This is a genomic window from Burkholderia sp. BCC0419, assembly GCF_902830285.1.
Classification (GTDB): domain Bacteria; phylum Pseudomonadota; class Gammaproteobacteria; order Burkholderiales; family Burkholderiaceae; genus Burkholderia.
In genome coordinates, this window is the sequence record NZ_CADESR010000001.1 from 1 (window position 1) to 230686 (window position 230686).

Genomic DNA, 230686 nt, shown 5'->3' on the forward strand with positions numbered 1-230686 from the left:
CGCACGGACACATAAGCCGAACAACGACTCTAATCGATCGACAACGACATGAAGACCAACCTTTCCCAACGTCTCATTCAAGGTGCGCTGGTTGCAGCGCTTGGCGCGTTCGTCGCGGGGTGCGGCGGCGTGGTGACGCCCGGCGGGCAGAACGCCGGCGTGACGGGCGCGGCGGCAGGCGGCGCGAGCGCCGGCGCCGATTCGCAACTGCAGCGCTGCACGTCGCCGCTCGGCACGATCGCGGTCGACGACGGCCGCAATGCCGACTGGTGGGGCCCGTTCGGCAGCGCGACCAAGATGACGACGATCGACCCGCTGCTGCGCCTGGCGGTGCAGCAGTCGAACTGCTTCGTGATCACGTCGATCGGCAACCAGAAGAGCGACGCGCGCCTGTCGCGCATCACGCAGTTGCAGCGCAACTCGGGCGAATACCGCGCGGGCTCGAAGCAGCAGAAGGGCCAGCGGGTCGCGGCCGACTACTACATGGAGCCGCAGATCGTGATCAACGATTCGCCGATCGGCGGGATCGGCAGCATGATCGGCGGGCTGATCGGCAACAGCGCGGTGGCGGCGGTGGCGGGCCATCTGCAGACGAAGGCGTCGGTCGTGACGCTGACGCTGTTCGACGTGCGCTCGGCGGTGCAGATCGCGGCGTCGGAAGGCAGCTCGACGGCGACCAACTACGGCGCGGCGCTGGGCGGCTTCGGCGGTGGGGTGGGCGGCGCGCTTGCGGGCTTCTCGGCGACGCCGGAAGGCAAGGCGACGGTCGTCGCGTTCATCGATGCGTACAACAAGATGGTCGTCGCGCTGCGCAGCTACAAGGCGCAGGACGTGAAGGGCGGGCTGGGTCGCGGTGGCCAACTGCAGGTCAACTGACGTCGCCGGGCCGGCGCGGGCCGCCGGCCGGTTGCTGCTTCCTGAGTCTTGATTCCTGATTCGTGATGGTCGGTGCGTGCGGCGTGATTCGCGCGTACCGGCTGCGTTCGTCCTGTTCGTTTGGAAGGTGATCCCGATGAGAGCCGCTGCACTGATTGCATTGACCTGCCTCGCGCTGACCGCTTGCGGCGGCGGCGACGACAATTCCTCGCCCGCAGCGTCCGGCGGTTCGGGGACGAGCAACAACGGCGGCAGCGGCGGTGGGACGGGCGGCACGGGTTCGGGCGGGACGGGTTCCGGCGGCAACGGCGGTTCGGGTGGCTCGGGCGGCACCACGCTGACCTGGCGCTACGAGGCGCAGCCTGTCGCGGCCGATCGCGCGAGCTTCCTGACGCTGGTCAACAACGAAGGCGCGAAAGGCTACCGCTATCTGGGCGACTACTTCTACAACGCGGGCAACGGCGGCACGCAGTCGATCTTCGTGAACGACGGTACCGCGCAGACCTACACGTACCAGTTGCAGACGGCGCCGGCCGACATGACGTCCTTCGTCAATGCGGCCAACGCGCAAGGCGCGAGCGGCTACCGCTACGAAGGGCCGCTCACGTACGGCGATCTCTATCGCAAGGATGGCGGTTCGTCCGCCACCTACACGTACACGACGACGGGCCTGCCGGCCGACGCGAACGCATTCCTCACGCAGGCGAACGGCCAGGGCCAGTCGGGCTACTGGTTCCTCGGCCCGATGGCGGTGGGGGCCGCGCAGGCGAACGTGTACATGAAGAACAACGCATCGAACGCGACCTATACGTACGACGCGCTGGCGCCGACGTCGACCGTCGGCGACTTCATCGCACAGGCCAACAGCGAAGGGGCGAAGGGGTATCGCGCGAAGGGCGGGATGGCATTCGGCACGGCGATCTCGTGGATCTACGTGAAGGACCAGACGCAGTCGCCGACCTTCTCGTACCAGTCGGCCGCGATCCAGTCGACCGGCGCGAGCTTCGTGCAGCAGGCGAACACGTTCGGTGCGCAGGGCGCCGCGTATCTGAGCGATATCGCGCTTGGCGTGCCCTCGCCGGTGATGGCGTCGTTCTATTTCACGCCGAAGAACTGCACGGGCTTCCTGTGCACGGCGCTGAATCCGCTCACGCAGAACTGAACGGGCGTTGCCGGCGCGGCGGCACGGGACAGGGTTTCGTGCCCGACGCGTCGGATCGAGTGCCTCAGGCGCGCTGCGTTTGCCGTGGATGCGCCTTTTGCCGCCGGCTTGCCGGCGGTATTTCATTGGCGCGGCCGTCCGCCGCGAATCGACGACGCGACTTGTCCGATCGGATCGGTCCCGCTCCGCGATTTCGCGATGATCTTTCGTTCAAGTTCCAAATCATCTATCAATCAAATAGGACGTGTACTAAAAAGTTAATGCACGACTGATTTTCGCAGTGTCGTTTGGCATGATCGGGACATCGCTATCCCGGATGTACCCATCGTGACGCCCGGTTCGGCAGGGAATCTGCCGCATGTCCGCACCCCCGGGCGCCGTCACGCCGAGCCATGTCATACAGCACACTTCAGTCCATTCGCCGCTACCAGAGCATCTCGATGTTCGGGGGCGGCATCGTCGTCACGATCCTGATCCTGATCGCCTGCGGGCTCGGGATCGCGTCGATCGTCTACGGCTATCTGGACGGCGAGCGGCGCAATTTCCTGAACGGTGTCGAGGAAACCGTCGACCAGGTGCAGGTGGCCCAGACGTCGTTCCGCAACGGCGTCACGAATACGCAACTGATCTGGCGCGAGCTCCGCGCGGCGCCGGCGGACGTCACGAAGGCGTTCTTCGATAACGGCCAGCAGCTTGCGATCACCCCGTACCCGTCGCTCGTGGTCGGCGTGCCGGGCCAAACCGCGCAACGCGACGAGGTCGGGCGTTACCTTGCGCTGTCGTTCCTGCTGTCGCGCATCTGCGCGGCGAGTTCGATCAATCGCGGGCGCACGCTCGAGGGCTACCACTACAGCACGCGAACCGGGGTGTTCGGGCTGGTGCCGCACCTGTCGCGCGACAACCCCGCGCTCGCGTCGACCGACGCGCGCGCGCAGGTGTTCGATGCGCTGCAGGTGGATTTCGATGGCCTGCCGCCCGCTCCGGACGACGGTCGGCCGAATGTCCGCTGGCTGCCGCCCTACCTCAATCCGGTCACGGGGCAGGTGCGCATCCGGATCGCCGCCGAGGCGCGAGCCGGCGGCCAGCCGTTCGCGGTGCTGGTCACCGAATACGCGCCCGAATACCTGCTGTCATGGCTGCCCGAGCGCCCGTCGGCCGGCACGTTCTTCATCACGTCCGCCGACAATCGGCTCATTACGATCGATCCCGATGTCGAGCGCACGAACGCGCTGACCGAGCGCCTGTTGAGCCTTGACGTGGCACAGGGCGATCGGGCATCCGGCGAGCCGCTCTTTCGCGACGGCGCGATCGTGTTCCGCAGCAAGCTCGCCGCGACGGGCTGGACGATCGCGTATGCGCTGTCGTGGGCCGACGTGGCTGCCGGCATCGGCGTGCAGGCCGGCTCGCTGGCGGCGGCGACACTCGTCGCGATCGTCGTGATGTGGCTGCTGCTCGTGCGATTCCACCGGCGCGTGCTCGTGCCGGTCTATGCGCGCTCGGCACGCGTGTTCGACAGCGAGGCGCTGTGTCGCAGCGTGATCGCGATGGCGCCGGTCGGCATCGGTCTCGTATCGCTGTCCGACCGGCGCGTGATGCTCGCGAGCGACGCGCTGACGCAAATGCTGCTGCCGCACGGCGTCGATCATCACGCGCTGTCCGCGCAGGTGCTCGACAAGTACGACGCGTTCGTCGCGGACGGCGGGGCCGGCCGGACGATGACGACCGAGCTCGTGCTCGATGCACACGGCGATGCGCCGCTGCATCTGGAGGTCATCGCGCACAGCGCGCGTTACAAGGGCGAGGCCGTGCTGATCGCGGCGTTCGCCGACACGAGCACGCAGCGCCGCCTCGTGCATCAGCTCGAGGAAGCGGTGCGCGCGGCCGATTCGGCGAATGCGGCCAAGTCGTCGTTTCTTGCCGCGACGAGCCACGAGATCCGCACGCCGCTGAACGTGATCCTCGGCAATCTCGAACTGCTCGAACGCACGGCGCTCGATGCGTCGCAGCAGAGCCGCGTGCAGACGCTGCGCGTGTCGGCCGAAGGGTTGCTCGCGATCGTCAGCGACATCCTCGATTTCTCGAAGATCGAAGCCGGTGCAATGTCGGTCGAGTCGATCGAATTCGACGTGATTACGGTAATCGAGCGCGAGCTTGCGGCTTTCGCGCCCATTGCAAAGGCGAAAGGGTTGCCGCTGTTCGCCGATATCGACGCGAGCGGCGCACAACGCATGCGCGGCGACCCGACGCGGCTCGCGCAGGTGGTCGGCAACCTGCTGAGCAACGCGATCAAGTTCACGAGTGAAGGGCGCATCGTCGCGCGCGTGGCGGTGGGGCGAAGCCCGCGCGGCGCGCCCGAGCTCGCGATCGGTATCGAGGATACGGGCATCGGGATCGATCGTGCGCAACAGGCCAGGCTGTTCAAGCCGTTCTCGCAGGTCGACGTGTCGATCACGCGGCGCTACGGCGGCACGGGGCTCGGGCTCGCGCTGTGCGACCGGCTGGTCGCGGCGATGGGCGGGGCGATTTCTGTCGAGAGCGCGCCGGGCATCGGCAGCCTGTTCACCATTCGCCTGCCGTTGCGCATGGGCATTACGCCGAAATGTCCGGTCGGCGCCGGCGCCGGCCAGACGCTGATCGTCGTGTCGCCGGAGGACGCGTGGCGCGCATTCGCGTTTCCGCATCTGCGCGCATGGGGTTTCGACGTCGCGATGCATCCGAGCCCGATCGGGATTGCCGCCGGGTGCCTCGCGCGTGCTCACGCGATCGTGCTCTTCGGCGATTCCGATCAATGGCGGCGCGAGGAACTCGACAGCCTCGGCGGCGGCACGCCGATCGTGCTGGCCACGCCGGACGGCCCGCTGCAGCCGGCCGTCGCGGGCCGCACGATTCGCGTGTCGAGCTATTCGCTGAACGGTTTGCGCATGGCGATCGGGCAGGCGCGGGTCGCCACGGCCGAATCGAGGCGCGAGCCGGATCGCGCCGCCCATGCCGGCCTGCCGGTAGTGCCGGTGTCCGGCACGCGTGTGCCACGCGTGCTGGTTGCCGACGATGCGTCCGTGAACGGGTCGATCTTCCGCGAGCAGCTGGACGTGCTCGGCTGTACGGTTCGATGCGTGTCGTCCGGCGGCGCGGCGCTCGACGTGCTCGCGTCCCGTGAGTGGGACATGCTGCTGCTGGGCGCCGACCTGCCCGACATGTCGGCCCGCCAGCTGGCGGAAGCCGTCCATGCGCGCGCGCTGCCGTGCGACATGATCGTCGTGGCCTCGTATCTGGCGCCCGACGACGCCCGGCGTTATGCGGCATCGAACGTCGAATGCGTATTGACCAAACCCGTGACGCTTGCCGATCTGCGCCGCGCCCTGGTCCGCATTGCGCGGCGGCGCGGGATCGACTTTCCGGCCGGGGCGACGGACAAGCGGCCGGCATTGACCGCAATGTCGGCGGTGTCGGCACACGGGCCGGGACGATAAGAAAAACGCGGCGCAGCGGCGGCGTAGACCGCCCGGCGTCAAACGGGGAAGGCAGACACGCCGCATCGCTGGGTGCCGCGTGATTTCGACTGAAGAAGGAAGGGTAAGGCCGTGCGCTATATGGGAAAGGTGTTCGGGCTGCTGCTTGGATTCGCGACGTTGCCGGAGAAATCCCGACGGGATTTTCTGACGAAGCTGAACGAGTTCATCATGATGTCGCCGTCGCAGAAGCGGCGCGCCATCGGTGAGTGGCAGCATGCCGCGGATGACGGTTCGAGCGAACCGGACAAGTCCGCGATCAAACGTTAGGGCAGCTCCGGCCGCCCGACGGGACGGGATGGATCGACGGCGTTGGGGGACGCCGTCGATCGGGTATGTGCGGGCGGCGTCCGTGGGCCGCCGAAGCTTCGTGCCGTCACGCGGTGTCCGGCGCGTCGGGCCGTGGCAGCTATCAGCGGCCACGGCCGATCGTACCGCCGCAGCCCGGAACCCGTCTATTATCTTAAAATTACGCTGCGCACCGCCCGGTTCGCTGAACGCCGCAACGCAAACCGTGTTGCGAGATCGATTCGAATCCCGGCGCGTCGCTCAACATGGCACGTCGGGCCGCGTGTATCGGGAGAAGAATAAAGATGGATGAATTTTTTGTGCGAGTGATGGTGGCGGACGATCATCCTTCGTCCGCGCTGGGGATGTCGCAGGCGCTCGCGGGCAGCAGCACGATCAAGCTGCTCGGCACCGTCTCGAATTCGACCGACCTGGTGGCGATGCTCGACGAGCAGCAGAGCGACGTGCTCGTCGTCGATTACGTGATGCCCGGCGGCAAGTACGGCGACGGCCTGTCGCTGCTGTCGTTCCTTCAGCGCCGTTATCCGGCGCTTCGCCTCGTGACGATCACGATGATCGACAACCCGAGCGTGCTGCTCGCGATTCAGAAGCAGGGCGTCGCGTGCATCCTGAGCAAGTCCGATGCGATTTCGCATCTGGTCGGCGCGGTGCATGCGGCCTTCGTCGGGGCGAATTATCTGTCGCCGTTCGTCAAGAAGCTGCTGGAGGACTGCCAGCCGTCGGCCGGCATGCGCTTGCTGACGGCCCGCGAGATCGAGGTCGTGCGCCTTTACGGGGCCGGCCTGACGGTCGGCGAAATCGCCGTCCAGCTTCACCGCAGCAAGCAGACGATCAGTTCGCAGAAGTCGAGCGCGATGAAGAAGCTCGGCATCATCCGCGATGCCGACCTGATTCGCTATGCGAGCGAGGGGCAGTTGCCCGATTTGCCCGCGGCCGATGCCTAACCGGGCACCCGGTGGCCGTACCCAGTGAACCGCACGGCGTATGACGCCATGCCGGCGCCGATACGACTTCGACGACACGTATGCCCACCAAACTGAAAACGCTGATTGCACACGCCACTGTCGGGGGCCGTAAACCGTTCGAGCCCGCGCGCGTTCGGCGCCAGCAGCAATGGTTGCTCTACGGCAGCGGCGTGGCGATCACCGTGTTCGTGCTGGTCTGCACGGCACTCGTCGCTCGACTCGACGTGCTGGAATCGGTTGTGCAGTACCGTTCGGAATTCCTGGTGCGCAAGGCCGACCTGCTGGCCGAGATGGAGGTGGTCAGGGCACTTCAGAACCGCTATGTCGAGAACCTCGAGATGATAGCGACGCGCGGCCCGGACGCATCGCCCGATACGCTCCGGCGGCTCGTCGACGATCGCGGCAGGCTGGTTGCGGTCGGCCAGGCCGGGCGGGTGGCGTTCGCAGCGTTCGCGGTCGCTTCATCGTCGCTGCCGGCGAGGGCCTACGCGCCGTTGCTCGGCAGGCTGCTGGCGCAGGGCGACGTCACGGGCATCATGCCGACCCAACAGGTCGGCGATCCGGGCATGGGCGGGTACCTGATCGATCCCGACGGCAATTTCGTCGTCGTGACCGGCTATCCGCTGGTCAAGCAGGTGCTGGCGCGGCCTGCCGGCTTCGATATCAAGGCGTTGATACGGCAACTGCAGCCGCCTGCCGATTTCGTGTCGGCGGCGGCCGCGCCGGATTACCGGAAGATTCTGCTCGACCGGCGTGACGACCCGCTCGTCGGACGCTCGGTATTGCGGTTCGTGCAGGCGGTACGCGATGCTCAGGGCAAGCCGGTCGCATGGTTCGTTGTGGTCAGCCGGCCGGCGATCGACGATTTTCTCCGTGCTTCGTCCGCCGGCAGCGATTATGCGCTGGTCAACCCCGACGCGCAGGTCCTGACCGGTCGCGACGTCGATCCCAGGCTGACTGCCCGTGCACTCGTTTATGCGCATGTTGCTCATGGCGAACGAGCGGTGGCCCATCGCGTCGGCATGAACATCGTCATCGGCGACCAGATGCCCGGGTTCCGCGAGGTGCTGACCGCGACGATTTCATGGCGACGCTTGTTCGACGATGTGGCCGTCCGGCTGGGTATTGCAGTCGGCCTCGCGCTGCTCGCGATCGGAACGGTGTGGTTCGCGATCGTCCTGTTCGACCGGCGCGCGCTGCGCCCCGCCAACCGCCGCGCGATCCGGCTGATCGAAAGCGAGGCGTTGAACCGCACGCTGATCCGCACGGCGCCGGCCGGGCTCATGCTGCTGTCGCTCGCCAATGGCGACACGATGGTTCGCAACGAGGCCGCGCAGGCCTATGGCGGCGGTGGAGCGGAGCCGTCGCTCGGCAAGCGAATCTGGCAGGCCTACCGCGACAGCGCCGCGGGCGGTCGCGCGCCGCGCGTCGTGACGCACGAGTTGTCGGTCGAGCTCGCCGGCGGCGGTACGGCCTATCTTGCCGCCCATATCGTCCGTACCCGCTATCGCGGCGTCGATGTGCTGCTTTGCACGCTCACCGATATCACCGCGCGCAGGCAGATGGAGCACAAGCTGCGCGAGGCGCGCGAAGCCGCGGACGATGCGAACAAGGCCAAGTCGACGTTTCTCGCGACGATGAGCCACGAAATCCGCACGCCGCTGAACGCGATCGTCGGCAATCTCGAGCTGATGGAGCGTGCGCAGTTGCCGGCTGACGAGCAACGGCGGTTGCAGACGGTCATGTCGTCGTCCGATGCGTTGCTGCGCATGATCAACGACGTGCTCGACCTGTCGAAGGTCGAGTCCAACCAGATGGCGCTCGAAGCCATCCCGTTCGACCTGCGCGCGATGCTGCGCGACGTCGCGGCGGTTTTCCGCCCGCTCGCCGATGCGAAACAGCTCGCGCTCGAATGCCGGATCGCGCCGGGGCTGGCCAACGGCTACGTCGGCGATCCGACCCGCCTGCGCCAGATCGTGTCGAACCTCGTCAGCAACGCGATCAAGTTCACCGAGCACGGCCGCGTGACGATCGACGCGCGCCCGGCCGCTGCCCGCGGTAGTCCGCACGGTGTCGAGATCGCGGTGCGCGACACCGGGATCGGCATTCCTCCCGAAGCGCTGCCGACGCTCTTCGACGTGTATGTGCAGACCGATCCGTCGATCTATCGGCGATTCGGCGGCACCGGGCTGGGGCTGCCGCTCTGCGGACGTCTCGCGCGCTTGATGGGCGGCGCGCTGACGGTCGACAGCCGGCCGGGCGCGGGCACGGCGTTCGTCGCGGCGCTGCCGCTCGCGGATGCACCGTCCGGATGGCGCGCCGCGTGTGACGACGTGCCGGCTACGGCACCCGCGCTGCCGATGCACGCGGACGACAGCGCGCCGCTGCGCGTGCTGGTCGCGGAAGATCATCCGGCGAGCCACGCGTTGTTGCGGGATCAGCTCGATGCGCTGCATTGCGATGCGACGCTGGTGTCGAACGGCGTCGAGGCGATGCGCGCGTTCTTCGCGCAGCCGTTCGATGTGGTGTTGACCGATCTCGGCATGCCGGAACTCGACGGGTTCGCGCTCGCCAACTTCCTGCGCGAGCAGGGCGCGAAGGTGCCGGTGATTGCGATGACCGCGCATGCGACCGACGAGGACCGGCGGCGCTGTGCGGACGTCGGCGCGGTGGAGGTGGTGCTCAAGCCGCTGTCGATCGCCGCGCTCGACGCGGTGTTGTGCCGGCACGGGATGCGCGGCGCGGCGAATCAACCGGAGCGGAGCGATCCCGACGATGGGCGGTCGCCGGCCATGACGGACGAGATGCGCGAGAAACTGACGCAAGCGACGCTCCACTCGCTGGCCGTGATCGACAGCGCGCTCGCGTCCGACGACGTCGCGTCCGTCCAAATCCAGCTGCACTCGATGCGCGGCGGCTTCGCGCTGGCGGGCGAGGTGGAGGCGCGGGACGCCTGCGCGGCGATGGAGGGCATCGTGAACGCCGGCGAGCGCGGCTCGATTGATGCAAGCTGGCCCGGCTGTCGCGAGCGCATCGAACAGGCACTGGAGCGGCTGGCGCACCGCGACGCCTGACGGTCGTTCCCCCCGACACGGCGCACCGTCGAATGACATGGGCCGGGGCGAGGGCTCCGGCGTTGTCCGCGTCAGGTTGCGGGTCTCGCGTCCCGCAACGCGTCGGCACTCTCACGATGATATCGGTCGTCCGGCGTTGAAGCACAGCGCCGTTGCGGGTAGCTCGAACGGGTTGTCTGCCGCAGCTTTACTAGTACGAAGCGCGTGTTTCAGATTTTCGTAAAAGTACTAAGTGAATGTGTTTTGTCTGAAATGGGCGGTTTGGCGACGCAGAATAATATGAATGTTGCGACGACGAATGACGCACGGATTTGAGGAGTGACAAAAGGCGACCGGTATTTGTGCCGAATTTATCCGTATTTGAGATTTTAAAAAACACTCGGATGAGTTTGCGTTTTATCAAAGACAAGAGCGCTGACCCATTGCGCGCCTTCCCGGCCGTCGAGCCGATTGCCGCTCACCGAGAACAAACTTCACTTGTGTCGTCGGGATCCATCGGCCGATTAGCCAATGTCATCGTGTGGCGCTGATCGTTTTTTCGACGCATGACTGACGCCTCGCGTCATTTAAATGAAAAATAATTTAGAGAATCCGGGAATTTTAAGTTAGGAATCTGTAATTCGTACATTTACGATGGGTTTGGGCTCTGCATCTAGATGTTGTCCTGTCGATCATCGAGAGTGGTCCTGAGAGAATTCCGTCCGTGGAATTTGACTTCCACGGATCGATGTCACTTTTCACTGACATCGGTTGATGGATTTTTCATTTAAGGGATAAATCGATGAATCTCAGCAAACTCGTTCTGGCACTCGGCGCAAGCGCAGCACTGTTCGGCATGGCAGCAAGCACGGCCCATGCCGACCCGGTCTCGAAGAAGATCACGCTGACCGCGCAAATCAACGATGGCATCTTCGTGTCGAAGCCGGACGGCTCGACGTGGTACACCACGGAAGAGCTCGAAGCCACCGACTACACGCAGTCGAAGTTCAAGAAGACGCTGCCGATCCGCGTCTGGACGAAGAGCGCGGACTTCAACATTTCGCTGGCCCAGCCGCTGAAGATGGCGAGCGGCAGGTACGAAATGAAGAATTCCGTGGTCACGCTGTCGAGCAGCGCGGGTGACTCGGAAGTGAAGTTCGGCGCCCAGCAGAAAATCACGCAAACGGTCGGCGCCAACGGCAACTTCGATGAAGTTCACAACCTGAAGATCAGCGTCGACGCCCCGACGCAGGTCGGCAACGCGAGCACGAACGGCAGCTATAGCGGCGATCTCGTGATGGTGTTCGAACCGGTCGCGGCGGCAGCACCGTAAGTCTGCATCCACGCTGGAGCCCCGCCCCTGGGCGGGGTTCCTTGTTTCGTCCGTTTCGAGAGGCAAGCAAGCGCTCGCCGTTCAATCGCCACTTCAGATAAAAAAGCGTGTCTGCCGATCAAACTCCTTTCCGTCTCAACAAGCTGTGGCTCGGTGCGTTCATTTTTGTTTCATCGAACTCGTTCGCAGAACTAAAGGTATCGTATGGCGTACCTGACGGCTTCAGCGCGGCGGAATTGGACGACAGTGCCAGCTATGTCGCGACCTTCAACGGAAGAACCCTGCCCGGGTTCGTCAGCTACTCCGTCGACCACAGCGCGCTCACGTTCGACGCGGAGAAATATCGCGAGAACGGCATTTCGGCGAAAGACGTCGAGACGCTGACGCGCATCGTTGCGCAACTGGATTACAAGCGCTGCAGCAACGGTTGCGATACCGAAATCGATGGTTATCACGTGACTGTCGACAAGCTGAAGCGGTCGATATCCATCCGGGATTCCCGCGAAGACTACATTGCTCCGGAGACGGAGCTGGGTATCGTCAACAACCAGGCGCTGGATTTGCGCGCGGCGTCCGACGGCTATCGCGCCGTGAACGTCAACGGCAACACCTGGGTCGGGTTGCCGTCGCAGAGCTTCGGCTACATGAGCTGGTATGCGAACGATACGCGGTCCCGCCAGTACAACGGCGGCACGCGCGGCATCTCGTCGTACTACCTGCAGAAGAATTTCGCGAACACGTATGTGCGGATGGGCAAGCAGAATAGCATCGACTATTCGTCGGGCACCGTCAGCACCTTGCTCACGCCGAGTTTCGACCAGTTCGTGACGGTCGGCAGCCAGTCCCACCTGAAGGTCGACAGCAATACGGGTTCGTTGATCCTGTATGCGACCTCGGACGGCAACTACGAGTTCTACCGGAACGGCAGGCTAGTCACGAAGCGGCCGGCCGCGATCGGCCGCAACGAGATCAGCTTCGCGGATCTCCCGGGCGGCTACTACACGATGGAGGTACGCCTCGTCGACCGGAACGGCAATATCGTGAGCCGCGAAACGCGCGAGATCAACAACCTCAATTTCGCGGCGGCAAGCGGCAATGCGTGGCATTTCACGGCCGGCAAGGACATGTACGACAGCGGCGGCTATCTGATCGAAGCCGCGCTGAGCCGCAACCTGAAGCAGTTCTATCTGAATGCGTCGACGCTCGTCGGGCGCGGCGGAAAGTGGGCCGCCGAGGTCAACGTCACGCGGCCGTCGCAGATCGCCGGTGTCGATCTCACGCCCACGCTGGGCATTCTGAGCGGCGAACGGGGTGCCGGGGGCTACGTGAACCTGGGCCTGACGCACGAGACGTTCGGCTCGCTGTCGGTCAGCCGTTATCAGAACACGAACGTCTCGCGTTTCTATCGCGGGCAGCCGAGCACGGCCGCTTCGTACAGCCGAAACATTCGCAAGGCGATCTTCAACTACAACTTCCAGCAGTCGAATTTCGGTCATTCCCACCAGGCCGAGGTGCGCTGGAACTATCGCCCCAACGGGCTGTGGGCGACGTTCGCGCTCGGCGTGCAGCAAGGCGGCTTCCAGCGCAGCGGCAATGGCTACGGCGTGTATTTCAACATGACGATGACGCTCGACAAGGTGCAGGGCAGCTTCGCCGCCGCGCACTCGGGCGGGCAGACCCAGTTGAGCGCCGACGTGCGGAAGGATTTCGCCGACGGCTTCGGCACGTCGACGCTCGGCATGAACGCGAACCGGATCGGCAACGACTACAGCCTCAACGCGTATGGCAGCCGTTCCGGGTCGCGCGGCGATGCATCGCTGAACCTCGGCCATTCGAGCATCGCGAGCAACATCGACTTCAACTACCGCGGCATGGCGGCGGCCAGCAAGCACGGGATTGCATTCGGGCGCTACAGCCCGAGCGGCAGCGCGATGCTGCTGAAGACACCCGCTCTCGACGGCACGTCTTACGGCTTCAACGTCGAGGGCAGCCCGGTCGCGGGCGGCAGCACATATGCGGTGCCGTTGAACGCGTATAGCGATGTGTCGTTCGCACGCGTATCGAGCAGCAGCCGCGATCTCGACATGAACATCGAGGTGCCGGCGAACATCGTTCGCGCGCATCCGGGGCAGGTGTATTCGGCCAAGGCACGCGTCGACATCAGCATGATCTACAGCGGTTTCCTGACGGATGAGCAAGGGAAGCCGATCAACGGAACGGTCGTCGAAACTGGCGATACGGTTCACCGGAACGGATTGTTCTCGATCGTGAGCAAGAAGATGCTTTCTTTGATCACGGTCGAGCAGGACGGTCAGCGCTATAGCTGCGATTTGAAGAATCCGAACGGAAGCTACTACCGCTGCAATTGACGCGTCCGATTATTGGAAGGAAGACGGAATGAAAGTGAAATGGCGAATCGGGGTGGCCGCGCTATGCGGTCTGTTGTCCGGAGCGGGGCAGCTCGCTCATGCGGAGGGCGAATTGATGGTGATGCCGGCCACCACCAAGGTGTTCAATGCTCACGAGCAGAAAGTGTCCGTGAGGAACATGGGCGACGCGCCGCTGTACCTCAACATCGGGGTGCAGAAGGTCGTCAACCCCGGCGTGATGCCCGAAAAGAAGGTGGATCTCGGGGACCTCGACCATCCCGGCATGCTCGCGAGCCCCGACAAGCTGACGCTCGGCCCGGGGCAGACGCGGGCGATCGTCCTGAAATCGCTGGCCGAGCCGGATGCCGAAGAAGTCTATCGGCTCTATATCGTGCCGGTCAGGTCGCTGAAGGTCGACGACGCGCCGCAGGACCGGATCACGGCACCGATGTCGGTGGCGATCGGCTATGGCGTGCTGGTTCGACACATGCCGCCGCCAGGCAAGCAGCGTTCCGGCTGGACGCATCGTTGCGACGGTGGCGGGGTGACGCTCGAGAATACCGGGAACGTTCGACAGGTCTTTACCGATGTCGTTTACGACAAGGCGAAGGCGGCGCAAACGGTAGCCGTGTTTCCGGGTACGCCGCAGCACTTTGCTACCCGACACATGACATTCCAGGTCGACGATAAACCGGTCACGCTGGATTGCCCGCAATGACACCTGCGCGGAAATGGGCGTTGGGCATGCTGGCCGTGCTGTGCAGTGCGCACGGCATGGCGGCCGGTGTGCTGAAACTGTCGCGCACGGAAGTGACGCTGGCGCCGGGCCAGCCTCCGAACGAGCTGTGGGTCGAGAACGTCGGCGATACGCCGCTCTATCTCGACGTGACGCAGCAGTGGGTCGCCAACCCGGGGCAAACGCCCGAGCGTCTCGTGCCGGTCGAGGAGATGGATCGCCCGACCTTGCTGGCACAGCCGAGCCATCTCACGTTGGCTCCGGGGCAGAAATACCAGATGACGCTGAAGGAACTCGCGGCGCCGCTTGAGCCCAAGGTCTGGCGGCTCACGTTTCGTCCTCGCGAACGTATAGCCGTCGATGGTGGAGAGGCGGACCGCGCGGTCGCACCGTTGTTTATCAGCGTGGGCTATGGCGTCGTGGTCTATCAGCTTGCGGGCAGGAACCACTAGGTGGGGTTCCGGGTGATGACCGGCCATCGTAGGGCAATCGGGTCGTATGTTGCCGGGCGATGTCGCTGCGAAGCGCCGCGAATGCGGCGTGACGCGCGGCACGGCCGGTCAAAATGCTTTGACAGTGGATGGAAAAATGAGATTTCAAACACGGGCATTCAAGTGGGTCGAAACGGTTTTACTGAGCGCGTTTCTCTCGATGTTTTCCGTCAGCGCACTTGCGTGGAGCGAGTTGATCGAGGATCCGCTGAGCAACGGCTACGGCGCTTGTTCGTGGCGGGATAACGGAAACGGAACCAGCACGCTCAGAGTGACGATCAACTTCAAGGAAGCAGCCGGGCATATCGGGAAAGCACATACTTTCTATTCGCGAGGAATCATGCTTTATACGTATAAGACGGGCGGGGTGATGAATTTGGAGCCATCGACCCCGGCCCCGGCACAGTCTGTCCGGTTGAACGGGGTTCCGGCTAAGGGAGTTTGGCTAGGAGGGAGGGGATACAAGATGTATCACGGTGGGGGGGCGGCGGCGGAAGCGGCCCACCGGTGATCTCACCGGAGTGGAAGCGGGACGAAGCCTTCATCGCGGACGTAGAAGTCGTCATCGACAATAGTGTCGTGTCGGATTGGCCCGCGCTTTCCATTCGCGCCGGCAATTTCACGGGCGGGGCCGACGTGGCGGAAATCAAGGGCGTCGCCTATCTGGGGCGCTTCGGAACCGCCAGTAACTGCATCGTGATCGATCCGGAGATACCGCCGCCTCCACCGATCGAGATCAACATGACCGCACCCGACTGGAATCTCGGTGAACTGCCGGACGGGGATGGGGAAAAGGTCTTGTCGACCAACGCCGATCAGCTCTGTTTCACGTACCGGGGTATCGCGGTTAGCGGCAAGAAGTTCGTGATCAATGCCAGTAACGCCAACGGCATCGTGGGTAACCGGTATCGGTTGAAGAACGTGAAAGACGCGTCGCAGCTCATACCGTACGACGTGACATTGGACAGCGGCTCGTCGACGCTGCACTTGCCGAATACGAATAAAGCGGCGTTGTCGCTCGATAGCTCGGGCCGAACCTGCTTCTTTCCGACGTTCCGGACGACAGTGGATCGCAGCTTGAAGGACGGCGACTACAACGACGTTCTCGTCTTTACTGTCGTCACGAAATCGTAGGAGGCGGTATGGAAAAGTGGATTCTGAATGGCTTGTGCGCGTGCCTGATGGGCGCGTCGGCAATCGCATCCGCGGAGATCATCGTGCTGAACGGCAAGACCACCAGCAAGGTGACCGCCCGCATCGTCAAGCCGAACAAATTGATCATCACTGACGATAAGAATGGCTGGTTCGACAAGGGGCTGGAGATGCAGCAACTCGGTGGCTGGGATACCCCGTACGATGTACAGGCGCGCCTGAAAGTAATATCGACCAGCGGGGTGTTCCAGGTGCGCCTCGATACGCCGCTGACGATCAGGCATCAGTCGAAACCGGCGCTGGTGTTTCGGACGCCGACCGTCAAACTGGGCGCCGATGGCGGCGTGCCGAAACCGATCGTGGTCGGGCAGGGTGCGGAATTCCAGAATCCGGCGCCGCAGCAGGCAGGCACCGACTCGGTCGGGTATTACACGCTCGACGTGTCCGCGTATCCGCCGGCGGGCGATTTCAAAAGCACCGTTGGGACGTACAGCGGCGTGTTGTCGATGACGTTCGAGCCGGTGGTCAGGGCACCCTGACGCTTGATCCATCGTCGGTTTGCCCGCCTTGCGTGAGTAGTCGGCCGGGCGGGCAAACCGGGCGTCACTTGCCGCGCAGGCCATCGACATGAATCCTTACGCATCTATCTTTTCCCGTGCCGGTTTCGCGCTCATGCTGGCGATCCCGGTGTCGGCATCGGCCGTCATCGACATGCTTCCGAAGGAAGCGACGGTGGAGCAAAAAAGCGAGCCGATCACGCTCGTCAACAACGGCGATCACGCCGAGTACGTGACCATTTCGCTGTCACGCCTGTTGAATCCCGGTGTGCCGCTGGACGAAGAGCGCCTCGAGCCGGTCGGGGACGAGACGAAACCGTCGCTCTATGTCTATCCGTTTCGGGTGAGTCTTGCCGCCGGGCAGACGAAAATCATCACGCTCAAGCCACTCCGTCCGGTTGACGTGGAGACGGTTTACCGTCTCGACGTGCAGCCGGTGATCAAGCTGCTTGGCAGCGAACGCAGGAATGCGTCGGCCAATGTCGTCGTCAGCCTCGGGTTCAGCGGGCTCGTCCGTCAACTGCCTCCGAAAGTTCGCGAGGGACTCGACGTCGTGTGCGACGCGTCCGGCGCTCGACTGACGGCAACCGGGACTATCCGCTATCGCGTGGAGGGCGCGCAAGCAGACGGCCATGCGGTCGATGCCTTCAACGTCTATCCCGGCGTGCCGTTGCCACTGACGGGGCGGGTCGTGGAAATTCCCGGGCATCCTGTCTGCCGCGCGACCGTCGAGAAATAGCACCTCTTCGAAACAGGTGTGTGCTTGCGTCGTGATGATGCGAGCACCACGCGAGTCGACGGATCCGTGACGCTCGACGCGTCGACCCGAAAATCGTTCGGTTGGCCGCCTTTTGCGGTCGCGCCTTGGCGTGACGCAAGGGCTGAATGTTCCGATTCTCTCGCTGCTGCCGGACTCTTCCGGCCGTGTTCACGTTCGGCCGGCCAGGCGGGCTGGTCGCTCCCGGTTCGACCGCCGCACGTTGCGATCCCTCATCGCGACGACTCACCGCTCCCGCGCGTTGCTTTGCGGTGTTGCCTGCATGCTTCCCGATGAATTGAAACAGGCCGCCGACCGGTGAACCTGCTTGGTCGCACACTGATTCAGGCGATGCGCTTGTCCTCATGCGCATTCGTTTTGTCGACCGTGAAATTCGGATTTTTCTTAAAAAAAGGTTAAATGCGAGTGTGGCGGTTTTATCCAGACATGTACGCACTCGTTTATTGAGCGGCCGATGCATTGATGCCCCCGGCATGCTCCTGCGGCAAGGCTGAGGCCGATGTGGAAAGGGATGCGGGGCGAATGCCGGGAAATGTTAAATCCGTTTTTCATTTACGAGGACGGCGTCCGAAATCAAAATTCGTACTCGTACTAATACATTTTCGTTCAATGTCGTTCTCGAACTAAATACAAATATTGCGTCAATTGGCATCATTCGTCCTGCTCTGTAAGGAGTTATTCAATTACGTCTCATCTGGAGAACATCGTGGCACTCAACAAAAAAATTCTGGCACTCGCAGCAGTCGCAGGCACGTTCGCAGCAGGTTCGGCAATGGCTGCCGACGGCACGATCAACTTCACCGGCAACATCACCGCGGCATCGTGCTCGATCACGGGCGGCGCAGGCACGAGCGTGACCGGCGAGAAGGGCAAGCAGGACATCGCGGTCAACCTCGGCACGGTCAGCGCGGATTCGATCGGCGGCACCGCGGGTCATGGCATCGCCGGCGGTACGGCGATCAGCCTGAACCTCGACTGCGGCAACACCGCAACCGACCTGACGCTCGTGAAGATGAAGTTCGACCCGCTGGCCGGTTCGGGCATCGACGGCAAGAACAACAAGCTGCTGAAGATCTCGGGTTCGGCAATGGGCGTCGGTATCGGTCTGTACAACGACGACAACACCTTGCTGAACCTGGCGGCGAACGAGACGATCAATGGCTCGCTGGTGAAGGGCGGCACGGCAGAAGCGCCGACTTACACCGCGTCGCTGAACATGCGTGCGGGTTACGTCGCAAACGGCGAAAAGGTCGCGGCTGGTACGGCCAACGGCACGTTGCCGTTCACGCTGTCGTACGAGTAAGTCTCCGCCAATCGAGCGGCGAAATGGCACGTCGTGCCGTTTCGCCGCCGCCTCCAGATTCAAATCCGCCATGAAGAAAAAGCTCATTGCCGGGCTGGTCGCGGCCGGCTCGATGTTGTTCCTGTCCCTTTCGTCGCATGCCGGCATTTCATTGTCCGGCACGCGCGTGGTCTATCCGGCGAAGAGTAAGGAGGCATCGCTCATCGTCAAGAATCAGTCGAAGGACGACGTGATGATCCAGTCGTGGATCGAATTGCCGGACGGCACGAAGGGCGACCTGCCCTTTGCGATTACACCGTCGCTGAGCCTGCTTGGCGGCGACAAGCAGCAGGTGCTGCGAATTTTTTACGCGGGCGAAGGGCTCGCGGCCGATCGCGAATCGGTGTTCTGGCTGAGTGTGCAGGAAATCCCGCAAAAGCCGAAGGAAGACAACTCGCTGCAGATCGCGGTTCGGCAACGGATCAAGATGTTTTACCGGCCAGCCGATCTGGCCGAGAAACCCGAAGATGCGCCGGGTCGATTGAAGTGGCACTGGAGCGATGCGGACGGTAAGCCGGCGCTGGAAGTCGCCAACGATACGCCGTATTTCGTATCGCTCGGTCACGCGAATCTCAAGGCCGGTGCGAACACTTATCCGGTCGTCACTGAGATGATCGCGCCGAAATCGTCGAAGCGCCTGGCAATCAAGGAATTCTCCGGCAAATCGATGCCGGCAAGCGCCAAGGTCGAATTCAGCTCGATCAACGACTTTGGTGCAACGGTCGATACGCAATCCGACGTGACGAAATAACGGAGCCGTTGGGCGAGCCGGCCAGCAGGATCAAATCTCAGAAATACGTTGTACTGATTAAAACAATCATAAAGGGCGCGCAGTCAAGACATGAAAACCACTGTCAAGAAAATCGTAGAGGCTTGCCAGCGCGCGTCCTATTTGATGGCGCTTGGCGCCGCCGTTGCGCCCATCGGCGCGCAAGCGGCAGAATTCAACGAGATGTTCCTCAAGAAAGGGGAAGGTCCTGTCGAGCTTTCGTATTTCGAGCGCGGCAGCGCAGTTGCACCGGGCACCTACGATGTCGACGTTTCGCTGAACCAGCAGCGTGCGAAGCGCGAGGCGATCGTGTTCAAGCTCGGTGCATCGGGTGACGTCCGGCCCGTTGTCACCTATGGCTTGCTGAAAGCGCTTGGTGTGGACGTGAAGCGGCTCGAACGCGAGCATAAGCTGGAGCCGGGGCTGGCCGACGACGCGCCGATCGACGTGAGTACGTTGGTAGACGGTGCGTCGACGAGTTTCGACGTCGGGACGCTGACGCTCGACGTCACCGTGCCGCAGATTTACGCGCCGGCGCAAACGCGCGGCTACGTCGATCCGTCGATGTGGGACGAAGGCATTACCGCCGCTTATTCGAATTACCAGGCGAACTTCAGTCACGACACCGATTCCGGTTATCGCAGCGACTACGCATACCTCGGGTTGCGTAACGGCTTGAACATCGGCGCGTGGCGGCTGCGCAATGAATCTGCGCTGTCATGGCGGCGCGGCAGCCCGTCGGATATTTCGGCGAACCGCAGCTATGTGGAGCGCGACCTGCAGCGTATCAAGGGGCGGCTTTCCGCGGGCGAAGTGTATTCGTCCGGCGAGATCTTCGACAGCGTGCGTTTTCTGGGCGTGCAGGTCAGCTCCGATACGGGGATGCTGCCGGACAACGAGGTCGGCTATGCGCCGGTCGTGCGCGGGATCGCGCAGAGCAATGCGGTGGTCGAGGTCCGGCAGAACGGCTACGTGATCTATTCGACGTCCGTGACGCCGGGCGCGTTCGAGTTCCGGGACATTTACCCGAGCGGTTCGAACGGCGACCTCGAGATCCGGATCATCGAATCCGACGGCAGCGTGCGCACGTACCGGCAATCGTATTCGTATCTGCCGGTGATGATTCGTCGCGGCACGATGCGTTACGCCTTCTCGGCCGGCCAGTATCGCGGCTACAGTCAGTCGAGGCCGAAGTTCGCGCAGGGCACGCTGATCTATGGCGTGTCCGACAACCTGACCGGCTACGGCGGCTTCATCGGCTCCGACCGCTACGCGGCGATTGCATTCGGGGTCGGCTATAACTCGCGGCTGGGCGGCGTGTCGTTCGATATCACGCACAGCCAGTCGAACGTGACCGGCCGCAAGGCCAGCGGGCAAAGCTTCCGGTTCCTGTATTCGAAGACGTTGGCCGCGACCGAGACGACCTTCACGATGGTCGGCTATCGCTATTCGACGGACGGCTATCGCACGTTCAGCCAGCACGTCGACGATCTCGATCGCCAGTGGGGCGCCGGATATCGCCGTCAGAAGAGTCGCGTCGACCTGAACGTCAATCAGTCGCTGGGCACGAGCGGGTCGCTGTACGCGAGCATCGGCGATACGAGCTACTGGAACCAGGGTGGCTCGAGCCGCAACATCCAGATCGGCTACAGCGGCGCGCTGAAGAATCTCAGCTACAGCATCGCGGCCGCGCACACGCGGGAATCGGGCCCGTTCGGCCGATCCGATACGCAGTTCACCGCATCGATCAGCATCCCGATCGGCGGCGGCACCCGCTCGCATCGGATGTTCGCGAACACGGTGGCGTCGACCAGCGGCGACGTGAGTTCCCAGGTAGGCGTGAACGGCTTCCTGAACGACTCGAACACGGTCAACTATTCGGTGCAGGGCGACTACCGCAAGCGTGCGGGGGGATCGGGCGGGGTCGGCCTCGGCTGGGATACGCCGCTCGCCAAGCTGACGACGAACTACACGCAGTCCGGCCATGGCAAGCACGTGGACGTCGGTGTTGCGGGTTCCGTGGTGGCGCACGGCGGCGGAGTCACGCTGGGTCAGACGGTCGGCGAGACGTTCGCGATCGCCGAAGTGCCGGGTGTGCGCGGCGCGCGGTTCTCGTCGTCGACGAGCATCAGCACCGACCGTCGCGGCTACGCGATCCTGCCGTATGCGCAGCCGTATCGCTACAACTGGCTGAACATCGATACCGAAAGCCTCGGTTTCGATACCGACCTGACCGACAACGCGAAATCGGTGGTCCCGACGCGCGGTGCGATCGTGAAGGCAAGGTTCGCGGCCGAAACGGGCCGTCGAATCCAGTTCGACGTCAAGACGTCGGACGGTGGCAACGTGCCGTTCGGCGCGACCGCTTACGACGAAAGCGGCAAGGTGCTCGGCATGGTCGACGATGCTTCGCGCGTGCTGGTGTTCGGCATCAAGGATCAGGGGCGCCTGTCGATTCGGTGGAGCGAAGGTTCATGCGAAGGCGGATATGCATTGCCGGAGCAGAAGAAGTCGGTTGCGTACGAGCGTGTCGCGATGACTTGCAAGATGGCAGGGCGGTGATCCCGGTTGAAAACGCATGCTTCGATGGCAAAGCAGCGTTGCATCGGTCAATCGGCCCAACGCGCCGGCACATGGCACATTGAACATCGATTTCGATGTTTCTTCAGTGGATAAAGCACTAATGAAAAACTTCGTATCTTTGCTCCGGTATATCGGAGTCGGAATGTTGCTCGCGATGGGTTTACACGCTCCAGCCCAGGCGCTCTGTAAATGGAGCAGCCCAAACGGGGCCCACAACACATCGTATACGGTGATGCCGAGCCGAAGCATTACGTTGAAGCGAGTGCCCATCGGTCAGAAGATGGGTTTTATGCAACTCGATCCCAGTTTACTGCCGGGAGACCAATACTACATATGCGATAACGACTTTGTGAACTACCGTCTGGATACGTCGAATCTTTCGCCGTCCGGCTATCCCAACGTATGGAAAACGAGTATCCCCGGTATCGGCGTCGCATTGTCGATGCAGCGATACAGTAGTGCGGCGGTCGAGAATCTTCCCTTCAGCTTTCAAAGCGGTCCCAATTCGGAACATACTACCTTCCCGAACATTGCCCTCGCTTTTTTTCGTATCGGCGTGGGTGTCGTTTCCGGAGAACAGGAAATCTCGTTCAAGGCGTTGCTCGATGCGCCCGGTTTGCCCAAGGTCGCTTTGAACGTCGGGCCTGCACGCGTCAATATCGTGAACGACGTGTACTTCGAAAGTTGTTCGGCAGCGGACAAGGCCGTCACGGTTCAGATGGGGCAAGAGCAGATCGAGCGCATCAAGCGAGGGACGGCCACCGAGCATCCGTTCGGCTTCGATGTGCGCTGCCTCGGCCTCAAGCCGAATGCGGCGGGCGGGTCCGTTCGGGTCTACTTCGAGGGCAACGCAGTGTCCGACGGCCTGTTGCGCCTGTCCAGCACCGGTACGAACGCCGCTACCGGGATGGGCATCGCGCTGGTCAGCGACACCGGCGTCAAGTTGCCGTTCAGCAAGGCTCGCGCGCTGCCGTTGAAATGGAACCGATCCGAGCCGGAAGGTGAGATGTATCGTTTCTCGGGTACCGCGAAATATGCGCCGACGAGCGGCACGATCAAGCCGGGGGAGGCCGACGCCGTGATGAACTTCGTGATCGAATACAACTGACGGCGCGTGTGGAATGCGCTTGCACCTTTGAAAGTCGGAAACGCCAGCGGACTGTGACCTTGCTCCGGGACGCTGACGGAAAAGAAGCGATGGCTAGACCAATGAGGGCTGAGTCCTGTATTGCACAGGGCTCAGCCCTTTTGGTTGGTTTTGACCCAGCAAAGCTTTGTTGAGTATGTTTTTGGGGCGCGGTTCATACCGGTATGCCCGATCGGCCGGCCGCGTAGCCAGCGGCCCGAAGGCCACTGGCTACGCGCGATCATGCCGGTTCGCGCATATCAAGGCCTCCTGTCATCGTTTGGAGCCGATGACGCAGAGGCCTTGCCGGCAATGCTCAGGGCTTCACCGTTCCGAAGTTCAGACCGACCAGCGGACCGTAAATCTGTCCGTAGCCAGCCTTGACGTCGACGTGGCTGGTGCTCGACGAGCCATAGATGAAGCCGAAGTTGCCGCCTGCGAGCCCACCCAGCTTCGCGAACCGGCCACCGGACACCGAGCCACTCGACGACGACGCGGTGATGGTGCCGCCGGCATTGCCGACGAGGCCGCCGACGAAGCTGTAGTCACCGCCCTTTACCGATCCCGTCGCGTGCGATCGATCGAGTTTGCCCATCAGCCGGCCGACGAGACCGCCGACACTGCTGTTCACCCCGGCTTCGACGTTGCCCGAGGCGTCCGACCCGGTGATGCTGCCGCGTTCGTTGACGCCGACCAGTCCGCCGGCCAGCGACAGATCGCCTGCCTTCACGGCGCCGTTCGCATGGGAGTCGGCGACGGTTCCGGCGTTACGGCCGACGAGCCCGCCTGCCTGGCTCTCGATGCCGGCCGTGACCTTGCCATTGGCGGTCGAAGCGCGAACGCTACCGCTGTTCGAGCCGACGAGGCCGCCGGCCGTGCCGAAGGTGGTGGCTACCACGTCGCCGTTGGCCGTCGATGCATCGATGTCGCCCTTGTTCGACCCGACGAGGCCGCCCGCGATGCCGCGATCGCCGACCGTCACCTTCCCGTTCGCGTGCGAGGCGGCCACGGTGGCCGCGTTGATTCCGACGAGGCCGCCGGCAACCGCGTTCTGGCGAGCCACCACGCTGGTGGACGACGACGAATCGGTGATGACACCGTTATCGTCGTTGATGCCGACGAGGCCGCCTGCGATCGACGCGTTGCCCGTCGCAATGATGCTGCCCGTGCTCGACGCGCGTTCGATCCGGCCCGTGTTGACGCCGACCAGCCCGCCGACGGCGCCGTCATGCATCGCGTTCACCTGGACGTCGGCGCGGCTGTCGCGGATCGTCGCCAATATCTGCGGCTTGTCCAGTCGCGTCATGCTCTCGCCGACGAGCCCGCCGATCGACAGCGCATCGCGATCGCCGGTGATGCGGCCGGATACCGATGCATGCTCGATCGTGCCGCCGTAGTTCGCACCGACGAGGCCGCCGATGTTCGCTCGCCCCTTCGCATTGACGGTCACGTTGCGCGCCGTCACGTTGGAGATCGTGCCCACGTTCATGCCGGCGAGCGCGCCGACCGACGTCGGGACGCCGTAATGCACGGCGGGAGCGGCCACGTAGATGTCGGACAGGCCGAGGTTCGCGATGCGGCCGACGTTCACACCGAACAGGCCGACGGCGGTATGGGGCACATTCGCAACGGTCAGCTGGCTGATCGTGTTGCCGAGGCCGTCGAATACGCCGGTGAACGAGAGACCGCCGCCGATGCTCTGGAAGACCGTCTTCGCGCCGTCGATCCCGTTGCCCAGCACGTAGCGGCCCTTCAGGTCGGCGTCAACGTTGCGCAGGTCGGCGAGCGTGTGCAGCACCGTGTAGTCTTCGCCGTTGGACTGGAACGACGCACGGTCGCCCGACAGCGTGACGACGGCCTTCTCGTTCTCGAACGCGTGACCCTTCGTCGAATTGAGTTCGAGATGCGCGTTTTTGCCCGTCAGCTTCACCGCGTCGTTCACGCGGATTCCGTCGGCCGCGTCGACGATCAGGCGCGCATTCGCGCCGGTGGCGGACAGCGACTGCTGCAGATTGACGTTGCCTTGCTTCGCGCCCAGCTTGAGCGTGTTGTCGCTGGACCATGCGACGGGGCCGCCCACGGTCAGATCGTGCTTGGTATTGACCAGTTCGACGTGGGTCGTGTCGAGGTTCTGCCCGAGCGTGCTCGCGTTGATCGAACGACCGCCGTCCCGGCTGCTGGTGCCGTTCCCCGTGCCCGTGTTGCCGCTGATGTTGCTGTTGCCGTTGAAGCCTCGCGTATTGGCCGCGCTCGGGTCGGCCAGGACGCCGGCGTTCGCCGCCTCGATCTTCCAGGTGCCGGTCTGGCCGTTTGCGCCGCGCGTATCGACGCGCGTGCCGGCGGCGACGTTGACCTGCTCGCCGCGCGTGACCACGTTGCCGCCCGCGCCCGACGCGGCGCTTGCATCGAGCTTGCCGGCGACGTTGACGGCGCCGCCGTCGAGCGTGATCTTGCCACCGCGCCCGACGAGGCCCTTTGCCTCGATCGTGCCAGTGTTGTTGACGACCGCGTTCAGCAGGTTGCCGGCCGCACGGGCCGACATCAGCACCTCGCCGCCGTCGGCCTTCAGCAGACCGCCGTTGGTGGCCTGCGCGTCGACCGCACCCTCTTCGACTTGCAGGCTCAGCAGATCGCTGCCGTCGAAGTTGACGTTGAACGCATTGCCGGCGCCGAGCGCGACGCGGCCCATTTTGGCCTGGATCACGCCGTTGTTCGACACGCGCGCGCCGAGCAACGCGACGCTGCCGCCGTCGGCTGCGGTGATGCGGCCGTTGTTCACGACCGACGCACTCGATTGACCGGCGAAGCGATAGTTGCCGGCGAGGAAATCGGCGTCGGCGATGTTCTGCGTCGACGCAACCAGGCCGCCGACGTTGATCTGTGCGCCGGAGCCGAACAGCACGCCGTTCGGGTTGACCAGGAACACCTTGCCGTTCGCGTCGATATTGCCGTGAATCTGGCTGCCGTTGTTGCCGATCACGCGGTTCAACGCGATGGACTGGGTGCCGGGCTGGTGGAACGCAACGCGCTCGCCGTTGGCGACGTCGAACGCCTGCCAGTTCGTGACGAGCTTGTCGGTATGCTGGTTGATGGACATCGACTTGCCGTCGGCGTCGCGGAGGATGTCGGCCTTGCCGGCCGTGATCGCTTCGCCGGTGGGCAGTGCGAAGGCGGGCAGCGAGGCGAAGCCGAGCAGCGAGACGGCCGCTGCGGCGAGACGCTTGCCGCCCGCCGATTTGCCGTGTCGGCGCGCCGTTTCCCCGACAGCGCTCCAGCATCCCTGGGTCTGGTTCCAGACCAGTGCGTAGGTCTTGTTCATGTGATGGTTATCTCTCTGGATAAGAACAGGAATTCGTTTCGTATCGGTAGGTATACCTAACGAAACGGAGAAGTCGAAAGCGTGCAACATGCGCGCTTCCGGGTGGCGGGCGGCCATGCCGCCCGCGTTACGTGCGGACCGGCTAGTGCCACCGGTCCGCGCGTTCGACGCCGCTCAGAAATACTGGGCGGCTTGTAACCAGACGCTCGGCGATCGTGTGGCCGACGCGACTGCGTCGGCATGGCCGATCGGCAACGCGGCAGTCATGCTGATTTGCCGGCGCGTGCCGAACCAGCTCGCGCCGACGCCGATCGACGACAACTGCACCGTGTTGCGCTCGCGCGACCACGGCTGCTTGGCGAGCTGTACTCGGCCGGTGTCGACGAACGTGCTGACCTGCCAGCCCGGTGCGGCGAGGTAGCGCAATTCGGCACTGGACTGCCAGCCTTGATCGCCGTTGCCCGCGCCGAGCGCATAAGCACGCACGCCGTACGGGCCGCCGAGGCTGAATTTTTCGGAAGAGTCGAGATTGCGCGATGCCAGTTGCGCACTGAACTGCGTATAGAGCTGCAAGCGGGCGCCGAGCGCCTGCAGCCGCAACGCGCTGACGTTCAGCTTGGTGAAGCGGCCGTGCGCATGGGCGATGCGGTTCAAGCCCAGCGCGTCGTTGCCGCGCAGACGGCCGATGCCGACGGTGGCCGAGAAGCCGTTGCGGCCGCCGCCGCCGAAGTCGTCCTGGCTGTTGCCGCTCACGCCGAAGGTCCACAGGTCGACTTGCTTGCCGTTGTCGATCTCGAAAGCGCTGTAAATATCGCGCAGATGCTTGTTTTCGTAGGTGAGCAGCGCGTCGAGACGGGCCTTCCGGCCGCGCACCAGCGGCTGCGTGACGAAAGCGGAGCGGACGTCGGCGCTGCCGCGATAGCCGAGATCCGCCAGGCTGCCGCCCACGCGGTAATGCATGTCGGAATAGGCGACGCCGACGCGCGTCGCGGCAGGGCCGATCGGGACCTGGTAGGCGGTGCGGTAATAGCGTTGATGCGTGTCGCTCGTCAGGCCACGCAACGAAAAGCGATCGCCGACGCGCAGCGGCGCATTGACGTCGACGCTGCCGGTCGCACGGTAGCGGCCGGTCAGCGGATCGCCGAAGTTGTCGACTTCGAGCGAGCCGTTCGCGAGCGGGCCGGGCTCGGCGTCGATCACGAGGTCGGTCGTACCCGGCTCGGTGCCGGGCCGCAGCGTGCCCTTCGCTTCGACGCCGGGCATGTCGTCGAGCAGCATGAGGCTGCGCTCGAGGTTCCCGCCGTGGACGATGTCGCCCGGATGCAGTGCCGCGAGGGGCTGGCGCAACGCGCGGTCGACCACCCGCGACGGGTTGTGCAGCTCGATGTGCCCGTAGCGGCCTTCGACGACGGCGATGCGAACGATGCCGTCTTCGATGTCCTGGCGCGGCAGATAGGCGCGCGTGAGGACGTAGCCGCGCTCGCGATAGTAGGTCGTGATCCGGTTCGCGGCCTGCTGCAGTTCGCCGAAACCGAGTTCGCGGCCCGCGAGGTCGACCAGCAACGCATCGAGCCGTGCCGCGGGAATCGCCGTGTTGCCTTCGATGACGAATGCACGGACCGCGACGCGCGGGCCCGCGCCGTCTTCGGTCGCCGGCGCGGGCTCGGCCGGCGCAATGTCGATCTCCGGACGCGTGGCGGCAGGCAGGGACGGACGCACGGTTTCGATGTCACGAATCGATTGCCCGGCGCTGGGTACCTGGGCATGCGCGAAACCGAAACCGGGAAGGAGCCATGCGGCGGCGATGTAGCCGGTCCGCCGGAGCGCGTCGCGCAGGGCGCGCGCGCCGGCCGGCATCGCGTGAGGGCGTGCACGAGCGACGTGCGACGTGGACTGCTGGCTCGCAGACATGCAGGAGGCGGCTGTCGATGCGCCGACGACCGCCGATGCCCGCGTGCGACGAATGATAGGAATATCTCACCCCGGAGAAATAATGATGGATCTGTCTCAAGCTTTGGAGTCGATCCGTTGGGAATGCCGGGGATATTACGAAAGGGTTGCAGTCCTGGATATTGAACAAGTACGAGCGCGTGGACGAAATCGCTCTGTCTTGCATGATTTTTTTTGGGATGCGCGGCGACGTCATGCGCGGCTCTGTCGAACGGGGACAAAAAGCGATGACGCGGACTGGTCGCGGCTTGATGGAGCCGGCGCGTATCTGCTTGACCTTAAGTAGTTCTTTCGATAGGCGCGGCGGCCGTGATGAGAATAGGACTAAACACAGACTAATCCCAATTTCTTTAGGACGTGTCCGATTAAAAATGCGCTTTCACGATGGCAATATACAGGCTTGCATTGCTTCGATCTGAAGTGTTGTGCGTTTCGGTTTATGCGTCACGAATGGCACTGTATAAATCGGATATTTAATAGTTTATGACGTTTTTGCGGGTTTGTCGTCATAAGAAGAATTTTGTATTGCTAAATAACAGGATAAGACCCGTCGTCGATTTGACAATCGATCCGTGTCGGCGCGACCGCATGGCGTAAATGCTCGCTGCCGTCCCGCCGTCGTTCGATTTCGACGGGTGATCGCTCAGGTATGCATTCGTTCGACTCTGTTGACTACGCACTCGTTGTTCGCGGGAAGATTTCCTGGTTTCGGCTGGCGGATGGCGGCCTGCTCGTCGCCGCGGCATGGGCGGCGAAGCGCTGGTTCGACGGGGCGCCCTGGTCGGCGGCCGATGCCGCGTTGACCGCCATTGCGATCGCATGCGCGCTGATCCTGTTTCCGTTGATCGGCCTGTACGGCAATCGCGAGCGACGCATGTCGTGGCGTCGCATGTGGTGGGTGCCGGCCGGCCTTGCCGTCGCCCTGTGCGTCGGCGTGATGTCTGTTACGGCACTCGACTGGCAATCCGGCGCGGCGCCCGGCTGGGTGATCGGCTGGTTCGTGCTGTCGACGGTCGCGCTCGTCGCGTCGCACGCATTGCGGCAATGGCTGGGCGTCCAAGGCGCGGCGTACGACGCCGGGCGCAAGCCTGTCGCGCTCGTCGGGTATCGCGAACGATGCCTGGCGCTTGCGGGTCGCGATGCGCGCGAGGTCGGGTCGCCGTTTCAGGTGGCCGCGATCTTCGACATGTCCGGCGCCCCCGCGCTCGATGCGGACAAGTTTGAAGTGCATGCCGATCTCGACCGGTTCGTCGACTGCGTGCGCCGCGCGCACGTCGAGGAAATCTGGATCGTGCTGCCGCTGTCGGAGGCCGATCGCATCGGCGCGATCGTTCGCGCGTTCGACACGGATCTCGTGGATATCCGCTTCATGCCGGACCTCGCCGATCTCACGCCGCTCCATCCGCGCCGCGCGATTCGCGGCCGCGCGCTCGATCTCGTGGCGGCGCCGCTGTCGGCGCGGGCGCTCGTTGGCAAGGCCATGTTCGACCGGGTTTTCGCGGGGCTGGCGCTGGTCGCGATCGCGCCGCTGATGGCGGCGATCGCGGTCGCGGTGAAGTGCTCGTCGCCGGGGCCGGTGCTGTTCCGGCAGCAGCGCCGGGGTGCGTACGGGCGCATCTTCACGATCTACAAGTTCAGGACGATGCGCGAGCACGACATCGACGTACCGGGCGAAGTGCGTCAGGCGACGCGCGGCGATCCGCGCATCACGCGCGTCGGCGCGCTGCTGCGGCGCACGAGCCTCGACGAGTTACCGCAGTTCCTGAACGTGCTGAAGGGCGACATGTCGGTGGTCGGCCCGCGCCCGCACGCGGTCGAGCACGACCGCTTCTACCAGCATCGGGTCGACGGCTACATCCAGCGCTACCGGATCAAGCCGGGCATCACCGGCTGGGCGCAGGTCAACGGGCATCGCGGCGAGACGGATCGAGTCGAGAAGATGCAGCAGCGGGTCGAACACGATCTCTATTACCTGAACAACTGGTCGTTCGCGCTGGATATGCGGATCGTGGCCGCGACCGTGGTGTGCGGATTCACGCATCGCAACGCTTATTGAACGACGCGTCGACGCACGCGGCTTGGAAAACACGAATGGAAACTGGAAAACGGTCCCGCTCCTGGGCGCAACGCTCGCGAACGGCGCTGACGGTCTTGCCCGTCGTGCTGTTGTCCGCTTGCGCGATCGAGCCGGGCATGCACATGAACTTCACGAACGATGCGCAGCACAACGGCGGTATCGCGACGCAGACGCTCGACGACGGCCTGACGGTGTCGATGCGCCGCATCGATGCGGCGTCGCTCGGTGAAGTGCAGCAAACATCTGCTTCGCGCGACGCCGCGTCGGTGCCGATCGGGGCGATCGACGGCGCGCTGATCGCGGCCCAGCGGCGCGATGCCCGCGCACGGGACGAACGCACGCGTGCCGAGCTGTTTGCCGCGCCGGCGCCGTATGCGATCGACGCAGGCGACGTGCTGCAGATCACCGTGTGGGATCACCCCGAGCTGGCCGCCGCGCAGGGCAACCCGGGCAATCAGACGGTCCGTCCCGCCGATCCGCCGACGGGCTTCGTCGTCGATCAGGCCGGCAACCTGGCGTTTCCGTATGCGGGCGAACTGCATGTCGCGGGCATGCGCACGAGCGAGATTCAGGCCGCGCTGCGCACGCGGCTGTCGAAATGGTTCGTCGCGCCGCAAGTGACGGTGCGCGTCGCGTCGTATCGCGCCAATCGCGTCTATATCGACGGCGAAGTCCATGCGCCGGGCGCGCAAGCGCTCAACGACACGCCGATGACGCTGCTCGAAGCCGTCACGCGCGCGGGCGGCTTCACGGCCGGTGCCGATCAGAGCCGCATGACGCTCGTGCGCGGCGGTGTCGCCTATCCGGTCGATCTGCCGGGGCTGATTCGCGAGCGTCTCGATCCGGCGCGCATCGTGTTGCGCAACGGCGACCTGCTGCAGGTCGGCGCGCGCGACCAGTTCGGCGTGTACGTGATGGGCGAAGTCAACCGGCCGACGACCGCGCTGCCGCTGCGCAACGGGCGGCTCACGCTGGCCGATGCGCTGTCGCAGGCCGGCAGCGTCAACCCGGGTACGTCCGATCCGAAGCAAACCTACGTGATTCGCGCCGGCACGGGCCGGCAGGCGCAGGTGTTTCATCTGGACGGGCGCTCGCCGGTGTCGATGGTGCTGGCCAACGAATTCGAGCTGCAGCCGCGCGACGTCGTGTACGTCGACAGTACGAAGCTCGCGCGCTTCGGCCGCGTGCTCGCGCAACTGCTGCCGGCCATCAACGCGGGCCTGACCGCCGCGATCGTCACGAAATGATGAACCGGATCCTGGTGGTGTGTACCGGCAACGTCTGCCGCAGCCCGGCCGCGCAGGCGCTGCTGTCGCGCGCGTTGCCCGGCCGCACGGTCGAGTCGGCCGGCATCGCGGCGATCGGCGGAACGCCGGTCGATCCGGTGATGAGCGAATTGCTGGCCGCACGCGGCTTCGGGCTGTCGCCGCACCGGGCCCGACGCGTCGACGACCGTGTCTGCCGGTGGGCCGACCTGATTCTCGTGATGGAGACCGCGCAGCGTCATCTGATCGAGCGGGCCTACCCGATGACGCGCGGCCGCGTGTATCGCCTCACCGAGCGCTACCAGACCGACGTGCCCGATCCGTACCGCCGAAGCCGCCACGTGTACGACTACGCGATGAAGCTGATCGAGCACGGCGTCGTCGACTGGGCCGAGCGGATCGCCCGCCTCGAATCGAACCGGCCGCGACGTCCGGATGCCGGCGCCGATGCGCCGGAATACTTGAAGTGAGCCTCAGATGAACGGAATCAATCCAGGTCGGCCCCTTGCACGCGATGCCGACGAGCTCGACGTGCGAGGCATCCTCGACGTGCTGATCGCGCACGCCGGCCGCATCGTCGCGGTCACGGCGGCGTGCACCGCGCTCGGCGCCGCGTATGCGCTCGTCGCGAAGCCGGTCTACAAGGCGGACATTGCCGTGCAGGTGGAAAGCGGCGGCTCCGACCTGCGCAGCATGGCGGAAGGCGGGCTCGTCGGCGGGCTCGGCGCGCTGTTCGACGTGAAGTCGACCGACGACGGCGAAATGGAAATCCTGCGCTCGCGGCTCGTGACCGAACCGGTCGTCGATGGCCAGCGCCTGTATATCGACGCGCGGCCGCGCCGCATGCCGGTGATCGGGGCCGCGATCGCGCGCTTCAATCGAGGGCTGTCGACGCCTGGCCTGTTCGGGCTCGGCGGGTTCGTCTGGGGCAAGGAGTACATCGACGTGACCGCGTTCGACGTGCCGCGCGACTTCCACGAACACCCGTTCATCGTCACGTTGCTGGGCGACGGTCGCTATCGACTGTCCGGCAACGATCTCGATCGCGATGTGGAAGGCGAGATCGGCGAGCCGCTGCACGTGAAGACGGCCGCCGGCGACGTGATGCTGCAGGTCGCCGGCATCGAAGCCGCGGCCGGTGCGCAGTTCGTCGTGAAGGCGGAGTCGAGGCAGGTCGTGCTCGCCGAACTGCAGAAGAAGCTGACCATCGCGAACCGCGGCAAGGATCAGTCCGGCGTGATCGGCGTGTCGTACGAAAGCCGCGATCCGGTGCGCGCGGCGGCCGTGCTGAACGCGATTGCCGACAACTACGTGCAGCAGAACGCGAACCGCAAGGCGGCGACCGCCGAGAAGTCGTTGGCGTTCCTCAGCGATCAGGTGCCGACGGTGGAGCGTCAGTTGCGTACGGCCGAGGATCGGCTCAACGCGTACCAGGCCCGCCACGAAATCGTCGATCTGACCGAGCAGGCGAAGGCGATGCTGACGCAATCGACGGCCGTGCAGACATCGCTGTTCGAACTCGAGCAGAAGCGGCTCGCGCTCGCGTCGACGTTGACGCCGGCGCACCCGGAGCTCACCGCGGTCGACCGGCAGATCGCCGCGGCCCGCGCGCAGATCGGGACGGTCAACGACGCGATCCGGCGCTTGCCCGATGCGCAACGCAACGTCGTGCGGCTGCGCCGCGACGTGACCGTACAAACCGAGATCTACGTCGGCCTGCTGAACAGCATCCAGCAGCTTCGCGTCGCGACCGCGAGCAAGATCGGCAACGTGCGCGTGATCGATCGCGCGATCGTGCCGGACGAGCCCGTGCGGCCGAAGCCGGTGCTGGTCACGGTGATTGCCGCGCTGGTGGGGCTCGTGCTCGGCACGTGCGGCGTCATCGGCCGCGCGGTGCTGTTCGGCGGCATCACCGATCCGGCCGAGATCGAGCGCGACACGGGCCTGAACGTGATGGCGACGATTCCGCACAGCGCCGCCCAGCGCCGGCTCGCGCAGCGCGCCGCCGCGGCGCAGGGCGGTGCGCCGATCCTGTCGCTCGCACGGCCGAACGAACCGGCGGTCGAGGCGCTGCACAGCCTGTGCACGGCGCTGCGGTTCCAGTTGATGGACTGGCCTGAAGGCAACCGCGTGTTGATCACCGGGCCTTCCGCGGGCGTCGGGAAATCCTTCGTGTCGGCCAACGTCGCCGCCTTGCTCGGACAGTCGGGCCAGCGCGTATTGCTGATCGATGGCGACCTGCGACGCGGGGAGCTGGCGAAGCGCTTCGGCGTGCGGCCGGATATCGGTCTGTCGACCATCCTTCGCGGCGGCGCGACCGTCGACGACGCCATCGTGCGCGATATCGCGCCGAACGTCGACCTGCTGCCGGCCGGCCCGCGTACCGACCGCCCGGTCGAGCTGCTGTCGTCGGATCGGCTGGCGGCACTGCTGACGCACGTTGGCCGCGATTACAGCCTCGTGCTGCTCGACGCACCGCCGCTGCTGCCGGTGACGGACGCCACCGTGCTGGCCGCGCATGCGGACACGATCCTGCTCGCCGCACGCTCGGGCGTGACGACCACGGGCGAGCTGCTCGAATCGGCGAAGCGTATCGAGCGCGTCGGCGCGCGCACGACGGCCGTGGTGTTCAACGGCTTCCGGCCGGGGCTGCGCTCCGCGCAGTACGGCAACTACGGCGCTTACGCGTATGACGGCGCCGATTCGCACACAGCCTCGGATCGCGCGTGATCCGCCGACGGAGAATCCGATGACCCACCACTACGAAAACATTCTCGTGACTTTCGGCACCCGTCCGGAAGCCATCAAGATGGCGCCGCTCGTCCATGCGTTGCGGGCCCGCGAAGGCGTGCGCTGCGGCGTCTGCGTGACGGCCCAGCATCGCGAGATGCTGGACCAGGTGCTCGACCTGTTCGGCATCGTGCCGGATTTCGATCTCGACCTGATGCGCGCGGGGCAGACGCTCGGCGGCCTGACCGGACACATCCTCAATGCGCTCGACCCGGTGCTGGAGTCGTTCCGGCCCGATCTCGTACTCGTGCACGGCGATACGACCACCACGCTCGGCGCGACGCTCGCGGCTTACTACCGGCGTGTTCCGGTCGGGCACGTGGAAGCCGGCCTGCGTACCGGCAACCTGTATTCGCCGTGGCCGGAGGAGGCGAACCGCCGGGTGACGGGCGCGCTCGCGCTGCATCACTTCGCGCCGACCGAAACGTCGCGCGCGAACCTGCTGGCCGAAGGCGTCGAGGCCGGCCGCGTCCACGTGACCGGCAACACGGTGATCGACGCGCTGCTGACGATCACCCAACGCCTGACGCGCGACCGGGCGCTGGTGCAGCAGATGCACGAGCGGTTCCCGTTCGTCGACGACGCGCAACGCATGATTCTCGTCACCGGCCACCGCCGCGAGAACTTCGGCCGCGGCTTCGAGCAGATCTGCGAGGCGATCGCGACGATCGCGAAGCGCTATCCGGAGTGCCGCATCGTCTATCCGATGCATCTGAATCCGAACGTGCGGGAACCCGTCACGCGGCTGCTCGGCGACATCGACAACGTGGAGCTGATCGAGCCGCAGGAGTATTTGCCGTTCGTCTATCTGATGAGCCGCGCGTGGCTGATCCTGACCGATTCCGGCGGGATCCAGGAAGAAGCGCCGTCGCTCGGCAAGCCGGTGCTCGTGATGCGCGACACCACCGAGCGGCCGGAAGCCGTCGAGGCCGGCACGGTGCGGCTGGTCGGCACCGAGGTCGAGCGGCTGGTCGGCGCGGTGGTCGAGCTGTGGGAAGACGGCCGCGCCTATCGCGCGATGAGCCGCGCGCACAACCCGTACGGCGACGGCCGCGCGAGCGGGCGGATCGCCGATCTGCTCGTGTCGCCGCCGACATTGACGCAGGGGCCGGCCTATCTGGCCGGCTCGCTCTGCTGAATTCCCTGACGTCTGGAGAACCTCATTCATGTCATTCGAAACCGTTTCCGTCATCGGGCTGGGCTATATCGGCCTGCCTACCGCAGCGGCCTTTGCCGCGCGTCGCAAAAGCGTGATCGGCGTCGACGTGTCGCAACATGCGGTCGACACGATCAATCGCGGCCGGATCCACATCGTCGAACCCGAACTCGACATGCTCGTGCATGCGGCCGTGACGCAGGGCCACCTGCGTGCGACGACGACGCCCGAGCCGGCCGATGCGTTCCTGATCGCGGTGCCGACGCCGTTTACCGACGGCAACAAGCCCGACCTGAGCTATATCGAGGCCGCGTGCCGGTCGATCGCGCCGGTGTTGAAGAAGGGCGACCTGGTCGTGCTGGAATCGACTTCGCCGGTCGGCGCGACCGAACGAATGGCGGCGTGGCTCGCCGCGCAACGCCCGGACCTGACGTTCCCGCAGCAGGCCGGCGAGCGCTCGGACATCCGGATCGCGCATTGTCCCGAGCGCGTGCTGCCGGGCCACGTGGTGCGCGAGCTCGTGGAGAACGACCGTGTGATCGGCGGGATGACGCGCAAGTGCGGCACGCGCGCGCAGGAGCTGTATGCGGTGTTCGTGCGCGGCGAGTGCATCCTGACCGATGCGCGCACGGCCGAGATGTGCAAGCTCACCGAGAATTCGTTTCGCGACGTGAACATCGCGTTCGCGAACGAGCTGTCGGTGATCTGCGACCAGCTCGACATCAACGTGTGGGAGCTGATCCGGCTGGCGAACCGCCATCCGCGTGTCAGCGTGCTCCAGCCGGGGCCGGGCGTCGGCGGACATTGCATCGCGGTCGATCCGTGGTTCATCGTCGATTCGGCGCCGGAGCATGCGCGGCTGATCCGCACCGCGCGCCTCGTGAACGACGACAAACCGCATTTCGTGTACGAGCGCGTGCGGCACGCGGCGAGCCGGTTCCGCGAGCCGGTGATCGCGTGTCTCGGCCTCGCGTTCAAGGCCGACATCGACGATCTGCGCGAGAGCCCGGCGATGGAGATCGTCGAAGCGCTGGCCGAGAATGCCGACGCGACGCTGCTGGTCGTCGAGCCGAACGTCGACGCGTTGCCGGCGTCGCTCGACGCGAAGGCGCGGCTGTGCGATCTGCATACCGCGCTTGCGGAGGCCGACGTGATCGTCATCCTGGTCGACCACGCGCCGTTCCGTCGCATGGACCCGGTGCGGCTGCAGACCAAGGTCGTGATCGACACGCGCGGCGTGTTGGCGCGCGCGTAACGGGCGGGATGCGCGAGTCATGATGCGGAACGCCGATGCCGGAAAGCTGCTGGGCCGTCTCGAGGCGCTCGTCTGTACGGGCGCGCCCGGCCTGTATCGCGTGCTGACGTTCTGGGTCATCCAGCGGATCTATTCGCTGGACGAACTGGGGCATGCGGCGTCCAACATGTCGATCGCACAGATGATCGGCTTCTTCACGGCCATCGGCTGGGCGACGCTGATCCTGGTGCGCGTGCCGGCCAGCGACGGGCGGCAGGCAGCGCGCGACGCGTTCTACTCGCTGGTGTCGATGGCGGGATGGACGGCGGTGGCCGCGACGCTCGCGTGCGTGCTGGTGTTCGCGACCGGTCTGGTCGCGTTCGATGTCGGCGGCGTGGTCGCGCTGATGTGGGGCTGGACCGTGTATCAGCTTGCGCGGCATTTCTTCGTGTCGACGCGTCGCTACCGGATCACGATCGCGTTCGACTGCCTGCTGATCGCGGGCTCGTGCGCGATGCTCGAGGTCGGCACGCGTCACGGCTATTCCGCGTCGCTGTGCCTGGCGCTCTCGCTGATCGTGGTGGCCGTCGCGATGTTCGTCGCGATCGGTGCGCCGGCGCGTGGCGCGTTCTCGGTGCGTGTCGACATGAAGGGGCTGCAGTTCGGGCTGACCAATTTCCTGTCCGGCGGTATCGCGCTGGTGACGGTGCCGGCGGCCAAGGCGATGTGTGGCGCGTCGTTCGCGGGGATGCTGTCGCTGTTCGCGTCGGTGACCGCGGTCGGCAACCTGCTGCCGCGCGCCATCTCGATCGCGCAGTTGCCCGATCTCGTGAAGCGGAAGAAGGACAAGGCGCCGCTCGATACGACGCTGGGCGCGATGCGGCGGAACATCGATCTGTCGAATCTGGTCGTGCTGGTGGTGAATCTGGTGATGGTGGTGGGGTTGACTTATCGGGCGGGGTTGGAGGGGGGGGGCGAAACCCTTGCGCTCGCGGCGGGTGTTCTGCTGGCGTTCCAATGTGCCGCTGGTGTGCTCGGGGCCGTCAGCAGCAATGTGATGATGGCGTTCGAGAAAAGTGCGACGACTTCGCGGATCAACATCGGAACTTCGCTGCTATTTATTGCGCTACTCGGCGCGAGTGTCGCGATCGGTGGTGAAATCGGGTTCTTTTGTCTGCTTGCGGCATCCATATCGGTGACGTTGATTCGTACCCGGATCGTGGTGATCTACGCCGAACGCGTGTGCGAAGTCTATGCGGCGTCAGTCGATGCCGGGCAGCCGGGCGGAAGACGACCGTTGGTGACAGGGTCGGCATGATTGACGCCTTCCATCCGCGTTCGAATACGCCCACCGTGCAACGGTTTGGCGAGCAATCGGTACGAATCTCGGCGACCTTCGTCTGGATCGTTCTGGGGCTCGGATTGATCATGTCGCCTGTCGGTGATTTCCTGTCCGTGTACGCGAAAAGCAGCGCGGTGGCGCAGGGTGGCGACGCGCGCATATCGCTGGCCGTACGTGGAATGATGATCGCCGGCTTACTGACGGCAACGCTGTGGGGCCTTCGTGTGCGGGTCTCCGACATGCGTGTGGCGATTGCCTCGGCACTGGCGCTCTGCGTAACGCTCATCGCCTATGCAGTGGGCTCGATGACCCCTCGTGAAGCGATCGAACAGATCATTTACGGACTCAAGGTCTTCTCGTTCTTCGTCTACCCCGCGGCAATGATGCGGCTCGACGACAGACGTCTGGAACAGATCGAAATGGTCGTGTTTGCATCGTTGCTGGCATACGGCGGGGCGATCGTACTTGGGGCGACGCTGTCGATCGAGATGTTCCGCAGCTATCAGGCTCAAACCCATATTCGGTCCGGGTACAAGGGCATTGTTTATGCGCAGAACGAAGCCGCGGCGCTTGTCGTTGTATCGATCGCATTCGGGTACCTGCACGCACTGGTGCGAGGCTGGAGCTCACGCAGCGTAGCGCTGGTTTGCTGCATGCTGATTGCGGCGATGCTCACCGGCACGAAAGGGGCGGTGGTCGGGGTGCTCGGCATGACTTGTGCCTATTTCTATTCGCGTCACAACGTGTTCAAGGCCACGCGCTATGCCGCAATCATGATCGGCGGACTGGCGGTATCGGCAGTGCTGGCCTATCTGTTCATTCCGCAGGTAAGCCAGGCAGTGGAACTCAGCCAACGTTATTTCTCCAGTCAGGGGAGCCGGATCGGCAGCGACAAGCTCGTCACGCTTCTGCTGTCGGGACGAAATCTGAAATTTGGCGCGATTTGGGGCGACCTTCGCCAGCACGACTTTATCTCATTGCTGACGGGCGGATACCCGGTCGTGCGATACATGGTTGAAATCGACGTACCCGACTTAATCCTGATGTTCGGCTTGCCGATATTCTTCGTCTACTTCCTCTCGCTGATCAGAGCATTCATCCGTCACGGCCCCCGCACTCGAAGCAGGCGGTTCGGTATCCTATTTTTCATTGTGCTGATCGCGATGGCTTCGAGTGCCGGACATGTGCTCGGTTCGGCCGTCATCGGTCCGTATCTCGCATTGATTGCCGTGATGATCCAGCGTGACATGCGCAATGCTCATCGGCAAAGGGACGCATATGATCATTGAAGGACGCAGCCCCTTCGGCGGCTCCGCGGTTTCACGCCTTTCGGTGTTGCACGTCGGGCCCGGACGCGGGCAGCGCGGTGGCATCGCTTCGGTTCTCGGTGAACTGGCGGAACAACGCGAGCGCTTCGCCGAATGTGGAATTCGCCTTGCATTCTTTGAAACGCAGGGGTTCCAGCGTGTCGGTAATGTCATGCGATTCCTCGGGCTCGACCTCGCACGTTTCGCGATGGCCATTCGTGCGGCCGATGTTGTCCATTTCCATGTGTCGGAGCGCGGCTCCTTCTATCGCAAATCAGTGCTGGCGTTGCTTGCAACGCTTATGCGCAAACAAGTGGTGTTCCATTTGCATTCCGGCAATTTCGGGCGGTTTGCGTCGCAGTCAGGCAGGTTGACGCGGGCATCGATTCGTCGGTTCGTTGGACAGGCCGATGCGGTGATCGGTGTTTCCGAATCCGGCGCTGCGATCCTGAACAGATTCCGGGCAGGAGCAGAAGATGCCATGGTGATCGCCAATACGGCTGGCGCCGCGCAGCGCAATGCTCAGCGAATGGCGATTCACGAGCCGGATGCATCACAGCCCTATATCGCGTTCGCAGGGCGGTTGTCACGGCAAAAGGGCGTGGGTACGTTGATCGAAGCACTGGCTCTGTTGGTGAGGCAAGGGCGCGACGTCCATCTGCGGCTGGCCGGCGATGGAGATGTCGATCAATGGCAGGCCTGCGCCGTTGATCTTGGCGTGGCCGAGCGCGTTCATTTCTGCGGCTGGCTCGACGACGCAGGCAAGTCTCGGCTCTTCCGCGAGGCCTCTGTCTTTTGCCTGCCGAGTCAGTTCGAGGCATTTGGCATTGCGGCGCTCGAAGCGATGTTTCTTGGTGTTCCAGTTGTGGCGAGCCGAGTTGGCGGTCTGTGCGATCTGGTTGAGGACGGTGTATCCGGCTGCCTTGTTGATCCAGGTGATGCCAGCGCACTTGCCGATGGTCTCCAGGATCTCTTGTGCGATGTGGATCGCAGGAGGCGAATGGGTGCGGCAGGCCGGGATCGCGCCTGTCGTCTTTATGCCGTCGAGGTCGTGATGGCGCAGTACGTCAATTGTTATCGGGGAATGGCAAGGCATGCGTGATAGGAAGAAAAACGTCGACATGCGTGTTCGCAGGACCGTGGTGCTGGCCGGTTTGGCATCGATCGTTCTGACCGGTCCAGCGATCGGCCGTGAACCCGATATTCGCCCGGCATCGTATCGTCTGATCTACTGGAACGACTGGCAAGCCGGCATTAGAGACCTAGAGTTCCAGGAAGCGCGACGTTCGAACATCGCTTGGATGCCGGACCCGATGGTAGCGGGCCGGCACGCGATTCGTGTGCAGTTGCGTAGAGGCGAGAACTTCACGCGTCTTGTGAATACGTTGCCGCGAGCCGAGTTTCTATTGCCGCGTGACATCGTGCTGGCGCCTGGACAGGAATACTTGATTCGATGGCGAACCTACTTGCCGAGCGACTTTATGTTTGATCCGCAGCAAATGGAAATCATCACGCAGATCCACCAGAGCGGGCTGACCGGGGCGCCGCCGTTCATGTTGACGCTGCTCGGCGAAGAGTACGCGTTCTCTGTTCGCGGTGGCGTCGATACGGTACACGGCACCGGCGGACGGCTGTGCTGCGCAGCCGCTGACCGAGGCAAGTGGGTTGAATGGGCCTTGCAATATGCGCCTGATGCAAGTGGCCGTCAGGCCGTGACGCATTTGTGGAAAGACGGCGTAAGCGTGTTCGATGGCAGCGGCCGGCCGAATGCGTACCCGGGCGATGTACATGCGTATCTGAAATTTGGTGTGTACAAGCCAGATTGGTTGAAATTGCCATCGGATATCGAATCCGTCACGCTTTACTTTGGTGAGGTGTCGATCGGCACGAAAAGGGAGGTGCGATGACAGAGTATCGCGCCCCCGCCGCTGTCGCCGACGCATTGCTCGCTCACTGCAAGCGCTACGATTACGCCGGACACGATCCGTTCGATGGCCTCAACAGCAGCCTGTTCCGGTACTCCGGGTTATCGCGCTTGCCGCTCGCGAGCATTGCATGGCTGCAGTTTCACAAGCGTAGTCCGATCAATTTGCGCCGGCTGGTCGGCGTACCGCGAAGACGCAATCCGAAAGGTATCGCACTGATGGTGCTTGGGCATCTGGAGCGGGAAAAACGCATCGGAGACGGGAGGAGTGTCGCGGAAGCGAGCGAATTGGGCGATTGGCTGTTGGGCCAGCGCGTCGACCGGGAACGCTGGCAACACAATGCTTGGGGATATCACTTCGATTGGGCCGCACGCGCGTTCTTCGTGCCGGTCGGTACACCGAACGCGATCACAACCTGCTATGTCGCGCGTGCGCTCTACGCGCTTGGTGAGGCTACCGGTGAGGCGAGATTCATCGACGCGGCCGTCGATGCCGGTTACTTCCTCGATTCACTTTACACGGCGTACGAGGATGCCGGTTACTACGCATACATTCCGGGCGAAACCGCGTTCGTACATAACGCAAATCTGTGGGTGGCGGCGTTCGTCGCCGAGACAGCACGTCGCACCGATTCAACGGCCATGCGCGACCGCGCACTGAATGCTGCGGAACTCAGTGTTTCGATGCAGCGTGACGACGGCGCCTGGGCATACGGGCTGCGCAGCCATCACGGCTTCGTCGACGGGTTTCATACCGGATACAACCTCGAGGCACTGCGGTTCCTTCAGCGCTCAGCGAACACAAATCGCTTTTCGGCTGCGATCAGCCGCGGACTGGAGTACTACCGGAATACGTTCTTTCTTGCGGACGGGACGGTCAAATACTACGACACGAATGTTTGGCCGATCGACATGCACTCTGTCGCGCAGGCGCTGATCACGCTACTGACGGTTTCAGGCACGGAAGACGACCGGATGTTGGCGGAGCGCGTGTACGCGCGGGCGATGCAGACGCTGTATCTGCCTGAAGAGCGGCGGTTTGCATATCAGAGAACCGCACGATTCCTTAATCGGGTCGACTACCTGAGATGGACGCAGGCATGGGCTTTTTACTCCGTCGAAATACTTGCAAATAGTCAGTCAGGTCGGTTCAAGCCCGACGTTCCAGTTTCTGAATGAAATCCGGTATGAAAAAAATCGAACTTTTCGGATGCCCGATGGACGTCGCCACCGTATCCGAGACTGTGGACGCGATCCGCAGCCGTATCGCACATCGGCAGTTTACGCAGCACGTCGTCGTCAACGTCGCCAAGATCGTCAACATGCAAACCGACCGGGAGCTGGCCGCCTCCGTTCGCGCGTGCGACATCATCAACATCGACGGGATGGGCGTGGTATGGGGCGCACGGATGCTCGGCTGTCCGGTCCCCGAGCGCGTTGCCGGGGTCGACCTGTTCGACAGTCTGCTCGGGATGGCGCAGGAAGAAGGTTGGCCGATCTTCATGCTTGGCGCCACGAATCCGGTGGTTCAGCGGGCGTCGGTCGTGGTTGCGGGGAAATACCCGCGATTGCGGATCGCCGGGGTTCATCACGGGTATTTCTGGGATGACGAGCGGGCGATAGTCGAGCGCATTCGCGAGTCGGGCGCCCGTTTGCTTTTCGTCGCGATTACCTCTCCGCGGAAGGAAAATTTCATCAACCGCTGGAAAGCGGATCTCGGCGTCGATTTCGTCATGGGTGTAGGCGGCACGTTCGACGTCGTGGCGGGGAAGGTAAAGCGTGCGCCGCTGTGGATGCAGCGAAGCGGGCTGGAATGGGCATACCGAGTGATCCAGGAACCGGGGCGGATGTGGAAGCGCTACCTGTCGACCAACAGCCGATTCCTGGTGATGCTGACCGGCGCGTATGTGTCCCGGATGTTTCGGCGCAAGCACGCGGTCAATAGCCGATAGATCCGTTCAACCGAACCGATCGGCAGAGCGGCGCATCTGCGGAGACGCGCCGTTACCGATCCGGCCTGGAGTTCAGATGCCTTGGCCGCGGGAGCGCCGGAATGCATTCGCCTCCTCGGCGTTCTCAACCCTCCCGAAAAATCCCGTTATACGCACTCAACGCCGGCACCCCGCCAAGATGCGCGTACAACACCTTCGACCCCGGCTCGAATTCCCCGAGCCGCACCTTGTCGATCATCCCGTGCATCGATTTCCCTTCATACACGGGATCGGTCAGCATGCCTTCCAGCCGTGCGCACAGCCGAATCGCTTCCAGCGTGCCATCGCTCGGCAAACCGTATTCGGGGCCGCCGTAACGCGTGTCGAGCACGACATCCTGTTCGACGATATCGCGGCCGAGCCCGACCAGCTCGGCCGTATGCCGCGAGATGCGCGTGATCTGTTCGCGCGTCTGTTCCGGCTTCGCCGACGCATCGATGCCGATCACGCGGTCCGCGCGCCCGTCGGCCGCGAAGCCGACGACCATCCCCGCCTGCGTGCTGCCCGTCACCGAGCAGACGACGACGTAATCGAACCTGAACCCGAGCTCGGCCTCCTGCGCGCGCACTTCTTCCGCGAAGCCGACGAACCCGAGCCCGCCGAGCGGATGCTCGGAACAGCCGGCCGGAATCGGATACGGCTTGCCGCCCGCCTGTCGCACGCTCTCCATCGCCTCTTCCCAGCTGCGGCGAATGCCGATGTCGAAACCGTCGGATACGAGCCGCACGTCGGCGCCCATCATCCGCGACAACTGGATGTTGCCGACCCGGTCGTACACCGGATCTTCGTAGTTGACCCAGTGTTCCTGCACGAGCACGCACTTCATTCCGAGATGCGCGGCGACGGCCGCGACCTGGCGGGTCTGATTCGACTGCACGCCGCCGATCGACACGAGCGTGTCGGCGCCCTGCGCGAGCGCATCGGGGATGAGGTATTCGAGCTTGCGCGTCTTGTTGCCGCCGAATGCGAGGCCGCTGTTGCAGTCCTCGCGCTTCGCATACAGCTCGACCTTGCCGCCGAGATGCGCGCTCAGGCGCTTGAGCGGCTGGATCGGCGTCGGGCCGAACGTCAGCGGATAACGGGGGAAGCGTTGCAGGTTCATCGGCGGGGCTCCGGAAGGGGGTGAACAGGGCGGGACATCGGATCGTTCGGGCGCAGCCGGCAGGCCGTGCTCCGATGAGAAAAATGATAGGCAGAAGCGCGAGAAATGAGCTTGCGAAATGAATTGCGGTGGCCTACGTTATCGACGATATAACCGGAAATTAAACAATCTATATTCGTAGAATTTGAGGTTGGCGCAATGAAATTAGATCGCGGCAGTGCGTGACGCCGCACCGGCGCTCGATCGCATCGACCACGCGATCCTGCGGCAACTGCAGCAGGACGCGTCGATCTCGAACGTGAGCCTCGCGGCGAAAGTGAAACTGAGTGCGCCGGCGTATCTGCGGCGCGTCGAGCGGCTGAAGGAAATGGGGCTGATTCGCGGCATCGTCGCGTTGCTCGACCCGAAGCCGCTCGGCGCCGGGATGCTGGTCGTGATCGGCTTCGTGCTCGATCGCTCGACGCCGGAAACGTTCGCTGCGTTCGAGAAGGCCGCGCAGAAGGTGTCGGGGTGCGTCGAATGCCATGTCGTGACCGGCGAATTCGACTACTTCATGCTCGTGCGCACGCGCGACAACGACAGCTTCAACCGGCTGCATGCCGAACAACTGCTGTACCTGCCCGGCGTACGGCAGGTGCGTTCGTTCATGGTGCTCAAGGAGATCCTGTCGACGCATGCACTGCCGCTGTAGCGTGGCGATACGGTTCGTTTCGCCACGGCGCTCAGGCGGAACGATTCGCGATTGCACCGTTCATACGTCAGTTCGCGTCCTTGACTATCATGCGCCGAGGCAGGGCAGATGCGGCATGTCGAGACAACCCAACTGTGAGGGCATCATGGCAAGACAGACGATGGCGGAATACCTGGCGAAGACGCTGGCGGCAGCGGGCGTCGAGCGCATCTGGGGCGTGACGGGCGACAGCCTGAACGGCCTGTCGTTCAGCCTGAGCCAGATCGGCTCGATCCGCTGGATGCACACGCGGCACGAGGAAAGCGCGGCGTTCGCGGCCGGCGCCGATGCCGCGTCGACCGGGCGGCTCGCGGTGTGCGCGGGCAGTTGCGGCCCCGGCAACCTGCACTTGATCAACGGGCTGTACGACTGCCACCGCAATCACCAGCCGGTGCTCGCGATCGCCGCGCACATTCCGTCGACCGAGATCGGCCTCGGCTACTTCCAGGAAACCCATCCGCAGGAGCTGTTCCGCGAGTGCAGCCACTTCGCCGAGCTCGTGACGAATGCGTCGCAGTTCCCGCGCGTGCTGGCGCGCGCGATGCGCACCGCGATCGACGAGCGCGGCGTGGCGGTGATCGTGCTGCCGGGCGACATCGCGCTCGGCGACGGCCCGGAAGAGGCGCCGGCGTGGAGTGAAGCGGCGCCGCCGTCGATCCTGCCGGCCGATGCCGATCTCGACCGGCTCGCGGCGCTGCTCAACGGGTCCGACGCGGTCACGCTGCTGTGCGGCAGCGGCACGCAGGGCGCGCACGACGAAGTGGTCGCGCTGGCCGACACGCTCGGTGCGCCGGTCGTGCATGCGCTGCGCGGCAAGCAGTTCGTCGAATGGGACAACCCGTTCGACGTCGGGATGACGGGGCTGATCGGCTTCAGCTCCGGCTATCACGCGATGGAGTCGTGCGACACGCTGCTGATGCTCGGCACGGATTTCCCGTACCGGCCGTTCTATCCGGCCAATGCGAAGATCGCGCAGATCGACTGGAAGGGCTCGCAGCTCGGCCATCGCGCGCCGCTCGCGCTCGGGCTCGTCGGCACCGTGAAGGAAACGATCGCGGCGCTGCTGCCGCGGCTCACGCGCAAGGCGCAGCGGCGCTTCCTCGAGAATGCGCTGAAGCACTACGCGGCCGCGCGCAAGGGGCTCGACGATCTCGCGGTGGCCGAGCCGCCGGGCCGCGCGATCCATCCGCAGTACCTGACGAAGATCGTCGACGAAGTCGCGGCGGAGGATGCGATCTTCACGGCCGACGTCGGCACGCCGACGCTATGGGCGGCGCGCTACCTGACGATGAACGGCAAGCGGCAACTGCACGGCTCGTTCAACCACGGCTCGATGGCGAACGCAATGCCGCAGGCGCTCGGCGCGCAGGGCGCGCATCCGGGGCGGCAGGTCGTGTCGCTGTCCGGCGACGGCGGGCTGTCGATGCTGCTCGGCGATCTGCTGAGCGCGCGCCAGCTCAAGCTGCCGATCAAGATCGTCGTGTACAACAACAGCCTGCTCGGCTTCGTGTCGATGGAGCTGAAGGCGGCCGGCTATCTCGACACGAACGTCGACCTGAGCCCGACCGACTTCGCGGCGATCGCGAAGGGCGCGGGGATCTTCAGCGTGCGCGTCGAGCATTCGGAGAACGTCGAGCACGCGTTGCGCACGGCGTTCGCGCATGACGGGCCGGCGGTGGTCGACGTCGTGACGTCGAAGTACGAGCTCGCGATGCCGCCGAAGATCGAGCTCGCGCATGCGAAGGGCTTCAGCCTGTTCATGCTGCGCGCGATCCTCAGCGGGCGCGGCGACGAGATCGTCGAACTCGCGAGAACCAATCTGCGGTGACGGTGTGTCGCGCGTCGTGCAGCGAGCATGGCGCGCGGTTCACGGGCCGGGCTGTGCCGCCTGCTCGCGCACGGCTTCGACGAACAATCTCGACGCGGCGGGCGGATGGCGGTTCGCGGGCGAGAGACACAGCGCGTCAACGTCCCGACCCCATTTCGCCCGCCGGGGACCGGCAGTCGACGATCTCGCCGCGATCGGGACGGCGCTGCAGCGGATCCGGCTCGTCGGCGAGCGTTACCCCGCGGACTTGCAGCGGTGCGCCGATCGCCGATCGGGATCGGCGGCTGATCGGGTACGAATTGGTCAGGCAAATCAGGGTCAATCTTCACGTCACCTTAAGTTTGCGTTTCCTAGAATCGATTGATCGCCGCGTGTCCTGCGGCGGACCGATTCACCCAGGAGGATGCGCATGAATCTTGCCCCAGTCGCCGTAGCCTTGTCCCGCACAGTCATCGGCGCGTTGCCGCCGACCGCGCAAGCGCTGGAGGGCTGCCTATGACGTGGCCGAACGCGTGGCGTGTCTCGGCACTGTTTGTGCGCGAGTGGGTCGGCCGGCCGGCCGCGGTGGGTGCGTTGTGCCCGAGTTCGCGGCATCTGGCGCGCGAGATGGCCGACACGGTGCCGGACGGCGATGGGCTGGTCGTCGAGCTCGGCGGCGGCACCGGCGCGATCACCGCGGCGCTGCTCGAACGCGGCGTCGCGCCCCGACGCCTCGTGGTGGTCGAACGCTCGCCGGCGTTCGTACAGCACCTGCGGCGCCGCTTTCCCGGTATCTCGATCGTGGCGGGCGATGCGCGGCAGCTCGAGCGGCTGCTGCCGCCGGGCGCCACGGTCGACGCGATCGTGTCGTGCCTGCCGCTGCGCACGCTGCCGCGCGAGGATGTGACGGCGATCGTCGGTCAATGCCAGCGCGTGCTGTCGGCCGACGGCGTGATGATTCAATTTACCTACGACCTGCGCCCGCCCGGCCGTCATCCGTTGGGCGATTCGGCATTCGTCGCGTGCGACAGCCGGATCGTCTGGGCCAATCTTCCGCCGGCGCGCATCGTGACCGTGCGCTGCGCCGCCGCCGCATACGCCGGCTGAGCCCGGCCGTGCGGGGCGCCCGGACGCGGTGCCCCGTCACATCCTTTCATCGGCCATACCAAACCTTCCAATTTCCATTCATCTTGCTGTCATATCCGGTTCCTACCATCGCCTTTCATTTCGAAAGCATCAACGGCGGGGAGAACCGACAACATGAATCGAATCAAAATGGCGGCGCTGTTGTGTGCCGGCGCCTTTGCGCTGGCCGGCTGCGGCAGCGACGACGGCCCGACCAGCACGGCACCCGGTCCGACGAAGCCGCTGGCGCGCAACGTGATCTTCTTCCTCGGCGACGGCATGGGGATGACGACGCTGACGGCCGCACGCATCTACGGCGTCGGTGAAGACGGCGCGCTCACGATCGACACGCTGCCGGAATCCGCGTTCGTGAAGACCTATTCGAACGATGCGCAGGTGACCGACAGCGCGCCGTCGATGTCGGCGTACATGACCGGCGTCAAGACCAACAACGAAGTGATCTCGATGTCGCCCGACACGAAGGCGATCGAGCCGAGCGCCGGCCTCACCGGCAACTGCGGCGCGAACAACGGCAAGTCGGTGTCGACGCTGCTCGAAATCGCGAAGGCAAAGGGGATGGCGACCGGCGTCGTGACGACCACGCGCGTCACGCACGCGACGCCCGCCGCGACCTATGCGCACGTGTGCCACCGCGATGCCGAGAACGACATCGCCGCGCAGCTCGTGCCGGGCGGCATGGGCTATAACGGCGCGCTGGGCGACGGTGTCGACGTGGTGCTCGGCGGCGGCACGCAATTCTTCGTGCCGAAGGACGGCGGCGGCAAGCGCACCGACGGCCGCAACCTGGTCAACGAACTGAAGGCGAAAGGCTACGCGTTCGCGCAGAACCGCGACGACCTGCTGGCCGCCGATGCGACGAAGAGCGGGAAGCTGGTCGGCCTGTTCGCGTCGAGCCACCTGAGCTACGACCTCGATCGCGGCGCGACCAAGGAGCCGAGCCTCGCCGACATGGCGACGCGCGCGCTCGACGTGCTGCAGAACAACCCGAACGGCTATTTCCTGATGGTCGAGGGCGGCCGGATCGATCACGCACTGCACGACACCAATGCGAAGCGCGCGCTGCAGGACACGATCGCGTTCGACAACGCGATCAAGGCGACGCTCGACAAGGTCCGCAAGACCGATCCCGACCTGACGAACACGCTGATCGTCGTCACGGCCGACCACGACCACACGCTGGTGCTGAACGGCTATGCGGCGCGCACCGGCAAGACCGAGGCGGGCAAGCCCGGCGTGCTGGGCGTGCTGCGCAGCTACCAGACGGGCGCGATCGCGAAGGACGCGGACGGCGCGCCGTACACGATCATCGGCTTCGGTAACGGCGAGAACCGCGTGCAGGGCAGCCGCGCGGGCACCGCGCTGACCGATGCGGTGACGGGCGCCGACGACTATCGCCAGGAGGCGGTCGTGCGAATGGACAAGGGCAGCGAGACGCACGGCGGCACCGATGTATTCCTCGGTGCGATCGGTCGCGGCGCGGATGCGTTCCACGGCGTGATCGAGAACAACAAGGTCTTCGAGCTGGTGCGCAACGCGGTGCAGCTTTGAGCGCCGACAACACGGATACAGGGGAATACAGGATGTCGACCATCAAGTGCATCGCGGCGGCGCTGGCCGTCGCGGGTTTCGCATGCGGCGCGGCGCAGGCCGCCGGGCAGGCGAAGAACGTGATCTTCTTTCTCGGCGACGGCATGGGGCCGACGACCGTGACGGCGAGCCGGATCTACAAGGTCGGCGAGTCGGGGCAACTGACGATGGAGAAGCTGGCCCGCACCGCGCGCGTCAAGACCTTCTCGAACGACGCGCAGACGACCGACAGCGCGCCGTCGATGGCCGCGTACATGACCGGCGTGAAGATGAACAACGAAGTGCTGTCGATGTCGTCCGACACGCGCGCGGTCGCGCCGGGCAGCGACGTCAACGGCAACAAGACCGTCAACAAGTGCGCGCCGGGCAACGGCCAGCCGGTCGCGACGCTGCTGGAACTGGCGAAGGCGCGCGGCAAGGCGGTCGGCGCGATCACGACCACCGAGCTCACGCACGCGACGCCGGCCGCGACCTATTCGCACATCTGCCATCGCGATGCGCAGTACGACATCGCCGCGCAGGCCGCACCGGGCGGCGCCGGCTACAACGCTGCGCTTGGCGACGGCGTCGACGTGCTGATGGGCGGCGGCCGCAACCACTGGACGCCGTTCGATCCGGTGTCGAACAAGCGCGGCCGCGCGGACGGGCGCAACCTGCTCGACGAGATGAAGGCGAAGGGCTACACGGTCGTCGCGACCAGGGATCAGCTCGCGCAGGCGGGCAACGGCAAGCTGGTCGGTCTCTTCAGCTCGACGAGCCATCTCGAGTACGAACTCGATCGCGTCGCGGGCAAGGGAGAAGGGCCGACGCAGCCGAGCCTGGCCGACATGACGTCGAAGGCGATCGACGTGCTGTCGAAGAATTCGAACGGCTATTTCCTGATGGTCGAAGGCGGCCGGATCGATCACGCGCTGCACGGCACCAACGCGAAGCGCGCGCTGGAAGACACGGCGGCGTTCGACGAAGCGATCCGCGTCGCGCTGTCGAAGGTCGACCTGTCGAATACGCTGATCGTCGTGACGGCCGACCACGACCACACGATGACGATCAACGGCTATTCGAAGCGCGGCAACCCGATTCTCGACATCAGCCGCAACTATCGCGACGGCCAGCCGAGCAAGGATGCCGATGGCAATACCTACACGACGCTGGTGTTCGGCAACGGCGCGAACCGGCCGAACGTGCGCGCGTCGGTCGATTCGGCCACCGCGACGAACGAAGCGTATCTGCAGGAAGTCGGCGTGCGGATGGGCAGCGCCGGTTCGGAGACGCACGGCGGCGGCGACGTGATGCTGTTCGCCGACGGCGCGGATGCGAAGGCGTTCAAGGGCACGATCGACAACACGAAGGTGTTCGGCCTCGTGCGCTCGGCGTTCGGTTTCTGAGCCCGGTGATTTCAGGATGAACGGGAACGCCCGATGAAACGTCCGCTTCTCTGTGTGCTCGCCTGCGGGTGGGTGACGCTGCCCGCGGTGGCCGCCGCCGATCTCGACGCCGTGCTTCAGCACGAAAGCCGCACGGTCACGGCCGACGGCGTGACGCGCACGACACTGTATCGCGAACGGATGGTGCGGCGCGACGGCCACGTGTGGGTCGAGCGCGTGCTGCCCGCGGCGGCGGCCGGCGAGCATGACGACGATCACGGCCATGACCACGACGCGGGCCGGCGCACCGGCGTGCAGCCGGCTGCCGCGCACGCCGGCCACAAGCACTTCAACTTCCAGGCCGCCGCGCGGCACGTCACGTACGACGGCAAGTCGGCGCGCATCGAGTACGTGGACGCGGCGAACCGGACGGTCGTCAGTGTGCCGCCGGCCGAGTACGAAACCACGGGCTTCGACGGTTCGTGGGACAACGCGTACTACGTGACGCCGCCGTCGCAGTTGAAGCGGCTCGCGGTCGCGAAGCGCGGCGACGCACCCGGCACCGTCTGGTACGAGCAGGCCGTGGACACGCCGAGCGCGCGCGGCGTGAACCGGATCCTGTGGAGCGAGCGGCTTCAGGCGCCGCTGTCGGTCGAATACCGCAGCGCGGACGGACGGGTCACGCGCAAGCTGACGTTGGCGCCGGCCAAGCGCCGGGACACGTTGCCGTGGCAGACGCTCGCCGGCTATTCGCGCAAGGAATACGCCGACTATCTGGATTGATCGAAGCGTCGTAAGGGGAGTGCGGTCAGGCCGGCCGGTACCGTGTTGGCGATATGGCCGAGCCCTGGCCGAGTGCTGCTTCGATCGCCGCCGCACGCGGGGAGCTAGACGCGCGCGCTGTCCGTCACCTGCGCCGCAGGCCGCGACGCAACCCGCTTGATGAAGCGGTCGAGCGGCGTCGCATAGCCGCGCGCAATGACCGTACTCACGCCGGCAGACAGCGCCAGGTACGCGACGAGCAGCGCCAGCTTGCCGTCGCCATGCGTGGCAGGCGGTGGCCAGACCGTGCGCAGCGCGCCGAGCACGATCAGGTGGAACAGATACAGCTCGTAGCTGAGCCGGCCGCTCCAGCGCAGCGGCGCGAGCACGCGGCCGTTCGCCTGGCCGCCTTCCGCCTGCGCGCCGATCAGCAGCACGGCCGTGCCGAGCGCCATCGCGGAGACGCCGAACACATGGCTTTCCGCGATCGGCCACGCGAGATAGAGCGCCGTCATTGCCGTCGCGGCGAGCCATTGCACGGGCGCGGCCGCGAGTACCTGCCAGCGCGCACGTTCGGCGACCAGCGCGGCGCAGCAGCCGATCGCGATGCCGTCGAAGCATGCGAAGTACGCGTACAGGAAGCCGCCTTCGTCGCCCGAATGCGTGTAGCGGTACACGGGACCGATCGCGGCAATCAGCAGCCAGAACGCGAACAGCCGCGTGTCGCGGCGCAGCGCGATGCACAGCAGCGGGAACGACAGGTAGAACACCTCTTCGACCGATAGCGACCACAGCACGCCGAGCGCGTAGTTGACCCATCCGTACGCACCGATCAACACGTTCATCCAGAACGTGAGCGACGCCAGATTCACGAGCCAGTACGACACGGCGATGCCCTGCGGCGCATGGTTCGTGAAGATCGGCACGCCGGCCGCGGCCAGCCCGTTGACGAGCGCGAGCAGCAGAAGCAGGCACGGGACGATCCGCGCAATGCGCGACACGTAGAACGCGCGCACGTCGAGTGCACCGAGGCTGCCCCAGCGGCGGCGCGCGTTCGACGTGATCAGGTAGCCCGAGATCGCGAAGAACATCGTCACGCCGTAGTTGCCGTTGCGCACGATCGCGTGGATCGTGTCCCAGCCGAGCACGCGCGCGAGCGCCGTGTCGCGCAGCGGATACGCGATGTTGAAGTGATGCAGCAGGACGAGCAGGATCGATACGCCGCGCAGCAGGTCGATCCGTGCGTTGCGTGGGCCGGCGCTCATTGCGGCCGGGCCGGTTCGGCGAGCGCCGGCAGCGCCGCGAGGAACGTGTCGCGCGAGCGCAGGCCGGCATTCGGCGTCTGCCGCTCGTCGTCCTGGATCAGGTTCGCGAACACCAGCGTGCGCGGCCCCTTCGTCGCCCAGCCGACAAACCAGCCGTACGCGTGCGCAGCGTCGTATTTGACGCCCGGCGAGCCGGTGCCGGTCTTGCCGTGCACCGTCCAGCCGTCCGGTTGTGCGTCGATCAGCGTGATGCGCTCGGTCATGTCGTATGCGTGCGCGCTGACGGGCAGCGTCCGGTGCGCGATCTTGTGCATGAACGCGACCTGTTCGAGCGGCGAGATCCGTAACGACGAGTTGACCCACGCGCCCATCACGCCGCTCAGTTCTCCCGCCTTGCTGGTGACGTCGGCGTTGCCGTAGCCGAACGCGCTCGTGTACTGCTGGAAGCGTGCCTGCCCGAGCGCCTGCGCGATCTGCTCCGAGTACCAGAAGATCGACAGCTTCATCCAGCGCGCCGGGTCGGTCGGCTCGCGCCACGGCGCGCCGCCCCAGTCGGGGTAGCCGGCGTGGAAGTCGAGCGTGGGCGTGTGCTCGTCCTTCAGCACGCCGGCGTCGAAGCCCATCAGGCCGATTGCGACCTTGAACGTCGATGCAGGCGTCACGCGGGTCGTGCAATCGCCCTGCTGCACGAGCACCTTGCCGGTGGCGGCGTCGGCGACGACGGTGCAGACGGGATGGGCGTGAGAGGACGCGGCGGCCAGGAGGCCGGCGAAGGCGAACAGCGCGTGGCGCCAGTGCTTCAAGTGCAGCTCCTTGGAAAGCATGCGGACGGTGCGCGGGGTGGACGGGAAGCGGGAGGCCCGTGCGCAATCGAAGTGACGGCCGGCATCGGTGATGAGGTCGATCGCGGCCGTCGGGATGGCGCACAGTGTATCGGCGGATCACCGGTTGTCGACCTGTCATGGTTGACGGGGCGCGCGTGCGGCCTTCGCCGTTGCGGCGGCCCATGTCGGTAGCGCACGTTGCCGAGCCAATGGTTGCAGGGACAGGCAGTGAGGTGGCGGTAGGAGGCTGCCCGTGGTTGCGACGCGTTACAGGTCTGGATCCAACCCGAAGTGCAGGAGCGTTTCCCGGCGACAACGCGCTTCGGCGTCGGCTATCGAGATGACGCTCAGCGTGCTCTTCGATCGGTCGATCGGCCCCACGTCGAAGACTTTTCGTTGCGATGGTGCAGGCGAGCGGAGGACCGGCAGTGTGGAAAGCGCCCAGCATATCGCCGCGAACCCGGCGGGCCGAGTCCGCCAAACGGCTGATCGGGCGTCGAAGTGATGGCCCGTCCTGCGCGCCTTACGCCCAGTCGAACGTCAGCAGTGCCACGCGGCTGACCGGTTCGTAAAACAGCTGCCGGCCGCCGATCTCGAACTGCATCGCTCGCCTGGCATCTGCGATCCGCTGACCGACGATCTCGTCTCGCTGATCGAATCGATGGTCGACGAGCGGCGGCGTGCGTCGCTCGACGCGTTCGCGTAACGCGGCGCCCGCGACGCAGGCGACGTCGCAAGCGGGGCGCGATCCCGGCGTCCGCATGCCGTTTTTTGCACGACTGACCCGTTTTTTTGCACGGCGTTGATACGGCCTCTTCTAAGCTGGGGACGTGTCGAACAGCCGAGACGGCTTCCGTCTGCGCCATGACCTTCATTCATCCCTTTCCCGCATTCGATGTCGCCGGCCGCCGGCTGCGTGCCGACGCACCCGGCAACGTCGTGCCGTTCCCGCCGTCGCGCCCGCGCCTGCAACTGCCCGTCACGCTGACGGCGGACTCCGCCGATGCGGCCCACGCGCGCCTTGCCGCGTTGCTGCATTCCCCGCTCGGTGTGTATGTCGTCAGCGCGCGCGCCGTGCGCAACGTGATCCACGTGCATTTCGACATCGCGCCTGAAGACCTGGATTTCACGCTGCACACGCTGATCGCGCAGCAAGTCGACGCGGTGATCGGGCCAATTGCGCGCCGGTTGCGCGTTCCGCCCGCCGCCCGCTGAGCCGGGAACGGCGATTGCTCCGTTAGTCCGCTGCCGATTCGCCGCCCGCCGTGCTGTCCGCCGGCCGGCGAAGGTGGCCGTTTGTGCGCTGCGTCGAACGCGGCGCTACCCCCAGAACAGGGAGGGCCCATGTACCTTACGGAAGAAGTGCGTATTGCGCGCCCGGCTGCCCGTCGCGCGCATGCCGCGGCGTTGCCGTCGGGCAGGCAGCTTGCCCGGCAGTTGATGGTGACGGTTCGCGCGGCGGACGTACTGTTGCGCCAGGCGATTCGCGTGCCCGATCGCCATCAGTGGTCGGTCGACGCCGAACGCGTCGATGCGGTCGGCGGGCCGCTCGCCGCGTGGGATTCCCACGTGGCGTTCCGCATCGTCAAAGTATTCGCGCCGGCGTTCGATGCGGATGCGTGTGCAGCCGACCCGGATCAAGTGGCGGTCGAAATCAGATTGTTTCTTCCCGAACAGGCTTACGTCGCCGAGCGGCGCGTCGGCATCTTCGGCCGACGGCACGGCCAGCGGTTCAGCGCGACGCTGTCGGTCACGGCCGGTTCGCAGTGGGGCGGCCGGCGCAGCGAGCACGTTCCGCCGGCAGGGCGACACGTGCACGGTGACACGCTGGAAGCGCTCGTCGATACGGTGGCCGGCATCGTCAATGCGGCGTTGGGCGCGGCCGGGCATGGCCCGACCGGCCATGGGTGACGCCGCGGCGAGCGGGCGCCGCGTGGTTCACGCGTCGCCGGTCTGCCCGGTCTGCCGTTGCAGGTCTTCCATCAATTGTTCCGCGAGGAAGTCGCACGGCGGCCGTTTCGACTTGGTGCTGCGCGCGAGGATCAGCTCGAGCGGCGGCAGGTCGGGCAGCCCATGCGAGCGGCCGAGCATCGACAGTTGCGCGGGAATCGCGCAGCGGGCGAGCGGCGCGACCGCGAGGCCGGCTTCGACCATGCTGAGCAGCCCGAGCAGGCTCGGGCTTTCATACGACGTGCGGTACGGCACTTTCGCGCGTTCGAGGCTGCGGATCGCGTTCTCGCGCGCGACGCTGCCCGGCATGAACACCGCGATCGGCAGCGGCCGTTCCTCCCAGACGCGCGGCCCGTTCGTCATCGCGGCCCACGCCATCGGCTCGTGGCGGATGAAATCGCCCGACAGCCCCTTGATACGCGTCCCGCACACGAGATCGACGGTGCCCTCCTTGATCAGCGGCGCGAGCGCACTGCTCGGCAGCCCCATCACCTGGATCTCGACCTTCGGGTAGGTCGCGGAGAATTTCTTCAGCACCGACGGCAGCAGTGACGACGCATAGTCGTCTGGCACGCCGATCACGACCTTGCCGGTCACCTCCGGCCGTACCACGGCCGCCCATGCCTCGTCGCGCAGCGCCAGCATCCGTCTGGCGAATCCCAGCAGCACCTCGCCCTCGCGCGTCAGCACGATGCTGCGCGGCTTGCGCACGAACAGCGGCCGGCCGATCGCGTCCTCCAGGCTCTTGATCTGCATGCTCACCGCCGATTGCGAGCGGTTCACGGCCTCGGCCGCGCGGGTCATGTTGCCGGTTTCCGCGACGGCGACGACGGTGGCCAGCACGTCGTGATCGAGCATCTTCATGGGTATCAGGAAAACTGAACGTAACGATCAGCATTATGCGTTTTTATTGTGGCTGTGTGTCTGCCATAGTGCGATCACGCTGGCGTTTCACCCACGGGTGGCGCGGCGGTCGGGCCGGACGATCCGGCGTGCAGGGCTGAACAGGAAAGCGTGGTGAATCGATGATGGACCATCCGTTGCGCGCCGCACTGGCCGCGGAATTGCATGCCCGGCCGTTCCTGCGGTTTGCCGAAGCAGTGTCGCTCACGCACTACGCGATCTATGCGGACGGCCAGCCCGACATTCACGAAACGCTGCTGCACGCGCTGTGCCGCGATACGGGCATCGACGCGCCGCACGAAGGCGCGACGCACTACGCGGTGCAGTCGCCGTGCGGCTGGCACCTGAAGTGGGAGCGCCACACCGAATTCTCGACCTTCACGTTCGTCGCGCCGCGTCGCGACACCGGCTATTTCGACGATCTCGCGATCGACGGCATTCCGGCCGCGTGGTTCGCGCGGCTGGCCGGCATCCGCTTCGTCGCGGTGCGGATGGAGCTGCTGTCGGGCGACGCCGCGCGGCTCGTGTGCGGCGACTTGCGGCGCTGGATCGACGGGCCGGCGCTCGTCGGCAGCCGCGTGCTCGGCGGCGGCAAGGTGTTCTGCGACTGGCATGTGCGCGACGACGGCTTCATGCGCTTTCTCGTCGTCGACGAGGATTTCCGCGAGGAGCAGGGCGGCCGCCTGTTGCAGCGTCTGTATGAAATCGAGACGTACCGGATGATGGCGCTGCTTGCGCTGCCGGTCGCACGCCGGATGAGCCGCGAGCTCGACGAGATCCACGCGGCGCTGCATGCGTTGATGCAGCGGATGGACGCGAGCGGCGCCGACGGCGACGACGCGGCGCTGCTCGTCAGGCTCACGCATCTCGCGGTGCGGGTCGAATCGTTGTCGGGATCGGGGGCGCGCTTCAGCGCGTCGCGTGCGTACGAAAAGCTCGTACTGGCGCGTATTCAAGAGTTGCGCGAGGAGCGTATCGAAGGGATGCCGACGATCGCCGAATTCATGGAGCGGCGCTTCGCGCCGGCGATGGAAACGTGCCGCAGCGTGTGGGCACGCCACGAGCAGATCGCCGCGCGGATCGCGCGCGCGGTCGACCTGCTGCGCACCCGCGTGAATCTCGCGCAGGAAAAGGACGTCACGCGGCTGCTGGCCGGCATGGAGCGCACCGCGCGCAACCAGCTTCATTTGCAGCATGCGGTCGAAGGGCTGTCGGTGGCCGCCATTTCGTACTACGTGCTGTCGCTTGCGACGGCGGCGTTCAAGGCGCTGCACGTGATGAACCTGCCGGTCGATCCCGAACTGGCGGAAGGGCTGCTGATCGCGCCGGTCGTGTTCGCGGTGATCCACATCACGCGGCGCACGCGTGCGCAGCTGGCGCGGTCCGAGGCGGCGCATGGCGGCGCGCCCGTGCAGGTAGCAGCGTTGAAGCAAGTCGGTTAGACCATCAAAAACATAATCAAGGAAAGGAGTGGAGATGACTTTTTCGCAGAATCAAGCGGGTTTTTACAGCGGTTTCGATGCCGCGTTCGACGAGCCGGCACAGGACGATGCCGGTGCGCCTGAAGCGGCGCGCGTGACGTCGTATCAGGCCGTGCTGCAGGAACCGATGACGTCGCTCGTCGGGAATACGCTCGATCGGCCGGAAGTCGCGGCGGTGGCGATTCTCGGGTATAACTGACGCGCGTTCCGTTCGCGTCGTTTGGATGTCACGCCGGCGTTTCGTTCGAGTGAAACGCCGGCTGTTCGCGCGGGACGCGGGATCGACGTGTACCGGCGCGGGAAGGAACTGAACGCGAGGTGGCGCGATCAGTTCGCTGTGATCGTTGTGGCCTGACGCGCTATAGTCGTGCGACGCCCGCGGCAGGTGCCGCATACCCGGCGGTCTTTTCACGTACACGTTCGCTTCGATGACAGCCCATCCCGACGTCACCCTTCAACTGACCGACACCGAGCAGCCGGCTGCCCGCGACTTCATCAGCCGCAAGCTCGGCGAATTCAACCATGCGATGACGGGGCGCGCCGATGCGGCCGCGCTCGACGTCTACGTGACCGATCCCGCGACCGGCGAGGTCTTGGGCGGCCTCACCGGCCGGACGTCGCTCGGCCTGTTCTTCATCGACCTGTTCTATCTGCCCGAATCGCTGCGCGGCGGCGGCTTCGGCAGCCGGCTGCTGCGCGAGGCCGAAGCGGAAGCGAAGCGGCGCGGTTGCGCGCGTGCGGTGCTGTACACGATCTCGTTCCAGGCGCCGGACTTCTACCGGAAGCACGGTTACGAGCCGTTCGGCGAAGTGCCGTGCGAGCCGGAAGGCGCGGCGCGCGTGTTCATGGTCAAGGTGCTGTGAGCGGCAACGGGCAGCGTCCTGACATCTCGTGACACGCCGGTCGCCCCGTATCGCTCTCGCATCACCGCCCGGGCGCCGCACGCTCGACGATCATGTCGTACAGCGCCCGCGCGGCGGGCGACAGTTGCGCGTTCCTGCGCGTGACGAGCACGAGCGCGCGCGACACCGACGGCTCGACGAGCTCGATCGTGCGGATCATCGGATACGCATTCTTCTGGATCGCGAGCTTCGGCACGACGGCCGCGCCGAGCCCTTCCGCGACGAGCCCGAGCGCCGTCGAGCTGCGCTGCACCTCGTAGAACGAATGCAGCGATACGCCGCTCGTCTTCAGCGCGCCGTCGAGCAGCCCGCGATTGCCGCTCACTTCGCCGGCGAAGATCAGCGGATGCGGCTGCAGCGCGGCCCAGCGGATGCGTCGCCGCTTCGCGAGCGGATGATCGTCGCGGCACACGAGTACGTAAGGGTCGTGCGTGAGCGGCACGCTGACGAGTTCCGGGTGCTGGTCGCCGGCGATGCTGATGCCGAATTCCGCCTCGCGCCGCAACACGGCCTGCAGCACCGACGCCGACGCGTGATCGAGAATCTTCACGCGATCGTGCGGCCGGTGCCCGGAGAACGCGCGCAGGATGCGCGGCAGGTACTGCACGCCGACCGTCGGCACGCACGCGATCGTGACGTCGCCGCGCTGGCTCAGGCCCGTCTCGCGGATTTCGGTCAGCGCATCGGACAGTTCGTTCAGCAGCCGGCGCGCCTGCGGCAGGAAACGTCGGCCGATCTCGGTCAGCGTGGTGCGGCGCGTCGTACGCTCGACCAGCGCGACGCCGAGATACGCTTCGAGCTTGCGCAGCCGCTGCGTGATCGCCGTTTGCGTGACGTGCAGCGTATCGGCTGCCTGCCTGAAGCTGCCGCCGTCGGCGATCGCGACGAAAGCCTGGACACCGAGCGTATCGATCTTCATCAGAATCTTGAATCAATCACGATATTAAATTCATTTTACTTAAGGTCGGCGGCAGTCGCAGAATGCGCTGAATCGACGGCCGATTGCATCCCGTGCCCGGACGCGCCGCAGCCGCTCATGCCGACAAGGAGACCTATCGTGACGACCCCGCTCGATCAATACGCGACCCAGTACGTGCAATTCGAGGACGAACGCACGCGGCCGGTGCGCGACCTGCTGGCCGCGGTGCCGAATACGCCGATCCATACCGCGATCGATATCGGCTGCGGGCCCGGCAATTCGACGGAAGCGCTGATCGCGCGCGCACCGGACGCAACGATCCACGGGATCGATGCGTCGGCGGACATGATCGCGGCCGCGCGCAAGCGCCTGCCGGCGCTGCGTTTCGACCTTGCCGATGTCAGCACATGGGACGATCCGGGCGGCTATGACCTGATCCTGTCGAATGCGGTGCTGCAATGGGTGCCCGGGCACGACACGCTGTTCCCGATGCTCGTCGGCCGCCTCGCGCCGGGCGGCCATCTCGCGGTGCAGATGCCCGACAACCTCGACGAACCCGCGCACCGGCTGATGCGCGAAGTCGCCGCGGCCGGGCCGTGGGCCGACAAGCTGAAAGGCGCGGCGCGCACCGAGCGGTTCGATGCGCGCTATTACCATGCGCTGCTCGCGCCGTTGTGTTCGCGTGTGGACGTGTGGCGCACGACCTATTACCACCCGCTGCACGGCGGCGCGGACGCGGTCGTCGAATGGTTCAAGGGCAGCGCGCTGCGGCCGTTCCTCGCGGCGCTCGACGCGTCCGAACAGCGCGCGTTCCTCGCGCGCTATCGCGACGCGCTGGCCGGCCCGAACGGTTATCCGGTGCAGAACGACGGCACGGTGCTGCTGCCGTTTCCACGCCTGTTCATCGTGGCGACGCGCAAGTAACGCGGCAATGACGCGGCATTGATGCGACGGATGGCGGTGCGTCAGCGCACCGGCGGCACCGATGCCGGGTCGACCGTGCGGCTTCGTGCGGTCTGACCGTCGCGCAGGTCCTTGTACCAGAACAGCGCGACTTCCCCGGCGTTCTCGCCATCGGCGTACAGGAAGCGGTCGTGGCCGCCGAGCGCGAAGCCCGCACGCGCATACGTCGAGCACGCCGCGACGTTGTTCGCCTGCGTTTCGAGCCGCATGAAGCCGAACCCGTGGCTGCGCGCCCACGCTTCCGCGGCCGCCAGCAGGAACTGCCCGATACCCTGGCGCCGGCAGTGGCGGTCGACGGCCAGCTCCGCGATCTCGGCCATGCCGTTCCAGCTTTCCTCGATCGCGACGAATCCGGCGAGCCGTTCGCCGGCCGTCGCGCGAAAGAGCGCCGTTCGGCCCGACACCTGGCTCGCCCGGCCGGCCGGATCGAAGCCGTAGTCCTTGCGTCGCACCGGCAGCGCGCGAAGATCGAGCAAGTCCTGATACGGCGCGTTCAATTCCCACGCGATGTCGAACGAGAAATCGCATCCGTCCAGTTCGTCGGCGGCAAGCGCGATCGCCGGTTCGATGCTGATGTGTTCGGCTCGGTCCATAGGTCGGTGTCCTGTCTTCGGCGGGATGGCGGGGTGGTGTCCGTGATGCGATCGTCGGCGCGATGATGCGCGCCGAATCGCGTTCTTGTCCTTGCTTCGTTCACTGCACCTGCGCAATTCGCCGCGCGTGGAGCCGGCACGGACCGGCCGCGCGCATCATGCTCGCGCGCCGGCCGGGATGGATGGCCGCGACCTCAGAGACTGATCGCAACAGGGCCGGCGAGCGGCGTGTAGCCGTCGTCGAACAGATACCACGCATCGTACTGGCCCGATGCGAGCGTGCCGTTCGCGGTCGACGAGAACAGCAGCGAGCCGGTGCTCTTGGGCAGGTACGCCCACGACTTGTAGCCGCCCTTGGTTGGCTGCGCGCCGCGCGGATAGATGCCGACCCAGTTCTTCGGGCTGTGACGCCACGGCGGCACGACGTAGTCGAACCGCAGCGTGCCGTACGACGCGCCCTGCGACGAAAGCGCCGCGACGAACTTGCCGTTCGTATTGGCGATCGCCGAATCCGTCAGCAACGTGCCCGATTGCACCTGGACGCAGCCGGCGATACGGCGCAGGAAAGTCGGGTCGTTCGCGTCGCGGATGCTCGCGTCGTACCAGCCGGCGTCGCCGTACCACGTGATGGTCCGCGTCGCGCCGGCCGGTACGCTGACCGACTGCGCGCGGTTCATCCCGTAGGCGTTGTCGACGAGCTGGAACGTCGTCGCGCTCGCGCCGGCGGTATTGTCCAGCGTGATCTGCACGTTGCCGTTCTGCACGTCGTAGCAGAGGCTGACTTCGGCCGTCGACCCCGCGTTGCCCGACGCGCCGATGTTGCCGCGGAACGTCTGCAGGAAGCCGTTCGGGCCGTAGATCGAGTAGTCGTAGCCGCCGCCCGAATTCAGCGCGAGCGCATCCGTGAGACACGTGCCCGTGCCGGCGCCGATCGTGTATTGCCGCGGCGTGGTGCTCGTGCCGTCGATCCACGCTTGCAGGTGCACGGCGGCCGCACCCGTGTTCGTCATCGTCAACCCGAGCGTCTTGCCCGAGCGGTTGACTTTGCCCTGGACGAAGAACTCGTACGGCAGCCGGCACGCGGTGTTGCGGCCGGTGGTCTGTGCCGGCACCGCCGTGGTGGTGGCCGGGGGAATCAGGACCGTCGAACCGTTCGGGTCCATGTTGCTGGTCGCGGCCGGGATCGCGGGAATCGTCTGGTCCGCATTCGCGAAATCGAATGCCGACGTCAGATCGCCGCACACGGCACGTCGCCACGGCGTGATGTTGGTTTCCTGCAACCCGAAGCGCGCTTCCAGGAAGCGGATCACCGACGTGTGGTCGAACACCTGCGAATTGACCTTGCCGCCCTTCGACCACGGCGAGATCACGAACATCGGCACGCGCGGGCCGAGCCCGATCGGCGCGTCGCCGCCCGCCGAGCCATCCGATGCGGCACCGCCGCTGGCGACGAATTCAGCGGCGGTCGAGACCGTCGAGCGGCCGGTGCCGGCGGCGGCGCTCGCCGGAACGGCCGGCGGCACGTGATCGAACAGGCCGTCGTTCTCGTCGTACATCACGAGCAGCACGGTGCTGGCCCACACGGCCGGATTCGACGTCAGCGCATTGAGCACGTTGCTCACGTACCATTCGCCGCCGCTCGCGGCCCACGACGGATGCTCGCAATAGGCGTAAGGCGCGGCGATCCACGACACCTGCGGCAGCGTGCCGTTCGCGACGTCGGTCCGCAACTGGCTGAAGAGGGCCGTGTCGTATTCCTTGCCGCCGCCGGTCGGATCGATCTGCGTGCCGTTGAGCGCCGGCGCGAGCGGATCGTTGGCGCCGAGGTTCTGGTACTGCCTGAAGTTCAGGATGACGTTGTCGCCGTAGTTGCCGTTCCACCAGAGATCGCGCTTCGAGCCGTTGTATTCGCCGTAGCCGTGGCCGGCATCGAGCCCGTTGCCCTTGTCCTGGTAGAACTTCCACGTGACGCCGGCCGTGTTCAGGCGTTCCGGCATCGTGGTCCAGCCGGTGCCGGTCATCGTGTTGGTCGTGTAGGGCGAATAGCCGGCGACGTTGCCGCAGCAGCCGGTCCACAGATACAGGCGGTTCGGGTCCGTCGGGCCGAGCATCGAGCAGTGGTACGCGTCGCACACGGTGAACGCGCTCGCCAGCGCGTAATAGAACGGAATGTCGTTCTGCGTGAAGTAGTACATCGTGCCGCTGCTCTTCGCCGCGACCCAGTTGTCGTAGCGGCCGTTGTTCCATGCGCTGTGCGTGCCGCTCCAGCTGTGATCGAGATCGCCATAGTACGTGTCGCCGTTCGCGACGCCGGAAACGGGCGGCGACGGGTTGAACGGAAACACGTAGGACAACGGCGCCGGCTGGCGCCACACCGGATAGCCGCTGGAAATCACGACCGGCCGCGGGTCGCCGAAGCCGCGCGCGCCGCGCAGCGTGCCGAGATAGTGGTCGAACGACCGGTTTTCCTGCATCAGGATGACGACGTGCTTGACGTCCTGGAGGGTGCCGGTGACGCTCGCCGCCGGGATCGACTGCGCGCGCAGGATGCTTTCGGGCAGCATGCCGGTCACCGCGGTGGCGCCCGCGAGTTTCAGCGCATCGGCGAGGAACTGACGTCGTGTCGTGGGTTTGTTTTGCATGATCGCTCTCTGTCGTGGATGACGGATGGGGCGTGCGTCGGTCAGTGGCACGCGGTCGCGCAATGCACGACCGGTGCGGACGTCGAGGCCGGTGCCGATGCCCGCGCGGCGGCGACGTTGCCCGCCGGGCTCGAGTCGCCGTCGCCGCAACCGGCCAGCGTGCACAGGAGCGCGATCATGAAAACGCCGCGCCAGTGCGGAATACGGCTTCCCGCATGGCAAGGCGGTACGGCTTGTTGACGATCCGAATCGAGTCGGATTCCTGAATGATCGGAATGAATGCTGCGTGCGCTGTATTTCATTTCCCCTCCAGACATGAAAATGGACAGCAGAGAGTATCGCCCGAATCAGAACAACTTCATGACAGGCCGGCCACGCGCGCCGGCCAATCGGGAAAGCTTCGAGTCGGGATGGGTCGCGACCGGATGCGTGACGTAGTCGAGCAGCGGCACGTCGTTGATCGAATCGCTGCAGAAGTAGGGTCGTTCTCGGGCGCCGACCTGCTGCCCGCGCCGCGTCACGTGAAGCGGCTGGCGGGCATCGTCGCGCGCGTGCTCGAGATCTGGGCGCGGCTGGTGTGCTGCCGGCGTTCGCCGCGTCGGCCATCGTGTATGCTTGCCCGCATCGATCTAACGGCGGACAACATGAAGACTTCGGCACACCCCAAGCCTGAGGTGCGGTTCAGGATGCGTATCCAGCAGGCCGACACGATCGCGCTCGGCCCGGGCAAGGTCGCGCTGCTCGAAGCGGTGCGCGAGCATGGGTCGATTTCGGCGGCGGCGCGCAGCCTGAACATGTCGTACCGGCGTGCGTGGCTGCTGATGGACGAACTGAACCGTTCGCTGAAATCGCCGGCGACGGTGTCCGAGCATGGCGGGCAGAGCGGCGGCGGCAGCGTGCTGACGCCGGTCGGCGAGAAAATCATCCGCCTTTATCGCGGGATCGAGGAACAGGCGTATGCGGCTTGCGCGGACGAGATCGCCGCGCTCACGAAAATGGTGCGCCGCTGAAGGGCAGGGTGCATCAATCCTCGTGCAGGCTTACCCGTGCCGCAGGCAGAAGCGTGACGACGTGTCGCCCGCGGCGGTATCCGGCACGATGACGTCGCGCGCCTGCGCGTCGAGCCGCCCGATCAGTTCGACGAAGCTGGCCACGCTGGCGGTCCGCAGCGGGTAGTACGCGACGTGGTGTCGTTCGCAGATGCGCTTGAGCAGGTTCATCGAATCGTGGTCGATGCAGTCGACCGGAAACACGACCATCTGCGCGCCCGGCAGCGCTGCGGCCAGCAGGCCCTTGCGATCCTCGATGCCGCCATCGTGCAGCGTCACTTCGCCGCCCGCCGTTTCGACGATCCGCCGGATCGTGCGATTCGAGCCGGGCCGCCCGCCGACATAGACAACGCGCGTGCCCCGCAGCATCGACAGCGAATTCGCTGCATGTCCGGCCGGGTCGTCCGTTGACGCCTGCACCGCCTGTTCGAGTGCGCTTGCCTCGGCGCGCAGCGTCTTCACCATCGCCATCAGGTCGTCGAGCCGCGCGCGCATCGCGCGGGCGCTCGCCTGTTCCGCGGCGATCCGCTGCTCGGCCGCCTCGCGGCGGCTCGTGTGCAGCGCGAGCCGTTCGTCGCGCGCAGCCAGCGCTTCGCGCAGCGCGTGTATTTCGTCGCGCAGCAGGCTTTCGTCCGCCGGCGGTTGCGCGTTCCGGTGCGCGTGGAGCGCATCCCGTTCCTGCAGCGCCGCGTCGCGCTGCATGCTCATCTCGTGCAGGCGTGCCTGCTGCCGCTCGATCTTCGCGTGGAGTTCCGCATTCTCTTGTTCGAGCGCGACCAGCCGCCGGATATCGGCGCGATTGGCCGCGCCGACCAGGTGCGACAGCATGTGCAGATCGCCGAACGCGGCCTGACGCACGGCCATCGTCGCCCGCGGATGCGTCATCAGCGCCCAGTATGCGGGCGGAATGTCGCCGCTCGCGAGCGCGTCCTTCCAGCGCGCGAGGAGTGCGTCCGCGTCTTTCGCGCCGTCGAACGCGCGGATCGCTCCGGCATAACGCTCGTCGAGTGTCTTGTGCAACGCCTTGGCGCCGGCCGTGCCGCCGATCGCGAGCTCGACGGCCGCGTGATGAATCTCCAGATCGGTCGCGCGCTGGCGGTCGACATCGGCGAATTTCGGCACGAGCTTGCGCAGTTCATGCGTGGTCAGGCAGGTGCCGATGATCGAGCAGTGCAGGTTCGCATCGAGTTCGGACAGGCGAGCGCGGCGCTTCAGCTCGACCTGTTGCGCGCGGGACGGCGCGCAGCAGGCGTCGATCCGCGCGCCGGTTGCCGCGGGCGAATGGCCGCCGGACGACGAGAGATCCGCCGTGCGGGCCAGGCGAAAGGGCGGAGCGTGCATGTTGACCTCTATCCGGCACGATCGAGCCGGAGACGGATGCGCGAAAGATGGAGCGAAATATACCACGGAATATAACGACGGAAATGCCGGGGGCATGCCGGACAACGCGGGATCGCGCGGTCAGCACGGCGCCGTCGAACGGCCCGTTTGAGGCAGGGCGGCAGGTGTCGTGGGCGGAACAGGGTGCAATGCCGGCGCATGACGCGCCATCACCGATTCGACGCACAACCCGACGAACAGCACGTCGACGTGCTCCAGCGCGATGACCGCGCGGTGCATCGCCGCCGGGTCGTTGCTGAACGCGTCGGAAAACACGTCGTCGCGCGTGCGTTCGAGGCGGCGCGCGTGGCCGATCGCGCGTTCGAGTTCGGGCAGCCGCGTGAAGCGGGCGGTGCGGGCTTCGTGTTCGAGCACCGACAGGAGTTCACGAAAGCTCATGGCCGACAGCGCGTCGTACGGCATGGCTTCGGCGTGCGCGGCCGAGAACATCCGGATGAAACGCGCGACGCTGCCGCGCAGGCGGCGGAACGCGTCGACGACATCGGTGACCTGCTGCGCGCGCGCGTCGCTCGACAGCGGCTTGAGCGCACTGATCTTGCGCGCGAACGGCTGTTCTCGAGCGCTGGGCAGCGGGGCGCGATCCGTCGACGGGCGGGGCATGACGTTTATCCGGATAGGCAGATGGCGATATATTATAATGAATATATCGAGCGCGTAAAAACGGCGATGCCATACCGCAAGACACGATGTCGCAAACGGCCGTAATGGCCTCGCTCGTCAGTCGATTGCTCGACGGGGCTCGATGCGAGCGGCACTGCCGCATCGACACGGCGTAGCGGGAGGCGGCCGCGCGGCCAGGGCGGGTCAGGTTCCGGCAGAAGGGAGCGCGGTCGTGGCCGAGCCCCACGCGGCGAGTTCACGCTTCGTGCGCACGCCGAGCTTCGCGAATGCGCGCTTCACGTACGACTCGGCCGACGCGACGCGCACGCCGAGAATCCCGGCGGTTTCCGGCACGGTCTTGCCGGAGAGCAGGTGCTTGCAGGTTTCGTATTCGCGCTTCGACAGCTTCACGCCGTCGGCCGCGAGCCGCGCATCGAATTGCGCGAGCGGATGGACGTCGGGCGTTGCGTGCGCGATGCGCCGCGCGGCGGTGGTCGACGCATGCAGTTCGAGCAGCGGAAACAGCATGTCGCTGATGTTGCGGAAGCGGTTCATCTCGGCGAGCGTGAACGGCGGCCGGTCGCGGCCGCGCTCCAGTGCGATCGAATGCTGCGAATAGCGCGTGCCGCGTGCGAGCACGCATTCATGCCCGATATGCACGTCGTCAAACAGCCGCTGGCGGAATTCGCCAGGCGGGATTGCCGCGATGTCGCGCACGACGAGCATCGTGCCCGTCTTGCCGCGCAGCCCCGCGAACAGCGGGTCGCTGTCGAGAAAGCGCTCGTAGTAAAGCGTCATCACGTCGGAGATTTCGGTGGACGCGGCGCCGATGCCGCTGCTGCCGATCCATTCGCAACGGTAGCCGGTGGGCATCGTGCCGTCGACGCGCGAGCGTTCGACGTGTGCGACGTCGAGCGGCACGATGTCGTTCAGCAGTTGCGTGAGGCGCGGCACGAAGTGCGGCGTGCCGACCGTCTCGATCAGCTCGCCCAATGCCTTGAACGACACGTTGAAGCGATCGTTGTCGCGGTGGAAGGAGTTCACGTTGAGCAGCATGCGGTTACCCAGGGCCTATTTCGCCCATTGACGCGCGTTCCCCTGATACGGAAAAAGCATGTGTGGGGCTGGCCATCGGAACGGCCGACCACAAGCCCGTTGTCAGCGGGAGCAGGCCCTTGAAGCGGCTGGATTCTAGCGTTTGCCGCGACGGACGTCATCAGGGGGAAATACCGGCAGGCGTCCTGCCGATTCGTTCGCCCCGTAAAACGTCGCGTGTCACTCCGAAGAGGGCATATCGAGGCAGTGTAAACGAGTCACTGCGTCTCCGACTTTTTCAATCGAGTGACAAACGATTCCGATGACCGACCTGATCACGGACATCCTGCCGCCGGGCGCACGCATGGGCGAATTGAAGACGCTCGACTTCGGCAGGGACGAAAGCGACTGGCGGCCGACCAGCGCACCTTCGGCATCGATACCGATACATGTGCGCCCGACTACGCAACCGGCCATCCTCACGACCTCGCGCGTGACGGGTTTCGGCGGTTGTGACGCCGCACGGGGGTAGCGATCAAGCAGGGCGGCGCAAGTGTGCCGCCCTTGTGCGTCTATGCGTCGATGCGCTCCACCTTGCCGACGAGCAGCCCGTACGACAGGCTGCCCGCGAGCGCCATCGCGGCGATATAGGTGATCGCGCGCGAGAAGTCCGCGCCGTCGACCAGCAGCCCGATCACGATCGGCGTCGCGATCGCGGACAGGTTGCCGATCAGGTTGAACATGCCGCCCGTGAGGCCAAGCAGCCGCGCGGGCGCGAGCCCCGACACGAGCGACCACGTGATCGACGCGAAGCCGTTGCCGAAGAATGCGATCGTCATGAACGCGATCACCCAGCCGGTGGAGCTCACGTAATTCGCGCCGATGATGCAGGTCGAGATCAGCAGCCCCGAGATGATCGGCAGCTTGCGCGCGAAGCCTTGCGAGGCACCGCGTCGCATCAGCCAGTCCGACAGCACGCCCGAGCAGAGCACGCCGACGAACGCGGCGAGGAACGGCAGCGACGCGAGGAAACCCGACTTGATGAAGTCCATCCCGCGATACTTGACGAGATAGGTCGGGAACCACGTGAGGAAGAACCACAGCGTCGAGTTCAGCGCGAACTGGCCGAGGTAGATGCCCCACAGCTTGCGCCGGCCGAGCACGACGCCGAGGTCGCGCCACGTCGACGGCGCGCGTTCGCTGCGCGCCGCGATGCGGTCCTCGAGATCGACGAGGCCGCCGCCGTCGCGGATCAGCGCGATTTCGGCCGCGTTGACGCCGCGAAACGCGCGCGGCTCGCGATACACCGCATACCAGATCGCGGCCCACGCGATGCCGGCGAGGCCGGTCGCGACGAACACCATGTGCCAGCCGAGATGCACCTGCAGCCACGCGAGCACCGGCGTGAGGAACGCGAGGCCGACGAACTGGCCCGACGTGTAGCCGCCGATCGCGCTCGCGCGTTCGCGGGTCGGGAACCACGTCGTCACCACGCGGTTGTTGATCGGGTAGGCCGGCGCTTCCAGCGCGCCGACCGCAAGGCGCAGCACGATCAGCCCGACGAACGAACCGGCGAAACCGAGCAGCAGCGTCGCGGCCGACCACAGGGCGAGCGCACCCGCATACAGCACGCGCGGCGACACCTTGTCGACGAGCCAGCCGCCCGGAATCTGCATCAGCGCATAGGTCCAGCCGAATGCGGAGAACACGAGGCCCGCGCGAACCGGATCGATGTTCAGTTCCTTGAACAGCTCGGGCGCCGCGATCGACAGGTTGCTGCGGTCGAGATAGTTGATCACGACCGTGACGAACAGCAGCGCGAGGATCAGCAGCCGCTTGCGGCTCGGCGGCGTGGCCGAGGCCGCGGCTGCGGCTGCGGCTGAGCGCGTGGCGGATTCGGATGAGGCGCCGGTGTGCGCGGATGAGCGCGCCGGCGGGTTGGCATGGGTGCGTGACGCGGATTGGGCCACGGTCGTCTCCTGTGTTCTATGCCTCGGCCGGTGCTCGCGAACGGGGCGGCCGAATCGAATGGCGTTGGGGCGAACGTTAGAGCCGTGGCGCGGCGTGCGTCAACATTTGGGCAGGCATCCCTATTAATGGGACGTCGGACGCTCAGTATGTGGGAAACGCGGCGAGCGGCAGCGCGGCGAGGCGAGGGAGCGGGTGAAGTCGCGGGGAGCGCGTCATGAGCGGGCGTCTAACGATGGTCGTGGATGAGGACGGAGCCGGCAGGTCCGCCCGGTTTCCCGATGCCGAAATTTCATGAGGGAGCGGAGGTGCGCGCCGGACGCTGCCGGGTAGCCGTGATACCAGTACCTTTGCTCGCCTTGTTGCGGATCCGCATGAACGCAAGAATGCCCGTTCCGATTCTGCTCACTGATGAGATGTTCAATGAAAATGAAAATATTCGAAGCCGGTTTCGCCCTCTGTGCCGTGCTGAGCGTCGTCGGCCCGGCGCGCGCCGCAGATTTCTCGATCGATAGCGCGGAACTGGCCGGCCGCACATTCGGTGACGCACAGGTATCCGACAGTTTCGGGTGTCGCGGCAACAACATTTCGCCATCCATCCAATGGCGCGGTGAGCCCGAGGGGACGCAAAGCTACCTGCTGACGATGTTCGATGCCGACGCACCGACCGGGTCGGGATTCTGGCATTGGGTCATCGCCGACATACCGGTGTCCGTTCATCGCATTGCGCTGCGTTCCGGCAATGACGTGTCCCGATTGCCGGCGGGTGCCGTCGAGATGAAGAACGACACCGGGCATGCCGGCTATCTTGGTCCGTGTCCACCGCAAGGCGCCACGCATCGCTACGTCATTACGCTGACGGCGCTCAAGGTCGCGAAGTTGCCGGTCGATCGGGACGCGACGCCGGCGGTCGTCGGCTTTGCTGCGCACGATCAGCAGCTTGCGAAAGCGACGATGACCGTTCGAATGAGCCGCTAGCCGTGCGTGCTGTCGTCGCGATAGCCGCTCTTGCCGACGAAGATTTCCTTCAACGCGGCGCGCAGCGCGACCGGATCGTACTGACCGGGCGCGAGATGGATCACGTAACGCGTCTGGCCGTCGAGACGCGCGGCGATGCCGGGCTCGATCTCGACGTCGATCGTATCGTCGGTCAGCCGCACCGACAGATCCTTGACGCGCAGGTTGAGCTGGTCGCGCACCATCACTTCGATCAGCGTGTCGTCCGGAAAGCGCGACAGCGCGAAGCAATAGTCCTGCTCCGCGTCGTGACAGTAGATGTTGGCGAAGCTTTCGTCGTCGTCGAGGTCGGACGTGGCCGCGCCGACGGTAGCGTGAAGTTCCATGAACGTAGTTCCTGCTGAAGGGTTATTTGTGAGCGTGCATCGTCGTTTCGATCGCGGCCGCGGTGTCGGGCATCGCGTCGGCCTGCGCGTCGCGCGCCTTCAGCCACAGCCCGAATTCGCGCATCACGTCGACCACCGGCCGCAGCCGGTCGCCGTCCGCGGTGAGATCGTACTCGACGCGCACCGGCACTTCCGGATAGACGGTGCGCCGCACGAGCCCCGCGTCTTCCAGCGCCCGCAGGTCGAGCGTCAGCATGCGCTGCGAGATGCCCGGCATGTCGCGCCGCAGGTCGCTGAAGCGGCGCGGCCCGTCGAGCAGATACGACACCAGCAGCAGCCGCCAGCGGCCGCCGAGCACGCGCATCGCTTCTTCAACGGAACATCCTGTCGCACTCGTTTTCATCGTGGCCGAATCCTGGTCGGTAAATTTTTTGTGACTACGGCACAAACGACTGCCGTCTTCCCGGCGCTGCGCCGATGCGAGATATTAGCGCCCGCGTCGCGGCGAATCGATACATGGACAACCCACGAAGGAAACGCATGAAGCTCTATCACGCTCCCGGCAGCTGTTCGCAGGCGATCTGCATCGTATTGCGCGAAGGCGGGTTCGACGCCGAGATCGTCAAGGTCGACACGCGCAAGCATGTCGTCGAAGACGGCCGCAACTACTACGACGTGACCGAACTCGGCTACGTGCCGCTGCTCGAACTCGACGACGGCACGATACTGCGCGAAGGGCCGGTGATCGCCCAGTATCTCGCGGACCAGCGCCCGGAAGCCGCGCTTGCGCCCGCTTACGGCACGCTCGCGCGCTACCGGCTGATGGAATGGCTCAACTTTCTCGGCACCGAGATCCACAAGGGCTTCATCCCGCTGCTGTATGCGGTGCAGGCGGGGAAGTACGTGGAGCCCGCGCGGCAGAAGCTCGACAGCCGCTTCGCGTGGATCGACCGCCAGCTCGACGGCAGGACGTTCGTCACCGGCGACACGTTCACGGTCGCCGATGCGTACCTGTTCGCGCTGACCGGCTGGGGCAAGGCCGACTGGATGCGCTCGGTGTACAACGCGGATATCGACCTGAGCCGGCATGCGCATCTGCGTGCGTGGTACGAGCGGGTGCGCGAGCGGCCGGCGGTGCAGCAGGTGCTGGCGGCGGACAACCTGCTGCGATGACGCGCGGCGGCCGCGGCAGGGAACGCGCGTCGTTTCGCCGTAGCGACGCAGCGTCATGTCGCAACGGGCCGCGCTATAATCGCCGCCATGAAATGGCTTCGGACCTTCATCCTGCTGCTGCTGTGCGCGGTGCTGCCCATCAGCGGGCTGGCAGCCAGCGGCCTGACCGGTGAATGTCCGATGCAGCACACGATGTCGATGGGGGCGGACACGGGCATGAACATGGCCATGTCCGCCGACATGAGCGGCTGCGATTCGATGCAGCCGTCATCCGCCGATCACGCGAAGGCCAAAGCCAAGGGCATGGCCTGCAAGGTGACGGCCCAATGCCAGTTCGGCAGTCTCTACCACCCGGCCGCCCGCGCCGACGTCAGCCGTCCCGCTGCATTCGCCAGCACGATCGTCTTCCACTACACGCAGTCCGTCCCGGTCCGCGACCCGAACGGGTTGTGGCGCCCTCCACGCATCAGCTGATCCCGATTTGACCGGTTCGCCGCGCATGCGGTGAGGTTCGTCCTGTGCGCAGGACGTGGAATCCCTTTGGGTTCCGATTTGGGGTTACACCATGTCATTCGCTTTCCGCACGCTGCGCATGCCGCGTGCATGTCGGCGCACGCCCGTACCGTGGGCCGCGCTGCTGGTGGCGGGCGCCGTACACGCGCAGCAGTCGCCGCTGACGCTGGACGCCGCGCTGCAGTCCGCCACCGATCGTTCCGCGTCGATGCAGGCCGCGCAGGCTTCCGTGCTTGCGCGTTCCGAAGCGGCCGTCAGGGCCGGGCAGTTGCCGGACCCGATGCTCAAGGCCGGCATCGACAACCTGCCGGTCAACGGCGGGCAGCGCTTCACCGTCGGCCAGGACTTCATGACGATGCGCCGCATCGGCATCGAGCAGGAATGGGTGTCCGGCGACAAGCGGCGGCTGCGTACCGCGCTGGCCGACGAGCAGGTTGGCCGCGAGCGCGCCGGCTATCTCGTGCAGCTGGCGGCCGTGCGCCGGCAGACCGCGACGGCGTGGCTCGATGCCGTCTATGCAAAACAGGCGCTCGCGCTTCAGCAGGCGCTGCTCGGTCACATGAACCATGAACTCGACGCGACGCAGGCGTCGTATCGCGGCGCGAAGGCGAGCGCGGGCGACGTCGTGCAGGCTCGCGCGATGCTCGCGCAGACGCAGGACCAGATGCTCAAGGCGCAGCAGGCGTATCGCACCGCGCTCATCGCGTTGGGCCGCTGGACGGCGGCGCCCGTGACCGACGTGACGGGTACGCCGCCCGCGCCCGAATCCTTCGTATCGTCGTTGCCGCCGGACGAGCTGCGCCTGTCGCAGCCGGCACTCGTCGCCGCCGCGGACGATATCGCGGTGGCCGAAGCCGACGCCGCGGTCGCGAACAGCGAGCGCAGCCCCAACTGGACGTGGGAAATCGCGTACCAGCAGCGCGGCGGCGCGTATTCGAACATGGTGTCGGTCGGCGTCTCGATCCCGCTGCCGCTCAATCGCAAGAATCGCCAGAACCGCGACGTCGCCGAAAAGGCTGCGCTCGCGACGAAGGCGCGCCTGATGTACGAGGACACGCTGCGCCAGGTACAGGCCGACATCCGCACGCAATCCGACACGCTGGCGAGCGGCCGCGAACGCCTCGCGAACCTCGGCGCTGCGCTGTTGCCGGCCGCCGACCAGCGCGTGCAGCTCGCGACGGCCGCGTACCGGGCCGGCACGGGGTCGCTCGCCGACACGTTCGCCGCGCGGCGTGCGCAACTCGAGGCGCAGTTGCAGGTGCTCGATCTCAGGCGCGAGGTATCGCAGACCTGGGCGCAGCTCGAATATCAGGTCGTGCCGTCGGCGATGGCCGCCGCGCAGTGAAGGAGACGCTCATGACAAGACAATCACTGACGCGGGCGGCGCTGATCGCGTTCGCCGGCGCGACGCTCGTCGGCGCCGGCTATTTCGCGGGCGTCCGCCATGCGACGGGCGGCGCGGCGACGGCCGGCATGCCCGCCGCTGCGCCGCCGGACATGCCGGCGCCGCAGGCCGCACGCAAGGTGCTGTACTGGCACGACCCGATGGTGCCGAACCAGCACTTCGACAAGCCGGGCAAATCGCCGTTCATGGACATGCAGTTGCAGCCGGTCTATGCGGACGAAGGCGGTGCCGCGGCGGGCATCCGGATCGATCCGGGCCTGCAGCAGAACCTCGGCATCCGCTATGCGACCGTGCGCCGGCAGCAAACGGCGGCCGGTTTCGACGCGGTGGGCACCACGCAGTTCGACGAAGCGCGCGCGGAGGTCGTGCAGTCGCGCGTCACGGGCTACATCGACCATCTGTATGCACGCGCGCCGATGCAGCGCATCGCGAAGGGCGCGCCGGTCGCCTCGTTGTTCGTGCCCGACTGGCTCGCGCCGCAGGAGGAATATCTCGCGCTGAAGCGCGGCGGGATGGACGGCAGCCTGCTCGATGCGGCGCGTGCACGGATGCGGGCGCTGTCGATTCCGGACGGCATGATCGCGAACCTCGACCGTACCGGCCGCGCGCAGACGCACGTCGTGCTGAGTGCGCCGGAGGCCGGCGTCGTCAGCGAGCTGAACGTGCGCGACGGCGCGATGGTCTCGCCCGGCCAGACGCTCGCGAAGATCGCCGGGCTGGCGACGCTGTGGCTGATCGTCGAGGTGCCGGAAGCGCTCGCTTTGAGCGTGCAGCCGGGCATGTCGGTCGACGCGACGTTCGCGGGCGATCCGGCCCGGCATTTCAGCGGACGCATCCGCGAAGTGCTGCCCGGCATCAGCACGGGCAGCCGCACGCTGCAGGCGCGCGTGGAGATCGACAACGCATCGCTGAAGCTCACGCCCGGCATGCTGATGCGCGTACGGGTTGCCGCGAAGGAGACGGTGTCGCGCCTGCTCGTGCCGTCCGAGGCCGTGATCGCGACCGGCCAGCGCACGATCGTCATCGCGAAGCACGGCGACGGCCGGCTCCAGCCGGTGTCGGTGACGGTCGGCAACGACGTCGGCGGCGACACGGAAGTGCTCGACGGGTTGAACGAAGGCGACACGGTCGTCGCGTCGGGGCAGTTCCTGATCGATTCGGAGGCCAGCCTGAAAAGCGTGTTGCCGCGGCTGGAGCGGGCGGCAGGGGCAAGCTCGGCCGCATCGTCCGCGACGGCAACCGCGCCGGTCTACGAAACCACCGGCAAGGTGGAGAAGGTCACGGCCGACGACATCACGTTCTCGCATCAGCCGGTGCCGGCGCTCGGCTGGGGCGCGATGACGATGGCGTTCGGCAAGCCGTCGGCGCACGCGTTTCCGGACGTGAAGCCGGGCCAGACCGTGCGCTTCGCGTTCACGCAGACCGACGACGGTTACCGGCTGACGAAGGTCGAGCCGCAGGGAGGTGAGCGATGATCGCGCGCATCATTCACTGGTCCGTCCATCACCGGTTTCTGGTGCTGCTGGCCACCGTGCTGCTGGCGGCATGGGGCGTGCATTCGCTGCGACAGACGCCGCTCGACGCATTGCCCGACCTGTCGGACACGCAGGTGATCGTGAAGGCGTCGTATCCCGGCAAGGCGCCGCAGGTCGTCGAGGACCAGGTGACCTATCCGCTGACGACGACGCTGCTCGGCGTGCCGGGCGCGAAAACCGTGCGTGCGTACTCGTCGTTCGGTGACGCGTTCGTCTATGTGCTGTTCGACGACCACACCGATCCGTATTGGGCGCGCTCGCGCGTGCTCGAATACCTGAGCCAGGTGCAGAGCCGCCTGCCGGCGGGCGCGACCGTGTCGCTCGGCCCGGATGCGACCGGCGTCGGCTGGGTATACGAGTACGCGCTCGTCGATCGCACCGGCCGTCACGATCTCGGGCAACTGCGCGCGCTCAACGACTGGTTCCTGAAGTTCGAGCTGAAGGCCGTGCCGGACGTATCGGAAGTGGCGAGCATCGGCGGCATGGTGCGCCAGTACCAGGTCGTGCTGGATCCGGACAAGCTGCGCGCATACGGCATCACGCAGGCGGCGGTCGCCGAGGCGCTCGGCAAGGCCAACCAGGCATCCGGCGGCTCGGTCGTCGAGTTGGCCGAGTCGGAGTACATGGTGCGGTCGTCAGGCTACCTGCGCACGCTCGACGATTTCCGGCACGTCGTGCTGCGCACCGACGACACCGGCACGCCGGTCCTGCTCGGCGACGTCGCACGCATCCAGGTCGGCCCGGCGATGCGGCGCGGCATCGCGGAACTGAACGGGCAGGGCGAGGTGACGGGCGGCGTCGTCGTGATGCGCTCGGGCAAGAACGCGCTGACGACGATCGACGCGGTGAAGGCGAAGCTCGCCGACCTGAAGCGTTCGCTGCCGGCCGGCATCGAAATCGTCACGACCTACGACCGTTCGCAACTGATCGCGCGCGCGGTCGACAACCTGACGGACAAGCTGATCGAGGAATTCGTCATCGTCGGGATCGTCTGCGCGGTGTTCCTGTTCCATCTGCGCAGCGCGCTGGTCGCGATCCTGTCGCTGCCGCTCGGGGTATTGGCCGCGTTCATCGTGATGCGCTACCAGGGCGTGAACGCCAACCTGATGTCGCTCGGCGGGATCGCGATCGCGATCGGCGCAATGATCGACGCCGCGATCGTGATGATCGAGAACGCGCACAAGCATCTGGAAGCGTACGACCGCGCGCATCCCGGCGAGCCGATCACGGCCGCGCGCCGCTGGGAACTCGTCGCGGCGTCGGCAGTGGAAGTCGGGCCCGCGCTGTTCTTCTCGCTGCTGATCATCACGCTGTCGTTCGTTCCGGTGTTTTCGCTGGAAGGGCAGGAGGGCAAGCTGTTCGCGCCGCTGGCGTTCACGAAGACCTATACGATCGCGGCCGCCGCCGGGCTGTCGGTGACGCTGGTGCCGGTACTGATGGGCTATCTGGTGCGCGGCCGCATTCCGCACGAGCACGCGAACCCGATCAACCGCGTGCTGATCCGCCTGTACCGGCCGCTGCTCGAAGCGACGCTGCGGCGCCCGTGGGCCGCGATCGGCGTCGCGGTCGTCGCGCTCGTGCTGACGGCCGTGCCGTTGTCGCGGCTCGGCGGCGAATTCATGCCGCCGCTCGACGAAGGCGATTTGCTGTACATGCCGACCGCGCTGCCGGGCATCTCGGCGGACAAGGCGAGCGAGCTGCTGCAGCAGACCGACCGGCTGATCAAGACCGTGCCCGAAGTCGACACGGTGTTCGGCAAGTCGGGCCGCGCCGATACGGCGACCGACCCGGCGCCGCTCGAGATGTTCGAGACGACGATCCGCTTCAAGCCGCGCAGCGCGTGGCGGCCCGGCATGACGCCGGAGAAGCTCGTCGACGAACTCGACCGGACGGTGAAGGTGCCGGGGCTGTCGAACGTGTGGGTGCCGCCGATCCGCAACCGGCTCGACATGCTGTCCACCGGGATCAAGACGCCGGTCGGCGTGAAGATTTCCGGGCCGGACCTGGCGGGGATCGACGCGATCGCGACGCAGGTCGAGGCAGCCGTGAAGCGCGTGCCGGGCGTGACGTCCGCGCTCGCGGAGCGGCTGAACGGCGGCCGCTACATCGACGTCGACATCGACCGGCTCGCCGCCGCGCGTTACGGGCTGTCGGTGGCCGATATCCAGGCGGTCGTGTCGTCGGCGATCGGCGGCGAGGACATCGGCGAAGTGATCGCGGGGCGCGAGCGCTTCCCGATCAACATCCGCTATCCGCGCGAGATCCGCGATTCGCTCGAGAACCTGCGGCAACTGCCGATCGTCACCGCGCGCGGCGCGCAGATCCGCCTCGGCGACGTCGCGCATGTCGCGATCGCCGACGGGCCGCCGATGATCCGCAGCGAAAACGCACGGCTGTCCGGCTACGTGTACGTCGATCTCCGCGGTGCCGACCTGAGCACGGCCGTCCGTGCGATGCAGCAGGCCGTCGCACGGCAGGTCGCGTTGCCGCCCGGTTATTCGATCGCGTGGTCGGGGCAATTCGAGTATCTCGAACGCGCGGCGGCGACGCTGCGCACCGTCGTGCCCGTCACGCTCGTCGTGATCTTCGTGCTGCTGTTCGTCACGTTCGATTCGGCGGCCGACGCGCTGCTGCTGATGTCGACGGTGCCGTTCGCGCTGGTCGGCGGGTTCTGGCTCGTGTGGGCGCTCGGCCATGCGGTGTCCGTCGCGACGTCGGTCGGTTTCATCGCACTGGCGGGCGTGGCCGCCGAATTCGGCGTCGTAATGCTGCTGTACCTGAAGGGCGCGCTGCAGCGCCGGCTCGATGCCGGCGACCCGCTGACCGATGCGTTGCTGCTCGACGCGATTCGCGAAGGCGCGGTGCTGCGTGTGCGCCCGAAGGCGATGACGGTGGCCGTCGTGCTCGCCGGGCTCGTGCCGATCATGATCGGCCACGGCGCAGGCTCCGAGGTCATGCAGCGCATCGCCGCGCCGATGGTCGGCGGCATGGTCACGGCGCCGCTGCTGTCGATGTTCGTCATTCCCGCCGCGTGGCTTCTGCTTCAGCGCCGTCGTGCGCGAAGCGCGGGCCGCACGCGGCATTCCGATGCAGTTCCTTCCGGCACGAACGTGCCATCCATTCCCACCGGAGAATCACGATGAAGATGAATCAATTGATCGCCACTGCCGCCGCCGTTCTCGCGTGCGGCGCTTTCGCCGTCCCGGCCGTTGCCGCCGGCGACATGTCGGGCATGGACATGTCCGGCATGAAGATGTCGTCGGACGGCGCGGCGGAATCGAACGCCGCGCTGACCGACGCCGAGGTGAAGAAGGTCGATGCCGCGAGCGGCAGGATCACGTTGAAGCACGGCGCGCTGGAGAACGTCGGGATGCCGCCGATGACGATGGCGTTCAAGGCGAAGGACGCGGCGATGCTCGCGCAAGCGCATGCGGGCGACAAGGTCAAGGTGCGGATCGAGAAGGTCGATGGCACGTTGACGATCGTCAGGCTCGTCAAGGGTTCCTGATCGTCTGGATGCGGGCGTTGCCGTCGCCCGCATCCGGCGCGATGAAACGCGCCGCACCGACGTGTCCGCCGGTCGGCGCGCCCGACCGGCATTTATCGCGTCAGCGTCAACACCAGATACCCCGCATAACCCGCGCCGTTCGCGAGCAACGCCCACAGCACGAGCCCGCGCGTGCGCGCATTGACGCGCAGCCAGGCCGCCGCCGCGAGCGTGATGATCACGCCGGTCAGCACTTCGGGGCGCGGCTCCCACGGCGTCAGCATGATGCCGATCGCCGGCAGCAACGTACCCTGGAACACCATCGCGCCGGTGATGTTGCCGAACGCGAGCGTGTCCTTTCCACGACGGATCCACAGCACGCTGTTGACCTTCTCCGGCAGTTCCGTCGCGATCGGCACGATGATCAGCGACAGCAGCAGCGCCGACACGCCGAGTACGTGCGATACGCCTTCCACGCCGTGAATGAAGCCCTTCGCGCCGCCGACCAGCAGCGCGACGCCGATCAGCAGTTGCAGCACGATCGTCGCCAGGTTGGTCGGCAGGCCGACGCGCGACAGGAACATCGCGTGCGGCGCCTCGGTGCCGTGCCCGGCATCGACGAGCTGGGTCGACGCGCGGAACGTCATCACGACGTACATCACGTAGAGGCCGACCAGCATCGCGGCGAGCAGCGCGCGCACGGCCCAGTTGTGATGCGGGACGAACATCGCGACGGTCGCCAGCGAGAATGCGGCGAGGAAGGTGTTCATGTCGCGCACGAAGCCCGTGCGTTCGGGCGCGATCGTGCCGCGCAGCCCGCGCGAGCGGATCACGGCGAGCGTCATCAGGAACGTGGTGAGCGTCGCGAGCATCAGCGGCGCGCCGAGAATCGCGCCGACGCCGATCTCCTCGTTCACGGCCTGGTTCGACGTGCCGCCGGCCAGCGCAAGCAGCGGCACCATCGTTTCGGGCAGCGCGGTGCCGACGGCCGCGAACAGCGAGCCGGTCACGCCTTCGGAAATCTTCAGGCGTTCGCCGAGATGTTCGAGCGCATTGGTGAAGACTTCGGCCGCGACGAGGATGACGATCAGCATGAACGCCAGTTCGACGAACATGAACGTCATGCGGCACCTCCGCAGGCAGCGGTGGCGTGGGAGAGGCGAGCGGGGAGGAACATGGGGACTCCGTGGTCGGACGCTGACGAACCATGGCACATCCGCCGCCGTCCGACCAGGAACAACGCGATGTGCCGATGGTCTCGCCAAGCCGATCAGGCTGAACGCGCCACGGCCGCAGGCCGAGTGTGTTGACACGTTCGCTTTCCGTGGACGGAAAGCAGGCTACTCCCCAAAGACGGAAAGCAGTCTAGCCGAGCGGTTTTCTTTCGACAAGCCTTCGTCTCGAAAAATATACCCCTCCACCCTATAGGGGCAGCCTTCCGGAGATATACTCCCCTACCCTATACAGGAGCCATCGATGAGTCATACCGTTCGCGAAAAACAGAAGCTGCTGAACCGCGTGCGCCGTATCAAGGGACAGGTCGAAGCGATCGAGCGGGCGCTGGAAGACGAGCGCGGCTGCAACGACGTGCTGCAACTGATCACGAGCTGCCGCGGCGCGATGAATGGCCTGCTGGCCGTCGTGCTGGAAGACCACATCCGGTCGCATCTCGTCGATGCGGACACGCCCGACGCCCACGAAGGCAGCGCGACCGAGCAGCTGATCGAGGTCGTGCACAGCTATTTCAAGTAACAGGAAGGATCGGTACATGAACGAATTCAACGGCACGTCGGCCGGCGGCGTGCACAGTCACGCGTTTCTGGGCGCCGCCCACGCGCGCAACGAGCGGAAGACGTGGATGGTCATCGGCCTGTGCACGGCGATGATGATCGCCGAGATCGTCGGCGGCACGCTGTTCGGCTCGCTCGCGCTGGTCGCCGACGGCCTGCACATGTCGACGCACGCGGGCGCGATGCTGATCGCCGCGCTGGCCTATACCTATGCGCGCCGCTACGCCGACGATCCGCGCTTCGTGTTCGGCACCGGCAAGCTCGGCGACCTGGCCGGCTTCACGAGCGCGATCGTGCTGGCGATGATTGCGTTGCTGATCGGCTATGAGGCGATCGCGCGCCTGCTGGCGCCGGTGCCGATTCACTTCGACGAAGCGATTCCGATCGCCGTGCTGGGGCTTGCCGTGAACCTCGCCAGCGTGTGGCTGCTGAGCGGCGATCACCATCACGGGCATGGGCACGGCCATCATCATGCGCATGGGCACGATCATCATCACGAAGACGAAGACGAAGACCACGACGACGCGCACCACGCGCATCATGGTCACGGTTCGCACTCGGCCGCGCATCGCGACCACAACATCCGGTCGGCCTACGTTCACGTGATCGCCGACGCGGCCGTGTCGGTGCTGGCGATCGTCGGCCTGCTGCTCGCGCGCGCGTTCGGATGGGTCTGGATGGACCCGCTCGCGGGCATCGTCGGCGCGCTGGTGATCGCCAACTGGGCGTACGGGCTGATACGCGATACGGGCGGTGTCCTGCTCGACGTCAACGTCGATCGCAAGCTGACGGACAACGTGCGCCGCGCGATCGAGGCGCTCGGCGACACGGTCAACGATCTCCATGTGTGGCGCGTGGGCCCCGGGCACATGAGCGCGATCGTGTCGGTCGAATCGGGCGACACCGCGCGCGATGCGCGTTTCTATCATGCGCTGGTCGCGGGCTTCGACGGCGTGTCTCACGTGACCGTCGAAGTGCTGACACCCGCGAAGGCGGCCTGATCGTGGCCGTGAAATCGCCGTGTATCGATCTCTGCGCGTTCGACGGCCGCACTGGCTTTTGTGTCGGCTGCCTGCGCACGCGCGACGAGGCGCGCGACTGGAAGAAGCTGACCGACCATCGCCGGCACCAGATACTCAACGACCGGACGCGCCGGCAGGCGAAGCTGCGGCGCGACACGGCGGAATAGCAAGGGCGCACGCGTTCCTGCGGCGTCCGATCAGGGTCACGGGCGTGCGGTAGCATCACAGGCATTCAGCTTCAGGATTCCTGAATCGGGGAGCGACCCATGCAGACCGACTCATCGACCGGCATTCTTCGCCAGATTCCGCGCAGCGTGTGGGTGCTCGGCTGTGTCAGCCTGCTGATGGACGTGTCGTCCGAAATCATCCACAGCCTGTTGCCGATGTTCCTGATGGCGGGTCTTGGCGCAAGCGCGACGACGATCGGCCTGATCGAAGGGATCGCCGAGGCGACGTCGCCGGTCGTCAAGGTATTCTCCGGCACGCTGAGCGACTACCTGCGCAATCGCAAATGGCTCGCGGTGACCGGCTACGCGCTCGGCGCGCTCAGCAAGCCGCTGTTCGCGATCGCGCCGACGATCGGCGTCGTGGTGGCCGCGCGGATCGTCGACCGGGTCGGCAAGGGGATTCGCGGCGCGCCGCGCGATGCGCTCGTCGCCGACGTCACGCCCGTTCACCTGCGCGGCGCCGCGTACGGGTTGCGCCAGTCGCTCGACACGGTGGGCGCGTTCCTCGGGCCGCTGCTGGCCGTCGTCATCATGCTGGTGTGGCGCGACGATTTCCGCCTCGCGTTCTGGCTGGCCGTGATTCCCGGCGTGCTCGCCGTTGCGCTGCTCGCGTTCGGCATCGACGAACCGGCGCATGCGCCGGGCGAGAAGCGCGTGAACCCGATTCGCCGCGAGGTCGTCGCGCAACTCGGCGCCCGCTACTGGTGGATCGTGGCCGTCGGCGGCGTGTTCGCGCTGGCGCGTTTCAGCGAGGCGTTTCTGGTGCTGCGCGCGATGGGTAGCGGCGTGCCCGTCGCGCTCGTGCCGCTCGTGATGGTTGCGATGAACGTCGTGTATGCATTGTCGGCTTACCCGTTCGGCAAGCTCGCCGATACGACGAGCCACACGAAACTGATGGTGGTCGGGCTCGTCCTGCTGATCGCCGCCGATATCGTGCTGGCGCACGGCGCGCACTGGCCGACCGTGCTCGTCGGCGTCGCGCTGTGGGGGCTCCATATGGGGATGACGCAAGGGCTGCTCGCGACGATGGTCGCGCAGGCCGCGCCGGCCGAATTGAGAGGGACCGCGTTCGGCGTGTTCAACCTGATCAGCGGCATCGTGACGCTCGTATCGAGCGTCGTCGCGGGCGTCCTGTGGGACCGGGCGGGCGCTGCCGCGACGTTCTACGCGGGGGCCGTATTCAGCGCGACGACCATCGCGCTTCTCGTTTGCGTTCGCAGGTCGTTTAGCGCCGTGCAGGATCGCCAGCGCTGAATGCGGCGGCGCATGGCCTATCTGCCCGTGCCGCGCGGAAAGTAGAGCGCGAACGTCGTGTGCCCGTCGCGGCTCGCGACCTCCACCTTGCCGCGATGCAGCTCCATGATCGACTTCACGATCGCGAGCCCGAGCCCCGCGTTGCGCGCCGCGCCGTGCCGTGACGAATCGATCCGGTAGAAGCGCTCGAAGATCCGGTCGACCTGTTCGGGCGGAATCGCGACGCCGCGATTCGTGACTTCGACGACCGCGTAACCGCCCTGGTTCGACACGGCCAGCTCGATCGTCGACGCGGCTTCCGCGTGTTCGAGCGCATTCGACGCGAGGTTGCTCACCGCGCGCCGGAACAGCGTCGCGTCCGCGACGACCGGCGCTTCGCCATGCACGTCGATACGCACGCCGGCTTCGTCCGCCAGCGCCTGGAAATACGACGCGAGCCGGCGCAATTCGCTGCCGGCGTCGAGTTCGGCGGTCTTCAGGTGCTGCCGCGCGTTGTCGGTGCGCGCGAGAAACAGCATGTTCTCGATCATCCGCTGCAGCCGCTCGCATTCCTCGATGTTCGATTCGATCAGCGCTTCGTATTCGTCGGACGTGCGGGCGCGCGACAGCGTGACCTGCGACGAGCTGATCACGTTCGCGAGCGGCGTGCGCATGTCGTGCGCGAGATCGGACGAGAACTGCGACAGCCGCACGAACGCGCGCTCGAGCCGGTCGAGCATCCGGTTCACCGACGTGGCGAGCTCGTGCAACTCGACCGGGCCGCCGCGCGCGTCGAGGCGCGCGTTCAGGTTGTGCGCCTCGATGCGCGACGTCTGCCGGCCAAGGCTTTCGACCGGGCGCAGGCCGCGCGACGCGACCGCATAGCCGAGCGCGCCGACCAGCAGCGCGCCGACGGCCGCCGCGAGCCAGATGTCGACACGATAGCTTTCGAGCAGCGATTGCCGATCGGTTGCCGTGCGCGCGAGCGCGACCTGGATCGCTTCGCCGGACGGCAGCGTTTCGCGTGCATACACGCAGCGCGACGAGCCGATACCGGGCGGCGCGCACGTGAACGGGCCGCTGGCGTGGCCTGCCGGATGCGAGGCTGCGATCACCGACGCGAGCGTGTTGCCGGCTTCGTCGGAATGCTCGACGAGCGGGCGGTGTTGCGCGTCGTAGATGCCGAGATAGACGCCCGGATGCGACAGCAGCACGTCATGGAACACGGCCGGATCGGCGCGCAGCGCGGCCGTCGAGCCGCTGGCGCGTGCCAGTTGCAGGAACTGGTTGAGCTTGCCGGAAATCTCGATGTCGTCGCGCCGCGTCAGCTCGGCGGACAGCGAGCGGTAGAGATACGCGCCGGTCAGCGCGAACACGAGCGCGGCGACGGCGGCGAACGCGAGCGTCAGGCGCCGCAGCAGCGAATACGAAGCGGGGCTCGCGGTCACGAACGATCCTCGAGCACGTAGCCCATGCCGCGGATCGTATGGATCAGCTTCGTCTCGTACGCGTTGTCGATCTTCGCGCGCAGGCGCTTGATTGCCGCGTCGACGACGTTCGTGTCGCTGTCGAAATTCATGTCCCAGATCTGCGACGTGATGAAGGTGCGCGTCAGCACCTCGCCTTCGCGTTCCGCGAGCAACTGCAGCAGCGCGAATTCCTGCGCGGTCAGGTCGATGCGGGCGTCGGCACGCCGCACGCGGCGCTTGAGCAGGTCGATTTCGAGATCGGCGACGTGCAGGATGTCGCGCACGTTGCGCGGCGCGCGCCGCAGCAGCGAGCGGATGCGCGCCAGGAATTCGGCATATGCGAACGGCTTGAGCAGGTAATCGTCGGCGCCGAGTTCGAGCCCGGCAACCTTGTCCTCGATCGCGTCGCGGGCCGTGAGCAGCAGCACGGGCGTCTGCTTCTGCGCGCGCAGCCGCCTGAGCACCTCGAAGCCGTCCAGCTCCGGCAGCATCACGTCGAGCACGACCAGGTCGAAATCCTCGTGCAACGCGAGGAACAGCCCGTCCTGGCCGTTTTCCGCGACGTCGACCGTGTAGCTCGCCTCCATCAACCCCTTGCGGAGGTATGACGCCATCTTGGGTTCGTCTTCGACTATCAGTATCCGCATGGTGAGGCAGGCTGTCCGTGATTCCAGCCGGTCAGTGTAACGCCAGAGCGTACGGTGTCGCGCGTGCGCGAAGGATGACCGGCGGATGACGGAATTGTCATGAAAACGCGGTCATGTTTCGGCCATGTCGCCGTCACCGCGGCGGCGATAAGCTGCGGCCGTCTTGTCCCCGGAGCGCGCCGTCGTGCGCCGCGCCGGCCCAACGGTCGCTATTTGCCTGATTTCGCATCCATGTCGTACTGGCGCACCTTCCTCGTCGTCGTGTTGCTGGCGCTGAGCCTGCCGATCCAGTCGTTCGCGGCTGTGTCGATGCAGTGCGCGGGCGCTGCCGTGCCGCATGAGGAGAAGGCACCGCATGCGATGCCGGCCGCGCAGGACGGCCATCACGATCACGGCGAACACGCGCGGCATGCGTCGTCATGTGCCGCGTGCGTGTCGTGCTGTTTCGGCACGGGGATGTCGGGTGCGCCCGCGGTGCCCGCCGCGGCGAGCGTCGGCGTCACGATCGTCGCGCCGCCGCCTTCGGCCGGGGGCGTGTCGTTCCTGACCGGCGGCATCGACCGGCCGCCTCGCCGGATGCCTGTCTAGTCCCTGCCCGCGGCCGACCCGCCGCGATCCGCCATTTGCTCCGGCAGCCGCATCACGCGCGCCGGACGACTTACGACGAGACATGTTCATGCGATTGATCATTGCGGCGCTATGGGGCGCGGCGGCCCTCGTGCCGTTGCTTGCGCCCGCGCAAACCCCGTTTCCCGATCCGGCGGACGCCGCCGCGTCGGTGCCGGACGTCACAGTGACGTCCGCGTTCGACGGTTACCGGCCGTATCGGGACGACGCAGGCCCGGGCTGGAAGCAACTGAACCGGGACGTGATGGAGCGGCCCGCGAAAGGGCGCACGACCGGTGCGGCCGGCAACGGCGCCGCCCATTCGACGCACGGAGGGGCCGCGCGATGACCACGCTCGCGATATCACCGAGGATTGGCGCGGCCGCAATTGCGCTGGCGTTCCTCGCGGGCTGCACGACGTTTTCGAAGGACGGCGGGTTCGACGCCGTGTCGTCGGTTGCATCGGAACGCATCGGCAAGGACGCGGTGGTGGTGCGGACCGACGCCGACCGCGAAGCCGTCGACCAGCGGACGAAAGAGCTGCTCGGCAAGCCGCTGTCGATGGACGACGCGGTGCAGGTCGCGCTGCTGAACAACCGCGGCCTGCAGGCGGCGTACGCGGAGCTCGGGCTGTCGGAGGCCGACCTCGTGCAGGCCGGCCGGCTGCCGAACCCGCGCTTCGCGTTCAGCCGCACGCGTGCCGGCGATGGCGAACTGACGCTCGGCCGCACGTTCTCGGCGAACGTGTTCGCGCTGCTGACGATGCCGCTCGCGACGCACATCGAGCGCCGCCGTTTCGAGCAGACCAAGCTCGAAACGGCCGACGCGATGCTGAAGGTCGCGGCCGACGCGCGCCGGGCCTACGTGGAGGCCGTCGCCGCCGAACAGGCCGCGAACTATGCGCAGCAGGTGCGCGAGGCCGCGAGCGCGGCCGCCGAACTCGCGCTGCGCATGCGGCAGGCCGGCAACTTCAGCCGTCTCGACTACGCACGCGAACAGGCATTCCACGCCGACGCGGTCGCGCAGCACGCGAAGGCGCGCCAGCAGGCCGTCGCCGCACGCGAGAAGCTCACGCGTGCGATGGGGCTGTGGGGCGAGCGCACACGGTATGCGCTGCCCGAACGCTTGCCGGATTTGCCGAAAGCACGCCCGGACCTGCCCGATCTCGAACGCTTCGCGATGAGCAACCGCCTCGACATCCAGGCGGCGAAGCTGCAGACGCAGGGCGTCGCGTCGTCGCTCGGCCTGAGCAAGGCCACGCGCTTCGTCAACGCGGTCGATCTCGGCTACGTGAACGACTACGAGACCGGCAAGGGCCACGAGCACGGCTACGAGATCAGCGTCGAGATTCCGCTGTTCGACTGGGGCGGCGCGAAGGTTGCGCGCGCGGAAACCCTCTACATGCAGTCGGCGAACCGGCTCGCGAAAACCGCCATCGATGCACGCTCCGAAGTGCGCGAATCGTACGCGTCGTACGTGACGAGCTACGACGTCGCCACGCACTATCGCGACGAAGTCGTGCCGCTGCGCAAGACGATCTCCGACGAACTGCTGCTGCGCTACAACGGGATGCTCGCGAGCGTGTTCGAACTGCTGACCGATGCGCGCGAACAGGTCGGCGCGGTCAACGGCTATATCGACGCGCTGAAGGACTACTGGCTCGCGGAAACCGATCTGCAGATGGCCGTCGGCGGTCGGTTGCCGTCATCAGGTGCTGCACCGCGCGTGACGAATTCCGCCGAATCAGCACCCGAATCCACACCCAACGCCGACGCTGCACCGCAGCCGGCTTCCCCCTCCGCGGCGCCGTCGGCGCCCGTCACGCAACCGCATCAGGAAGGTCATTGACATGGTGTCCCGTCGACAATTTCTCAGCGGCTCGGGCGCCGCGCTGCTGGGCGCCGCGATGGTCAGCCGGGCCGGCGCCGCATCGCTGCCCGACGCGCCGACGATGGCGAAGTCCGGCACGCAGCCGCCGCTCGTGCCGCCCAACGGCCACCCGTACACGCCCGTCGCGACGCTGAACGGCTGGTCGCTGCCGTGGCGGATGAAGAACGGCTGGAAGGAATTCCACCTGACGGCCGAGCCCGTCGTGCGCGAGATGGCGCCCGGCATGAACGCGAACCTGTGGGGCTACAACGGCCAGTCGCCGGGCCCGACGATCGAGGCCGTCGAAGGCGACAAGGTCCGCATCTTCGTGACCAACCGGCTGCCCGAGCACACGACGATCCACTGGCACGGGCTGCGGCTGCCGAACGGGATGGACGGCGTCGGCGGCCTCACGCAGCCGCATATCCCGCCCGGCAAGACCTTCGTCTACGAATTCCGGCTCGAAGCGCACGGCACCTTCATGTATCACCCGCACGCCGACGAGATGGTGCAGATGGCGATGGGGATGATGGGCATGTTCATCGTGCATCCGAAGGATCGCGGCACGATGCCGGTCGATCGCGATTTCGTGTTCCTGCTCGCGGCATACGACATCGATCCGGGCAGCTACACGCCGCGCGTGAACGAGATGACCGACTTCAACATGTGGACCTTCAACTCGCGCGTGTTTCCGGGCATCGACCCGCTGCCGGTGCGCGCCGGCGACCGCGTGCGGATCCGGTTCGGCAACCTGACGATGACGAATCACCCGATCCACCTGCACGGCTACAGCTTCGAAGTCGCGGGCACCGACGGCGGCTGGATTCCGCCCGCCGCGCGCTGGCCGGAAGTGACGGCCGATGTCGCGGTGGGCCAGATGCGCGCGATCGAGTTCACCGCCGATCGCCCGGGCGACTGGGCGTTCCATTGCCACAAGTCGCACCACACGATGAATGCGATGGGCCACCAGGTGCCGAACCTGATCGGCGTGCCGCAGAAGGATCTCGCGAAGCGGATCGGCAAGCTCGTGCCCGACTACATGGCGATGGGCAGCACGGGCGGCGCGATGGGTGGCATGGAGATGCCGCTGCCGGATAACACGCTGCCGATGATGACCGGTACGGGCCCGTTCGGGCCGCTGGAGATGGGCGGCATGTTCACGGTGCTCAAGGTGCGGCAGGGGCTTGGGCGCAACGACTATCGCGATCCGGGCTGGTTCCGGCATCCGAAGGGCACCGTCGCATACGAATACACCGGCGAATTGCCGGACGGCTGAAGCAGCACGCGGCGGCCGCACCGATGCGGCCGCCGGTTTCCATTCACTCACACGGGAGTCGACACGATGAAGAAGGGACTGGTTTTGATGGTGACGGGCTGCGCGCTGGTGTTCTCCGCCGCGTCGTACGCGGCCGGCGACATGGCCGGCATGGACATGAGCGGCGGCGCGAAGCAGGGCGCCGCGACGGCGCCGCGCATGTCGCACGGCGAGATCCGCAAGGTCGACACGGCGGCCGGCAAGCTGACGATCAAGCATGGCCCGCTGGAGAACCTCGGGATGGACGCGATGACGATGACATTCAAGGTGAAGGACCCGGCGATGCTGTCGCAGGTGAAGGCGGGCGATACGATCGACTTCGTCGCCGAGGACGTGAACGGCGCGCTGACCGTCGTCGAACTGAAGAAGCCGTGACGCGGAGCGGGAACATGAAGATGATCACGACACTCAAGCGGCGGGCCGGCTTCATCGCGGCTGCCGCATGCTTCGCGATGGCACCGGTCGCGGCCTCGGCGCACGGCAAGCTGGAAAGCGCCGCACCGGCCGCCGGCAGCACGGTCGACGCGGCGCCCGACACGGTGCGGCTCACGTTCAACGAAGACCTCGAACCGGCGTTCAGCTCGGTGAAGGTGTCCGACGCGAACGGCAATGCCGTCACGCAGGACAAGGCGAAGGTCGATACGTCGAACCCACGCGTGATGATCGTCGCGATACCGAAGCTCGCGGCAGGCGCGTACACGGTGCAGTGGGCGGCGATGACGGCCGATGCGCATCGCACGAAAGGTACTTATACGTTCCGGGTGAAGGGGTGAACGACGGTATCGTCGGCCTGCTGCGGCTCGTATCGGTGGCGATTCAGAACGCCGGGTTCGCGGTCGTCGTCGGCGCGCTGCTCGGCCGGCACTGGCTGGCGCGCGGCGCGTCGGCGTGGCAGCACGACGTCGGGCGGCGGCTCGTCGCGACGCTGCGCATCGCGTCCGTCGTATCGCTGCTCGCGAGCATCACCGCGTTCTGGGCGCATTGCGCGCTGATGAGCGAAGTGTCGCTGCTCGACGCGGGGCCGGCGGTGTGTTCGATGCTCGCGGGCACCGGGTTCGGCCATGCGTGGCTGGCCGGCACGGTGTTCATGCTCGTCGTCGTGTTGCTGTCGTTCGTCAGGCAAGCGAACGATATGCGGTTTCCGTTCGCGATGGTGGCCGCGCTCGCCGGTGTCGCGCTGGCTCGCAGCAACGGCGGGCATCCGGTCGATGCGGGGCTGTTCAGCGTGCCGGTGTGGATCGACTGGCTGCATCTGCTGGCGATCAGCGCGTGGGTCGGGCTCGTGCTCGTGACGGCGTTCGGCGTGATGCCGCGGCTCGCCCGCATGCCGGCGAGCGAACGCACGACGGGCGCAGCGTTCGTGCAGTCGCTGTCCGATGCGTCGACCTACGCGCTGGTCGTGCTGTTCGCGACCGGCACGTACAACGGCTGGCGCGGCGTCGCTACGCCCGCCAACCTGCTCGCGTCGACGTACGGGCAGATCCTGCTGCTGAAGCTCGCGCTCGTGCTGATTGCCGCGATGCTCGGCGGGCACAACCGCTTCTTCGGGATGCCGAAGCTGCTCGCCGCGTTGCAGGACCCGGCCGCCGCGATGCCGGCCGGCGCGTTGAAGCGGTTCGGCACGGTGCTGCGCGTCGAGGCGGTCGTGCTCGGCGGCGTGCTGATGGTGGCGGCCGTGCTCGTGTCGAGCGCGCTGCCGGGGACGGTCTAGCGCGGCGGGGCGAAGTTTTTATGGAATCAACATGCATCCTTTCGCGCTGTTGCGAAACACGAGCAACACGTCGGAAGGATGTTCAAAAGTAACTGGTACTTGCATCCTGCGCTCCGGTTCGGCCTCCGACAACGCTCTTGAAAATGCAGAGGCGGAGTATCTGAAGACGTGAATCTTCGGATTTTTTTCTTTGTGCGATGTTCTGCCGGTTGGGCATTGAAAATCGATGTGGCCGACTACACCACGTGTTGCATCGGCACCGACTCGGACCGGTAACGGCGAGTCGGGCGTTTCGATCATTCGAAAACTGGATTGAGTACTCGTTATATAACGGGGGCCGACAAAATCGGAAGCTTCATCGAACATGATCGCCAGATGCACAGTGATCTTGTCGAGGAAGATCGTGCCATTTGCATTGTGTGGACGTATATAAAGCGTGCAAGCGCCGTTGTCCGGTGCACCGCATGCATCCGATGTTTGAAGCATGATGCGCGAATCAAAATGATCGTTAGTCCAGGCTGCTGAACAAAGTACGGCAAAGTTGATCAGGACTGGTGTGAGTAGGGAGTAGGCGAGGGGTGCGTCGTCGTTCCTGGGGCCTGGTGCTCCGCGTCGACGTGAAGTACGGTTCGCAAGGTGCGACCACGCGAAACATGCGAAATAGGTGAGCAACACGATGCTTATGAATATGACGGGACTCGATGAGAAGTCGAAGTCCAGCCATCGCGCAATACAAACTAGGATTGTGATCGATAGTGTTACCGCTGAGTATCGAATCAAACAGAGTGACGCGATGAAAGACGAAAAAACCAATTGCTGATACCTACTTGCCGTCGCGGATCCACGCCGTACTCCGAGAAGGACGATCAATCCGTAGTACAGACTTGAAAGAATAAGTGCGATCGAGAAGGCGAGTGTTTGCCGGCTGACTGTCGGGTTGCTCAGCGATGTGTGAGGAAAGACAGACGCCCAATCCTCGATAACAGCCAGTGCAAAACGGTTGATTCCGGCATAACCATTGATGCCGTGACTTATATCGAGAGCATTCAAACTCAAGGACATCATCAGGAGGATGGATGCCACCACCGCTAGCGTCAACCCAAAGCCAGAGAAGTATCGACAACGGTTGATGGGCTCCGGTACGAGATTGATGTCGTCAAAGCGAGTGAGGCGACTTGCCCATTTGTAGGTTGTCCAAAACCGTCTAACTTCAACGCTGATGGCGGAGATCATTCGAGGGAATTCTTGGAAGTTCACGAGGTTCTTGATGAGAGATCAACGAGGTTCGGAGCGCGTCGTGAAACGCAGTGGTCATTGGTCGTCATGGCGACCAGATGGGTGATCGAGGCTCGAGAAAAAGGCTTCGCAAAAAGCTCTACGAAGCGACATCGATGAATTGATGTGACACTTTTAATAACGGACGGCTGTCGAAATTCTTGAGCATGTCTGTATCACCTGCTATTAATCGGTCGCTCCTACGCAACATTGTCGATTTTCGCTCGCAGCATTCGTCCTCGTCCGAACGTTACTTGCGGGTTGAACGGTAGGATTCCATGCAAGGAATTTGGTAGTCGTTTTGCGAAAAATGGTAAAAATTACATTAATCTGTCTCTTCATTACCAAAAACTGTCATTGAGCGCCGCTAAGCTTTCGCCACCCTCACAACCGGGATTCCCCGCCATGCGCTCGACAATCCGCCTGTTTGCCCCGCTATTGCTGCTCCCGACGCTTGCCGCGCCGGTCTTTGCCGCGACCGCCGCGCCCGTCAGCCCGAACTGCGGCGGCAGCACGACGCCGATCGCCGAGATCCAGGGGCCGGGCGCGCCGTCGCCGCTCGCCGGCCAGAACGCGTCGATCGAAGCCGTCGTCACCGCCGATTTCGGCGGCACGGACGGCTTCGGCGGCTTCTTCGTTCAGCAGGCCGACGCGCAGCGCCGCAACCAGCCGGGCGTGTCCGAAGGCCTGTTCGTCTATGCGCCGAAGGCGCGCGCGAAGGCCGGCGATCTCGTGCACGTGACGGGCAAGGTCGAGGAGAAATACGGGCAGACGCAGCTCACGCTGTCGGGCGCGATCGCGGTGTGCGCGAACGGCCAGACGGTGACGCCCGCGACGCTCACGCTGCCGGTCGACAGCCCGAACGCGTTCGCCGCGTACGAAGGGATGCTCGTGCGCCTGCCGCAGACGCTGAGCGTCACCGACAACTACGAGCTCGGCCGCTACGGCAGCGTGATGCTCAGCAACGGCCGTCTGCGTACGCCGACGAGCGTCGTGCCGCCCGCGCAGGCGCAGACGCAGATCGACGCGAACGCGCGCAACCGCCTGATCCTCGACGACGGCTCGAACAAGCAGAACCCCGCGACCGTGCCGTATCCGGCGCCAGGCCTGTCGGCCGCGAACACGCTGCGTGCGGGCTACACCGTGCGCGACGTCGAAGGCGTGCTCGAAGTGCGTTACGGCGCATGGCGCGTGCAGCCGCTGCCCGGCGCGGCCGTGCCGGCGTTCGACGCGCGTGAGAACCCGCGCACCAACGCTCCGGCGCGCGATCCGAAATCGAACCTGCGCGTCGCGTCGTTCAACGTGCTCAACTATTTCAACGGCAACGGTCTCGGCGGCGGCTTCGACGATCCGAACAACCGCGGCGCGAAGACCTTCCAGGAATTCCAGCGCCAGGAAGCGAAGATCGTCAGCGCGCTGAAGGCCATCGACGCCGACGTGATCGGCCTGATGGAAATCCAGAACAACGGCTACGGCGAACTGGGCGCGGTGCGCCAGCTCGCGGCGAAGCTCGGCAACCAGTGGCGCGTGGTCGATCCGGGCACGTCGCGGCTCGGCGGCGACGCGATCGCGGTCGCGCTGATCTACGACAGCCGCAAGGTCGAACCGGTCGGCCGTGCGGCGACGCTCGCGATCGACGACAAGAACCGCCAGCCGCTCGCGCAGTCGTTCCGCTTGATCGGCGGCAACAAGCAGGCGCTGACGGTGGCCGTGAACCACCTGAAGTCGAAGAACTGCCCGGACGCCGCGAACGACGATCTCGACCAGGGCGATGGTCAAGGCTGCTGGAACCCGACGCGCACGCGCGCGGCGGCGAAGGTGGCCGACTGGCTGGCCGGCAACCCGACGGGCGTCAAGAGCCAGGGCGTGCTGCTGATCGGCGACTTCAACAGCTACACGTACGAAGACCCGATCCGCACGCTCGAATCGCGCGGCTACCGCAACCTCGTCGCGCGCTGGATCGGCGCGAACGCGTACAGCTACGTGTACAACGGCGAAGCCGGCTATCTCGACCACGCGCTCGCGACGCTGCCGCTCGCGTCGCATGTGAAGGCCGTGCATGAATGGCACATCAACGCGGACGAGCCGCTCGCGCTGCAGTACACGCTTGCGTACAAGTCGGCCGAGCAGCAGAAGACGTTCTACGCGGCGGATGCGTATCGTTCGTCGGATCACGATCCGGTGCTGATCGATATCGCGCTGCCGGGTGGCGGGAAGTGATGATGGTTTGAGTTTTTGCGACAGGCGCGATGTGCGGCAATGCTGGACGTCGCGCCCGTCCCGGAAAGCCGCTCGAATGCCGGGTAAATAATGCCGTGAATAATTAATCGAGCCGGTATTTTATGGATGATGCAGTGCACATCGATGCTGCAATTGAAGAATGATTGAGGTGAATCGAATCATCGAGTGATGTGCGCATGCCGCTGTATTGCATTAATCGATCGACGATAATAAAAATGAAAGAAAAATCCTGTCGATATGAAGGCTTGCGATGCGTTTCGCCAATGCGGGAAAGGTCTCTGCGTTGTACATGAAAAGTAAAATATTCGACGCGACATTGCCGACAAAGCCCACCTTGCACGAATAATTCCTTTTTCTTTCAAATTCCAGACACTGTCCGCCCTTCGCATCATTGCGGGATTTTTAATATCCGAATGATCTTTGACAACGCGGCGCAGCACCGCCTATTTTTGTCATGGCTCAAGTTTCAGTCATACAAAAGTTGTCCAAACTGCAGGGGGCGCGTCCGGGCATCATTCTCGCCAGCAGTTTGCTGTGTCTGTATCAAGTTCAGTCTCTGAGAAGTCCGATCCCCAACCGCCGACCTGCCGACCGTGCAATGCGAGTGGCGGGTAGGCCTGCGCGTGTCGCAGGCGTTGGCGGCCTTTGTGATGCGGTATCCGAAGCCAAAGGAAAGAGATGAAACCAGACAGGAGCAGTACCGGCAGCCGCCGTGTTCGTCGTGGCCGGCTGGCCGGCCTAGGCGCAATGACCGCCATGACACTGGCGCTCGCGGCATGCGGCGGCGACGATTCGTCGTCCGTCGGCGCGTCGAGCCTCGCGCAGGCCACCGCGAGCCAGCAGGCCAGCGCACAGGCGGCCGGCACCCAGGCGCCGACGGCCAACCAGCCATACGTCGACCTGGTCGCGTATTCGATGAACGCGACCGACGGCCTCGCGCCGTCGCAGGTGTCCGAGAAAGCGGCCGTCATGCATTACCAGTGGAAAGGCGGCGGCAAGACGATCGACTATACGACGACCACCGGCCACCTGACCGCGCAGGACGCGAACGGCAATCCGGAAGCGTCGATGTCGTATGTCGCGTACACCGCGCCCAGCACGAACGGCAAGCCGCGCCCGGTCACGTTCGTCTATAACGGCGGGCCCGGCTCGTCGTCGATCTGGCTGCGGCTCGGCTCGTTCGCGCCGACCCGCGTGGCCACGCCCGATCCGCTGTTCGGCAACAACTGGCCGAACTATCCGCTCGTCGACAATGCGGAGAGCCTGATCGACACCACCGACCTCGTGTTCATCGACCCGCCCGGCACCGGGCTGTCGGAAGCCGTGTTGCCGAACACCAACCAGAAGTACTGGGGTTCCGACGTGGACGTGAACATCATGCGCGACTTCATCCAGCGCTACCTGAACGTCAACAGCCGCGGCACGTCGCCGATCTACCTGTACGGCGAATCATACGGCACGCCGCGTACCGACATGCTCGCGCTCGCGCTCGAATCGGCCGGCGTGCACCTGACGGGCATCGTGCTGCAGTCGGCGATCCTGAACTACTTCGCGGACGCGGTGGAAGCGGTGGCGATCACGCAGTCGACCGAAGGGCTGCTGCTCGATACCGATACGGTGGCCGGCTATCTGCCCGGCTATGCGGCGGTCGCGGCGTACTTCAACCAGGTCTCGCCGGCGCCGGTGAACCAGGATCTGTACGCACTGCAGACGGAACTGTTCACGACGCTGATCTACAGCCAGTTGCAGAAGTACTCGCAATCGTGGGTGTTGAGCCAGCTCGGCATTCCGGACGCGCTCGGCACGCCGGTGTTCCCGAGCGATGCGACGCTCAGGCTGTGGTCGATTCCGTCGAGCCTCACGCAGCAGGCGCTGCGCGGCTACTTCAACGCGAATCCGTTCGGCACGAGCCTGCTGCCGGGCACGACGATCGGCCGGTATGACGGGCGCGTGTCGTTGCCGAACTCGGACCCGCGGCTGCAGAACGACGGCGATCCGTCCGACATCCTGATCTCGCAGCCGTTCACGAACGCGCTCGCGACGCAGATGCCGGACTACCTCGGCTATACGGCCCCGAACGCGACGTACCTGCCGCTGAACGACAACATCATCGGCGTCTGGGACTTCTCGCACGACGGCCAGCCGATGCCGGACACGATCCCCGATCTGCTCGGTGCGCTGCAACTCAACCCGAAGCTTCGCGTGCTCGCGGAGAACGGCTACCACGATCTCGCGACGCCGTTCTTCAGCACCGAGAAGCAACTCGCGCGGCTGCAGACGGTGAAGGGCCTGAATCCGAAGCTGCAGGTGAACTTCTTCCAGGGCGGTCACATGACTTACCTGGACGACGTCGCCCGTCCGCTGATGAAGCGGGACTTGCAGACGTTCTACAAGGGCGCGCGGATTCCGACGGCGCTGACGCTGCACACGCTGCCGCCGCCGTGGCCGGATGAAAACCCGCCCAGCGTGCCGACAGGCAGCGTCCCGGGCGCGACGGCCGCGACGACGCTGGCGGCAGCCCCGTGAGCGACGGACTCCTTATCAAAGGAACCCTCTATTCAACCATTGAATGCGAGCGATCATGTCCCTAATCCAATTGATGCGGCGTATGTTTCCGTTGATCGTGCTCGGTGCCGTGATGAGCAGTGCCTACGCGTTGCCGCCGCAGGCGGTGGCGCCGGTGAAGCTGCCGCACGGCGGGCGCGGTGTCGACGGCCCGTTCTTTCCGGCCACGCGGGCGGCGCCGGTGTTGCCGTCGACCGGCGCGGCGTTGCAGCAGCAGGCGCAGCAGCGCGTCGACGCGAGGCTCGGCGGCAATACCGTGCTGAGCAACGGCGCGGCCGTGACGAAGGCGCAGGCGCAGAGCAGCGGGCTCGGCTTCGTGTCGAAGCACTTCGACGAGATCGATGCGAAGCACACCGGCCGCGTGACGATGAGCGATGTGCGGCAGTTCATTCGGCAGCGGCAGGCGCAGGCGCAGCAGGAACAGCAGGACGAGTGACGTAGCAACGCAGGGCGGCGGCCGGCGCGGTTTTCCATCGCGCGGGCCGCCGAATCGTCGGCGGCGCGTGCGCTGGATCGCGTGGCGTCCGCTACCCGAAGTAGCGACCGTCGTACGCGCGGTGCGGACAATGCCCGTCGCGCTTACTTCATGAACGCCGCGAGCTGGGGATCGGGATAGGGCAGCAGGTCCCGTGACTCGGTGGGCTCAGCCACCCATTTCTTTCCGTTCCAGTGGAAATCGGCCTGCGTTTCCGACCCGCGGCCATTCGAACGGATGGCAACGGTGCAGGCAGCCTGGCCCGGGTAAGTCGGGTTTTTGGCGCCGATGCAGGACCCGAGAAACACCATGACGTCGCCGAGGCCGAACCGCTCCTGCATCGCGTAGGTCGCGTCGGCGTCCGAGAGCCGGTCCGGTACCGGCGTCGCGTCGCACGCGGCGACGCTCGCGGCAAGCAACAGCGCGACGGCCCGGCTGGTACGGCGCCGAGTGCACGGTCGGTTGGCGGAAGGTGCGTCGGTGTCGGCGCGTTTCCATGTGCGGGAATTCGACGGGCGGGGCATTCGGGTTTCGCGTGAGGAACACGCCGGCCATTGTGACGGATTTCGCCGGCGCCAGGGCTGGGTCGATCGACGCCCGGGCGCGCGCTGCGGGCTAAGGCGCGATCACCGTCATCCTGAACGGCCCGCCGTGCTCCGCCGCATGCGCGACCGCGTCGTTCGCGTCGTCGAGCGCGAAGACCGTCACGTCGAATTGCCCGAGGTCGAGCAGCCCGCCGCGAACGAGCCCGGTCATCAGCGTCACGGCTTCCGTCGGGTACATCCATTTGCCGCGCAGCGTGATGTCGTTGCGCATGATCCACGGATACGGCAGCTCGAGCCCGGCCCCGCCGAGCATGCCGACGCCGCCCATCAGCACCACGCGCCCGTACGGACGCACGGCCATCACGGCCGCCCGCACCGTCGTCGCGGGCACCGACGGCGGCATCAGGTCGATCACGCAGTCGATCAGCCCCGGTGCCGCCTGCTGCATGCGGATGCGGTCCGCGGTTTCGTCGCCGGTCAGCGCGACCGTGCGCACGCGTTCGCCGAAGCGGCGTTCGAGATCCGCCAGCACACGCGCATTGCGGCCGGGCGCGATCACGCATTGCGCGCCCATCGCCAGCGCCACCGCGATGCACGCGCTGCCGAAATTGCCGGTCGCGCCGCTGACGAGCAGGATTTCGCCGGCGCGCAGGTCGGACGCCAGCAGCCCGCCGTAAGGCACGAGCAGCGTATTGAGCGCGCACCAGCGCGCGGCGTCGGCCGGCGCGATCGCGCCGATGCGCACCGCGTTCTCGGTCGGCACGCGCAGCCGCTCGGCGAACGGGCCGTCGTGAAAGTAGCGCTGCAATTGCTTGCCGCCTTCGCCGCGCGCGCTCCAGCCCTGCAGCACGATGTCGGGCATTCGCGCGTCGTCGCGCGAGCGCACGGTCGGGTCGCAGAACACCCAGTCGCCCGGCTGCAACTGCGTCGCGTCGGGGCCGGTTTGCCGGACCCGGCCGATCGCGCCGCAGCCGGGCACCATCGGCAGCTCGATCGGATAGCGGCGCTCGCCGCTGAACACTTCATGCGCATAGGACAGCACCGGCGTCGCGACGACGTCCACGACGACTTCGCCGGTGCCGAGCACGGGATCCGGCATCGTTTCGATCGCGAGCGGCTGGCCGAGCGACTTCAGAATCGCAGCTTTCATGACGCTTCCCGAGGGGTGAGGACGCGTCGATTCTGGCAGGCTTAGAATCGGCAACAAGGCCCGGCGCGAGCCCAGGATGGGCCGATACCACCCTGCTCGGAGCGAACCCGATGACCGTCACCACGCGAACCCCGTTCGGCGATTTCCTGCGCTCGCGGCGCAAGAAGCTGCGCCCGGACGCTGTCGGCCTGCACGACGGCCCGCGCCGGCGCACGCCCGGCCTGCGGCGCGAGGAAGTGGCGGAACTGGCGGGCATCGGCGTCGACTGGTACGTGCGGCTCGAGCAGGGGCGCGACGTCAACCCGTCGGATACGACGCTCGACGCACTGGCGCGCGCGTTGCGGCTCGACAAGGCCGAAGCCGCCCACCTGCGCACGCTCGCACGGCGCGACGGGTCGCGCGCGTTCGTGCCGGAACGCGTGCCGCCGACCATCGCGCGGCTCGTCACGCATCTTCAGCAGCCTGCCTACGTGACCGGCCGGCGCTGGGACCTCCTCGCGTGGAATGCCGCCGCGGCCGATCTGCTCGGCTTCGACCGGCTGGCGCCAGCCGATCGCAACATCCTCGTCTACATGTTCGAGACGCCGCACGCGCGTGTGCTGTTCGCCGCGAGCTGGGCCGACGAGGCGCGCCGGATGATCGCGCTGTTTCGCACGAACCACGATCTCTATGCGAGCGATCCGGCGTTCGTCGCACTGGTCGCGCGCTTGCGTGCCGGCAGCGGCGAGTTCGCGCAATGGTGGGATGCGCATGACGTGCGCAGCGGCGTGTCGGGCGAGAAGGTGCTCGTGCATGCGCAACGCGGCACGCAGCGCTACGAGTATGCGACGTTCCAGGCGAACGACGATCCCGCGCTGAAGCTGGCGATCTATACGCCGGTGAACGGCGATGAAGAGACTTGATGCGGCAGTGACCGGCGCCACCAGGCGGCCACGCAGCGAAGCAGCGGCTTCATGCGTGAACGCAGGTGGTCAGGCGTAATGGTGGTGGGAGCGGCGGCTCAGGCCGCGCGTCGAGCGGACAGCCGATTCCACAGCATGCCGGAGCGGCTGCCGCTGCGGCAATACGCGAGCACCGGTTTCGGCAGCGTGTCGACCAGTGCGCCGAACGCGTCGACTTCCGCGTCGCCGATGCGGTCGCGTTCGACCGGCAGATAGCGCGCGTCCATCCCGAGTTCACGCGCGGCAGCGGCGATCTCCTCGAACGCCGGCTGATCCGCGCCTTCGCCATCCGGCCGGTTGCAGATCACCGCACGGAAGCCCGCATTGCGGATCGCCTTCAGGTCGGCCGGCGTGATCTGCCGCGACGCGGTGAAGCCGGTCGTCGCGGCCGCTCGACATTGCTCGATCGCCCGCGCGAAACAGCCGATCGCGAAGTCGACGTCCTGCTCCGTCGTGAAACGCCCGAAACTGATGCGCACGGTACGCCCGGCCGTTTCCGCATCGAGGCCGATCGCGGTCAGCACGTGGGACGGTGCGCCGCTGGTCGAATTGCACGCGGAGGTGGACGACACGGCGAGCGCTTCGCCGAGCATGAACGGGAAGAAGCCCGGCGCATGCACCGTCAGGCTCAGCGTGTGCGGGATGCGTCGCGCGGCGGCCGCGTTCTGCGTGACGTCGCCGAGCGCGAACAGCGCGTCGGTGAGACGCGCGCCGAGCGACGCGATCCGCGCGGCTTCGCCGTCGAGTTTTTCCGCGGCGAGTTCGCACGCGACGCCCATGCCGACGATCTGATGCGTGGCGAGCGTGCCCGAACGCAACCCGCGCTCGTGGCCGCCGCCGTGAATCTGCGGCGCGATCCGGCTCGCGATCTCGCGGCGGACGAACAGTGCGCCGATGCCCTTCGGGCCGTACACCTTGTGGGCGGACATCGACATCATGTCGATGCCGAGCGCGCGCACGTCGATCGGCGTCTTGCCGAGCGCCTGCGCGGCGTCGACGTGGAGCAGCGCGCCGGCGGCGTGCACGATGCGGGCGATCGCGCCGATGTCGGTCAGCGTGCCGATCTCGTTGTTCACGAGCATCAGCGACACGAGGCCGGTGTCGGGGCCGATCGCGGCCGCCACCGCGTCGGCGGTGATTTCGCCGTGGGCGTCGGGCGTCAGGAAAGTGACCTGCATGCCGTGCTTCGACAGGTTCGCCATCGTGTCGAGCACGGCCTTGTGCTCGAGGCGGCTCGTGATCAGGTGGCGCTTGCCGGTCGCGTTTTCCGCATAGCCCTTCAGCGCGAGGTTGTTCGATTCGGTGGCGCCCGACGTCCACACGATCTCGTCGGCGTCCGCGCCGATGAGGGCGGCGACCTGCGCGCGGGCGTGCTCGACCTTGTCTTTCGCGAGCCGGCCGGCCGCGTGCGAACTGGATGCGGGGTTGCCGAAGATGCCGTCGAAGCCGAGGCAGGCCGTCATCGCTTCGATCACGCGGGGATCGGCGGGGGTCGTGGCTGCGTAGTCGAGGTAGTGCAGCGGGGTGGGTTCGCTCATGTCCGTCTCTTGCTCATTGCGTGGTGACGGAAATGATACGGGGGACAGAAGGGAAAAAGGATCCAAAGTTGGTTGGAGATTCGGCTTGCTGTGGAATTTTATTTTCTTTTTATGGTGAAATGGGGAATTGGTTTCCCCATGGATTCGCTGGACCGGAATCGTCGCGGTTACGTCGCCGTATCGGGGCCGGGTTGGGTCGATAACCGGTGTGCATCCCGCACCCATGCCAGCAGCGCGTGCTCGTACTTCGACGGAATTGTGACCGTGAGCGTCGTGAGGCGGGTGGCGTTGCACGGCAGTTCCAGATAGCGTCGCCAAGCTTTTCGCACAAGTTGCGACATCGCGGAGTGCGTCATGCCGAGTTCGGCGGCCAGCGCCCGTTGTGATCTGCCCTTCACGAAAATCTCATGCAAGGCCCACTGGTTCAGCGGCTTGATCCGCGTATCCTGCATCCGCAACAGCCGGAACTGTTCGGCGGTCATGCGTCGGGTCGTCGGCATTCAGACCCGCCCCGAATGTTGAAGCGACGAGATCAATTCCGCGCCGCACGAAGTCTTGTGACCGTCGAACGCGGCGGCCTGGCCTTCGATGTCGAAGGCCGGGTCGCCTTCGGCAATCGTGCAGGCGCCATGAATCGGACACGAGCACGCGTCGCCGATACGAGCGACCGCACGCCCCATCACCGTGCTTTTCCGGGCGCCGGATTCGACCCGGCCGCCGTGAGTATGCGTATCGTCTACCCGAATAATTCCCCGCATGGGATTCCATCCTCCAAATGGTCTGACGCGGCGATCACGTTCGGACGAAGCGATTTGCCGCGCCGGTGTGCGTCACCACGAATAGCCCTGCATGCCGTAATTTGTATCGTGTTGGCGGCCCCACCACGGCAGGTTGCCGCCAAAGTGATTGATCCGGCCGATGGCGAAACGCAGACGATCCGACACAATAATTATTTGGCATCCAGACTATTGAATTGGCTCGCAATTCTTCCGATCTTCCTCCGATGGTCCGCGGTGTTGGGCCGCATCCATCCAACCCAGATTAAATTGGGTATAGCTGTAGTGACATAACAGCGTGGGCTTTCCAGCGACGCTTTTGTCATCGACGGTTAAGGCGTCAAGTGTGAGGGGCACAGAAGGAAATATAACATCAGCTAACGCGATTTGATGGGCTCTATACTTGATGTTGTAATTTCCAACCCAATATTCCGCCGCCTTGCCTGATACGACGCGATAGCCGATCGGCACTGTTTTTGGTGAAACATAATACAAGGCCATCGATTGATGTAGCCGCACATCGTCGCCCCCAGAAAATCGAAATAGGTCACTAGGAACAAATAGATCGGTCGGATAATCCTTTCTTTCCGAATTCGGCTTCGGTTGTCTGGCAAAAATCCATTGATGTTCGTCATCGTAAACGACCAACTGAATATCTATAGCCACAGGGCTAGCGAGAGAGTTGTAATCTTCAATCTGCCTGTAACGCCGCGCCCAGCCCGGATCGCGATTCCTTTTATCGGCAACAAGGTCATTGGGAATTGCAAACACGATTTCTGGGTAGTTATCGAATGCACCCATGAAACGATATTTGGTGCCGGGTACATAGGCGGAGATCGGGCGGCGCATGGGTAAATTCGTACCTTGGACTTTCCAACTAATCGGACGTGCATCCAGAAGGATTTTCCAATCGGGCTTTGTTCCGCTCTTCAAGGCGACCAGATTTTGCCATTTACAGTCGCTGCTCCGATCATAGCAAGTATTATACAAATAAAGACTGATGCCCTCGCTTTCCAGCGTCAACCACGGACGTGGTTCAGCCGGAAAGCTATAAATTTTCTCGTAAGATTTCGTTGAAAAGTGCGGCACAATCATCGGCGGGCAACCGGCTAGCAACACACTTATCGGCAGCGCCACGATCAATTTTATATTTTTAAAATATTTGTATTTTAATGTCCGGGGCTTGCTATTCATACCATTCCGCTATTTTCATATCGTCATTGTTAATCTGGAATCATGGTGGTGACGAAAGGAAACACCATGAGCGCCACCAAACCGGGCGCGATAGCAAATGGCTGCACTCGATCTTCTGTTACTAGACGCGGCGGTTACGTTCACATGCAGCGCGCCGCCAAGCCGATGTGCATCACCATGAATAGCCTTGCATGCCGTAATTTGTGTCGTGTCGGCGTCCCCACCACGGCAGGTAGGCATTGTTGCCGCCGCGCGCGCGGAACCAGTCCTTGTCGGGGTCGATCGGCGTGAGCTTCGACGGCGGCAGGACGACGACCGCGACGGGATGCTCGGGATCGGTCGTGCCGGCGACGAGTGCGTTGCCGCCAAAGTGATTGATCCGGCCGATGGCGAGCGCGACGTCGGTCAATGCGCTGCCTGTTCCCATGTCGCCGAGTAGGGCGGCCGTGTTGAATGTCTGTTTGCGGTGGTCGTATTCGGGGAGGGTTTCAGTCAAGGTCTGCCCGAGCACGGCAAGACGTGCCGATGATGCGTCGCTGCCTTTACCTGCGTCGTGAACGATGTAGTTGAGGTCAGGGACCGTGATGCCAGCATTGCGTGCCGCTTGGTCGATGGTGGCTTTCCACGCTTGCACGGTGCGCTTCGTGCCGACCTTCTGCGGAAAATCATGCGTGTTGCCGGTTGCAGCCTTGCCGATCCAGGCGAGGGGCTCACGCTCGGTGTTGAACGTCGGACCGGCGAGGAACAGCACGACAAGGTTCTCGTTGATCTGTGCATCCGTGGGCGGGAAGTTGGGCGCGTCCCAGTTCATCACCCAGACGCTCTTGTCGGGGTTCGCCTGCAAGTAGTCCAATGCGTTGTTCAATGAAGTGAAGCCGGCGTTCGCACCGCCTTGCGTGATTTGTACGTCGGGGAGCGCACTGCGACTCCACATCGTCGGGAAATGTGGGTTGCCGATAAAGAAGGTTTTTCGGATCGGCTCTGCCAGGTATTCGCGCGCGATAGCCGGATCAAGGCGCTCAGGAACTGCACCCTCGATGCGAATCCCGGAAAGTTCGCGCCAATCCCTCTTGTCATCCGGTTTTACTGTGTAGAAATACTTGGCGTTCATCGCGTAACGACTACTCAGCAAGCGGGGAAATTTTTCCATGTACTTGTGGTAGAAGCCCTTGAATGTCTCCGTGCCACGATTTCCATAAGCGATTCCGGCTACCGATTGCAACGTAGTGAAAGACTTCGGATCTGTGCGCACCATGTCGTCATTCTTGTTCGGCGAGGCAAGCCCTTGCGTCCACAGCAGTTGCCATTCGGTCGGGTAGTCCATGCGTTGCAACGGATTCAGCCAGATCAACCCGACAACCTGTGCCACAACCGGCTTCACCGATTCTTCGGTGGTCGGAGTTGCATTTCCTACTGGCTGCGGGATAGGGGTGGAATGTGCGGAACGCACCATGGCCGTGGTGAACAGAAACACCACGAGCGCCACTAGGCTGGGTACAACGACAAATCGTTTCATCCAATCTCCTATTTCCAATTGTGCGGGGTCCGGTTGTTCTACGTGCGCCATCAGGGAGGCCATGAGTAGGGCTGCGATCATCCATGCCGCCACCGCAACGGCAACACGGCGCGGCCATTCGGCGATCAGCGCCTTCATATCGCTCCCCCGACCTTCAGGTAGAACTGATCTTCTCGTTCATTCGTGATCGCGTCCGGCATCTTGCCTTCACTGCTCTCCGCATGTACCCACTCATGTATCGGTATGTCGTCAATTGCACCACTGGCAAAGTACTCTCCATATTTCTTGTTCGGATGGTCATCTGGAATCCCGTCGCACATCCGCCAATCTGCCTCAATCCGTAGGTCGTAGAGTTGCTCGGGCGTCAGATAGCAAACCCCGATCGCCACGTCGTACGCAAGTGCCTTTTTGGCATGCTCCGAATTGGTCATCGTCGTGGAGTGATTTGTCGGGCTATTGGTCGAGCCACGATCGAGCCAATCGACAATCTGCTTGTCGCGCCATTCCTTGTAGCCCTCCGGCATTTCGCTCTTGCCGTCCTCGCCGATCACGTGGCCGTCGCCATCGAGCCATTCCGTATTCAGCGTGCGCCGCGCTTCCATTCGCATCAGCGCGCGATCCTCATAACGCTGTCCGGCTTCGCTCTCTGCCGTCCCTTGCGCGACACTGTCCGCGTTCTTCGCCTCGTACTGATCGTAAGGATCGTCCGCGCGCTTGTCTGCCTCGCTCTTGCTTGCGTCGCGCCACGCGGCCGGCGGATCGTTGCCTTCGTTGAAGTCGCTTTTCGCATTGCCGTCCTTCGTTTCGATGGGCTTGCCGAACCGCAACGCCTTCGGCGGGAACGGTTCGTCGAGTGCCGGCGCGTCCGCCACCACGGTCCAGCCCTCCGGCGGAACGGCGTTCACGCGGAACATATTCAATGCCGAGCTGATCTGGGTCACGAAAAACATGATCGGCGCGGATGCAAGCGTGGCCGCCACCCCGAACACGGACTCGTTTCCCTTGAGCGCACCGATGAGATTGAACTTGGCCGGCGGCGAAGGCGGATACCAGAATCCCGACGTCGTTCCCTTTTTGCCATGCCGCCAGTCATCTTCCCAATACCGATAGCGCTTCTGCACGCCAACTTGGAAGCCGGAGGCAAAGACGCGCTGCGTCAGCACGCCGGGGACGCTGATATCGTTCAGCTCGTTCTCGTCGATGCCGCGCCAGCCGATGCCTTGAACCGTGACCGCCGAAATCACCTGGTCGTGTGGACAGCAATACGCGGTAACGCGACCATATGTCGATTCGTTCAGGCCGTGGCGAGCCCGATCCTCTTGTGCCGCATAAGACCGCTTGCTGGTCGGCGATACCCGCTCGTTGGCCATATCTTCGTCGATCTTGCCGGCGGGCAGTTCGTAGGCTTTGCGGGTGCCGATGATCGACAGAAACTTGCCGAACGTTTTCGTGCGGGCGGTGTAGGTCTGCCGTCCGCGACGGCCGCCACCGTCCCTGGTCGCGCGTTGCGACCATGTATCCATGAACGTATCGGATGGATTTGGGCCGTCTGCGCGCGCAAGGCTGTACGGCGCATTCGCCAGTACGTAGGCATCCGCCACGCAATGCCCGCTACGTCCCCACGGATCTTCGACGTCGGGCAGTGCATCGCCGAAGAACGCCGCCGTCAGGCCCACGATGTTGCCCTGGCTATGGCATACGACGGTAATCGGCACGTCGGCCTGCATGCGACGAATCGACTCGATCAGCTTCGCGAGGCGCAAAGCTGCGAGCACGCCATACGCACGGGGCGGCGCGCGATACAGCGGCCGGTTGGTCGGGTTGATCCCCTGGACGGTCAACCATCCGGCCGCGCGATCGTCGAGGCCGCCATGCCAGAGATCGGGCAGGCTCGCGCAGCCGTTCGTGAACGGACCGCCGCCCCAATAGTCCTTCTCGTTCAGGAAGATCTTGTCGCCGTACTCTTTCAGCTCTGCGCCGGTTGCCCGATAGCCCCATCGGAAATGAATGACGGGCGAGAAGGACGGATCGGATTTGATGTAGTTGCCGGGCCAAAGCTTCGGATTCAGAAACCCGTCCGGCGTCACGCTTTCCGTGTACTTTGCCGGCACCAACTGACCGGCATCGATGCCGCGATACTTCAGTTGATCGTCCAGCCGCCCGAGCCGGCGGTTCAGGCCGTCGCATAGCCCCTGCTCGGTGGCTTCGAACCATTCGCCTTCGGAGTTCACCCCGTGCACGAAGATGACAATGCCGGGCAACGGCATTTGCTTGATGCAGATCAGCCGGGTGTCTTTCGTCCACATCGAGACCCCGTCGCTTCGTCCGACGACGATTTGAGGCGGCGCCGGCCGCGGCACAGCCGCATCGGGCACATCGGTCTTCGCGGTGTGCTCGTTGGTGCGTGCTTCCTCTTCCGGCCGAGAATCGAGAGATGAATCAATCATCCGGACTCCTGCGCTTGTGTTAAACATTCTTCTTGATAAACTTCACCGCCAGCCTCTCGAACCGGTCGGTATCGACCGCCGGCAGTTCCCCGGCCGAATCGGTCGTCAAACTCGACAGCGTTCCCGATGCCTTTTGAACCTGTCCTTCGAACCCCGGCGCCGCGTTACCGTCCGTCGGGCGAATCAGCTTCGGGACGCGGCCGAGCGGACTTTGATCGAATGTCGGCAGATCGACGCTCATGCTGGCGGGGCCGTCCCACGCATGGCCATCGGATTTCACGGTGAACTTGCCGGGGCATCCCAGTTCGATATCGCTGCCATGCAGCTTGAGATACGCGCCGCCGGACGTGACGAATACGATTTCGTCGCTCGCCGTGCCGGCGAGCCTGCCGTCGGCCGCGGTCAACTGGATGTTTTTGCCGGACTCGATTTGCGTGTCGTCGTGCTGCGATTGAAGGGCCACTTTCCCCTGATGCGCGATCGCCGAGACACCGTCGCCGTGCGCGAACATCGCGACGCCATGCCCGGCATGCAGATTGATTCGCTCGCCGCTCGTGATTTGCATGTGTTGCTGCGCGATCTGATCGATGTTCTCGCCCGCATACGTGACGTGCGTTTTCGGCGTGACGTTCAGCGACCCGGCTTGCGCGCCGAACGCCATGAACGCGGATGCGTCGCCAGTGGCGCCGGATTCCGATCCGCCGGGTTTCCAGTGACGGAATGCGTTGGCGATGTTGTCCTGGCCGGCCGTGTCGGCCGATTGCCCGCCGTGCTGGCCGGCGTGATCGCCGAGCGACTTGAACAGCGTCATGCATTGATCGAGCAAGCGGATCAATTCGTCGCGATCGAGTTGACCACCGGTTGCGTGCGAACGCGCATAGGTCGTCAACAGCATGCCTTGGGCGGCGCGCAACGCCGCAGCGGCGTCGGTGCGCAGCTCCGCGCCTTCGCCCCGATCGCTCCCGTGTCCGTCCTTGCGCGGCTGCGTCAGGTAGCCGAGATTCAACTGGGTATACGCATGTTCGCTTGCCAACTGCGCGGAGATTTGCGACGGCGTATCGTCCAGGCGAAGCTGGTTGTGCCGGCGGCCCCTGATTTCCCGCGTCTTGATCCCGGACACGTAGCGATTGCCCGGAAGCGCGCCGGTATTGCTGAAAGTCGCGGGCGGGTTCGCGCCGTTGCTCAACACGCCGATGATCACCAGACGGTCGGGGTCGCCGGACAGGTTCCCCAGCAAGACCTCCATGCCGACACGCGGCAGGAACAGCGCACCGAAGCATTCGCCGGCGAGACTTGCCACGACGCGAAGCGGTGCGCTGTCGCCGGCCAGACCGTTCGTTCCGGCGCCTTGCGCGTGAGCATGATCTGCCGGATCCAGCCCGTGAATCAGCACACGCACGCGGCCGGCCTTGTCGCAAAACACCTCTTCGCCCTGCGTGCCGACGATCGTCCCGGTCAGCAGGTGAACCGGCGGCACGTCGATCGTCGGATCGTAGGCCGGCTTGAGCGGCACGCCGCGTTGCACGCACGTGAAACTGTTCTCGTAGCGCGTGTCCGTTTGTCCCGATGCATCGGGCGGCGGGACGGTTGGCGTCAGGTTGCGGCTTGCCGTGAACAGCCCGCTCGCGCGGCTCGACAGGTCTGTCGGCAGGTTGTTCCAGATGGCGTGTCGAATCGACGTGACGACGAACCGACGACGATCGATCGACTTCATATCCAGCTCGGGGTCGCCCGCCAGCGTGAACCCGTGTCCCACCAGCATGTCGCGCACGGTGCCGATGCCTTCGAAGCGCGCGGCTTCGAACTGATGGGCCAGCATCCGGTCGTGCGCGATGCGCGCGTGATCGTTCCACGAGTCGCCGACGTGCGGGATGTCGATCGCGACGTCGGTCAGAAGGCGTGCAAGATCGTTCCCCGACTCGCCCTGGTCGAGGCCGGTGACAGCCTCGAAGTCGTCCATGCGAGCGGTCTTGTAATCCCACGACGGGCGGCGGACCTTGCCGGGCGACAGGCTCTGGTCGTACGCAAAGAGGGTCACGGTGTCACGTTGCTCGACGCCGGCGTCGAGCGGGTGAAGGCGTACGGTGCCGGCCGGTGCGTCCGGCAGACGATGCGGATCGTCGCAGAACACGAGCGTGTGAATCGGCCGCTCATCGGTCACGCCGCGTCTCCCATCGACCGGGGCGGCCTTCGCAAAGACCGTGATGCCTTCCCGGCGCAGCAGACGCCGGATGAAGCATGCGTCGGATTCGTTGACCTGCCGCGTCAGCTCGCGTGCCGGATACCGATCGGCCTGCAATGCCGACAGGTCGAAATCGAACGCTCGCGCGAGTGCAGGGCTACGCTGTTTCCACTCGTTCATCAGCGTCGCCAGAATCTCCGGCACGCTGCGCGAGCGGAACAGGCGAGCGTTCGTGCGACGGTCCATCAGCGACAGGGCGTCGCACACATGCAGCTGATAGACGGTCAGTTCGCCGTCGGATTGACCGGTTCGCACTTCGCGCACGATCGCGTTGATGGCCTGGATGCTGCCCCGATCGGTCGTCAGCCGGACCGATACGGGCAAACCGAGAAACAGCGCAGGCGGCAGATGATCATAGGTCGACACGCAGGTCAGTTGCCCCTCGATGCCCGACATCAGCCCCTCGCGGATATCGGCGTGATGGAGCACCAGCAGATGGCCGACTGCGCGTTGCGCCTGCCCGAAATGGAGATCGACCGGCCGCTTGTTCCCGACGGCCAGACCGGACGCAAAATTCCGGAATGTTTTTGTTATCGACATCAGTGCAGTCTCATGATTGATGTTCTTGATTCGTATTAGTTCGAATTGGTCTCTCAGGGTGATAAACGAATGCACTCGTAAATTCGCGGTGAAGAATATCAATCTCGAACCGGATGTGAAATGAATTTTTATTTTTAGATAGGTTTTAATATGGGGTGAAACGGTTATTGACGTTTTTGATAATTATTTTATTTGATGAAGGTCTTAATTCGGCGCGTGTTGGTCGCGTCTGGTAGGTGGGTGTGGCAATCGAAAAGGCGTTTTTCTGTTGACTAATCGAAGGTGGGTTATTCAGAAATAGTATTTGTCCCGTATCGAATAAATCACGCCGCGTTGCGGGATCCGAAAAGATGCGAATGGGAGCGTCGCTGCCCGCGCTCGGCACCGGCTTCCTGCCGCGCGTGATCGCGTCGTTCGACGCGCGGCGTGTTGTCAGGCAGAAAGGGGGGGCGGGGGGAGTCGGCAGCGGCCGCGTGTCGTCAGCCGGCCGGTCGCGCGGTGGCCGCGCAGACGCTATACGAGCGATGCGCCGTGCGTCCCGAGCCGCGTCGGCGATGACGCGTGAAGGCCAATCAAATCAGTTGTGCACCAGCACTTTCCCGATGACCTGGCCGGATTCCAGCGCCTCGTGCGCGTCGACCACCTGTTCCAGCGGCACCTTCATGCCGATGCGCGGCGTGTAAGCGCCGGCGGCTACGCATGCGTTGATGTCCGCGATGGCGGCCCGTTTGGCTTCGGCGGCCACATGATAGATATAGACGAAACGCAACACGCAACCGTGTGTCATGGCCTTCAACAGCGGCACCGACAGTTCGTCCGTTGCATGGGCCGTTGCGTAGGCGCTGATCACGCCGCCCTGCGACAGGCACGCGAGGTCGATGTCGAGGTTGGATTTCAGGTCGACGTCGACTATACGGTCGACACCGAGCCCGCCGGTCGCGTCGCGAATGGCACGCGCCAACGCCGCGTCGTGTCGGTCGAGCACCAGATCGGCGCCGTTTGCTGTCGCGATGGTTGCCTGTTCGGCGGTTCTGACCGATGCCGAGACCCATGCGCCCGCCCATTTCGCCAACTGGATCGCCGCGCTGCCGACCACGCCCGCGCCACCGTGCACCAGCACATGCCGCCCCGCCAGGCTGCCGTCGGCGAACAGGCAGTGATGCGCGGTCAACGCCGGAATGCCCAGTGACGCGCCCACGTCGAACGACACGTGGTCGGGCAGGCGCACCGCATGGCTCGACGGCACCACGACGAACTCCGCCGCCGTGCCCGCGGCGCGGCCATATTGCGCTTCGTAGATCCAGACCCGCTCGCCGAGCCGGTCGGGCGATACGTCGACGCCGACGGCATCGATCACGCCGGCGCCATCCTGATGAGGCGTGATGCGCGGGTAGGGCATCGCGGACGAGAACCCGCCACGCGCTTTCACATCGGTCGGATTCAGTCCCGAGACCGCGATGCGAACGCGCACCTCGTTCGGCCCGGGCTGCGGCATCGGCAATTCACCGACGCTCAGGACATCGCGGGCGGCACCCTGGCGCTCGTAGAACGCTGCTTTCATCTGTTGTGCTCCATTTGATTTGGCAAAAGGGGCATGCAACGCGGTCTCGACTGCAGCCCGGGAAAATTCTGGGCTGCAGGGATATCGATGGCAAGTAAGTACGACTTTGATATATAGGGCAAATTTTTATACTATCGGCCTATGGAAAAAACCGATACGAACGAATACCGATGCACGGTGGAGGCGACCGTCGACGTGATTGGCGGGAAGTGGAAACCGTTGATCATCTACTACCTGCTCGGTGGGACGAAGCGCTTCGGCGAGTTGCGTTCCGTCATCGGCGGCGTCACGCAACGCTCGCTGACGCTGCAGCTTCGAGAGCTTGAAGCGCACGGTATCGTGTCCCGCGAAGTGTTCGCAGAGGTCCCGCCTCGTGTCGAATATTCGTTGACGGACGTGGGCCGCACCCTCGCGCCCGTGCTCGATGCGATGAAAAACTGGGGCGACCGCTACGTTGCGCGAGGCGAGTCGCGGTAAGTGCATGCGGATACGGGCCGGCCGGCGCCGATGGCCGGCGGCTTGCCGCGTCGCGACCGAAGGGCGACAAGCGCCGGCGTGAACTATGCGCTGGGGCCCTTCGGCGTGGGCGCGGCTTATACGAACGAGAAAGATGGCCCGGCGCCGGACGGCTGTCGCATGGCCCGCGCGAGCGCGGCCCTGCGTGGATGCTCGCAATGTCCATGCGGGATTTCCCCGTCACGCACGAGCGCACACCCCATTCACCTCGCGTACATCCGCCCGACGCTTTCCCGCCGCCCCATCCCGCCCACGCCTCCCGATTATTTGCGTTTCGCGAATGGCGCGTTCGCCGGTTGTTCCATACCCGATTGGCGGCCTAGCACCTATCGTGGTGGCGTCGGCTGAGCCTGTTCGATGCGTCGAATCCGAACGCCAGCCGGCACTTCCTCGCGATTCGCGTCGCACACAAAAACCATCGGACCCGCCCATGCGCAGGCGCTGCGGCGCGCGCAGGCGAACCGGCGTCCACGGAGACGGACATGAAAGCAAACGAGTGGGATACCTCATACGAGTGGAAGGCGGTGACGCTGCTGGCGCTCGGTTTCGGGCTGGTCGGCCTCGACCGCTGGCTCATCGCGCCGCTGTTTCCTTCGATCATGAGGGACCTCAACCTGACCGCGCAGGACGTCGGCAACTGCATCGGCGTGCTCGGCCTGTCGTGGGGCATCTTCGCGGCGCTGATGGGCGGCATCTCGGACAAGATCGGCCGCCGGAAGGTGCTGATTCCGGCCATCGTCGCGTTCTCGCTGCTGTCGGGCTTCTCGGGGCTCGCGGGCGGCCTGCTCGGCCTGATGGCGATTCGCGGACTGATGGGCGTCGCGGAGGGCTCGTTCTGCCCGACCAGCTTCGCGGCGACGGCCGATGCATCGCATCCGCGGCGGCGCGGCCTGAACCTCGGCCTGCAGCAAAGCGGCTTCGCGCTGTTCGGGCTCGCACTGTCGCCGATCATCGCCACGCAGTTGCTCGGTTTCGTGTCGTGGCGCTGGGTCTTTGCGCTCGTGGCCGTACCCGGCCTGATCCTCGGCGCGATCATGTTCTTCGTGATCCGCGAGCCGAAGGTCGCGAAGGACGTCGCGTCGGAGCATGCGCCCGCGTCGCTCGGCCATGTACTCAAGAGCCGCAACATTCTCGTGGCGATGGCCGCGCTGTGCTGCGCGATGACCGGCGTCTTCGTGCTCGGCGCGCTGCTGCCGCTGTACCTGACCGATTACCTGTCGCTCGGCACGCAGAAGATGGGCCTCGTCGTATCGGCGATCGGCTTCGGCGGCTTTCTCGGACAGTTCGGGTTACCGGGCCTGTCCGACCTGGTCGGCCGCCGCATCGCGAGCATCGTCGGCTTCGCGGGCACGGCCGTGATGCTCTACGTCTTCCGTGGCCTCGGCCCGCAGCCGCTCGCGCTGTTCGGCGTGCTGTTCGTCGCATCGTTCTTCACGCTCGGGCTGGTGTCGCTGCTGTCCGGGCCGGTGGCGACCGAGGCCGCGCCGGTCGGCCTCGTGTCGACGTCCATCGGCGTGGTGGTCGGCGTCGGCGAGATCTTCGGCGGCGGCATCGCGCCGGCGATGGGCGGCTACGTTGCCGCACACTTTGGGATCCAGAACATTCTGTGGCTGCCGATGGGCTCGGTGCTGCTCGGCATCGTGGTCAGCCTGTTGCTGAAGGAAACCGCGCCGGCCGTGCTGCAACGCCGCACGGTCGTGCAGCCGGGGCTGGCCACCGGAGAGCAATCGCGGTAATGCCGGCGCGGGCGTACCGGCGCGGGCATACCGTCGAATGCCGGTGTCGGTGCGTCCGTCGATTGACATCGATTCGGTGACACAGTGACGCCGTTCGCATGACACAGCCCTTTGTTCGCACAGGTAAACTGCCGGTTTCGCTGTCGAAAAAGGGCGCGGTATGGACCGGTTCCTGAGCATCGAGGCATTCGTGAGGGTCGCGGAGGCGAGCAGCTTCGCCGAGGCGGCGCGGCAGCTGGGTGTGACGAGTTCGGTCGTGACGAACCGCATCCAGCAGCTCGAGAAGTTCGTCAACGCGCCGCTGTTCCACCGCAGCACGCGCCACGTGCGGCTGTCGGAAGTCGGCGAGACGTTCTATCGCGAGTGTGCCGAGGTGGTGGGCCGCGTCAACGAGCTGACGGACCAGATGCGCGAGCTGCGCGCGACGCCGACCGGGCGGCTGCGCATCCAGATGCTGCCCGGTTTCGCGCTCGATCACTTCGGCACGCCGCTCGCCGCATTCAATCAGCGCTACCCGGGCATCCAGCTCGACATCATCGTCAACGATCGCGTCGTCGACCCTGTCGAAGAAGGGTTCGACATCGCGTTCCAGATCTTCCCGCCGATTTCCGAGTCGCTGATCGAGCGACGGCTGTTCACGGTCAGGCGCCTCTTCTGTGCATCGCCCGCGTATGTCGACGCGCATGGTGCACCACAACATCCGCGCGATCTGCTGCAGCACACGACGGCGCTGTATTCGGGCTACCCGTCGCGCAACCGCTGGACGATGACGCGCGGCGACGAGATCGTCGAGATGGAGTTGCCGGGCATGATTCGCTCGAACTCCGTTCATCTGTTGCGCGAGTACGCGCTGACCGGCGGCGGCGTCGTCTGCCTGCCGACGCTGGTGGCAAGCGATGCGCTCGTCGCGGGCCGCCTGGTGCCGATCCTGACCGACTACCAGCTCGCGCCGCTGAGCTTCGCCGCCGTTTATCCCGCGACGCAGCGACAGGCGTTGAAGGTGAAGGCGCTGGTCGAATTCCTCGCCGAATACATCGGCGACGAGCCCCCGTGGGATCTGCCGCTGCTGGCGCGCGGCTGGGTGCGTTGACCCGCGCGGATTATTCGCGAAACGCAAATGCCGTAATCGCCATCCGTTGTCTTGTTGCCGCTGTTCGTTGCCCCTAGAGTGGAATCCAACAAGCGGTTCAACTCAGGAGACAGCAATGACCAGCACGGCATTCCATACCGTCTTCGGCTCGCTCGATGGTTACCGGAAGGGCGAGATCGAAATCACCAGCGGCAGCGCGCAGCATTACGCCTTCTCGAACGTCTTCGAGGTGGCGTCGAAGTCGGCCCCTTACGAAAAGGTCGTCGCCGGCAAGAACCTCGAATACGTGATCGAAGTGTTGCGGACCGACGGCCAGTCGCCGTGGTTCGCGTGCGCGCATGACGAGTTCACGATCCAGATGGACGGCGAAGTCCGGATCGACTTCATCAAGCTCGACGATCCGCCGCAATCGGGCCGCGGCACCGTGCGCGCGGGCGCGCATCCGGCCGGCCGAAACATGGGGTACGTCGTGTTGCGCCAGGGTCATCAGGCGCTGCTGCCGGCCGGCTGTGCGTATCGCTTCACAGCGAGCCGCCCGGGTGTCGCGCTGGTGCAGACCGTGCTCGGCGAGCTGTCCGTCGAGAAGTGGGCCGAGATCTGCCTGCACTGACCTTCCGACCGCATTCGACTATTCCAGGAGACACGTTATGGCCACCCTCGAGACCCTCGACCTTTCCACGGGCTTTGCCGCCGATCTGGTGCGATCGACCGAAGCCGATGCCGTCACCGGCTACCGCCGCTTTCAGCTCGGCGAATTCGCGTTTCAGCGCGACGAATATTTCGTGAAGATCAGCTGGCCCGCGAAAGGCCGGACGCGCACGCATGCGATGCCGGCGGACGCATTCCTGCGCGCGATGATGCGCGACGTCGCGTGGGGCTTCTTCTACGGCTGGGTGAATTTCGATCACGTATTCGGCACGCGCAATCACTACGGCAAGGTCGACATGTATGCGGGGACCTTCAACGGCATCCTGAAGGACGCCGGCGTCGACTACACCGAGACCTTCGACACGCCGACGATCATGGCGACCTTCAAGGCGATGCTGCACGACTGGACCAACGAAGGCTTCGACCCGTTCGCGGCGCCCGAGGAAACGGGCACGGCATTCGGGCGCAAGCACGGCGAGAACGGCTCGGCGATCGAGCGCACGCGTATCGCGACGCGCCGCATGCCGGGCCTCGAAGGCGACTCGCCGCTGCGCGACGAACTGCCGGTCAACCGCGCGTTTCTCGACGTGGTGCAGGACGAGCCGGAAGTGCATGTCGAGCCGGGCTTCGAAGGCGAGCTGCACGCGTTCAACCTGTTCAAGTACCTGTCGCGTTCCGACGTGACGTGGAATCCGTCGGTCACGTCGGTGTGCGGGCGCAGCCTGTTCTGCCCGACCACCGAGGAATTCATCCTGCCGGTCTTCCACGGCAACGACCGCGTCGAATGGTTCCTGCAACTGTCAGACGAAATCGTATGGGACATCGGCGACAAGAACACCGGCGCGCCGCGTGCGCGTATCACGATGCGGGCCGGCGACATCTGCGCGATGCCGGCCGACATCCGGCACCAGGGCTATTCGACGAAGCGCTCGATGCTGCTGGTCTGGGAAAACGCGACGCCGGATCTGCCGCAACGCTACGAGAGCGGCGAGCTCGCGCCGTACCCGATCGCGTTCTAGGCCGCGCTTCAGTTTCCGCTGCAGCTTCCGCTTCCGCTTCCGCATCCCACCGAGGACGATTCATGCAAACCCAACTCTTCATCGACGGGCGCTTCGTTGACGCCGTCGATCGCGGCACGATCGACGTGCTGAACCCGCACGACGGTTCCGTCATCACGAAGATCGCCGCGGCCACCGCGGCGGACGTCGATCTGGCCGTCGAAGCCGCGACGCGCGCATTCCCGGCATGGTCGGCGATGCCGGCTGCCGAGCGCGGCCGTCTGCTGCTGCGCCTGGCCGATGCGATCGAAGCCCACACGGAGGAGCTGGCGCAGCTCGAATCGCTGGACACCGGCCACCCGATTCGCGATTCGCGTGCGCTCGACGTGCCGCGCACGGCAGCCTGCTTTCGCTATTTCGGCGGCATGGCCGACAAGCTGCAAGGCTCGGTGATTCCGGTCGAGACCGGTTTCCTGAACTACGTGCAACGCGCGCCGATCGGCGTCGTCGGCCAGATCGTGCCGTGGAATTTTCCGCTGATGTTCACGAGCTGGAAGATGGGCCCGGCGCTGGCGGCCGGCAACACGGTGGTGCTCAAGCCGTCGGAAATCACGCCGCTGTCGACGCTGCGGATCGTCGAGCTGATGGCCGAGGTCGGGTTTCCTGCCGGCGTCGTCAACATCGTGCCCGGCTACGGGCATACGGCGGGCCAGCGGCTCGCCGAACATCCGGGCGTCGGCAAGATCGCGTTCACCGGATCGACGGCGACGGGCCGGCGAATCGTCGAAGCGTCGCAGGGCAACCTGAAGCGCGTGCAACTGGAACTGGGCGGCAAGGGCGCCAACATCGTGTTCGACGATGCCAATCTCGACGCGGCCATCAACGGCGCCGCGTGGGCGATCTTCCACAACCAGGGGCAGGCGTGTATCGCGGGGTCGCGGCTCGTGCTGCACGAACGCATCGCGGACGCGTTCCTCGAGCGCTTCGTCGCGCTCGCGTCGTCGATCCGGATCGGCAATCCGCTCGACGCCGACACCGAGATGGGGCCGCTGACGTCGAAGCAGCACCTCGATCGCGTGCTGTCGTATGTCGACGTCGCGCGCGAGCAGGGCGGCCGCGTGCTGACGGGCGGCAGCGCACCGCAGGACCCGGCGCTCGCCAATGGCTACTACGTGCGCCCGACGATCATCGAGGCGAGGCGTGCGACCGATCGCGTTGCGCAGGAGGAAGTGTTCGGCCCGTTCGTCACCGTGCTGCGCTTCGGCAGCGACGAAGAGGCGCTGGCCATTGCCAACGCAACGGAATACGGGCTCGGCAGCGGCCTGTGGACCAACGACCTTTCGCGTGCACACAGGATGGCGGCACAGATCAACGCGGGCATGTGCTGGATCAACTGCTACAAGCGCGTCAATCCGGGCAGCCCGTTCGGCGGGGTGGGCAAGTCGGGCTACGGCCGCGAGATGGGCTTCGAGGCGATGCACGACTACACGGAAGCGCGCTCGGTGTGGGTCAACGTCGACGGCAACGTGCCGCCGCATTTCAAGCGCTGAGGCTCGTATGGAGCGCTTCGTCTATCAGGGCACCCCGTCGCGCGTGGTCTTCGAATGGGGCGCGCTGGCCCGGCTGCCGGACGAGCTGTCGACGCTCGGCGCCCGCCGTGCGCTCATTCTGTCGACGCCCGAGCAACGGCATCTTGCCGATCGCGTGAAGGACGTGTTGGGCGAACGTGCGGCCGGCGTGTGCGCTGAGGCCGTCATGCACGTGCCGGTCGAAGTCGCACGCGCGGCGCGCGAGACGGCCGCCGAACTCGGCGCGGACTGTTGCATCGCAATCGGCGGCGGCTCGACGATCGGGCTCGGCAAGGCCATCGCGCTCGAATCGTCGCTGCCGATCGTCGCCGTGCCGACGACCTACGCGGGCTCGGAGATGACGCCGATCTACGGACTCACCGAAGGCCGGTTGAAGCGCACCGGGCGCGATGCGCGCGTGCTGCCGCGTACCGTGATTTACGACCCTTCGCTGACGTTGTCGCTGCCGCCGGGCATTTCGGCGGCGTCCGGTGTCAATGCGATCGCGCACGCCGTCGAGGCGCTCTACGCGGAAGACGCGAACCCGGTCATCAGCTTGATGGCGGAAGAATCGATTCGTGCGCTCGGCGAAGCGTTGCCCGTCGTGGTCCGCGATCCGCAAGACCGCGCGATGCGCAGTCGCGTGTTGTACGGCGCGTGGCTCGCCGGCACCTGCCTCGGTGCGGTTGGCATGGCGTTGCACCACAAGCTCTGCCACACGCTCGGCGGTACGTTCAACCTGCCGCACGCGCAGACACACGCGGCGATGTTGCCGCATACCGCGCATTACAACCACGCCGCGGCGCCCGACGCGCTGCGTCGCGTCGCGCGGGCGCTAGGCGGGCACGACGCGGCGGAAGCCGGGCCGCTGCTGTTCAGGCTGAACGCGCAGCTCGGCATCGCGCCGGCGCTCGCCGATATCGGGATGCCGCAGCAGGGGCTCGACGAAGCGGCCGATCTTGCGTGCAGAAATCCATACGCGAACCCGCGGCCGATCGAACGCACGGCGATTCGCGCGTTGCTTCAGCACGCATGGGAAGGGCGCGCGCCGCAGTGAGCGGCCGGATGGGCCAACGGAGAACGACGTGATGAATGACCAGATCGGCGTGAACGGCTTGCACCGCGAAGCGACGCTCGGCTTCGTCCTCAATCGGAGCTGATCGCCATGGCGCGTTTTTTTGCGGTGTTTGCCACCGACCAGCCGGGCATGCGCGACGTGCGCGACCGCATGCGGCCGATTCACCGGACGTATCTGCGCTCGGCGGCCGAGCATGGCGTGTATGTGCGGCTCGGCGGCCCGACGCTGGACCCGCAAGGCGATGCGATGAACGGCACGCTGCTCGTCGTCGAGGCGGACGACATCCACGCGGTGATGCGGTTCGTCGGCAACGACCCGTATGTGAAGGAGGGCCTGTTCTCGCATGTCGAAGTGCGTCCGTGGGACTGGAGCCTCGGCAACCCCGAGCAAAGGGTGTGAGCGATGGAAGCGAAACAGCTCTGCCGCGTGTCCGATGTGCCCGACGGCGGCGCGCGGGTCGTCGACGAAGCGTGTATCGGGCGGCCCGTCATCGTGGTGCGGCGTGGCGAGCAGGTGTGGGCGTACGTGAATCGGTGTCCGCACTTTTCGGTGCCGCTCGATTTTGTGCCGGGCCATGTGTCCTGTTATCGGTCGCAAGTGTTGATGTGTGCGCATCACAGTGCGTTGTTCCGGTTCGATGATGGGGTGTGTATCGACGGGCCTTGCGCGGGGGCTGGACTGGAAACGGTGGCGGTCGAAGTGGATGCCTCGGCGTGGATCGTTTCTCGGGGCGTTTGATCCGCCGGCTTGAATCGTGCGGATCGGCACCGGGTCATCGGGGAATTCTTCGAATTTATAAATCAGTAAAACTAATTATTAGCGTTGATGTGACTGCCTGAATCAACGCGATTTTCTACGAAGCAATGAGCAAGCACCCGCCCCGCAGCGGGTGACGGACGCGTATTTTCATAAAAAGATGGAGACGACATGAAACTCAGGTTTGGCGTATTCGCAGTGCTTGCCGTGGCGCAGGGCGCATGGGCGCAAGGCAGCGTGACGATGTTCGGGCTGATCGACTCCGGCATCACGTATGTCAGCAACGAGGGCGGCGGAAAGAACGTCAAGTTCGACGACGGCATATTCGCGCCCAACCTGTTCGGCTTGCGCGGCACCGAGGATCTCGGCGGCGGGTATCGCGCGACATTCGCGCTCGTGAACCAGTTCTCGATGGCGAACGGCAGCATCATCGGGACCGGGATTTTCGGGCGCAACGCATACGTGGGCCTCGAGAGCGACCGGTTCGGCAGCATCACGCTGGGCAATCAGTACGACTTCATGGTGGATGCGCTCTTTTCAAAGGGCAATGCGATTTCGCGGGACATTTCCGGGTTGTACGGCTTTCGGAACGGCCCGTTCCAGCGTCTTGCGCTTCCGGGCAACCCGACCGGCGCGTTCGACTGGGACCGCACGGCAGGCAGCAAGCCGATCGCGAACTCGGTCAAGTACAGCTCGCCGACGGTGGCCGGTTTTTCCGGCGGCGTGATGTATGCGTTCGGTGGCGTGGCCGGCTCGGTCGGCGCGGACAACGCCGTCAGTGCCGGCGTGAACTATGAGCTGGGGCCGTTCGGCGTGGGCGCGGCCTATACGAACGAGAAGTACGGCCCGGCGCCGGGCGTGCCGTCGACCAGCGTGCGCAACTGGGGTGTCGGGATGCACTACGACTTTGGGGTCGTTGTAGCGAAGGCGCTGATGACGACCGTGCGCAATTCGTTCAACGATGCCGGCGTGTGGATGGCCGAGGCCGGCGGCTTGTGGCGGATCAGGCCAGACGTCGTGCTGGGCGCGAAATACATGTACATGAAGGGCAATGAAGCGGTGAACGACAACCATGCGCATCAGGTCAGCGTCGCGCTTCAGTACCTGTTGTCGAAGCGGACGATGGTGTATGTGTCGGCGGATTATCAGCGGGCGAATAGCGGCGCGAATGCGCAGGTGAACGGGGTGCTGGATCCGAACGGGGCATCGAGTTCCGCGAGTCAGGCGGTGGCGCGGGTGGGGTTGCATACGGTGTTTTGACGACGCGCATTGCCACGTTCCTCGAGGACGCAGGGCGAAACAGGCTCGCCTTGCGTCGATATTTCCCGCCATTTGATTTTCCCGCACCGTCCGCAGTGCGTCGATATTTTTCCTGGTAAGTGAGCGGTAAGTCGACTGGTCCTACAGTAGCCCCCGTTTCGACCCTCGACTCCAGGAAACGATTGTGAAAATTGCCTCCCGCCGCGAACGTCCGCTATTGCTGCTTGCCGCTTCATTCGCACTTTCATCTGTTTCCGCGTGGGCGGACGAGGGCATGAGCCCGCCCGACCCCGACAATACGGGGCTGACCATCCTCAACCACGCGACGAACGTCACGCATTGGGGATTGGGCGCCGGCGTCGGCATCGAGCCGTCGGCCTACAAGGGCGACGGCACCCGCGTATTGCCTTTTCCGCTGCTCTACCTCGACAACAAATGGGTGCAGGTCATCGGCACCACGGTCGATCTGAAAATCGGCAGCTGGAGCGGCGTCAATGTCGCGCTGCGTGGCCAGTTCTCGCTGTTCGACGGATACAAGGGCTCCGACGCACCGATCCTGAACGGCATGGAAAATCGCAAGGGTGCGTTGTGGTACGGCCCTGCACTGTCATGGAGCACGAGCTTCGGCACGTTGTCGGGCAGTTTCCTGCTCGGCGGAAACAAGGGCGAGCGCGCGAAAATCGGCTTCGAGAAGGCATTCGCTCTCGGCGCATTCTCGATCACGCCACACGTCGGCGCGGAATGGCTGAGCAACAAATACGTCGACTACTATTACGGCGTGCGACCATCGGAGGCGCGTGCCTGGCGCGCCGCATACAGCGCGGGTTCGGCCGTGAACGTGTCGGCTGGCACCCGTATCGACTACCAGATGACGAAGCAGCAGACGATTTTTCTGGACGTGGGCGTGTCGCGTCTCGGTGACGGCATCACCGACAGTCCGCTCGTCGGCAGGCGGTACGTTCCCGAGGCAAGGATCGGCTACATGTATCGGTTCAAGTGAGTGCGAGTATGCCAAGAGTGGCGATTGTCGAGGATCACGAGCGCCTGGCCGGCCTGTTGTCCCAGGCGTTGGCCGCGGCGGGCATCGAATCCGATCGGTTCGGCAATGCCCGGGAGGCTGCTTACGGTATCGACCAGGCCGATTACGCGCTGCTGATCGTCGACCGCGGATTGCCCGACGGAGACGGCCTGACGTTCCTGCGCACGCTGCGCGCGGCGGGGCGCATGATGCCTTGCCTGATGCTGACGGCACGCGACGCGTTGCATGACCGCATCGACGGACTCGAAAGCGGCGCCGACGACTATGTGACCAAGCCGTTCGAAATGAGCGAACTCGTTGCACGCGTACGCACGCTGATGCGGCGCCCGGCGCTGCTCACGACGCTCGTCGCCTCGTTCGCGGATGTGACCGTGGACCCGGCCCAGCGCGCGATGCGCTGTGGCGACCGGATGGTACTGCTTGCGCCGGCCGAACTGCAGGTCATGCTCTGCCTGATCGAAGCCGGCGGCCGGACCGTCCGGCATTCGATACTCGAGCATGCCGCATGGGGGCTCGCGGAGGCGGTCACGCCGAACGCGCTCGAGGTGACCGTGCACCGCTTGCGCAAGAAACTGACGGCGATTGGTGCAACGATGCGGCTCACCAATATCCGCGGCGCCGGCTTCGCGCTGCGGGACGCGTGACGATGCTTCGCCGCGTTTCGCCAGTTGCCGCTCCCTGGTAAAAAAACCGCCATGTTCCGTCATTGGATCCTGCGCCTGTCGACACGTCTGTGGGTGACCAACGTCGCCGCGTTCGCCATCAGCCTGGCGCTGCTGTCCGCGCTTTCCGTCTATTTTCTGGATCGATATCCCGAGTTCCTGGGAGGGCGCCAGCAGATGGAAAGCATCCGTCATATCGTGGCCGGGATGCGTTTCGATGCGGCCGGGCGCCCAGCGTCCGTGCGATTGGGCGAGCATCCGGCAGTGATGTTCCGACTCTTGCCGGCCGACGTGAAGTATCGCGTGCTCGATGCGACGGGGAAGGTGTTGCTGGCGTCGATGCCTTCGAGCGAAGATCGACCGTGGCTGACGGAGGACCTCGCGACGGTGGCAGGCAAGGTGCTGCCCACCACGATCGACGGCAAGGCGTACGCGGTCGCGACGCAGCGCGCGTTGAACGGTAGCGTCGTCTATTACGTGCAGGTGGCGCAAAGCAGGCAACTCGTCGATGCGCTCGTCAGGACGCGGATCGATCCGATACCGAAGACCGTCGCTTATGTGCTGGTCATCGCGACCGTCATTTTCGGACTGACGCTGCCGTTGACGATCGGTCACGTGCTGAAGCCGTTACGGGAGGTATCGCGTGCCGCGCGGGAAATCGAGCCACGCAACCTGAAGACGCGGCTGTCGTCGGCCGGGATTCCCAGCGAGATCAAGCCGCTGATCGATGCATTCAACGACGCGCTGACCCGGCTCGAGAACGGCTTCGCGGTGCAGCAGCAGTTTCTGGCCGACGCTGCGCACGAGTTACAGACACCGCTCACGCTCGTCAGAGGGCAGATCGAGCTGCAGCCGGACATCAGCCAGAAGGCGCTTTTGCTTCGCGAGATCGATTTGATGGCCCGGCAGGTCAAGCAACTACTGCATCTGGCTGAAGTCAGCGAAGCGCAGAACTTCAATTTCGGCGACGTGAGCGGTGTCGACGTCGCGCGAGATGTCGTGAGCCTGCTGGCCGGCAAGGCCGATGCGAAGCAGGTGACGCTTCATATCGAAGCGCGCGACTCCGCGTCGCCGATACGCGCGGATAGCGGGGCGCTTTTCATCCTGCTCAAGAACCTTCTCGAGAATGCGATCAATGCGTCGCCGTCGGGCGGTGTCGTCGTGCTGACCGTTCTCGAGACGGTGATTCATGTTGAAGACGAAGGGCCGGGTATTCGGCGGGAACATCTGCCGCTGCTTTTCGACCGATACTGGCGGGCGCCGGATTCGCGCTATGACGGTGCGGGCCTCGGGCTGGCAATCTGCAGGGAGATTGCCGTGGCTCATCAATGGAAGCTGACGGTTGATGTGCTGATGACGGGGACGCGGTTTAGCGTTTGGTTTTAGTCTGAGGGGTGGTTGTGCGTGGCCGGGGTTCCCGGCGGTAAGAGGGCTGGATCGGAGCGGCCATCCCGGTCGGAGCGTGGTTTTCCCGGGGCGCCTTGTCCGATGTCGAATTTTCGGTATAATGAACCCACGTTCGGAATGTCGAACGTGAGAAATCAAGCATCCAGAGTCGGGTCATCCGACGCCAACCTGCCCTCCCGGGCAAGGTGGACGCCCTTGGGGCGATGCGGCCGATTGACGGCAACGAAACGGGAGCAGCATGGCTGGCACCGGTTCGATAACCATTCATCCGGAGCAACCATGAGCCAAGTTTCCTCCGCTTCCCGCCCGACGGTCTGTGAAGACTGGTCGCACTTCCTTCCCGGTTTCACGGTGACGCATACGGTTCATCTCGTTTCGAGACGGATTCCGGGCATCGTTTCGACCGCGGAGGCCGTACTCGAAGGTGAAACCGCCACGGTCGACCGTTGGGCCATCACCCGCTGTGGTGACGTTCTCGAACAAAAGATCGTGCTCGGCGAAATGACGGAAGGGCAAGCGGTTCGGCTGCGCGAACGGCTTGCGGCGCTGGAGGGGGTGCTCCGGACGAGGGTCGAGCATCATTTCGTGCGGGCGGGTTAAGCCGCCGTCGCAATGAACCGGAGAGCGGCCGTTAGACGACGCGTTCGCGTCGACGTGCCGCGAATCCGAGCTTCCCTTCGAACGCGTGCGCGCCCTTTTTTGCCTGAGCGCAGCCAAGAATGAGCTATGTGGCGGCCGCGTGTTAGCGAACGACTACCTGAACGGAGTCATCGAGTGGAAATCATCGTTGAGACGTATGTGCCCTCTGGCGAATCTTCGTCGGCAGGCTTGCGCGTGAGGCCACTTCCTGGGCAGGGGTAGACCCAAAGCTCAAAGTCGAGTGCAGTCGGTCCATGCGGCAACAATATCCGGCTGGCTCGTTGTTCCGGCTTACGGTGAAACTGACTGACCGTGAAAGCACACAATTTCTGTACGCTGCACCATGCAGCGCCGTTTGAGCATGTAAGCCGCGAAGAAGCGAAACGATTCATTTCGACCATATTCGGCACTTGACAAGTCGAAGCGCCCGCATGGGAAAACGCAAATGATGTGGCAGACTATCGGTTACGTGCTATGGGCCACGCCATTGAGCAATAGGGAGAGGTTTTCTCGCAGCCAGGCGATATGCCGCGAGCGGGACGATTACTCGGGAGCGAAAATTCGTTGAAGCTCAAGAGTTCTCGGTGGCTTCTATACCGACGAGGAGGCGCAGGACTCTCGTGGGGGCGCGCGTGGGTCGACTCGCATAGTTAGTCTGACTTGGCTACCTCATTGACCCGATACATACGTCGGGTGCAACAGTACACGGGGGTAACGTTGAGAGAACGCGAAACAAGCTCGTCCACCGTTTGCCCTTTCGCCAGACGGCGAGCTTTAAATATTGACGCGGAGAGAAAACGCCGCCAAAGAGCTTGGTCTTCTGCAATCTTCGGTGCCTCCACCGGATGGGCTCGCTTGGGATCAAACCCGGTATTCACAATCTGGGCAATGCGCAACTCGATTGAAACATGAACGCGGTCGGCGTCTGCGTCCCCACGCGCGAACAGCAGAGGCACGAAGGTTTCGATAATTCGACGTAACGCAAAAAGCGTTGCACCAGCCACCGCCATGCGGTTGAGCGACTCACCGACGAACAGCACAACGCTTCTCCAGTCAACAGAGGGGTTGGCAATATATTTCAGTAAAGCACGCATCGCAAAATGTTGGAAGTCCATCGGCTGCGACAGTAGCCAAATGAAATCTATCGCGTTTATTGCAACGTGCGACCGACGCTTGACAAGGCTCGTAAATACAAACTGCGCATACTCGCCGGTTGAGCACAAGCCGGCGTTACCTGCGGCAGCGATGTATACCTGTGGCCAAACTCCTTTGATGCCGCCGACGATATTGGCCAGTTCCCGAAGACGACCGTCGAGCGTAAGGAGGACAGCATTCTTCTCCAGAGCAAGAAGGAGCGCATCGTATGACTCTTCGTCGATTAATTCGCGGAATTTTAGAAGGTTGGGCGGTGGGTCCTCGACTCCGTAGACAGGAACAACTTGGCAGTATTTTTCCACACACTCGCGCAGGCGAACGAGATACGCGCGCTGTTTCTCATGATAGGCGTCGTCGAGTTCCGTCAGAACGATACGACCATTTTGCTCTGCCATATTCGCTCTGCTCTTGTTGCCTTCTTCCTCTGAGATAAGGTTGTCGAGGACGCCTGATGCCGAGGCGGCAAGATATACAGCGGAACTGTAGCTCAATACCTTCTCAAGACCCACCGCCACCAGCTCGTTCACAGTCGCAAGGTCAACTACCAAGGCTTGGTCTCTATCCTTCAGATGAGTCTCAGCCTCCAGACGCTCTCTGGACGTTCCGTTGCAGACATACAGATTTGTTTCAACGCTCTGGGGCCAATCTCCAGACACCACGGCGGCCGATGTTCCTAAGAGTTTGGCCACAATACCCACGGTGGCCTGGCCGCGCTGATACGCATCAAACACGTCGCGTACGCGGTCGCTCCGTTGTTTGAGCATTTCCAAAATGCGTGAGAGGTCGTATTCGCCATCGGGGGTTTTATGCAGGTCCACGGATGTCAGACTTCCACTCTTCCCGACCGATTTGCGTATGAGTTCCTGCGCAAGGTGCGCCAACCAGCGGAAAGACGACGTGATGCCGGAGATGAGGTATTCCTGTGGAGCGCCTATCCCGTCGGACACAACGACTATGCCACCGACACGCTCTCCATTGAGCGACTCGAAAACTGGCGAAGACGTCGAGAAAAAATTGCTAGCGTCCGACACCTTACCAAGCCCGTCTGGGTCGACGACTACGGTCTTGGTCTCACCAAGCTCATCCGCAAGCGTGACAGCGCAGCCGCTGGAAACCAGTGTGGGCTCGGGCGGCATGCTCTCAGGTGGCAACATGAGGATGTGACTGAGGTAGGCCGATGCTGCTTCCGTGCTGTTTAAGGCCTCCCGGAAAGCGAGATACAAGCGCTTGAAGCCTCGCTCCTGGGCGCCGAATTCGATTTCGAGCCGAGCCAATTGGGTTCGATACCGAAGCGGGCCCTCCAGCATCAGGGGAATATCCTGTGAGAGGAATTCGCGCAAAGCGCCGGCGCGCTTTTGGGCGATGAAGACTGAGGCCCTGAATCCCCAAGCGTCTACGCGCTGAGGATGCGCCGCTAGATGCAGTTCCGCCAGCTTAGACAACTGTTCCCAATCGCCTGCGTCACGCGCTAACTCCACCGCGTCCTCTCTGACGCTTGAGTCTTCGAGTGCGGTTTCCGGGAAAGAGTTGAGCATTTGCAGCGCGCGCTTTCTCGAGCCACGCTGAACCAGTGCGCTGAAAAGTAACCGGTGAGGCTCGCTGAAATACCCTGCCGGAAGCCGCTTTTCGAGGGACGAGACGACGTCGTCGAATCGATTCGCAAAGAGGAAAAGCTGCGCAGACATGACTACATCGCGTGTCGGAGTCGCGGCTGTAATGTCTTTGGACAGCGCTTCAATCGCCGCGTCAGCCCATGGCATTTGCTCACGCTTCGCAATAGTTAGTGCTGTGACTTTCGCGCTAGTCGACTCCAATTCTTGTACGCTCGCCTCGGTGAGGGCACCCGCCAGTTCCGCAGTCTTACCTTGCCGAGCAAGAAGGAGCCATCCGAAAGCTTGAACGTCTTCAGGGTAACGCTTGCCTTCCTCCTCTTCATTCAACGCGCGTACAACCGCTTCGAAAACTGGCGCATCGCCACGTCGTGCGGCCATCTCAGCGACAATAAGCCGGCCCTCGCTATCGAGGTTGGCGATGTTTTCCTTGCCGAAATTGAAGGCATCGTTACCTGACCCGGCGCGGAAGCAACTCTCAAGGCAAACCCGTCCAAGCTGACCGTCGCAGGGGAAACGCTTCACAGCTTCAAGCAAGACTTCACGCGCTCGGTCGGCACGGTCAACCATCATGTACGCATAACCGAGGCAACCTGCGGCCTGACTCAGCGAATGAACGCTCTGCCTGCTCCACAAGACCTTGTCGACTGGTTCGAAAGATGGAATTTGCTCCGCCAACGAGGCTTTAATCGCGGGCGCGATGATGCCGTTGCTCGCGAGGACGCCGTCTTCCGTTGCCTCGTTGACAGTCGCAAGCAGCCTTAGGGCGTTGACTTCAAAACTCCGGTCTCCCTTTTGCTGGGCAGCGGCAGCCAACCGACTTGCTTCAGCAAAGTCACCAGCAAGGACTGCAAGCCAAGCGAAGACGTGCAAGACGTCTGCTGACTCCCGCATTTCAGGTGGTACTGCCTTCCATTGCGGCGTTGTGCCGCTTCTGTCACTCGCTTGCGCCCAAGCAGTGAACACTCCTTCCGACGCGGGAAAGCGTTGACGCAGTTCGTCACCGAGAGTTAGCGCGGCCGCGAAATCCTCGAGGAGCAGCTTGCCTCGGATAGCGTTGCCGGCAATCTTCTCGTCATCTGGCGTGAGGCGATAGGCGGCAGCGAATTCTTCGGCGGCCGCGGCAAAATCATGCTTCTGCCAGTAGCAGTGAGCGCGTTGGGTATGCCAGCGGGCGCGTTGATGAATGTCGAGAACAGTCAGGTCTCTTCCGAGAATGCTGAGATTGGCGAGCGCGTCATCGAACTTGCCGGCAAGCAACTGCGCCTTTATTCCGTCGAGCTGCGCGTCCATCACCTTATCGAGAGAGCCTGCACGAGCCTCCGGGATGGCCCGCGCCAACGATTCGGCGGATTGGAACATCGTCCGCATTTCGCCCGCGAACTTCTCGAAGGTGACCTGTTGGTCAGTGAAGGCCTGACGTTGTTCCCAAAAAGCTCCTCCCGGCATGTGCGGAGCGAGCATGGTCTGCAGTCGAGGAAACCGCCGTACGTAAGACTCAAGCGTGTCCCAAAAGGCGACGCTGACGCGGAATTTCCCTTCCGCGTCCCGAGCGTCTGACAAGATCGCTGCGTATTCGACCAGCGCCACATCATTGGGCGCAGTGGTCGCGATAATCAGTTCTTCGATTTTTACGTTACCACGGTCCGCGAGTGCGACTTCCTCGTCAACGATTTTGGTCGTCAAGGAGCCATACGTCTTCCGCTTGCACTGCACCCCGTAGCGTTTCTCCTTGCGCATCGCGAAGATGTCGACGCCGTTCTGTTTTTGCCCGGAACGTCCGTTCTTAATCGCAGTAGGGTCGTCAAAAACCTCGCTGTAGACTGTAAGGCAGAAGTCCTCGAAATCTTCGGCCGTGCGAGGCGGCTGTACTCCGGTGCTGTACGGAATCATGGGCCCTTATAACGCATATTTATCTGGTTAATCTTACCGCGCTTCGTTGCAAACTGGGAGGTATCCGCGCTCGAAATTGTCCGGGCGGGCTTTAATATGCTGCAGCAATTCCGGCGGCTTCACATGAAGCCGCCAATTGTCTCAACTGAGCGTCGAGAATTCAGCGTGCGCGTGCCGGAACTCGTTCAATATTACATCGTCTCCAGTTTTGCTTTCCATATACGCGATAACTTCGCTGGCGCACGAGGCAGGGGCGCCGCCCAGCGCTCGCTCGATCAGCGCCTTCTTGAGCGCCAGCGTCGCGGCATTGATGGCTTCTGCTGTCATCGGACCGTTGCCAAACTGCTCAAGCAGTTCGGCCGGAATTGCCGGCAGCTCCACCGGCTGGGCCTTCGGTTTGCGAGGCATAAACTCTCCTTGAGAGCATGTTATGCCTTAAACACGAAATTCCTGACTGGCCCGTTTTCGATGTAAAAACAACGGCTTGGCACACAATTATCTCAAAATAGGTGAGAAGCCTTTGCGTGTAAATACTTTTAATCCGGATTGCCAATGGAAAGGGTAGAGGCGCCCCCTCACTCCACCGTCACCGACTTAGCCAAATTCCTAGGCTTATCAATATCCGTCCCCCGCGCCAACGCCGCGTGATACGCGAGCAGTTGCATCGGCACCGTATGCAAGATCGGCGACAACGGCCCGTAATACTCGTTGAGCCGAATCACCTCGATCCCTTCACTCGGCACCAACCCGCAGTCCACATCCGCGAACACGAACAGCCGCCCATTCCGCGCACTGACCTCATGCATGTTCGACCTGAGCTTCTCGAGCAGCATGTCATTCGGCGCAACCGCGATCACCGGCATTTCATTGCTGACGAGCGCCAGCGGCCCATGCTTCAACTCGCCGGCCGGATAAGCCTCCGCATGAATATAGGAAATCTCCTTCATCTTCAGCGCGCCTTCCAGCGCGATCGGATAATGCATCCCGCGCCCGAGAAACAGCATGTTGTCGCGTCGCGCGAGCAACTCCGACCAAGCCATGATCTGCAGTTCCAGCGCGAGCACCTTCGACATCGCATCGGGCAGATGCCGCAGCGCGCGCAGATGTTCCTTTTCTTCATCGTCACTCAACCGCCCGCGCACCTGCGCCAGTGACAGCGTCAGCAGGAACAGCGCAACGAGCTGCGTCGTAAACGCCTTCGTCGAAGCCACGCCGATCTCGATCCCCGCACGCGTCACGAACTGCAGCGCACATTCGCGCATCAGCGCACTCGTCGCGACGTTGCAGATCGCGAGCGTATGCATCATCCCGCTGCGTTTCGCGACATGCACGGCCCCGAGCACATCGGCCGTCTCGCCGCTCTGCGACACGGCAACCACCAGCGTGCGCGGATTCGGCACGCTGTCGCGATAACGAAACTCGCTGGCAATCTCAACGCTGGCTGGCAGCTTCGCGATGCTTTCGATCCAGTACTTCGCGGTCAGCGCCGCGTGATAGCTGCCGCCACACGCGAGCAGCAGCACCGAATCGACGTCATTGAACACACGCCACGCGCCGTCGCCGAACAGCTCGGGCATGATCGACGAAACGTCGAGCAGCGTATCGGCCACGGCCTGCGGCTGCTCGAAGATCTCCTTCTGCATGTAGTAGCGATACGATCCGAGATCGGCCGCGCCGCTATGCGCGGCGACGCGTTGCACCGCGCGCTCGACGCGCTGGCCGTTCGCATCGACGATCCAGTAGCGATGCAGTTGGATATCGGCGACATCGCCGTTCTCCAGGTAGGCAATGCGATCGGTGATACCCGACAGCGCAATCGCGTCGGACGCCAAAAAATTCTCGCCTTCACCGACCCCGACCACGAGCGGCATCCCGTCGCGCGCGCCGACGATCCGGTGCGGCTCGTCGCGGCACATCACCGCGATCGCATAGCTGCCGCGCAGTCGCGCGACCGCTCGCCGTACCGCGTCGAACAGGTCGCCGTCGTACAGGTGATCGACCAGGTGCGCGATTGCCTCGCTGTCGGTCTGGCTCGCGAACACATAGCCGTGCGCCTGCAGTTCCGCGCGCAACTGGTCGCAGTTCTCGATGATCCCGTTGTGCGACAGCGCGATGCGTGCGTTGGCGTCGCTCGGCGAGAAGTGCGGATGTGCGTTGAGCGTGACGGGCGCGCCATGCGTCGCCCAGCGCGTATGCGCGATGCCCGTGTAACCGGACAACGCTTGCTCGGCGATCTCGCGCTGCAGGTTCGCGACACGATCGACGCTGCGGGCGCGCGCCAGCGCGCGGTCGCGGTAGACCACGACGCCGCACGAATCGTAGCCGCGGTATTCGAGCCGCTTCAGGCCGTCGACCAGGTTCGGCAGGATGTCCCGCTGGGCAACCGCCCCGACAATTCCACACATATCGCGCTCCGTAAATGTCCTGTCTGGATCAGTGAGAGCGATGGTAGAACCATTGAAATGGAATTAAATTTCAAAAAATGGCAACAAGTGAAATGAACGGTAGATCATTTATCATGTTGAAATTAAATTTCACCCGCTAACCGGAAGGAGTGGCCGATGGCCGGCATCACCCTCGACGATCTCGACCTGCGCATCCTCGCGATCCTTCAGGACGACGCCTCGGTGTCCAACCTGCAACTCGCCGAGCGCGCGCTGTCGTCGCCGCCCACCTGCATGCGGCGCGTGCGGCGGCTGACGGAGGCCGGTGTGATCCGCCGGCAGGTCGCGGTGCTCGACCCGGTCGCGATCGGCACGGCCGTCACCGCGCTGATCGAGATCAGCCTCGACCGGCAGACGGCCGAGGACTACGACGCGTTCGAAGCGTACGTGTGCGCGGAGCCGGCCGTCACGCAGTGCTATCGCGTGTCGCCGGGGCCCGATTTCGTCGTGATCGCCGATCTGGCCGATGTCGCCGAATACGACGAATTCGCGCGGCGGCTCTTCACCGGTGCGTCGAACGTCCGCAACGTGCGGACGTTTTTCTCGACGCATCGCGCGAAATTCGAAGCGAACGCGCGGGTCGCGCATGCGATGCGCAAGCGCACGTAGCGTGAGGTGACCGCGCCGTTCGTCCGGCATCACGCAGCGGCGGCCGCGTCCGCCAGTTGCAGCGGCTTGCCGTATCCGAAGCAATGCGCGGGCTCCGGAAATACGCGCTGCCGCACGTCGTGCGCGTACTGGCGGATCGCGTCGCGCATCACCGCATTCGCATCCGCGTAGCGCTTCACGAAGCGCGGCGTGTACGCATCGAACGCACCGATCATGTCCTCGGTCACGAGCACCTGTCCATCGCACGCGGGCGATGCGCCGATGCCGATCGTCGGGATCGTCAGCGTTTCGGTCAGGTGGCGCGCGAGCGCTTCGGCGGTGCCTTCGATGACGACGCTGAATGCGCCGGCCCGCTCGGCCGCGCACGCGGCGTCGAACACCTGCGCGGCCGAATGCGGGTCCATCCCCTGCGCGCGGAAGCCGCCCGTTGCGTTGGCCTGCTGCGGCATGAGGCCGACGTGCGCCATCACCGGAATGCCGCGATCGGTCAGGAAGCGGATCGTGTCGGTCATCTCGCAGCCGCCTTCGAGCTTCACGGCCTGCGCGCCGGTTTCGGCGAGCAACCGCGCGGCGGAGCGATAGGCTTGCGCGGGCGATTCCTGGAACGTGGAGAACGGCAGGTCGACGACGACGCACGCCTGCGCGGCGCCGCGCACGACGGCCGCCCCGTGTGCAATCATCATGTCGAGCGTGACGCGCAGCGTGTCGGGCATCCCGTACAGCACCATGCCGACGGAGTCGCCGACGATGATCACGTCGGCCACGTCGTCGACGAGTTTCGCCATCGGTGCGGAATACGCGGTCAGCGACACGAGGCTGCCGATGCCTTTGGTCGAGCGGATCGCGGTGACGGTCTTGCGGGTGATGCGGGTATGAGCGCTCATGTGCGGAAGCCGTGTGAAAAAGGGAGCCGCCACGGTAGCATCGCGCTCGTTCGCGCAATGACCTTCGGAGGACGTTTTATGCTGCTGGCGGGACAACCCGGCGACCCTTACGCGGTGCCACCGATGGCGCGCCTGCCGAGGCCGCTGTACGTGCGCGCATTCGGCATTCCCGGCAACGTGAGCGTCGACGCGCACAGTCATCCGTGGGCCCAACTGATGTATGCGACGAGCGGCGTGCTCGAGGTGTCGACGCCATCGGGCCGGCAACTGTTGCCGCCGCACTACGCGATGTGGATTCCGTCGCACGTGCCGCATGCGGTATCGACGCGCGATTGTGTCGCGTTCCACAGCCTGTATCTCGATGCAGCGATCGCGCGCAGCGACGCGAACGACGACTGCACGATTCTCTGCATGACGCCGCTACTGCGCGAACTGGTGATCGCGACCGGCGAATTGCCGGTGGACTACGACGAGGCGGGGCCGGACGGTGCGCTCGTGTGCCTGCTCGCGGACCGGATCGCCCGCATGCAGCCGGCGCCGCTCACGGTGCCGCTGCCGCGCGATCCGCGCCTGCTGAAAATCGCGCGTGCGTTGCATGCCGCGCCGGGCGATCCGCGCAGTCTCGACGAATGGGGTCATCAGGTCGGCGCGACGCGGCGCACGCTGTCGCGGCTGTTCCGGCAGGACACGGGGCTGTCGTTCACCGAATGGCGGCAGGCCGTGCGGCTGCTCGCGTCGCTGCCGCTGCTCGATGCGGGCGAGCCGATCGGCACGGTGGCCGCGCAACTGGGCTACGACTCGACGTCGTCCTTCATTGCGCTGTTCCAGGCGAAATTCCGCGTAACGCCCGGCGCGTACGCGAAGCGTGAAGCACGTCGGCCGCTGTTGAGCGCGTGACGCGCATCCCCCATCAGAACGCGAGGGCTTGCTGCATCGGATGATGGGCGCCGCGTGAGCGTTCCGCGCCTTCGAGCGACAGCAGCGCGCGCTTGCGCTCGATGCCGCCCGCATAGCCGGTCAGGCTGCCCGATGCGCCGACCACGCGATGGCACGGCACGATGATCGATACCGGATTGCGGCCGACCGCGCCGCCCACGGCGCGCGCGCCGCTCATCGGCAGCCCGACGCGTTCGGTGATGTCGCCGTACGACACGAGTTCGCCGAACGGAATCGCGAGCAGTTCCTTCCATACCCGTCGCTGAAACGCAGTGCCGCGCAGGTGGATCGGCACCGAGAACGTGTCGCGCGCGCCGGTGAAGTACTCGGCGATTTCTTCCGCGACCCGGCGTGCGACCGGCGACCTGGCGAGTGCGTCCGCGTCGTGCACGACCGCAAGCGGCGGGAAGTATTTCTGGCCGACGAAGTACAGGCCGGTCAGCACATCGTCCTCGATGCGCACGGCGATGTCGCCCAGCGGGCTCGGAATCAGGTGAGCGGGAGTCATCGCAGAGCGTCTCCATGAAGGCGCCACACATGCAGTGCGGCATACGCGCGCCACGGCGCCCAGCGCGCCGCGTGCGGCGCAGAGGACGGCAGGCGCGCGGGTTCGGTGCGGGCGGGCAGCCACGCTTCGTCAGCGGGGAACGCATTCGGCCAGGCCATCGCGCGCATCGCGACGTACTGCACCGCGCGTTCGTCGAAACCGGGCATTGCGCGCAACGCGGCGAGCGTCGCGTCGAGCGGAGCCATCGGTTCGAGCGCGAGCGTGCCGTCGTCGACGGCGCGGGCGAGCGACACGATCGCGCGTGCCGTGTCGTGCTTGATGCCGATCGTCTCGAGGGCCGAAGGCGGCAGCGCAGCCAGCGTCGCAGCACCGGGTAGAGCGTGCGTGAGGCCCGGCGGCGCGCCGTCGACCGAGTTGCCGAAGCGTTCCGCGAGGCGCGCGAGCAACGGCGTATCCGCGTGCGCCGCCGCAAGCTGCTCGCCCACGATTGCACGGATCGCGATCTCGAGGCCGTCGAACGCGCCGGGCACGCGCAGGCCCGGCGAGCCGTTCGCGAGATCGCCGAGATGCGCATCGATCACGTCGGGTCGGCTGTCGAGATCGAACAGCCGGCGCACGCGTGCGAGCACGGCCGGCACGACCGGCGTCAGCGCGGGCGACACGGTGACGGCCAGCGCGAAGCGCTGCGGCACGTGCGCGACGGACAGCCAGCCGGCCACGCGGCCGCCGTCGTTTCGATTCGGCAGTTCGACGATGCGCGCATAACCCTGCGCGTCGATCCGCTCGACGCCGTCGATCTGCCGCTGCGCGAGAAAACGCATCAGGTCGGCCCACGCGAATGGCGGCCGGTACGGCAGCGGGAAGGTCATGTCGCCGTCGGCCGATGTGCCGGCGCCTTTGCGCAGCCGCAACGGATTGAGGCCGTAGCGCTGCCGGAACAGGTCGTTGAAGCGCCGCACGCTGCCGAACCCGGCCGTCGACGCGACGACGGCCACCGGCAGCGCGGTATCGGTCAGCAGCCGCTTGGCCATCAGCAGCCGCTGCGTCTGCGCGAACTCGACCGGCGACACGCCGAACTGCGCGCCGAAGATCCGCCGCAGATGGCGTTCGGTCACGCCGACGCGCCGTGCGAGCGCATCGACGGAATGCGCGTTCAGGAAACCGTCGTCGATCAGCGTCGCGGCCGCGTCGGCGAGATTGCCGGACAGGTCGAGCAGCCCGTGGCCGGGCGCGAGCTCGGGGCGGCAGCGCATGCAGGGCCGGAAGCCGGCTTTCTCGGCTGCCGCGGCGGTCGGGTAATAGCTGCAGTTTTGCGCCTTCGGCGGCTTCACCGGGCAGACGGGGCGGCAGTACACGCCGGTCGTCGCGACGCCGACGAAGAACCAGCCGTCGAAGCGGCGGTTCCGCGAAAGCAGGGCGTCGTAGCAGGTGTCGGGATCGAGGCGCATGCGACGACTGTAAACCATCCTCGCCGTCAATTTTGGCTGGAATCGGACATGTGTCTCGCCGGCCGCGCGCCTGCCGCACCGCAGCAGGAAAATCAGGGGAAAAACGGTTAATGCCACTCTGCGAAACAGTCGTCTCTTTTGCCGTGACTAATTTGAGATGACTCATCGAAATCCCCGACTGACACGGCCCCGGCAGACGCCCTATCCTTTGAAAAACGTTTTCCAGATAGGTTGGTGAAAGGGCCGGTGCGTGAGCGCGCGGGCCGTTCGCCCCGGCGCCGGTCGCCGGTCAACGAACTTCGTGCGGCGCGACGGGCGCGACCGCGCATCGGAGACATTCATGCCCACTGCCGTCGTCGGCGCCGTGCGCGCGGCCGCCAGCCGCTACCGCTGGACCGTCTGTGCACTGCTGTTTTTCGCGACCGTCATCAACTACATGGATCGGCAGATCCTCGGCCTGCTCGCGCCGATGCTCCAGCACGACATCGGCTGGACCCAGGTGCAATACGGCCGCATCGTGATGGCGTTTTCGGCGTTCTATGCGCTGGGCCTGCTCGGCTTCGGGCGCATCGTCGACTGGCTCGGCACGCGCGTGTCGTACGCGGTGGCGATGCTGATGTGGAGCATCGCCGCGATGCTGCACGCGGCGGTCGGCTCGGTGATGGGCTTCGCGGCCGTGCGCGCGCTGCTCGGCATCGGCGAGGGCGGCAACTTCCCGGCGGCGATCAAGACGACGGCCGAATGGTTCCCGCGTCGCGAACGCGCGCTCGCCACCGGCATCTTCAACTCGGGCGCGAACATCGGCGCGGTGTTCGCGCCGGCGATCATCCCGGCGATCGCGGTGGCCTACGGCTGGCGCGCGGCGTTCGTGATCATCGGCGCGATCGGCATCGTGTGGCTCGCGGTATGGCTGGTGATGTATCGCACGGCCGACACGCGCGCGCTCGCCGCGGAATACGACGAGCCGCGCGACGAAGCCGAAGCGCTCGACGCGGCGAACGCGAACGCCGGCGCGCCGCGCTGGGGCGAACTGATCCGCAAGCGCGAGACGTGGGCCTTCCTGGTCGGCAAGTTCCTGACCGATCCGGTGTGGTGGTTCTACCTGTTCTGGCTGCCGAAGTGGCTCAACGAATCGCGCGGGATGGACATGCAGCACATCGGCTTGCCGCTCGTCTGCATCTATGCACTGACGACGGTCGGCAGCATCGGCGGCGGCTGGCTGTCGTCGATGCTGCTGCGCGCCGGCTGGAGCGTGAACCGGGCGCGCAAGACGGCGATGCTGATCTGCGCATGCTGCGTGCTGCCGATCGCATTCGTGTCGCAGGTGCAGAGCCTGTGGATCGCAGTACTGATCGTCGGGCTCGCCGCGGCCGCGCATCAGGGCTGGTCGGCGAACCTGTTCACGACGGCGTCCGACCTGTTCCCGCGCCGCGCGGTCGCGTCGGTGGTCGGCATCGGCGGGATGGCCGGCTCGATCGGTGGCGTGCTGTTCTCGGAAGTGATCGGGCAGGTGCTGCAGCGCACCGGCCACTACTGGGTGCTGTTCGCGATCGGCGCGTCGGCCTACCTGATCGCGCTGGCCGTGATGCACGTGCTCACGCCGAAGATGAAGCCTGCGAAACTCGACGCCTGATTGCGCATCGGCAAGCGAAAACGCCGCCCTCGGGCGGCGCTTCTTTTTGCTTCGGGGAAGTGACGCGTCGCGACCGCGTCAGCCGGCCGAGGCCGTCGATGCGCGCATGATCAGCCGCGGCTCGAACGTCGAATAGCTCGCGTCGGTGCGCCCGGCGAGCGCGTCGATCAGCTTCTGCATCGCGAGTTCGCCCATGTTCTCGTTCTGGATGTCGACGGTCGTCAGCGCGGGCGCCGCGTATGCGCCGTACGGCACGTTGTCGATGCCGGCGACGGACACGTCCTGCGGCAGCCGGAAGCCGAGCGACGCGGCTTCCTTCATGAAGCCCAGCGCGATCAGGTCGTTGTAGCAGATCACGGCCTGCGGGCGCTGCGGCCCGAGCATCACGCGCGAGCACGCGCGCTCGCCGGCTTCGGCGGTCGGCGCATGCGCATCGTGCACGTCGAGCGTGAGCCCCGCTTCGGCGAGGCAGTCGCGCGCGCCCTGGATCCGTTCGTCGTTCACGCGCGCGGTGCCGAAGCCGAGATACGCGATGCGCGTGTGGCCGAGGTTGAGCAGGTGGCGCGCAAGCATGTAGGTCGACAGCCGGTTGTCGATGCCGACGCTCGGAATCGGCAGGCCCGGGCTGCGACGCAGCAGCACGAGCGGCTTGTTGAGGTCGAGCATCCAGCCGGCTTCCTCGTCGGGCATCCGCGTGCTGACGATCAGCCCGTCGACGCGCTGCGCGAGCGCCTCGATCAGCGAGCGTTCGCGCGCCTGGCTCTCCTCGGTGTCGACGAGCAGCAGTGTGTAATCGTGCTGCAGCGCGACGCGGTTCGCACCTTTCACCACGTTCGTGAAGTGCGGGTTGCTGATGTCGAGGATCACGAGGCCGATGGTGCGCGTGCGGCCGGTGATCATCGAGCGCGCGAGCGGATTCGAACGGTAGCCGAGCCGCTCGATGGCCTCCTTCAGCCGTGCCTCGACGGTCGGCGAGAAGCGCTGCGTGCCGTTTACGTACTTCGATACCGTCGCGACCGACACGCCGGCTTCCGCGGCCACGTCGCGGATCGTCGAGGAAACTTTTTTCATCGGAAGGGTAACGTTTTCGTTCGATAACGCCGGATTGTGGCAGAAAAAGCCGGCGCGCAGATAGCCGTCGATATCGGGAAAGTGCGGATGGCTGCGAGCAGGTTCGACCATTGACGTTCGGCGCCGCGTCCGCGTATAGTTGGAAAACGTTTTCCGCTTTAGGTAGATTCAAGGAGATTCGATGAACGCCTCATCCACCGCCGCGCGCAAACCGTTCGGCCGCCTGCTGCTGACGGGCGCGGCCGGCAACCTCGGCCGCCAGTTGCGCGGCGCGCTGGCCGACTGGGCCGACGTCGTGCGCGTCAGCGACATCGCGGCGCTGGACGACGCGGCTGCGCATGAAGAAATCCGCGTGGTCGACCTGGCCGACCGGCCGGCCGTGATGCAGCTCGTCGACGGCGTGGACGCGATCGTCCACCTCGGCGGCATTTCGGTCGATGCGCCGTTCGACGATCTGGTCGGCGCGAACATCACCGGCACGTACAACCTGTACGAAGCCGCGCGCAAGCACGGCGTGAAGCGCGTCGTGTTCGCGAGCTCGAACCATGCGATCGGTTTCCATCCGGTCACCGAAGTGCTCGACGCCGATGCGCCGCTGCGCCCCGACAGCCTGTACGGCGTGACGAAGTGCTTCGGCGAATCGCTGTCGCGCTACTACTTCGACCGCTTCGGGATCGAGACGGTATGCCTGCGGATCGGCTCGTCGTTCGAGGTGCCGAAGAACCCGCGCATGCTCGTCACGTTCCTCAGCTATCGCGACTTCATCGAGCTCGTGCGCTGCTCGCTGCTGACGAACCGCGTCGGGCACGCGATCGTCTACGGCGCGTCGGACAACCCGGTGAAGTGGTGGGACAACACGAAGGCCGGCTTCCTCGGCTTCCGCCCGCGCGACAGCTCCGAGCAGTTCGCCGGGCTGTTCCCGGTGACGGCGCCGACCGCCGAGTACGACGATCCCGCGCAGCGGTTCCAGGGCGGCGGGTTCGTCGTCGGCGAGCCGATGGAGCGGAAGGCTTGAGCAGCACGGCCCGACGAGGGCCGCTTCATTGACGACGGATTTGCGGTTGAGGCCGTGCTCGATCAACTGAAAAACGCCGGGCCTCGAGAGTCGAGGTCCGGCGCATCGGATCACTTCTTGCCGTAGGTCGCGTCGTGATCGGGCTCGATCGTGAGGAAGCGGAGCGTATTGCCGTCACGATAGGCGGTCGCGCGACGCGCCTGCGTGATGCGTAGCGAATACAGCGCATCGATGCCGGCCGGCGGCGCTACACTCGTGAGCTTTTCCCACTTCAGCCCTTGGTCCCGGTACAGCTGGTCCCAGTTCAACTGCAGCAACTTCTTGAGGGTCGCGAGCACTCGTGACGCCTCCGTCTTGTCCAGGTCGACCCACTGACGCTGGAAGACCGGATTATTCAGATCTACCTTTACGACGTCGTTTTTCTTGTGCATGTCGCAGCTCTTCGAAAAGGGCGTCAGGGTCTGATTCGTGCGGCGGATTGGCTTGAGCCCACGCGAGTGCTTCCTGCAGGTCACGTTGGGCCTGAGGCGCATGCAGCCACGCTTCGTTTTCGGGGATCACGACGGCGGTGCGGATGAGCCACACACCCGGCTCGCGCTCTTCGATGAGCACTTGCCGGCCGGCGAATTCCTTGCCAAGCGAAATCTGACCGCTCGAACCGACGACCTTGACACTGGTCTTGTGTTCAAACGTGTTCATAGCCGGTTTCGTCCTAGTGATTTATTAAGTAGGCGCACGCTCAAGCTTCCCTCCTGTATGCCCAAACGGTGCGCGGCGTTTCGGCGGTTGACGACCTATAGTGTTTTGTTACGTTGACGCTGAAGCATCGGATGGTGCTTCGATTTGTATAAACAGGCACCGGCTAGTGCCTGCATTCACTATAGCACAATCGCACGATTGCACAACGGCATGAATGCATGATTGCGCGGCGGCGCCGAAGCGAGACCGCGGAAGGGGCCGTTGAGGATTGATCTATATGTATCACCGTAGACAACTTCATCGCATTTCTGCCACTGCACGTCAAACTTCGGAAAGTCGAGTTTCCATTCCCGCAGCGGACCGAGCAATGGCCCGTCTGGGGTGATGTCCCACTGCTGGCCATCCTGCTATCACTCAGAAAGAATCTCTATCTCACGGCCATGCGGCTGCACGGCCTGACTGAGCAATCCCCCGCGACCATCGACACAACCACGGATTTCGCATAATTAGGTCGAGCATGCCGGAAAAAAGATTTGTCTGATGAATGGCGCGTATACAGGCCATCTCGGCGTCGTTACTGGACTCATGATGGATGAAGGCGGAGCGCGAGGCGTCGTAAGCATCGCCTGCGTCGCCTGCATCGAGCCTCAACGCAGAATGTCGGTCGCCTTATGCCGTTCGTCGACGCCGTCGATCAGGATCAACGGGCCGCTCGCGTGCCGTGCGCGCAGCGGCTGGATCTGCCGGTACGCAGCCGATTCGTACCACGCGCGCGCCGTGTCGAGATCGGGAAACGCGATCGCGATCAGGTCGCCGCGCCACACGCCTTCGCGTACCTCCGGCCGTGCGCCGTGAATCACGAAATGGCCGTCGTACGGTGCGAGCGTGCCGTCGATGCGTTCGAGGTACTCGACGATGTCGTCGCACATCTCGACGTCGTGCAGGTGGGCGATGGCGTAGGCGGTCATGGCGGGCTCCTTGGCGTGATGCGGTGCGTGAGTCGATGGAGCCATGATCGCGGCGCGGGCGGCGCGCGTCGATTACCTGCGACGTAAGCAAATCGGGACAATCGTGCCGTATCGCACTTCAGCGACGACTGGCGCGCACCGTCGCCGGCCGTATTGCCATCAATGCTTGCGGCAAGCCGGATCACTTTCGCGCTGCTCCGCCGAATCGCACCAGTAACTCGGTCGCCACGCTTCGAATGTGACGGGCTTGGCCGCATTGGCGCGCGTGACGCGCACCGGGTCGGCCGTCAGCGCGTCGCCGCCCTGCTCATAGTTGAATCGCCAGTTCCGGAACACTTCGCGATGAAACACCCATGTGCGATGCGCAGCCTCGTAGCGAAAGGTCACACGGTCGCGCCAGTGGTTATGGCCTGCGAATACGCCTTGCTCGATCGTGAACGTGCGAGGCTCGACCGTGAGCGCATGGTCGGCGACGCCATCGAGATACGGGTCGTCCATGCCGCCTTCGTCGGCTTTCATGATCACGGTATCGTTGCGCGCGGCCAGCCGGTAGCGCCCGTCCTTGCCCTGCAGGAAGATCATCAGCGGACGCAGCGATGCGTTGCGCATCGAGTCGTCGGGGCGGTGCGCGACGACGACATAACCGTTGCGTGTGCTGTCGGTCAGTGGCCCGGACGCGGCATCCATCGCTTCGTAGCCGGCCGGAAGCTGCGCGACGATGTCGTCCGGCAGATCGGGTGTGTCCGGGCAAGCGAACGATGCAGGCGTGTCGGCGCACGTCCTGGCGAACGCGCCGCCGATGCCGAACGTCAGCAGCGCGGCGAGGAGACATCCTTTGATGCGGGGGATCGTCATGCGGATAGGGTCATGAGATTGCGCCACGGCAGCCGACGCATAGGCGTCGACCCGTCTCGCCACGGCGCGAATGGATGGATAGATGGACGACGCAGCGCAATCCCGCCGCGCAATCCCCCAATGCAATCGATCACGCACGCTTGCGCGCCGGCCGCACGACCGGCGTCGCCTCCAGCGGCTCGCTGGCCTGCTCGCACAGCCGGTCGAGCATCCGTTGCGCGGCGCCCGCGCAATCCTCGCCCGCCGGCTTGTTCTCGATCTCGTCGATCAGCGTTTCCAGATGCTGCCGGTTCTGCGCGAGACGCCGTTCGAGCAGCGCGATTTCGTCGACCTTGTGCCGCAGCGCGACGAGCAGTTCGTCGTGCGGCCATGCGCCGAGATCCGGCGGCAGCACCGCGCGGATCTCGTCGAGCGAGAAGCCCGCGCACTGCGCGCGGTCGATGATCGCGAGCCGCGTCAACGCTTCCGGCCCGTATTCCCGATAGCCGTTCGCCTGCCGGCGGGCCGGTTCGAGCAGGCCGCTCGCTTCGTAGAAGCGGATGCGCGACGCCGCAAGGCCGCTCGCTTTCGCCAGTTCGCCGATTTTCATGATGGGCTCCAAAAGGGCTTGACCTTAAAGTTGACTTTAAAGTTATCGTTGGCCATCGTCAATCGAGGATGTCCCCCATGAATCTGTTTGCGCCCCTCACACTGCCCAACGGGGCGGTGATTCCGAACCGTCTGGCCAAGGCCGCGATGGAAGAAAACATGGCCGATGCGGACCACGCGCCGTCCGATGCGTTGCTGCGCCTGTACCAGGCGTGGGCCGACGGTCAGGCCGGCCTGATCCTGACCGGCAACGTGATGGTGGACGGCCGCGCGATGACGGGGCCGAACGGCGTCGTGCTCGAAAGCGACACGCATCTCGACCGTTTCCGCCGCTGGGCGCAGATCGCCCGTTCGGGCGGCGCGCACGTGTGGATGCAGATCAATCACCCGGGGCGCCAGATGCAGGCGGCGCTCGGTCAGACGACGCTCGCGCCGTCGGCCGTGCCGCTCGCGCTCGGCGCGCTGTCGAAGCAGTTTCCGGTGCCGAAGGAAATGACGGCAGCCGATATCGCCGACGTGCAGCAACGCTTCGTGCGCGCCGCGCAGCTCGCGGAGCAAAGCGGCTTCACCGGCGTGCAGGTGCACGCGGCGCACGGCTATCTGCTGAGCCAGTTCCTGTCGCCGCTGACGAATCGCCGGCAGGATCAATGGGGCGGCAGCATCGAGAATCGCGCGCGCCTGCTGCTCGATATCGTGAAGGCGGTGCGCGCGGCGGTGTCGCCGGCATTCGTCGTCGCGGTGAAGCTGAACTCGGCCGATTTCCAGCGCGGCGGTTTCAGCGCGGACGACGCGAAGCGGGTGGTCGAACTGCTGAATCCGCTCGGCGTCGATCTCGTCGAACTGTCGGGCGGCAGCTATGAAGTGCCGGCGATGCAGGGCGAGGCGCGCGACGGCCGCACGCTCGCGCGCGAAGCGTATTTCCTCGAATTCGCGCGCGACATCACCGCCGTCGCGCGGATGCCGCTGATGGTCACGGGCGGGATCCGGCGTCGTGCGGTGGCCGAGCAGGTGGTGAGCAGCGGCGTGGCGATGGTCGGTATCGCGACCGCGCTGTCGATCGATCCGAACCTGCCGCGCGACTGGCGCGCCGGCAAGGACAGCGCGCCGGTGCTGCAGCCGATCCGCTGGAAGAACAAGGTGCTGGGCGCGCTGGCGAACATGGCCGTCGTCAAGTTCCAGCTCACGCGGCTCAGCGAAGGGCGCCGCACGCACCCGCGGGTATCGCCGCTGCGCGCGCTGGTGGGTCAGCAACTCGCCACGCAGTGCCAGACGCGGCGCTACCGGAAGTGGATGGCCGGCCCGCGTGCGTGACGGGCTGTTTCGGATTGGCAGTGGCCAGACCGGAGACTGACCGACCCGCCGCCGTGCACGCGCCGGCGGGCGCGTGGCGCGGCGGCGCGCCGCATCAGAACCGGTAGTTCGCCAGCACTTCGAACCGCCGGTCGTTGCCGAGCAGATACTGCGTCTCGTTGTAGTACGCGGACTGCACGTAGCGGCGGTTGAATACGTTGTACGCGCGGGCGGTGATCGTCGTGTCCTTGCGCGGCTTCCACGCGAGGCCGAGGTCGACGGTCGTGTACGACGGCATCACGAGCTGGTTCGCGGTATCGGCGAACCGCTTGCCGACGTACTTGACGCCCGCGATACCCGTCCAGTCCGGCGCGAAGCGCCAGCTCACCCACAGGTTCGCGAGCCGCTGCGGCACCGATACCGGCACGTTGCCCGCGCGCGACACGGTCGTGCCGCCGGACGACTGCTGGAAATCGTCGTATTTCGCGCGCAGGATCGACACGTTCGCATCGACGCGCCAGTCCTTCGCGATCTCCGCGCCGACCGTCGCCTCCAGCCCGCGCGACGACTGCTGGCCGACCTGTATCGACTGGTTCGGGTTCACCGGGTCGGCCGTCAGGAGGTTGCGCTTCACGATCCGGTACGCGGCGAGCGTCCATTCGGCCTTGCCGTCGAGGAACGACTGCTTCACGCCGATCTCGATCTGCCGGCCGGTCGCGAGCGTGAAGTTCGCCTTCGACGCATTCAGCGACAGCAGCGAGCTGACCGGATCGGCCGCGACCGAATACTGGCCGTACACGGCGAGACCGGGCCGCACGTCGTACACGGTGCCGATGCGCCAGCCGGTGTTCGCGAACACCTTCGTGAACGCGCCGCCGTTCACGAGATCGTCGCGGTTCACGCTCGCATGGTCGTAGCGCAGCCCGCCGATCACCGACCAGCGCGACGTGATCTCGAGCCGGTTCTCCGCGAACAGCGCGTACTGGTTGGACTGGCTGCGGTACTTCGGAAACGTGCCGGCCGTATTGATGAAACTGCCCGGGTCGAAGTTGAACGGATCGACCGTCGACGTGCCCGAATACGGCGAATTGTTGTCGTGCTGGAACGTCGTGTGGTTGAACTCGAAGCCCGCTGAAAATGTGTTGCGCATCCCGAACAGCGCGCTGCCGACGGTGGCCGTCGTCACGTTGCCGTACTGTTCCTGGTCGTGAAAGATCTCGGTGTAGCTGCTGCGCCGCACTTGCGCGCTCGACGGCAGGTACGTGTAGTACTCCGCATCCTTCCAGTGACGGTTGCTCTTCATCCGGTACAGCGTGCTCGTCACGTTCAGGCTGTCGCTCGGCTGCCAGTTCGCCGATACGGTGGCCCAGCTGTCGCGGAATGCGATGTCACTGTCGCCGACGTTGTAGTTCTTCTTGTCGAGCGCGCGATCGCGCGCCCCGTTGACGAGCGGCGCGCCGAAATACTGCATCGGATGCATGAAGCCCTGCGCGTACGATGCCGTGACGGACAGGTCGGGCGTCACGTCGTAGCGCAGCGCGCCGGAGACCGACAGGTTGCGCGAATCGCCGCGATCGACCCAGTTCGACGCGCGGTTGCCGCTGATGTCGAAGCGGTACGACAACTTGTCGTTGATCGCGCCGCCGCTGCCGAACGCGGCGCGCGCGGTGCCTTCGGTGCCGCCGCCGACCTGCAGTTCGTTGCGGATCGGCGTGCGCGTCGGCTTCTTCGGGACGATATTGACCACGCCGCCGATCGCGCCTTCGCCGTAGATCACCGAAGCGGGGCCGCGCAGCACGTCGATGTGGTCGACCGACCACGTGTCGAACGGGAACGTGACGCCGATCGCGCCATACGGGCGCACGCCGTCATAGAGCTGCGTGACCGACGACGCGCCGACGAAGCCGCGCGCGGCGAGCTCCGAGTTGCCGTTGCCGGGATGCGGCGACGCGCTGATGCCGGCGGCGCGGCTCACTGCATCGACGATTGCGCTGTCGCCGCGCGTGTCGAGTGTCGCGCGGTTGATCTGCTCGACGCTCGCGGGCGTTTCGAGCGACGACAGCCCGAGATGGCTGCCGGTGTCGAGCGGTTGCGTCAGTGCGGGCGCCTTCTGCGCGTCGACGCGAATCGGTGCGAGCGTGGCGCCGGTGCTGTCAACGCCACTTTCCTGTGCCTGCCCGGCCGGCGAGAGCGCCGCGAGCACGGCAGCGGGCAGCATCAATCTGAACTTCATTGTTCGGTTTCCTTCGAATGGGGGAAGCGCTTGCGTCGATCACGCCGCCGCGCGCGCCGCGCGGCCGAACAGCAGCCGGTCGAGCAACCAGACCGCGACGATCGTCAGCCCCATCAACGGGAACACGATGCCGAGCAGCACGAGCCCGGCGATCCAGCCGCGCATCGGCGGCGTGCCGCGTTCGCGCGACGGTGCGCCCAGCGTCCCGGCCGGGCGGCGCTTCCACCACATCACGGTGCCCGTGACGGCCATCGCGGCCAGCCCGAGCGACAGCACCGCGCAAATGATCTGGTTCGCGAGCCCGAAGTAACGGCCCATGTGCAGCGACGTGCCGTACGACACCGCTTGCGATACCGCGCCGTAGTCGTCATAGCGGATGTCCTTCAGGACCGCGCCGCTGTACTGGTCGATGTAGATCGTGCGTTCGGCCTTCGGGTCGGCCGGGAAGTACGACGCGGTGAACACGCCGTCCGCGCCGGACGGCAGCGCGAGCGTGTAGCCGCTCGTCACGCCGAGCCCGGCGACGATCGCGATCGCGCGGGCCAGCGGCAGCGGCGCGGGCGTCGGCGTGGACTGCGCCGACGGCGAATGCGGTACGGGCACGTTGCCGACCGCCCACGGCGTTTGCGGCAACGGCAGGTCGTCCATCACCATCCCCGGCATCGATTCGCCGGAATCGTGATGATGGCCGGACGGTGCGGCGGCCGGTGCACGCGCAGTCTCGGGCGTCGCTGCGGCGCCCGGGCGCGTCGAGCGTACCGACGCGCCGCCCCATGCGCCTTCCGGCGCGCCGAGGTTCACGGTCGCGGCGAGCGCCTTGAAGTTCTTGCCCCACGAGCCCGACCACGGCAGCCCGGTCAGGATGAACGCGACCGTGCCGGCCGCGAGCCAGATGCCGGCCGTCGCGTGAAGGCTTTTCCACAGCGGCCGGCCGCGCAGCGACAGGTCGGGCCGCAGTGCGCGCCCGACGCGCGCTGTACCGCGCGGCCACCACAGCGCGATGCCGGTGCCGATCATCACGAAAGTCCAGCAGGCGGCGAGCTCCATCAGCCACTCGCCGGTCTTGCCGAGCAGCAGCTTGCGATGCAGCATCCGGTCGACCTGCATGAAGCGGTTCTCGACGCTCAGCGTGCCGAGCACGCGGCCGTCGTACGGGTTCACGTACACGCTCTCGCGGCTGCCGTCACGCAGCCGGAAAACGTACTCGGCGCTGCGGTCCGGCGCGGTGGCGACCTGCACGGAAACCGGCGTTGCGCCGGCCGGCATCGCGGTGCGGGCGCGGGCGAGCAGCGCGTCGGCATCGAGCCGCGGCGTCGCGCGCGGTTCGACGACCAGCCGGTGCGGATACAGCAGCGGCTCGATCTGCGGCTGGAAGCAGTAGAGCGTGCCCGTGATCGCGAGGATCACGAGGAACGGCATCACGAACAGGCCGGCATAGAAGTGCCAGCGCCAGAGCGTCCGGTAACCGGCGCTGGCGGAACGGGCGGGCGAGACGGCCCGATCGACGGTGGTCGACATGGTGTGAGCTCCTCAAGTTCGTCGAGCGGCGAGGCCGGCGCGGGCCGGCTGCCGTCAACGTGCGTTGCACCCGCGTGCGTGCATCGCCGCAACAGGCGGCGCGACACGCTGCGCAAACGGTGCGCAGGGCGGCGTCGCCCGCGCGACGCGGGCATGCGGGTGAACGCGTGAATCAGGTCGGATGAAACGAACGGCGTGAACGCGCATGCACATCGACGTGCATGCGCCACAGGGCGAAACGTTCAGCAGAACCGAGGAGGAGCGCGGGAAGGCGGGCGATCGTCGAATATCGATCGCACGAAAGGAAGACTGTCGACGTGAACGCGGAAGCGCCGCGGCGCCGCCGCGGGAAACAGCAGCACCAGCAGCACGAACGATGCGAGCGCGGTGAACAGCGCGGCGCCGAATGCGCACAGGCTGTCGCCGTTGCCGGAGGACGCCGCCTTGTCGGCGTGCGCGTCATGCTTGAGCGCGTCGACGAGCGCGAGCGCATCGTTGGCCGGCGTGATCGGCGCGCTCGCGTCGAAGCGGGCGGCCAGTGCAGCGCCCGTGATGATCAGCGGACCTTGGCCCGAACACAGCACCACCGAGCCCGCATCCGGACCGTCCGGATCGAGCATCACGGCGCCCGACATCAGCGCGCGGGACAGCAGCGTCACGAGGAGGAACCCCCACAGCAACTGTCGCGCGACGCCTGGCCGGAGCAGGAAGCGGCGAAGTGCGTTCATGGCGCGCGATTGTACCTCCGTTTGCGCGGAGGGGCAGGCGGGCCGTGCGTGTGCGGAGTGGGTCAGGTCAGGCGGAAGCGGGGGAAATTATTCAACATTCGCGCCAATCGCGAATGACCGGCGTTGCCGCGACGGCCGTGCGCGGCCCCCGATCCGTTGCGCCGGCTCACACCGGATACGCATCGTCGACCTTCAGGTTCGCGAGCCGGAACAGCGTGCGCAGCGTCTGCGGATGAATGTCGCGGTGCGCGGCGAGCGACGTCAGCATGAAGTCGAGCACCTTCGCGTAGCGAAGCAGCACGAGGCAGCGCGCGAGATCGGGCGTGCGGCTGCGCATGTCTTCGGCGAGCGTGACCATGTGCGTCGACAGCGTGCGCGCCATCTCGAGTTCCATCTGCTGTTTTTCGGTCCAGTCGGGCAGCGGCTGTTCGAGCACCTTGGCGAGGAAGAGCTGGAACGACGAATCGGACGAGTTGGGCTGCGCATCCATGGAGAGCCTCGTTGCGTGTGCATATCGTACGGGCGGATCCGTGGAGCGCCCGAGGGTGAATTCATGTCCGCGCGGTACCGCGCGCGGCTTCTGCCTGAACCGAATGCAGATTCCGTACCAGCGCCGCCGGACGATTGTTGAGGAATGTTGAGCCGCGATCCGGCATCGGTCGGCGAGTCCCGTCGGCACTGGATCGCGCAGGCGGTCGAGGCGGGCGTCTACGGGCGGGAGGTAGGCGTCGTCGCGCGCCTGAAGCGGCGCGACGACGCGAAATGCTTCACGGATGTAACGTAACGCGGGCGTCCGGTGCATTGCGCGTGTGTGCCGGCGAACGGCCGGAGCGGCGCGTGCGGTGCGGTTCGGCCACGCCCGCCGTGCGTCCGCCGACGGGAAACGCCCGCACGGGACGCGCGCCACTGCATCGCGCGAGCCGGCGGTGAATGCGCCGGTTGTTTCAAAACAGAGACAGTCCGGCGAGCGGCGATCGGTTGCATGGTCACGCAACTGGCCCAGCGATTGGCCGCGCAATTGTCCATGGGCAGACGGCGCAGGTTTGCCAACAATCTTCGGATCATCCCCGCGAAGTTCGACATGAGCGTCCACGCCTTCTTCTCCGCCAACCTGTTGCTTGCCTACACCGCTTATTTCATCGGCACGGCCAGCCCCGGGCCGAGCAATCTCGCGATCATGTCGGTCGCCGCGAACCAGGGCCGCAAGGCGGCGTTCGCGTTCGCGCTCGGCGTGATTTCAGGGTCGATGTTTTGGGCGACGGTGGCGGCGCTCGGCGTATCGGCCGCGCTGCTCGCGTGGTCGAAGCTGCTGGTCGCGATCAAGGTGTTCGGCGGGCTGTACCTGCTGTGGCTCGCGTTCAAGTCGGCGCGCACGGCGCTGTCGGGCCCGCCGGCGGCAGCAGCGAACGCGGCGCGCGAGCAGCGGCTGTCGCGCTTCTACGTGCGCGGCGCGATGCTGCACCTGACCAATCCGAAGGCGATTCTCGTGTGGGTGTCGATCGTCGCGCTGTCGTCGAACGGCGCGGGCGGGGCGCACGGCGCGGTCGTGCCGGGCTGCCTCGCGATCGGCTGCGTGGTGTTCGGCGGCTATGCGCTGGTGTTCTCGATGGACGGTGCGCGCCGGCTGTACGTGCGCGGGCGGCGTGCGATGGAGGCGTGCCTGGCCGTCGTGTTCGGCGTGGCGGGGATTCGGCTGCTGGTGACGAACGTGTGAGGTATCGCGCGCCGAAACTGCATTGGCTGCGAGAGGCAGTCAACCGGGCAAGGGTCGCGCCGATGACGGCGTCACGCGTGGCCGTCGCGACCGTCGTGGCCGAAGTGCCGGTTGACGTGCAGGTATCGGGGCCTCGCACAGCCACGCTGCTGCGCGACCCCGGGCAACGGCGAATGCCGCGTATTTCCGGATACAGTGTGGCGCAGGCCATGAAGAATGCACGAGGTGCCGGAAGATGCCGATGATTCGTTTCTTGCGCTTGTTCTGTGTGCTGGCGGGACTGTTGGCCTGCGCTTCGGTGTTTTCCGCCGATCCGGCGACCGGCAATCCGCTGCTGTCCAAAGTACGTCCGTGGTGTATCGGCCGCCTGGTGTTCGATCGGCCCGTTTCGAGCGAGATCTCGAATCAGCGTTACGCGTACCGCGGGGAGACACTGCTCACGACGCACGATGTGCCGCCGGACGCCTACCGTGCCGCAGTCGCCGCTCGCGAGCAGGAGATGCGTACCAGGCCGCGCTTGAATCCGGTCGAGATGGATTGGAAGACGCGTCACGTCTGGCTGGAAAAGGCCTTTTCCCCCGTGCCGAATTCGCGTGTTTTCGTCTTCAACGAAGCGGCGGCGAAATCCGTCACATTGCCGTTCGATACTGAAGGCTATCTGTACTCGAACCGCACGCTCGTCCGCACGACGGGCAGCATCGGCGCCGATGCGCTGGATCGTGCCGAAAGCATCTATGACGACACGTTCCGGCGCGTCCGGTTTCGCGACAACTGGGTCGTTCCGACCGAACCGGGTTTCTGCTTCGACGGCGGGATCGTCACCGGATCGTCGGCCTACCCCGAGGAAGTCAGGCAATCGTTCGCGTTGATGCCGGGCCGACCGGCGCTGCTCGTGATCCAGTTGCGCAATGCCGTCGACGATGATCGGCAGCCGCCGCTCAGCCGTGCGCTGCCCGCGTTGCGCGCGACATTGGACCGCCTGCCCGGAAGCTATCGCATCCTGCGCCAGGGAAAACGGTCGATTGCCGGCATGGATGCCGAGGAAGTGCTGTTCGAGCTACAGGACGGCGCCGTCACGGCTTATCGTTTCTACCTGCTCGCGCCGGGCAATGCCGCCACGCTCGCGCAACCGTATACCGCGATCGAGATGCTGCTGGGCGTGGCCGTGCGGAGCGACCTGCCACCGGCTCAGGCGACCTCGCCGGTCGATGAGACGGGCGCGCTGCAGGCATGGGATACGCTACTGAACGGCCTGCACGCGCGACCGGGCGCGATCTGACCGGAGGCGGGCGACGGGGTACGCGTTCGACCGGATGCCCCGCCGCACCGACGTGCGACGGAGGCGCCGGCATCGATCAAGACGGCTTCAGAAAATGAAGCCCGTATTGATGAACTTCGAGTGGTGATCCGACACGATCGAGTCGAGCAGCTGCTTGCTGCTGTCGGTCTGCTTCGCCGCGACCATCGAGCGGATCGAGAACGCGCGCAGCGCGTCGCTCACCGACAGCGTGCCTTCCGCCGAATCCTTGCGCCCCGCGAACGGGAACACGTCGGGCCCGCGCTGGCACTGGCAGTTGATGTTCACGCGGCACACCTGGTTCACGAGCGGATCGACGAGCGCGCCGATCTGCGCCGGATCGGAACCGAAGATGCTGACCTGCTGGCCGTGCTCCGACGTCGTCACGTAGTCGAGCGCGGTTTCCACGTCGTCGAACGGCGTGACCGGAATGATCGGTCCGAACTGTTCCTCGCGATACAGCTTCATCCCTTCGGACACCGGATATACGACGGCCGGGTAGAACAGCGTCTTGCTGAATTCGCCGCCCGAATGATTGACGACCTGCGCGCCCTTCGCCTTCGCGTCGTCGATCGCGTCGGTCATGTACGCGGTGCGATGCATGCCGGGCAGCGGCGTGATGCTGACGCCCTTTTCCCACGGCATGCCGATCTTCAGCTGTTCGAGCGCGGCGGTGAAGCGCTTCAGGAATTCGTCGACGATCGAGCGATGCACGAGCAGCATCTTCAGCGCGGTACAGCGCTGGCCGTTGAACGACAGCGCGCCGAGCAGGCACTCCTTCACGGTGAGGTCGAGATCGGCATCGGGCAGCACGATCGCCGCGTTCTTCGCGTCGAGGCCGAGGATCGCGCGCAGCCGATGCGACTTCGGGTGCTGCTTCTTCAGGTGATCGGCCACCTTGCTCGAGCCGATCAGCGCGAGCACGTTGATCTTGCCCGACGCGAGCATGTGCGGCACGACCACCGCGCCCGGCGCGTAGATCGTGTTGATCACGCCCTTCGGGAATGCGTCGCGGAACGCCTCGAGCAGCGGCTCGAACAGCAGCGTGCCGTACTGCGGCGGCTTGAACACCACGGTGTTGCCCATCAGCAGCGCGGGGATCAGCGTCGCGAAGGTTTCGTTCAACGGATAGTTGTACGGGCCCATGCACAGCACGACGCCGAGCGGCGTGCGGCGGATCTGGCCGATCGTGCCTTCCGCGATCACGAAGCGCGAGTTCGCGTTGTCGAGCTCCTTCAGCGCGTCGATCGTCTGCGTCATGTACGTGACGGTGCGGTCGAATTCCTTCTGCGAATCGGCGAGGCTCTTGCCGATTTCCCACATGATCAGGTTCACGACGAGTTCGCGCTGCGCGACCATCCGCTTGATGAAGTCCTGCATGCACGCGATGCGCTGCTCGACCTTCATCGTCGGCCACTCGCCGCGGCCGGCGTCGTACGCGCGCACCGCGGCGTCGAGCGCCGCATCGCTTTCCGTCTCGCCCATCACCGGGTAGCTGCCGATCTCGACCTGCTCGACGCTGCCGTCCGCCTGCCGCACGCACACGGGCGACAGCACGGTCTTGGTCGTGCCGTCCCACGGTCGCAATGCGCCGTCGACGAGCGACACGCGCTGGTGAATCGGCGAAGCCAGCCGGAATTCGGCGGGGATGTCCTGTAACGCGGGAAACAGGTGCTGCAGGGAGGCGGAATCGGGCATGACGGTCTCGTTTGACGGGGTGTCCGGGAAGGACGGGCGATGCGAATCCTGAGCTGAATGATCCTCGATCCTGAATCGGCATCATGACGCGCACGCGGCGGCGCGTCACGCGCGAACATGGCCGATTCAACGAATGGAACCAGTTCCATTTAAAAGGAACGCCGCAACGAATGCAATATGGGTCGAATCGCGTCGTCATTACCGTAAGCATTTGGAAAGAGTGTTTCCGAATCGCCGGTATAACAGCCTGGGTGCAACCGCAAACGTTTTACTTCGGCCGAATTGAGCGGATAATGGCCCGACGCGGTGAGGAAAAAAATGCAGTGAACCTGAGAGCAGACGTAGTGAAGAACAGAAGAAGATCCGCCGCGCTGCCGATACGAGGTCGGCTGCCCGGAGCGCCGGGTCGGGGTTGCCCGGTCCGGCGCGCACCGGACCGTTGAATCCGTTCCGTCTGCTTGCCCGATCCTTCGTGATCCTCCCAGTTCCTCCGTCGTCCTATCCCGATTCCCGCCTTTTACCGATCGTTGCCGCAGCAGGCGACCGATTCAACGCTTTCGTTTTCATTACGAATCAAGCCGCTCGATGGCCTGAAACAGAAAGGCATTCGTCAGGAATGCAGAGCGCCATGCGCGTTCACGTTGCGGGCAGGCGACACGTTGAAAATTAATTAAAAACACGAATCATTCTCGTTTATTATTTCGCCGCATTACGAGCCGTGAGGGGACGTCACGGCTTTTTTCGTGCCGGTTGCGCCGGCCGGCATCGACCCGCGCCGGCCGTTCGCCCGCCGGCCTGCGCGACGGGGCGATCCTCCACGCGCGTCGTCGTCTTCACGAGAAAGGGCTTCGCCGGCCGATTCGCCGCGTGACAGGCGCGCGGGCCGGCGGGCGCTCGTTCGCCGTTTTCTTCACCACCTTCTACGTTCACGATGAAACTCAACACGAGCGCGTGCCATGCGCTTCTGATCGCCACGTCGCTGGCCGGCGCCCGCACTTCGTTTGCGCAGGCGGCCGACGCCGCGGCGACCCTGCCCGCGATTTCCGTCAACGCGGCCGCCGAGCATGCGTCGTACGACGGCGGCCATTCGCGTGCGGCGACCAAGACCGACATGTCGCTGATGGACGTGCCGCAGACCGTGAACGTCGTGCCGCATGCGGTGATCGAGGATCAGAACGCGACGTCGCTGCAGGACGCGTTGCGCAACGTGCCGGGCGTCGGCTTCTCGGTCGGCGACGGCCAGCGCGACCAGATCACGATCCGCGGCTTCAACAGCATCACGGACCAGTACGTCGACGGCATTCGCGACGATGCGCTGTACTACCGCGACCTGTCGAACGTCGATCGCGTGGAGGTGCTGAAGGGGCCGGCGGCCGTGCTGTACGGGCGCGGCTCGGCGGGCGGCATCGTGAATCGCGTGCTGAAGCGGCCGCAGGCGAACCCGGTGAACGACGTCGGCGTGACGCTCGGCACGCGCGGCGAGCGGCGCGGCGAATTCGACCTCGGCTGGAACGCGAACGACGCGGCGCGCTTTCGCATGACCGGCGCGGCCGAGAATTCGAACAGCTTCCGCGACCAGTTCCAGCTCAACCGGCAGGCGATCGCGCCGTCCGCGCAGTTCAAGCTCGACCGCGACACGGTGCTGAACGTCGAATTCGACTACCTGCACGACCGCCGCACGTCCGACCAGGGCCTGCCCGCGTATCGCGGCCGGCCGGTCGACGTGCCGATCAACACGTACTACGGGTCGGCCGACGGGGTGAACAGTTCGTACAACGACGTCTCCGCGAAAAGCGCGACGGTGTCGCTCGATCACCGCTTCAACGATTCGTTGTCGTTCCACGGCGCGATCCGCGCGTACGACTTCTCGCTCGAGCGGAAGAACTACGTGACGTACGAGCCGATCAAGACCGCCGCGCATCCGGTCGTCACGCTCGACCAGTCGACGCGCCAGCGCACCGATCACGGCATCGACGGGCTATTCGAACTCACGCAGAAGACGTCGCTGTTCGGCATGCGCCACGAGCTGCTGTACGGGCTGGAGCTGTCGCAGCAGCAGAAGTTCGACACGATCTACACCGTGTCGAAGGTCGCGACCTACGATCTCTTCAATCCGCAGCCGGTCGTCCTGCCCGGCGTGCCGACCGGCACGCGTGCGAAGACGAACGCGTCGACCGTCGTCGGGCTCGCGGGCGTCTATGCGCAGGACCTGATCTCGCTGACCGAACACTGGAAGGTGCTCGCCGGCCTGCGCTTCGACTACCTGAACCAGATCCGCCACGACTACACGTCGTCGAACGTCAATCTCGACCGCACCGATCATGCGTGGAGCCCGCGCGTCGGCCTGATCTACGAACCGCTCGACTGGCTCACGCTGTACGGGTCGTTCAGCCAGTCGTTCTCGCCGCTGGCCGACACGCTGATCAGTTCCGGCGCGTTCTCGAACGGCGCCGCGCTCGCGCCGCAGAAGACCACCGCGTATGAAGTCGGCTCGCGCTTCGACCTCGGCGGCAAGGCGACGGCCAGCGTCGCGTTGTTCGACATGCGTCAGACCAACCAGCAGATCGGCGACCCGGCGAATCCCGGCTATGCGCTGCCGATCGGCACGCAGCACGTGCGCGGGATGGAGCTCGGCTTCACCGGCGAGATCGCGCCGAAGTGGTCGGTGTATGCGGGTTACGCGTACCTGAACGGCACGGTGGACGGTTCCGCGCAATCGACGGCGGCCGGCCTCGCGGTGTCGAGCAACACGCCGGGGCTGATGCCGCGCCACAGCGCGAACCTGTGGCTCAAGCGCGAGCTGCCGTACGGCTTCTATGCGGCGGCCGGCATGCAGTTCCAGTCGGCGCGCTACACGTCGGCGAGCGATCTCGTCACGCTGCCGTCGTTCACGGTGTTCAACCTGGGCGCAGGCTATCGCAGCAAGAAGGTCGACGTGACGCTCACGCTCGACAACCTGTTCAATCGCCGCTACTTCATCGCCGCGCACGGCAACGCGGACCTGTACAACATGCCCGGCGATCCGCGCACGCTGACCGCCACGGTGAAGTGGCACATGTGACGCACGCGGTGCGCGACAATGCGGGTTTTCGTCACGATGACCCGCACTGCGCTGCCCATGATTCGCCCCGCGATTGATGTATCGACCATGACCAGCCGCGCCCGCGCGCTGCTTTTATCGTTGCTGGCGTGCTGCCCGGTCGTTTCAGCCGACGTGCCGGCGCGGCACGCATGCAACGCCACCGCGCGATGACGCCGGCGCGACGGCGCCGCTACTCGACGTCCTCGTCGTCTTCCTCATCGGCGTCGTGCGCGTCGCGCTCCGGCGCCGCATACGCGCTCGCCTGTTCGAGCAGCCAGCCGCGGAACGATTCCAGCGGCTTGCTGTGGCTGAACTCGGTCGGATACACGAGGTAGTACGCCGAATCGCCGACGGTTGCCGCATCGCACGGCACGACGAGCCCGAGCTGCTGCAACTGTTCCTCGACGAAGAACTTCGGCACGAGCGCGACGCCGAGCCCGGCCGCGGCCGCGCTGATCAGCATCGTATGCAGTTCGTAGCGCACGCCCTGCATCGTGCGGATGTCCTCCACGCCGTGCGTCTCGAACCACTGCGCCCACGCGCCGGGGCGCGTCGTCGAGTGCAGCAGCGGATAGGCGAGCAGATCCTCGACGCGCTCGACCGGCCCGTTCAGCAGCGCCGGCGAGCAGATCGGCACGACTTCCTCGCCGAACAGATAGTCGGACGACGTGCCGGGCCAGGTCGGCTTGCCGTAGTGGATCGCGGCTTCGAAATGCGTGTCCTCGAACGAGAACAGGTCGGTGCGGCTGCCCATGTTCACGCGCACGTCGGGCGTGCGGTCGTAGAAGCTCTTGATGCGCGGGATCAGCCAGTGCGACGCGAAGGTCGGCAGCACCGCGAGTTCCAGGTAACCGCCGCCGCTGCCGTGCGCGATGATCGACAGCGTGTCGCGGTCGAGCGTTTCCAGCGCGCGCCGTACCTGCGTGCCGTACAGCTTGCCGGCGCGGGTCAGCACGACGCGCTGCTTCACGCGCGCGAACAGCCGCACGCCGAGGCTCGCCTCCAGCGTCGCGATCTGCCGCGACACCGCGCTTTCGGTCAGGAACAGCTCCTTGGCCGCGTGCGTGAAGCTCTCGTGGCGGGCGGCGGCTTCGAAAGCCACGAGCGCGCCCATGTTGGGGATCTTGAATTTGCGCATGATGCTCGATTTTTCTGACGAATGGACCCGTACGGCGCCGGGGTGAAGCTCAGGCGAAGAACGGCTGATAATTCCAAAAACTCATCACGTATCAATTTAATCTCGCTTTACGCCCCGCTGCAACCCTTTGAATAATGCTTCCCGTGCAAGGTCAGGCGCCCGCTGGGCGGCCGGCCGACGAGTGGCCGGCACGTTTGCCGGCGGGCCCCGAAACGAGAATCCAGATGCGCAATCCGAATATCGACAGCTTGCTGACGAAGCTGCTGGGACAGGCGAAGACCGACGCCCTGTTCTCGACCCTGAACATGCCGGCCATCCTCGAAGAATGGGAAGACGGCGTCGTGACGCGCGCGGAAATCGCGCAGGCGATGAACATGGCGCTGTTCGAAGGGCTGCTCGAGCGTTCGGCGAACGGCCGCGCGTACACGGCCGACGCGATCGAAAGCGGTGGCTCGGTCTATTTCGACCACGGCGCGCTGCGCACGGTGCGCTGGCCGCACACGGGCGCGCTGCCGCCGGGCGAGGCCGCGTTCACGCGCATCCTGCGTCCGCTCGGCTTCCGCCTGAACGGCCGTTACCCGCTCGACAAGCTCGGCATGACCGGCCGCGCGTATGCGCATGAAGACGCGCCGGACGAGATCGCGCAGTTCTTCGTCAGCGAACTGCATCCGGAGCGCTTCTCGAAGGAATTCCAGCAGGCCGTGACGAACGTCGTCAGCTCGTCGCGCGACCCGCTGTCGCCGGCGGCCGTCGCGCTGCTGTGGGAAGTCGAGCGCGAAGGCTGGCTGTCGCTGGAAGCCGCGCACGCGCTGTTGCCGGAAATCGTCGGCGCGTTCGCGCGCCAGCACGATCTGCCGAACGAGCTCGACTATGAAACGCTGTTGATGGAATCGGCGGAAATGGCGTGGATCGCGACCGAAGGTAACGCGTTCAATCACGCGACCGACCGCGTCGCCGACGTGTTCAAGCTGTCCGATGACGAGAAAGCGAAGGGCCGGCCGATGAAGCCGGAAGTCGAGCGCTCGCGCTCGGGCCGCGTGTTCCAGACGGCCTATCGCGCAGATACCGTCGAGCGCGAATTCCGCACCCGCGACGGCGGCACGGTGAAGCGCAACGTGCCCGGTTCGTTCTACGAGTTCATCACGCGCAAGCGCACGTTCGACCAGGCGTCGCGTCGCTGGGTAACCGACCTGCGCTTCGACGCGGGCAACGCGCAGGGCATCTTCAAGATGACGGCGAACGCGGCGAAGTAAGCGCGACGCATAGCGTACCGCATGCAAAAACAGGCGGGCCGGCGGCTGGTTTCAGCCGCCGGCCCGTTTTCGTTCGTTGACGGGGCGTCGCGTGCGTCAGAAGAGGTGCGTGACCAGATAAAACAGCACCAGCAGCCCGATCGGTACGCCGAGCAGCCATGCGATCAGATACTTGCCCATGTCGTTGTCCTCCTCGTGGCCGCGACGCAGCGGGCGTCGCGGTGGGGTGAGACGACTGGCGCGTTACAGCTCGCGGTCGAATTCCTTCAACTGTTTCTCGGCTTCGTCGCGGGCGATCCCGTAACGCTCCTGGATCTTGCCGGCCAGATAATCGCGATTGCCTTCCGCGACCGCGAGATCGTCGTCGGTCAGCTTGCCCCACTTGGCCTTCAGCTTGCCGGTGAGTTGCTTCCACTGGCCCTTGATCTTGTCCTCGTTCATGGTGTGCTCCTTTCGTTAGGGGAGAAAAGTGCGGCGCTCGGCCGCGTGATAATTCAGGCCTTCGCCTTCAGGCCGGATGCGTCGACGTGCTTCACGCCCTTGATCGCGCGCGTCACGGCGATGGCCTTCTTGACGGCGGTCTTCGTCGGCAGCACGCCCGTGAGCGTGACGACGCCGTCGACCGTCTTCACGCTGATGTCGGTGCTCTTCACGCCCTCGGTGGTCGCGAGCTCACCCTTCACCTTGGTCGTGATCCATGTGTCGGTGACAGGCTGGTTCGATTCGGTTGCCATGCCGCTGTCGGTCGACGAAGCCTGGGCGTGCGCATTCGTGAGCGGGGCAGCGGAAAGCAGGAAGGCCGCGCTGATGGCGAGCAGTGTCGAAAGGTGCGAGGTCTTGTTCATTGATGTTCTCCTTCGATTGGCGGGGTGAATCACTCAGTGGGTGAGCACGGCTCATTCCCGTGCGTGCATTCCCGGGCCTTAGCGGGCGATCGGCGTGTCGTAGCCGGGCTCGCGCGGCGGCATGTCCGGGCGCGGCACGTCGGGCGGCCGCGGTACCGGCGGGTCGGTGCCGGGCGCCGGTTCGGGCGGATGGTCCGGGGGCGGTTCTGGCCGCGTCGGATCGGGTGTCTGATGCAATTTCATCCGGGTGTCCTCCCTCTGCGGTATGAAAGGGCAGCGCATGAGCGCCGATGCAGTACCAGCGTACCGACGCGAACGCGAGCGGACATCGCGCAAATTCACCTGATTGGCTAGTGCGTTTGCACCGGGGGACGGAACGCACGGGCGGGCACGCGACGTGCACCATGACCCGGGCAACGCGGCACGAAGGGCGCGCGGGCCGCGTTGCGCCGTTCGGCGGGGCATCGCACGATCGCGGGCGGCGTGCGAATGTACTATTTGAGATAGTGCATCCGCGCCTGTCGCGCCGTTGCGCGGCACGCGATCATCGCCGCACGCGCCGGGCGGGGCATACCACTGCACCGGGCGCTCGGCCGGCGCTCATGTTGACCGCTCATGTCGACGACAGGGACAACGATTCTATGAACGAACAAGTAGACGAACAGGCGCTCAAGTCGCATACCGACCGGCGTCAACTGCACCAGATCATCGCCGGGCTCACCGAGGGCGTGATCCTGATCGAGCCCGACCAGCGGATCGTCTGGGCGAACGAGGCCGCGCTCGCGATGCATGGCGTGACCGAGCTGAAGGCGCTCGGCGCGGACGTCACCGAATACCGCGAGCGATTCCGGCTGCGCTACCGGAACAACCATCCGGTGCGCGACGGCCACTATCCGATGGATCGCGTGATCGCCGGCGAGGAGTTCAGCGACGTGACGGTCGAAGTCGAATCGGCCGCCGACGAGACGGTGAGCTGGGTTCACCGCATCCGCAGCCTGGTGCTGACGAACGCGGCCGGCGCACCCGACTGCCTCGCGCTCGTGCTGCACGACGCGACCGAATGGGCGAGCGCCGAGGAACGCTTCGAGCGGACCTTCAACGCGAATCCGGCTCCGGCCGTGATCTGCCGGCTCGACGACTTGCGCTACGTGAAGGTCAACCAGGGCTTTCTCGACATGACGGGCCACGCGCGCGACGACGTGCTCGGCCGCTCGGTGTACGAGATCGACGTGCTCGAACAGGCCGAGCGGCGCGAGTTGGCGATCGAGCGGCTCGGCGAAGGCGCGACGATCCCGCAGATGGAGGCCGTGCTCAAACTTGCCGACGGCAGCACCAAGGCGGTGGTCGTCGCCGGGCAGCCGATCGACATGAACGGCGAGGCGTGCATGCTGTTCACGTTCATGGATCTCGAGCCGCGCAAGCAGGCCGAACGTGCGCTGATGCAAAGCGAGGAACGCTTCGCGACGGCCTTCCGGATGGCGCCGGTCGCGACCGCGATCGTCACGGCCGAGCGCTTCGAGCTGCTCGACGTGAACGATGCGTTTGCCGCGATGACGGGCCACGCGCAAGGCGACCTGCTCGGCAAGTCCGCCGACGAGATCGGGCTGTGGGCCGAACGCGGCGTGTGGCCGCGCATCGAAGGCAGGCTCGCGCGCGACGGCCACGTGCGCAACGCGGATGTGCAGATCCGCACGCGCGACGGCGACGTACGCGATTGCGTCGTGTCGGCCGACCCTGTCGCGATCCACGGGCGCGACTGTCTGCTCGTCGCGCTGCTCGACATCAGCGACCGCAAGCGCACCGAGATGGAGCTCGTCTATGCGATCGAGACCGCGATGCAGGATGCGTCGTGGTTCAGCCGCACGCTGATCGAGAAGCTCGCGAACGTGCGGCGCGCGAATGCGCCGGATGCGGGCGCGCAGTTGTCCGACCTGACCGCGCGCGAGCGCGACGTGTTCGACCTGCTGTGCCACGGCCTCGCCGACAAGGAGATCGCCGGCCGCCTCGGGCTGGCGCCGAACACCGTGCGCAATCACGTCGCGACGATCTACGCGAAGCTCGACGTGCACAGCCGCGGCGAGGCGATCGTATGGGCGCGCGAGCGCGGGATCGTCGGCGCGGCCGAAGCGAACGGCGCGCGCGGCGACAAGGGCGGTGCGAAGGGCAAGGACTGACCGCGGCGGTACGAATGCACCATGCCGATTGGTGCATCCGCATCTGCCGCCCGCGGCGCCCGCTTGCGATCCTGTCCACTCGGCGGTGCCGCGCAGGCCGCTGCATTGCCGGCTTTCCTCAACCATCGCAGGAGAAGACCATGGACAGGAATCGCATCGAGGGCAAGCTCAAGCAGGTCAAGGGTTCGGTCAAGGAAGCACTCGGCAAGGTGACGGGCGACCGCGAGACCGAAGCGGAAGGCGTGGCCGAACAGCAGGCCGGCAAGCTGCAGGAAAAGGCGGGCGAGGCGGCCGATGCGGTGCGCAAGCACACGGGCACCGATCGGCACTGACCGATGACGCGGCGCCCCCCGCGGGCGTCGCGAAGGCCGCCCGGGCCGGCGTCGCGACGATGATGCGTTGCCGGCATGACCACGGGCGGCCTTTACCCAGCGGCCCGGCCGCCATTCCCCACGGAAGACCTCCATCCACGGCCCCCGGCGTACGGGCCGTGGATCGGCCATGACCTCGGAACTTGATGACAAATCCTCACAACATAGTTCCGATATTTCGTTTGCTGCACGGGTATTGGCTACCCACAATCCATTCACCTCTTTCGCGATGAAAGGTTCTTCGGAGACGGAACCGCGGTGATCGTCCGGCCGGATCGGTGCGTTGCATGCGCCCTCCGCACGGAAAGGCATCACCGGCGCGCAGGAGGTTGCCGACGCGTGCCCATCGCGCGTTGCATCCCGATCCCCAGAAGAAGGACTGCCATGACGTTTCGCATTCGCTCGCTTTCCGGCGTTGCACTGACCGCCGCGCTTCTCGCGTTCCAGACGGGCGCGGCCCATGCGCAGGAGACGATCGTCAAGGTCGGCGTGGCCGGCCCGCTGACGGGCGGCGGCGCCGCGTACGGCAAGGACATCGAGAACGGCGTGCGCATGGCGGTCGACGAAGCGAATGCCGCGCGTACGACCGTCGGCGGCAAGCCGGTGAAATTCGTGATCGCGTCGCAGGACGACCAGAGCGATCCGCGCACCGGCGTGCAGGCCGCGCAGCAGCTCGCCGATGCGCAGGTGGCCGTCGTGATCGGCCACTTCAATTCAGGCACGACGCTGCCCGCGTCGAAGATCTACGCGAAGGCCGGCATTCCGATGATCACGCCGTCGGCGACCAATCCCGACATCACGCGCGCCGGGCTCGACACCGTGTACCGCGTGATCGCGACCGACACGCAGAACGCCGGCAACGCCGGTGCGTATGCCGCGAGCGTGACGAAGGCGAAGCGTATCGCGATCATCGACGATCGCACCGCGTTCGGCCAGGGCGAGGCCGACGAATTCGAGAAGGCCGTGAAGGCGAACGGCGGCACGATCGTCGCGCGCGAATTCACGAACGACAAGGCCGTCGACTTCAGCGCGCAGCTCACGAAGATCAAGAGCACCAATGCCGACCTCGTGTTCTTCGGCGGCCTCGACGCGCAGGCCGCGATGCTCGTGAAGCGCATGCGCCAGCTCGGCATCCGCGCGCAGTTCCTCGCGGGCGGCGGCGTGATGAACGCGAACTTCATCAGGCTGGCCGGCAATGCGGCCGAAGGCGCATCGGTGTGGGAATACGGGCAGCCGCTGTCGCGTCTCGCGAAAGGCAAGCTGTTCGAAACGAAATTCAAGCAGAAGTACGGCGTCGACATGCTCGCGTATGCGCCGTTCGCGTACGACGCGACGTGGATCGCGATCAACGCGATGCAGAAGGCGAACTCGACGAAGCCGGCCGATTTCAACGGCGCGCTGAAGGGCACGCGCTACGACGGCATCACGGGCACGGTCGCGTTCACGAACACGGGCGACCTGAAGAACCCGAGCTCGACGCTGTATGAAGTGAAGAACGCCGCGTGGCAGCCCGTCACGACGAAATCGGCGGACTGAACGCAATACGCGCGAGCGGGCTTTCGCGGCGATGCCGGACGTGCTGAAATAGCCGAAGCGATCGTCGAGGAAGCCTGCCCGCGCGACGCCGCGTGCGACGCGGCACGAATCACCCACGGGCCCTGCGCCTTTTACGTGCAACCGGAGTCAGTCGTGAGTTCTCAAGTCGTCATCGTCGGCGGTGGTGTGATCGGCAGCTCGATCGCCTATTTCTTGCGCGCCACCGATCCCACGGTCGCCGTGACCGTCATCGAACGCGACCCCACCTATGCAAGATCGTCGTCGGCGCTGTCGGCCGCGTCGATTCGCCAGCAGTTCTCCACGCCGCTGTCGATCGAGATGTCGCTGTTCGGCATCGACTTCCTGCGCACGATCGGCGAGCGGCTCGAAGTGGACGGCAACCGGCCGTCGATCGATCTGCACGAAGGCGGTTACCTGTTTCTCGCCACGCCGGCCGGCGACGCGACGCTGCGCGAGAACCATGCGCTGCAGACACGCCTCGGCGCCGATATCCGGCTGATGGACGGCGACGCGCTGCGCGCGAAGTTTCCGTGGCTGAACGTCGACGATCTCGTGTCGGGCGCGTACGGCGTGAGCGGCGAAGGCTGGTTCGACGGGTATGGCCTGGTGCAGGCGCTGCGCAAGAAGGCGCAGGCGCTCGGCGCGCGCTACGTGCCGGCCGACGTGAAGGACGTCGTGCGCGACGGCCGCAGGATCACGCATGTCGTGACGGGCGACGGCGAGCGCTACGCATGCGACACGCTCGTCAACGCGGCCGGTGCATGGACGCGCACGCTGTCGTCGATGATGGGCATCGACATTCCCGTGTATGCGCGGCGCCGCAGCATCTTCAACGTATCGTCGCCGGCGAAGCTCGCCGATTGCCCGCTGCTGATCGATCCGACCGGTGTGTATTTCCGGCCGGAAGGGCGCACGTATATCTGCGGCACGTCGCCGAGCCCGGATCGCGACCCGGACGACCTGCCGCTCGACGAAGTCGACCACGACCTGTTCGACGACGTGATCTGGCCGACGCTCGCGCATCGCGTGCCGGAATTCGAGGCGCTGCGCGTGGAGAATTGCTGGTCCGGTTACTACGAGTACAACGTGTTCGATCACAACGCGATCATCGGCTACCACCCCGAACTCGACAACGTCGTGTTCGCGAACGGCTACAGCGGCCACGGGCTGCAGCAAGGGCCGGCGACGGGGCGGGGCGTCAGTGAACTCATTCTGGGCGGGCGTTACGACACGCTCGACCTGTCGTCGCTCGGCTGGGCGCGCGTGCTCGAAAACCGGCCGATCGTCGAAAAGAACGTCGTGTAGTGCGGCGTGACCGCCCGGTATGGGGTGGGCGGGATTCTCCTTGTGTCTCAAACCCGTTGGCCCGACTGAGTCGGGCCTTTTTTCATTGTCGGCGTGCCGCACCGTGCTCGAAGTCGTCGATGCCGGAATGTGGCAACATCGCGGAGGTTTTTACACACGATCTCTACTTGAGCAACGGGGGCTTGCCGGGATGAGCGACATCGCTATCGATATACCGTGACCGGTCATGATGCTGATTTTGGGCACCAGCTATTGGCCGTTGTGGCTGCTTGTCGGAGCAGGGTTGATGTATTTCGGTGTGACGCGTCTGCGCGGGATCGGGCGTGTTGTCTGTATGGTCGTTGCCGTCTTGTTCATCGTTTATACCGGCTTGGCCTTGTACGCGATCCTTGCCAGGTAGGGAAAACGTCAGCGACGGATTGCGATAACGATGCGGTCAGCCGGAAGTGGCGTTACGGCGATTCAGGGATGTCACGACACGTCATTCGCGATGCTGGACGCGAGGACGTGATCGATCTGCGCGGAACGATACTGGCCCGGCTTTGCCGGGCCTTTTCCATTCCGCGCGCTACCGCACGCCATAAATCGCGTCGCGCAGATCGAGCGTGTACTGCCCGTTCATCCCTTCGTAGAGCGTGTTCGACAGCGACACGACGGTGAGCCCACGGGCGCGATCGACGAACCACGAATGACCGTAGACGCCGCCCCAGCGCCACGTGCCGACGGATTCCGGCGACGCGGCCGCCTGCGGGTCGTGCAGCACCGAGAAGCCGATCCCGAAGCCCGCGCCGGGCAGGTCCGGCAATTCGAAATCGCCGGTCTGCACGCGGCCCATCTCGTCGACCAGTTCGGCCGGCAGGATCGCGCCGCCGCCTGCGCGCAGCGTGTCCAGCACCGTCAGCACGTCGCCGGCGGTGCCGACCATCCCGGCGCCGCCCGACGGGAACGCTTGTGCATTCAGCGCGCGCGACGGCGAGTACGTGACGCCGACGAAGCCTTCGTCGATGGGCACCGTCTCGTTCTCCGCGAGCCGGTGCGGCTGCGGCGTGTCGTTCACGTACGGCGTGGCGAGCCGTGCGGGATCGCGTGCGACGAAGCCCGTGTCGCGCGCACCGAGCGGGCGCAGCACGAGCGCATCGATCGCGTCGGCGAGCGGCACGCCGCAGACGGCCTCGATCAGTGCGCCGACGACGTCGATCGACAGCGAATAGTTCCAGCTGGTGCCGGGCGCGAACAGTAGCGGCACGCTCGCGATCCGGCGCAGGTTTTCGGCGAGCGTGATCGATGCGCCGTCGAGCCCGTCGGAGACACCCGCACGCGCATAGGGGCCGTTCGCGTCGGTCTCGTTGAAGCGATAGTCGAGGCCGGCGGTATGCACGAGCAACTGGCGCACCGTGATCGTCGGCACGCGGCCGTCGGGCAGCGCCGGACGGAACGCGGGCAGCCAGCGCGTGATGTCTTCGTCGAGCGACAGCTTGCGTTGCGCGACGAGCGCCATCGCGGCTGCCGAGACGATCGGCTTCGTCACCGATGCGAGCCGGAACAGCGTGTCCTCGCGCATCGGCGTACGCGATTCGCGGTCTGCGAAGCCGGCTGCGCGGCGATAGACGAGTTCGCCGTCGCGGGCGACGAGGACGACCGCGCCGACGAGGCGCTGCGTGTCGAGCTGGCGGGACAGGACCGCGTCGATGCGCTCGGCGAGCGCCGGATCGGTTGACGACTGCAGTGACGATGCGGGAGAGGAGGTCATCGAAGTTTCCGTCGTGAAGGGTCTAGTCGACATGTTATGAGGCTGTTGCCGCACGCGTCGTTAACCCTTACACCGAACAGGGCGATGTGCGCGGCACGGCCGGCGTCGACGAATACCGAGCCCGGCAGCAGACAAAATATGCGCCAATCGACCGACGGCGTTCGCTAGAATCTGCTTTCGTCGAGGAAATGACGCATTTGCATGGTGCAGAGCAGTATCGAATCGAAGACGCTGCTTGTCCTGATTCCATCGTTCATCTTTCACCGGAGGCGAGCATGCCAGGTTTACTTCCCGATGTTGACCGCGAGGGGCTCCTCGAATATTCGGTGGTGTACACCGATCGTTCGGTCAACCATATGTCGCAGCGCTTTCAGGGCGTCATGCGCGACATTTCCGCCACGCTGAAAAAAGTCTACAACGCGAAGTCGGTCGCGATCGTGCCGGGCAGCGGGACGTTCGGCATGGAAGCCGTGGCGCGACAGTTCGCGACGAACAAGAAGTGTCTCGTGATCCGCAACGGCTGGTTCAGCTTCCGCTGGTCGCAGATTTTCGACATGGGCAGCATTCCGTCCGAAACGACGGTGCTGAAGGCGCGCCCGGTCGAAGCAGGCAGGCAGGCCGCCTACGCGCCGGAGCCGATCGACGAAGTGGTCGCCGCGATCCAGAAAAACAAACCCGATTTCGTGTTCGCGCCGCACGTCGAAACCGCGTCCGGGATCATGCTGCCGGATGCATACCTGCGCGCGGTGGCCGATGCCGTGCATGCGGTCGGCGGCATGTTCGTACTGGATTGCATCGCGTCGGGCACCGTGTGGGTCGACATGCAGGCGAGCGGCGTCGATATCCTGATCAGCGCGCCGCAAAAGGGCTGGAGCGCGTCGCCGTGTTGCGCGATGGTCATGTTGAGCCCGCTCGCGCGTGAGCGCATCGATTCGACGACCAGCACCAGCTTCGCATGCGATCTGCGCAAGTGGCTGCAGATCATGGAAGCGTACGAGGGCGGCGGGTTCGCGTATCACGCGACGATGCCCACCGACAGCCTCACGACGCTGCGCGACGTGATGAAGGAAACCGACGCGTACGGGTTCGACAAGGTGAAGGCGGAACAGCTCGAACTCGGCGAGCGCATTCGTGCGCTGCTGACGGAGAAGGGGTTCAGGAGCGTGGCCGCGAAGGGGTTCGAGGCGCCGGGTGTCGTCGTGAGTTACACGGACGATGATGGTATTCGCACCGGGAAGAAATTCGCCGATGTCGGTTTGCAGATCGCGGCAGGCGTGCCGTTGCAATGCGACGAACCGGAGGATTTCAAGACGTTCCGGCTCGGGTTGTTCGGTCTCGACAAACTGCATGATGTCGATGGCGCAGTGAAGCGGTTCGCCGATGCGTTGAACCGGATTCTTTGAGGCGGTTGTGCGGAATGGAGTGCTCCGGTGGTCGCCGCTCGTTCGTTGAGTGGCGACTTCTGAGTCGTTGAAAACGCAACCATTCGGGATCGTGACATGACCGAAGGCGCTCTAACGTTTGCCAGTCAGGCTGAATGGGAGAACTGGTTGGGGCAGAACGGCGGCACGTCGACCGGAGCATGGCTGCGGCTCGCGAAAAGAGGCGCGGGGCAGCGAACCGTCAGCTATGAAGAGGCGGTGGAAAGCGCCCTCTGCCACGGCTGGATCGATGGCCAAAAGAAGGCCGAGAGCGAGCAATACTGGTTACAACGCTTTACCCCGCGTTCGGCGAAAAGCATCTGGTCCAAACTCAACAAGGACAAGGCCGAAGCGCTGATCGCCGCTGGCAGAATGCGCCCGGCGGGCATGGGCGAAATCGAGAAGGCGAGGAAGGACGGCCGCTGGGAGGCAGCTTATACGTCGGCCAGCAACTCGACCGTGCCGGATGACCTGCAGGCGGCTCTGGACGCCAATCCAAAAGCCGCGAAGTTTTTTGCAACGCTGAACAGCCGTAATCGCTATGCGATCCTGTTTCGGATACAGAACGCCAAGAAGTCGGAAACAAGAGCGCGCAAAATCGCGGAATTCATCGACATGCTCAAGCGGGGCGAGACTTTTCATCCGTAGGGCTTGAGTTTTTGGCCGAGATTTTGTCAAGCGGGGCGTATAGCTCGTAGTGATCGCTCGTGCTCAGCAGCCGTCATGCGCTGGGCATGACCGACGGGCAGGCATCCTTCGAACCACGGCATGACAACACCAAGCACCATGAGCGATAACGAGAGCTTCCCCTTCTGGCTCAAGCAGCCCTACGAACACTGTCGTCGTGCCGTGCCGGGCGCAATGCAATCCGAGACGATTCCGATCGAGGATGCGCTGACGCGCGTGACTGCGGCGGACGTGTTCGCCCTCGAGAATGTTCCATCAGTTCCGCTCGCTGCGGTCGAAGGCTATGCATTGCGCGCATCCGATACCGCGCAAGCGACGCGTGGTGCGCCGGCCGAACTCGATTTCGAGTTTAGCCGGCGTGCGCTGGCTTCGCCAGCCGGCAGCCCGGCGGCTCGCGCAATCGGCGCGCAGTGTGCGGTCGATGTCCCTCCGTATTTCCCTCTGCCGGAAAACGCCGACACCGTCGTCCCGAAAGGCGATCTCGAGATTTCGTACCGTGGCACTCGTTCTTTTCTGCTGCTGCACGCGCCGGTACCGGCCGGTCAACATGTGATCCCATCGGGCAGCGAATTCAGGCAAGGCAGCCTGCTTCTGCCCAAGGGCAGCAGGATAACGGCCGAATGGCAGATCGCGCTGACGGCCGCAGGCGTGCGCGACATCGAGGTGACGAAACGGCCGCGCATCGGCGTGGTGATCGTCGGGTATGAGCAGTGCGCGAACCGCACCGGTCGCGAGCGCTGGCAGCGGCCCGACACGAGCGGCCCGTACATCCGTGCGGTATTGCAGCGCTGGGGATACGAGGTACGTTCGATCGAGTACATCGAGCCACCAGACATGACACGGCCACCGCTTGAGGTGCAACAGAACGAATACGCGTTCAAGAAGAAACTGACCGAGCTCGCGCAACGTTACGATCTGATCGTTGGCGCCGGGCTGCCTGCTGTGCCACCATTTCGGGATGTGGGGCTGAATCCGCCGCAACTGATGTACTCCTACGACGCAACGACTGTCGACATCAAGCAAGCATCGGCCGATCGCTTCAACTTCGGACGCAGCGACGATCGCTCGCCGCCGAAGAAAACCACGCTGCTGTTCACGCGTCCGGACGGTACGCAAAGCGGGATGACGGTCCTGACCAGCTACGATCAGGCCACGCTGATCAATCTCCCGGGCCACACGAGCGCGGTGGCGATGCTGATGCACGCGATCATGCCGCGCGTGCTCGATTCGCTCGAGCACGCCGCAGCGCCCGGGCCCCATTGGGAAACCGGCATCATCGACCACAGCGTCGAGCGCGATGCTCAACTGAACGCGATGCGATGGGGCAACCTGCATCGTGGCGCCGACGGAAACCTGGTCGTCCGCCTGCTGCCGTCCGAAGGCGACGGGTTGATCGGCGGCGTCGTCCGTGCCGATGTGCTCGTCGCGATCCCCGCTGCGGAATATCCGATGTCGGCAGGTTCGTCCGTGCTGTTCCTGCGTCTCGATCGCGATCTTTCCAGCGAGCCGCCGCGCCAGGTGATGGCGGTATCCGCCGAGGTAGCCTCACACTCATTGCCGGCGGTCGAAACCCGCACGACAACTGTCGATATCGACGACGCACGCAGCATCGATCTGCGCGCAACATGGCAACGGCTCGACGCGGCATTCGCCGCCGATGCATCACGCTTGCCGGGCGGGCTCAACGGGCCTGCGTCCGACGATGAGATCGCTGCGTTGCAGGTCGCGCTGGGTACGACGCTGCCTGACGCACTCGTCGACAGTCTGCGCATTCACAATGGCCAGGCGGCGTCGGGCGATGCGTTTTCCGGAAGCGACGCGCTGCTGAGCGCCCACGAGATCCTCGTGCAATGGCGCATCTGGAAAGGTCTGGTGGACGGCGGCGACTTCGACGACATGACATCGGAACCGGACCCCGGCATCGCTGACGACTGGTACAACCTGAAGTGGATTCCGTTCACGCATGACGGCAGCGGGAATCATTTGTGTGTCGACCTCGATCCCGCCGAAGGCGGTGTCGCAGGCCAGGTGATTCGTGTCTGGCATGACGATGCGCGGCGCGAGCGTATCGCGGGGAGTTTCCCGGCGTGGCTTGCCGGCATCGCCTCGGCGCGACGATCAAGCTGAGCACTCGTCGAGCATGCAGTGCAGTGGGTTTCTGACGGGGTGGGTCGCGCGGTTGAACATCGCGCGTTCGCGAAGGTTCGACGTCGTTTGAAGCTGCGTCACCGTTGCACTGCTACGCCGGCAAAAGCCCCGCTTTCCGATAATTGTTGATCAGCACGTCATAGAGCGAGAGATCGCCGCGACTCCGCGCGATGAGCTGGGCGCCGGCGATCGCGGCGAAGATGGCCCGCGCCCGTTGCTTGCTCTCCCGAGAGCTGACTACCGCCGCTGCGGACAGAACCTTGCTCAGCCACGCGACGTTCACGTCGGCGAAGGCCAGGACTTCTTTCATCACGACTTCCGGCAGATCGTTGGTTTCGGCGGCCATGAAGCTGCACAGGCACAGGCGGTTGCCGGTCTCGAGCGCCTTGCGAAAGGTATCCGGATAGCGACGCAGGCAATCCAGCGGATCGCGCGATCGGGCCAGCATGTCGTCCAGCGCCGCCGCTGAATCCTCCCAATAACGCCTCGCTACCGCTGCGCCGAGATCGGCCTTGCTTTCGAAGTGGTGATAGATGCTCGCGGCCTTGATCCCCACCTCGTTGGCGAGATCCCGATAGTTCAACCCGCCGTAGCCGTGCGTCTGCGCGAGCCTCGTGGCGGCTGCCAGAATTCTTTCTCTCGAGTTCGAGCTCGCGTCGTTCGTCACTGCTTCAGTCTCCGCGCACGGGAAATGGATGTTGACACCCAGGATTGTACCTTATATGGTTAACCTAACAAACGTTAGGTAGATTTATGGGCAGCGTGTGTTCACGTCGTCCGATCCCGTGCAACCGACTACGGAGCGCCTTCGCAATGACTTCCAGTAACGTCGATTTCGACACAGCCCGACTGCCCCTGATGAAGATCCACGATTTCCCGACAGGGCCCTATCCGACGCGGGTGCGCATCGCGCTGGCCGAAAAGGGGCTGCAATCGCGCGTCCAGTTCGTGATGGTCGATCTTTACAAGGGCGAGCATAAGAAGCCCGAGTTCATCGCCGGCAAGAATTATTCGGGTACGTTGCCGGTGCTGGAACTCGATGATGGAACCTGCATTGCCGAGTGCACGGCCATTACCGAGTACCTCGACACGCTCGATGGCGTACCCGTGCTCACCGGCAGCACGCCGCGCGAAAAGGGCATCATCCACATGATGAGCAAGCGCGCCGAGCTGGAGTTGCTCGACGCCATCAGCGTCTATTTCCATCACGGCACGCCGGGGCTGGGCCCGGACGTCGAGACGTATCAAAACCCGGAGTGGGGATTCCGTCAACGCGACAAGGCGCTGAGGGGCATGCGCTACTTCGATGCCGTTCTGCAAAGCCGACCGTATGTCGCGGGCGAGACTTTCTCGATGGCCGACATCACCGTCATCGGTGGCTTGATCTTTGCGATGCTTGTGAAGTTGCCGGTGCCTGAGGAATGCGAAGCGCTTCGCGCCTGGTACGCGAGAATGCTGGAGCGTGAGAGCGTCAGGAACCAGCCGGTGTTTGCGATGCTGAACTGAGCTGGCCCTGCACTGGTCGATAACGGGCGGATGAGGGGAGTGGACGGATGGCCGCGCTACCGCGTCAAGCGGTACAAAACATCGGGACAACCCTCCTCGTTTCTGCTCCCGTCGCTGTACGCAATGGCAACGAACCCGTGCTGCTCGTAAAACGCAGCAGCATCGTGGTTCATTTGGAACGTATGGAGCTGGAGCGTACCTCCGTTTGCGACTTCACCGACTCCAGCAGGGCAGTGCCGATCCCTCGCCGTTTGAATTCGGGGCACACGTACAATTGCTCGAGCCATGTCACGCCGTCAGTAACAGCGTGTGCGGCCATGCCGATGATGTGGTCATCGTTCACGGCAACGGTAACGTTGCCCGACGGAACCAGCATGTTGGCAACCCAATCGCGGACGGCCGCTTCGGCGTGCGCGAGTGGCGCATAGGATGCCAGCGTGTCGCGCGACCGAAGATAGACGTCGGCCACCGCCGCGGCATCGGCCATAGTCGCTCGACGCAAGATCAGGGGCATGTATCGGCCACTCCGAAGTCAGCAAGGAATGCTCGACGATAGCAGCATACGGGACCCATATGTTCACACCCGAATTTGTAAACGAAGAATTACGCCAGTTTGTCTTAGTAGCCAACCATAGCTTGGAATCGGCGGAGGCCGCTTGTCTAAGCATCGAGTACAACCGGGCGCGCATCGTGCACGGTCGACCGCACCTGCCTTCGGGGCCCTGGAAATGTCAACTTGTCTATGATGTTCGCGGTCAATCGGTGAGCGAAGTGACGATTGACCAAGTCCGGGCAGCGCTCTGTGACGTAGCTACCGTGGAGTTCAAGCGCTGATGGGCATTCAAGTCATAGTTGCCGCCGGGAGCCGAGCAGAGGTGGTCGAGAAATTGGGAAATGCGGCTCCGTTCACCGAGATCTTTCCATTGCCGGGAGGCAATTGGGGGATTTCCATCCCGTTCAAAGTCGTCGACGATATTGGCGAACAGGTCGTACTCGGCCGCATCTCGGCTCTCAAGTATTTCGATCTCTGGGTGGGCGAGTGGAAGCCACCGCAGTAGAGCCTACGCTCGCTTGCGAAAGAACAGCAATAGCTCGTACGCCACATCATGAGGGTCCGCTTCCGGATACCAAAACGGCCGTCGGCATTCTTGTTATTGAACGGCAGCAACGGGCCGTTCTGAGCCGCTAACGAACCCCCGCCGCATGTGGCAACATTGCGGTCATCGCTACATCACATCAGCGTGCTGACTGGCCCATCCATCGGAGGGAACTCATGTTTGACCACGTCAAATTCGGCGTCAGCGACTACGCCGCCAGCAAGGCGTTTTTCCTGAAGGCACTTGAACCGCTGGGTGGCGAAATTGTCGGGGAAAGCGACCCGTCGTACGGCATCGAGATCGGTCTGCCCAGCAAGTCTTCGCTGTGTCTGTTCCCGACCGACGAGAAGCCGGCGCCTCTCCACATCGCGTTCGTTGCCGACACGCGGCAGCAAGTCGATGCGTTCCATCGCGCGGCGCTGGAGGCCGGCGGGCAAGACAATGGCGCGCCGGGGCTGCGGCCGCGTTATCACGCGAACTACTACGCTGCGTTCGTCATCGGTCCGGATGGACACAATATCGAGGCGGTGTGTCATCGGGCGGAGGGGTGATGCGCTGGATCGGTAAAACGCTTGCCGTGATGTCAGGCATTGTGGTCGTCGGCATCGCCTATGTTCAGGCAGCGCCCCGCGAAACGGCATTCCCGCGCTTCACGCAGGCCGAAGGCCGGCTCGATGCCGACGGGCTTCCACTGTCCGGCGTGAAGCTCTGCGTGCTTCCCGACCGTGCGCCGTGCTTCGAGATGCCGCCGGCGCCGCTTCCCCATTCTTCGAAGGAGTGGTACCAGTTCGGTCTGAATCCACGGTCCGAGCGGTTGCCGATTGCGTCGGGTGGCTCGTGGGTGTTCTTCTCCGGGATGTTCTCGGGTGGCGGCAGCGGGATGCTGGAGCGTGTGGCCGTCCTGCGGGTCGGCGCGAACGGCAAGATCGAGAACCTGATGCCGAAAGTCACCCAGACGGAAATGGCCGACCGCGCGATGTGGAATTTGCCGGAGGTGTCGCCGTATCCGCTGTTCGTCCGGGCCGATTACGAGTGGGGTAAGGACGAGGATCATTTCGGCCCGCACTTCTTCGAAGTCGACGCATGGGTGTTCGATCCCGCCGCCAATCAATACGCGAAGCGCTTTGCTTACCGTACGAGCAAACGCTACGACAGGGGCGAGGGCGGGGACCACGTGCTGAGTGCCGAACGTCCGGAGATTCTGCGCCGCCTCGCCGCCGGCAAGTAGCGCCTTATCGCTGCGCGTCCCCGTAAGTCTCCTTGCACACCTCGCGTAGCGCGTCGACGAGCAGATCGCGCGCGGGCGATTGCGAATCGGCGGAGCGCGTGAACAGTGCAATCGGCGGCAGCGTCCACACCAGCGAATAAGGCACGATCGCCACGCCGGCGATCCGCACCAGTTCTTCCGCGATATCGGCCGGCACGATCGACACGGCCTCGTCGCTCGACGCGATCATTTCGCCGATCAGCTTCGACGAGTAGCTTTCGACGATCGGCACGGGCGGCGCGATGCCGGCCGACAGGAACAGGTCGGTCACCTGTTCGCGCATCGGCGTATGCGGCGCGCCGAGAATCCAGTCGAGCGCGTGCAGCTTGTGCCAGTCCAGCGGCGTGCGGGCGAGCTTGGCGGCAAGACGCCGGCTCGCGATCATGCGCGGCTGCTGCTGGTACAGCACTTCAAACGAAACCTGCCCGAGATCGATCGCCGACGATGCGCGCCCGATCACGATGTCGACGCTGTGATCCCGGAGTTGCAGCAGCAACTGGTCGCTGGTGCCTTCGTGAATCGTCACGGTCAGACGCCGCTCCATGCGCGCTTGCAGCCGCTTCAGCGCGGCCGACAGCATCTGGCCGGAGATGAACGGAATCACGCCGATGTGCAGGTGGGCCGCATGCCCGGCGGCGACGGCCTCCATCTCGCGGGCGAGGTGGTCGAGATCCTTGATCATCGCCTTCGCCCGTTCGAGCACGACCGCGCCGAGCGCGGTGGGCCGCATGCCGCGCGACGAGCGCTCGAACAGCGGCGTGCCGAACATGCTCTCCAGTTCGGACAGCGCGTTCGTCACGGCCGGCTGGCTGCTCGCCATGTGCTCGGCGACGCGCGTCAGCGATCCGTGCTGCTGGATCTGCAACAACAGCACCAGATGCCGGATCTTCAGACGCGCGCCGAGCCGCCTGACCACGTCGTTTGCATCGAAATTCATTGACTGGTCATGCATTCATTATGAAAAAGTGATGGACCGATATTAAAACAGAATCATCGCGTTATGGCGGATCCCTAGAATCACCTTCATGGATCGCGCCGGGACTGGCCTGGCGCTCACGCCGGGACGAAAACATGAAACAGACAGAGACACAGCAGCAGGCCGCGTTCGACTATCACGAGTTTCCGACCCCCGGGAAAATCTCGGTCGTGGCGAGCAAGCCGCTGGTGACCCAGCGCGATCTGGCGCTGGCCTATACGCCCGGCGTGGCGAGCGTGTGCGAGTCGATCGCCGCCGATCCGCTGCAGGCGCATCGCTTCACGAGCCGCGGCAACCTCGTGGGCGTGATCACGAACGGCACCGCGGTGCTCGGCCTCGGCAACATCGGCCCGCTCGCGTCCAAGCCGGTCATGGAGGGCAAGGCTGTCCTGTTCAAGAAGTTCGCCGGGATCGACGTGTTCGACATCGAGATCAACGAGACCGACCCGGACAAGCTGATCGACATCATTGCCGGCCTCGAACCGACGTTCGGCGGCATCAACCTCGAGGACATCAAGGCGCCGGAATGCTTCACCGTCGAGCAGAAGCTGCGCGAACGCATGAAGATTCCCGTCTTCCACGACGATCAGCACGGCACGGCCATTACCGTTTCCGCCGCGTTCATCAACGGGCTGAAGGTCGTCGGGAAGTCCATCAAGGAGGTGAAGGTCGTGACGTCGGGCGCCGGTGCGGCCGCGCTGGCGTGCCTGGACCTGCTGGTCGACCTCGGGCTGCCGGTGGAAAACGTCTGGGTGACCGATATCGAAGGCGTCGTCTATCGCGGCCGTACCACGCTGATGGACCCGGCCAAGTCGCGTTTCGCGCAGGAAACCGATGCGCGCAAGCTCGCCGAAGTGATCGGCGGCGCGGATGTGTTCCTGGGGCTGTCGGTCGGCGGCATCCTCACGGCGGAAATGCTGAAGGCAATGGCGGCGCGTCCGCTGATTCTCGCGCTGGCCAACCCGACGCCGGAAATTTTCCCGGAACTGGCGCACGAGACGCGCGACGATGTCGTGATCGCGACGGGCCGCTCGGACTACCCGAACCAGGTCAACAACGTGCTGTGCTTCCCGTACATTTTCCGGGGCGCGCTGGACGTGGGCGCGACGACGATCACGCGCGAGATGGAGATCGCCGCGGTGCACGCGATCGCGGGGCTGGCCGAGGAAGAGCAGAACGAAGTCGTCGCGGCGGCCTACGGTGCGTACGACGTGTCGTTCGGCGCGCAATACCTGATTCCGAAACCGTTCGACCCGCGCCTGATCGTGCGGATCGCGCCGGCCGTGGCGAAGGCGGCGATGGAAGGCGGCGTGGCGACGCGTCCGCTCGCGAATCTCGACGCGTACGTCGAGCAGCTGCAGCAATTCGTCTATCACTCGGGCGCGTTCATGAAGCCGCTGTTCGCGACCGCGCGTCAGCTCGTGCGTGACGGCGGCAAGGCTCGGATCGTGTTCACCGAAGGCGAGGACGAGCGTGTGCTGCGCGCGGTGCAGGTGATCGTCGACGAAAAGCTTGCGCGGCCGATTCTGGTCGGGCGTCCGGAGGTACTGCTTGCGCGCATCGAGCGGTTCGGCCTGCGTTTGCGACTTGGTCAGGATGTCGAAGTGACCAATCCGGAATATGACGAGCGTTTCCCGCAATACTGGACGAAGTATTGGGAACTGCGCTGCCGCGATGGTATTTCGAAGGAAATGGCGCGCGTGGAAATGCGCCGCCGCCTGACGCTGATCGGCGCGATGATGGTGCAGCTCGGCGACGCGGACGGGATGATTTGCGGGACGGTGGGCGAGTATCACAATCACCTGCGGTTCGTGGACGAAGTGATCGGCAAGAAGCCCGGTGCGTCGACCTACGCGGCGATGAATATCCTGTTGCTCGATCAGCGGACGGTGGCGCTGGTGGATACGCACGTGAACGACAACCCGGATGCGGAGCAGATCGCGGAATTCACGATCGCGGCGGCGCGGCAGATGGAATGGCTCAACTTGACGCCGAAAGTCGCGCTGCTGTCGCGGTCGAATTTCGGGTCGGGGAGTGCGGCTTCAGGCGTGAAGATGCGCCGGGCGCTGGAGATCGTGCGGGAACAGGCGCCGGATATCGAGGCGGACGGCGAGATGCATGGCGACTGTGCGCTCGATGAAGGGCTGCGGGCGAAGCTGCTGCCGATGTCGCCGTTGAAGGGGGCGGCGAATTTGCTGGTTTGTCCGAATGTGGATGCGGGGAATATTGCTTACAACCTGCTTAAGACGGAGGCGGGGAGTAATGTGGCGGTGGGGCCTTTCCTGTTGGGCGTTAATGCTCCTGTGAATATTCTTACTTCCAGCGCTACCGTGCGGCGGATCGTGAATATGGCTGCTTTGACGGTGATTGAGGCGAATCGGGGTGTGGCGGGCTGATTGATTGGCGGGGGCGGTTGCGACCGCCCCTCGTTTGTCGGCATTCGGCTGCGGATTCAACCCGTCGATGCAACGCATTGATGACAATGTCGCGAGAGCAATGAGCGAAAGGTCGGCTCGATGGTGGTGCGATCAGACCTTCACGGCCTTCGCCGCCGTTACGGTCACTTCGACCAGCCAGCCGGGCTCGACAAGGCCTATTACCTGGGCACGAGTCCGGGTAGGCAGGTGGGGTTGCGCTGCCGAGCCGAAATAGTCGGAATAGACGCTCGAGAAACTGCTGTAGTCTGGCGGACTGTTCGTCGCGGGCTCTGCAACGAAAAGAGCAAGCATGGCAATTACATCGCCTAACGCATATCCTTTGGCTTCGAGGATGCGCTGAATCTGGTCGAACACGCTTTTCGTTTGCGTTTGCAAATCTCCGAAATAGCTTACCGTGTGTGGTTCGGCGTCGAGATTCGATGGCAGTGCACCTACCCCACTCAACGTGATGGTTGTTGCACTTGCAGGGACTTCAATTGCTTCCGAAAATTCTCGCGCCCACGATGCTTCGAGGTGCGCGGGGGTATGGTGCCGCACAATGGGGTCGCTCATTAGGTGCTCCAAAGGTGAGTTGGTCGCCTGTCACGTGCACCAACCACGTGCAACGAGCCCGCTCGATGGTCAGTCGGAATATCGAGGTGTGTCAGCGCATGATGGTACTTAGATATCGATGATCGTAAAAATGAATTAATTCGATAAAATCATTCGACGATGTCGATCGATATCATTGCGTTGATCACTGATCCAGTGGGAGACATATGGAACTGCGCCAGCTTCGCTATTTCCAAACTATCGTCGAGCTCAACAACCTTTCACGCGCAGCCGAGAAGATGTGCGTTGCGCAATCCACGCTGTCGCACGCCCTTCGCCAACTCGAGGAGGAATTGGGTATCGCGTTGTTCGACAGAGTAGGGCGAGCCATGCGCCTTACACAGGCAGGCCGCGTTTTTTACGATTATGCGGTGCGCACATGCAATGAAACGATGCGAGCCAAGCGAGCCATGCAGGAACTCAACGAGCTCGACGCCGGGACCTTTACCTTGGGCACTATCCCGGTATTTCCGCTTTCATTTCTGCCTCCGGCTGTCTCGTCGTTCAATCAGATGTACCCCAAGGTGCGGATCGTGGTCCAGGATCTTCTCGCGGCAGAGCTTGAGGAAAAACTGGCATTGGGAACACTCGATCTCGGTATTGCGTTCCATCCGGCTTCACGGAGCGATGTCGAATCGGAGTATCTTTTTTCGGAGCGGCTCGTTCTGGCCGTTGGCTGGGGCCACCCGTTCGCACAGAAGCGTCGGGTTCAGTGGAAAACGCTTGGCTCGATTCCCCTTGCCCTACTCACGCCAAAGTTCTCGACGCGCATCCTGATTGAAGATGCGTTCAGAGCGGCTAGCGTGCAATCGCAGATAGTCGTAGAAATGGACAACACGGAGTCGCTTTTGGCTGTCGCCGCGGAAGGGCAGCTTGCAACTATCGTTCCTGAGAATACCGGTACGAGAATCGAATGCATCAGCCTGATACCCATAACGCATCCGGAATTATCCCGAAAACTCGGGTTGCTATGGCCGAAGGGAGCCGGACGGACTCGCGTCGCGACGACTTTCGCAGATATGCTCAAAGATGTGTCCGCGAATGTCCGAAATGATCAAAAAACGTGATCTGTGGACAGATCGACCGTGTAGCCATCGAAGGCCAAGTGACCGCTGTCGGTCGGTAGCGATCACATCATTCAATTCTCCTTGATGTGGTAAGTGCGACTGCGTCATTTGATGCGAAGAAACATACCCGCTTTCTCGGGAAGTACCGACGGCTGGAAACCGTAGCGTTCATAGAACTTCGGCGTCCCGTGATCTGCCATCAGGCTGACATAGGCGGTCGGCGGGGCGTTCTCGTGAATGTAGTTCATGAGTGCTCGCATGATCAGATCGCCTACGCCCTTCTTCTGGTGAGTCGGTAGTACTGCGATATCCACGACCTCGAAGAAGCAACCGCCGTCGCCGATAACCCTGCCGATTCCGACCGGAGCGCTACCTTGGTACGCCACGACACTAAAGAGGCCATTCCTCAACCCGATCGTTGCAGCTTGCTCAGATTTTCGGCTCAACCCCGCAGCAAGGCGGATTTCGATATATGTCGATACCGAGGGCACTTCCTGATGGATGATGTATTCCATGTAGCTCTTCAGGGTGGATGTGCGAGGGGGGATGTGCGATGTGCGACGCGCATCGGCAAGTCAGACAAACTTGGTCGAAAAACGGCATGCCTGCCCGCAACCAGTCAGCAGGCGTTGGTGAGAAGATTATCTTGAATTCCTTGCCATCGCCAGTGTTGCGGTACCAAGGCGGGATAGACCAATACGGGCGACGCAGCATGCCCTTTGAGAATTGTCCTAATCTTCACGACTTTCTCGTACTCGGACAGATTTAACAGTTGTTTTCATTACTATTGCGGACGTACTTGGGTATCGATTATTTTGGCGCGGATTCATTCGGAGGCGCCATCCACCCATGTCAATTGTCAAAAAAGTCACGTATTACCAGATGGAGCCGAGGCTTTTATATTCCGGAAAGCATTGGAAATGCTATTCGGGCGTCGTCGGGTGCGTTCCCATCGACACGCAGCAAAAGATCTCGTTCGCCAGGCTTGCGCCAAATGAGCCGCCACCGCCACCTCCGCCCAAGGTAGCCGATACAGTCGCACCGCAGAAGCTGCCAGCTCCTGCTCCTGCTTCGGCATCGGCCAAGTCGCCCGCCAAGCCACAGCCGAGCGACAAGCCCCGAGACGCAGAGCCAGCCGACAAGCTGCCCGAGTTCGATCTGCAGGACATCCCCAACGCGATGGACAAGGAGGGCTGGCCAATTTCGGCCAAGTTGGCGCGAAAGTGGCTGGCGAGCCCCACGCATGTCTACAACAACAATCTCAACTCGCTGCAGCCGATCGACGATACGACAGTCACTCGGGAATGGGCGTTGAGGTTCCGCGGAGTACGGGGGCGTTTCAAGCAACGTGGCGACGACTTCGTGGTCTACAGCAAGCCCAAACTCATCAAGCTGGACAAGCCGATCATTCTGAAAATTGACACCGTATGCAGAACCATTCCGGCCGAGCAATGAAGGCGGCCATGACCATCCTCAAAGTAGTCTTGTCCGTGATCGCCATATACCTGGTCGTCGATATCGGATGGCTGTTCGTGCCGGTTGACGTGCATAACGCGATCACGATTTTCGCGCTCCTGAATACGAAGCTGGCGATCCTCGTCATCACGTCGATCATCTTCGGGTTCTTCCTGTACCGGCTTGTCAGAAATTTAAACCGTTTTAGCCGAGCGAAGCGCGTAGGCCTTGCGATCGTCACGCTCGGTTTTTTGGCGTTCGTCTACCTGGTCGGCTTTCGCGGGATCATGACTGACGATACCGATTGTCAGCGCTTCAATTACAACGCCGAGCTGAACGGCGGTGTCAAACAGGTCGACGGCAGGATCTACATCGTGAATATCTGCGGAAGTGGTAGCCAGCGTGGTGGCTTTTTCGCGGACCAAAATGAACAGGTCAAAATCGTCGTAGCCGATGCTCACGGATCGACGTTGGCCACTAGGTTGTCGTTCGTTTTCTGGGGCGGGCGACCGGGCTACGAGCCGATCGAGGTCCGCGATGGCAAGTTGACCTACTTCGACGCGTCGGATCAGTATGACGGCATGCGGTCGATCTCGCTGCCACCCACCACGCTCGATTGGGTCGCGGCGAGAATTCCGATTGGGCTTCGTTGAGATCGGTCCCGCTGCCCGGGTGGTCGTCGCGTTGATGTGGCGTCACCTCTCTTCCTCAAGCTGCTTCAGCCGGCGCAGCTCTGAGGGTGATAGCCCGCCGTACTTCGTCCGCCAGTTGTAAAACGCCGCGTCGCTGATTCCCGTCTTGCGGCAGGCCTCCGCGACAGGCGTACCCAGCTCGACCTGCTTTAACACATATGCGATCTACTCTTCGGTGAACCTGCTCTTCTTCACGGCATGACCTCCTGGTCTCGATGACAACGTCATGCCGGAATTTTCCATTTTCAACTGGGATAGTTTTGTGGGCTAGGATCACGTTTCTAGCAGCCCAGTTCGGCACCGAGCTGCATCGCTCGCACTTTCGCCGCGAGGGTGCCGCGTATGATGCTCGCGGCTATATCGGCATTCTCGAATGCATCCAGGGCAGCGGCCGTTGTACCGCCCTTCGACGTCACGCGTTCGCGCAACATGCCTATGGGATCGGACGATTCAGATGCAAGTTGCACCGCGCCTTTGAAGGTCGCGAGCGTCAGCGTGCGCGCCTGCTCCGGCGAGAAACCCAACGCTTCGGCCGCCGCCTGCATCGCTTCGATGAAGTAGAAGACATAAGCAGGCCCGCTACCCGAGATCGCCGTCACCGCATCCAGCCCATCTTCGGCACTGAGCCAGACAACGACGCCCACGGCGCCGAGAATGTCCGACGCGCACTTGCGATCGTCGCTGCCGACTTCCGGCAAAGCAAAGAGACCTGTAGCGCCCTGACCAATCAAGGCGGGCGTGTTGGGCATGGCCCGCACCACGCGCGCATGTCCGCCCAACCAGCGCGATAACGTTCCCACGCGAATACCCGCAGCGATGCTAATAACGAGTTGCCCGCGCAGCAGTGGCGCGATTGACGCACACGTCGCCTTCATCTGCTGCGGCTTGACCGCGAGGACGATCACATCGCTCTGCGACAAACACACATCGATGCTCTCACGCACCTCAATGTCAAACGTCGCACGGCACTTCGTTCGGGCGTCCTCGTCCGGATCGACAGCCGCGATATCGCCCGCAACGACGCCCCTGTTGATCAATCCTCCGATAAGCGCACCAGCCATGTTCCCTGCGCCGATAAATGCAATCTTCACGAGTCACTCTCTTTCTGGATGTTGTGTCAGGTATACCTATCCATCCTTACACGACGCTACGCTCAATCTGTCCCCGCTCGTGGCATCGCGGCCGGTTGTACACAATCGCGGTCAAGACTTGCAACGTCGGTTCGACCGAGCAGCTTCATCGTCGCGTTCATTTCCGACTTCATCAGCGCGAGAACATGAGCGACGCCACCCATCCCGCGTGCGGCGAGCCCGTAAAGCGGCGCGCGTCCCAGAAACACCGCCGTCGCGCCGAGAGAGATCGCCTTCACGACGTCGGTGCCGCGCCTCACGCCCCCATCGACGAAGACGCACAAATCGCGCCCTACGGCCCGATGCACCCGCGGCAGGAGGTCGAGGGGCGCAGGCGCGCTCGCCAGTTGCCTGCCGCCGTGATTCGACAGCACGATGCCGTCTGCACCGGCATCGCGTGCCAGCATTGCATCCTCTACGCCCAAAATGCCTTTGACGATCACACGCCCACGCCAATGGCGTCGTATCCACGCGAGATCCGTCCACTGCAGCGCAAGGTCCATCTGCCGGCTCAACAAGGCCGCGTGCCGGTCCAGGTTCTCGGTTTCGCCGACGCTTTTGGCGATGTTGCGCAACTGCGGCACGCCGTGCATCAGCATCCGACACGACCAGCGCGGGTGACGCATGCAATCCAGCATCAATTTCACCGACGGCCTGAGCGGCAAGCGAAAGCCGTTGCGCACGTCATGATCTCGATTGCCGTGAACCGGCGTATCGACCGTCAGGACCAGCGTGCTGAAACCCGCTTCGTTCGCACGCCGCATCATGTCTTCCGCAATGGCGCGATCACGCTGCACATAGAGCTGAAGCCACAGATCCGCGTCCGGCGCCGCGGTGCGCACGTCCTCCAGCAGCGACGTCGCCGCCGTGGATACGACGAACGGCAGGCCGGCGTCGGCCGCTGCCGCCGCCAGCAATTCATCGGCTTTCGGCCAGAACAGTCCGTTGAGCCCCGTGGGCCCGACGATCATCGGCGCGGCGGCTTCGCGATCCCATAACGCCGTGACCTGCGAGCACGCCGAGACGTCCGCCATGACGCGCGGGCGAAATTGCCACCGCCCATAGCTGTCGCGCGCAGCGCGCATCGAATCGCCGTCTTCGGCCGCGCCTTCGAGATAGTCCCAGGCGATCCGGGCAAGACGCCGCTGCGCGGCCGTACGGTAATCGTCAACGCAAGCAAGCATGTCGGTCCCCGCGAAAATATACGTACAGAAATAATTTCATTACAATTATGTCGATTGAAAAGCGATGCCTCGCTATCGACCCTCCATGCCGAAAATCACTCCCGAATCGCCGCGCAAAGCCGATACGCCCCGTAAGTCCGAGCGCTCGTCGCTGTTCATCGGCTCGACAGAAAAGACGTTTCGCGTGCTGCACGCGTTCGATGGACCGAGCCGTCACATGACGCTCGGCGACATCGCACGCGCTGCGGACCTCGATCGCAGCGCGACCCAGCGGGTTGTCCATACGCTGGAGGAACTCGGCTATCTCCAGCGCGTACCGGAAACCCGCAACTACGGCCTCACGTCGAAGGTCTTGCAGTTTTCGTACAACTACATCCGCGCCAACGAACTGGTCGACAAGGCTTCGCCGTATCTGCTCGAAATCAGCCGGCAACTCGGCGAGACGACCAATCTCCAGGAACTCGACGGCATCGAGATCGTTTTCGTCGCGCGCTTTCCCGGCCGCCATCTCGTCAACGTCGATATCGTCGTGGGCGCGCGCCTGCCCGCAATGTTCACCGCGTCGGGCATCGCGATCCTGTCTCGTCTGCCGGAGCCGCAGGTCAAACGGATCCTGGCCCAAACACGTCTCGAACCGATGACCCCCTATACCGAGATCAACCGCGAAAAACTGCTCGAACGAATTCGACTCGCTTCACGTCGCGGCTATGCTGTCGTCGAAAACGAAACGGTGCTGGGTGACATCTCCGTGGCCGCGCCGATCACAGATCATGGCGGCACGGCCGTCGCGGCCATCAATATCGCCGTACCCACGTCGCGCTGGTCCATTGAACGTGCAGAAGCCGAACTCGCCAAGCACATTCAGGTCGCCGCAACCTCGATTTCGAAGTCGCGGCTATCCACGTTCCGTCGCTGACGTCGCCCAGGACGACTGCGTTCAAGCGCCCTGTTCGAATACGGCAAGCTGCTTTGCGAGTTCCGAACGCAGGCTCGCCGCGAGCGCGGGATCGGGCCGGACGAGCGGTGCAAGCAAATGCGGTGCATCGACGCCGATCAGGTCCATCACTGCCTTCATCGGGCCCGGGTTCGTTTCGGAGAAGGCCAGATTCATGAGCGGAATCAACGAACGATGCAGTTCGATGGCCGCCTGAATTCGGCCATTCGAGACGTGCTCCTGAATCTTGCGCCACGCGCTCGGCAACAGCGTCGCGGTCACCACGATGCCGCCGCGCGCGCCCGCCGCAAGATGCATCGGGAACAGCGTGTCCTCCCCACTCAGCACGGCAAACGATTCGTCCACGCCTGCCACCGTCCGCAGGAAATGCCACATGTCCGTATTGCACGCCTTCATGCCGATGATGCGTTCATGCCGCGACAATTCGTGCAACACCTCCGGCGCGATCGCAATTCGCGTGCGGTACGGAATTTCGTAAATCAGGATCGGCGCCGGCGACGCATCGGCATAGCGCAGGAAGTAATCGCGAATGCCTTGCTGCGTCGGATTCGTGTAGTACGGCGTCAGCACGAGCAACCCGTCCACGCCCGCCGCGGCGAATTCCTTACCGGCCTGCAATGCGTCGTGATACCCGGGGTCGAGTACGCCGGCAATGACCGGCACCTTCCCGTTCGTTTCCTTGACTGACAAATCGGCCATGCGGATGCGTTCTGCCCGCGAGAGCGCACCGTATTCGCCCGTGCCGCCGAGTGGAACCAGACCGTCGATGCCCTGTTTGAGCAGGTAGCGCAGCAGGTTGCGTGCCGCATTGACGTCGATCGTGTCGTTCGCGTGAACAGGCGTCGGGATCGCGGGCAGGATGCCGCGCAGATTTTGTGAAGTGATCATTCAATCAATCTCTCAGGTAATACCGATCAGGAGGCAAGACTGCGGCGGCGCAAGCGGTCGGCGACCGCGATCAGCACCGAAATGAAAACGAAGAGACACGTCGACACTGCGGCGATCACCGGCGAGATCTGCATGGTGGTTTCGTCCCAGAACTGTTTAGGCAGCGTCGTGTTCAAACCGCCCGACGCGAACAGCGCAATCGTCAGTTCATCGAATGACGTTGCGAACGCGAACAGGAACGACGACATCAGGCCGGCGCCCAGAATCGGGAACGTCACCCGGCGCAACGTCGTAAAGCGACGTGCCCCCATGCTCTGCGCCGCGAGGTCGAGACGCACGTCGTAGTTGCGCAACACCGCCATCATCGTGATCACCACGTACGGGACGGCGACGACCGTATGCGCGAGCATCAACCCGAATGACGAGCCCACGAGGCCGATGCGGGCGAAGAAGTAGAACACTCCGACCGCCAGAATCATGCGCGGCACAACGATCGGCGCGAGCACGAAGGCGAGCATCGCCGCATTCCACTTGAGGCCGCCGCGCACGAGCAGGAAAGCGGCCGGCGTACCGATCGCCATCGACAGCACGCCCGTCCCCACGCCCACGACGAGCGAACGCGTGATGGCTTGCATCCAGAGCGGCGAGTCCGCAACCTGCTGATACCACTGCAGCGAGAAGCCATGCGGCGGCCACGCGAGGCCCGACATCGAGTCGAACGACAGCGGAATCATCAGGAAGGCGGGCGCGCTCAAGAAAATCAGGATCAGCCAGACGACTACGCGCAGTGCACGTTGTTTGTCGCCGCTCGCGCTGCGGCGCGGCGTGGGCACGAGGCGCAGCATGGCATCCGTGACATTACCGAGTACGGTCAGCACGCTGTCGCCGGCCTGTCGGATCCAGCGACGGCCGTTCTGCGGCGCGCCGGCGGCAGCATTGCCGCCCGCCATCGTCGACAGACCTACCATGCGGTCATAGACAACAAACACGACGAGCACGACGACGAGCAGCAGTACGGAAATCGCGCCGGCGAAGCGCCAGTTCAGCGCCTGCATCACCTGATCGATGATGAGCTGCGTGATCATCGTCTGGCGGCGGCCGCCGAGCAGCGTCGGCGTGATGAAGAAGCCGATCGCGGTGACGAACACCATCAGCGCCGAGGAAGCCACGCCCGGCATCGACAACGGGAAATACACCTTCCAGAAGACCGTGCCGGGGCGCGCGCCGAGCGTCGACGCGGCCGTCGGCAAGCGGCGGTCGATGTTCTCCATCACCGACAGCATCGTCAGGATCGCCAGCGGCATCAGCGCATGCACCATGCCGACGACGACCGCCGACTGGTTGTAAAGCAGGTTCAGCGGCTGATCGAGGCCCAGTTGCATCAGCGCCCAGTTGATCACGCCATTGCGCCCGAGCAGGACGACCCACGCGAACGTGCGCACGAGAAAGCTGGTCCAGAACGACAGCAGTACCCAATACAGCACCTTGCTTTTCCGGTCGCGCGTGAGGGTGGAAATGAAGAACGCGACCGGATACGCGATCAGCACTGAAAAGAACGTCGTGAGCAGCGATATCCTGAGCGTCGTCCACAGGACTTCGACGTAAACGGATGATGCAAAGAGACGTCGATACTCGGCGAGCGAGAAGCCGCCATCATCGCGAATGCTCATCAACAGCAGTTGCCCGACCGGATAGATCAGGAACACCGTCAGCAACACGACGATCGGTGCGGCCATGGCGGCGACGCGCAGCGCGCGCCGCCAGCGCAGACGCTGGTAGCCGCCGCGATCCGCTTCGGCAGGAACCGTGAGCACGGAAGGATTCATGGCTTACCCCGCGATCGCAACGGCGTCGGACGGCGACCAGCGCAGCCGCAGCGACTGGCCGATTTCATACTGCTCGCCGAGGCGATGGGTCGGAAATGCGGCGATGATTTCGGTGCCGCCGTTCATGGGCTCGACCGCCTGCAGATAGAGTTTCGTCATGCCGCCGGTCACCATGATGTCGGTAAGCCGTGCCTGCATCGATCCGACGCGATCACCGATGGCGTGGCCGGTTTCCACATGCAGGTTTTGCGGCCGGATCATGACCTTGGCCTTGCTTCCCGGGTGCAGGCTGCCGTCATACACCATCGCGTAACCGCAATCGCGCCCGCCGATATCGATACCCACTCGTTCGACGTCGCGCGACGACACCGTGGCATCGAGCAGGTTCGATTCGCCGAGGAAATCGGCCACGAACACGCTCGTCGGACGGAAGTACAAATCAGCAGGCGTGCCGATTTGCGCGATCGAGCCGGCGTTCATCAGGCAGATACGATCCGACATGGTCATCGCCTCCTCCTGATCGTGCGTCACGTAGACGATCGTGGTGCCGAGATCGCGGTGAATGCGCTTGATTTCGAGCTGCATGTGATCGCGCAGCTTCTTGTCGAGCGCACCCAGCGGCTCGTCCATCAGGATGATCGACGGGCGATACACCATGCAGCGCGCGAGCGCGATACGCTGCTGCTGTCCGCCCGACAGTTCGCGCGGATAACGGCTGGCCACGTGCGGCAGGTGAACCATCTCAAGTGCTTCTGTTACGCGCCGGCGCATCGCGGTGGCGTCGACCTTGCGCATCTGGAGCGGAAACGCGATGTTTTCGGCCACCGTCATGTGCGGAAACAACGCATAGTTCTGGAACACCATGCCGATATCGCGTTCGTACGGCGCGCCGTACGTCACATCGACACCGTCGATACGGATACTGCCGCCGTCCGGGTGCGACAGCCCTGCGATCAGGCTGAGCAGCGTGGTCTTCCCCGAACCACTCGGCCCCAGCAGGGTAAGAAACTCGCCCTGAGCGACGTCGAGATCCGTCGGCGCGAGCGCGACGAAATCGCCATAGCGCTTGCTGAGCCCTTTGATGGTGAGATTGATGGCTGACATGGGCGTCGAAGTCCAAGAGATGCTGAAAGATCAGGAAAGAATCCAGCTGTTGAATCGTTCCAGCGCCGCGCTCTGGTTTTGCACCCAGTACTTCGCATCGATATGGACACCGGTTTTGATGTTGTCAGGATAAGTCGGACAGTTCTTCGCGACGTCGGGCTTCACGTAGTTGAATGCTTCCGGAAGCGTGAGCCCCGCCGGAAAGTAATTGACGAGCTGGGCCTGGCGCTTCGCATCGCTCGCGAACCTGATGAATTCGCGGCATGCGTCCGCATTGGGCGAGCCCTTCAGGATCGACCAGTTGTCGCAGCCCCAGATGTTCTGATTCCAGACGATCGATACGGGGGCGCCGTTGGCCATCGCCGATTGCGCACGCGACGCCCAAGTCGCAACCATCGCGACTTCGCCGGAGCCGAGCATCTGCTCGACCTGCGCGCCCGTTGTCCACCAGACGTCGACGTGCTTCGCAACCCTGCCGAGACTGGCGAATGCGCGATCGAGATCGCAGGGGTAGACTTGCCCGGGCTGCACACCGGCGGCCATCAGCGCTGCCTCGATCGTGTCGAACGGATATTTGCGCATGGCGCGGCGGCCCGGGAATGCTTGCACATTCCAGAGATCGGCCCATGACGACGGCGCCTTGCGCCCCTTGAACGCGTCGGTGCGATAGGCGAGGACTGTCGAATACACGTTCGTGCCCACGCCGAACGGCGACATGTACTGTCCCGGAATCTTCGACACCGCCGGATCGGATTCGAGGCCATGCCGCTCGAGATACGCCTTGCCGCCCGAAGTGAGCATCAGCACGGCGGGCTGGCTGATCTTCGCCATGTCCCAGGTGTAGCTGCCGGCATCCACCATGCTCTTGATCTGTGCCGTGGGCTCGGCGGTCGCCTGCACGCCAATCACCTCGATACCGGTCGCTTTCGTGAACGGCCCGTAGAAAACAGCGTTGTATGCCTTCGAGTAGATCCCGCCGTCGTCGCGCACGACGATGCGCTTGTTCGCCGCGCGTGCCGGCGTCCAGACAAACGGAAATGCGACCGACGCCGCGCCGGCGACGGCGATTTTCATCACGCCTCGGCGTCTCGGATTCTCGATCGTGTCTTGTCCGGATTTCTTCGATTTCATCGTGATCTCCTAAATTTTCTACAACGTATTAATCGCCCAGCGTAGAGGAACGACTGTCGCGAGAACCCCGGCGTGTCGATGGCAGCGCCGCGCTCAGGGGATGAGGCGCCCCGGATTCATGATGTTTCTCGGGTCCAGTGCCTGCTTGATTGCGCGCATCGCGGCTAGTTCGACCGCCGACTTGTAGTGCGCCATTTCAGGCAGACCGGTTTCGCCAACGCCATGTTCAGCGCTGAACGAGCCGCCCAGCCGGTAAGCAACGTCGTTGACGGCGCGCCGCAGCGCACCGGCCATCGATTGTGTATCGGCCAACGCCTGCCATGCGGGAAACGAGAACATCGGGATGAAATGGATATTGCCGTCGCCCATGTGCCCCACGATCGCGATGTCGAGTTCCGCAACGATGGAGCGAACGGCGCGCGTTGCGCCGTCGATGAAGGCCGGCACGGCGGAAATCGGCACCGAGCAGTCGGTCGTCAGACCGACGCCGGCGCCCTTGTTCGCTTCGGTCACGCTATGGCGAATTTCCCAGAGCATCGCGCGCTGCGCATCGCTCATGGCGACGACGGCGTCTTCGATCAAATCCTCACCGGCCGCTTCCTCGAGCGTGTGCTGGAGCGCGGCGGACATTTCTACGCCATCGCGCGTATCGGACAATTCAACCAGCACATGCCATGCGTGCGAATCGACCAGCGGATTGCGGCGATCCGGCATACGCTCGACGACGAGCCGCAACTGCCGTTCATTCATCAATTCATAGGCGGAAAGACGTGCCCCGCAGTTCGCCTGAAACATCCCGAAGATGCGCAAGGCCGCTTCGGGGCTAACCGGTGAAAACCACGCGAGCGCATGGTGCGTGGGCAGCGGATGAAGCTTGAGGGTCGCCGCAGTGATGATGCCGAGCGTGCCCTCGGCACCGATGAAGACCTGCTTCAGGTCGATGCCGGTATTGTCCTTGCGCAGACCACGCAACCCGTTCCAGACACTCCCGTCGGCAAGCACGACTTCCAGGCCGAGCACGTTGTCGCGCGTATTGCCGTAACGCAGGACGCTCGTGCCGCCGGCATTGGTCGAAAGCGTTCCGCCGATCTGGCAGGAGCCTTCCGCGCCCAGGCTCACGGGATAAAGGCAGCCGACCGCCGCCGCTTCGTCCTGAACCGTCTTCAGAATGCAACCCGCTTCGACTTCGATCGAACGATTGGTTGCGTCGACAGCGCGGATGCGGCGCATGCGCGACAAGCTGACGATCACCGGAGCAGGTCCGGCGGCGCGCGGCACCGCTCCCCCGCACAGGCTCGTGTTGCCGCCCTGCGGCAGAACGAGAGCGCCACGCTCCACGCAGCGGCGAACGACGAACGCCACCTGATTGGTCGACGCCGGCTGAACGACGCACAGAGCGCGGCCCTTGTACCGGCCGCGGAAATCCTCGACAAAACCGGCCATGTCCGCTTCCGCGGTCAGAACCGCATCAGCGCCCAGCTCCGCTTGGAGTACTGCGATCAGACTGACCTCGCTATCCATGTCCCCGTCCTCATCTATTTGTGCCGACTGCGCCTGTATCGGTTCGTGTTGCCAAGGATAGGATCATAAAAATCGCAATGGAATGGAAGTAATTGAAATACGATTAATTTAGGTGGGGCGGCGGGAGAAATTCTTTCAGATCAATGGTCTAGGATGTGCAATTTGTCATGGCCCTGTCGTCAATCGAGCAATTTCTCGACCTTTATGAAAGCCCGGGCTGCGGGCGATTCCGCCATGAAGGACTGAAGGTTCGGCACGAAACCAAAAGCGGCCTTGGTGCCCTCGAGCAGGGGCTTGGAGTCGGCCGGTGCGGTTTCAATGGTGTAGGTATTGAAGGTGTTGGGCCGGCCCCCGCATCACCCCCGCATACCCCCGCATACCCCCGCATACCCCCGCATACCCCCGCACCGCCAACACGCGCCCAACCGCGATTTAATGACCAAACCGCAAGACCTAGTGCATAGATATCGTTTGCCGAGCCCTTAATGACTATCGACAATCGTGGCTCGAATTCACCGCCGCGGCGCCAGAAGCGCCTTGGCGGCCGGCACTCGACGGCTATCCCGGCCGTCCGCGCCCACCCGCTCACGACGACATGTACGCGTTCACGCCCTCATTCCAAAACCCTGCCGGCTCGCCGATCCGCGAGTTGTTCAAGTACCTGTCCGAACCGGGCATGATTTCCTTCGCGGGCGGTTATCCGGCCAGCGACCTGTTCGACGTCGACGGCCTGAAGGCGGCCGCCGAACGCGCGTACGCGCAGCCCGTTCGCTGCCTGCAATACGGCCCGACCGACGGCCTCGCCGAACTGAAGCAGCAACTGATCGCGCTGATGGCGCGTCGCGGCGTCGCGTGCACGCCGGCCGAACTGCTCGTCACGACCGGTTCGCAGCAAGGCCTCGACCTGCTGCTGCGCGTGATGGTGTCGCCCGGCGACGTCGTGCTGACCGAACAACCGGCGTACCCGGCCACGCTGCAGGCAATGCGTTTGCAACAGGCGCGCATCGTGACGATTCCCGTCGACGGCGAAGGGCTCGACGTCGATCGTCTCGGCGAACAACTCGCGTCCGGCGCGATCGCGCAGCCGAAGCTGCTGTACACGGTCCCGACCTTCGCGAACCCGACGGGCGCGACGCTCACGCGCGAACGCCGGCTGAAGCTGCTGCGTCTCGCGGTGCAATACCGTTTCCTGATCGTCGAGGACGATCCGTACGGCGACCTGCGTTTCGCGGGCGAAGCCGTGCCGTCGATGCTCGCGCTGGCCGGCGAAGTGGACGGCGCGCGCGACTGGCTCGTGCATTTCGCGAGCCTGTCGAAGATCGTCGCGCCGGGGTTGCGCGTGGGCTGGACGATCGCGCCGGCCGAAATCGCGCGGCGCTGCGTGATCGCGAAGCAGACGGTCGATCTATGCAGCGCGCCGTGGACGCAGGCCACCGCTGCTGAATACCTGGCGGACGGCGCGCTCGAACGCCATCTGCCGCGCATCACGGCCGCGTACCGGCGAAAATGCGACGCGATGTGCGACGCGCTGCGCGACGGTTTCGGCGATGCGATCGAATTCCATCGTCCCGAAGGCGGGATGTTCGTATGGGCGCGGATCGGCGCGGTGTCGTCGGACGTGCTGCTGCAACAGGCGATCACCAACAAGATCGTGTTCGTACCCGGCAAGGCGTTCTTCGCGGACAACGTCGACGCAGCGTCGCTGCGCCTGTCGTTCGCCGCGCCGGACGTCGATGCGATCCGGGAAGGCGTCGCGCGCCTCGTGCGCGCGTATGGTGCGGCGCGGGCCGTGTGAGGAGACATCGACATGACGATCACCGTCAACGAAACGGCATCGATGGGCGCAGCGTCGAGCGCCGGCGACAAGCGGCCGGCGAAGCATCGCTCGTCGCAGATCAGCGCGGGGCCGCAGTATGTGGCCGACGTGCTCGGTCGCTTCGGCGCGGAGCCGGCGACCGATGCCGACGATGCGGCGCCGGTCGTGCTCGGCTACAACTGAGCGGCGCACGGGCGGCGGCGCATCGCATGCGAGCCGTCGCCGAAACAAACGGTTAAGCTTGCGCGATCGAAACACCGACGATCGCCGCCGCCTCATGTCCGACTCGACCTCCGAATCGCTCGCGCAAACCTACGACCGCCTGTGGTCCTGCCTCGAATCCGGCGTGAGCGTGCAGCGCTCGCCGTTCACGATGCTGCAGGCGGCGACGCTCGGCCTCGATGGCGCGCCGAAGGTTCGGACGATCGTGTTGCGCCAGGTGAATCGCACCGAGCGCGTGCTGTCGTTTCATACCGATGCGCGTTCGGAGAAGGTTGCGGAGTTGTGTCGCGATCCGCGGATCTCGATCGTCGCGAACGATCTCGACGCGCTCGTACAGATTCGTGCGGAAGGCGTTGCGTCGATCTGCGACGACGAAGCGCAACGGCGTGCGATCTGGGAAGCGAGCCGCCCGCATACGTTGCTGTTGTATCGCGCGCCGTTGCCGCCCGGCACGCCGGTCGCGTCGCCTGAAGCCGCGCATATCGACAGCGTCGCACCCACGGCCGACGGCTACGAAAACTTCTGTCTGATCCACATGACGGTCACGCGCATCGACTGGCTCGAACTCGCGCGCGCCGGCCATCGTCGAGCGGTATTCGACCTGACCGAAAGCGGCTACGAAGCCCGCTGGATCGCGCCCTGACGCCGGCCAAGCGCGCTCACGCCATTCAAGGTCGCCCGTCCGACGCGGCCCGGATCATCCACTCGCGCATCGCCACGATCGCATCGTCGTCGCGGCGCTCGGCCGGATACACGAGATAGAACCCCATCGACAGCGGAAACGCGAAGTCGAACGGCTTGCACAGCCGTCCGGCGGCGATGTCGCGCTCGACGAGCGGCTCGGTCGCGAGCGCGATGCCCTGGCCGGCGACGGCCGCATCGATCGCGAGCGACGTCTGGTTGAAGCGCAGCCCCTTGTGCGGATCGACGTCGACCGGTTCGGGCATCGCAGCGAGGAACTCGGGCCACAGGTCGTGCGCGTCGTGTAGCAGCACCTGGCCAGCGAGCGCACGCGGCGAAGCCGGCGCGGTCAGCACCGAAGGGCTGCACACCGCATACACGTCGAGCGGGAACAGCGCATGGGTGGCGAGATGCTTGCCGAACGGCGGCTTGCCGTAGCGGATCGCGAGATCGACGCCGTCGTGGCGGAACGTCGCGATGTGCGGGTCGGCGATCACGCGCACGTCGTAGTCGGGGTGCGCATCGGTGAACTGCGCGAGCCGCGGGATCAGCCACTTCGACGCGAACGACGGCGTCGTGCTGATCGTCAGCGCCGCGCGCCGTTTCACGAGCTTGTCGGTCGCGTCGGCGATCGCGTGCAGTGCGCGCTGCACGTCGGAGAAATACGCGGCGCCGTCGTGCGTGAGCGCGAGGCCGCGCGGCAGGCGCTCGAACAGCTTCAGGCCGAGCACGTCTTCGAGGTGGCGCACCTGCTGCGCGACGGCGCCCTGCGTGACGCCGATCTCGTCGGCGGCGGCGCGGAAATTGAGGTGCCGCGCGGATACTTCGAACGCACGAAGCGCATTCAGCGGCGGCAGGCGGGAAGGGCGTGGCGGCATCGTCAGGCTGTAGAAAAACTATCGGCTGGCGGCAGAAATACTGGTTCGACAGTCGGAATCGATGCGCCTACATTACCACCATGGCGCGCCGAATGGCGGCTGCGCGGCGGCAGAATCGGAGCGAGGAGCGGATCGTGACTGTAGAAAAAGTGGCGTTGATCACGGCGGCGGGCAAGGGCATGGGCGCGGCGATCGCGCGCGAACTGGCGGCGACGGGCTATCGTGTCGCGCTGATGTCGCCGTCGGGCAGCGCGGTGGCGCTCGGCGAGGAATTGGGCGGCTTCGGCATCAAGGGCTCGGTGACGGAAGAAGCCGATATCGACAAGCTCGTGCAGGAAACAGTCGCGCGCTACGGCCGGATCGACGCGGTCGTGAACAATACCGGCCATCCGCCGAAGGGCGAGCTGCTGGCGATCACCGACGACAACTGGCACGCGGGGCTCGACCTGATCCTGCTGAACGTGGTGCGCGTGATGCGCCGCGTGACGCCGATCTTCCAGAAGCAGGGCGGCGGCGCGGTAGTGAACATCTCGAGCTTCGCGGCGGACGCGCCCGAGCAGCCGATGCCCGTGTCGTCGGCGCTGCGCGCGGCGCTGAGCGCATGGACACGCCTGTACGCGGAACGCTATGCGGCCGAGAACATCCGGATGAACGCGGTGCTGCCGGGCTTCATCGACAGCTGGCCGGAAACGCCGGAGATCGTCGCGCGCATTCCGGCCGGCCGCTTCGGCAAGACCGGCGAGATCGCGAAGACGGTCGCGTTCCTGTTGTCGGACGGCGCGGGCTACATCACCGGGCAGAACATTCGCGTCGATGGCGCGATCGTCAAGGCGCTCTGAGCGTCACACGGGCGAGCGGCCGCGCAAGCGTGTTCGCTCGCCGCGTAGCAGCTACAAACGCGTACAAATCAGACAAATCCGGGATACGTCAGACCTTTCAAATGGGCGACGCCGCGTGACGAGGGCGCTCCGGATTGAAAGCGAAGGCGCGACCCCGCGCGCGGCATGTTCACTTTCCACTTCACGAAAGGAGATGCCGAACGATGTCTTCCACTCCGTTTTCCCCGATGCGTCGCCACCTGCTGGCCACTTCCGTGGCCGCCGGGGTCTCGGCGATGCTGCCCACCGCGCTGCATGCCGCCACCGGCGCGAGCGGCATACGCCCGTTCACCGCGCACATTCCCGATGAAGCCGTGGCCGACCTGCGCCGCCGCATCGCCGCGACGCGCTGGCCGGGCCGCGAGACCGTCGCCGACGAGTCGCAGGGCGTGCGGCTCGCGCGCATGCAGGCGCTGCTGCGCTACTGGGGCACCGACTACGACTGGCGCAAGGGCGAGGCGCGCCTGAACGGTTTCCCGATGTTCATCACCGAAATCGACGGGCTCGACATTCATTTCATTCACGTGCGGTCGCGGCACGAGAACGCGATGCCGATGATCATGACGCACGGCTGGCCCGGTTCGATCTTCGAGCTGCTGAAGGCGATCGGCCCGCTGACCGATCCGACCGCGCACGGCGCGAGCGCGGACGATGCATTCCACGTCGTCGTGCCGTCGCTGCCGGGCTTCGGTTTCTCGGGCCGGCCGACGAAGACCGGCTGGGGTTCCGACCACATCGCGCGAGCGTGGGGCGAACTGATGGCACGGCTCGGCTATACGCGCTTCGTGTCGCAGGGCGGCGACTGCGGTTCGGTGATCTCGCATCGAATGGCGATGCAGCGCGTGCAGGGCCTGGCCGGGATTCACGTGAACATGCCGGCGACGGTGCCGCCGGATATCGCGACGCTGCTCGCGACCGATGCGCCCGCGCCGGCTTCGCTGTCGCCGAAGGAGAGGGCCGCGTACGAGAAGCTCGCGACGTTCTATCGCGACAACTGCGGCTACTCGGCGATGATGGTCACGCGGCCGCAGACGGTCGGTTATGCGCTTGCGGATTCTCCGTCAGGGCAGGCTGCGTGGATGTACGACAAAATCTCGCAGTGGACGTACAGCGGCGGTGTGCCCGAACGCTCGATCCCGCGCGACGAGATCCTCGACGACATTTCGTTGTACTGGCTGACGAACACCGCGACGTCGGCGGCGCAGATCTACTGGGAGGATCACTCGAACAACTTCAACGCGGTGGATATCTCGCTGCCGGCGGCGATTACCGTGTTTCCGGGCGAGATCTACCAGGCGCCGCGCAGTTGGGCCGAGCGCAGTTATCACAACCTGATCTACTTCAACGAAGTCGACAAGGGTGGACACTTCGCGGCATGGGAGGAGCCGGAATTGTTTGCGCGTGAAGTGCGGGCGGGGTTCCGGCCGTTGCGGCGCGTGTAAGCGGGGTTGCACGACGAACACCGGCCGGCCTGTTGCGCGGCCCGTGTTCGTTTCTACGCAACCGCTGTAACGCTTGCGAAAACCGCTTGCTCGCGAGATGCGCAACGTTGAAGCGGCAATACGCGGACAGACGATCGGCCTGTTCGGTGGAATGCTGTCGCGCCTGTTCGCGTTCAACACGGGCGTGCAGTTCATGGGCTATTACGTTGCGGTGCTCAGCGTGCCTGCAATCGCCAGGCTGTTTCGACGCAGCGGCGCAGGGGGCCGCGGGTGCCGCGCGGCAGCTCCCAAGCGTCGTTTTCTCGCGATTTTTGAATCGCCGTGTGTCGTGTTCGCAGACAGATACGTTGGGATACAAAGCCTCCAGATGGTTCGGATATAAAACCGGTGAAGCGATTCACAAGGCGGCGCGGTGCCATGCGCTGCCGCTGCGAATGGCGACACCCGATTGCCCGCACGTGCCGCGGGCCCCTTCCTTAGCGATCGACAATGGAGAAACGAGTCATGCCTGATACCGTGAACACCCGCCGCCGCCTGATCCTGGGCACCACGCTGGCAAGCCTGAGCCTGGCCGACCTCGGCTTTAGCGCGCTGGCGCATGCGCAGTCGGCGCCCGATGCATCGACGGCGAAGCGCCCGGCCGGCGCCGCGTCGCTGGGCACGATCCACCAGATCGACGCGGGCGTGCTCAACGTCGGTTATGCGGATCTCGGGCCGAAGCAGGGCCCGGTCGTGTTCCTGCTGCACGGCTGGCCGTACGACATCTACAGCTACGCGGAAGTCGCGCCGCTGCTCGTCGCGGCCGGCTATCGCGTGATCGTGCCGTACCTGCGCGGCTACGGCTCGACGACGTTCCGCTCGGCCGACACGGTGCGCAACGGCCAGCAGGCGGTGACGGCCGTCGATATCGTCGCGCTGATGGATGCGCTGAAGATCGACCGCGCGGTGTTCGGCGGCTACGACTGGGGCGCGCGCACGGCCGACGTCATCGCGGCGCTGTGGCCGCAGCGCGTGAAGGCGCTGGTGTCGGTGAGCGGCTACCTGATCGGCAGCCAGGCGGCGAACGCCAAGCCGCTGCCGCCGCAGGCCGAATTCCAGTGGTGGTATCAGTTCTACTTCACGACCGAGCGCGGCGAACTCGGCTACGCGCAGAACCGCGATGCGTTCAACAAGCTGATCTGGCAACTCGCGTCGCCGAAGTGGCAGTTCTCCGACGAGACCTATGCGCGCTCGGCCGCATCGTTCCGGAATCCCGACCACGTGGCCGTCGTGATCCACAACTATCGCTGGCGTCTCGGGCTCGCGAAGGGCGAAGCGCAATACGACGACATCGAGCGGCGTCTCGCGGCCGGGCCCGCGATCACCGTGCCGACGATCACGATGGAAGGCGACGCGAACGGCGCGCCGCATCCGGAGCCGGCCGCGTACGCGAAGAAGTTCACCGGCAAGTACCAGCATCGGACGATCACCGGCGGCATCGGCCACAACCTGCCGCAGGAAGCGCCGCAGGCATTCGCCGATGCAATCCTGCAAGTGGAGCATCTGTGATGCGGGCCCGCGTAAGGGTGTGGCGGCGCGGTGCGCGCCGTGGGCTCGTCGCGGGTGTGCTGCTGGTCGGCGCGTGGTCGGCAAGCGGCCAGGCCGCGTTCGCGGAACAGCCGAAGCCGGCCGCGGCCGCGTCGCCGATCTACGGCGTGACGATTCCGCCCGGCTACCGGAAGTGGGAAATGGTTGCGCCGGCCGAAGAGGCCGCACCGCTCGACGAGCTGCGCGTGGTGCTCGGCAACCCGGTTGCCATCCGCGCGCTCGAACAGGCGACGCTGCCGTTCCCGGACGGCACGATCCTCGTGAAGCTCGCGTACAAGCGCAAGCAGTCCGACGAGTTCGCGCCCGCGACGGTGCCCGGGCAGGCGACGACCGTGCAGGTGATGGTGAAGGACTCGCGCCGCTATGCCGCGACGGGCGGCTGGGGGTTCGGGCGCTTCATCAACGGCGTGCCGGCCGATATCGGCCAGCATCAGACGTGCTTTGCGTGCCATCAGGCGCGGGTGAAGAACCACGACTACGTGTTCACGCGGCTCGCGCCGTGACGTGATACGACGGTGTGAAGGTGACGGAAAGGCGTGCCCTGCGAGGCACGCCTTTTTTCGTGGTGCGCAGGGAACGGTGGAGCGCATCGGCAAGCGGGTTTGTATCGCACTGTATCTGCGGCCGTTCCTGAAAAACTGGCATGCAGAAAGCCCGGTTTCGGAAACATGCCGGATACGTGCGCGGGTTCTACTGTCGACATGCAGCAAACGTTCGGTGCAAGACGTTCACACCGGATGCCCAGTGATCGACACCTCAACTTTGTTCCAGGAGAACCTTCATGAAAGCCGCTCGAATCCTCGCCGTTGCCGTCCTCGCCGTCGCCCCCGCGCTGTCGTTCGCCGATACCGGCCACAGCCTCACGCGTGCTGAAGTGCGCGCCGACCTCATCCGTCTCGAGAAGGCCGGCTACAGCCCGGCCAGCAGCGAAGCGCATTACCCGGACGATATCGCCGCCGCACAGAACGCCGTCGCGGCTGCCGAGCAGGTCGCGCGTTCCGACCAGAACGGCCCGTCGAAGTCGCAAGGCGACAACGTGGCCGATGCGTCGACGCCGGCCGGCCATCGCGATGCCGCGCGGCCGCGCGCCGCGCGTAACGCCGCCGACGACCTGTACGCGCATTCGTGATCTCGCGCCGCGCTTGCCGCATGCAGGCGCGGCCGCTAGGGCAGTACTTCACTTCAACAACACGACAAGGAAAGGAGCATGACGATGGCCGGTTTGATGAAACGCGTTCTGGTATCCGCCGCGATGATCGGCGGACTGTTCGGTGCGGTCGCGGCGCAAGCCGCGCCGAGGGAAGACCTGAAGGGCACCAACGTCGTGCTCGTGCACGGCGCGTTCGCCGACGGGTCGAGCTGGAACCGCGTGATTCCGCTGCTCGAGGCGCGCGGGCTGCACGTGGTGTCGGTGCAGAATCCGCTGAGCTCGCTCGCCGACGACGCGGCCGCGACGAAGCGCACGATCGACGAACAGAAAGGGCCGGTCGTGCTGGTCGGCCATTCGTGGGCCGGCGTCGTGATCAGCGACGCGGGCAACGACGACAAGGTGAAGTCGCTCGTGTACGTCGCGGCGTTCGCACCCGACAACGGCCAGTCGATCGCCGACGTCACGCAGGGCCTGCCGGCGCCGTCATGGGCCGGCGAACTGCGCAAGGACGCCGGCGGTTTCGCACGGCTGTCGGACAAGGCGATCGCGCAGGATTTCGCGCCCGATTTGCCGCCCGCGCAGCAGCGCATCGTTGCCGCGACCCAGGGGCCGTGGTATAGCGGGTGCATCTCGGAGAAGGTCACGCAGGCAGCCTGGCATGCGAAGCCGTCGACGTTCGTCGTCGCGGCGCAGGACCGGATGATCGATCCGACGCTACAGGAAGCGATGGCGAAGCGGATCGGCGCGACGGTCGCGCGCGTGAACGCCAGCCACGTCGCGATGCTGAGCCAGCCGAAGGCCGTGGCCGATGCGATCATCGCCGCCGCCGAGCGCGCGAAGCAGGATACGCAGTGAGCGAATGCGGCGCCGCGCTTTCGTGAGGAGGCGCGGCGCCGTGAGTGATTGTGATGTCTTTCCCCCGAGGAGAAGTCATGACGCAACTCTGGCAACTGTCGGCAACCGAACTCGCGAAACGCATTCGGCAGCGCGAAGTGTCCGCGCGCGAAGTGGCGGACGCCGTGCTCGATCGTCTCGATGCAGTAAACCCGGCGATCAACGCGGTGGTCGAACACCGCCCCGACGACGTGCGGCGGCAGGCCGACGAAGTCGATCGCGCAATCGCGCGCGGCGACGATCCGGGGCCGCTCGCGGGCGTGCCCGTCACCGTGAAGATCAACATCGATCAGGCCGGCTTTGCGACGACCAACGGCACGCGCCTGCAGGACAACCTGATCGCGCATGCCGACAGCCCGGTGGTCGCCAACATCCGCAAGGCGGGCGGGGTGCTGCTCGGCCGCACCAATTCGCCGACGTTCGCGTTGCGCTGGTTCACGTCGAATCTCGTGCATGGCCGCACGCGCAATCCGCGCAATCCGTCGCTGACGCCGGGCGGATCGAGCGGCGGCGCGGCGGCGGCCGTGGCCGCCGGGATCGGCCCGCTCGCGGTCGGCACCGACATCGGCGGCTCGGTGCGCTACCCGGCTTATGCGTGCGGCGTACACGGCATCCGGCCGTCGCTCGGTCGCGTGCCGGCGTTCAATGCATCGTCGCCCGAGCGGGCGATCGGCGCGCAACTGATGTCGACGGCCGGGCCGATCGCGCGCACGATCGACGATCTCTCGCTCGCGCTGCGGGCGTTCTCCGCGCCGGATCCACGCGATCCGTGGCACGTCGCGGTGCCGTTCGACGGGTGCGAGGTGCCGAAGCGCGCGGCGCTGTGCGTGCGTCCGCGCGGCCTGGAGGTCGTGCCCGAAGTCGAGGCCGCGTTGCGCGATGCCGCGCGCCGGCTGGTCGATGCCGGCTGGGCCGTCGACGAGATCGACGATACGCCGCCGATGCGCGAGGCTGCGCTGTTGCAGGAACAGCTGTGGCTCGGCGACGGGTTCGGCGCGCTGGCGAACGCGGTCGAGCAAGACGGCGATCCGGGCGCGGCTGCGGTGATCGCCGCCGTGCGCGGCAAGGTGCGCGATCTGCCGGCCGACGTGATCAGCCGCGCGCTGGTCCGGCGCACGACGCTGACGCGAGAGTGGCGGCTGTTTCTCGATGAATATCCGGTGTTGCTGCTGCCTGTTTCATCGGAACTGCCGTTCCCCGACGATCTCGACCGGCAGGGGCCGGACGGCTTCGAACGCGTGTGGGAAGCACAACTGACGTTGCGCGCGCTGCCCGCGATGGGGCTGCCGGGGCTGGCCGTCACGACGTCGATCGCGAACGGCGTGCCGGTGGGCGTGCAGGTGGTGGCCACGCATCATCGCGAGGATCTGTGTTTGCTTGCCGGGCGCGATATCGAGGCGCGTGGCGTGCCGGTTGCGGTGGTCGATCCGGTGGTGTGATGTGTTGAAGAACGCGTGCATCGGCGATGCCGCAGGGCATCGTGCCGATGCATCGCGACGGTCGATCCTGCTCGTACTTTCCACGTCGGAATTCACGGCTGACTACGAGCCGGCCACGCAGATCAGCATGGCCGTTTGGAACGCGGGATTCCGGAGATTCCCGACGAAAGCGAGCCGGTGCGGAAATCAGCGGCACAGCTGCTCCCCGGCCTCCATCAAGGCAGTACAGGTTTAAAGTATTTTGAATATGGATCGGTATATCCAACCTCGTAATTCCGCCAGGATGTTTTGAGATGTTGAGTGGGGCGTTAATAAACAGCTTGCTGTAACCCATGCCATCTGTCTTTGCGACTGACCGAATAGGATGCCTAGTCTGCGGATCGTGATTATCGGTCGACGTATTGGTCGCTGGTACGGATACGAAAGAGCTTCAACGAACAGTAATACTCGTCACATATCGACCACGCTTAACAATTGTTGACGCTGATCGACCAGGTTTCGTGCGATGTTCGATGCTCGTGAGAGCGGATCGGACGAATCGCGAGTAGACCAAGGTCATGAATAAAAACCATTATCGGCTGGTATTCAGCCGCGTACGCGATATGTTGGTTGCGGTGGAAGAAACCGCCAGTGCATCAGGTAACGCAGGGCGGGGCGACATTGGTTTCGCCATTCGCTCGCCGCACGCATTTGCGAGATTCGCGCTTCGTCATGTGGCACTCGCAGCACTTGTTGCGGCCGGCGTGATGCCGATATGGGCCAATGCCCAGGTTGTTGCGGGCGGCGCGCATGCGCCGTCCGTGATCCAGACGCAGAACGGACTCCAACAAGTGAACATCAACCGCCCCGGCTCCTCGGGCGTGTCGATGAACACGTACAACCAGTTTGACGTACCCAAGCCAGGCATTATTCTCAACAACTCGCCGGTTAACGTCCAGACTCAACTGGGCGGCATTATCGGCGGCAACCCCAATTTCCAGGCAGGCGACGCGGCGCGTTTGATCGTCAACCAGGTCAACAGCAACAACCCTAGCTTTATTCGCGGCAAAGTCGAAATCGGTGGCGCAGCCGCACAGCTCGTGATCGCGAATCAGGCCGGGTTGTTCATCGATGGTGGCGGCTTCCTGAATACGAGCAGAGCCACGCTGACAACCGGCAATCCGAACTTCGGGCCTGATGGATCGCTGACGGGTTTCAACGTCAACCAGGGCTTGATTTCGGTTGTCGGCGCGGGGCTCGACACGGCCAATGTCGATCAGGTGGATTTGTTGGCCCGCGCCGTGCAGATCAACGCGAAGGCTTACGCGAAGACCCTGAACGTGGTGGCGGGTTCGAACCAAGTCGACTACAACACCCTGAACGCCACGCCGATCGCGGGCAACGGCCCCGCGCCCACCATCGCGATCGATGTTAGCCAGCTCGGTGGCATGTACGCGAACAGGGTGTTCCTCGTGAGTTCCGAGAATGGAGTAGGTGTTGCGAACGCGGGCGACATCGCGGCACAGGCTGGTGATCTGACGCTGCAAGCGAACGGTCGTCTCGTGCTCTCGGGCCGGACCAATGCGGCCGGCAATATGTCGCTGTCGGCCTCGGGCGGCATCCAGAACAGCGGCGTCACGTATGGCAAGCAATCGGTCACGGTCAACACCGGCGCTGCTGATCTGACCAACAGCGGCGCGCTGACCGCCCAGCAGAACCTGACCGCCAACGTCGGCAGTCTCAACTCGACGGGCACGCTCGGCGCAGGCATCAACGCCGACAGCACGGTCGGCACGAGCGGCGATCTGAGCGTGACGGGCAGCGGCCAGTTGACCGCGACGGGGACCAACAGCGCGGCCGGCAACGCGACGTTCACCGGTAGCGATGTGAATCTGTCGAACAGCGCGACGGCCGCCAACGGCAACCTCGCGTTGACGGCGACGGCGGGCGACGTGAACCTGACCGGATCGACCGCCAGCGCCAAGGGGGCCGTGAACGCGCAGGCGAGCGGCACGGTCATCAACGACCGGGGCAATCTGTCCAGCGGCGCGGGCATGACGCTCGGCGGCGGCAACCTGTCGAACCAGGGCGGCCGTGCAAATTCGCAAGGCCCGCTGTCGGTGCAGATGGCCGGCACCGTGTCGAACCAAAACGGCATGCTGAGTTCCCAAAGCACGGCCGACGTTCGCGGGAGTGCGATCCGGAACAATGCCGGGCTGATTCAAAGCGCGGGCAAGCAAACGATTGCTGGCGCATCCGTCGACAATAGCGCGGGCCGGCTGATTTCCCTGAACGCAGATGGACTGTCGGTGGCGGCAACCGGCGCGATCACGAATGCGGCCGGCACGAACGTGAGCGGCGATCCGGGCGGCGTCATCGGCGGCAAGGGCGACGTGATCGTACAGGGCAACACGGTCACGAACAGCGGTTCGGTGTCGGCCGACGCGAACCTGCATGTGATCGGCCAGAGCGTCGACAACGGCAACGGTATCCTGCACGCCGGGCAGACCGAGACAGTCGACGCCGGCAATCATTTTGCGAATGCCAACGGCCGGGTTGAGGGCCAAAGCGCCGTGCTGAATGGCGCGACGCTCGACAATTCGCACGGCACGATCAACGCCACCCAGGTTTCGCTGACCGGCACGACCTTGCTGAACCACGGTGGTACGGTCACGCAGACCGGTACCGGCCCGATGACGGTCGCGATCACCGACACGCTGGACAACTCGAACAACGGCCTGATCCAGACGCGCAGCACGGATCTGTCGCTCACGCCCGCTGCGCTGATCAACGACAACGGCGGCACGATCACGCACGTCGGCACGGGCACGCTGACAGTCGGCAACGCTTCAGGCACGGTCAGCAACAAAGCAGGCTCCATCGCCAGCAACGGCCGAACGGTCCTGCAAGGCAAGACGATCGATAACTCGGCGGGTTCCGCCTCCGGCCAAACGGGCCTGAGCGTCAATGCGGCCGACTCGATCACGAATACGAGCGGCAAGCTCACGTCGAACGCCAATGTCGACGTGACCGCAGGTGGTGCACTGGTCAACGACGGCGGCGAACTCGGCTCGAAAGCCGCGACGACGATTCATAGCGCCTCGCTGTCGAACCTCGGCGGCAAGGTCGTCTCGCCCACGCTGACGGCCACTGTCGCCGGCCTGATCGACAACAGCCAGGCTGGCGATATCGAAAGCAACCAGCTTTCGTTGACGGCCGCGAACCTGACAAACCAGGGCGGCCGCATTTCGCAATGGCAGAGCGGGCCGACCAAGCTCGCCATCTCAGGCACGCTCGACAATTCGAACGGCGGCGTCATCCAGAGCAACAGCACGGACCTGACGCTCGCGCCGGCCGTCCTGAACAACTCCAAGGGCACCGTCACGCACGGCGGCACCGGCACGCTGACGCTCGCGCCCGGCAACGGTGCGGGGGCCTTGCAAAATATCGGCGGCACGATCGGTACCAACGGGCAGGCCATCGTGAAGGCCGGCACTCTGGACAATGGTAGTGGCGTCATCGCTGCGAAACTGAGTCTGTCGGCCATGATCGCCGGGGCAATGAACAATGCTCAGGGCCTGATGCGCTCGAACGCGGCGCTGTCGATCATCAGCAACGGCGCGCTGTCGAACCAGCAAGGGCACATCGAGGCGGGCACGGCCGGCGACACGAGCACGCTGTCGATTCAAGCCGCGTCGATCGACAACACCGATGGCGCGGTGCACGACTTCGGCGCGGGCAAGATGACCGTGCAAGGCGGCAGCCAGATCGTGAACAGCCATGCGGGCGGCGTTACCGGCATGGGGCAGATGGCGGGGCAAGGCGATGTGACGATCGCCGCGAGTGCGATCTCGAATACGCAGGGCGGCCAGTTGATGGGCGGATCGCTCCATGTCAAAGGCGATACGGTCGACAATTCTGGCGGGCAATTAGGCAACGTCGCGAACTCGACCGGCGACGTGGATGTCACGACGACGGGGGCGATCTCGAACGCCAATGGTTCGATCAGCTCGACGCACGACCTGACGGTAGCGGCCTCGACGTTGCTCGGCGGTGGCGCATACAGCGCGGCGCACGACGCGACGATGAACCTGCAAGGCGATTTCACGACCACGCCGCAAACGCAGTTCAACATCGGTCACGACCTGACCTTCACGTTGCCGGGCACATTCACGAACAACGCGAACCTGCAATCGGTCAACAACCTGACGGTCAACGCCGGCAATATCGTCAACACGGGCGCGATGACGGCCGGTAGCCTGCTCAGTACGCATTCGGGCGACCTGATGAACTATGGCGCGATGGTCGGCGGTAGCGTCGCCATCCAGGCAAGCGGAACGGTGTCGAACCTCGGTCCTGTCGCTTTGATCGGCGCATCGGACACGTCAGGCCTGCTGGAAATTCTCGCGCACGACATCGAGAACCGCGACGACACGACGCTGGGCGATTCGATGCCGACCACGACGATCTTCGGGCTCGGCAAAGTGGCTTTGGCAGGCGGCAAGGATGCGAACGGCAACTACGCGAATGCGGCGTTGATCAACAATTCGTCGGCGGCGATCCAATCGGGTAGCTCGATGGAACTGCATGCCGACAAGGTCACGAACACGCGGCGCGTAATGCAGACCTCGGGCAACACGAGTCAGGTCGATCCGGCATTGCTTCAACAGCTCGGCATCAGCATGTCGGGGTGCGCCGCTTACTACATCGCGGCCTGTAGCGGTCAGGACGTGCACTGGATCAACCTGTTCCACGATCCGAATTTCCCTGATTACGATCCCGCGCCAATCATCGCCGCGCTCAAATTGCAGCCCGGCGGCGTCTTCACGGTACCGCCGAACGGCGGCCAGTGGAACAGCGGTTATCAGTACACGACCTACGAGGGCAAGGCGGTCGCCAATACCGTGACGAAGCTGAGCCCGGGCGCGCAGATCGCATCGGGCGGCGATCTCGACGCGTCGACTGTCAAGACGTTCCAGAACTACTGGAGCAGCGTGACGGCGACCGGCAACATCAAGCAGCCCGCGAGCCTCGACATGGATGGCTGGGGCGCAACGGGCCAGCAAGCGCCGGGCGTGACGGTCGCGTATTCCGGCTACTACCACTACAACAACTACGACAACACCGAACACAACTGGACCTTGCCGTTCGGCGACAAGCCGTTCGTCGGCGGGCCAGGCGGCTATACGCAGGCAGCGCCTGCCGACGTGCGGCAATACAGCTTGCCCGACTATCGCTCGACGTGGGGCGCAAACGGCACGATCTCGGGCAACGGCGTGAGCGTGAACAACACGGCGGCCAATGCGACCATTCCGTCGCTCGGCCTGCTGCCCGGTCAGGCCGTGCCGGGGCTGACGATCGGTACGGTGAGCGGTAACGCGAGCGGCACGCAATCGGGAGCCGCCGCGATCAAGAGCGGTACGCCCACCTGGATCGACCCGGTCATCGCGAGCGCGACCGCCGTGAACGTGTTGAACAACCTGACGATTCCGCAAGGCGGCCTGTACCGGCCGAATCCTGCCCCGAACCCGACATACCTCATCGAGACGAACCCCGCGTTCACTCGAATGAACAATTTCCTGTCGAGCGATTACTACCTTCAGCAGATCGGCGTGAATCCACTGACGACCGAAAAGCGTCTCGGCGACGGGTTCTACGAGCAGCAGCTCGTGCGTAACCAGGTCACGCAACTGACGGGCAAGGCAGTATTGGGCCCGTATACGGACCTTCAGGGCATGTATCAGTCGCTGATGGCCGCGGGCGCCGAATTGTCGAAGTCGCTGAACTTGCCGCTCGGCATGAGCCTGTCGGCGCAGCAGGTGGCCGCGCTCACGACCAACGTGATCATCATGCAGACCGAGACGGTCGGCGGCCAGCAGGTATTGGTACCGGTCGTATATCTGGCGAAGGCGGATCAGCAGAACGCGAACGGTCCGCTGATCACAGCCGGCAATATCGATTTGAAGAACACGCAGGTCTTCACGAACAGCGGCACTGTGAAGGCGGACTCGACGCTCGCGCTTCAGGGCAAGCAGATCGACAACGCGTTCGGCGCGCTGCAAAGCGGTGGGTTGATGTCGCTCGACACGACGGGCAACGTGGATCTCACCTCGGCCAACGTGAAGGCCGGCAGCCTCGACCTGAACGCAGGCAACAAGCTGATTCTGGATACCGCGACGCAGACGACGCATCAGGTGAGCCGCGACGGCGCGACGAGCGACAAGACGACGCTCGGGCCGGCCGCGAACCTGAACGTGGCAGGCGACGCGTCGATCAAGACCGGCGGCGACTTCCAGCAGAACGCGGGCAACCTGAACGTCGGCGGGAACCTGAACGCCAATATCGGTGGGAACTGGAATCTCGGCGCGCAGCAGACCGGCGAGCACAAGGTCGTGCAGCGTGCTAACGGCGTGTCGGATACGGACCTCAACAGCGCAACCGGGAGCACGGTGAATGTCGGCGGCAAGTCGGCCATCGGTGTGGGCGGCGACCTGACGGCGCAGGGTGCTCAGCTTAACTTCGGGGAGGGCGGCACGGTCGCGGCCAAGGGTAACGTGACCTTTGGCGCTGCGAGCGTCACATCGACCATCAACGCCAATAGCTCGGGCGACCAAGGGAATCGTAGCTATGCGGAAACCCGGCATGGGTCGGACCAGGCGCTGACGGGCACGACCGTCAAGGGCGGCGATACGCTGAATGTGGTCTCGGGCAAGGACGTCAATGTCATCGGCAGCACGATCGACCTGAAGAAGGGCGATGCGAACCTGCTGGCGGCCGGCGATGTGAATGTCGGGGCCGCGACCGAAACGCACGTGTACAACTCGCACGAGACGCATAGCCGTAGCGGCGTCGTGAGCGGCACAAAAATCGCCAGCAGCCAGGACGCGACCAGCACCGTTGCGAACGGCAGCCTGATTTCGGCGGACGGCGTGTCGATCGGTAGCGGCAAGGACATCAACGTTCAGGGTAGTACGGTTGTCGGCACTCACGATGTGGCGCTGAACGCGGCGCACGACGTGAACGTGACGACTTCGCAGGACACGATGCAGTCGTCGACCACCTATCAGGAACAGCACTCGGGCCTGATGTCGGGCGGCGGCCTGTCGTTCTCGGTCGGCAGCAGCAAGCTCGCGCAGCAGAATCAATCGTCGAGCGTGACGAACAACGCCAGTACGGTTGGCTCGGTGGACGGCAATCTGTCGGTTCATGCGGGCAATACGCTGCACGTTCAAGGCAGCGATCTGGTCGCGGGCAAGGACGTGACCGGCACGGCCGCGAATATCGTGATCGATTCGGCAACCGATACTTCGCATCAGGCGCAACAGCAGCAGACGAGCAAGAGCGGGCTGACGGTCGGCCTGTCGGGCTCGGTGGGCGATGCGATCAACAATGCGATCAGCGAGACGCAGGCCGCGCGCGAATCGGCGAAGGACAGCAACGGCCGCGCATCGGCGCTGCATAGCATCGCGGCGGCCGGTGACGTGGCATTCGGCGGTATGGGTGCCGCAAAACTGCTGGATGGCGCCAAGGGGACGCAGGCCCCGAGCATCGGCGTGCAGGTCAGCGTCGGTTCGAGCCATAGTTCGATGCAGTCGTCGGAAGACCAGACGATTCAGCGGGGTTCCAGCATCAATGCGGGCGGAACCACGAAACTGATTGCGACTGGCGACGGTACGCCGAAGGACGGCAATATCACGATCGCGGGCTCGAACGTGAACGCGGCCAACGTGGCGCTGATCGCGAACAACCAGGTCAATCTCGTCAACACCACCGATACGGACAAAACGCAGAGTTCGAACTCGTCGTCTGGGTCGAGCGTCGGCGTGTCGATCGGCACGAACGGCATCGGCGTGTCCGCGTCGATGCAGCGTGCGCACGGCGACGGCAATTCGGACGCGGCGATCCAGAACAACACGCACATCAACGCGAGCCAGACCGCGACCATCGTGAGCGGCGGCGACACGAACGTGATCGGCGCGAACGTGAACGCGAACAAGGTCGTGGCCGACGTGGGCGGCAACCTGAACGTGGCGAGCGTTCAGGATACGACCGTGAGCGCCGCGCACCAGTCGAGCGCGGGCGGCGGCTTCACGATCAGTCAGGCGGGTGGCGTCGGCGGGAGTTTCAGTGCGCAGAACGGCCACGCGGACGGCAACTATGCGGGCGTGACCGAGCAAGCCGGCATCCAAGCGGGTGCGGGAGGGTTCGGCGTGACCGTGAAGGGCAACACCGATCTGAAGGGCGCGTATATCGGTAGTACGGCCGATCCGTCGAAGAACAGCCTGACGACCGGCACACTGACGACGAGCGACATCGAGAACCACTCGCACTACAGCGCGAACAGTGCGGGCTTTAGCGCCGGCGCATCGGTCGGGCCGAGCAACAAGGCTGTTGGTCCGTCGTCGGTATCGGGCTCGGGCGGCGTCACGCCGATGGTGTTCCAGAACGACAGCGGCGACCAGAGCGCGACGACGAAGAGCGCGGTGAGCGCCAGCACGATCAACATCACGAAGCCGGGCGAGCAGACGCAGGACGTCGCGAACCTGAACCGCGACGCGACGAATCTGAACGGGACCGTTTCGAAGACGCCCGATGTGCAAAAGACGTTGTCGCAGCAGGCCGATACGATGAACGCGGTGCAGGCTGCCGGGCAGACGGTTTCGCAGGCAATCGGTCTGTATGCGGACAACAAGCGCGATGCGGCGCTGAAAGCAGCCCAGGCGGCGTATGACAGCGGCGACCTCGCCGGCGCGCAGGGCGCGTTGAACGAGGCCAAGGGCTGGATGGAAGGCGGGGTGTCGCGGGCGGAATTGCAGGGCGTGGGCGGTGCACTGATTGGCGGGCTCGGTGGTGGCAGTGCACTCACGGCGTTCGGCGGCGCAGCGGGTGCCGGCGCGTCGTCGCTCTTGGCCGGACAGGCCGAGAAGATCAGCAAGTCGGTGGGCGATACGACCGGCTCGTCGCTGGTCGGCAATATTGCTGCGAACGTGGCCGCAACGGTCGGCGGCGCATTGGTAGGCGGAAGCGCCGGTGCGTCGGCTGCGTCGAATGTGCAGCTTTACAATGCGGGTAACGATTCGAACAATCAAACGTCAAACGACGTATTTGCATCGTTGTCGAAGAAGGTCGCCCAAGCCATCGTCATGACGGCAGATGCCAAGGCCGGTGTCTGGAACGGGATGGTCAACATCGCGGGCGCGATCGTTAATATCCCGAACGGCGGACCATTCGCGTCGTCTGGTGATCCGGGATACGTTTCGCTCGATGGGTTGAAGAAGCCGTATAAGTCTGGAACATCGGCCGGGCCTGACGCGGAGTTCCTGACGCCTATCTTGGCGACGCTGGGTCTCGGCGGGAAAGCGGCAGTCGGAACTGATGCGGCAACAACAAGCAACGCAACCAGACAGATCGTTGAGACACCTAGTCAGACTATTTCGAATGGATCCGCGAGTGTTTCCCAAGGTGGGAAAGTTGCTTCCACCCCAAGTTCTACGGCCCCCAATTTTTCTGGCTCAGGACCCGTTCCAGGTGTTATTGCAATCACCGACAATACGTCGGTGGGCGCGCTGCGAAATTACAACCCATCGGGTGGAGGCGTGGAATTTGTATTTGATCCTACAACTAACACATTTGCTGTCGGAAAGCCCAAGGCCGGCTTGTTTGATGGTTCCCCACACCAACAACTCGTTCAATCGATTGGGGCAAATGATAAAAATATTGTTGGGGGGACATTTAGTCGCGCTCCAGACGGATCAATCATTACGACCGAAAATAGTGGACACTACGGTCAAAACTGGACGCCTCAGATATGGAATAAATTTCAACAATGGCTTTCGGATCGAGTTGGCGTTCCTGTCAATCACCAACCCTGGAGTGGGAAATGAAGGTTGAGTTGCTTTTTCCTCCAATTCTGGAGAATTCATCGGTCTGGATCGTGCGTGTTGGGAATGTTCAACTCGGCATTAACTTTGGTCATCGGTGGTGCATTAATACTGGCGGAGAAGGAAGGCTGATACAGACGCCAAACGACATGATGCCTATGCTCCCTTTGCTTGAGATCGGAAGAGGAGATTTTTATGAGCACTTGCTCCATATCGAGTCGAGTTGGGGAAAGTTGCTCGAGTTGACTGAATCATTTCCGGAGTCACTTTTGCTTCGGTTTGCATTTGATTCGTCATTTTCTGACTATTGGCCTATTAAGGCCTTGGATTGGCTTGACAATGAATCTTCGATTGACTCTGAGGTGATGGAGAGTTTGCGTAGAATTTCAGGGCAACGGTGGGTGTCGCAAAATTTAAGGCAGCGAGTAAAAAAGAAAATAGGGAAATGAAAGTTTATTGATGTGAAAATGACGTTGAGTGGGGTGCCGAATTGGTATGTCTCCCTTGGTTTATGATTAAGTGGGATTTTTTGTGAAAAATGCTCGCTTTGCAAGGGTAATTATTGATGTTTCTGTATTTTTATAATATTCCGGGATGCCGTGTATCGAGAAGCGCTGGCTCGTCTTGGGTGAGTAGCGATGGTCTTTGGATATATCGTCCGCCGTCAGCGAAGCCGAACAGCTCGTATGCCACAACCGGCGTGCAGGCCAATTTCGAATCGAAGCTCACGCCCGGTAGTAGGCCCATTAGTAACGGACACTTAAATATTAAGCCATGAAGGCAGAAATCAAATCGCTGCACTCCTTGCAGCTGGAAGACACGCTGATTAACTACCAGCCGGACGATGTATCGAACTTCGGCACTTGGATTCGTGCCTACATTGGTCCGCAAGGCGAGGCAGGTTCAGAGGCGTTCGACATAGAGGTTTGCTAAATCGCAATGTGCCATCAAGGGGGTAATATGGGGTAGACACATGCTAATTGTTGAAGCCTATGATTACGAGACCATCAAAGCGATCCTTGAGCACTACGTTGAAACTAGTCATGGTGATAATTGGTCTGTGATTGCCGCCAAGTTGAGTCGAATGGGGCATGGGAATTTGAAGATTATCAGGAGTGATGGTGCCTCTTGAGCAGTGTTGAGCGTGTGGTGACTGATTGCTCCAAGCAACAAAACAGATTAATGCTGAAAGTCTTGGCGTAACCAACATCAATGTGAAGGTGGTCCCGTCAAATGGAAAATAAGTACCTCGCGAGAATGGTTGTCGATGTTTCGATATTTTTGGAATATTCCGATGAGAACATCATTGATCCGGATGCGTCAATGGAGTTGTTGGAGCAAATTAGCAGTGAATTGCAAAAAATGACAGATGCTGAAAGAGCTTCTCTGTCGAATAGTATCCGTGAATTGGCACCGCAATATGGTCCGAGAGCGAATTTCGTGGCCGATCTTCCGTCAAATTTGGGACTTTCAGCGTAGCGATGAGCTCACGGTGCCTATCAGAGTGACGCCGGTTCGCCGCCATCGGTTGCTACCGCATATCCAATACGAGGTGCGAAATGAAGTGGGGCATGTGCATGAAGTCGAGGGACCCGAGCAACTACTTTATTGGGTTCTTACATGGGTGGTCGCACAGTCAGTGCCCCTAGATCATTGGCTGACTCCCATATTGCAGCCTAATGGGGGATTGGGGGGCGATCCGGGATGGGAAATAGACCATATCCCGAAAATAGATCACCCTGGGAGGTACAAGGTGTGGGCTGATCCCGATATGAGCGGAATTGAGCCATCTGAACGTATCTTTGACGCCCAGGTGTTTAGAAATGCATTGAAGGTGACATTGCTGGCCTTTAGGGATGAATTCCCTGAAAGAGCAGAAGAGGTTCGCGATGCTATTGTGAGATTTGATTTGTGAATTTAGGTTTCATCGATTTCAATTCTGATCAAGCGAGCTCGAAATGGCGGGATCGATAGTTATTTCTAAAGACGTTCGCGTTCCGGTGAGCACGGATCAATTCGATTATTTGATCGGCCGAATCGGTGATCAGTTTGATTCGTCAGGGATGCAGATTAAGAATGAGGTTTATCTTCCTGTGGAAGAGGGAGGGATGAGCTTCATCTCGACAGAATCGTTGGATTCTAACGATCTGGCAATTTTTTTGACGGCTGTGATGCGGGCTAGAACCGCTGCTCAGGCTGAGGGGTCATTTCTCTTATACGAGAATGTCTGGAATCAACTGGTTGAGAAATTGCGACAGGATGCTCGGCTCGGGATTTCGGGGGGCTGATTGAAACCTTGATCATAGTTGAGGCGCTGATGCTGATTGATGATCAGTGTTGTATCGATAACGGGGATGTTTGTTGTCTATTTCCGTCAATTCAAAACATAACTAAATGAAAATGACCAGACGGCTGGCGGTTTTGCCAATCACTACTTTGATCACGCTTGCTGCGCAAGCACAACAGGCGCCGTCTCCCAGTGACCAGGCCGCCGCTGCCCGCGCGAACGCCGAGCAGAATCAGCAAGCTCAGCAGCGCCGTGACGCGCAGCAGCGAGACGCCACGGTGCAAGCGCCGGGCATGCGTTCGGACGTGCCGCGCCCGGAAGCCTATCCGGTACTGCCGACCGAAACGCCGTGCTTTCGAATCGATCGTTTCGAGCTTGACGTGCCCGACTCGTTACCGGCTGCGTCAAAGGCGCAAGGCGCATCCGCCTTGCCGATGGATCGCTTCGCCTTTGCGCGCGACTGGCTCGCGCACTACGCCGGCCAATGCGTCGGTAAGCAAGGCGTCGACCTGATCGTTAAGGGACTATCGCAGGCCATCCTCGCACGCGGCTACATCACGACCCGCGTACTCGTGCCAGAGCAGGATTTGTCCTCCGGCACATTGAAGCTTGCCCTGATTCCGGGCGTCATCCGGCACGTACGTTTCGAGGACGAGAAGTTGCGCGGCACGTGGAAGACTGCGTTCCCGACTCGCGACGGCGACGTGTTGAACCTGCGCGACATCGAGCAAGGGCTTGAGCAGATGAAGCGCGTCTCAAGTCAGGATGTGTCGATGCGGATCGCACCGGGCGACATGCCCGGCGAAAGCGATGTCGTGCTCGACGTGAAGCGCGGCAAGCCATGGACCGTTGTCGCGTCCATCGACAATTCCGGCACGCGCGCGACCGGCAAACTGCAAGGTAACGTATCGCTTGGCATCGACAACCCGCTGGGCCTGAACGACATCTTCAACGTCGGTTTCAACCAGGACCTAGAGTTTGGTGACAAGCGTTTCGGTTCGCACGGCTGGAACGCGTTCTACTCGATTCCTTGGGGATACTGGACCGGTACGCTATCGGCCTATACCAGCACGTACTTTCAACCTCTCGCGGCTGTGAACCAGACATTCGTTGCCAGCGGCAACATGAAGACGGTCGACTTCAGGCTCAATCGCGTGTTGGCACGCAGCCGGAACGACGTGTTCGGTGCGCAGGTTCGCCTGACGCGCCGTTTCGGCGACAGCTACATCGAAGGCACGACGATACCGTCGTCGCACCAGAACGCGACCTTTCTCGAATTCGGGCTGAACGATCGGCACTATTTCGGCTCGTCGCAGTTCGACGGCTCGCTTGCCTATCGTCAGGGGCTCGGCTGGCTTGGCTCAACCGACAGCATGTTCGCAGCGGAGGGTGGACAGACTTACAGATTCAAGATGGTCGTGCTCGATGCGAATCTGTCGACGCCGTTCGTCATCGGTACGCAGCCGTTCAAATATGTGACGACCTTTCATGGTCAGTACACCGGCAACACGGTTTCGTACCTCGATAGCGTAACGATCGGCAGCCGTTATACCGTGCGGGGATTCGACGGTGAAACGCTGCTGGCGGGATCGCGTGGGTTCTACTGGCGCAACGAATTGCAGGTTCCCATCGCGCAGACCGGGCTATCGGCCTATGCCGGTCTCGACTATGGTCGGGTCTGGGGACCGGAGCCGGTTGCCTTGGTTGGCACGCAACTGGCAGGAGCGGTGATCGGCGTCAAGGGCAGCGTCGCGACGCGGTTCGGCGGATATGGTTACGACCTGTTTGCCGGCACGCCCGTCTACAAGCCGTCGGCGTTTCCGACTGCGCGCGTGACGGTTGGCTTTCAGGTGACTGCGCAGTTCTGAATACGATGATCTGTGGCATCTCACCCTCGATACGTAGTAAGCCTGATGTCGCGTTTTATCGTCTGGGTGGTGGTGAATAAGTTTCGGGACTTGGTCGAGATGATCATAGCTTTGTTCGATGTGACAGGAATTTGTGTCGGGGGAGCGAAATGGCAATTGATTTGTTTTGTTATCTCTCAATGGATCATGACGCGGTGAAGTCAGCTCTTGTCCGAATTGGTTCGAAGTATTCTGATATATTTGGTGGGAAATTTATAATTTCCCCTTCTCGTGATGCAGGTTGTGTGCTCAAAGGAATCGCGGCAGAGTATGGGGTGGTGGCTGAATCATTTTTCATGGTTTCATTGCGAGATAAGGGTTCGGCGAATTTGATTCCGATTGTTTCAAGAATTCTTGCTGATGAATTTAATGGATTAATATTAATTCTTCGGGATAACGAATATAGACGGTAGATGATTTCCGGTTTTGCAAGCGCGATGTCATCCGTTGCGCAAATGATCGAGATTTAACAACGATCATCTTCAAGCGGCCACTGTCGAGTGCCAAGCGAAGCACACCGGATTGATCGTCTTCCGTACTTCCTTTCAAATCCCTTCGATGCACCACATCGAACGGTCATCGCCTTTCATCTCCACCCCGCCAGCGACCGCGCATCGATAGCGCGCGTCTGCTATTGCATTCCCCGCGGCGCTGATTAGGAAATGAATTTTTATTGGTTCTGCTTCCCCGACCGCACTCGCATAGTGGCGCTGACGGCTATAGACAGCACGCAAGCTGCAACAGCCGCATTCCCGGTGTCTTTGTTCATACGAATCTGCGAAAACGAGGAAGTGTCATGACGGTTGAACTGCAAGAACGAACCGCTGCGCAGCAGGCGCTCGAAGACGCGCGCGCGGCAGCCGTGGCGGCCGGCATGCCCTATGCGGGCGGCGTCGCGCCGGCAGCCGCGTGGGCGCTGTTCTCGGCGGGCGACGCATTGCTGGTGGATGTGCGCACGGCCGAGGAACGGAAATTCGTCGGTTACGTGCCGGAGTCGCTGCACGTGCCGTGGGCGACCGGCACGAGCCTGACGCGCAACCCGCGCTTCGTGCGCGAACTGGAAGCGAAGACCGGCAAGGATGCGGTCGTGCTGCTGTTGTGCCGCAGCGGCAACCGCTCGGCGCAGGCGGCGGAGGCCGCGGCGAAGGGTGGTTTCACACAGGTATTCAACGTGCTCGAAGGCTTCGAGGGCGACCTCGACGAACGGCAGCATCGCGGCGGCCAAAACGGCTGGCGCTTTCGCGGCCTGCCATGGGCGCAGGATTGATTCACGGCCGTTACGGGGAGAAAGCTGCATGGCCGCATTCGATATCGACGACATCGTTCAATCGCTGCAGACGGTGCGCCGCGCATGGCGCGAAAAGCAGCGGCGCTCGCTCGAACCAGGCGGGCGCGATTTGCCGGCGCGCGAGGCACTTGCGCAGATCGTCGGCGCGCTGAAGGGCGTGCTGTTCCCGATGCGGCTCGGGCCGCCCGACCTGCGGCAGGAAAGCGAGAACTTCCACGTGGCCCACGCGCTCGACGCGGCGCTGAATGCGCTGCTCGCGCAGGTGACGCTCGAATTGCGCTACGCGGCGCGTCAGCGCAATGCCGACGGGCCGCCGCTCGATCGCATCGATGAAGTCGCGTCGACGGCCGTGCAGGCATTCGCCGCGCGTTTGCCGGAGATTCGCCGGCTGCTCGACAGCGATGTGCTGGCGGCCTTCCACGGCGATCCGGCGGCCGGCAGCGTCGATGAAGTGCTGCTGTGCTATCCGGGCATCCTCGCGATGATCCACCACCGGCTCGCGCATGAGCTGTACGGGCTCGGCCTGCCGCTGCTCGCACGGATCATCGCCGAGCAGGCGCATGCGGAAACGGGCATCGACATTCATCCAGGCGCGCGCATCGGCGCGGGCTTCTTCATCGACCACGGCACGGGTGTCGTGATCGGCGAGACGGCGATCATCGGCGAGCGTGTGCGCGTGTACCAGGCCGTCACGCTCGGCGCGAAGCGCTTTCCGCGCGATGCGGCCGGCCATCTGGAGAAAGGGCTCGCGCGCCATCCGATCGTCGAGGACGACGTCGTGATCTATGCGGGCGCAACGATCCTCGGCCGCGTGACGATCGGGCGCGGTGCGGTGATCGGCGGCAACGTATGGCTCACGCAGGACGTGCCGGCCGGCGAAAACGTCACGCAGGCCGTGCTGCGCAGCGAAGCGAACGCCGTGCCGCGCACGGCGGCGCGCGTCGCCTAGGAGGCGCGATGAGCGACCTCATCCATCACTTCGGCGCCAACGTGCGCAAGCTGCGCGAAGCGCGCACGTGGTCGCAGGAGCAGCTGGCCGAGCACGCGGGGCTGAACCGCTCGTACGTCGGCGAGATCGAGCGCGGCGAGGCGATCGCGTCGATCGTCACGGCCGACAAGATCGCGCGCGCGTTCGAGGTGTCGATCTCGACGCTGCTGCCGGGCGCGTACGTCACCTGAGGCCGCTTCCCCATCGTTTTCCCCTTTCGGGTGCACGACCTGACGGCTATAGCATGTTGAGCCGGCAGGGGCGTGCTTCCGATAATCACCCAGCGTCATAAGCAATCCCGTTTTTCATCTTAAGAACCCGGAGCCACACATGTCGACCGTTGCAAGCGGCACGGCCGCGCTGAGCGATCACGCCGCCCGCCAACTAGCGAACGCTACCAAGACCGTCCCGCAGCTTTCCACGATCACGCCGCGCTGGCTGACCCATCTGCTGCAATGGGTGCCGGTCGAGGCCGGCATCTATCGCCTGAACCAGGTGAAGAACCCGGAAGCCGTGCGCGCCGCGTGCACGCAGCTCGAGGACGAAAGCGTGCTGCCGCAGACCTTCGTGCCGTACGAGGAACAGCCGCGCGAGTACTTCCTCAACGCGGTGAGCACGGTGCTCGACGTGCATACGCGGATCTCCGATCTCTACAGCAGTCCTCATGACCAGATCAAGGAACAGCTGCGCCTGACGATCGAGACGATCAAGGAGCTGCAGGAAAGCCAACTGATCAACAACCCCGACTACGGGCTGCTCGCGAACGTGACCGACGAACAGCGGATCTTCCCGCTGACGGGCGCGCCGACGCCGGACGATCTCGACGAGCTGCTGACGAAGGTGTGGAAGGAGCCGGCATTCTTCCTCACGCACCCGCTCGCGATCGCCGCGTTCGGCCGCGAATGCACGCGGCGCGGCGTGCCGCCGCCGACGGTCAGCCTGTTCGGCTCGCAGTTCCTGACGTGGCGCGGCATTCCGCTGATTCCGTCGGACAAGGTGCCGGTCGCGGACGGCAAGACCAAGATCCTGCTGCTGCGCGTCGGCGACAAGCGCCAGGGCGTCGTCGGCCTGTATCAGCCGGGCGTCGCGGGCGAGCAGGGGCCGGGCCTGTCGGTGCGCTTCATGGGGATCAACAACCAGGCGATCGCGTCGTACCTGATCTCGCTGTATTGCTCGCTTGCGGTCCATTCGCCGGATGCGCTGGCTGTCCTCGATGACGTCGAAATCGCCAAGTTCCATGACTATCCCGACACCTACCGTTAATCCCGGCCTGGCCGGCGGCGACGCGCACGCGTTGCCGCATGCGCCGCTGCCGGCCGGCTTGCCCGACCCGGCGACGCTCGCGCGGCTCGCGTCCGAGTTCTTCGCGACGCCGCCCGGGCAGGCCACCGCGCCCGGGCTGTCGGCGGGCAGCGGCGCGGTCGGCGGCGTGCCGTCGGCATTGCCGGCGGCGGCGCCGATCCTCGCGTCCGTCAGCAATCCGGTGCCGGGCGGTTCGCCGCTCGCGGGCCCGGGCGGAGCAGGCACCGGCGTGCCGGGTCTTGCGTTGCCGCAAGGCAAGGTACCGGGCGCGAACCTCGCGCCGTCCGCGCCGACGCACGTGCTGTCGCTCGGCAACCGCGCACCCGCGCTCGCGCCGCATGCGGCTGCACAGAACGGGCTGCCCGACAACGCCGTGTCGATCGCGCCCGCGCTCGAACCGCGGGTCGGCGGCGCGGCGCTCGGCGTGCCGCAGGTGAACGCGGCCGCACCGGAAGGCGCGACGAAGGCGTCGCCGTACTACTTCACCGACGGTTCGCTGCAGGGCTGGCAGGCGACGCCGCAGGACATCGTCGTGCCGTCGAACGGCCTCGCGTCGCCGGAAGCGTTCGGGTTGCCCGGCGACGACGCGCTGCGCGCGCTGCTCGCCGTGCATCGCGACGTGCCGGTGTCGCGCGCGTCGGGTGCCGACGTGCCGCGCTACTTCATCGACGATGCGCAGGCAGCCGAGCCGCAAGGCCAACTGCATCGCGGCGCCCATCCGCCGTTCGACGTGAACGCGATCCGCCGCGATTTCCCGATCCTTCAGGAGCGCGTGAACGGCAAGCAGCTCGTCTGGTTCGACAACGCGGCGACGACGCACAAGCCGCAAGCCGTGATCGACCGCCTCGCATACTTCTACGCACACGAGAACTCGAACATCCACCGCGCGGCGCACGCACTGGCCGGCCGCGCGACGGATGCGTACGAGCATGCACGGGAAACGGTGCAGCGCTTCATTGGCGCATCGTCGCCCGACGAAATCGTGTTCGTGCGCGGCACGACCGAGGCGATCAACCTGATCGCGAAGACGTGGGGCGTGCAGCACGTCGGCGAAGGCGACGAGATCGTCGTGTCGCATCTCGAGCATCACGCGAACATCGTGCCGTGGCAGCAGCTTGCCGCGCAGAAAGGCGCGAAGCTGCGCGTGATTCCGGTCGACGATTCGGGGCAGGTACTGCTCGACGAATACCGGAAGCTGCTCAACGATCGCACGAAGATCGTGTCCGTCACGCAGGTGTCGAACGCGCTCGGCACGGTCGTGCCGGTGAAGGAGATCGTCGAGCTCGCGCATCGTGCGGGCGCAAAGGCGCTGGTCGACGGTGCGCAGTCGATTTCGCACATGCGTGTGGACGTGCAGGCGCTCGATGCGGATTTCTTCGTGTTCTCCGGGCACAAGATCTACGGGCCGACCGGGATCGGCGTCGTGTACGGCAAGCGCGCGATCCTCGACGACATGCCGCCGTGGCAGGGTGGCGGCAACATGATCGCGGACGTGACGTTCGAGCGCACGGTGTTCCAGCCGCCGCCGAACCGCTTCGAAGCCGGCACCGGCAACATCGCGGATGCGGTGGGGCTCGGCGCGGCGCTCGACTACGTGAACCGCGTCGGCATCGAGAACATCGCTCGCTACGAGCACGATTTGCTTGCGTACGCAACGAGTGTGCTCGCGCCGGTGCCGGGCGTGCGGCTCGTCGGTACCGCGCGCGACAAGGCGAGCGTGCTGTCGTTCGTGCTGAAGGGCTATGAAACCGAGGAAGTCGGGCAGGCGCTGAACGAAGAGGGCATCGCGGTGCGCTCGGGGCATCACTGCGCGCAACCGATTCTGCGGCGCTTCGGGCTCGAAGCCACGGTGCGGCCGTCGCTCGCGTTCTACAACACGTGCGATGAAGTCGATGCGCTGGTGAGTGTCGTCAGGAGACTGGCGGCGCGACGCTGACGTCGTTGCGATGTCGATGCTTGCCCGCTTGCGGCGGCCTTCGCGGGCCGCCTCAAGCGTTTTCATGCTACCTATCAGAAGCGCACGACCGGCTTCTGCTCGACACTGAACCCGTCGCGCAGCACGCACGCCGAATCGGCGAAGTAGCGGCGGATTTCCGACAGCAGATCGGTGTTGCCGCGCCGGCAGAACACTACGCCCGATCCTTCCTCCGTCAACAGTTCATCGATCAGCGATTCGGGTTGTCCGAGATCGGCGAGATGGACGTTCTGCACGCCGTGCGCGAGCGCATCGAGCGCGTCCCGTACGCACGGCGCTGCCTCGGCGGCCGGATGCTCGGCGAGCCATTGCTCGAGCTCCGTGATGCCGTACAGACCGGCAAGCTCGCCGAGTTCGCGCAGCAATGCGCTGCCGACCATCATCACCAGCGTGACGGCGCCCGTGCGTTGCGCGAACAGGCTGCCGAGCCGTTCCGGGCGCAGCAGGCGATCATGGCCCGCATCGTCCGGTGCGACCGGCATCACGACAGGCACCAGTCCGTGGTCGAGAAACGCATTCAACGCGGCGCCGTCGAACCGCGCGACCGCGCGGTCGGGTTCCGCGCTGGCGATCAGCAGACCACCGTCGTGACCGTCGATGCCGATCGCCCGGGCGCCGTGGCTGCCGATCAGGCGTACCAGTTCATGATTGACGCCGGCCATGGCGGCGTGCACGGTATGGACCGATTGCGTGGCGGACGCGGTCGGAATGCTTTGGATCACGATCGGGCGGATACCGGTGAGCGCGAGCAGCGCGACATCCTGCGCGAAGGCGGTGCGCCTGCGGGCGTCGCTCGCGGCACCGCCGTCGACGATGACGACGGTCTGCCCATGCAGCGCCTGCATGAACGGCAGCGAGCGGGTCAGGCTGGCCACGCGTCGGGCGGGAGTTTCAGGGTCTGGGAACATGGGAATCCAAAATGATGAAGGGGATACCTGTCGTCGCACGATGTTGGGTCAAACAGTGCATTGCAGGAGCCGGTGAATCTCATCGGGCGTCTGCGCGTTGCGCGACACCTGTCGGGTCGCGCGTTCGCTGAACCATCGCGCGGCATCGGCGAGCAGTTCGAGGTGCGCGCGGTCATCCGCTTGCGGCAGCACCAGCACGATGAACTCGCGCACGGGCTTGCAGTCCGGCGCGTTGAACGCGAATGGGTACCGAGCGCGAACGAACAGCGCGGCGGCCGAGCCGAGCCCGGCGACGCGTGCATGCGGAATCGCGACGCCTTGCCCAAGGCCGGTCGAGCCGAGTTGTTCGCGCTTGATCAGTTCGGCCTGGATCCGTTCCGCGGATACGCCGCTGCTGCGCGCGACATGGCGTGCGGCGAGGTCGAACAACTGGATCGCGCTTTCCACCGGCACGTCGAGCAGGATGTGGTCCGGCGGACAGGCGTCGGCGAGCCGAGCCGCGAACGACGTGCTACTGCGTCGGTGAGGGAGGTCGGATTGGCCGCCGACGGCGGCCTGCTGCGTTTGCATGCGGATCTCTCCGTGTCGGGATGACAGGGAAATCCTAGACAAACCCGCGTAAAGACGGTGTCAGATACGTGGGGGCCGGGCATTAAAATTTCGTATCGAGCGCCGATGGAGCCGCGCCCGATCCGGATGGCGTCAGGTGCCCGACAGGATGAACGGTAGCGTCGTCAGCAGAAACACCGAAATGCCGACGACCGGTGCACCGAACGCGATTGCCGCGAACGCCACCGCCGCGCTCGCCAGCATGAGCGTTCTCGACATCCGGCGATGCCGGTCGTGCGCCGTCGTTCGGTCCTCGCGGATGGCATGGGTCCGCGCGCCGATCACGTGTTTCCAGAACGTCAAGCCAAGCATCATTTCATTGCTCCTGTATGAAAGACGATCGAGGCGGGGCGTGCGATGCTCCGCTATCGAAATTTCCGTGAATGAAATCAGTAATGCAAAGTAACTGGATCGTCTCGGTAGATCGATGACGTGTCGTTACACGGAATGTGTCGCATGCACGTGCTCGAACGCGCGCATGGCGATGCATGACCACCGCATCGACACCGTGTTCAAGCGTGCACGGGAAGGACTACGGCGCGCACCGTTCGCGTGGCGGCAGGACGGTGGCTCGGGAAGGAGACGCAGGCGTCCGGCCTGTCAGGCGGAAAAGCAACTCGGAGGGCGAGGACTTCGAATGCGCATGGCGCGTGCTCGGAGGTGGATGGCGAACCCATTCTAGTGAACGGATGCGCGGGCGCAAGTAAAAAGGTCGTAAAGGCGTGTGAATCGCCGGTTACGTACACTGCCATAGATGTGCGCTAGTGCGGCAGGGCGCGCACCAGAACGTGTAGTTCGCGCCGCCGCTGCCCCACAGCCATGCGCTGCCATCGACCTGCGGAAGATGTGAATCGAGCTGCATCGCGAAGTACATCGCGCGGCCGCAATCGGGGCAAGCGGGATACCACGCAGACTGCACCCACGACGGCGGACCGCCTATACGGCTCAGGTTTTGCCGGTCGTTCGACTCGCCCCAGTCCTGCCAGGCCCAGCGCGCGGGGGCGGCAAAGAGCGTGACGTCGGATTCCACAAACGTGGCGGCCGGGTAGTCGGGCTGGATCGCGGTGTCGCGCTGCTGCGATGGATGAGCGGTCGGATGGCCCCACTCGTCGTGCCGGTAGAACAGCGGGCCGTCGCTCTCCCAGCCGAGACACGACAGGCAGGTGTCGAACGACACAGGTGTTGCGCTGTCGATACCGGCTTCGGTCGGTTGCGGCAGTGTCACCAGGCGGTGCAGCGGCTGATGGCACAGGCCGCATCGGTGCGTCGACACGCCGCCGAAGTGCGCCATCCATCGATGCGATTCGCCTGCGTGCCAGGTTGCATGATTCGCCTGAATTTCGCGTTTCCACTTCGGCATCTCGCGAAGCGCTGGCGCCCGCAACGTTCGTCCGAAGTCGATATGCAGCGGCGACGCGCCGTGCAATGTGCGCAACGTGCCGTGCTCAAGCGTGTAGCCGGTGGACATGAGCCAGTTAGCGGCTTGCTGTGGATTGTCCGGAAAAAGCCGGGCCACCGCGTCGAGCACGGCTGCAGGTTGTCGCGAATGGAGCAGTGCGACAGCGCGTGCGCGCGCCGCATCGTCAAGGGCAGGGGCTTCCGCAAGCCGTTGGCGCCACGCGTCGATCGTCGCAGGATCGAGCGCCCGCCACGCGTGCTCCGAGAGATACAGGCTCGGCGACCGCGGGCCGAGGACTACGTCGAGCAGTGTGTTCCAGTGACCGGAAAACACCTGCGGCAACCGTAGCGCCACGCTCGACAGGACATTCGCGAGCCGCTCGTTCCACGCGCCTTCGAGCACCCGTCGCCACGCTTCGGCGGCAACTTTCTCGAACGAGGTGTCGTCCATCAGATCGAGTGCAGCGTCGATGAACGTCGCATGCGGCAACGTGCGCTCAAACGACGCGATGACGAGATCGACGAGCGCGGCTGGTTCATCGCGCCGCAGTGCGAGCATCTGCGCCATCGGGTCGTTGCCGGTCCAGCCGAGGCGTTCGTAATCGTCCAGAATGGTTTGTGCGGTAGGCATGGGAGCTGAACGGTGGTCGTTCGCTTCATCTTACCCGAGCACGGTAACGGCTCCGCAGATGGTCGATTCCAAAGAAAAACGCGTGACGATTTTCGTCGCCACGCGTTTCCTTTTTCTGCATGACTGCGTGTACGCCGACGAACCGGCGCGCACGTTGCCGCGTCGTCAGAAATCGAACCCCGGCCCGCCCGCGCCGGGGCCGCCCGGCGCGGCGGACGGCGCCGCATCCTTCGGTGCTTCGAACACGGTCGCATCGGTCGTCAGCAGCAGCCCGGCCACCGACGCCGCGTTCTGCAGTGCGGTGCGCGTGACCTTGGTCGGATCGAGCACGCCCGATTCGACAAGATCGCCGTACTCGCCCGTCTGCGCGTTGTACCCGAAGTTGCCCGTGCCTTCCGCGACCTTCGCGACGACGACGCTCGCTTCCTCGCCCGCGTTCGTGACGATCTGGCGCAGCGGTTCTTCCAGCGCGCGCAGCACGATCTTGATGCCTGCGTCCTGATCGGCGTTCACGCCCTTCAGTTCGCGGATCGCCTGCCGCACACGGATCAGCGCGACGCCGCCGCCCGGCACGATGCCTTCCTCGACGGCCGCGCGCGTGGCGTGCAGTGCGTCGTCGACGCGATCCTTCTTCTCCTTCACCTCGATTTCGGTCGCGCCGCCGACCTTGATCACCGCCACGCCGCCCGCGAGCTTCGCGACGCGTTCCTGCAGTTTTTCACGGTCGTAGTCGGACGTCGCTTCGTCGATCTGCACGCGGATCTGCTTCACGCGGGCTTCGATATTCTTCGCATCGCCCGCGCCGTCGATCACGGTCGTGTTTTCCTTGCCCACCTCGATGCGCTTCGCCTGGCCGAGCTCGGCGAGCGTGGCCTTCTCGAGCGTCAGGCCCGTTTCCTCGGCGATCACCTGGCCGCCGGTGAGGATCGCGATGTCCTCGAGCAGCGCCTTGCGGCGATCGCCGAAGCCCGGCGCCTTGACCGCGACCGTCTTCAGGATGCCGCGGATGTTGTTCACGACGAGCGTCGCGAGCGCTTCGCCTTCGACGTCTTCCGCGATGATCAGCAGCGGCCGGCCCGACTTGGCGACCTGTTCGAGCACCGGCAGCAGGTCGCGGATGTTCGAGATCTTCTTGTCATGCAGCAGGATGTACGGGCTTTCGATCTCGGCGATCTGCTTGTCCGGATTGTTGATGAAATACGGCGACAGGTAGCCGCGATCGAATTGCAGCCCTTCGACGACGTCGAGCTCGTCGGCGAGCGACTTGCCGTCCTCGACGGTGATCACGCCTTCCTTGCCGACGCGGTCGATCGCCTCGGCGATGCGCTGGCCGATCGATTCCTCACCGTTCGCGGAGATCGTCGCGACCTGCGCGATTTCCTTGCTCGTGGTGGTCGGCCGGCTGATCTTCTTCAATTCGTCGACGGCCGCTGCGACGGCCTTGTCGATGCCGCGCTTCAGGTCGAGCGGATTGAGCCCGGCCGCGACGTATTTCTGGCCTTCGCGGACGATCGCCTGCGCGAGCACGGTGGCCGTCGTCGTGCCGTCCCCGGCCGCGTCGCTGGTGCGCGACGCGACTTCCTTCACGAGCTGCGCGCCGATGTTCTGGAGCTTGTCCGCGAGTTCGATTTCCTTCGCGACCGACACGCCGTCCTTCGTGACGACGGGCGCGCCGAAGCTGCGTTCGAGCACGACGTTGCGGCCTTTCGGCCCGAGCGTGACCTTCACCGCGTTCGCGAGGATGTTCACGCCTTCGGTCAGCTTCGACCGTGCGACGTCGCTGAAAATGATTTCCTTGGCTGCCATGATTGCGCTCCGTTATTGATTGACGACCGCGACGATGTCTTCCTCGCGCAGCACGAGAAACTCGTTGCCGTCCACCTTGACGGCTTGCCCCGCGTACTTGCCGAACAGCACGCGTTCACCGACCTGAAGGTCGAGCACGATGCGCTGGCCGTCCGCGTCCTTGCGGCCGGGGCCGACGGCGATCACTTCGCCCTGGTCGGGCTTTTCGGCGGCGCTATCGGGAATCACGATGCCCGATGCGGTGGTGGTTTCCTGGTCGAGTCGCTTCACGATCACGCGGTCGTGCAAGGGGCGTAGGCTCATCTTTTCGTCCTGTGCTGTTCTGTCGAAATGGGCTGGCACTCTTTAACAGAGAGTGCTGACGAGTATAAAAATGCGCGGCCGCTCGATCCAATAACGGATTTGCACAAGCATTCGCGCCGTCGTGCAAAGCGCCGTGAACCGTTATTGCGACACGGCTGGCTGCGCGACCGGCGAGCAGACCGGGCGGATCGTCTCGCCGGCCAGCACGCGCTTCACGAACGGAATCGAATCGGCGAGCGATGCGTTCACGGTGCCGTTGTGCTCGTGGCCCGCATACAGATGCGCCTCGACCGTCGTGCCCGCCGCGCACGCGTCCCTGGCGAGCGCGAGTTCGAGCGGCGCGAGCCCGTCGTCCGCGCCCGCACCGATGAAGACGGGCGTCGCGATCTTCAGCGTCGGGTACTTCAGGTAGTCGTTCCACCACGCCTTCAGCCGCGCGTCGCCGCCCGGCTTCACGGTGGTCGCGTGCGTGAGGTGCGCGAGCGCCGCATCGTCTTCGAGCGACGCGAGGCAACTGATGCGCGCCTGTTCGAGGATCGGCAGCGCGGTGTCGGTCAGCACGTCATCGGCGCGCAGCGACGGGTCGATCTGTTGCGCGGACAGCACCGAGTAGAACTGGTACGCGAGCGTCGGATCGACGCGCTCGGGGTCGCGCCGGTAGGCCGTCTCGAACTTCGGCAGCGACGCGAGCGTCGCATGCGACGCGTTGTAGATCGTGCCGGTCGCGACGGTCGCGCGGATCGCCAGTTCGGGCGCATAGACCGGCGCGTAGCCGGCTGCCGCGATCACGGCCGAGCCGCCTTGCGACTGGCCGACGAGCACGACTTCGTTCGCGAGGCCCGGCACGCCGCCGAGCACCGCGCGCACGCTGTCGAGCA

The 230686-nt window shown here is 64.5% G+C and carries 204 protein-coding genes, 3 pseudogenes and 2 riboswitches (1 of these 209 cut by a window edge); of the genes and pseudogenes, 131 read left to right on the forward strand and 76 right to left on the reverse strand.

Annotated elements, in window-relative coordinates:
• Positions 1 to 48 precede the first annotated feature (48 nt).
• The 18 genes from HWW87_RS00005 (at position 49) to HWW87_RS00090 (ending at position 23092) form a co-directional block, all read left to right on the forward strand.
• Positions 49 to 876, forward strand: a complete 828-nt coding sequence (locus HWW87_RS00005) for a hypothetical protein (protein ID WP_175818731.1) — start codon at positions 49 to 51, stop codon at positions 874 to 876.
• 136 nt (positions 877 to 1012) lie between these two features.
• Entirely contained in the window at positions 1013 to 2038 is a 1026-nt protein-coding gene (locus HWW87_RS00010; protein WP_175818732.1) for a hypothetical protein, read from the forward strand.
• A gap of 392 nt (positions 2039 to 2430) precedes the next feature.
• Entirely contained in the window at positions 2431 to 5508 is a 3078-nt protein-coding gene (locus tag HWW87_RS00015; RefSeq protein WP_175818733.1) for an ATP-binding protein, read from the forward strand.
• A gap of 120 nt (positions 5509 to 5628) precedes the next feature.
• On the forward strand, positions 5629 to 5817 hold the full coding sequence (locus HWW87_RS00020; protein ID WP_175818734.1) for a hypothetical protein: 189 nt from the start codon (positions 5629 to 5631) through the stop codon (positions 5815 to 5817).
• Positions 5818 to 6140: 323 nt separating this feature from the next.
• Entirely contained in the window at positions 6141 to 6800 is a 660-nt protein-coding gene (locus HWW87_RS00025) for a response regulator (RefSeq protein ID WP_175818735.1), read from the forward strand.
• Positions 6801 to 6880: 80 nt separating this feature from the next.
• Complete coding sequence (locus HWW87_RS00030; RefSeq protein WP_175818736.1) at positions 6881 to 9895, forward strand: hybrid sensor histidine kinase/response regulator; 3015 nt, start codon at positions 6881 to 6883, stop codon at positions 9893 to 9895.
• A gap of 781 nt (positions 9896 to 10676) precedes the next feature.
• The gene (locus HWW87_RS00035; protein WP_175818737.1) at positions 10677 to 11207 is read left to right on the forward strand and encodes a CS1 type fimbrial major subunit; all 531 of its coding nucleotides are present in this window, start codon (positions 10677 to 10679) and stop codon (positions 11205 to 11207) included.
• Positions 11208 to 11443: 236 nt separating this feature from the next.
• Entirely contained in the window at positions 11444 to 13576 is a 2133-nt protein-coding gene (locus tag HWW87_RS00040; protein ID WP_244107086.1) for a TcfC E-set like domain-containing protein, read from the forward strand.
• 28 nt (positions 13577 to 13604) lie between these two features.
• Positions 13605 to 14294 carry a pilus assembly protein gene (locus tag HWW87_RS00045; RefSeq protein ID WP_175818739.1) on the forward strand — a complete coding sequence of 230 codons (690 nt, stop codon included), beginning with the start codon at positions 13605 to 13607 and terminating at the stop codon, positions 14292 to 14294.
• Positions 14295 to 14320: 26 nt separating this feature from the next.
• Positions 14321 to 14764: a hypothetical protein gene (locus HWW87_RS00050; RefSeq protein ID WP_347879274.1), complete on the forward strand. Its 444-nt coding sequence runs from the start codon at positions 14321 to 14323 to the stop codon at positions 14762 to 14764.
• 46 nt (positions 14765 to 14810) lie between these two features.
• Positions 14811 to 15314, forward strand: coding sequence for a hypothetical protein (locus tag HWW87_RS00055; RefSeq protein ID WP_175818741.1), 504 nt, complete (start codon positions 14811 to 14813; stop codon positions 15312 to 15314).
• A complete protein-coding gene (locus tag HWW87_RS00060) occupies positions 15311 to 15937 on the forward strand; it encodes a hypothetical protein (RefSeq protein WP_175818742.1) in 627 nt (208 codons plus the stop codon). The genes HWW87_RS00055 and HWW87_RS00060 overlap by 4 nt, the downstream gene beginning before the upstream one ends.
• 8 nt (positions 15938 to 15945) lie before the next feature.
• On the forward strand, positions 15946 to 16494 hold the full coding sequence (locus HWW87_RS00065; RefSeq protein ID WP_175818743.1) for a hypothetical protein: 549 nt from the start codon (positions 15946 to 15948) through the stop codon (positions 16492 to 16494).
• An 88-nt stretch (positions 16495 to 16582) separates the two neighbouring features.
• Positions 16583 to 17251 (forward strand): hypothetical protein, encoded by a 669-nt coding sequence (locus tag HWW87_RS00070; RefSeq protein ID WP_175818744.1) that lies wholly within the window; start codon positions 16583 to 16585, stop codon positions 17249 to 17251.
• 745 nt (positions 17252 to 17996) lie between these two features.
• The gene (locus HWW87_RS00075; RefSeq protein WP_244107087.1) at positions 17997 to 18593 is read left to right on the forward strand and encodes a fimbrial protein; all 597 of its coding nucleotides are present in this window, start codon (positions 17997 to 17999) and stop codon (positions 18591 to 18593) included.
• Entirely contained in the window at positions 18511 to 19383 is an 873-nt protein-coding gene (locus HWW87_RS00080; RefSeq protein WP_244107088.1) for a fimbria/pilus periplasmic chaperone, read from the forward strand. The genes HWW87_RS00075 and HWW87_RS00080 overlap by 83 nt, the downstream gene beginning before the upstream one ends.
• A 201-nt stretch (positions 19384 to 19584) precedes the next feature.
• Positions 19585 to 21963 carry a fimbria/pilus outer membrane usher protein gene (locus HWW87_RS00085; protein WP_244107089.1) on the forward strand — a complete coding sequence of 793 codons (2379 nt, stop codon included), beginning with the start codon at positions 19585 to 19587 and terminating at the stop codon, positions 21961 to 21963.
• Between the two features lie 310 nt (positions 21964 to 22273).
• Positions 22274 to 23092 carry a fimbrial protein gene (locus tag HWW87_RS00090; protein ID WP_175818745.1) on the forward strand — a complete coding sequence of 273 codons (819 nt, stop codon included), beginning with the start codon at positions 22274 to 22276 and terminating at the stop codon, positions 23090 to 23092.
• Positions 23093 to 23426: 334 nt separating this feature from the next.
• On the opposite strand, the gene HWW87_RS00095 is transcribed toward HWW87_RS00090, so the two are convergent.
• Positions 23427 to 26429 (reverse strand): GLUG motif-containing protein, encoded by a 3003-nt coding sequence (locus HWW87_RS00095; RefSeq protein ID WP_175818746.1) that lies wholly within the window; start codon positions 26427 to 26429, stop codon positions 23427 to 23429.
• Between the two features lie 174 nt (positions 26430 to 26603).
• Positions 26604 to 28148, reverse strand: coding sequence for a ShlB/FhaC/HecB family hemolysin secretion/activation protein (locus tag HWW87_RS00100; RefSeq protein WP_244107090.1), 1545 nt, complete (start codon positions 28146 to 28148; stop codon positions 26604 to 26606).
• An 880-nt stretch (positions 28149 to 29028) separates the two neighbouring features.
• On the opposite strand from HWW87_RS00100, the gene HWW87_RS00105 reads away from it, so the two are divergent.
• Genes HWW87_RS00105 through HWW87_RS00160 form a run of 12 tightly spaced genes read left to right on the forward strand, consistent with a single transcriptional unit; the run spans position 29029 to position 43426 of the window.
• The gene (locus HWW87_RS00105) at positions 29029 to 30435 is read left to right on the forward strand and encodes an undecaprenyl-phosphate glucose phosphotransferase (protein ID WP_175818747.1); all 1407 of its coding nucleotides are present in this window, start codon (positions 29029 to 29031) and stop codon (positions 30433 to 30435) included.
• Positions 30436 to 30470: 35 nt separating this feature from the next.
• Entirely contained in the window at positions 30471 to 31703 is a 1233-nt protein-coding gene (locus HWW87_RS00110) for a polysaccharide biosynthesis/export family protein (protein ID WP_244107092.1), read from the forward strand.
• Entirely contained in the window at positions 31703 to 32191 is a 489-nt protein-coding gene (locus HWW87_RS00115; RefSeq protein ID WP_347879275.1) for a low molecular weight protein-tyrosine-phosphatase, read from the forward strand. The genes HWW87_RS00110 and HWW87_RS00115 overlap by 1 nt, the downstream gene beginning before the upstream one ends.
• A gap of 7 nt (positions 32192 to 32198) precedes the next feature.
• Positions 32199 to 34451: a polysaccharide biosynthesis tyrosine autokinase gene (locus HWW87_RS00120; protein ID WP_175818749.1), complete on the forward strand. Its 2253-nt coding sequence runs from the start codon at positions 32199 to 32201 to the stop codon at positions 34449 to 34451.
• 19 nt (positions 34452 to 34470) lie between these two features.
• A complete protein-coding gene (gene wecB / locus HWW87_RS00125) occupies positions 34471 to 35649 on the forward strand; it encodes a UDP-N-acetylglucosamine 2-epimerase (non-hydrolyzing) (protein WP_175818750.1) in 1179 nt (392 codons plus the stop codon).
• Positions 35650 to 35677: 28 nt separating this feature from the next.
• Complete coding sequence (gene wecC / locus HWW87_RS00130; protein ID WP_175818751.1) at positions 35678 to 36922, forward strand: UDP-N-acetyl-D-mannosamine dehydrogenase; 1245 nt, start codon at positions 35678 to 35680, stop codon at positions 36920 to 36922.
• Between the two features lie 19 nt (positions 36923 to 36941).
• Entirely contained in the window at positions 36942 to 38219 is a 1278-nt protein-coding gene (locus HWW87_RS00135; RefSeq protein ID WP_175818752.1) for a hypothetical protein, read from the forward strand.
• Positions 38216 to 39532: a hypothetical protein gene (locus HWW87_RS00140; RefSeq protein WP_175818753.1), complete on the forward strand. Its 1317-nt coding sequence runs from the start codon at positions 38216 to 38218 to the stop codon at positions 39530 to 39532. Before HWW87_RS00135 ends, HWW87_RS00140 begins: the two co-directional genes overlap by 4 nt.
• Positions 39498 to 40652 carry a glycosyltransferase family 4 protein gene (locus tag HWW87_RS00145; RefSeq protein WP_244107093.1) on the forward strand — a complete coding sequence of 385 codons (1155 nt, stop codon included), beginning with the start codon at positions 39498 to 39500 and terminating at the stop codon, positions 40650 to 40652. Before HWW87_RS00140 ends, HWW87_RS00145 begins: the two co-directional genes overlap by 35 nt.
• A complete protein-coding gene (locus HWW87_RS00150) occupies positions 40645 to 41457 on the forward strand; it encodes a polysaccharide lyase (protein WP_244107094.1) in 813 nt (270 codons plus the stop codon). The genes HWW87_RS00145 and HWW87_RS00150 overlap by 8 nt, the downstream gene beginning before the upstream one ends.
• Complete coding sequence (locus HWW87_RS00155; protein ID WP_175818754.1) at positions 41454 to 42653, forward strand: aspartate-semialdehyde dehydrogenase; 1200 nt, start codon at positions 41454 to 41456, stop codon at positions 42651 to 42653. The genes HWW87_RS00150 and HWW87_RS00155 overlap by 4 nt, the downstream gene beginning before the upstream one ends.
• A gap of 8 nt (positions 42654 to 42661) precedes the next feature.
• Entirely contained in the window at positions 42662 to 43426 is a 765-nt protein-coding gene (locus HWW87_RS00160; RefSeq protein WP_208449920.1) for a WecB/TagA/CpsF family glycosyltransferase, read from the forward strand.
• 124 nt (positions 43427 to 43550) lie between these two features.
• Here HWW87_RS00160 and HWW87_RS00165 read toward each other — a convergent pair whose 3' ends face one another.
• Positions 43551 to 44567, reverse strand: a complete 1017-nt coding sequence (locus HWW87_RS00165; RefSeq protein WP_175818756.1) for a 1-aminocyclopropane-1-carboxylate deaminase — start codon at positions 44565 to 44567, stop codon at positions 43551 to 43553.
• A 217-nt stretch (positions 44568 to 44784) separates the two neighbouring features.
• On the opposite strand from HWW87_RS00165, the gene HWW87_RS00170 reads away from it, so the two are divergent.
• Positions 44785 to 45258 carry an Lrp/AsnC ligand binding domain-containing protein gene (locus tag HWW87_RS00170; protein WP_244107095.1) on the forward strand — a complete coding sequence of 158 codons (474 nt, stop codon included), beginning with the start codon at positions 44785 to 44787 and terminating at the stop codon, positions 45256 to 45258.
• A gap of 145 nt (positions 45259 to 45403) precedes the next feature.
• Complete coding sequence (poxB, locus tag HWW87_RS00175; RefSeq protein WP_175818757.1) at positions 45404 to 47125, forward strand: ubiquinone-dependent pyruvate dehydrogenase; 1722 nt, start codon at positions 45404 to 45406, stop codon at positions 47123 to 47125.
• A 136-nt stretch (positions 47126 to 47261) separates the two neighbouring features.
• On the opposite strand, the gene HWW87_RS00180 is transcribed toward poxB, so the two are convergent.
• Positions 47262 to 47447, reverse strand: a complete 186-nt coding sequence (locus HWW87_RS00180) for a hypothetical protein (RefSeq protein WP_175818758.1) — start codon at positions 47445 to 47447, stop codon at positions 47262 to 47264.
• 173 nt (positions 47448 to 47620) lie between these two features.
• Here HWW87_RS00180 and HWW87_RS00185 point away from each other — a divergent pair, with 173 nt between their 5' ends.
• The 4 genes from HWW87_RS00185 to HWW87_RS00200 all read left to right on the forward strand — a co-directional run bounded on the left by HWW87_RS00185 (position 47621) and on the right by HWW87_RS00200 (position 51984).
• Positions 47621 to 48211 (forward strand): methyltransferase domain-containing protein, encoded by a 591-nt coding sequence (locus HWW87_RS00185; protein ID WP_175818759.1) that lies wholly within the window; start codon positions 47621 to 47623, stop codon positions 48209 to 48211.
• A gap of 153 nt (positions 48212 to 48364) precedes the next feature.
• A complete protein-coding gene (locus tag HWW87_RS00190; protein WP_175818760.1) occupies positions 48365 to 49798 on the forward strand; it encodes an alkaline phosphatase in 1434 nt (477 codons plus the stop codon).
• A 32-nt stretch (positions 49799 to 49830) separates the two neighbouring features.
• Positions 49831 to 51222, forward strand: coding sequence for an alkaline phosphatase (locus HWW87_RS00195; protein ID WP_175818761.1), 1392 nt, complete (start codon positions 49831 to 49833; stop codon positions 51220 to 51222).
• Between the two features lie 33 nt (positions 51223 to 51255).
• The gene (locus HWW87_RS00200; protein ID WP_175818762.1) at positions 51256 to 51984 is read left to right on the forward strand and encodes a hypothetical protein; all 729 of its coding nucleotides are present in this window, start codon (positions 51256 to 51258) and stop codon (positions 51982 to 51984) included.
• A 104-nt stretch (positions 51985 to 52088) separates the two neighbouring features.
• On the opposite strand, the gene HWW87_RS00205 is transcribed toward HWW87_RS00200, so the two are convergent.
• The 3 genes from HWW87_RS00205 to HWW87_RS00215 all read right to left on the reverse strand — a co-directional run bounded on the left by HWW87_RS00205 (position 52089) and on the right by HWW87_RS00215 (position 54815).
• Complete coding sequence (locus tag HWW87_RS00205) at positions 52089 to 53228, reverse strand: acyltransferase (protein ID WP_175818763.1); 1140 nt, start codon at positions 53226 to 53228, stop codon at positions 52089 to 52091.
• A complete protein-coding gene (gene blaOXA, locus HWW87_RS00210) occupies positions 53225 to 54031 on the reverse strand; it encodes an OXA-1043 family class D beta-lactamase (RefSeq protein WP_175818764.1) in 807 nt (268 codons plus the stop codon). Before blaOXA ends, HWW87_RS00205 begins: the two co-directional genes overlap by 4 nt.
• Positions 54032 to 54575: 544 nt before the next feature.
• Positions 54576 to 54815 (reverse strand): hypothetical protein, encoded by a 240-nt coding sequence (locus HWW87_RS00215; protein WP_175818765.1) that lies wholly within the window; start codon positions 54813 to 54815, stop codon positions 54576 to 54578.
• 101 nt (positions 54816 to 54916) lie between these two features.
• Here HWW87_RS00215 and HWW87_RS00220 point away from each other — a divergent pair, with 101 nt between their 5' ends.
• Entirely contained in the window at positions 54917 to 55267 is a 351-nt protein-coding gene (locus HWW87_RS00220; RefSeq protein WP_175818766.1) for a hypothetical protein, read from the forward strand.
• 129 nt (positions 55268 to 55396) lie between these two features.
• Positions 55397 to 55963: a hypothetical protein gene (locus tag HWW87_RS00225; protein ID WP_175818767.1), complete on the forward strand. Its 567-nt coding sequence runs from the start codon at positions 55397 to 55399 to the stop codon at positions 55961 to 55963.
• 27 nt (positions 55964 to 55990) lie between these two features.
• On the opposite strand, the gene HWW87_RS00230 is transcribed toward HWW87_RS00225, so the two are convergent.
• Positions 55991 to 56866 carry a LysR family transcriptional regulator gene (locus HWW87_RS00230; protein WP_006485479.1) on the reverse strand — a complete coding sequence of 292 codons (876 nt, stop codon included), beginning with the start codon at positions 56864 to 56866 and terminating at the stop codon, positions 55991 to 55993.
• Between the two features lie 161 nt (positions 56867 to 57027).
• On the opposite strand from HWW87_RS00230, the gene HWW87_RS00235 reads away from it, so the two are divergent.
• The 3 genes from HWW87_RS00235 to HWW87_RS00245 all read left to right on the forward strand — a co-directional run bounded on the left by HWW87_RS00235 (position 57028) and on the right by HWW87_RS00245 (position 59249).
• Positions 57028 to 58347: a DUF3422 domain-containing protein gene (locus HWW87_RS00235; RefSeq protein ID WP_175818768.1), complete on the forward strand. Its 1320-nt coding sequence runs from the start codon at positions 57028 to 57030 to the stop codon at positions 58345 to 58347.
• Positions 58348 to 58381: 34 nt separating this feature from the next.
• Positions 58382 to 58585: a hypothetical protein gene (locus tag HWW87_RS00240; RefSeq protein WP_175818769.1), complete on the forward strand. Its 204-nt coding sequence runs from the start codon at positions 58382 to 58384 to the stop codon at positions 58583 to 58585.
• Positions 58586 to 58814: 229 nt separating this feature from the next.
• A complete protein-coding gene (locus tag HWW87_RS00245; RefSeq protein ID WP_175818770.1) occupies positions 58815 to 59249 on the forward strand; it encodes a GNAT family N-acetyltransferase in 435 nt (144 codons plus the stop codon).
• Positions 59250 to 59310: 61 nt separating this feature from the next.
• Here HWW87_RS00245 and HWW87_RS00250 read toward each other — a convergent pair whose 3' ends face one another.
• Positions 59311 to 60207, reverse strand: a complete 897-nt coding sequence (locus tag HWW87_RS00250; protein WP_175818771.1) for a LysR family transcriptional regulator — start codon at positions 60205 to 60207, stop codon at positions 59311 to 59313.
• A gap of 138 nt (positions 60208 to 60345) precedes the next feature.
• Between HWW87_RS00250 and tam the strand changes: the two genes are divergently transcribed.
• Positions 60346 to 61131, forward strand: a complete 786-nt coding sequence (gene tam, locus HWW87_RS00255) for a trans-aconitate 2-methyltransferase (protein ID WP_175818772.1) — start codon at positions 60346 to 60348, stop codon at positions 61129 to 61131.
• Between the two features lie 41 nt (positions 61132 to 61172).
• Here tam and HWW87_RS00260 read toward each other — a convergent pair whose 3' ends face one another.
• From HWW87_RS00260 to HWW87_RS37045, 4 genes and pseudogenes are all read right to left on the reverse strand, one after another.
• Positions 61173 to 61763, reverse strand: coding sequence for a GNAT family N-acetyltransferase (locus HWW87_RS00260; protein ID WP_175818773.1), 591 nt, complete (start codon positions 61761 to 61763; stop codon positions 61173 to 61175).
• Between the two features lie 194 nt (positions 61764 to 61957).
• Positions 61958 to 64405, reverse strand: coding sequence for a phospholipase C, phosphocholine-specific (locus HWW87_RS00265; RefSeq protein WP_175818774.1), 2448 nt, complete (start codon positions 64403 to 64405; stop codon positions 61958 to 61960).
• A gap of 41 nt (positions 64406 to 64446) precedes the next feature.
• Positions 64447 to 64584, reverse strand: coding sequence for a hypothetical protein (locus tag HWW87_RS37040; protein WP_244107096.1), 138 nt, complete (start codon positions 64582 to 64584; stop codon positions 64447 to 64449).
• Positions 64585 to 64752: 168 nt separating this feature from the next.
• A pseudogene (locus tag HWW87_RS37045) lies at positions 64753 to 64893 on the reverse strand (HAD-IB family hydrolase); the annotation flags it as partial.
• A gap of 123 nt (positions 64894 to 65016) precedes the next feature.
• Here HWW87_RS37045 and HWW87_RS00275 point away from each other — a divergent pair.
• Positions 65017 to 65415: a winged helix-turn-helix domain-containing protein gene (locus HWW87_RS00275; protein WP_244107097.1), complete on the forward strand. Its 399-nt coding sequence runs from the start codon at positions 65017 to 65019 to the stop codon at positions 65413 to 65415.
• Positions 65416 to 65445: 30 nt separating this feature from the next.
• On the opposite strand, the gene HWW87_RS00280 is transcribed toward HWW87_RS00275, so the two are convergent.
• The 3 genes from HWW87_RS00280 to HWW87_RS00290 form a co-directional block, all read right to left on the reverse strand.
• Entirely contained in the window at positions 65446 to 66795 is a 1350-nt protein-coding gene (locus HWW87_RS00280; RefSeq protein ID WP_175818776.1) for a DUF2325 domain-containing protein, read from the reverse strand.
• 120 nt (positions 66796 to 66915) lie between these two features.
• Positions 66916 to 67455, reverse strand: coding sequence for a hypothetical protein (locus HWW87_RS00285; protein ID WP_175818777.1), 540 nt, complete (start codon positions 67453 to 67455; stop codon positions 66916 to 66918).
• Positions 67456 to 67659: 204 nt separating this feature from the next.
• Positions 67660 to 68511: a helix-turn-helix transcriptional regulator gene (locus tag HWW87_RS00290; RefSeq protein WP_175818778.1), complete on the reverse strand. Its 852-nt coding sequence runs from the start codon at positions 68509 to 68511 to the stop codon at positions 67660 to 67662.
• Between the two features lie 301 nt (positions 68512 to 68812).
• On the opposite strand from HWW87_RS00290, the gene HWW87_RS37050 reads away from it, so the two are divergent.
• Positions 68813 to 69022, forward strand: coding sequence for a hypothetical protein (locus tag HWW87_RS37050; RefSeq protein WP_244107098.1), 210 nt, complete (start codon positions 68813 to 68815; stop codon positions 69020 to 69022).
• Between the two features lie 40 nt (positions 69023 to 69062).
• Here HWW87_RS37050 and HWW87_RS00300 read toward each other — a convergent pair whose 3' ends face one another.
• A complete protein-coding gene (locus HWW87_RS00300; protein WP_175818779.1) occupies positions 69063 to 70460 on the reverse strand; it encodes an MFS transporter in 1398 nt (465 codons plus the stop codon).
• Positions 70461 to 70881: 421 nt separating this feature from the next.
• On the opposite strand from HWW87_RS00300, the gene HWW87_RS00305 reads away from it, so the two are divergent.
• A complete protein-coding gene (locus HWW87_RS00305) occupies positions 70882 to 71436 on the forward strand; it encodes a YbhB/YbcL family Raf kinase inhibitor-like protein (protein ID WP_244107099.1) in 555 nt (184 codons plus the stop codon).
• On the opposite strand, the gene HWW87_RS00310 is transcribed toward HWW87_RS00305, so the two are convergent.
• Positions 71433 to 71801, reverse strand: a complete 369-nt coding sequence (locus HWW87_RS00310; protein WP_175818780.1) for a hypothetical protein — start codon at positions 71799 to 71801, stop codon at positions 71433 to 71435. The genes HWW87_RS00305 and HWW87_RS00310 overlap by 4 nt on opposite strands.
• A gap of 22 nt (positions 71802 to 71823) precedes the next feature.
• The gene (locus tag HWW87_RS00315) at positions 71824 to 72204 is read right to left on the reverse strand and encodes a helix-turn-helix domain-containing protein (RefSeq protein WP_175818781.1); all 381 of its coding nucleotides are present in this window, start codon (positions 72202 to 72204) and stop codon (positions 71824 to 71826) included.
• 137 nt (positions 72205 to 72341) lie between these two features.
• Between HWW87_RS00315 and gstA the strand changes: the two genes are divergently transcribed.
• From gstA to HWW87_RS00345, 6 genes are all read left to right on the forward strand, one after another.
• Positions 72342 to 72974 carry a glutathione transferase GstA gene (gene gstA / locus HWW87_RS00320; RefSeq protein ID WP_175818782.1) on the forward strand — a complete coding sequence of 211 codons (633 nt, stop codon included), beginning with the start codon at positions 72342 to 72344 and terminating at the stop codon, positions 72972 to 72974.
• A gap of 87 nt (positions 72975 to 73061) precedes the next feature.
• Positions 73062 to 73448: a hypothetical protein gene (locus tag HWW87_RS00325; protein WP_175818783.1), complete on the forward strand. Its 387-nt coding sequence runs from the start codon at positions 73062 to 73064 to the stop codon at positions 73446 to 73448.
• A gap of 91 nt (positions 73449 to 73539) precedes the next feature.
• Positions 73540 to 74832, forward strand: coding sequence for a TolC family protein (locus tag HWW87_RS00330; protein ID WP_175818784.1), 1293 nt, complete (start codon positions 73540 to 73542; stop codon positions 74830 to 74832).
• Positions 74833 to 74843: 11 nt separating this feature from the next.
• Positions 74844 to 76367 (forward strand): efflux RND transporter periplasmic adaptor subunit, encoded by a 1524-nt coding sequence (locus HWW87_RS00335; RefSeq protein ID WP_175818785.1) that lies wholly within the window; start codon positions 74844 to 74846, stop codon positions 76365 to 76367.
• Positions 76364 to 79570 (forward strand): efflux RND transporter permease subunit, encoded by a 3207-nt coding sequence (locus tag HWW87_RS00340; RefSeq protein WP_175818786.1) that lies wholly within the window; start codon positions 76364 to 76366, stop codon positions 79568 to 79570. The genes HWW87_RS00335 and HWW87_RS00340 overlap by 4 nt, the downstream gene beginning before the upstream one ends.
• Complete coding sequence (locus HWW87_RS00345) at positions 79567 to 79935, forward strand: copper-binding protein (RefSeq protein WP_175818787.1); 369 nt, start codon at positions 79567 to 79569, stop codon at positions 79933 to 79935. The genes HWW87_RS00340 and HWW87_RS00345 overlap by 4 nt, the downstream gene beginning before the upstream one ends.
• A gap of 92 nt (positions 79936 to 80027) precedes the next feature.
• On the opposite strand, the gene HWW87_RS00350 is transcribed toward HWW87_RS00345, so the two are convergent.
• Positions 80028 to 81038, reverse strand: coding sequence for a sodium:calcium antiporter (locus HWW87_RS00350; RefSeq protein WP_175818788.1), 1011 nt, complete (start codon positions 81036 to 81038; stop codon positions 80028 to 80030).
• Positions 81039 to 81107: 69 nt separating this feature from the next.
• Positions 81108 to 81275: riboswitch (yybP-ykoY riboswitch) on the reverse strand.
• A gap of 115 nt (positions 81276 to 81390) precedes the next feature.
• Between HWW87_RS00350 and HWW87_RS00355 the strand changes: the two genes are divergently transcribed.
• The 4 genes from HWW87_RS00355 to HWW87_RS00370 all read left to right on the forward strand — a co-directional run bounded on the left by HWW87_RS00355 (position 81391) and on the right by HWW87_RS00370 (position 84207).
• A complete protein-coding gene (locus tag HWW87_RS00355) occupies positions 81391 to 81666 on the forward strand; it encodes a metal/formaldehyde-sensitive transcriptional repressor (RefSeq protein ID WP_011548394.1) in 276 nt (91 codons plus the stop codon).
• A 16-nt stretch (positions 81667 to 81682) separates the two neighbouring features.
• The gene (gene dmeF / locus HWW87_RS00360) at positions 81683 to 82705 is read left to right on the forward strand and encodes a CDF family Co(II)/Ni(II) efflux transporter DmeF (RefSeq protein WP_175818789.1); all 1023 of its coding nucleotides are present in this window, start codon (positions 81683 to 81685) and stop codon (positions 82703 to 82705) included.
• Between the two features lie 2 nt (positions 82706 to 82707).
• Entirely contained in the window at positions 82708 to 82893 is a 186-nt protein-coding gene (locus tag HWW87_RS00365) for a DUF1289 domain-containing protein (RefSeq protein WP_174433714.1), read from the forward strand.
• A gap of 99 nt (positions 82894 to 82992) precedes the next feature.
• Positions 82993 to 84207 carry an MFS transporter gene (locus tag HWW87_RS00370; RefSeq protein WP_175818790.1) on the forward strand — a complete coding sequence of 405 codons (1215 nt, stop codon included), beginning with the start codon at positions 82993 to 82995 and terminating at the stop codon, positions 84205 to 84207.
• A gap of 17 nt (positions 84208 to 84224) precedes the next feature.
• Here HWW87_RS00370 and HWW87_RS00375 read toward each other — a convergent pair whose 3' ends face one another.
• A complete protein-coding gene (locus HWW87_RS00375; protein WP_175818791.1) occupies positions 84225 to 85634 on the reverse strand; it encodes a heavy metal sensor histidine kinase in 1410 nt (469 codons plus the stop codon).
• Entirely contained in the window at positions 85631 to 86302 is a 672-nt protein-coding gene (locus HWW87_RS00380) for a heavy metal response regulator transcription factor (protein WP_175818792.1), read from the reverse strand. The genes HWW87_RS00375 and HWW87_RS00380 overlap by 4 nt, the downstream gene beginning before the upstream one ends.
• A gap of 231 nt (positions 86303 to 86533) precedes the next feature.
• On the opposite strand from HWW87_RS00380, the gene HWW87_RS00385 reads away from it, so the two are divergent.
• The 7 genes from HWW87_RS00385 to HWW87_RS00415 all read left to right on the forward strand — a co-directional run bounded on the left by HWW87_RS00385 (position 86534) and on the right by HWW87_RS00415 (position 91803).
• On the forward strand, positions 86534 to 86890 hold the full coding sequence (locus HWW87_RS00385; protein WP_175818793.1) for a hypothetical protein: 357 nt from the start codon (positions 86534 to 86536) through the stop codon (positions 86888 to 86890).
• A gap of 88 nt (positions 86891 to 86978) precedes the next feature.
• Positions 86979 to 87257: a hypothetical protein gene (locus HWW87_RS00390; protein WP_175818794.1), complete on the forward strand. Its 279-nt coding sequence runs from the start codon at positions 86979 to 86981 to the stop codon at positions 87255 to 87257.
• The gene (locus HWW87_RS00395; protein ID WP_175818795.1) at positions 87254 to 88756 is read left to right on the forward strand and encodes a TolC family protein; all 1503 of its coding nucleotides are present in this window, start codon (positions 87254 to 87256) and stop codon (positions 88754 to 88756) included. Before HWW87_RS00390 ends, HWW87_RS00395 begins: the two co-directional genes overlap by 4 nt.
• Before the next feature lies 1 nt (position 88757).
• Positions 88758 to 90053, forward strand: a complete 1296-nt coding sequence (locus HWW87_RS00400; RefSeq protein WP_175818796.1) for a copper oxidase — start codon at positions 88758 to 88760, stop codon at positions 90051 to 90053.
• Between the two features lie 66 nt (positions 90054 to 90119).
• Positions 90120 to 90467 (forward strand): copper-binding protein, encoded by a 348-nt coding sequence (locus tag HWW87_RS00405; protein ID WP_175818797.1) that lies wholly within the window; start codon positions 90120 to 90122, stop codon positions 90465 to 90467.
• A 14-nt stretch (positions 90468 to 90481) separates the two neighbouring features.
• Positions 90482 to 90865, forward strand: a complete 384-nt coding sequence (gene copC / locus HWW87_RS00410) for a copper homeostasis periplasmic binding protein CopC (RefSeq protein WP_175818798.1) — start codon at positions 90482 to 90484, stop codon at positions 90863 to 90865.
• Positions 90862 to 91803, forward strand: coding sequence for a CopD family protein (locus HWW87_RS00415; RefSeq protein WP_175818799.1), 942 nt, complete (start codon positions 90862 to 90864; stop codon positions 91801 to 91803). The genes copC and HWW87_RS00415 overlap by 4 nt, the downstream gene beginning before the upstream one ends.
• Before the next feature lie 18 nt (positions 91804 to 91821).
• Here HWW87_RS00415 and HWW87_RS00420 read toward each other — a convergent pair whose 3' ends face one another.
• Positions 91822 to 93036: a hypothetical protein gene (locus tag HWW87_RS00420; protein WP_175818800.1), complete on the reverse strand. Its 1215-nt coding sequence runs from the start codon at positions 93034 to 93036 to the stop codon at positions 91822 to 91824.
• 447 nt (positions 93037 to 93483) lie between these two features.
• Here HWW87_RS00420 and HWW87_RS00425 point away from each other — a divergent pair, with 447 nt between their 5' ends.
• The 3 genes from HWW87_RS00425 (at position 93484) to HWW87_RS00435 (ending at position 98320) form a co-directional block, all read left to right on the forward strand.
• The gene (locus HWW87_RS00425) at positions 93484 to 95298 is read left to right on the forward strand and encodes an ExeM/NucH family extracellular endonuclease (protein ID WP_175818801.1); all 1815 of its coding nucleotides are present in this window, start codon (positions 93484 to 93486) and stop codon (positions 95296 to 95298) included.
• Positions 95299 to 95997: 699 nt separating this feature from the next.
• Entirely contained in the window at positions 95998 to 97845 is a 1848-nt protein-coding gene (locus HWW87_RS00430; protein ID WP_175818802.1) for a peptidase S10, read from the forward strand.
• An 82-nt stretch (positions 97846 to 97927) separates the two neighbouring features.
• Positions 97928 to 98320: a 2-oxoglutarate dehydrogenase gene (locus tag HWW87_RS00435; protein WP_244107101.1), complete on the forward strand. Its 393-nt coding sequence runs from the start codon at positions 97928 to 97930 to the stop codon at positions 98318 to 98320.
• 143 nt (positions 98321 to 98463) lie between these two features.
• Here the strand turns inward: HWW87_RS00435 and HWW87_RS00440 are convergent, their stop codons facing one another.
• Together HWW87_RS00440 and HWW87_RS00445 are read right to left on the reverse strand one after the other, a co-directional pair.
• Positions 98464 to 98883 carry a hypothetical protein gene (locus HWW87_RS00440; protein ID WP_175818804.1) on the reverse strand — a complete coding sequence of 140 codons (420 nt, stop codon included), beginning with the start codon at positions 98881 to 98883 and terminating at the stop codon, positions 98464 to 98466.
• Positions 98884 to 98974: 91 nt separating this feature from the next.
• Entirely contained in the window at positions 98975 to 100054 is a 1080-nt protein-coding gene (locus tag HWW87_RS00445) for a zinc-binding alcohol dehydrogenase family protein (RefSeq protein WP_175818805.1), read from the reverse strand.
• Positions 100055 to 100164: 110 nt separating this feature from the next.
• Here HWW87_RS00445 and HWW87_RS00450 point away from each other — a divergent pair, with 110 nt between their 5' ends.
• Positions 100165 to 100956: a helix-turn-helix transcriptional regulator gene (locus HWW87_RS00450; protein WP_175818806.1), complete on the forward strand. Its 792-nt coding sequence runs from the start codon at positions 100165 to 100167 to the stop codon at positions 100954 to 100956.
• Positions 100957 to 101054: 98 nt separating this feature from the next.
• On the opposite strand, the gene HWW87_RS00455 is transcribed toward HWW87_RS00450, so the two are convergent.
• From HWW87_RS00455 to HWW87_RS00490, 8 genes are all read right to left on the reverse strand, one after another.
• Complete coding sequence (locus HWW87_RS00455; RefSeq protein WP_175818807.1) at positions 101055 to 102533, reverse strand: aminotransferase class V-fold PLP-dependent enzyme; 1479 nt, start codon at positions 102531 to 102533, stop codon at positions 101055 to 101057.
• A gap of 167 nt (positions 102534 to 102700) precedes the next feature.
• The gene (locus HWW87_RS00460) at positions 102701 to 103015 is read right to left on the reverse strand and encodes a TrfB-related DNA-binding protein (protein ID WP_244107103.1); all 315 of its coding nucleotides are present in this window, start codon (positions 103013 to 103015) and stop codon (positions 102701 to 102703) included.
• Between the two features lie 18 nt (positions 103016 to 103033).
• Positions 103034 to 103291: a PAAR domain-containing protein gene (locus HWW87_RS00465; protein ID WP_175818809.1), complete on the reverse strand. Its 258-nt coding sequence runs from the start codon at positions 103289 to 103291 to the stop codon at positions 103034 to 103036.
• Positions 103292 to 103498: 207 nt separating this feature from the next.
• Positions 103499 to 104503 carry a hypothetical protein gene (locus HWW87_RS00470; protein ID WP_175818810.1) on the reverse strand — a complete coding sequence of 335 codons (1005 nt, stop codon included), beginning with the start codon at positions 104501 to 104503 and terminating at the stop codon, positions 103499 to 103501.
• A gap of 172 nt (positions 104504 to 104675) precedes the next feature.
• Positions 104676 to 106157 (reverse strand): virulence factor, encoded by a 1482-nt coding sequence (locus HWW87_RS00475; protein ID WP_244107104.1) that lies wholly within the window; start codon positions 106155 to 106157, stop codon positions 104676 to 104678.
• Positions 106154 to 108325 carry a hypothetical protein gene (locus HWW87_RS00480; RefSeq protein ID WP_175820645.1) on the reverse strand — a complete coding sequence of 724 codons (2172 nt, stop codon included), beginning with the start codon at positions 108323 to 108325 and terminating at the stop codon, positions 106154 to 106156. Before HWW87_RS00480 ends, HWW87_RS00475 begins: the two co-directional genes overlap by 4 nt.
• Positions 108326 to 108485: 160 nt before the next feature.
• Complete coding sequence (locus tag HWW87_RS00485) at positions 108486 to 111248, reverse strand: type VI secretion system Vgr family protein (protein ID WP_175818811.1); 2763 nt, start codon at positions 111246 to 111248, stop codon at positions 108486 to 108488.
• A gap of 577 nt (positions 111249 to 111825) precedes the next feature.
• Positions 111826 to 112809: an NADPH:quinone reductase gene (locus HWW87_RS00490; RefSeq protein WP_175818812.1), complete on the reverse strand. Its 984-nt coding sequence runs from the start codon at positions 112807 to 112809 to the stop codon at positions 111826 to 111828.
• Positions 112810 to 112950: 141 nt separating this feature from the next.
• Between HWW87_RS00490 and HWW87_RS00495 the strand changes: the two genes are divergently transcribed.
• The 14 genes from HWW87_RS00495 to HWW87_RS00560 all read left to right on the forward strand — a co-directional run bounded on the left by HWW87_RS00495 (position 112951) and on the right by HWW87_RS00560 (position 126167).
• Positions 112951 to 113286: a helix-turn-helix domain-containing protein gene (locus HWW87_RS00495; RefSeq protein ID WP_175818813.1), complete on the forward strand. Its 336-nt coding sequence runs from the start codon at positions 112951 to 112953 to the stop codon at positions 113284 to 113286.
• Between the two features lie 521 nt (positions 113287 to 113807).
• Positions 113808 to 115061, forward strand: a complete 1254-nt coding sequence (locus HWW87_RS00500; RefSeq protein WP_175818814.1) for an MFS transporter — start codon at positions 113808 to 113810, stop codon at positions 115059 to 115061.
• Positions 115062 to 115221: 160 nt separating this feature from the next.
• Complete coding sequence (locus HWW87_RS00505; RefSeq protein WP_175818815.1) at positions 115222 to 116151, forward strand: LysR family transcriptional regulator; 930 nt, start codon at positions 115222 to 115224, stop codon at positions 116149 to 116151.
• 115 nt (positions 116152 to 116266) lie between these two features.
• Complete coding sequence (locus HWW87_RS00510; RefSeq protein ID WP_174431903.1) at positions 116267 to 116761, forward strand: hydroxyquinol 1,2-dioxygenase; 495 nt, start codon at positions 116267 to 116269, stop codon at positions 116759 to 116761.
• A gap of 37 nt (positions 116762 to 116798) precedes the next feature.
• Positions 116799 to 117818, forward strand: coding sequence for a hydroxyquinol 1,2-dioxygenase (locus HWW87_RS00515; RefSeq protein ID WP_175818816.1), 1020 nt, complete (start codon positions 116799 to 116801; stop codon positions 117816 to 117818).
• 62 nt (positions 117819 to 117880) lie between these two features.
• Entirely contained in the window at positions 117881 to 119347 is a 1467-nt protein-coding gene (locus HWW87_RS00520) for an aldehyde dehydrogenase family protein (protein ID WP_175818817.1), read from the forward strand.
• Between the two features lie 7 nt (positions 119348 to 119354).
• Positions 119355 to 120422 carry a maleylacetate reductase gene (locus HWW87_RS00525; protein WP_175818818.1) on the forward strand — a complete coding sequence of 356 codons (1068 nt, stop codon included), beginning with the start codon at positions 119355 to 119357 and terminating at the stop codon, positions 120420 to 120422.
• Between the two features lie 108 nt (positions 120423 to 120530).
• Positions 120531 to 120842: a YciI family protein gene (locus HWW87_RS00530; RefSeq protein WP_059830296.1), complete on the forward strand. Its 312-nt coding sequence runs from the start codon at positions 120531 to 120533 to the stop codon at positions 120840 to 120842.
• Between the two features lie 3 nt (positions 120843 to 120845).
• A complete protein-coding gene (locus tag HWW87_RS00535) occupies positions 120846 to 121181 on the forward strand; it encodes a Rieske 2Fe-2S domain-containing protein (protein WP_175818819.1) in 336 nt (111 codons plus the stop codon).
• A 189-nt stretch (positions 121182 to 121370) separates the two neighbouring features.
• Positions 121371 to 122459: a porin gene (locus HWW87_RS00540; protein ID WP_175818820.1), complete on the forward strand. Its 1089-nt coding sequence runs from the start codon at positions 121371 to 121373 to the stop codon at positions 122457 to 122459.
• A gap of 184 nt (positions 122460 to 122643) precedes the next feature.
• Positions 122644 to 123459 (forward strand): MipA/OmpV family protein, encoded by an 816-nt coding sequence (locus tag HWW87_RS00545; protein ID WP_175818821.1) that lies wholly within the window; start codon positions 122644 to 122646, stop codon positions 123457 to 123459.
• A gap of 8 nt (positions 123460 to 123467) precedes the next feature.
• Positions 123468 to 124142 (forward strand): response regulator transcription factor, encoded by a 675-nt coding sequence (locus HWW87_RS00550; protein WP_175818822.1) that lies wholly within the window; start codon positions 123468 to 123470, stop codon positions 124140 to 124142.
• 51 nt (positions 124143 to 124193) lie between these two features.
• Positions 124194 to 125546 (forward strand): ATP-binding protein, encoded by a 1353-nt coding sequence (locus tag HWW87_RS00555; protein WP_175818823.1) that lies wholly within the window; start codon positions 124194 to 124196, stop codon positions 125544 to 125546.
• Positions 125547 to 125700: 154 nt separating this feature from the next.
• A riboswitch (SAM-I-IV-variant riboswitch) is annotated at positions 125701 to 125804 on the forward strand.
• 42 nt (positions 125805 to 125846) lie between these two features.
• Positions 125847 to 126167 carry a hypothetical protein gene (locus tag HWW87_RS00560; RefSeq protein WP_175818824.1) on the forward strand — a complete coding sequence of 107 codons (321 nt, stop codon included), beginning with the start codon at positions 125847 to 125849 and terminating at the stop codon, positions 126165 to 126167.
• Positions 126168 to 126856: 689 nt separating this feature from the next.
• On the opposite strand, the gene HWW87_RS00565 is transcribed toward HWW87_RS00560, so the two are convergent.
• The 3 genes and pseudogenes from HWW87_RS00565 to glmS form a co-directional block, all read right to left on the reverse strand.
• Positions 126857 to 130864, reverse strand: a complete 4008-nt coding sequence (locus HWW87_RS00565) for a hypothetical protein (protein WP_175818825.1) — start codon at positions 130862 to 130864, stop codon at positions 126857 to 126859.
• A 258-nt stretch (positions 130865 to 131122) separates the two neighbouring features.
• A pseudogene (locus HWW87_RS00570) lies at positions 131123 to 131272 on the reverse strand (IS256 family transposase); the annotation flags it as partial.
• A gap of 167 nt (positions 131273 to 131439) precedes the next feature.
• The gene (gene glmS, locus HWW87_RS00575) at positions 131440 to 133269 is read right to left on the reverse strand and encodes a glutamine--fructose-6-phosphate transaminase (isomerizing) (protein WP_175818826.1); all 1830 of its coding nucleotides are present in this window, start codon (positions 133267 to 133269) and stop codon (positions 131440 to 131442) included.
• Positions 133270 to 133425: 156 nt separating this feature from the next.
• Between glmS and HWW87_RS00580 the strand changes: the two genes are divergently transcribed.
• A complete protein-coding gene (locus tag HWW87_RS00580; protein ID WP_006479823.1) occupies positions 133426 to 133917 on the forward strand; it encodes an Lrp/AsnC family transcriptional regulator in 492 nt (163 codons plus the stop codon).
• A 29-nt stretch (positions 133918 to 133946) separates the two neighbouring features.
• On the opposite strand, the gene panB is transcribed toward HWW87_RS00580, so the two are convergent.
• A complete protein-coding gene (gene panB / locus HWW87_RS00585; protein ID WP_175818827.1) occupies positions 133947 to 134801 on the reverse strand; it encodes a 3-methyl-2-oxobutanoate hydroxymethyltransferase in 855 nt (284 codons plus the stop codon).
• 78 nt (positions 134802 to 134879) lie between these two features.
• Between panB and HWW87_RS00590 the strand changes: the two genes are divergently transcribed.
• Positions 134880 to 135698: a helix-turn-helix transcriptional regulator gene (locus HWW87_RS00590; RefSeq protein ID WP_175818828.1), complete on the forward strand. Its 819-nt coding sequence runs from the start codon at positions 134880 to 134882 to the stop codon at positions 135696 to 135698.
• Positions 135699 to 135711: 13 nt separating this feature from the next.
• Here HWW87_RS00590 and HWW87_RS00595 read toward each other — a convergent pair whose 3' ends face one another.
• Together HWW87_RS00595 and HWW87_RS00600 are read right to left on the reverse strand one after the other, a co-directional pair.
• On the reverse strand, positions 135712 to 136245 hold the full coding sequence (locus tag HWW87_RS00595) for a methylated-DNA--[protein]-cysteine S-methyltransferase (RefSeq protein WP_175818829.1): 534 nt from the start codon (positions 136243 to 136245) through the stop codon (positions 135712 to 135714).
• Positions 136242 to 137711, reverse strand: a complete 1470-nt coding sequence (locus HWW87_RS00600) for a DNA-3-methyladenine glycosylase 2 family protein (protein WP_175818830.1) — start codon at positions 137709 to 137711, stop codon at positions 136242 to 136244. The genes HWW87_RS00595 and HWW87_RS00600 overlap by 4 nt, the downstream gene beginning before the upstream one ends.
• A 322-nt stretch (positions 137712 to 138033) precedes the next feature.
• Between HWW87_RS00600 and HWW87_RS00605 the strand changes: the two genes are divergently transcribed.
• Positions 138034 to 139326 carry an MFS transporter gene (locus tag HWW87_RS00605; RefSeq protein WP_175818831.1) on the forward strand — a complete coding sequence of 431 codons (1293 nt, stop codon included), beginning with the start codon at positions 138034 to 138036 and terminating at the stop codon, positions 139324 to 139326.
• Between the two features lie 78 nt (positions 139327 to 139404).
• Here the strand turns inward: HWW87_RS00605 and HWW87_RS00610 are convergent, their stop codons facing one another.
• Positions 139405 to 140508: a LacI family DNA-binding transcriptional regulator gene (locus HWW87_RS00610; protein WP_175818832.1), complete on the reverse strand. Its 1104-nt coding sequence runs from the start codon at positions 140506 to 140508 to the stop codon at positions 139405 to 139407.
• Positions 140509 to 140578: 70 nt separating this feature from the next.
• Between HWW87_RS00610 and HWW87_RS00615 the strand changes: the two genes are divergently transcribed.
• Positions 140579 to 141412, forward strand: coding sequence for an NAD(P)-dependent oxidoreductase (locus HWW87_RS00615; RefSeq protein WP_174431924.1), 834 nt, complete (start codon positions 140579 to 140581; stop codon positions 141410 to 141412).
• Positions 141413 to 141522: 110 nt separating this feature from the next.
• Here the strand turns inward: HWW87_RS00615 and HWW87_RS00620 are convergent, their stop codons facing one another.
• From HWW87_RS00620 to HWW87_RS00640, 5 genes are all read right to left on the reverse strand, one after another.
• Positions 141523 to 141750, reverse strand: coding sequence for a hypothetical protein (locus tag HWW87_RS00620; RefSeq protein ID WP_208449921.1), 228 nt, complete (start codon positions 141748 to 141750; stop codon positions 141523 to 141525).
• Positions 141751 to 141802: 52 nt separating this feature from the next.
• Positions 141803 to 142111 carry a hypothetical protein gene (locus tag HWW87_RS00625; protein WP_175818834.1) on the reverse strand — a complete coding sequence of 103 codons (309 nt, stop codon included), beginning with the start codon at positions 142109 to 142111 and terminating at the stop codon, positions 141803 to 141805.
• A 647-nt stretch (positions 142112 to 142758) separates the two neighbouring features.
• Positions 142759 to 143079, reverse strand: coding sequence for a DUF1330 domain-containing protein (locus tag HWW87_RS00630; RefSeq protein WP_175818835.1), 321 nt, complete (start codon positions 143077 to 143079; stop codon positions 142759 to 142761).
• Positions 143080 to 143238: 159 nt separating this feature from the next.
• Entirely contained in the window at positions 143239 to 143934 is a 696-nt protein-coding gene (locus HWW87_RS00635; RefSeq protein WP_175818836.1) for a hypothetical protein, read from the reverse strand.
• Between the two features lie 130 nt (positions 143935 to 144064).
• Positions 144065 to 144523 carry a MerR family transcriptional regulator gene (locus HWW87_RS00640; RefSeq protein ID WP_175818837.1) on the reverse strand — a complete coding sequence of 153 codons (459 nt, stop codon included), beginning with the start codon at positions 144521 to 144523 and terminating at the stop codon, positions 144065 to 144067.
• 77 nt (positions 144524 to 144600) lie between these two features.
• On the opposite strand from HWW87_RS00640, the gene HWW87_RS00645 reads away from it, so the two are divergent.
• Positions 144601 to 145833, forward strand: a complete 1233-nt coding sequence (locus HWW87_RS00645) for an NADH:flavin oxidoreductase/NADH oxidase family protein (RefSeq protein WP_175818838.1) — start codon at positions 144601 to 144603, stop codon at positions 145831 to 145833.
• 94 nt (positions 145834 to 145927) lie between these two features.
• Here the strand turns inward: HWW87_RS00645 and HWW87_RS00650 are convergent, their stop codons facing one another.
• The 4 genes from HWW87_RS00650 to HWW87_RS00665 all read right to left on the reverse strand — a co-directional run bounded on the left by HWW87_RS00650 (position 145928) and on the right by HWW87_RS00665 (position 150781).
• On the reverse strand, positions 145928 to 148045 hold the full coding sequence (locus HWW87_RS00650; RefSeq protein WP_175818839.1) for a TonB-dependent receptor: 2118 nt from the start codon (positions 148043 to 148045) through the stop codon (positions 145928 to 145930).
• 39 nt (positions 148046 to 148084) lie between these two features.
• Positions 148085 to 149563: a PepSY domain-containing protein gene (locus HWW87_RS00655; RefSeq protein WP_175818840.1), complete on the reverse strand. Its 1479-nt coding sequence runs from the start codon at positions 149561 to 149563 to the stop codon at positions 148085 to 148087.
• A gap of 242 nt (positions 149564 to 149805) precedes the next feature.
• Entirely contained in the window at positions 149806 to 150291 is a 486-nt protein-coding gene (locus HWW87_RS00660; protein WP_175818841.1) for a hypothetical protein, read from the reverse strand.
• A gap of 166 nt (positions 150292 to 150457) precedes the next feature.
• Positions 150458 to 150781, reverse strand: a complete 324-nt coding sequence (locus HWW87_RS00665) for a DNA-binding protein (protein ID WP_174387265.1) — start codon at positions 150779 to 150781, stop codon at positions 150458 to 150460.
• Positions 150782 to 150925: 144 nt separating this feature from the next.
• Here HWW87_RS00665 and HWW87_RS00670 point away from each other — a divergent pair, with 144 nt between their 5' ends.
• The 3 genes from HWW87_RS00670 to HWW87_RS00680 all read left to right on the forward strand — a co-directional run bounded on the left by HWW87_RS00670 (position 150926) and on the right by HWW87_RS00680 (position 153284).
• The gene (locus HWW87_RS00670) at positions 150926 to 151075 is read left to right on the forward strand and encodes a hypothetical protein (protein ID WP_175818842.1); all 150 of its coding nucleotides are present in this window, start codon (positions 150926 to 150928) and stop codon (positions 151073 to 151075) included.
• Between the two features lie 297 nt (positions 151076 to 151372).
• Positions 151373 to 152005, forward strand: a complete 633-nt coding sequence (locus HWW87_RS00675; RefSeq protein WP_175818843.1) for a LysE family translocator — start codon at positions 151373 to 151375, stop codon at positions 152003 to 152005.
• Positions 152006 to 152240: 235 nt separating this feature from the next.
• Positions 152241 to 153284 (forward strand): T6SS immunity protein Tli4 family protein, encoded by a 1044-nt coding sequence (locus HWW87_RS00680; RefSeq protein ID WP_175818844.1) that lies wholly within the window; start codon positions 152241 to 152243, stop codon positions 153282 to 153284.
• 87 nt (positions 153285 to 153371) lie between these two features.
• Here HWW87_RS00680 and HWW87_RS00685 read toward each other — a convergent pair whose 3' ends face one another.
• A complete protein-coding gene (locus HWW87_RS00685; protein WP_175818845.1) occupies positions 153372 to 155000 on the reverse strand; it encodes an NADP-dependent glyceraldehyde-3-phosphate dehydrogenase in 1629 nt (542 codons plus the stop codon).
• Positions 155001 to 155931: 931 nt separating this feature from the next.
• On the opposite strand from HWW87_RS00685, the gene HWW87_RS00690 reads away from it, so the two are divergent.
• The gene (locus HWW87_RS00690) at positions 155932 to 158061 is read left to right on the forward strand and encodes a TonB-dependent siderophore receptor (RefSeq protein ID WP_175818846.1); all 2130 of its coding nucleotides are present in this window, start codon (positions 155932 to 155934) and stop codon (positions 158059 to 158061) included.
• Between the two features lie 211 nt (positions 158062 to 158272).
• Here the strand turns inward: HWW87_RS00690 and HWW87_RS00695 are convergent, their stop codons facing one another.
• Positions 158273 to 159220 (reverse strand): LysR family transcriptional regulator, encoded by a 948-nt coding sequence (locus HWW87_RS00695; protein ID WP_175818847.1) that lies wholly within the window; start codon positions 159218 to 159220, stop codon positions 158273 to 158275.
• A 224-nt stretch (positions 159221 to 159444) separates the two neighbouring features.
• On the opposite strand from HWW87_RS00695, the gene HWW87_RS00700 reads away from it, so the two are divergent.
• The gene (locus tag HWW87_RS00700) at positions 159445 to 160473 is read left to right on the forward strand and encodes a DUF1338 domain-containing protein (protein ID WP_175818848.1); all 1029 of its coding nucleotides are present in this window, start codon (positions 159445 to 159447) and stop codon (positions 160471 to 160473) included.
• Positions 160474 to 160716: 243 nt separating this feature from the next.
• Here the strand turns inward: HWW87_RS00700 and HWW87_RS00705 are convergent, their stop codons facing one another.
• The 3 genes from HWW87_RS00705 to HWW87_RS00715 form a co-directional block, all read right to left on the reverse strand.
• Positions 160717 to 160914: a CsbD family protein gene (locus HWW87_RS00705; protein WP_034205539.1), complete on the reverse strand. Its 198-nt coding sequence runs from the start codon at positions 160912 to 160914 to the stop codon at positions 160717 to 160719.
• Positions 160915 to 160967: 53 nt separating this feature from the next.
• On the reverse strand, positions 160968 to 161318 hold the full coding sequence (locus HWW87_RS00710) for a BON domain-containing protein (RefSeq protein WP_175818849.1): 351 nt from the start codon (positions 161316 to 161318) through the stop codon (positions 160968 to 160970).
• 78 nt (positions 161319 to 161396) lie between these two features.
• Positions 161397 to 161561 (reverse strand): hypothetical protein, encoded by a 165-nt coding sequence (locus HWW87_RS00715; RefSeq protein WP_175818850.1) that lies wholly within the window; start codon positions 161559 to 161561, stop codon positions 161397 to 161399.
• A gap of 398 nt (positions 161562 to 161959) precedes the next feature.
• Between HWW87_RS00715 and HWW87_RS00720 the strand changes: the two genes are divergently transcribed.
• From HWW87_RS00720 to HWW87_RS00740, 5 genes are all read left to right on the forward strand, one after another.
• The gene (locus tag HWW87_RS00720) at positions 161960 to 163492 is read left to right on the forward strand and encodes a helix-turn-helix transcriptional regulator (protein WP_175818851.1); all 1533 of its coding nucleotides are present in this window, start codon (positions 161960 to 161962) and stop codon (positions 163490 to 163492) included.
• Positions 163493 to 163632: 140 nt separating this feature from the next.
• Entirely contained in the window at positions 163633 to 163824 is a 192-nt protein-coding gene (locus HWW87_RS00725; protein WP_174387275.1) for a CsbD family protein, read from the forward strand.
• Positions 163825 to 164247: 423 nt separating this feature from the next.
• Positions 164248 to 165399 carry a branched-chain amino acid ABC transporter substrate-binding protein gene (locus HWW87_RS00730; RefSeq protein ID WP_175818852.1) on the forward strand — a complete coding sequence of 384 codons (1152 nt, stop codon included), beginning with the start codon at positions 164248 to 164250 and terminating at the stop codon, positions 165397 to 165399.
• 153 nt (positions 165400 to 165552) lie between these two features.
• Positions 165553 to 166725, forward strand: coding sequence for an FAD-binding oxidoreductase (locus HWW87_RS00735; protein ID WP_027809733.1), 1173 nt, complete (start codon positions 165553 to 165555; stop codon positions 166723 to 166725).
• 226 nt (positions 166726 to 166951) lie between these two features.
• Complete coding sequence (locus HWW87_RS00740; protein WP_175818728.1) at positions 166952 to 167125, forward strand: hypothetical protein; 174 nt, start codon at positions 166952 to 166954, stop codon at positions 167123 to 167125.
• A 168-nt stretch (positions 167126 to 167293) separates the two neighbouring features.
• On the opposite strand, the gene HWW87_RS00745 is transcribed toward HWW87_RS00740, so the two are convergent.
• Positions 167294 to 168475, reverse strand: coding sequence for a serine hydrolase domain-containing protein (locus tag HWW87_RS00745; RefSeq protein WP_175818853.1), 1182 nt, complete (start codon positions 168473 to 168475; stop codon positions 167294 to 167296).
• A gap of 275 nt (positions 168476 to 168750) precedes the next feature.
• On the opposite strand from HWW87_RS00745, the gene HWW87_RS00750 reads away from it, so the two are divergent.
• The 3 genes from HWW87_RS00750 (at position 168751) to HWW87_RS00760 (ending at position 172710) form a co-directional block, all read left to right on the forward strand.
• Positions 168751 to 169878, forward strand: a complete 1128-nt coding sequence (locus tag HWW87_RS00750; RefSeq protein WP_175818854.1) for an aminotransferase class V-fold PLP-dependent enzyme — start codon at positions 168751 to 168753, stop codon at positions 169876 to 169878.
• A 96-nt stretch (positions 169879 to 169974) separates the two neighbouring features.
• Complete coding sequence (locus HWW87_RS00755; protein ID WP_175818855.1) at positions 169975 to 170544, forward strand: YdeI/OmpD-associated family protein; 570 nt, start codon at positions 169975 to 169977, stop codon at positions 170542 to 170544.
• 138 nt (positions 170545 to 170682) lie between these two features.
• A complete protein-coding gene (locus tag HWW87_RS00760) occupies positions 170683 to 172710 on the forward strand; it encodes an SMI1/KNR4 family protein (RefSeq protein WP_175818856.1) in 2028 nt (675 codons plus the stop codon).
• Positions 172711 to 172822: 112 nt separating this feature from the next.
• On the opposite strand, the gene HWW87_RS00765 is transcribed toward HWW87_RS00760, so the two are convergent.
• Positions 172823 to 173398 carry a TetR/AcrR family transcriptional regulator gene (locus HWW87_RS00765; protein WP_175818857.1) on the reverse strand — a complete coding sequence of 192 codons (576 nt, stop codon included), beginning with the start codon at positions 173396 to 173398 and terminating at the stop codon, positions 172823 to 172825.
• Positions 173399 to 173544: 146 nt separating this feature from the next.
• Here HWW87_RS00765 and HWW87_RS00770 point away from each other — a divergent pair, with 146 nt between their 5' ends.
• The gene (locus HWW87_RS00770; protein WP_175818858.1) at positions 173545 to 174237 is read left to right on the forward strand and encodes a glutathione S-transferase; all 693 of its coding nucleotides are present in this window, start codon (positions 173545 to 173547) and stop codon (positions 174235 to 174237) included.
• Between the two features lie 169 nt (positions 174238 to 174406).
• Here HWW87_RS00770 and HWW87_RS00775 read toward each other — a convergent pair whose 3' ends face one another.
• Positions 174407 to 174751 carry a GNAT family N-acetyltransferase gene (locus HWW87_RS00775; protein WP_175818859.1) on the reverse strand — a complete coding sequence of 115 codons (345 nt, stop codon included), beginning with the start codon at positions 174749 to 174751 and terminating at the stop codon, positions 174407 to 174409.
• Positions 174752 to 175070: 319 nt separating this feature from the next.
• Here HWW87_RS00775 and HWW87_RS00780 point away from each other — a divergent pair, with 319 nt between their 5' ends.
• From HWW87_RS00780 to HWW87_RS00790, 3 genes are all read left to right on the forward strand, one after another.
• Positions 175071 to 175295, forward strand: coding sequence for a hypothetical protein (locus HWW87_RS00780; protein ID WP_175818860.1), 225 nt, complete (start codon positions 175071 to 175073; stop codon positions 175293 to 175295).
• 215 nt (positions 175296 to 175510) lie between these two features.
• Positions 175511 to 175885 (forward strand): VOC family protein, encoded by a 375-nt coding sequence (locus tag HWW87_RS00785; RefSeq protein WP_175818861.1) that lies wholly within the window; start codon positions 175511 to 175513, stop codon positions 175883 to 175885.
• Positions 175885 to 176562, forward strand: coding sequence for a hypothetical protein (locus tag HWW87_RS00790; RefSeq protein ID WP_175818862.1), 678 nt, complete (start codon positions 175885 to 175887; stop codon positions 176560 to 176562). Before HWW87_RS00785 ends, HWW87_RS00790 begins: the two co-directional genes overlap by 1 nt.
• Positions 176563 to 176566: 4 nt before the next feature.
• Here HWW87_RS00790 and HWW87_RS00795 read toward each other — a convergent pair whose 3' ends face one another.
• Positions 176567 to 177538 carry a LysR substrate-binding domain-containing protein gene (locus tag HWW87_RS00795; protein ID WP_174387290.1) on the reverse strand — a complete coding sequence of 324 codons (972 nt, stop codon included), beginning with the start codon at positions 177536 to 177538 and terminating at the stop codon, positions 176567 to 176569.
• Between the two features lie 134 nt (positions 177539 to 177672).
• Between HWW87_RS00795 and HWW87_RS00800 the strand changes: the two genes are divergently transcribed.
• The gene (locus HWW87_RS00800; protein ID WP_077218037.1) at positions 177673 to 179973 is read left to right on the forward strand and encodes an NADP-dependent malic enzyme; all 2301 of its coding nucleotides are present in this window, start codon (positions 177673 to 177675) and stop codon (positions 179971 to 179973) included.
• Positions 179974 to 180105: 132 nt separating this feature from the next.
• Here the strand turns inward: HWW87_RS00800 and HWW87_RS00805 are convergent, their stop codons facing one another.
• Entirely contained in the window at positions 180106 to 180567 is a 462-nt protein-coding gene (locus tag HWW87_RS00805; RefSeq protein ID WP_175818863.1) for a Rid family hydrolase, read from the reverse strand.
• A 206-nt stretch (positions 180568 to 180773) separates the two neighbouring features.
• Between HWW87_RS00805 and HWW87_RS00810 the strand changes: the two genes are divergently transcribed.
• Positions 180774 to 181673 carry a LysR substrate-binding domain-containing protein gene (locus HWW87_RS00810; RefSeq protein ID WP_175818864.1) on the forward strand — a complete coding sequence of 300 codons (900 nt, stop codon included), beginning with the start codon at positions 180774 to 180776 and terminating at the stop codon, positions 181671 to 181673.
• Positions 181674 to 181777: 104 nt separating this feature from the next.
• Here the strand turns inward: HWW87_RS00810 and HWW87_RS00815 are convergent, their stop codons facing one another.
• Entirely contained in the window at positions 181778 to 182188 is a 411-nt protein-coding gene (locus HWW87_RS00815) for a GNAT family N-acetyltransferase (protein ID WP_175818865.1), read from the reverse strand.
• 334 nt (positions 182189 to 182522) lie between these two features.
• Between HWW87_RS00815 and HWW87_RS00820 the strand changes: the two genes are divergently transcribed.
• Positions 182523 to 183128, forward strand: coding sequence for a DUF6402 family protein (locus HWW87_RS00820; RefSeq protein ID WP_175818866.1), 606 nt, complete (start codon positions 182523 to 182525; stop codon positions 183126 to 183128).
• An 8-nt stretch (positions 183129 to 183136) separates the two neighbouring features.
• Positions 183137 to 183781 (forward strand): hypothetical protein, encoded by a 645-nt coding sequence (locus HWW87_RS00825; RefSeq protein WP_244107106.1) that lies wholly within the window; start codon positions 183137 to 183139, stop codon positions 183779 to 183781.
• Between the two features lie 48 nt (positions 183782 to 183829).
• Here the strand turns inward: HWW87_RS00825 and HWW87_RS00830 are convergent.
• The 3 genes and pseudogenes from HWW87_RS00830 to HWW87_RS00840 form a co-directional block, all read right to left on the reverse strand.
• Positions 183830 to 183985 (reverse strand): annotated as a pseudogene (locus tag HWW87_RS00830) (transposase); the annotation flags it as partial.
• A gap of 116 nt (positions 183986 to 184101) precedes the next feature.
• Positions 184102 to 184911 carry a pyrroline-5-carboxylate reductase gene (gene proC / locus HWW87_RS00835; RefSeq protein ID WP_175818868.1) on the reverse strand — a complete coding sequence of 270 codons (810 nt, stop codon included), beginning with the start codon at positions 184909 to 184911 and terminating at the stop codon, positions 184102 to 184104.
• A 62-nt stretch (positions 184912 to 184973) separates the two neighbouring features.
• The gene (locus HWW87_RS00840) at positions 184974 to 186134 is read right to left on the reverse strand and encodes an alpha-hydroxy acid oxidase (RefSeq protein WP_175818869.1); all 1161 of its coding nucleotides are present in this window, start codon (positions 186132 to 186134) and stop codon (positions 184974 to 184976) included.
• Positions 186135 to 186219: 85 nt separating this feature from the next.
• Here HWW87_RS00840 and HWW87_RS00845 point away from each other — a divergent pair, with 85 nt between their 5' ends.
• Positions 186220 to 187050: an IclR family transcriptional regulator C-terminal domain-containing protein gene (locus HWW87_RS00845; RefSeq protein WP_174387229.1), complete on the forward strand. Its 831-nt coding sequence runs from the start codon at positions 186220 to 186222 to the stop codon at positions 187048 to 187050.
• Positions 187051 to 187071: 21 nt separating this feature from the next.
• On the opposite strand, the gene dapA is transcribed toward HWW87_RS00845, so the two are convergent.
• From dapA to HWW87_RS00870, 5 genes are all read right to left on the reverse strand, one after another.
• A complete protein-coding gene (dapA, locus tag HWW87_RS00850) occupies positions 187072 to 187977 on the reverse strand; it encodes a 4-hydroxy-tetrahydrodipicolinate synthase (RefSeq protein WP_175818870.1) in 906 nt (301 codons plus the stop codon).
• A gap of 26 nt (positions 187978 to 188003) precedes the next feature.
• Positions 188004 to 189713: an ABC transporter permease subunit gene (locus HWW87_RS00855; RefSeq protein ID WP_244107193.1), complete on the reverse strand. Its 1710-nt coding sequence runs from the start codon at positions 189711 to 189713 to the stop codon at positions 188004 to 188006.
• Positions 189714 to 189806: 93 nt separating this feature from the next.
• Positions 189807 to 190907 carry an ABC transporter ATP-binding protein gene (locus HWW87_RS00860; RefSeq protein ID WP_175818872.1) on the reverse strand — a complete coding sequence of 367 codons (1101 nt, stop codon included), beginning with the start codon at positions 190905 to 190907 and terminating at the stop codon, positions 189807 to 189809.
• A gap of 30 nt (positions 190908 to 190937) precedes the next feature.
• Positions 190938 to 191981, reverse strand: coding sequence for an ABC transporter substrate-binding protein (locus HWW87_RS00865; protein ID WP_244107108.1), 1044 nt, complete (start codon positions 191979 to 191981; stop codon positions 190938 to 190940).
• 150 nt (positions 191982 to 192131) lie between these two features.
• Complete coding sequence (locus HWW87_RS00870; protein WP_175818873.1) at positions 192132 to 193559, reverse strand: FAD-binding oxidoreductase; 1428 nt, start codon at positions 193557 to 193559, stop codon at positions 192132 to 192134.
• A 595-nt stretch (positions 193560 to 194154) separates the two neighbouring features.
• Between HWW87_RS00870 and HWW87_RS00875 the strand changes: the two genes are divergently transcribed.
• From HWW87_RS00875 to HWW87_RS00885, 3 genes are all read left to right on the forward strand, one after another.
• Entirely contained in the window at positions 194155 to 195354 is a 1200-nt protein-coding gene (locus tag HWW87_RS00875; protein WP_175818874.1) for a PLP-dependent aminotransferase family protein, read from the forward strand.
• Positions 195355 to 195366: 12 nt separating this feature from the next.
• Positions 195367 to 195558, forward strand: coding sequence for a hypothetical protein (locus HWW87_RS00880; protein ID WP_175818875.1), 192 nt, complete (start codon positions 195367 to 195369; stop codon positions 195556 to 195558).
• A gap of 94 nt (positions 195559 to 195652) precedes the next feature.
• Positions 195653 to 196240 (forward strand): pyridoxamine 5'-phosphate oxidase family protein, encoded by a 588-nt coding sequence (locus HWW87_RS00885; protein WP_175818876.1) that lies wholly within the window; start codon positions 195653 to 195655, stop codon positions 196238 to 196240.
• A 25-nt stretch (positions 196241 to 196265) separates the two neighbouring features.
• Here the strand turns inward: HWW87_RS00885 and gcvA are convergent, their stop codons facing one another.
• Positions 196266 to 197156, reverse strand: coding sequence for a transcriptional regulator GcvA (gene gcvA / locus HWW87_RS00890; protein WP_175818877.1), 891 nt, complete (start codon positions 197154 to 197156; stop codon positions 196266 to 196268).
• 134 nt (positions 197157 to 197290) lie between these two features.
• Here gcvA and HWW87_RS00895 point away from each other — a divergent pair, with 134 nt between their 5' ends.
• The 21 genes from HWW87_RS00895 (at position 197291) to HWW87_RS01000 (ending at position 224114) form a co-directional block, all read left to right on the forward strand.
• Positions 197291 to 197995: an SDR family oxidoreductase gene (locus tag HWW87_RS00895; RefSeq protein WP_175818878.1), complete on the forward strand. Its 705-nt coding sequence runs from the start codon at positions 197291 to 197293 to the stop codon at positions 197993 to 197995.
• A 203-nt stretch (positions 197996 to 198198) separates the two neighbouring features.
• A complete protein-coding gene (locus tag HWW87_RS00900; protein WP_175818879.1) occupies positions 198199 to 199476 on the forward strand; it encodes an epoxide hydrolase in 1278 nt (425 codons plus the stop codon).
• A gap of 97 nt (positions 199477 to 199573) precedes the next feature.
• Positions 199574 to 199858, forward strand: a complete 285-nt coding sequence (locus HWW87_RS00905) for a hypothetical protein (RefSeq protein WP_175818729.1) — start codon at positions 199574 to 199576, stop codon at positions 199856 to 199858.
• A 122-nt stretch (positions 199859 to 199980) separates the two neighbouring features.
• Positions 199981 to 201024 (forward strand): alpha/beta hydrolase, encoded by a 1044-nt coding sequence (locus tag HWW87_RS00910; protein WP_175818880.1) that lies wholly within the window; start codon positions 199981 to 199983, stop codon positions 201022 to 201024.
• Positions 201024 to 201566: a cytochrome P460 family protein gene (locus HWW87_RS00915; protein WP_175818881.1), complete on the forward strand. Its 543-nt coding sequence runs from the start codon at positions 201024 to 201026 to the stop codon at positions 201564 to 201566. Before HWW87_RS00910 ends, HWW87_RS00915 begins: the two co-directional genes overlap by 1 nt.
• Before the next feature lie 278 nt (positions 201567 to 201844).
• Positions 201845 to 202192: a DUF4148 domain-containing protein gene (locus HWW87_RS00920; RefSeq protein WP_175818882.1), complete on the forward strand. Its 348-nt coding sequence runs from the start codon at positions 201845 to 201847 to the stop codon at positions 202190 to 202192.
• Positions 202193 to 202276: 84 nt separating this feature from the next.
• Positions 202277 to 203068: an alpha/beta hydrolase gene (locus tag HWW87_RS00925; protein ID WP_175820646.1), complete on the forward strand. Its 792-nt coding sequence runs from the start codon at positions 202277 to 202279 to the stop codon at positions 203066 to 203068.
• 77 nt (positions 203069 to 203145) lie between these two features.
• Positions 203146 to 204546, forward strand: a complete 1401-nt coding sequence (locus tag HWW87_RS00930; RefSeq protein WP_175818883.1) for an amidase family protein — start codon at positions 203146 to 203148, stop codon at positions 204544 to 204546.
• A gap of 557 nt (positions 204547 to 205103) precedes the next feature.
• Entirely contained in the window at positions 205104 to 214409 is a 9306-nt protein-coding gene (locus tag HWW87_RS00935; RefSeq protein ID WP_208449922.1) for a hemagglutinin repeat-containing protein, read from the forward strand.
• Positions 214406 to 214855: a hypothetical protein gene (locus HWW87_RS00940; RefSeq protein ID WP_175818884.1), complete on the forward strand. Its 450-nt coding sequence runs from the start codon at positions 214406 to 214408 to the stop codon at positions 214853 to 214855. Before HWW87_RS00935 ends, HWW87_RS00940 begins: the two co-directional genes overlap by 4 nt.
• Before the next feature lie 325 nt (positions 214856 to 215180).
• A complete protein-coding gene (locus HWW87_RS37390; RefSeq protein WP_175818885.1) occupies positions 215181 to 215339 on the forward strand; it encodes an Imm8 family immunity protein in 159 nt (52 codons plus the stop codon).
• Between the two features lie 300 nt (positions 215340 to 215639).
• On the forward strand, positions 215640 to 215885 hold the full coding sequence (locus HWW87_RS00955) for a hypothetical protein (protein ID WP_175818886.1): 246 nt from the start codon (positions 215640 to 215642) through the stop codon (positions 215883 to 215885).
• Between the two features lie 274 nt (positions 215886 to 216159).
• Positions 216160 to 216321, forward strand: coding sequence for a hypothetical protein (locus tag HWW87_RS00960; RefSeq protein ID WP_175818887.1), 162 nt, complete (start codon positions 216160 to 216162; stop codon positions 216319 to 216321).
• Between the two features lie 43 nt (positions 216322 to 216364).
• Positions 216365 to 216694: a hypothetical protein gene (locus tag HWW87_RS00965; protein WP_175818888.1), complete on the forward strand. Its 330-nt coding sequence runs from the start codon at positions 216365 to 216367 to the stop codon at positions 216692 to 216694.
• 106 nt (positions 216695 to 216800) lie between these two features.
• Positions 216801 to 218561 (forward strand): ShlB/FhaC/HecB family hemolysin secretion/activation protein, encoded by a 1761-nt coding sequence (locus tag HWW87_RS00970; protein ID WP_175818889.1) that lies wholly within the window; start codon positions 216801 to 216803, stop codon positions 218559 to 218561.
• A 149-nt stretch (positions 218562 to 218710) separates the two neighbouring features.
• Positions 218711 to 219013, forward strand: coding sequence for a hypothetical protein (locus tag HWW87_RS00975; RefSeq protein ID WP_175818890.1), 303 nt, complete (start codon positions 218711 to 218713; stop codon positions 219011 to 219013).
• A gap of 383 nt (positions 219014 to 219396) precedes the next feature.
• Positions 219397 to 219867, forward strand: a complete 471-nt coding sequence (locus tag HWW87_RS00980) for a rhodanese-like domain-containing protein (RefSeq protein WP_175818891.1) — start codon at positions 219397 to 219399, stop codon at positions 219865 to 219867.
• Positions 219868 to 219895: 28 nt separating this feature from the next.
• A complete protein-coding gene (gene epsC, locus HWW87_RS00985; RefSeq protein WP_174387192.1) occupies positions 219896 to 220837 on the forward strand; it encodes a serine O-acetyltransferase EpsC in 942 nt (313 codons plus the stop codon).
• 8 nt (positions 220838 to 220845) lie between these two features.
• On the forward strand, positions 220846 to 221067 hold the full coding sequence (locus tag HWW87_RS00990) for a helix-turn-helix transcriptional regulator (RefSeq protein WP_175818892.1): 222 nt from the start codon (positions 220846 to 220848) through the stop codon (positions 221065 to 221067).
• A 139-nt stretch (positions 221068 to 221206) separates the two neighbouring features.
• Complete coding sequence (locus HWW87_RS00995; RefSeq protein ID WP_006479760.1) at positions 221207 to 222139, forward strand: family 2A encapsulin nanocompartment shell protein; 933 nt, start codon at positions 221207 to 221209, stop codon at positions 222137 to 222139.
• Positions 222114 to 224114 carry a family 2A encapsulin nanocompartment cargo protein cysteine desulfurase gene (locus HWW87_RS01000; protein ID WP_175818893.1) on the forward strand — a complete coding sequence of 667 codons (2001 nt, stop codon included), beginning with the start codon at positions 222114 to 222116 and terminating at the stop codon, positions 224112 to 224114. Before HWW87_RS00995 ends, HWW87_RS01000 begins: the two co-directional genes overlap by 26 nt.
• 74 nt (positions 224115 to 224188) lie before the next feature.
• Here HWW87_RS01000 and HWW87_RS01005 read toward each other — a convergent pair whose 3' ends face one another.
• The 7 genes from HWW87_RS01005 to HWW87_RS01035 form a co-directional block, all read right to left on the reverse strand.
• Complete coding sequence (locus HWW87_RS01005; protein ID WP_175818894.1) at positions 224189 to 225061, reverse strand: acetylglutamate kinase; 873 nt, start codon at positions 225059 to 225061, stop codon at positions 224189 to 224191.
• Positions 225062 to 225109: 48 nt separating this feature from the next.
• Positions 225110 to 225631, reverse strand: coding sequence for a PTS sugar transporter subunit IIA (locus HWW87_RS01010; protein WP_175818895.1), 522 nt, complete (start codon positions 225629 to 225631; stop codon positions 225110 to 225112).
• Positions 225632 to 225763: 132 nt separating this feature from the next.
• Positions 225764 to 225985: a hypothetical protein gene (locus HWW87_RS01015; RefSeq protein WP_175818896.1), complete on the reverse strand. Its 222-nt coding sequence runs from the start codon at positions 225983 to 225985 to the stop codon at positions 225764 to 225766.
• 421 nt (positions 225986 to 226406) lie between these two features.
• Positions 226407 to 227636, reverse strand: coding sequence for a hypothetical protein (locus HWW87_RS01020; protein WP_244107111.1), 1230 nt, complete (start codon positions 227634 to 227636; stop codon positions 226407 to 226409).
• Between the two features lie 228 nt (positions 227637 to 227864).
• Positions 227865 to 229505, reverse strand: coding sequence for a chaperonin GroEL (groL, locus tag HWW87_RS01025; RefSeq protein WP_175818898.1), 1641 nt, complete (start codon positions 229503 to 229505; stop codon positions 227865 to 227867).
• A gap of 12 nt (positions 229506 to 229517) precedes the next feature.
• Complete coding sequence (groES, locus tag HWW87_RS01030) at positions 229518 to 229808, reverse strand: co-chaperone GroES (protein ID WP_048248265.1); 291 nt, start codon at positions 229806 to 229808, stop codon at positions 229518 to 229520.
• 141 nt (positions 229809 to 229949) lie between these two features.
• Positions 229950 to 230686, reverse strand: partial view of an alpha/beta fold hydrolase gene (locus HWW87_RS01035; protein WP_175818899.1) — the 3' portion only. Its footprint extends 547 nt past the window's final position; the window shows 737 of its 1284 coding nt (coding positions 548-1284); its start codon lies beyond the right edge, outside the window; it ends in the stop codon at positions 229950 to 229952.

Coding starts and splice junctions, on each gene's coding strand:
- HWW87_RS00005 (WP_175818731.1), top strand. CDS start 49: ATGAAGACCAACCTTTCCCAACGTCTCATTCAAGGTGCGCTGGTTGCA.
- HWW87_RS00010 (WP_175818732.1), top strand. CDS start 1,013: ATGAGAGCCGCTGCACTGATTGCATTGACCTGCCTCGCGCTGACCGCT.
- HWW87_RS00015 (WP_175818733.1), top strand. CDS start 2,431: ATGTCATACAGCACACTTCAGTCCATTCGCCGCTACCAGAGCATCTCG.
- HWW87_RS00020 (WP_175818734.1), top strand. CDS start 5,629: ATGGGAAAGGTGTTCGGGCTGCTGCTTGGATTCGCGACGTTGCCGGAG.
- HWW87_RS00025 (WP_175818735.1), top strand. CDS start 6,141: ATGGATGAATTTTTTGTGCGAGTGATGGTGGCGGACGATCATCCTTCG.
- HWW87_RS00030 (WP_175818736.1), top strand. CDS start 6,881: ATGCCCACCAAACTGAAAACGCTGATTGCACACGCCACTGTCGGGGGC.
- HWW87_RS00035 (WP_175818737.1), top strand. CDS start 10,677: ATGAATCTCAGCAAACTCGTTCTGGCACTCGGCGCAAGCGCAGCACTG.
- HWW87_RS00045 (WP_175818739.1), top strand. CDS start 13,605: ATGAAAGTGAAATGGCGAATCGGGGTGGCCGCGCTATGCGGTCTGTTG.
- HWW87_RS00050 (WP_347879274.1), top strand. CDS start 14,321: ATGCTGGCCGTGCTGTGCAGTGCGCACGGCATGGCGGCCGGTGTGCTG.
- HWW87_RS00055 (WP_175818741.1), top strand. CDS start 14,811: ATGTTGCCGGGCGATGTCGCTGCGAAGCGCCGCGAATGCGGCGTGACG.
- HWW87_RS00065 (WP_175818743.1), top strand. CDS start 15,946: ATGGAAAAGTGGATTCTGAATGGCTTGTGCGCGTGCCTGATGGGCGCG.
- HWW87_RS00070 (WP_175818744.1), top strand. CDS start 16,583: ATGAATCCTTACGCATCTATCTTTTCCCGTGCCGGTTTCGCGCTCATG.
- HWW87_RS00085 (WP_244107089.1), top strand. CDS start 19,585: ATGTTCCTCAAGAAAGGGGAAGGTCCTGTCGAGCTTTCGTATTTCGAG.
- HWW87_RS00090 (WP_175818745.1), top strand. CDS start 22,274: ATGCAACTCGATCCCAGTTTACTGCCGGGAGACCAATACTACATATGC.
- HWW87_RS00095 (WP_175818746.1), bottom strand. CDS start 26,429: ATGAACAAGACCTACGCACTGGTCTGGAACCAGACCCAGGGATGCTGG.
- HWW87_RS00105 (WP_175818747.1), top strand. CDS start 29,029: ATGCATTCGTTCGACTCTGTTGACTACGCACTCGTTGTTCGCGGGAAG.
- HWW87_RS00110 (WP_244107092.1), top strand. CDS start 30,471: ATGGAAACTGGAAAACGGTCCCGCTCCTGGGCGCAACGCTCGCGAACG.
- HWW87_RS00115 (WP_347879275.1), top strand. CDS start 31,703: ATGAACCGGATCCTGGTGGTGTGTACCGGCAACGTCTGCCGCAGCCCG.
- HWW87_RS00120 (WP_175818749.1), top strand. CDS start 32,199: ATGAACGGAATCAATCCAGGTCGGCCCCTTGCACGCGATGCCGACGAG.
- wecB (WP_175818750.1), top strand. CDS start 34,471: ATGACCCACCACTACGAAAACATTCTCGTGACTTTCGGCACCCGTCCG.
- wecC (WP_175818751.1), top strand. CDS start 35,678: ATGTCATTCGAAACCGTTTCCGTCATCGGGCTGGGCTATATCGGCCTG.
- HWW87_RS00135 (WP_175818752.1), top strand. CDS start 36,942: ATGATGCGGAACGCCGATGCCGGAAAGCTGCTGGGCCGTCTCGAGGCG.
- HWW87_RS00140 (WP_175818753.1), top strand. CDS start 38,216: ATGATTGACGCCTTCCATCCGCGTTCGAATACGCCCACCGTGCAACGG.
- HWW87_RS00145 (WP_244107093.1), top strand. CDS start 39,498: ATGCTCATCGGCAAAGGGACGCATATGATCATTGAAGGACGCAGCCCC.
- HWW87_RS00150 (WP_244107094.1), top strand. CDS start 40,645: ATGCGTGATAGGAAGAAAAACGTCGACATGCGTGTTCGCAGGACCGTG.
- HWW87_RS00155 (WP_175818754.1), top strand. CDS start 41,454: ATGACAGAGTATCGCGCCCCCGCCGCTGTCGCCGACGCATTGCTCGCT.
- HWW87_RS00160 (WP_208449920.1), top strand. CDS start 42,662: ATGAAAAAAATCGAACTTTTCGGATGCCCGATGGACGTCGCCACCGTA.
- HWW87_RS00165 (WP_175818756.1), bottom strand. CDS start 44,567: ATGAACCTGCAACGCTTCCCCCGTTATCCGCTGACGTTCGGCCCGACG.
- poxB (WP_175818757.1), top strand. CDS start 45,404: ATGGCAAGACAGACGATGGCGGAATACCTGGCGAAGACGCTGGCGGCA.
- HWW87_RS00185 (WP_175818759.1), top strand. CDS start 47,621: ATGACGTGGCCGAACGCGTGGCGTGTCTCGGCACTGTTTGTGCGCGAG.
- HWW87_RS00190 (WP_175818760.1), top strand. CDS start 48,365: ATGAATCGAATCAAAATGGCGGCGCTGTTGTGTGCCGGCGCCTTTGCG.
- HWW87_RS00195 (WP_175818761.1), top strand. CDS start 49,831: ATGTCGACCATCAAGTGCATCGCGGCGGCGCTGGCCGTCGCGGGTTTC.
- HWW87_RS00200 (WP_175818762.1), top strand. CDS start 51,256: ATGAAACGTCCGCTTCTCTGTGTGCTCGCCTGCGGGTGGGTGACGCTG.
- HWW87_RS00205 (WP_175818763.1), bottom strand. CDS start 53,228: ATGAGCGCCGGCCCACGCAACGCACGGATCGACCTGCTGCGCGGCGTA.
- HWW87_RS00215 (WP_175818765.1), bottom strand. CDS start 54,815: ATGCGGACGCCGGGATCGCGCCCCGCTTGCGACGTCGCCTGCGTCGCG.
- HWW87_RS00220 (WP_175818766.1), top strand. CDS start 54,917: ATGACCTTCATTCATCCCTTTCCCGCATTCGATGTCGCCGGCCGCCGG.
- HWW87_RS00225 (WP_175818767.1), top strand. CDS start 55,397: ATGTACCTTACGGAAGAAGTGCGTATTGCGCGCCCGGCTGCCCGTCGC.
- HWW87_RS00230 (WP_006485479.1), bottom strand. CDS start 56,866: ATGAAGATGCTCGATCACGACGTGCTGGCCACCGTCGTCGCCGTCGCG.
- HWW87_RS00235 (WP_175818768.1), top strand. CDS start 57,028: ATGATGGACCATCCGTTGCGCGCCGCACTGGCCGCGGAATTGCATGCC.
- HWW87_RS00240 (WP_175818769.1), top strand. CDS start 58,382: ATGACTTTTTCGCAGAATCAAGCGGGTTTTTACAGCGGTTTCGATGCC.
- HWW87_RS00245 (WP_175818770.1), top strand. CDS start 58,815: ATGACAGCCCATCCCGACGTCACCCTTCAACTGACCGACACCGAGCAG.
- HWW87_RS00250 (WP_175818771.1), bottom strand. CDS start 60,207: ATGAAGATCGATACGCTCGGTGTCCAGGCTTTCGTCGCGATCGCCGAC.
- HWW87_RS00260 (WP_175818773.1), bottom strand. CDS start 61,763: ATGGACCGAGCCGAACACATCAGCATCGAACCGGCGATCGCGCTTGCC.
- HWW87_RS00265 (WP_175818774.1), bottom strand. CDS start 64,405: ATGCAAAACAAACCCACGACACGACGTCAGTTCCTCGCCGATGCGCTG.
- HWW87_RS37040 (WP_244107096.1), bottom strand. CDS start 64,584: ATGATCGCGCTCCTGTGCACGCTGGCCGGTTGCGGCGACGGCGACTCG.
- HWW87_RS00275 (WP_244107097.1), top strand. CDS start 65,017: ATGCTTGCCCGCATCGATCTAACGGCGGACAACATGAAGACTTCGGCA.
- HWW87_RS00280 (WP_175818776.1), bottom strand. CDS start 66,795: ATGCACGCTCCGCCCTTTCGCCTGGCCCGCACGGCGGATCTCTCGTCG.
- HWW87_RS00285 (WP_175818777.1), bottom strand. CDS start 67,455: ATGCCCCGCCCGTCGACGGATCGCGCCCCGCTGCCCAGCGCTCGAGAA.
- HWW87_RS00290 (WP_175818778.1), bottom strand. CDS start 68,511: ATGCTGCTCAACGTGAACTCCTTCCACCGCGACAACGATCGCTTCAAC.
- HWW87_RS37050 (WP_244107098.1), top strand. CDS start 68,813: ATGACCGACCTGATCACGGACATCCTGCCGCCGGGCGCACGCATGGGC.
- HWW87_RS00305 (WP_244107099.1), top strand. CDS start 70,882: ATGAAAATGAAAATATTCGAAGCCGGTTTCGCCCTCTGTGCCGTGCTG.
- HWW87_RS00310 (WP_175818780.1), bottom strand. CDS start 71,801: ATGGAACTTCACGCTACCGTCGGCGCGGCCACGTCCGACCTCGACGAC.
- HWW87_RS00315 (WP_175818781.1), bottom strand. CDS start 72,204: ATGAAAACGAGTGCGACAGGATGTTCCGTTGAAGAAGCGATGCGCGTG.
- gstA (WP_175818782.1), top strand. CDS start 72,342: ATGAAGCTCTATCACGCTCCCGGCAGCTGTTCGCAGGCGATCTGCATC.
- HWW87_RS00325 (WP_175818783.1), top strand. CDS start 73,062: ATGAAATGGCTTCGGACCTTCATCCTGCTGCTGCTGTGCGCGGTGCTG.
- HWW87_RS00330 (WP_175818784.1), top strand. CDS start 73,540: ATGTCATTCGCTTTCCGCACGCTGCGCATGCCGCGTGCATGTCGGCGC.
- HWW87_RS00335 (WP_175818785.1), top strand. CDS start 74,844: ATGACAAGACAATCACTGACGCGGGCGGCGCTGATCGCGTTCGCCGGC.
- HWW87_RS00340 (WP_175818786.1), top strand. CDS start 76,364: ATGATCGCGCGCATCATTCACTGGTCCGTCCATCACCGGTTTCTGGTG.
- HWW87_RS00345 (WP_175818787.1), top strand. CDS start 79,567: ATGAAGATGAATCAATTGATCGCCACTGCCGCCGCCGTTCTCGCGTGC.
- HWW87_RS00350 (WP_175818788.1), bottom strand. CDS start 81,038: ATGACGTTCATGTTCGTCGAACTGGCGTTCATGCTGATCGTCATCCTC.
- HWW87_RS00355 (WP_011548394.1), top strand. CDS start 81,391: ATGAGTCATACCGTTCGCGAAAAACAGAAGCTGCTGAACCGCGTGCGC.
- dmeF (WP_175818789.1), top strand. CDS start 81,683: ATGAACGAATTCAACGGCACGTCGGCCGGCGGCGTGCACAGTCACGCG.
- HWW87_RS00370 (WP_175818790.1), top strand. CDS start 82,993: ATGCAGACCGACTCATCGACCGGCATTCTTCGCCAGATTCCGCGCAGC.
- HWW87_RS00380 (WP_175818792.1), bottom strand. CDS start 86,302: ATGCGGATACTGATAGTCGAAGACGAACCCAAGATGGCGTCATACCTC.
- HWW87_RS00385 (WP_175818793.1), top strand. CDS start 86,534: ATGTCGTACTGGCGCACCTTCCTCGTCGTCGTGTTGCTGGCGCTGAGC.
- HWW87_RS00390 (WP_175818794.1), top strand. CDS start 86,979: ATGCGATTGATCATTGCGGCGCTATGGGGCGCGGCGGCCCTCGTGCCG.
- HWW87_RS00395 (WP_175818795.1), top strand. CDS start 87,254: ATGACCACGCTCGCGATATCACCGAGGATTGGCGCGGCCGCAATTGCG.
- HWW87_RS00400 (WP_175818796.1), top strand. CDS start 88,758: ATGGTGTCCCGTCGACAATTTCTCAGCGGCTCGGGCGCCGCGCTGCTG.
- HWW87_RS00405 (WP_175818797.1), top strand. CDS start 90,120: ATGAAGAAGGGACTGGTTTTGATGGTGACGGGCTGCGCGCTGGTGTTC.
- copC (WP_175818798.1), top strand. CDS start 90,482: ATGAAGATGATCACGACACTCAAGCGGCGGGCCGGCTTCATCGCGGCT.
- HWW87_RS00420 (WP_175818800.1), bottom strand. CDS start 93,036: ATGATCTCCGCCATCAGCGTTGAAGTTAGACGGTTTTGGACAACCTAC.
- HWW87_RS00425 (WP_175818801.1), top strand. CDS start 93,484: ATGCGCTCGACAATCCGCCTGTTTGCCCCGCTATTGCTGCTCCCGACG.
- HWW87_RS00430 (WP_175818802.1), top strand. CDS start 95,998: ATGAAACCAGACAGGAGCAGTACCGGCAGCCGCCGTGTTCGTCGTGGC.
- HWW87_RS00435 (WP_244107101.1), top strand. CDS start 97,928: ATGTTTCCGTTGATCGTGCTCGGTGCCGTGATGAGCAGTGCCTACGCG.
- HWW87_RS00440 (WP_175818804.1), bottom strand. CDS start 98,883: ATGCCCCGCCCGTCGAATTCCCGCACATGGAAACGCGCCGACACCGAC.
- HWW87_RS00445 (WP_175818805.1), bottom strand. CDS start 100,054: ATGAAAGCTGCGATTCTGAAGTCGCTCGGCCAGCCGCTCGCGATCGAA.
- HWW87_RS00450 (WP_175818806.1), top strand. CDS start 100,165: ATGACCGTCACCACGCGAACCCCGTTCGGCGATTTCCTGCGCTCGCGG.
- HWW87_RS00455 (WP_175818807.1), bottom strand. CDS start 102,533: ATGAGCGAACCCACCCCGCTGCACTACCTCGACTACGCAGCCACGACC.
- HWW87_RS00460 (WP_244107103.1), bottom strand. CDS start 103,015: ATGACCGCCGAACAGTTCCGGCTGTTGCGGATGCAGGATACGCGGATC.
- HWW87_RS00465 (WP_175818809.1), bottom strand. CDS start 103,291: ATGCGGGGAATTATTCGGGTAGACGATACGCATACTCACGGCGGCCGG.
- HWW87_RS00470 (WP_175818810.1), bottom strand. CDS start 104,503: ATGAATAGCAAGCCCCGGACATTAAAATACAAATATTTTAAAAATATA.
- HWW87_RS00475 (WP_244107104.1), bottom strand. CDS start 106,157: ATGAAGGCGCTGATCGCCGAATGGCCGCGCCGTGTTGCCGTTGCGGTG.
- HWW87_RS00480 (WP_175820645.1), bottom strand. CDS start 108,325: ATGTGGACGAAAGACACCCGGCTGATCTGCATCAAGCAAATGCCGTTG.
- HWW87_RS00485 (WP_175818811.1), bottom strand. CDS start 111,248: ATGTCGATAACAAAAACATTCCGGAATTTTGCGTCCGGTCTGGCCGTC.
- HWW87_RS00490 (WP_175818812.1), bottom strand. CDS start 112,809: ATGAAAGCAGCGTTCTACGAGCGCCAGGGTGCCGCCCGCGATGTCCTG.
- HWW87_RS00495 (WP_175818813.1), top strand. CDS start 112,951: ATGGAAAAAACCGATACGAACGAATACCGATGCACGGTGGAGGCGACC.
- HWW87_RS00500 (WP_175818814.1), top strand. CDS start 113,808: ATGAAAGCAAACGAGTGGGATACCTCATACGAGTGGAAGGCGGTGACG.
- HWW87_RS00505 (WP_175818815.1), top strand. CDS start 115,222: ATGGACCGGTTCCTGAGCATCGAGGCATTCGTGAGGGTCGCGGAGGCG.
- HWW87_RS00510 (WP_174431903.1), top strand. CDS start 116,267: ATGACCAGCACGGCATTCCATACCGTCTTCGGCTCGCTCGATGGTTAC.
- HWW87_RS00515 (WP_175818816.1), top strand. CDS start 116,799: ATGGCCACCCTCGAGACCCTCGACCTTTCCACGGGCTTTGCCGCCGAT.
- HWW87_RS00520 (WP_175818817.1), top strand. CDS start 117,881: ATGCAAACCCAACTCTTCATCGACGGGCGCTTCGTTGACGCCGTCGAT.
- HWW87_RS00525 (WP_175818818.1), top strand. CDS start 119,355: ATGGAGCGCTTCGTCTATCAGGGCACCCCGTCGCGCGTGGTCTTCGAA.
- HWW87_RS00530 (WP_059830296.1), top strand. CDS start 120,531: ATGGCGCGTTTTTTTGCGGTGTTTGCCACCGACCAGCCGGGCATGCGC.
- HWW87_RS00535 (WP_175818819.1), top strand. CDS start 120,846: ATGGAAGCGAAACAGCTCTGCCGCGTGTCCGATGTGCCCGACGGCGGC.
- HWW87_RS00540 (WP_175818820.1), top strand. CDS start 121,371: ATGAAACTCAGGTTTGGCGTATTCGCAGTGCTTGCCGTGGCGCAGGGC.
- HWW87_RS00550 (WP_175818822.1), top strand. CDS start 123,468: ATGCCAAGAGTGGCGATTGTCGAGGATCACGAGCGCCTGGCCGGCCTG.
- HWW87_RS00555 (WP_175818823.1), top strand. CDS start 124,194: ATGTTCCGTCATTGGATCCTGCGCCTGTCGACACGTCTGTGGGTGACC.
- HWW87_RS00560 (WP_175818824.1), top strand. CDS start 125,847: ATGAGCCAAGTTTCCTCCGCTTCCCGCCCGACGGTCTGTGAAGACTGG.
- HWW87_RS00565 (WP_175818825.1), bottom strand. CDS start 130,864: ATGATTCCGTACAGCACCGGAGTACAGCCGCCTCGCACGGCCGAAGAT.
- glmS (WP_175818826.1), bottom strand. CDS start 133,269: ATGTGTGGAATTGTCGGGGCGGTTGCCCAGCGGGACATCCTGCCGAAC.
- HWW87_RS00580 (WP_006479823.1), top strand. CDS start 133,426: ATGGCCGGCATCACCCTCGACGATCTCGACCTGCGCATCCTCGCGATC.
- panB (WP_175818827.1), bottom strand. CDS start 134,801: ATGAGCGCTCATACCCGCATCACCCGCAAGACCGTCACCGCGATCCGC.
- HWW87_RS00590 (WP_175818828.1), top strand. CDS start 134,880: ATGCTGCTGGCGGGACAACCCGGCGACCCTTACGCGGTGCCACCGATG.
- HWW87_RS00595 (WP_175818829.1), bottom strand. CDS start 136,245: ATGACTCCCGCTCACCTGATTCCGAGCCCGCTGGGCGACATCGCCGTG.
- HWW87_RS00600 (WP_175818830.1), bottom strand. CDS start 137,711: ATGGTTTACAGTCGTCGCATGCGCCTCGATCCCGACACCTGCTACGAC.
- HWW87_RS00605 (WP_175818831.1), top strand. CDS start 138,034: ATGCCCACTGCCGTCGTCGGCGCCGTGCGCGCGGCCGCCAGCCGCTAC.
- HWW87_RS00610 (WP_175818832.1), bottom strand. CDS start 140,508: ATGGTCGAACCTGCTCGCAGCCATCCGCACTTTCCCGATATCGACGGC.
- HWW87_RS00615 (WP_174431924.1), top strand. CDS start 140,579: ATGAACGCCTCATCCACCGCCGCGCGCAAACCGTTCGGCCGCCTGCTG.
- HWW87_RS00625 (WP_175818834.1), bottom strand. CDS start 142,111: ATGAACACGTTTGAACACAAGACCAGTGTCAAGGTCGTCGGTTCGAGC.
- HWW87_RS00630 (WP_175818835.1), bottom strand. CDS start 143,079: ATGACCGCCTACGCCATCGCCCACCTGCACGACGTCGAGATGTGCGAC.
- HWW87_RS00635 (WP_175818836.1), bottom strand. CDS start 143,934: ATGACGATCCCCCGCATCAAAGGATGTCTCCTCGCCGCGCTGCTGACG.
- HWW87_RS00640 (WP_175818837.1), bottom strand. CDS start 144,523: ATGAAAATCGGCGAACTGGCGAAAGCGAGCGGCCTTGCGGCGTCGCGC.
- HWW87_RS00645 (WP_175818838.1), top strand. CDS start 144,601: ATGAATCTGTTTGCGCCCCTCACACTGCCCAACGGGGCGGTGATTCCG.
- HWW87_RS00650 (WP_175818839.1), bottom strand. CDS start 148,045: ATGAAGTTCAGATTGATGCTGCCCGCTGCCGTGCTCGCGGCGCTCTCG.
- HWW87_RS00655 (WP_175818840.1), bottom strand. CDS start 149,563: ATGTCGACCACCGTCGATCGGGCCGTCTCGCCCGCCCGTTCCGCCAGC.
- HWW87_RS00660 (WP_175818841.1), bottom strand. CDS start 150,291: ATGAACGCACTTCGCCGCTTCCTGCTCCGGCCAGGCGTCGCGCGACAG.
- HWW87_RS00665 (WP_174387265.1), bottom strand. CDS start 150,781: ATGGATGCGCAGCCCAACTCGTCCGATTCGTCGTTCCAGCTCTTCCTC.
- HWW87_RS00670 (WP_175818842.1), top strand. CDS start 150,926: ATGTTGAGCCGCGATCCGGCATCGGTCGGCGAGTCCCGTCGGCACTGG.
- HWW87_RS00675 (WP_175818843.1), top strand. CDS start 151,373: ATGAGCGTCCACGCCTTCTTCTCCGCCAACCTGTTGCTTGCCTACACC.
- HWW87_RS00680 (WP_175818844.1), top strand. CDS start 152,241: ATGCCGATGATTCGTTTCTTGCGCTTGTTCTGTGTGCTGGCGGGACTG.
- HWW87_RS00685 (WP_175818845.1), bottom strand. CDS start 155,000: ATGCCCGATTCCGCCTCCCTGCAGCACCTGTTTCCCGCGTTACAGGAC.
- HWW87_RS00690 (WP_175818846.1), top strand. CDS start 155,932: ATGAAACTCAACACGAGCGCGTGCCATGCGCTTCTGATCGCCACGTCG.
- HWW87_RS00695 (WP_175818847.1), bottom strand. CDS start 159,220: ATGCGCAAATTCAAGATCCCCAACATGGGCGCGCTCGTGGCTTTCGAA.
- HWW87_RS00700 (WP_175818848.1), top strand. CDS start 159,445: ATGCGCAATCCGAATATCGACAGCTTGCTGACGAAGCTGCTGGGACAG.
- HWW87_RS00705 (WP_034205539.1), bottom strand. CDS start 160,914: ATGAACGAGGACAAGATCAAGGGCCAGTGGAAGCAACTCACCGGCAAG.
- HWW87_RS00710 (WP_175818849.1), bottom strand. CDS start 161,318: ATGAACAAGACCTCGCACCTTTCGACACTGCTCGCCATCAGCGCGGCC.
- HWW87_RS00715 (WP_175818850.1), bottom strand. CDS start 161,561: ATGAAATTGCATCAGACACCCGATCCGACGCGGCCAGAACCGCCCCCG.
- HWW87_RS00720 (WP_175818851.1), top strand. CDS start 161,960: ATGAACGAACAAGTAGACGAACAGGCGCTCAAGTCGCATACCGACCGG.
- HWW87_RS00725 (WP_174387275.1), top strand. CDS start 163,633: ATGGACAGGAATCGCATCGAGGGCAAGCTCAAGCAGGTCAAGGGTTCG.
- HWW87_RS00730 (WP_175818852.1), top strand. CDS start 164,248: ATGACGTTTCGCATTCGCTCGCTTTCCGGCGTTGCACTGACCGCCGCG.
- HWW87_RS00740 (WP_175818728.1), top strand. CDS start 166,952: ATGATGCTGATTTTGGGCACCAGCTATTGGCCGTTGTGGCTGCTTGTC.
- HWW87_RS00745 (WP_175818853.1), bottom strand. CDS start 168,475: ATGACCTCCTCTCCCGCATCGTCACTGCAGTCGTCAACCGATCCGGCG.
- HWW87_RS00750 (WP_175818854.1), top strand. CDS start 168,751: ATGCCAGGTTTACTTCCCGATGTTGACCGCGAGGGGCTCCTCGAATAT.
- HWW87_RS00755 (WP_175818855.1), top strand. CDS start 169,975: ATGACCGAAGGCGCTCTAACGTTTGCCAGTCAGGCTGAATGGGAGAAC.
- HWW87_RS00760 (WP_175818856.1), top strand. CDS start 170,683: ATGAGCGATAACGAGAGCTTCCCCTTCTGGCTCAAGCAGCCCTACGAA.
- HWW87_RS00770 (WP_175818858.1), top strand. CDS start 173,545: ATGACTTCCAGTAACGTCGATTTCGACACAGCCCGACTGCCCCTGATG.
- HWW87_RS00775 (WP_175818859.1), bottom strand. CDS start 174,751: ATGCCCCTGATCTTGCGTCGAGCGACTATGGCCGATGCCGCGGCGGTG.
- HWW87_RS00780 (WP_175818860.1), top strand. CDS start 175,071: ATGGGCATTCAAGTCATAGTTGCCGCCGGGAGCCGAGCAGAGGTGGTC.
- HWW87_RS00785 (WP_175818861.1), top strand. CDS start 175,511: ATGTTTGACCACGTCAAATTCGGCGTCAGCGACTACGCCGCCAGCAAG.
- HWW87_RS00790 (WP_175818862.1), top strand. CDS start 175,885: ATGCGCTGGATCGGTAAAACGCTTGCCGTGATGTCAGGCATTGTGGTC.
- HWW87_RS00795 (WP_174387290.1), bottom strand. CDS start 177,538: ATGAATTTCGATGCAAACGACGTGGTCAGGCGGCTCGGCGCGCGTCTG.
- HWW87_RS00800 (WP_077218037.1), top strand. CDS start 177,673: ATGAAACAGACAGAGACACAGCAGCAGGCCGCGTTCGACTATCACGAG.
- HWW87_RS00805 (WP_175818863.1), bottom strand. CDS start 180,567: ATGAGCGACCCCATTGTGCGGCACCATACCCCCGCGCACCTCGAAGCA.
- HWW87_RS00810 (WP_175818864.1), top strand. CDS start 180,774: ATGGAACTGCGCCAGCTTCGCTATTTCCAAACTATCGTCGAGCTCAAC.
- HWW87_RS00815 (WP_175818865.1), bottom strand. CDS start 182,188: ATGGAATACATCATCCATCAGGAAGTGCCCTCGGTATCGACATATATC.
- HWW87_RS00820 (WP_175818866.1), top strand. CDS start 182,523: ATGTCAATTGTCAAAAAAGTCACGTATTACCAGATGGAGCCGAGGCTT.
- HWW87_RS00825 (WP_244107106.1), top strand. CDS start 183,137: ATGACCATCCTCAAAGTAGTCTTGTCCGTGATCGCCATATACCTGGTC.
- HWW87_RS00840 (WP_175818869.1), bottom strand. CDS start 186,134: ATGCTTGCTTGCGTTGACGATTACCGTACGGCCGCGCAGCGGCGTCTT.
- HWW87_RS00845 (WP_174387229.1), top strand. CDS start 186,220: ATGCCGAAAATCACTCCCGAATCGCCGCGCAAAGCCGATACGCCCCGT.
- dapA (WP_175818870.1), bottom strand. CDS start 187,977: ATGATCACTTCACAAAATCTGCGCGGCATCCTGCCCGCGATCCCGACG.
- HWW87_RS00855 (WP_244107193.1), bottom strand. CDS start 189,713: ATGGCCGCACCGATCGTCGTGTTGCTGACGGTGTTCCTGATCTATCCG.
- HWW87_RS00860 (WP_175818872.1), bottom strand. CDS start 190,907: ATGTCAGCCATCAATCTCACCATCAAAGGGCTCAGCAAGCGCTATGGC.
- HWW87_RS00865 (WP_244107108.1), bottom strand. CDS start 191,981: ATGAAAATCGCCGTCGCCGGCGCGGCGTCGGTCGCATTTCCGTTTGTC.
- HWW87_RS00870 (WP_175818873.1), bottom strand. CDS start 193,559: ATGGATAGCGAGGTCAGTCTGATCGCAGTACTCCAAGCGGAGCTGGGC.
- HWW87_RS00875 (WP_175818874.1), top strand. CDS start 194,155: ATGTACGCGTTCACGCCCTCATTCCAAAACCCTGCCGGCTCGCCGATC.
- HWW87_RS00880 (WP_175818875.1), top strand. CDS start 195,367: ATGACGATCACCGTCAACGAAACGGCATCGATGGGCGCAGCGTCGAGC.
- HWW87_RS00885 (WP_175818876.1), top strand. CDS start 195,653: ATGTCCGACTCGACCTCCGAATCGCTCGCGCAAACCTACGACCGCCTG.
- gcvA (WP_175818877.1), bottom strand. CDS start 197,156: ATGCCGCCACGCCCTTCCCGCCTGCCGCCGCTGAATGCGCTTCGTGCG.
- HWW87_RS00900 (WP_175818879.1), top strand. CDS start 198,199: ATGTCTTCCACTCCGTTTTCCCCGATGCGTCGCCACCTGCTGGCCACT.
- HWW87_RS00905 (WP_175818729.1), top strand. CDS start 199,574: ATGCGCAACGTTGAAGCGGCAATACGCGGACAGACGATCGGCCTGTTC.
- HWW87_RS00910 (WP_175818880.1), top strand. CDS start 199,981: ATGCCTGATACCGTGAACACCCGCCGCCGCCTGATCCTGGGCACCACG.
- HWW87_RS00915 (WP_175818881.1), top strand. CDS start 201,024: ATGCGGGCCCGCGTAAGGGTGTGGCGGCGCGGTGCGCGCCGTGGGCTC.
- HWW87_RS00920 (WP_175818882.1), top strand. CDS start 201,845: ATGAAAGCCGCTCGAATCCTCGCCGTTGCCGTCCTCGCCGTCGCCCCC.
- HWW87_RS00925 (WP_175820646.1), top strand. CDS start 202,277: ATGGCCGGTTTGATGAAACGCGTTCTGGTATCCGCCGCGATGATCGGC.
- HWW87_RS00930 (WP_175818883.1), top strand. CDS start 203,146: ATGACGCAACTCTGGCAACTGTCGGCAACCGAACTCGCGAAACGCATT.
- HWW87_RS00935 (WP_208449922.1), top strand. CDS start 205,104: ATGAATAAAAACCATTATCGGCTGGTATTCAGCCGCGTACGCGATATG.
- HWW87_RS00940 (WP_175818884.1), top strand. CDS start 214,406: ATGAAGGTTGAGTTGCTTTTTCCTCCAATTCTGGAGAATTCATCGGTC.
- HWW87_RS37390 (WP_175818885.1), top strand. CDS start 215,181: ATGAAGGCAGAAATCAAATCGCTGCACTCCTTGCAGCTGGAAGACACG.
- HWW87_RS00955 (WP_175818886.1), top strand. CDS start 215,640: ATGGAAAATAAGTACCTCGCGAGAATGGTTGTCGATGTTTCGATATTT.
- HWW87_RS00965 (WP_175818888.1), top strand. CDS start 216,365: ATGGCGGGATCGATAGTTATTTCTAAAGACGTTCGCGTTCCGGTGAGC.
- HWW87_RS00970 (WP_175818889.1), top strand. CDS start 216,801: ATGAAAATGACCAGACGGCTGGCGGTTTTGCCAATCACTACTTTGATC.
- HWW87_RS00975 (WP_175818890.1), top strand. CDS start 218,711: ATGGCAATTGATTTGTTTTGTTATCTCTCAATGGATCATGACGCGGTG.
- HWW87_RS00980 (WP_175818891.1), top strand. CDS start 219,397: ATGACGGTTGAACTGCAAGAACGAACCGCTGCGCAGCAGGCGCTCGAA.
- epsC (WP_174387192.1), top strand. CDS start 219,896: ATGGCCGCATTCGATATCGACGACATCGTTCAATCGCTGCAGACGGTG.
- HWW87_RS00990 (WP_175818892.1), top strand. CDS start 220,846: ATGAGCGACCTCATCCATCACTTCGGCGCCAACGTGCGCAAGCTGCGC.
- HWW87_RS00995 (WP_006479760.1), top strand. CDS start 221,207: ATGTCGACCGTTGCAAGCGGCACGGCCGCGCTGAGCGATCACGCCGCC.
- HWW87_RS01000 (WP_175818893.1), top strand. CDS start 222,114: ATGACTATCCCGACACCTACCGTTAATCCCGGCCTGGCCGGCGGCGAC.
- HWW87_RS01005 (WP_175818894.1), bottom strand. CDS start 225,061: ATGTTCCCAGACCCTGAAACTCCCGCCCGACGCGTGGCCAGCCTGACC.
- HWW87_RS01010 (WP_175818895.1), bottom strand. CDS start 225,631: ATGCAAACGCAGCAGGCCGCCGTCGGCGGCCAATCCGACCTCCCTCAC.
- HWW87_RS01015 (WP_175818896.1), bottom strand. CDS start 225,985: ATGATGCTTGGCTTGACGTTCTGGAAACACGTGATCGGCGCGCGGACC.
- HWW87_RS01020 (WP_244107111.1), bottom strand. CDS start 227,636: ATGGCGCAGATGCTCGCACTGCGGCGCGATGAACCAGCCGCGCTCGTC.
- groL (WP_175818898.1), bottom strand. CDS start 229,505: ATGGCAGCCAAGGAAATCATTTTCAGCGACGTCGCACGGTCGAAGCTG.
- groES (WP_048248265.1), bottom strand. CDS start 229,808: ATGAGCCTACGCCCCTTGCACGACCGCGTGATCGTGAAGCGACTCGAC.